Origin of the sequence: Pseudomonas sp. WAC2 (assembly GCF_030403525.1) — a bacterium.
In the GTDB taxonomy this organism is placed as follows: domain Bacteria; phylum Pseudomonadota; class Gammaproteobacteria; order Pseudomonadales; family Pseudomonadaceae; genus Chryseomonas; species Chryseomonas luteola.
In genome coordinates, this window is the sequence record NZ_JAUEPD010000008.1 from 1 (window position 1) to 230139 (window position 230139).

A 230139-nucleotide genomic window follows, 5' to 3' on the forward strand; every position below is an offset into this window, starting at 1 on the left:
TCGCCGATGGTAGTGTGGGGTTTCCCCATGTGAGAGTAGGTCATCGTCAAGCACCTATACCCAAAACCCCCAGGCCTAACCGCCCGGGGGTTTTGCTTTGTGTGGATAAAAAATATGGCTGTTTCCCGAGCTTAAAAAGGGAGGCTGTATCACAACGCCTGCCCTTAGACACTTAAAAAGTCCTGAAGCCTATAGGCTAAGAACCCTGCTCAATATCTTCGCTTGCTCCACCGTTGAAATGTAGGCCATGCTTTTTCAACTTGTCTGAAAGCGTTTTGCGTGGCAGCCCCAGCGCTTCCGCCATGCTGCGCAGTGAGCCATGTGATTGGTTTAGCTCCTGCACAAGTAGTGCCCGCTCGAATGACTCCACCTGCTCGCTCAGGTTACTGGTCAAACCTGGCATTTCCATAACATGAGCGGACGGAGCTGCAGAGCCATGAGCATCATGGTTGTCCAAAGCGAGCTCTAGTCCCAGTGCAAACCGTTCCGCTGCATTTTGTAGCTCTCGAACGTTTCCAGGCCAGCGGTGCCCCATGAGAGCAGCACGCTGTGAACCATCCAGCTCCCGTAAGGGTAAATGATGCCGCGCTGCGGCTGCTTCGGTGAAGTGACGGAAGAGTGTTAGGATATCTTCGCTTCGCTCACGAAGGGGCGGGATCTTCAGACTGGCAACGTTTAAGCGATAATAAAGGTCGGCTCGAAAGCGGCCTTGGTCTGCCGCTTGTCTCAAGTCTTCTTTGGTTGCAGCTATTACTCGAATATCTAACGGTATCTGCTGATTGGAGCCAACTCTTTCTACAACACGTTCTTGAAGCAACCGCAATAGCTTGACCTGAACATCCAGGCTCATGCTTTCAATTTCATCTAGAAAGACAGTTCCGCCGTTAGCGTACTCGAACTTCCCGATGCGTCGTTTTTGGGCGCCTGTGAATGCGCCTTGCTCATGGCCAAAAAGCTCGCTCTCGACCACCGACTCGGCCAGTGCACCAGCATTAATAGCGACAAAGGGCCCGCCTTTTCGTGTAGAAAGATCATGCAATGCCCGGGCAACAACCTCTTTGCCTGCTCCTGTCTCTCCTAGAATGAGTACATCAGCATGAGTAGATGCCAGCGCGCCGATTTGGTCACGTAAGCGGCTCATGCTAGGTGCTTGGCCAATCAGCCGGGTCTGCAATTCCTTGCGTTCAGCCAGTGCCAGCCTAAGGCTGCGGTTCTCAAGGACAAGGCGACGAACTTCCAGTGCACGACGCACGCTATCAAGCAGGGCATCGTTCGCAAAGGGCTTTTCTAAAAAATCATAGGCGCCTGCCCGCATGGCCTGAACAGCCAATGGAACATCGCCGTGCCCTGTAATCAATACGACAGGCAGATCAGCGTCCTGGTTATGCAATTGCCCTAGGAGTTCAATACCGTCGATACCAGGCATGCGGATATCGCTGACTACAACGCCTGGCCATTCACGTACAAGTTGCATGTCCAGCGTACGCGCATCTGCAAGCGTTACAACTTTAAGCCCTGCCAGGTCTAGTGTCTGACTTAAAGCCTGACGAAGGTGAGGGTCGTCGTCGATCAAAAGCACTTGGCTGTTGGTATCGAAAGGCAGAGGAGACGTCATGAGTAATTTAAAACCTGATCATCATTAAGCACGAATGAAATGTTGTTGCCGTCATAAGTTTTGCATAAGCCGAGCGATCCGAGCGATCAGCCACGCATCTCCTCTTGCGGTACTGATGCCACGCCAGGCTTGCCGTGTAATAAGAACAGGCGAACCTCGGCGCCACCTTCCATATGATTGGATAGGTGCAGATGTCCGCCTAATGCGCGGAGCAATGTATCGCAGATCGCAAGACCCAGCCCAAGCCCCTGGGTAGTTGCCTTTGTTGTAAAAAACGGCTCATGCGCTCTGGCCAGTGCTTCAGCAGAAAAGCCTGGGCCATTGTCACGGATAACCAGTGTCACGCCTTTCTCATCCTGATTGGCGATCAGCCAAAGTCGGCGAGGTGGCCCTTTTTCTATCAATGCATCCAGAGCATTAGTGAGCAGATTATTGATGATCTGGCGCAGCCGTGTTTCACCAGCTTGCACCCATAATGGAGCATCAGGCAGGTCCCTAATCAGCTCGACGTTCATGGCCCGCCGACGGGCTGCTAGTAATGCTAACGAGTCTTCCAGGGCCGCTTGTAGCGCAACGCTTTCTGGTGCTCTTCTTGCACCACGAGCATATGCCTTGAGGTGGGAGATGATATTGGCCATGCGCGTCGTCAATTCACCAATCAGCTTTAGATTGCCACGGGCATCATCCACTCGACCATGATCCAGCAAGACCGCCGCGTTTTCGGCATAGCTGCGAATGGCCGCCAGCGGCTGGTTCAGCTCATGGCTGATACTGGCTGACATGGTGCCCAGAGCAGACAGCTTCCCCGCTTGGACAACCTCATCTTGTGCTCGCATAAGTTCGCGTTGAGCCTGCTCGCGATCGTGCACCTCCTGTTGCAGACGTTGGTTTAGCGTCTGCAAGTCCTGAGTACGCTCCTGTACGCTCAATTCCAGATCACGCTTAGCCCGAGCATCCAATGCGATTCGCTCAAGATAATGTCGACGCCTTAAGGTCATGACGGCCAATAGGAGAAGCAGGGCCAGTAATGTCGCCCCTCCTATGTATAGAACGCTACGTACCTGGCGTTCAAGCAAATCACGGGGAGCCAGGATTCGTGCTGTCCAGCCAATTTCATCTAGAAAGCGCTGTTGGATTAGCCACTGGTTATCACTAATTTCCAAGGGTTCGAGTGAGCCCCTGGGGTAAGGCAGATTGCGTGCGATAACGTCACGTTGTTCATCATTCAACGGGCGGCTGGCTCGAAAGCGCCACTCATTGCGGGAGGTCAGGATCACTACACCAAAGCTGTCGGTGACCAGGAGTTGTTCAGGCGTTCGTCCCCAGAGCTTTTCAGGGCCATCCAGGTCTACTTTGACGACCACGACTCCGATGACGTTTCCACCATCATGTACGGGCGCTGCGAAATAGTAGCCTCGTTTACCGGATGTGGTTCCAAGTCCAAAGAAACGACCGGATTTGTTCTGCATTGCTTCCTGATAATACGGACGGAAAGAAAAATCACGCCCAACAAAGCTGTCCGGCTCATTCCAGTTCGATGTGGCTTGGCAGTATCCGTCGGCTCGCATCAGGTAAATCACGTCTGCCCCGGTACGCTGCCGAATCCGCTCCAGCAACTGATTAGCTGATCTTTGCGTATCTGCATCGACCGGATCATGCAGCGAGGCGCGAAGCGCGGGCATATCGCCCAGCAGATCCGGTAAGACTTCATAGCGCCGAAGCGTACCCAATAGGTTCGCTACGTAGAGATCCAGCGTTTGTCGGTTCTGCTCAGCCAATTGCTGGCTGTAGTATCTGTGAGCCGCGTAATGCAAGGGCCAAAGCAAGGGCGCAAGAAAAAGGGCCAATACAGCCAGGGTACGCCAACGAGGGCGGTTGGGAAGCATAAATATTGCTCACACTCATGGTGTAATAATGGCTCCTATTATGCGTTGGCCCATGGCGTCGATACAGGACTTCGCTGCCAGCGAACGATCAGCAAATATAGAAGATAGGGAGAATGATTGATTATGACTTCAGTTATATCGTACGGCGCGCCTGCCGCGGGATAGCCGCGCCGCTCATGGATAATTCAGGTTAAGAACTGCCTAGCTTTATCCTTTCTGTCGCTGTAACCGTTCCAATCGCCGCCATTGTCCCTGATCCTTCACGAAGGTCACAACGCGATTATCCTTTTCGATGATGGTTGCCTTGGTGTATTCAGGCAGGTCGACCTGAAAATCTCTGCCTTCCAGAAAAACCCCCCCACAATTGCTCGGGTCATTGCGAAAGTCTGCTGGCTGCGGTCGCAGCTCGTAAATACCCCGATGAAAAAGCAGGTTTGCATAGCCGCGAACGCTCATGTCAGTAGATAGCACTGCACATTTAACATCTAGCTCCTGCTCGACCAGCGATACCAGCTGCTTGTTTTGCTCATCAATCTGGGGCCAGGCCGCGTAGGTATTAATGTCCTTCTTATACGTCATGCAGCCTTGTATTGCTGCTAGGGCGATCAGCCCTGCCAATACGGTTCTGCCTTTGGTCCTGAAGTAAAGCAAGGACAACCCAATCAGCAGTGCTGCCGGGAAGATGAACTTCAAACGGTCAAATGAAAACTGTGTGGCATGCTGAAGCATGATCAGGTTTTCCAGTAGCGGTACGCTGGCCGCGATGAGAACCACCAGCGTAATCGATAATGCTCTGTTTGACGTACTCTGGCTTTTCTTCAGCCAGATGAGTCCCGCCGCTGTTATCAGCATGGCTGCGATGAAATAGCCATAGGAGAGCACATAGGCATGTAGCAGATCGGACAAACTGCCGGCACCCGCGCTACGGGCTAGGAAGCGTCTGGCGAAGGCTTTGAGTGTGGGCAGCAAACCGGCAGCAAGACTGTAATGCAGGATAGTGATAACGCCTGCCAGGATGGTGGCTATACAGATTTTCTTGGATAGCCACCGTGAGCCTTCGATTCTCAGGGTGTTTACCCAAAGAATGCAGAATAGCCCGAAATTGAAGAAGTATCCTGTCCATTCGGTTAATGCGCCGAAGAAGGCCAGCGCGCAAAGCGCCCGGGCGTAGCGCTGACGGCTCTGTATATCAGTCACTGAACAGTATTTGAACAAGACAAACAGCGAAGACAGCAGGATCAGCTGATAGAAGCTTTGTACCCAGTAAATAACGCCATGGGAAAGCAAAGCCTCACGGCTGAAAATACCAATCGCGCAACCCATGAGTGCGCCAGAGACTGCTGACCACGCGTTCAGACCATTGAAGCGAAGGACCTTGAACAAGAAGGTAAACAGCAGCAGCGTGATGACCGAGCCTAGGACAAAATTGAAAAAGGCCAAGCTTTCCAACGATATATTCTGGCCCGATACCTTCAGTGCAAAGTAGGGTGCCAGAAAGCCATAGGGCGTAAAACTGGTATAGACGTAATCACCTGTTCGTGTAGGAATGGTCGCGCCCCAGGCGATGTGCTTGTCCTTTTCTTCGCCTAGCGAAATGGTGGGTAGATACCAATGGTGCGTGACATCGGACTCGTTTAACGCATTCAGGGTAATCAGGACATGGTAACTCGCTTCCAGGTTCTGGGAGCCTGTTACCTTCTCAAAATCATGTAGCCTGAAAAAAAGAGAGATGGCCAATAAGATACAGACGGCCACTATTCCTAAATAGAAAGGTTTTTGCTCCGAATACGTGGCCGTTTCCAACGAATAACCCAAACTCTTCATCTTTACCCCCTTTGGCATAGCTGAAAGGTCTTCAAAAGCCGGGCGCAGATGAACAAGCGGAGATAGCCCGGCAGGTGGCAGGCATTCCATGCGTATGTCAGGACGGCAATATCAGCAGGCCATGAACGTCAGGCGGAAGACGCGTCTGGAGCGGGCGCTCCGATGGCTACGCACACTGCTGTAAATCAGAATTTCTCTGACGAAGTGGCGGGTCGATCCTAGAAACAGTGACCCTGGTACAGATGGCACTAAACAATACAGACGATTTCAGAGCGCCATCCCGAAGTCTAGAAAGTAGAGGAGGGGCGTCAAGTTATAGCCGAGGTTGGGTATCTCTATGTTTTGGATATTTGAACTTGCCCATAAAATAGTCAAACTTTTGTATCAAGCTTGGGAAATAGAGTAGAAACTACCGGGGCCTCTCATTGTGCAGGCTTCTTTTCTTCGGCTGAGCGCTTGCTGTAGCGTTCGAATAGCCCGTAGCGCCATTGCCGCACTGCCAGAACGGTTGTGGTGCCAAAGCGCTGCGTTATGGGCAGTCCTGCCTCTTCCTCGCACAGGTTGTTAAATTCTCGCCCCAAGCGCTGAAGCTTTTGTTGCCACTGTGCATTTCCCGCGCGTGATAGCAGGCCGTTGAAGACCAGAAGTTGCTCCGACTCACCCTCGAAGCGTGAGTGAAAGAAGTCCTTGGCGACTTGCTCCTGAAAAAGTTGCTGGATCGGACCGCCCGGACGCCAGCGAAAATTTCGGCTGATCAACAGCTTGATGCGATTGTTGGGCAGCAATTCGATAAGCTTCAAACGATCCAGCCGTACCAGTAATCGGGTGCATTCGGCGGCTGTCAGCTGATACTGCTCAATGATGTTGGTAAAGCTATAGCCGTTGATCACGCACACGGCTACGAGTAGGAGCAGGCCATTGCTGGCAATCTCCTGCTCCTGGGCCTCGCTCAGCTCATCGGTTTGTCGCTGCTGCACGGACATGGCTTGCACGAGTTCGGTAATGTCCATGTCGATCACATTGCATACAAGTGACAGGCGCTGCAGGGTAAAGCTTTCTTCCGCGAACAGACGCTTGACCGAGGCTTCGCTCAGGTCAAGTGCCGCTGCCACATCGGCATACGTCTTACCGTGTGCCTTGAGCTGTTTTTTCAGGGTTTCGATCAGGGAAGAAACTTGGGCCATCTCGGCATCTCGAAAGGAAAAGGTAATGGCGGCCAAAAGTATCGAAAATTAATACCTAAGACATCTCTTAACGCTACGTTTTGTATTTTAGTTGTGGATTTTGAAGGGCCCCGGCAGTCTGCCTGCACTTCCATCCCGCTCCAGAGGCTTGTTATGGACAAACTGCACCGACTATCGGGCGCCTGGCCTTATCTGATCGCGATCTTTCTGAACGCATTCGTCGATCTCGGCCATAAGATCATCATTCAGAATACCGTCTTTAAAATCTATGACGGCTCTACTCAGATTGTGCTGACTGCCTTGGTCAATGGGCTGATGCTTCTGCCTTTCATTCTCTTATTCAGCCCTTCCGGTTATGTGGCGGATACCTTTCGCAAGCTATCCGTCATGCGGCTATCAGCCTGGGCGGCTGTCGGGATTACCGGCCTGATTACCTGGTCGTACTATGCCGGCTGGTTCTGGCTGGCGTTTGCCATGACGCTGCTGCTTGCTGTACAGGCCACTTTTTACTCACCAGCCAAGTACGGCTATATCAAGACCCTGTTTGGAAAGGCGCGGCTCGCTGAGGCCAATGGCCTGGTTCAAGCTGTTTCGATCGTAGCGATATTGGCTGGTACGTTTGTCTTTACCGCGCTTTTTGAAGGCAGCCTTTCTGCTGAGTCGAAAACAGCTGACGAGATGCTGCGGGATATCGCCCCGCTCGGATGGCTTCTGGTAATCAATAGCGTGATTGAGCTGGCGCTGTTGTACTGCTTGCCTGACAAGGAAGTACCCACCTCCAGCCGACCCTTTAACTGGCAGGATTACATCCATGGTCGTGCGGCTGTAGCAAACCTGCAAACGGTCAAGGCGCAATCGGTTATTCGCCTAGCCATTGTTGGGCTGGCAACATTCTGGTCGGTTGGGCAGGTCATGCTGGCAGCCTTTCCGTCTTACGCCAAGGACAGTCTGGGCGTCAGTAATACTCTGATCGTCCAGGGCATCCTGGCCTGCAGCGGTATCGGCATCGCGCTGGGTTCGGCGTTGGCAAGCAGCCTGTCGCGCAATCGCATCGAGACTGGCCTTGTTCCGCTGGGGGCGTTGGGTGTCGCCGTGGGGCTGGGCGGTTTGCTGCTGCTGGATTCACCGCTCTCCCATGCGCTCAACTTTGTTTTCATCGGTGTGATGGGCGGCCTGTTCATCGTGCCGCTCAACGCGCTGATTCAATTCCACGCGCCTGAAAAGGAATTGGGAACAGTACTTGCCGCTAGCAACTGGATACAGAACCTATCCATGCTAGGCTTTCTGATCCTGACGGCAGTTTTTGCACTGCTAGGCGTCGATAGTCGCTATCTGCTGGGCCTGATTGCTCTGGTTGCGTTGATAGGTGGCGCTTACACCGTAGGCAAGCTGCCGCAGAGTCTGGTCCGCTTTCTGCTCAGCTTTTTCATGACCCGTCATTACAAGGTGGAAGTACATAGCCTGCAAAATCTGCCCGCACAGGGCGGCGTCTTGTTGCTGGGTAACCACATCAGTTGGGTCGATTGGGCAATTGTACAGATTGCCTGCCCACGGCCTGTTCGCTTCGTGATGCTCAAGGATATCTACAACCTGTGGTTCATGCGCTGGTTCTTCAAATCTCTGGGCTGTATTCCTATTCAGCCGGGTGCCGGTGCTGCCCAGGCGTTGGATCAGGTAGCAGAATTGCTCAATGCTGGCGAGGTGGTCTGCCTGTTCCCCGAGGGAGCCATCAGCCGCAACGGTCAGCTGGGTGAGTTTCGGAAGGGCTATGAGCGCGCATGTGAAAAGGCCAATGCAGATGTACTGATCGTACCGTTCTATTTGCGTGGGTTGTGGGGTAGTCAGTTCTCGCGCTCATCCAGCAAGCTGAAGGAACTGCGCGACTCACCTTTGCACCGTTCTGTAGTCGTCGCCTTTGGCAAGACCTTGCCCAAAGACACGCCTGCCGATGTTCTCAAGCGCCGGATATTCGACCAGACCATTCGCTCCTGGCAGATCTATATGGAAGACCTGCCAACCCTGGCCGATGCCTGGATCGAAACCGTCAAGCGTCGCAGCGGGCAGTTGGCGATTGCCGACAGCCTCGGCAAGCCAATGAAGGCGGCTCAGGCGCTTGCCGCCAGCAGTGCTATGGCGCGTCGTATCACCAAGCTCAGCCCAGAGCAGAACGTAGGGCTATTACTACCGACCAGTGCCGGTGGTGTGCTGGCTAATATGGCAACCCTGCTGGCTGGCAAGACGCTGGTCAATCTCAACTATACGGCAAGTCAGGAGGCCCTCCGCTCAGCACTGGAGCAGGCCGGCATACAAACGGTCTATAGCTCCAAACGTTTCGTCGAAAAGCTCGAGCAGCGAGGGCTGCCGGTCAAGGCTGTACTGGAAGGGCGCCGTGTTGTCTATCTGGAAGATATGCGACAGGAGTTCAGCAAGACCGAGCTTGCGGCAACCTGGCTGGCGATCCGCCTGTTGCCTGCCTGGATGCTACGTCCGCTGCTGAGTCGAGCGCACAACCCTGAGGCAACTGCGGCCATTCTGTTCTCCAGCGGTAGTGAGGGTGCGCCTAAGGGGGTCATGCTCAGTCACCGTAATATCATGGCGAACCTGAAGCAGACATCCGATGTGCTCAATACTGAGAATGACGACGTTGTCATGGCCTCGCTGCCGCTGTTCCATGCATTTGGTTTGACGGTTACACAGTTCCTGCCATTGATCGAAGGGCTGCCAATGGTCTGTCATGCGGACCCGACCGACGTCATGGGCATTGCCAAGGCAGTCACGACGTATCGTGCCACTATCATGTGCGGCACATCCACCTTCCTGCGGCTCTTTACCCGTAACCGCAAGGTGCACCCGCTTATGCTGGACAGCTTGCGCATCATCGTCGCGGGTGCCGAAAAGCTCAGTGATGATGTCCGCGAGTCCTTCAAGCTCAAATTCAACAAGGAGATTTATGAGGGCTACGGTGCGACTGAAACGGCGCCTGTCGCCTCGGTCAACCTGCCGGACGCCATTGATGTAGCCTATATGCAGGTACAGTGCGGCGGTAAACAGGGCACAGTAGGGATGCCGTTACCTGGTACCAGTCTCAAGATCGTTGATCCAGAGAGCTTTGAAGAGTTACCTACAGGCCAGGAAGGCATGATTCTCATTGGTGGCCCCCAGGTCATGCAGGGCTACCTGAACAATCCTGCCAAGACAGCCAGTGCCATTCATGAGCTTGACGGCGTACGATGGTACGTGACGGGCGATAAGGGACGACTGGACGAGGATGGCTTCCTGACCATCGTGGACCGGTATTCACGGTTTGCGAAAATCGGGGGCGAGATGGTCAGCCTGGGCTCTGTTGAACAGGCTCTCATCAAGCTGATCGACAACCCCGAAATCGAAGTCATGGCTGTCAATGTGCCGGATGCCAAGAAAGGCGAACGTATTGTGATTCTTCATGAGCAGCCTCTGGACACTGGTGCGCTGGAAAAGCGCATGCTTGAAGCAGGTTATAACCCGCTCATGGTGCCTTCTACTTGGATTCACGTGGATGCGCTGCCCAAGCTAGGCTCCGGTAAGGCAGATATTGCCTCGGCCAAAAAGCTTGCGCTGACTTCCGCCGTGGAGACCAGTGCTTCTGAGTAAGCTCCGCGTTAACGCTAAGGCCTGCTTATGCAGGCCTTTTGTATTTTAGAACCTAGATAGCTGTCTATTAAGCTCTAACGTATTTGCCCAACATCATGAGAGCTGTTGATGAACGAAAAAGAGCTGATCGCTATTGTTACCCGTGCCATTGATTCAGGTGACCTACCTGATTTCAGCCCCTCGATGACAGGCGCCTTGCTTTTCGAGACTCTGGTTGAGGAGTGGGACGCATTGAGCGAGGAGGGCCGAGGCAATCTAATGCTGGTATTGAGCATATTGGCCAAAAAACTTTCGAGCGAAGCCAAGGCAGAGCGGGAGACGCAGAAGATTCTGGATAGGCTGCGCAAGGGTTGAGTATAAGCTCTAGTAGCCTCTTGAGATGGGGACAGTAACGTTGTGCAAGCGACATAAATAAGGTATGGATAAGATTGAAAATTACTTCAGCTGTCCCCTTCCAGCCGTCTTTTCAATTCCTGCCAAGGCCTCCTCTCCCGTATCTCTTGTCAGCTCCTGACACCACGCCTGTGTGGCGCCGAGTTATGACTATGGCTGGTCTTAATGCGTTGTGGGCGCGAGTGATGATGGAGGTGGCGTACGCTTCCAGTGTTGTTTATATATCGTTGTGCTGTGGCAGTAGCTGAGTCTGGATCCAGGCATCTTTCATGACTTGGCAGCCGCCGTAGGCTAGATCAAGAGGAATGGCGTGGGCTGAGTCTTTTAATAAGGCTAGGCGGCCATCGACAAATGAACGCAGCCTTTGCGGCTCATGGCAAAGGCTAACGGCAGGCCGAAGTGGCTATGCCACCTGGGCCTGCTGTTGTTCTGCTTTATGATCGGGCGGAGCTTAATGACTAGCGGACGGTTTACGACGAAACAGCTTGCTGGCGATGCCGACCACTATCATGACCACTGCACCGGCGAAGATGCCGAATACAATATTGAACAGCGTAGGCGTCAGTACGCCTAGAACAGGGCCTATTGCCGGTACGCCTGCAGCCAGGTGCTCCAGGGTTTCAGTCAGATGATGAAGAGCCGGGATGCCATGGGTCAGAATGCCACCGCCTACCATGAACATGGCAATCGTTCCGACAACGGATAGCCCCTTCATTAGCATCGGAGCTGCATTCACAAGGCCTCGCCCGATTGTCTGTACAGCCGAGCCGCCGCGCTTGGATAGATAAAGCCCAAGATCATCCAGCTTTACGATACCGGCGACCAAACCATAGACCCCAACAGTCATGGCTATGGCAATCAGTGACATGACCACGACTTGTTGCATGAGCGACGCTTCAGCCACGATACCCAGGGTGATGGCAATGATTTCCGCGCTCAGAATGAAGTCTGTTCGAACCGCTCCGCGGATCTTTTCCTTTTCATAGGCCACAAGGTTAATGTTTGGATCAGCGACAGCTTTTACGTGCTCTGAAGAATCGTGACCATGAGGAGGCAAAAACTTATGCGCAAGCTTTTCTGTACCCTCGAAGCAGAGGTACGCACCGCCTAGCATCAGGAGCGGTGTTACCAGCCACGGTGCAAAGGCGCTGATCAGCAGCGCGGCGGGGACCAGAATGGCCTTGTTGATCAGTGAGCCTTTTCCTACGGCCCAGACCACAGGCAGCTCTCGCTCTGCCTTGATTCCAGTTACTTGTTGCGCATTGAGTGCAAGGTCATCACCCAATACGCCGGCTGTCTTTTTTGCAGCCACCTTGGACATGACGGAGACATCGTCCAGTACCGTGGCGATGTCGTCGAAAAGTGCAAAAAAACTACCTGCTGCCACAATGGTTTCCTTTCAAGTTAGATGTCCTTCCAGCGCGCGACCGGGCGAGGTTCGGCTCTGGAGCTTGCCTGATAGCGAAGCGGCGCCAGTATAAGGGAGCCGGGCGGTGGAGCTGATCAAGAAACTGAAGTAGGGGAGGCAAGGCTGATTGGGAGAGGTGCGGCCATTCCTGCGTGCGACCTGCTCCCAGCGGGCTGAATAACATCTCGCTGACTAGGAGCTGTTATTCGAAGCGTCCTTCCATATCACCTAACCAGTCGAATACGGCTCGGTCGGTAGGTGCTTTCAGGAGCTTCATCAATGCCTTAGCCATCGTTTACCTCTCTTCTTCTCTTGTCTCAATAGACCTGAGTCCCGGAGTGAGTCGAGGTTTCAACAGATGGATGTATAGCATTGTTAAGATGCAACGGAATGTTTCGCCTCTGTTTGCAAAGAGGTAAACCAAGCGTTCTGGCGTAAGAATTTTTCAAGCGCAAAAGAAAAAGGCCCGCATTTCTGCGAGCCTTTGAATTTGATGGTGCCGGCACCAAGAATCGAACTCGGGACCTACTGATTACAAGTCAGTTGCTCTACCAGCTGAGCTATACCGGCATCAATGGGCGCATTATAACGATTCTAAATCAGTTGTAAACCGGTGAATTTGCTCTATTTTCTTTTTTTCACTTCGGGCCGGTGTTTGGCGTACCGGAGCGCCGTTTGCCATGTAATAGGAGGCGGTGCTACGGGCCAGGGGCTGACGGCCGCGGATGTGGTCGGCAATCTTTTCGCCAATCATGATGGTGGTGGCGTTGAGGTTGCCAGTAATGATCAGCGGCATGATCGATGCGTCCACCACACGCAGGCCTTCAAGGCCATGGACGCGGCCTTGCCCGTCGACGACAGCCATGTCGTCGGTACCCATCTTGTTGGTACAGGAGGGGTGGTAGGCCGTTTCGGCATGCTGGCGCACGAACTCATCCAGCTGGGCATCCGTTACGCAATCCGCGCCTGGATTCAGCTCGCGACCGCGATAGGGGTCGAGCGCTGGCTGGTGCATGATCTCGCGGGTGAGACGAATGCTGTCACGGAATTCCTGCCAGTCCTGCTCGGTGCTCATGTAGTTGAAAAGGATGCTGGGATGCTGGCGCGGATCGCGTGATTTCAGGTGAACGCGACCCCGGCTCGGCGAGCGCATGGAGCCCACATGAGCCTGGAAGCCGTGGGCTTCGATGGCATTGCTGCCGTTGTAATTGATAGCGATCGGCAGGAAGTGGTACTGGATATTCGGCCACTCGAATTCATCGCTGGAGCGGATAAAGCCACCTGCCTCGAAGTGGTTACTGGCGCCGATGCCGGTGCCCTTGAGCATCCATTCCAGACCAATCTGGGGCTGGTTGTACCACTTCAGCGCCGGATACAGAGAGACCGGCTGCTTACACTCGTACTGCAGGTACATCTCCAGGTGGTCCTGCAGGTTTTGGCCAACCCCGGGCAGATCGTGCACGACGGGGATATCGAACTGACGCAGCAGGTCACTTGCACCTACGCCGGAGCGCTGAAGAATCTGTGGCGAAGCGATGGCGCCTGCACACAGGAGCACTTCACGACTGGCATGCACGGTGGTGATATCGCTGCTGTTGCCTTCCAGGAAAGCAACACCGATGGCGCGCTTGCCACTGAACAGGATGCGGTCCGTGGTGGCATGGGTGATGATGGTCAGGTTGGGGCGACCCTTTGCCTGATCTAGATAACCACGGGCGGTACTGGCACGTCGGCCATTGGGCGTCACGGTACGGTCCATCGGGCCGAAGCCTTCCTGCTGATAACCATTGAGGTCTTCCGTACGGGGGTAACCCGCCTGTACACCTGCCTCGATCATGGCTTCAAACAGCGGGTTCACGCCGGGCTTGGAGGTGGTCACGGATACCGGACCGTCACCGCCGTGATAATCGTTCGGGCCGACGTCACGTGTCTCGGCTTTGCGGAAGTAGGGCAGGCAGTCGAGGTATGTCCAGTCCTCCAAACCGTCAAGCTTGGCCCAGCCATCGAAATCCATAGCGTTACCGCGGATGTAGCACATGCCGTTGATCAGCGAAGAGCCACCCAGGCCCTTGCCTCGGCCGCATTCCATCCGGCGGTTGTTCATGTGTGGTTCGGAGTCAGTCTGGTAAGCCCAGTTGTACTGGGTGCCTTGAAGCGGGTAGGCCAGGGCGGCAGGCATTTGGGTGCGAAAATCGAGGCGATAGTCGGGGCCACCGGCTTCCAGCAGCAGGACGGTGACGTCTTTGTCTTCAGTGAGACGGGTCGCCAAAACGTTACCGGCAGAACCGGCACCGATGATGATGTAATCGAATTCTTTAGCCATGGTGGCACTCCTCCGTAAAGGGCGTCGAGATTGGCTGCATGACGCAGCGGCTCACGCGAAAACGGTGGGTCATGCGCGTCGGCTGACCCACCCTACGGGTAACGGTGATGCGGTTCAGAAGATCGAGGCGTAGTCGCCCAGCTCAACTTGTACGGACTTGATGCGGGTGTAGTTGCCGAGGGTGACCAGGCCATTCTCGCGGCCTACGCCGGAGTGCTTGTAACCGCCGACAGGCATCTCGGCTGGGGATTCGCCCCAGGTATTGATCCAGCAGATACCGGCTTCCAGACGATGGATCACACGGTGGGCGCGGGCGAGATCCTTGGTCACAAGACCGGCCGCCAGACCGTATTCGGTGTCGTTGGCGCGGCGGATTACCTCTTCTTCGGTGTCATACGCCAGGATGCTCATGACGGGACCAAAGATTTCTTCACGAGCAATGGTCATGTCATCACGGCAGTCTGTGAAGACAGTTGGCGCGACGTAACAGCCGTTGGCGAACTCGCCGGTGGTAACACGCTCACCACCACACAGCAAACGCGCACCTTCGCTGCGGCCATGCTCGATATAACGCAGGACGTTTTCCATATGAGCGGTGCTGACCAGCGGGCCGAAGTTGGTGTTTGGGTCCTGCGGGTCACCCAGACGAACGCGTTGTACACGCTCCAGGATCTTGGTCTCGAAACGTTCTTTGAGCGCGCTGGGCACAAAGACGCGGGTGCCGTTGGTGCATACCTGACCGGTACTGAAAAAGTTGGCCATCATGGCAATATCGGCCGCACGGTCGAGGTCGGCGTCATCGAAAATGATCAGTGGCGACTTGCCGCCTAGCTCCATGGTGACTTCCTTGAGCGTCGAGCCGGCAGCGCTGGCCATAACCTTCTTGCCGGTGGGCACGCCGCCGGTAAAGGAAATCTTCTCGATGCCCGGGTGCTCGGTCAGGGCTACGCCTACTTCGGCGCCAGCACCGTTGAGCACATTGAACACGCCATTGGGCACACCTGCCTCGGTATAAATCTCGGCCAGCTTAAGCGCCGTCAGGGGAGTGACTTCGCTGGGCTTGAAGATCATGGCATTACCGGCGGCCAGGGCTGGGGCGGATTTCCACAGGGCAATCTGGATTGGATAGTTCCAGGCGCCAATGCCTGCGACCACGCCCAGCGGCTCGCGGCGGGTATAGACAAACGAGGTATCGCGCAGCGGGATCTGTTCGCCTTCCAGTGCGGGGATCAGACCCGCGTAATATTCAAGCACGTCGGCACCGGTCACGATGTCCACGGCCTGGGTTTCGGTCAGCGGCTTGCCGGTATCCAGGGTCTCCAGGGCGGCGAGCTCATCGTTACGCTCACGGAGGATATCCACGGCCTTGCGCAGAATGCGGGATCGCTGCATGGCCGTCATGGCGGCCCAGACCTTTTGGCCCTCGGCAGCACTGGCCACGGCGCGATCAACGTCCTTCCGGCTGGCCTGCTGTACGTGGGCGATGACCTCGCCATTGGCCGGATTGATTGCCTGGAAGGTTTTGCCGCTGGTGGCATCGACGTAACCGCCGCCGATGTAGAGCTTTTGAGTGTCGAGCTGGGTCATGATGATTCTCTCCCTTGTCAGTTAGCCGCTCGGGCCAGCTGCTGGTCTAGATAATCGAAGGCAATGCGCAGCGCTTCGTCGATGTCGAATTCACCACCCGCCAGGGCACCGCGCAGCCACAGGCCGTCGATGATTGCGGCCAGACCGCGTGCGGCACGGCGGGCTTCCTGTGCAGGCAGCGCCTTGTGGAACTCACAGCACAAGTTTGAATACAGCCGTGCATCGTTGATGCGTTGCAGGCGGTGCAGGGCCGGCTGATGCATGCTGCTGGCCCAGAAGGCCAGCCAGGTCTTCATGGCCGGACCGTTAACCTGACTGTCGTCGAAGTTGCCCTCGATAATGGCGCGCAGGTGGGCGCACGGGCTGTTATCGGTCAGCGTGGCGCGACGCTCGCGAACCGCCGTGCGCAACGCCGACATCAGGTGGCGCATGGTCGCTTCGAGCAGGCCATTTTTGTCCTGGAAGTAGTGACTGATGATCCCGTTGGATACACCGGCCTTCTTGGCAATGAGGGCGATGCTCGCCTCGCTCATCCCGACTTCGTCAACCGCTTCCAGCGTGGCAGCAATCAGCTGGGAACGACGAATAGGTTGCATGCCGACTTTTGGCATTGCGGTTATCTCCTCGCATTCACGCATCACCTAAGTTGCCTTCAGTCTACTGTTTTTTAATTGAACGATCAATCAATAAAAAGTTCGGGACGTGCGAGTACTAGCCTTGAGCCCTGTGTTTACTAGGCTCAGGACGGCTAAACCAATCTATGTCAGAGGCATTAAGGCCGCCCGGATGGGCGGCCTGTCATGGGTCAGCCGGCCTGGGAAAAGGCGGTCCGGAGAGGAGTCACCTCGGACTCCTCATGACTTTTCTCCAGGTTTTTACCCAACAGCGCGTGATAGAGCTCGGTGTCCCCCAGAATGCCTACCACGCAGCCGTTTTGCTGAAGGATGAGCTTGTTGCCGGTGTGATAGCGGATTTCCAGCGCATCGCGCATCCGAATGCTGGCGTCGACCAGGGTAGGCTGACGCTTGAGCGCTTCGACCGGCTCGCCAGGCGCCCAGCGCTGTACGCTGACACTATCGCCGCTGCGCCGCAGTGATTTGACGTTGCGTGCATCGCTCAGGCTGGCCCAGTAGTCACGGGTGCTGTCCAGGCAGAGTTCATTGCCTTCGCGGCGGCACTGCTCGATCGGCTTCATGAGGCTGTAACCGCATAGTACGTTGAGCGGGTTGGTATGGGCTACGAAGGTTCGTACGTAGTCGTCTGCCGGATTGAGCACGATATCTTCGGGCTTGCCATGCTGGATGATGCGTCCGTCTTTCATGATCGCGATATTGGTGCCGAGCTTGAGCGCTTCATCCAGGTCGTGGCTGACGAATACGATGGTCTTGTTGACCTTGCTCTGTAGGGCGAGCAGCTCGTCCTGCAGTTGTTGGCGGATCAGCGGATCGAGCGCGGAGAAAGGTTCGTCCATCAAGAGAATGTCGGCGTCCATGGCGAGGGCACGGGCCAAACCGACGCGCTGCTGCATGCCGCCTGAAAGGGCGGAGGGCTTGCTGTTGCGCCACTGGGTAAGACCTACCAGCTCCAGCTTTTCATCGATAATTTTCTTGCGCTCGGCCGTGGAGCGGCCCTGCATTTCCAGGCCGAACCCAACATTCTCCGCAACAGTCAGCCAGGGCATAAGGGCAAATTTCTGGAACACCATGGCGATGCGGGAGGTGCGCATTTCCTTCAGGGTTGAGGGCGAGCAATTGGCGATGTCCACTTCGCTGCCATTGTGCTCAATGAGCAGGCGACCACGGCTGACTGTGTTAAGGCCGTTGATGCAGCGCAGCAGGCTGGACTTGCCTGAGCCGGACAGCCCCATGAGGACACAGATTTCACCTTTCTGGATTTCTAGGCAGGCATTTTCCACGCCCAGTACCTGGCCGGTCTGCTCGAAGATTTCGGATCGGCCAAGGCCTTTATCCAGCAGCTCTACGGCTTGTTTGGTCTGTTTGCCGAAGATGACGTCGACATTCTCGAAACGGATTGCGCTCATCAGTGTTCTCCTCTGGCATTGGGCTGCTTGCAGACACGGTCGAGCAGAATGGCCAGCAGTACGATGGCTAGGCCCGCTTCGAAGCCTAGGGCGATATCCGCCGTATTCAGAGCGTTCACCACAGGCTTGCCGAGGCCGTCGGCACCTACGAGTGCGGCAATTACTACCATCGAGAGCGACAGCATGATGCATTGCGTGATACCCGCGGCAATGCTGGGCATGGCATGGGGCAGCTCAATCCGTGTCAGGAGTTGCCAGCGGGAACAGCCAAAGGCTTTACCGGCATCCATGAGTTCTTCCGGAACGTCCTGAATGCCCAGGCACGTCAGGCGGATCGGGGCGGCGATCGCAAAGATTACGGTAGAGATCAGGCCGGGTACGACGCCCAGGCCGAACAGGGTCAGCGTAGGGATCAGGTACACGAACGTCGGCACGGTCTGCATCAAGTCCAGCAACGGACGCAATGTGGCGAAGAACCAGGGTTTATGGGCCGCTACGATACCCAGCGGCACGCCAATGGCGATACAGACAAGGGTGGCAAAGATGACTTGAGACAGGGTTTCAATGGTCTCCTGCCAGTATCCCAGGTTAATGATCAGAAGTAGCGAGGCGGCGGCAAACAGCGTGAGGGCAAGGCTGCGTTGAATGAAGTAGACCAGCGCCACAAGGATCGCAGTCAGGGCCAGGGGGTTGAACCAGAGCAGGGCTCCCGTGGTGCTTGAGATGACGGTAGAAAGGGCATCGGAAATCAGGTCAAAGAATCCCGAGAAGTTCATGATCAGCCAGTCGACAAAATCGGAAATGGCTTGCCCCAGCGGGAGCTTATGGTCGGTAAGGAACATAGATAAAATCCCTGGAGTTGAGTATCAACAATCCAGCGACCTGGATAGCCCGCCTTTAGCGGCCGGGCTGTCCAGGTCGTTGGGGTGGTTACTGCGTGAGCTTGGCCATGACTTCGGAGGCGGGCTTGCCGTCTCGAGTCGTCACCCCGGCCAGCCAGGTGTCCACTACCTGGGCATTTGCTTTCAGCCACGCTTTTGCGGCGGCCTCCGGCGTCTTACCTCCATTGAGTACGTCGTCCATGAGCTGGTTCTCCATGCCTAGCGAGAAGTTCAGATTGGTCAGCAGCTTGCCGACATTCGGGCATTCCTGGATGTAGCCTTTGCGCACATTGGTGTAAATCGTGGCGCCGCCCAGGTTGGGGCCGAAGTAGTCGTCACCGCCTTCCAGATACTTCATCTTGAATCGGGTATTCATGGGGTGCGGTTCCCAGCCCAGAAAGACGACCCACTGCTTGCGACGCTCGGCGCGCTGAACCTGGGAGAGCATGCCCGCTTCGCTGGACTCGACCATCTTGAACTTGCCCAGGTCGAACGCATTTTTGTCGATCATGCTCTGAATCAGGCGATTGCCGTCATTGCCCGGCTCGATGCCATAGATCTTGCCGCCAAATTTGTCGGCATTCTTGACGATATCGGCAAAGGTCTTCACGCCGGCGTCGTACACGTATTCCGGGACTGCCAGGGTGTATTTGGCCCCTTCGAGGTTGGCGCGCAGGGTTTCGACACTGCCGTTGTCGCTGTAGGGCTTGATATCGGCCGCCATGCTCGGCATCCAGTTACCCAGAAAGACATCGATATCCTTGTTTTGCATCGACTTGTAAGTCACAGGTACGGAGATCATGTTGGTCTTGGTCTTGTAGCCCAGCGACTGCAGGATTTCGGACGTTACGGCGGTAGTGACGGTAATGTCGGTCCAGCCGACATCGGCAAAGCGAACGGTGGCGCAGGACTCGGGCTCGGCCGCCTGGGCCAGAAGCGGGGCGCCTAAGCTCAGGGCCAGTAGTAACGCATTGCAACCTTTCATGGTGAATGTCTCCTTCCTGATGCTGCCGCGCATGCACAAGGCATAGGGCAGCAAATCGTGGCAGACGGGTGTGGTTCGGCAAGGGTCAGGCCGATGTACTCCGCTGCGTGATAGGTTATCTGTAACCGATCGTTCATCAACCGCCTACCAGTCACGTCGCATCCAGTGCAGGCGGCGTCGTAACCAGAGGTCGAGGCGTCGTAGCCAGCACAGTTGTGCCGTATGGCAGGCCCTGACCGCGGCAATTTCATGATCGGGGTGTTCGTTAAAACAACGGGTGAAACAGGGCGGCCGGAAAGAGCCGTGCCTGAGGCGGCGGAAAGCGGTCCAGAGGTAAGGACTTTCGCCTTCTGGGTGACCTCACGAATGAGAGAGAATCCATTCAGTGAGGGAGAGGATCTACCGGTAAGAGGCAGGGCACCTGAGCGGCCTGCCTGATAAACCCAGGTTTCACGCATCAAAGCGCGAGCGCTTCCCTGTGACCAAGGGAGCATGCCTGGACATTTCCGGTTTCTAACGGGAAAGCGACGGCGGCCTCTGCCCTGGAGTTGGCGCAAAGGTAAAGCGAGAAGGTGCCCGGTTCGGTGCCGAGTAGTTTTATCGTTTTAATAGCCATGGCAGCCAAGCTGTCTGGTTCATCCAGTTTCATCGAGCCGGCAAGCCGTGCTCGAAACAGAGATAGCGTCTTGCGAGATGGCCGGTCGCCATGCTCAGTCATTCAGGTTACCCAACATCCAGGCAGCCGACAATGTTGCAACCTGTTGCTGCGCCTGTTATGTCCCAAACGCTGTTTTTCGCCTCTACGTGTATAGGCTAAAGACATGCAGACCATGGCCTATAGGGGCTGTAGGTGATAGGACAGTTAATAGTCCTTTTTATTGATTACCGGGGCGGCCTAAAAGGAATAGATATGCTTTTTGAGGGGGATTTCACGTTAAGTAATGAGCGTCACCGCAATGCGATCCGTGGGTAATTAGTGAGCCTGAACTGAATTTGCACACGCCGGGAAAGCTTTGCCACCTTTTGGCGCATCTTTGTGCAGGGGACTGCTTGGCAGAAAGCGAAAATTCGATCCGCCCTTTGTTACTGTAGAAATCTTTTTCCACACAAGCCAGCTCTGCGAGTTGCTACGGATTTGCACATGGACACAGCCTGCCATGACCCATCGGTCACTGATGGCCTTTGGCACTACCAGCCTCGGAACCGCTTTGCCAAGCATCTTCTTTCTTTTTAATTGAATGGCTGTTCAAGGTAGGCATGACATTTGCGAAGCCTCTATCCAAGGTCATACGGCCTGGCGGTGTTACATCCCGTGACAACGGGTGATTCCGTCAGCAGCTGGACACGACTCACGACGATAAAAAGAGCCTCAATGAGGCCATACCGGGCTTAGCGTGAAGAGGGCGTTCCAATGTCATTGAATCAAAGTCAGCCACAACACCGTGTTCCGCAATCCATCGGGTTCCTGCTGCTGGACAACTTCACCCTGATCTCACTGGCGTCGGCGATAGAGCCACTGCGGATGGCCAATCAGCTGTCGGGTCGTGAGCTGTTCCGCTGGTCTACGCTCAGCCTGGATGGCCGTCCGGTCCAGGCCAGTGACGGCCTGCAAATTACTCCGGACAGTGCTGTCGCGGCTGCACCGGCCATGGACATGGTCATCGTGTGTGGCGGTGTGGGCATTCAGCGAAGCGTCATGCGGGAACATGTGAGCTGGCTGCAGGCGCAGGCACGGCAGGGCCGCAAGCTGGGCGCTGTCTGCACGGGCAGTTGGGCGCTGGCCAAGGCCGGGCTGCTCGATGGTTACGAGTGCAGCGTGCATTGGGAGATGCTGGCCTCCATGCAGGAAGCCTTCCCGCGTGTATCACTGACGACGCGGCTATTTTCCATCGACCGTAACCGCTTCACCTCCTCGGGAGGTACTGCTCCCATGGACATGATGCTGCACCTGATCGGCCGTGAACACGGTCGCGAGTTGTGCGCTGCGATTTCTGAAATGTTCATTTATGAACGTATCCGCAACGAGCAGGATCATCAGCGTGTGCCGCTCAAACATATGCTGGGCACCAATCAACCCAAGCTGCAGGAAATCGTCGCGCTGATGGAGGCCAACCTGGAGGAGCCCATTGACCTCGACGAGCTGGCCGTCTACGTGAATGTGTCGCGTCGCCAGCTGGAGCGCTTATTCCAGAAATACCTGCACTGTTCGCCGTCGCGCTATTACCTGAAACTGCGCCTGATTCGAGCCAGACAGCTGCTCAAACAGACCACCATGTCCATCATCGAAGTGGCATCGGTATGCGGATTCGTTTCCACGCCGCACTTCTCGAAGTGTTACCGGGAGTATTTTGGGATTCCCCCGCGTGATGAGCGGCAGGGCGTATCGATGGGGCAGCCTGTGATGCTGGTGCCGGTTCCGCAGGAGTTGGCCTTACTCCCGACATCCTCGGCCCTGGCCGCGCTCAGTCAGGCGCAAGGAGAGTCGACGTTTGCCAGTGTAAGGCTTGGCTGATAGACGTGCTGCCCTGGCCTAGCGATGCTGGGCCAGGGCAGGTAGCAGCTGACGAGCAATAGCTTCGCGAACGGACGGTAATAATGTCGCATGACCTGACAGGAGTTCTTCGACCAGACGCCGCAGGGCTGTGACCCGCTCAGGGTTCAGCCCGCATAGCGCTTGCTGGCAGGCTTGCTCGGGAGTGGTACCCGACGGTACGGCGATACCCAGTGCAATCAGGCGGTCCCTGAAGTCGTCCTGGTCGATCAGGTCTGCATGCATCATGACGAATCCTCCGTTAAGTCCCGTACCGATTCTTGGCAGTGGTCAATGGCAAGGCAAGTGTACAAGGCGGTACTGGATACGAGCAGGTCGCTTTTCAGCAAGCAGGGCGTCTAATGGGTTGTATATCTGTAATAAAACGAAAGTCTAATAGCTCCGGGAGGGGCAATATGTCACAGGGTGATTTTAGGAAGGTGCTGCTAAAGTAGCGCTTCTTGTCGAGTTGAGCGGCTTAGCTCCTCGAATTTCCGGGAAAAGCGCCCTTACGCTTGGTCTGGACGAAACACACTGAGGCCCAACAGGGCATTTTAACCCCGCGTGCTTGCTAAGGCATTGCGGGGTTTTTTTTCGACATTTTTCCGCTTTTCCGTCTTCATTGGAGCGCGTTCTGCTCCAGGCGTCTGGCTCAGCTTTTGGCTGGCGCTAGAGGCATGGGGTGGCCAGCCGTTACTGCCTGTTGAACGCGCATTGACGCTTCTGGTAATCCCCCTGTCGTTTTTACGCGATAGCGCAGAAAACCTGAGGGATATGCTCCTTTCAAAGCGTCGGCACATGATCCGGCGTCGCGAAACCTGGGAGCTGCCCTGATGAATGCCACTGAACTGCACGCCGACAGCATCGTTATCGACGGGCTGATCATCGCCAAATGGAACCGTGAGCTCTTTGAGGACATGCGCAAGGGAGGGCTGACGGCAGCCAACTGCACCGTGTCGGTCTGGGAAGGCTTCAAGGCGACCGTGGACAACATCGCGGCGCAAAAGAAGCTGATGCGCGAAAACAGTGATCTGGTCATGCCGGTCTACACCACCGCCGACATCCGCAAGGCCAAGTCTCAAGGTAAGACTGGCATCATCTTCGGCTTTCAGAATGCCCATGCGTTTGAGGACCAGCTCGGCTACGTAGAGATCTTCAAGCAGCTGGGCGTAGGCATCGTGCAGATGTGCTACAACACCCAGAACCTGGTAGGCACAGGTTGCTATGAGCGCGACGGCGGCCTGTCCGGTTTTGGCCGCGAGGTCGTTGCCGAGATGAACCGCGTCGGCATCATGTGCGACCTGTCCCATGTCGGCAGCAAGACCTCTGAAGAAGTCATTCTCGAATCCCAAAAGCCGGTTTGCTATTCCCACTGCCTGCCGTCCGGCCTGAAAGAGCATCCGCGTAACAAGTCCGACGAAGAGCTTAAGTTCATTGCCGATCATGGTGGTTTCGTGGGCGTTACGATGTTTGCGCCGTTCCTGGCCAAGGGCATCGAATCCACTATCGATGATTATGCCGAAGCCATCGAGTACGTGATGAATATCGTTGGCGAAGACGCCATCGGCATTGGTACCGACTTTACCCAGGGCCACGGCCAGGACTTCTTCGAATACCTCACCCATGACAAGGGTTACGCCCGTCGATTGACCAACTTCGGCAAGATCGTGAACCCCCTGGGCATCCGCACCGTAGGCGAATTTCCCAACCTGACCGAGACGCTGCTCAAGCGAGGCATGTCCGAGCGCACTGTGCGCAAGGTCATGGGCGAGAACTGGGTAAGGGTGCTCAGCGAGGTGTGGGGCGAGTAAGTCATTTCATTTCTTGAAGGTCCGCGGCTGGATCCCGCCATGACCTGATTCAGCCTGCACTGATCTTCGACGATCACCGGTAGGGTGGATCAACCGTACCGCGGCGTAGCCCACCCTACACAAGCACATTCGTTTGGAGTTTCACCATGGCCACACATGCTCCCGAAATGCCAATCCAGGTCGACGACGAAACCGGCGTCTGGACCACCGATGCACTGCCCATGCTGTATGTACCGCGTCATTTCTTCGTCAATAACCATATGGGGATCGAAGAGGTGCTCGGTGCAGAGAAGTATGCCGAGATTCTTTACAAGGCTGGCTACAAGTCCGCCTGGCACTGGTGTGAGAAAGAGGCCGAGTGCCATGGACTGGTTGGCGTCGAGGTGTATGAGCACTACATGAAGCGCCTCTCCCAGCGCGGCTGGGGACTCTTCGATATCGAGCAGATCGACGTGAATGCCGGTACGGCCCAGGTTCGGCTGCGGCACTCCGCCTTCGTCTACGTGTACGGCAAGGTCAACCGCAAGGTGGATTACATGTTTACCGGCTGGTTTGCCGGGGCCATGGACCAGATCCTTGCCGCCAGAGGCAGCGCGGTCCGTACCGTGGCCGAGCAGGTGTACAGCGGGGCGGAAGAGGGCCATGACGACGGCCTGTTCGTGGTGAAGCCGCTGTAACGGCGCAATGAACGATAACAAGACCGACCGTGCGTAATTCGCTGAGATGAGGTGCCGTGATGGCCTTTGAAGCAATGTTCCAACCAATCCAGATCGGCAAGCTGACGATTCGCAACCGCGTACTCAGCACGGCGCACGCCGAGGTGTATGCCACTGATGGCGGCATGACGACCGAACGGTACGTCAAATATTACGAAGAAAAAGCCAAGGGCGGCATTGGCCTTGCCATTTGCGGCGGTTCCTCAGTCGTGGCGATCGACAGCCCGCAGCACTGGTGGAGTTCGGTAAACCTCGCTACCGACCGCATCATTCCGCACTTCCAGAACCTGGCTGATGCCATGCACCGGCATGGTGCCAAGATCATGATCCAGATTACCCACATGGGTCGCCGTTCCCGTTGGGACGGTGGTCACTGGCCAACCCTGATGTCGCCGTCCGGTATCCGCGAGCCTGTGCATCGCGCTACTTGTAAGACCATCGAGCCGGAGGAGATCTGGCGGGTGATCGGCAATTTTGCCCAGGCCGCACGCCGGGCGAAAGCGGGTGGGCTGGATGGCGTCGAGCTGTCTGCTGTGCACCAGCACATGATCGATCAGTTCTGGTCGCCCCGTGTGAACAAGCGTACCGATGAATGGGGCGGCAGCTTCGAGAACCGTATGCGCTTTGGCCTGGAAGTGCTCAAGGCTGTACGGGCCGAAGTTGGCGATGACTTCTGTGTCGGCATGCGGATCTGTGGTGATGAATTCCACCCGGACGGCCTGACCCATGACGATATGAAACAGATCGCCAAGTATTACAACGACACCGGCATGGTGGACTTCTTTGGCGTGATCGGCTCCGGCTGCGACACCCACAATACCCTGGCCAACGTGATCCCCAACATGACCTATCCACCGGAGCCGTTCCTGCATCTGGCGGCCGGTATCAAGGATGTGGTCAGCGTGCCCGTGCTGCATGCGCAGAACATCAAGGATCCGAACCAGGCGACACGCATCCTTGAGGGCGGTTACGTGGACATGGTCGGTATGACCCGTGCCCACATCGCCGATCCGCATCTGATCGCCAAGATCAAGATGGGGCAGGTGGACCAGATTCGCCAGTGTGTTGGCGCCAACTACTGCATCGACCGTCAATACCAGGGGCTGGACGTGCTGTGTATTCAGAACGCCGCAACCAGCCGTGAATATATGGGGGTTCCGCACATCATCGAGAAATCCACCGGGCCCAAGCGCAAAGTAGTCGTTGTCGGCGGCGGCCCGGCGGGAATGGAAGCGGCTCGCGTCTCGGCTGAGCGGGGGCATGACGTGACCCTGTTCGAAAAGCAGGAGCAGCTGGGTGGGCAGATTACTCTCGCGTCCCGGGCGCCTCAGCGCGACCAGATCGCGGGTATCACGCGGTGGTATCAACTGGAGCTGGCTCGCCTGAATATCGACCTACGGCTGGGGACGGCGGCTGATCCTGACACGATCATGGATCTACGTCCGGACATTGTCGTGCTGGCCAATGGCGGTCATCCATTCATGGAGCAGAACGAGCATTGGGGCGCGGCCGAAGGCCTGGTCGTCAGCAGCTGGGACATTCTTTCCGGCAAGGTCGAGCCGGGTAAGAACGTGTTGGTCTACGACACCATTTGCGAATTTTCCGGAATGTCGGCAGCTGATTATCTGGCCGATAAAGGCGCACAGGTGGAAATCGTCACCGATGACATCAAACCGGGCGTAGCCATTGGCGGGACCACGTTCCCGACCTACTACCGCAGCCTCTACCCGAAGGAGGTGATCATGACCGGCGATCTCATGCTGGAAAAGGTATATCCCGAGGGCGACAAGAAGATTGCCGTACTGGAAAACGAATACACCGGCGCCAAGGAGGAGCGGGTGGTCGATCAGATCGTTATCGAGAACGGCGTGCGACCGGACGAGACCTTGTACTACGCGCTGAAGGACGGTTCGCGTAACAAGGGCCAGATCGATATCGAGGCCTTGTTTGCTATCGAGCCACAACCCGCCTTGAATGAGCAGGGTAGCGGTTATCTCCTGTATCGCATCGGGGACTGCGTGGCGCAGCGCAACACCCACGCCGCAATCTACGACGCATTGCGGCTGTGCAAGGACTTTTAAGTACGCGCCTTTGCGAACCGCAGGGTGGGTTAGCTGCAGAGCAGTCTGACCCACCACGAGGGCTACCCGCGGTTTAGGTACCGCCTGACATGTTGAGGATGGGTAATGCCTCTGGCTCACCCACCCTACGAGGCTCCGGTATGTTAGATATCCTTATTCCCGTTCTGCTCTTTACGGCCCTGGCACTGGCTGCGATCGGTGCTTTTCGACGCGTACGGCTCTGGCGGCAGGGCCGGCCCGCCCATGTCGATCTGATTCGGGGTCTGCTGGCCATGCCGCGGCGCTATCTGGTGGACTTGCACCATGTGGTCGAGCGGGATCGCTATATGTCGCGAACCCATGTGGCCACCGCAGGCGGCTTCGTTCTGGCCGCCGTGCTGGCCGTGCTGGTTCATGGATTTGGCCTGCATAACCGTGTTCTGGGTTGGGCGCTATTGGCGGCCACCGCTTGCATGTTCACGGGTGCCTTGTTCGTGGCCAAGCGTCGCCGCAACCCACCGGCACGCCTGTCCAAAGGGCCATGGATGCGCTTGCCCAAAAGCCTATTGATGTTTTCCGCGAGCTTTTTCATTGCTACGCTGCCCGTAGCGGGCGTACTCCCGGAAAATTTTGGCGGCTGGATACTGGCGACCGTGCTGGCCGTAGGCGTGGCTTGGGGCGTGTCGGAACTATTCTTCGGCATGACCTGGGGCGGTCCGATGAAACATGCCTTTGCCGGTGCCTTGCATCTGGCTTTTCACCGCCGTCCCGAGCGCTTTCGTACGCCGTTCAATGCCAGCGCGGCGCGATCCAGTGGCTTGAAGGCCCTGGACCTGAATGACCCTGCTGCACCGCTGGGTGTGGAGAAACCCAAGGACTTTACGTGGAATCAGCTGCTGGGCTTTGACGCCTGTGTGCAGTGCGGGCGCTGCGAGGCCATGTGCCCCGCCTATGCGGCCGGCCAGCCGCTCAACCCGAAAAAGCTGATCCAGGACATGGTTATCGGCATGGCGGGTGGCACCGACGCGCGTTATTTCGGCTCGCCTTATCCCGGGAAGCCAATTGGTGAGCACGGCGGCAATGCCCATTCGCCCATTGTTTCATTTGAAGGCAAGGCGCTGGTCGATGCCGAGACGCTATGGTCCTGCACCACCTGTCGGGCCTGTGTGGAAGAGTGCCCGATGATGATCGAGCACGTCGATGCCATCGTCGATATGCGTCGCCATCTGACCCTGGAGAAAGGGGCGACCCCCAACAAGGGCGCCGAGGTGCTCGATAATCTGATTGCCACGGATAACCCCAACGGCTTCAACCCGGTCAACCGGATGAACTGGGCTGCGGACCTTGACCTGCCGCTGATCGCCAACCAGCAGCGCGTTGATGTGCTGTTCTGGGTGGGTGATGGTGCGTTCGACATGCGCAACCAGCGGACCCTCAGGGCTTTCGTCAAGATTCTCAAGGCTGCTAAGGTTGATTTTGCCGTGCTGGGGCTGGAGGAGCGCGACAGCGGTGATGTGGCGCGACGCCTGGGGGACGAGGCGACCTTTCAGCAATTGGCCAGGCGCAATATCGCCACGCTGTCGCGGTACCGCTTCAACCGGATCGTGACATGCGACCCGCATAGCTTTCACGTGCTGAGAAACGAATACGGCGCGCTGGGCGGGGCTTATACGGTCCTGCATCACAGCACCTTTCTGGCAGAGCTGCTGGACGCTCAGGCGCTTCATCTCGGGCAGCACAAGGGGAGCAGCGTGACCTATCACGACCCCTGCTATCTGGGTCGATACAACGGAGAGTACGAGGCGCCCCGCAAGGTACTCAAGGCCATCGGGATTGAGGTCAAGGAAATGGAGCGCTCCGGCTTCCGGGCTCGCTGCTGTGGCGGTGGAGGGGGCGCACCGATTACCGATATTCCCGGCACGCAGCGGATTCCCGACATGCGCATGGCCGATATCAAGACGACTGGAGCGGAGGTTGTCGCTGTGGGATGCCCTCAATGTACTGCCATGCTGGAGGGGGTAGTCGCGCCCCGTCCGGAGGTAAAGGACATTGCAGAGCTGGTCGCCGAAGTCGTAATCGAGGCACCCGCCGTGCCGGTAAAGCAACCAATCACGCCCCGGCGTGAAGCGGTGGAGATCTCCTGATGAACGCATCCTGTATTACCCGATTGGCCATGAGCGCCGCGATATCCACTCAGGCACGGACGTTTTTCAAAGGAGCAGGGCATGACTGACATCCTCCGCCGTGATCCGCATGCCGAATGGATCGCCCGTAACCGGCTTCATCCCCTGCACACCTTGATGCAGGCGAGTACGTGTGATGAGCAGCCTCGCTGGATGGGCCCTAACGGCATCATTCGTAAGAATCCCCACGCAGCTCTGGGCTTCAAGGGGCCTAGCGGCTTGCGCCGTATCGATCGCAGTGGCGCTCAGCAGGGCAACGGGGTTCGTCGGTTGGGTGAGGCCCAGGAGGTGCTACTGCCGTTGCATCGGGTCGAAGAGCCCGCCTTCATTATTGCCGTAGTGCCCGATCTGGTAGGGGGACGGCTTTCCAGCCACGACCGCGATCTGCTCGGCCTGGCGCGACAGCTGGCAGGCTCAACAGGGGCAGTGTTGGCCATTGCCTTTGGCGAGCACAAGGAGTCTGGCTTCGATAAGGCAGGTGTTGACCGGCTATTGCAATTGAGCGGTCATGAATACACGGGATACTCGCCTGAACAGCGCGTGCTGGCGCTGCGTGCAGTAGAGAGCCAGTTCTTGCCACGTCACTGGTTGTTGCCGGACAGCCGTACCGGTGGTGGCGAGTTGGGTCGTCGTTTCGCTGCTACGCTACATGAGCGGCCTGCCACACGCGTCTGGCAGATAAAGGATGGCCTATGTACCGGCCGTGCCGGCGCAGGCAGCGAAGATCTGACGCGTCCTGTCCCCAGGGTAGTGTTGGCCTGCGCCGAGTGTGCGGAGCCGGTCAGTGAAACACGATATGAGGCACGTACGGTCACGCTGGCTGAAGGCAATCAGTTGCGAGCGCTTGTGCGTATCGAGGACATGGGGGCCGTGGCCGTCGATCCGGCGCTTGTTCCCATGGCCGAGGCAGAATTCATTCTGTCCGGTGGTAATGGCGTTCAGGACTGGGATCTCTTCCATCGGGCAGCCCGGGCGCTTGGGGCAACAGAAGGGGCTTCACGGGTGGCGGTAGACGACGGGCATATGCCACGTCACCGGCAGGTAGGCGCTACGGGGACCTGGGTAACGGCACGGGTCTACCTGGCCGTCGGGATTTCCGGCGCGGTACAGCACTTACAGGGCATAGGTGCCTGCGACAAGGTCATTGCCATCAACCTCAATCCGGGGTGCGACATGATCAAGCGGGCAGACCTGTCGGTCATTGCAGATTCGAACGCCGTGCTGGAAGCCTTGATCGATCTGGTCGAGGCCTACCGCCGCGGTGAGCAGAAGGAAGCGGCCTGAAGTGGTCGTCCGCAGGACTACCGCTTCAGCAACGCAACGTGAGTCTTGAAGGAGGTAAACGGTATGTCCGACGGCCAATTGAACGTGATTACGCTGGTATCGGTGGGGTCGCATCCCATGTCGGCCCGTGCCCGCCGCGCAGAGCAGGATGCCCGAGCGGTCGAACTGGGGCTGCATCTGGCGGGTGATCGACTCACGGTACTGCATGCCGGTAATCCCTACGAGGAGTCGCTGCGCGCCTACCTGGGTATGGGATTGCCTGTCCTGCATGTCCTGGAGCAGCCCAAGGGCGCCGATGCTCTACCGGTGCTGGTGGAATACCTTCGGGAGGCTCAGGTCCAGGTTGTATTGACCGGCACTCAAGCCGAGACCGGGGAAGGGTCGGGCATGCTGCCCTATCTTCTGGCCGAATCGCTGGGTTGGCCTCTAGTAGTTGGGCTGGCAGACGTTGAATCGGTAGACGCCGGACATGCCCAGGTACTGCAAGCTCTGCCGCGCGGACAAAGGCGACGGCTAAAGGTACGCCTGCCTTTTGTCGCCAGTGTGGACAACGCAGCGCCAGCCGCCCGTCAAAGCGCCTTTGGGCCCGCAAGACGTGGAGAGATCAAGGTTGAAGACGTGGATATCGTCGATGACCTCCTGTGGCAAGAGGCCGTCTTGCAGCCGGCTCGTCCACGGCCGAAGCGGCTGAAAGTCATCAAGGCCAAGACGGCTGCCGATCGTTTTCGTGCCGCCACGGCCAAGGCAACAGGAGATGGCGGTCAGATCCTGAGAGATGTCACCCCACAGGCGGGCGCAGAAGCCATTTTCAAGGTCTTGCGTGAGGAAGGCGTCGTTCGGTAGGACGACTTTCATATGTCATGTCGGCTTCCGGCTTGCTGGAGGCTTTTGAGTGCCTGTCTTTTTATCCCTTCAAGCCCACAAAATGTGTGCACGAGCCTGTGGATAATCTGTTGGATAATTATTCGACCCTAGTAACCATGCGGCTTTAGCTGAGGTGGTCACTTTTTGATCAAAATGGCAGGGGCGGCTTTTCCTGTAATCACAACAACTTGTGGATAAGTTTGTGAGTAATATGTTTGGAAGACGCTGTAAGCCTTGATTTTAAAGGGATAGAGGCAAGTACTGTATTGTTGATCAGTGTTGACAAAGCTAATGGGGTCTCTATTTCAGCCTCGTGTGAAGAGCGTGCACTTCACTGAGTTATCCACGCGATAAAAAGCTAAAAATGCCCTGAAAAGGTGAATGAACCATGGGAAGAGCTGTGGATAAGCTGTTGCTGAGGGTTGGTTAACTCATCTGTCAATGACTTGGATGACAAAACTCTTTCATCCACAAAGGCTATTATTAAGCCATTACAGGCAATTATGAGATGTTTTAGCCTTTTATTCAGGCAGAGCCATCCAAAGGACTTGCTCGTTCAAGCCATGCCAGCCGCTTTCCCACAATTACTGTGCGTCTGGCTGTGGACAGCATGTTCGTTAATGCCGCCAAGCCTTATGCCATGCAGGGTCCAGACAGTTGCTCATTTATTGATCAATCAATTCAAGATCGATTTTTCTACTCACTATTACTGTGGTTTCGCTTGTGGATACAGTGTTCATGATTGCCTGGAAGCCACGACATACAAGGCCTCCAGAGGATTGATCGTTTTTTGAGCAGTTTTGTTGGTCAGCGAAGCTTGATGGTAATAGCCTCAATAGAGTCGTTGAGCTCGAAGCGTGTTTCCTCAAACGTGGCCTTACGCATCTTCAGTGGAGGGTTCTGGCTGTAGCCATACTGCTCAGTTGGCATCCCGATAAAGTTCGTATCGAGCTTCTGATTGCCGTTGGCATCTCGAATGACCGATACCGCATAGGTGCCGGGCTTCAGGTTCTTGAAGGTATGCTGCACCGTGGTCCCTGTAACTGGGATATGGGCGGATGCCTCCAACGGTTTGTCGTTATCCCACGCGCCGGCCGAAGCGAATACGGCTACCAGCAATTCACCTTTGGCCTCCTCGATATCGGTAAAGGTCACGTTGAGATCAGCAGCATGGGCATGGCCCAGTGTCCAGATAAGGCCGAAAACGCAGAGGGGCAAGCGCTTCATGCAAGCTCCGTTGTAGGGTGGGAGACAAGGGTGTGAGTAATCGCGTCGAGGCGTTCGAAAAGATAGTCGGGCCCGGCTCTGCGTAACGCCTCTGGGCTGGCATACCCCCAGCTGACCGCACCGCAGGCAATACCTGCCTTGCGCGCCGCCTGAATATCCCGCAATTCATCCCCAATGCAGATCGTGGCATCGGGCGAGACATTACAACGGGCGACTACCTGTTTAAGGCGTGAGCTTTTGCCGAGCAGGGGCGCGTTACATTCGAGACAGTCCAGATAGCGAGCCGACGGGCCAAGAATGCACTCGACATTTTCAAGTGAATTGGACGTGACCAGCGCCAACTGCATTCCGGCCTGATGCAGGGTCTCCAGCATGGCGGGTACGCCCTCGAAAGGCCGCACGGTATGGCCGCCGTGCGCCATCAGGCGTTGAAAGTGGTGCGCGACACGTGGGATTTTCCACAGTGGAATATCAAAGTAACGCAGCAGCTGGCGGGTATCGTAGCTGCGGATGCGATCAAAGTCGGCTGGGTCGTACCGGTTGAAGCGATGTGCCTGAGCCAGTGTGTCGAGCGACTCGAGAAAGAATGGAAAGCTGTCGGCCAGGGTGCCATCAAAGTCGAAAATGACGAGTTGGTAGCGCATGGGCAGGGCGGCTGGCCGTGATAGGAAGAGAAGAGAGAGTAGCCGGGGCGGACGCCTGCGACAAATACAACCGGTGCCAAGTGTGATGGCACCGGTTGTATCAGGGTTACAGCGAGAAGCGACGCACCAGACCGTTGAGGTCTACCGCCAGGCGAGAAAGCTCCTGGGTGGCAACGCTGGTCTGCTGTGCACCGGCTGCCGTTTGCACAGACAAGTCACGAATGCTGACCAGGCTGCGGTCCACTTCACGGGCAACCTGAGCCTGTTGCTCGGAGGCGCTGGCAATCAGCAGGTTACGGTCGTTGATGTCGGCCACGTTCGACGTGATGGTCGCCAATGCTTCGCCAGCCGCGTTGGCTTTTTCCAGCGTACTGCGGGCACGCTCGGCGCTGCTCTGAAGCGCTTGTACTGTATGGCCGGTCCCCTGCTGGATGCTACCGATCATGGATTCGATCTCACGGGTCGACTCCCCGGTACGGTGTGCCAGGGCGCGAACCTCATCGGCCACGACGGCAAAGCCACGGCCAGCATCACCTGCACGGGCGGCTTCAATAGCGGCGTTGAGCGCCAGCAGGTTGGTTTGTTCAGCCACGGCGCGGATCACATCCAGAACCTTGCTGATATTAAGGGCCTGCTCGGCAAGTTCCTCGGCACTTTGAGAAGCGCCCAAGACATCGCTGGTCAGTGCCTCAATGGAGGCAATGGCATCGCTTAGTTGTGCACGGCCCTGTTGAGCCGAATGACTGGACGCCTGTGATGCTTCAGAGGTGCTGACCGCGTTACTGGCAACGCCTTCTACGGCAGACGTCATTTCGTTCACAGCGGTAGCCGCCTGCTCGATCTCATCATTCTGGCGTTGCAGACCGCGAGTGGACTCATCCATGACTGCGCTCATTTCGTCAGCCGCTGATGACAGCTGAGTAGCCGAGTCGCCGATCTGGCCGATAGTCTGGCGCAGATTGACCTGCATGGCGGCCAATGCTTGAAGCAGTTCTGCTGCCTCATCCCGACCTTGAGCTTTTACGTTCTGGCTCAGGTCGCCACCGGCAATCTGTTTGGCAACGCTTACTGCCTGGCCAATAGGCTTGACGATGCTGGCTGTCAGCAGCAGGGCCAATATGATCGTGACGATTACGGCCAGTATGATAATGCTGATCACGACCATCTGGGCTTGGCTGTAGCTCTCGGCTGCGGCCTGACCGGCCTTGGCCGCTGTATCCTGATTGATCTTTTGCAGCAAAATGTTCTGATCGTTGACGATGATGCCTCGGGGCGCCAGTTCAGTATTGATCAGCTTGTTAGCGGAGGGTAGATCCTCCTGGCTTACAAAGCCCTGCACCTTGGCCAGAATGTTCATGTATTCCTGAAAGGTGGTCTTGAGCGTGGACAGCGCTTGGCGTTCCTGCTCGTTGGAAACCAGCGTCTCGTATTTCTTGAAGGTTTCCTGGATCTTGCCATCCAGTGTGGCAATAGTCTGGTTGCTCCTGGCCTGCACTGCCTTGTCCGGATTCGCCACCAGGCGAAGCACCTCGACACGAAGGCGGGTGATGTTCAGCGCAATTTCATCTGCCGTTGCAAGGCTCGGCATGGCGTTGTGTTCGATGACTTGTCCGGCACGGCGGATATCAGCCATTTGCATCAGGTTGGAAATGCCTAGGATGATCAGTAGCAGAGCTACTGCACCAAAGCTCAGAAGGGTCCGGTAAGAGATCTTCAAATGTCTGAACATGATCGGTCCTGTTAAAAAGGAGAGAGGCAGACGGTCCTTCGTTCTGTCAGGGATGCCTGCATATCGGACGCGATCGGAAATGCTTAAGGGTAATCATCAGACAAAGGTCAAAAGTTTGCGCCCCAGCGACAGAAAAGTTAAAGGCGAAGGCCGCTAGCGGCGGCCGTGATAGAGGTCAGTGCTCGCCTAGGACGTGCTGTACCAGAGCCTTGTGAGCGGCTTCGTCCTTTCGGTCGGACAGCATCTGTACAACCGCAACCCGCGCATCTGCCTCGGCAATAAAGGCGGTGCTGCGCATGGGCGTGCCGTTCATGACTGACGTGGTTTCCAGTTGCTGAAGGGTCAGGCCGTCGCGCTTTAGGGTCTTTTCCTTGATCACTTTGAATTTGCTGCCGCTCAGTTTTTGCCGTGCATAAAATGCGGCTTTGGCCTTGGCAAGCACGACTCGGTTGCTGGCGCTCTTACCTTCTGACGCTGGCGTTTCAGAGGTAACGATCAACTGTTGGCTGGCCTTGTTGATATACAGTTTGCCGCGCGCTGACGGGTCTTCGGCAGTTGTGCCGGGCGGCAGTGGACTGACATCGAACCCCTCGGGTAATGCCAGCACTAGCTGATGGTTCAGCAGGGAGATGGGGCGGCTATTGGCTGTCTGGGTGGTTTCGGCCTTGCTGGCAGCCTGGACCGGTAGAGTGACAAGGCCGAATACAAGGGCAGCCGAAGCCAGGGCCATTTTCAGGCTGTTGTTGTTCATGTCAGATCCTTGAATGGATTGCGTTGAGTCCTTTGGGTGCCGAAAGGCTTGGCAGCCAGGGCCCAACGACTGGCCGGATTATTTCATAGCGGCAAGCCTGCATTGCGCTGCGCTTTCCTGAAGCGTGCAGTGCTTGGCAGTTGAAAATGCAACGGTTTTTGACTGAACAAAAGAAACCCCGCCGAAGCGGGGTTCTTAAAACAAAGTAGTTAATCAGCCATCGGCACCCACTTGACGCAGGTGCGGTACGGGCTGCTCCTCGCCCAGGTTGGCCAGTAGGCGTTCGCTGTACCAGTCAATGAAATTAATGACGCCAAATTCATAGGTCTGTGAATACGGGCCGGGCTGGTAGGCCTTGGAGTTGATGCCGCGCTGGTTTTCTTCGGCCAGGGTTCGGTCCTGCTGGTTAGTGGCATCCCAGACCTTACGCAGGTTTTCCACCTCGTAATCGACACCTTCTACCGCGTCCTTGTGCACCAGCCACTTGGTAGTCACCAGGGTTTGCTGGGCACTGATCGGCCAGACGGTGAACACGATCAGGTGATCCCCCATGGCGTGGTTCCAGGAGTGCGGTAGGTGCAGGATGCGCATGGAGCCCAACTCCGGGTTCTTGATACGCCCCATCAGCTTCTTGCAGCCGGGCTTGCCATCCAGCGTCATGGAAGCCGTGCCCTTGAGTAGCGGCATGCGCACAATGCGGTTACGCAGGCCAAAGCTGGCGTGGGCATACGGGATCTGCTCGGCCTCCCAAGCGGCGGCGCTTTCGGCAACGTGATCCTTGAAGGCTTGGTTGGCACGTGGATCGGTTACATCGTCCCACTCCAGAAGTGTCTTGAGCAGCTCTGGGTGCGAGCCGTTGCAGTGGTAGCACTCGCGGTTGTTTTCAAGCACTAGCTTCCAGTTGGCGGCTTCCATCAGGTCCGTACGGGCTACGACCTTGGTGTTTTCCATGTCGTACGGCTCCATGTAATGGTCGAGCGTACGCAGGAAGTCATCGATAGCGGGAGGCTCGTCGGCCAGGCAGATAAAGATGTATCCGCCCGCCGTTTTCACATGCACCGGCTTCAGGTTGAAGTCCGCCATGTTGAAGTCAGCACCCATTTCGGTACCGGCAAACAGCAGGCGGCCGTCCAGCTCGTAGGTCCATTGATGATAGGGGCAGACCAGCTTGGCCACCTTGCCTTTCTCGCTGACGCACAGGCGAGAACCGCGGTGCCGACACACGTTATGAAAAGCGTGTACTTTGCCTTCAGCACCACGCACCACCATGACGGGGTTATCGCCAATCTGCAGCGTGAGGAAATTGCCTTTGGCAGGGATTTCACTCGTCATTCCGGCAATCAGCCACTCCTTGCCAAAGATCTCCTGCATGTCGATCTGGAACAGACGCTCATCGTTATAGAACGGCTGTGGCATTGAGTAAGTTCGCTCACGGGTACGCAGCATCTCTGCGGTGGCCTTACGGGCCGATTCCAGCGGATCGCCCAGACTCAAAGGGTAGGTGACGTCCATCGGTATCCTCATGCGGCAGCACACAGGTGCGCCGGTGAAAAAGTGGCTGATAGGGTTGTGATGCAAGGCGTTTGGACAGCTTGTTCAAGGCTGCCCGTGTGGTTGGTGAAATCAGTGTGGGGCTGCGTCTGGATAGGGCCTTATCCACGCGCGACATGGTCGAATCATTTCCCGACGCGGCAAGTCCCGTGGGCGCTGGGCTGGTCGCTCTAAGCATGCCGATGTCGTTGGCAGGTAAATGCCGACGAAAGGGCCTCTCCACAATCGCCCCATCACCGCCTGAAGATGCGGCGGGTCTCAACGCGTGAGGGCACGTGCATGAACAGCTTTCTGAATCCGGTTACTACGCAGACCTGGGCCAATGGTCGCCATGCGGTACGTTGCGTCAAGGCGATTCAGGAAACCTGGGATGTACGAACCTTCTGCTTCATGGCGGACGTACCCCTGATGTACTTTTTCAAACCCGGTCAGTTCGTGACGCTGGAGCTTGAGATCGAGGGGCAGCAGGTGATGCGTTCATACACAATCTCCAGCTCGCCCTCCGTGCCCTACAGCTTCTCGATCACGGTCAAGCGTGTCCCGGGTGGCAAGGTATCGAACTGGCTGCATGACAACCTGCGTGAAGGGCAGGAGCTTGCGGTGCATGGGCCGGTGGGGCTGTTCAACGCCATTGACTACCCGTCCGACAAGGTCCTGCTGCTCTCCGGTGGCGTAGGTATCACACCGGTGATGTCCATGGCCCGCTGGTTTTTCGACACGAACGCTAACGTGGACATGGTGTTTGTACACAGTGCCCGCACGCCAAAGGACATCATCTATCACCGCGAGCTGGAGCACATGGCCTCGCGGGTCTCTAATTTCTCGCTGCATCTTGTGTGCGAGCGGAGTGATCTTGGGGAGGCCTGGGCGGGATATCGCGGTTTCTTTGATCGGCGCATGCTGGAATTAATGGCGCCGGATTTTCGTGATCGCGAGGTGTTCTGCTGTGGCCCGACACCTTATATGAATGCTGTGAAGACCATGCTGCGCGAGCTGGGCTACGACATGGCCCGTTATCACGAGGAGTCCTTTGGCGCGACGCCTGCGGATGTCAAGGAAGAGGTTCTCGAACAGGCCGGTCTTGCGGCCGACACACCGCCGGTTCCGCTGGCGGATCAGTGCGAGGTGTTATTTGCGGGCAGCGGCATGAGTGTACGTGTTGGACCAGGTGAGACTGTGCACGGAGCGGCTGCCAAGCTGGGCCTGCATATTCCAAAGGCATGCGGCATGGGCATCTGCGGCACCTGCAAGGTGCTCAAGACCCGTGGTTCGGTTGTCATGGAGCACAACGGCGGCATTACCGAAGAAGACGAGGCCGAAGGTTACATCCTGTCCTGCTGCAGCGTTCCGCAAGGGGACGTTGAAATCGATTTCTAAATATCCTGCAGCGGACATGCCTGTTTGGGCGTGTCCGTCACCGTTTCCTTTTCCCGTCTGATATTACCGCAGCGGCACAATGCCCCTATTTTTCATAGGGGTTATTCCTGCTCTAATACCACCAGGCACTGAGACAGCTGCTAAGGTAAGGTAGAAGATCGCAGCATTGTGTGATCAGATCGCTACAGCATCGCTCCTTTCTGATCGAGGGCGTCAAAATGGATGTCAGAACGCTGCGCAACCTGACGCGGGTGGCGCGTACAGGCTCTCTGTCTGCCGCGTCAGATGAGGCCTGCCTGACCGTGCAGGCCTTGGCGGCGCAATTGAACAAGGCGGAAGACCAGTTCGGGTTCAGGATTTTCAAGCGATCCAACAAGGGATTGCACCTGACCGAGCGTGGTCACGCGCTCATGCCTTATATCGAGAAGGTGGTGGAGTCCGCCCGGCAACTGGACAGCAAGGCTGCCGAGTTAAGCCAAGCCACGCCACGGCTGCTGCGGGCCGCACTGAACAGCACGCTACCGGCCGATATCAACCAGTGCATCGTCAAGCGGATGATGCAGGTCTTCAGCGATTATCATCTGGAGTTCAGCTTTGCCGAGTCCATCGAGAACCTCAGCAAGCTGCGTAACGACAATATCGACCTTGCGGTACTGATCGGACCACCGCAAGCCGATCTGGCCAGCCTTGAGCTGGCTGATCTTCATATTGATGTCGTAGGTGCTTACCACGGTGCCGATACAGAGGCGTACAGCGACCTGAGTGACAAGCTGCTTGTTAGGCCGACCAGCGACTGCCCTTATTCCACCAGTTTCGAGCGGTTTCTGGACAGTAGTCAGACGGTGAGCCAATGGGGGCATCGCATGATCTATTCGGGTAGCGAAACCCTGACCGTCTCGCTGATCAAACAACTCGATGGCTTGGGCGTCGTTTCACGGGCGGCGGCTTGCAAGCATGGATTGTCCATCGTACCGGGGTTTGAGGATTCGCTGCCGGTACGCCTGGTCGTCAACAATGTCGACTTGCCCATTCGTGCCCTGGAGCAGCTGACCCGTCCCTTACAGCACTCGCCCCAGCGCAATATACGACAACAGGCCTACCGCCACACTGAGGAGCAGGTTCTTACTGAAATAAGCGCATAACAGTGTTGGTATGGCGGCAACGAATTCGGGCCGCATGAGGTTCACATGCTTTTCCGTCACCACCAGTGGTGTGAGGGTAATGGCGGCGACGATGCAGACCGGCAGAAACTCAAGCGTTCGCGTGAGGAATCCTGGCCAGCGCTCGGTACTGAGCTGCATCGGTAGCACCCGTGGTAGCAGTGTCACCACGGTCATCAGAACGATTATCAGGATCAGGAACGTTTCTTGAGACATACGCCTACCCAGCAGCCAAAGAACGTGGCGATAAAGACATTCAGGGCGGACTCGAACAGCAGGTTCAGCACACCCATGCAGGCCACCGCCGCCAGAGCAGCCACCAGCTTGCCCTTGGAATCACAAAGCGAGACCAGCACGTACAGCATCATGGCGGTCAAGGCATAGTCGAGCTTGTACTGGATCAGGTGGGCAGTGTAGGTCGAGCTGAGAGCACCCAGCAGCGCGCCCAGCACCCAGGCACTGTGACAGAAGAGGTTGAACGAGATCAGGTAACGGGCATTGACCGCAACGCCTTTCTGCAACTTGCTGCTGTGAAAGGCAAAGGACTCGTCCGTCAGCTCCGCCGCATACACCCACCGTTCCAGACGGCTCAGGCCTATCGTGCGCAGGGCTCTGGACATATACATCGACATCAGCATATGACGGGCGTTGATCAGAAAGGTGGTCATCACGATAGTGACGATCGAGGCGTTCGCCGTCATCAGTGCCAGAGCGGCGAACTGCGAGGCGCCGGCATAAACAAACAAGCACATGGCGACCGGTAACCAGAGCGGATAGCCTGCATTCACGGTCATCAGGCCGAAAACGAACGAGACCGTAAAATAGCCAGCGACGACCGGACTGGCCTCGCTGAAGGTGCGTAGCTCAGGAGCTTTCTGGATTAAAACACGGGTATTCACACCATCCTCTCATTGCCGGGCTAAAATCGGACCGTTCATAGGTTTACCGCACAATGTCATGGGCCGTCCCGGGTTTGGAGAAAGAGATGGCAATGATCTGACGGAATGCCGGACGCTTTGGGTCCTTCGTGGACGCAGGCGTCACGTAATGGCGCATCTCCCGGTCCAGGAAAAACGTCGTGTCCAGGATGTGCTCGTAAGTCAGCGCGGCGAGCAGCTCCTCCTGCACGTTATATAGCCGGCTTTCGGCACCTGCGATGTTATGCCGACCCCAGAAATGCATTGCGCTGAAGGGGTAGCCATCACAGTGAATCCCCTCAGGCGTGATTTCGACCTGCTGGCCGGGGTTGATCTCGATCCGAATTTGATGAATCTGGCACTGCCACATGTCGTTATGCAGGTGCGCTGGCAATACGTTTTTGTACACCTCGAAATCCAGGGCGATTAGGCTGCGAAGAACAGGGGAGGCGATCACTTCATCGGAGAAATCCTGGAAGTGCCGCTCCATGCCGCCTACATAGCGATTGTTAGCCAAGGATTGTACATAGGGGCGATGTTCGAGCTGGCGCAGCTCCTGATTGACGGGGTGGTACTCGAAATCGCTGTAGCGTCTGAACCGTGCGCCCGACTCGGCCTGGCCATAATAACTGTCGCGCTCCATGGTTTCCCAGCTATGAGTCAGCCGGACGAATTCGTCAAAGTTGCCCGTCAGGCTGAAGTCTGCGCCTTTCACATTGGCAAACTTGTTTTGACGCAGGGCGTCACCAACCGCCTTGTTGAGAACAATCATGATCGTCTCCGCTCCATTGAACGATCCACTCTAAGCGCTGGGCAGATTTGCTCTATGAGAAATAATTTAAGGCATCTCAACGAAAAGTTGAGATTGGCTGAGCGGCTGCTGCCTGCATGAGGTGCCCACGCCCTGATGGTTATTCATCGGGCAGTCAAATGATGATGTCAACTTGTTGAAGGCCGCGCCGATACACGATGTTCAAGATGCCTCCTACCTGAGGGCACGTCAGTTACCAGATGCCTACCATGACTTCTTCTGTCCTTACGTTTGATAGCGAATTGCAGCTCCGTGGCTTTATTGATGCCATACAGGAGTTCATTGTCCTCAAGGATGGTCAGGGACGGTGGTTGATCACGAACAAAATCGTGATCGACACTTATCGGCTGAATGATGTTGATTATGTGGGCAAGACTGACATGGAGCTGGCGTTGATTCGACCAGAATTCCATGACGCTTTCGCCTACAACGTGGACACTGACGAGCAGGCTTGGCAAAAAGGATCGGCGCTGCGTATTCAGAAATCCTTCATGGGGCTGGACGGCCGTCTTAACACGTGGGAGGTGATCAAGACACCCAGTTTCGATGAGGCGGGTAATCGCCACAAGCTTGTAATCGTCAGCCGCAATATTACCGAGCGGCACTTGGCGGAGCAGGCGCTCGAAGCCAGTGAGCGGCGTTATCGGCTGATTGCCGACAATATGCTTGACGTTATTGGTGTATTCAAACCAGAAGTAGGCATCGAATACGTTTCGCCTTCCTTTGAGCATGTCTTGGGGCATCGGGCAGCTGCCTATCTAGGACGTGACATGTTCGAGCTGATCCACCCGGACGATATCGATCCCTTGCGCAGTGCGTTTCGAATGCTACTGGAGGGTACTGCCTTGCATACGACTGTTGAATGCCGCTGCCGTCACGTTCAGGGACACTACATATGGTTCGAAATGCATCTCTCCAGTACGTACACGGGCGAGGGCAGTCTGGACAATGTCGTCTTTGCTTGCCGTGATATCTCGACGCGCAAAGCCTACGATCAGCATCTGCAAACGCTGGCTTACCACGACCCCCTGACGGGAGCGCCCAACAGACGCTCCTTGATGGATCAGATTCAGCTCATGATCAATCAGGCATCGACCGGTTTAAGTTTTGCCGTCCTGTACCTGGATCTTGATCGTTTCAAGCCTATCAATGACGAGAAGGGGCATGATGTGGGAGACGAGCTGCTGATTGAGTTTGCCAGCAGACTCAGGCAGAACCTGCGCGCCAACGACCTGTATGCCCGTATTGGTGGCGACGAGTTCGTGATCGTGCTGGCCCAGGTGAACGAGGCCCAGGCGGTCACCATTGCCGAGCGGTTGTGTCTGGCCTTGCAAGAGCCATGGGCGCTGCCGTGTGGGGAACTCAAGACCACTTCGTCCATTGGTGTGGCGCTCTACCCCGATGCAGGCCTGTCTGTGCATACCTTGCTGCGCCATGCTGACGAAGCCCTGTATGAGGCCAAGCGGGCAGGGCGAGCCTGTGTCATGGTCTACAACGGATAGGCGCAAAGAGAATACGTGGGCGCCAGGGCTGGCAGGCGGGGCGGGATATCAAAAAGAGGGTAATGCAGGAGGGCAGGCATTGTCTGGCAAGGCCTGCCCCTGAACAGTCACGCGTCGCAGAGGGCGCGCATGCCGTTGACAGTCATCTCAAGGTGCTGCTCCAGACGCTCCAACTCAGCCTGCAGCGGCTCGGGGAACGGATGGCAGTCCAGTGCCTGGGTTACCAAGGTGCTTATCAGGACGAAGAAGGCAAGTACCTCTTCCGGATCGGAGCTGGCATTCAGGCGCGAATAGCGGGCCTGCTCCGAAGCATAATTGGTTTCAGCGACATCAAACTTGCGCAGTACAGCGCCCAGCCACTGGGTCGAATGCACACAGAACGGCGTGCCCCGATAGGCTTGCGGCTGGCGTTGTTCGTAATGCTTTTGAGTGTTGTGTGTATTCATGATCTGTATTTGCTTCTAAGGGCTAACAAGGCTCAGCAAACTGGACGACGTGAACTAACTGGACGGTATTTACGGTCCGTCGAATTTCCTGCCACCTATGGCTCATGCCTGAGCGTTTTCAGTTGGCTTCATCAGCTCAATCAGCTTGATCGTTATATCGGCGCCTTTCACAAAAACATGAGTACGAAGGTGCAATGGGCAGACAGACGATCATCTGCCGCTAGCCTTGCCGATTGATGGCTATTTGCCAACAAGAAGCGGCGTAGGGTAGTGAAACGGTTGGCATCCTGCTACTGCTTTTTGATCATGTTATGTGACCGCGGCAAGAAAAACAGGCTAAACGACTTGCATGGGTAGGCGGGGCTGGTAAGGCGAGGAAAAAGACTTTCTGACAGGCAACAAAAAACCCGCCGAAGCGGGTTTTCTGGTTGACCTTACTCAACGTCCTGTCGAGCTGCCATCCTGGCCTGGTCATTCATCCTTGATCTACCTGAGCGCTTCCTGCGCTGCAGTCCGATAGGTGTAGATTACGCACCTTACGCATTCATACCTAGAGCCAATGACGCCTTGTGCGTGTAAGCCTTTGGCTATATCTGTTCCGCACTCGCTTACTCCGCCAACCTTGTGCAGGTCGGCATTCGTTTCAGGGCGCACCTTAAACTCTGCCGCTTTCTGCCGATATGAGGACAGGGTTACCCCCTGTCCATCTGCCTGCCTCGTTGAATGATCATGCCTCGATCCTCGTTTTCCCTGTGGCTTACCCAGCGCTCCCTCGTACTGGTTTCCAGCGTGGCGGCCCTTGGGCTTACTGTGACGCTGCTTGCCTGGTACATCCTGCAAGGTTCAGAGCAGGAGGCCGCCCGTGAGCGCTTTTCCCGTGGCGCATCGGAAATTACCCGGGAGCTGGATGGTGCAATGGCACGCTATGAACGCCTGTTGCGGGCGGGGAGCAGCCTGCTCAATGCCGGTGATGATATTTCCCGACAGGGATGGCATCAGTTTGCTGAAAACATGCGGCTAGAAGAGGATTACCCAGGGATGCAGGGTTTTGGTTTCGCCCCATTGATTGCCGCTCACGATAAGAGCAGTTTTGAGGAGCGTGTCCGGAAAGAAGGCTTCCAGGGCTATGAGATCAGACCAGACGGCAAGCGTGACACGTTCATTCCTATTCTCTATATCGAGCCCTTTATGGGACGCAACCTGAGGGCATTCGGGTTCGATATGTTTTCCGAGGCGAACCGGCGAGCGGCGGCCGAACAGGCCCGTGACTCAGGCCATGTAAGCCTGAGCGGGAAGATCACGCTTGTGCAGGAGACCGAGAACCCTCAGGCCGGTACCCTGATGTTCGTACCGTCCTATTTCAGCGACATGCCGACCCAGACGGCCGAGCAGCGACGCAAGGCCTTGCGAGGATTTGTTTTCGCCCCCTTCAGGATGGGCGATCTGATGACGGCCGCCCTGAAAGACCGTGCCGATGATCTGGCACTTGAAATCTACGATGGTGAGCAACCTGCAGCGGCAAACCGCCTGTATTCAAGGCGTATGGATCTGGTAAGTACCCTGCCAGATTACATACCCCGCTTCGACAGCCTCCAACATATTAACGTAGCCGGACGGCAGTGGACATTGCGTTTCGTTACCTTGCCTGCCTTCGAGACAGCGGCCCCTGCCAGCCGTGCACAGGTCGTATTGTTCAGTGGTCTAGGACTTACCCTGCTGCTCTGTGTGCTGGTGGCGTCATTGGCCACCATGCGTGCCCGCGCCGAGCAACTGGCAGATCGTATGAGTCGCGCCTACGGAGAAAGCGAGGCGCGGATACGCTCCATTATCGACGGGGCGGCGGAAGGCATCGTGATCACGGAAAGCGATCCGGCCATGACCATCTTGAAAATCAATCCGGCAGGTGAGCAGATGTTGGGTTTGCTGGCCGCTGAGGCCAAGGGCCGCTCGCTGGCGCATCTGCTGGCTGTGAAGGGTGATCGCATTTTGGATGATCTGCGTCAGGGTACGACCAGCAGTGTCTGGCTCGACACGCAATACGCGTCGGCAAAAGGTCAGTGCCGCAGCCTGAATATAGCCATTACGGTCGCCGAGCAGGATGGGGTCCAGCGTTTGATTGTGCTGATCAGTGACCAGACTGACCTGCATCAGGCACGGCAGCAGGTTCTGATGACAGGTGCTCTGAACGAGGCGATCCTGCTGCATTCGCCGTTCTGCATCTTCTCGACCGATCCTGAGGGCCGCCTGCGTACAGTTAATCCGGCCGGTGAGCGGCTGCTGGGCTACACCCGGGCAGAGTTGGTCGCGACGCGGTACATCAGCGACCTGCTGGATGCCAATGAGCAATCGGTCAAGGCTGAGCAGCTGAGCCAGGCGCTGGGCCGTACGGTAAACGAATGGGAGAGCTTTGTCAGGCTGGCGCAGGAAAAGCCCGAGGAGGAACACGAATGCGGTTTTGTCTGCCGTGGCGGGGTACGGTTACCCGTCAACCTGGCCGTGACGGCGTTGCGCGACCAGACGGGGCAGATTACGGGGTATCTGGGTATTGCCTACGACATTACCGAGCGCAAGCGGGCCGAGGAGCTGATGCGCTACCAGGCTCTGCATGACGCTTTGACCGGTTTGCCCAATCGTACGCTGATGGCTGACCGGATGAGCATGGCCATCGAGCGGGCCAAGCGAAACCAGGAGGTCTTGGGGGTCATGCTGATGGACCTCGATCACTTCAAGGAGATCAACGACACCCTGGGGCATGACGTGGGCGATGAGGTCCTCAGACAGGTGGCGCATCGCCTGAAGAGTGCTGTACGCCAGAGTGATACGGTGGTCCGCCTGGGAGGCGATGAATTTGTTGTGCTGCTGGGTGATCTGAAGCGGATCGAGGATGCCAGCAATGTCGCCACGAAGATCCTGAAGACCATTGAGGCTGACCTGATCATCGGACCGCACCGCCTTTACCTGTCTACCAGTATCGGCATTGCCTTGTACCCGGAGCAGGGCGTGGATCTGGACGGGTTGCTCAAGAATGCCGATCGGGCCATGTATGAGGTCAAGCGGCGCGGCAAGAAGGGGTTCGCGCTGGCTCAGGTCTCATTGACGCTAGAAGATCAAATAAAGGAGCGGCTTGTCTGATGACCTTTAGCTATGATTGAAACACTGCGGTGATGGGTTCGCCGTCATAAGAAGATTATAAGGATAGCGACGCATGCCAGACCCCCACGAGATCTCGAAGAGGGCCAGCCGATGGCCGTCACAGCGTCTCGCGCTCGGCTTCGTAATCCTGGTCTGCCTGTCCCTTTTCAGTCTGGATATCTGGCAGGCCTTACGGGGGCGGGGCGAGCGGCTCCAGGAGGCCGAGGTCGCTACTTCCAACCTGGCACGCTCACTGGCGCAACATGCCGACGATACGGTCGAAGAGGTCGATATTGTTCTGGCCGGTATCGCCGAGCGACTGGCTTGGGATGGAATCGAAGAGACCAACCGGGTCCGCATGAAGGCCTGGCTGCAGGATCGGATAAATGCATTACCCCAACTGCATGGGTTATTCATCTACGACCAGGACGGGCGCTGGATCGTCACCTCGAACAGTCAGGATCCGGTAAACATAAACAACGGGGATCGGGAATATTTCGCCTATCACCGTACCCATAAGGACCTGGGGCCGCATATCGGGCCGGTCATCCGTAGCCGCACGACAAACGAGTTGGTGATTCCGGTGTCTCGGCGGATCAATCGACCCGACGGGGGCTTCGCTGGCGTTGCGCTGGCAACGCTGAAGGTCGAGTATTTCAATCGTTTCTACGCAGAATTCGATATCGACCAGCAGGGCGCGATCTTTCTTGCTCTCCATGACGGAACCATACTGGTGCGACGCCCGTTTGACGAAGCCCTGATCGGCCAGAGCCTGGCCAAGGGGCGTATCTTCAGCGAGCTGCTACCGGCCTCAGCAACCGGGACGGGCATGGTGAAATCCATCGTGGATGGGGTCGAGCGTATGTCGGCCTACCGCAAGATGGACAAGTACCCGCTGGTGGTCATGGCGGCTGTTTCCAAGGAAGCGGCCCTGGCGTCCTGGTACAAGGACATGAGACGGTCGTTTATTACCGGGATTCTGCTGATTGCCGTAGCCGGGTTCGGATTGGCCCTGATTCGGCAGATCCGTATCGACCTGGAGACGGAGCGGGCGCTACGTGAGTCGCACCATGCGCTGGAGAAAATGGCCATGGAAGACAGCCTGACCGGGCTTGCGAACCGGCGGCAGTTCGACATGGCCCTCAAGGCCGAGATCAGCCGGGCCCGGCGGGCGCAGACGTCGCTGGGCATCATCATGATCGATATCGATCATTTCAAGCGCTACAACGACCTCTATGGTCATCCAGCCGGCGACGAGTGCATCAAGGCTGTAGCGGAAGCCGTGCTGTCCTGTACCCGTCGCGCTGTCGACCTGGCAGTCCGCTATGGGGGCGAAGAGATTACAGTGCTGCTCCCGGATACGGACGATGCCGGTACCCATCAGGTGGCCGAAAACATGCTCAATGCTGTTCGCAAATTGGCGATCCTGCATGAGGGTAATGAAAACGGCCGTATCGTCACGATCAGTGCCGGTGTCTTCAGTTGCGTACCCAAGGGCAGGGGCGCGACCAGCCAATACTTGATCAAGTCAGCCGATGAGGCGCTCTACGCCGCCAAGGCGGCCGGGCGCGACCGGGTTTATCCTCCGCTAAGTAAGATGTGAGGCGCTGGACCAGTATTAAAATGGAATTGAAACGCCATCCCTGTTGTCGCAGTAGCGAGGTTTGAAGCCGAGCGGCTAAAGCCTCTCGCTTCGCAACGCTTGCCCTTCAGGTTTTTATGGACGTCACTGATCCCGCCCTGCAAATCGCCCGAGCCCAGTTTGGCATCACTATCGGCTTTCATATCGTGCTGGCTGCGTTCAGCATCGGACTCGCCAATTTTCTCATGGCCCTGGAAGGGTTCTGGCTGTGGAAAAGACAGCAGGCCTATCTTGATCTCTATAAGTTCTGGCTAAAGATCTTCGCGCTGAACGTGGCGGTCGGGACCGTATCAGGCGTGGTCATGGAGTTCGAGTTCGGGACCAATTGGGGGCGCCTTTCGACTCAGGCGGGCTCGATCATCGGTCCGTTGATGTTCTATGAAGTCATGGTGGCGTTTTTTCTGGAGGCCGGTTTCCTCGGCGTCATGCTGTTTGGCATGAAGAAGGTAGGCCCCAAGCTCCACTTCTTCACAACCTGTGCGGTAGCGGTGGGTTCGCTGTTCAGCGCCTTCTGGATTTTGGCCGCCAACTCCTGGATGCACACGCCTGCCGGTTACTCCATCGGGCCGGATGGCCGTTTCGTGCCGCAAGAGTGGCTCGCCATTATTTTCAATCCCTCCTTTCCTTACCGCTTCGTGCACATGATCTTTGCCGCCTTTCTAGGCACCGCTTTCATGGTGGGGGCTGTGGGCGCCTGGCATCTGCTGCGCGATGCGTCGAATCCGCGGGCGCGGATCATGTTTTCCATGGCAATGTGGGTAGTAGCCATCGTTGGGCCGCTGCAGATCATTGCCGGGGATCTGCATGGGGAAAACACCCTGGAACATCAGCCGCAGAAGGTCGCGGCTATGGAGGGGTCGTGGAACCGACCGGCACCGGGAGAGGGCGAGCCGCTACGGCTGTTTGCCGTACCGGATATGGATCAGCAGCGTAATCATTTCGAACTGGCGATCCCGCATATCGGCTCCTTGTACCTGCGCCACAACTGGACCGGCACCATCCAAAGCCTGAGCGAGTTTCCGGCTAGCGATCTCCCGCCGGTCCCTATCGTATTCTTTGCCTTTCGGCTCATGGTGGGGCTGGGCCTGCTGATGGCGACCGTCGGCATTGCCAGCCTGATCGTGCGTGCGCGTGGACGCCTGTACACCGCCCGCTGGCTTCACTGGATCGTGCTCCCGATGGGACCGGCCGGCTTTATCGCCATGCTGGCCGGATGGGTCGTGACCGAGACTGGGCGACAGCCATTCACGGTCTATGGATTGTTGCGCACGGCTGACAGCAGTTCGGCACAGTCCTTTTCTTTCGTCATGACCTCAACCTTAAGCATTCTGGCTGCCTATGTGATCGTCTTCGGGATCGGGCTTCTCTACATGCTTCGGGCCATGGCCAGGGCACCCAGGGCTGATGAAAAGGGCCCCGAACCCTCCCTTGCCAACGAGACCGGTGAGTAACTCCATGTCCGCCGATTTGATCCATCAACTCTCCGCCGCGGCGCTGGCATTCGCCATCATCACTTATGTGGTGCTGGACGGGACGGATCTGGGTGTCGGTATTTTGTTTCCGTTCCACAAAGAGACGCAGAGCCGCCATGTCATGGCGTTTTCCATTCTCCCCATCTGGGATGGCAACGAGACGTGGCTGGTGCTGGGTGGCGGCGGATTGCTGGCTCTGTTTCCCGCGGCATACAGCATCTTTTTTACCGCCATGTATGTACCCATCATTGCCATGTTGCTGGCTCTGGTGTTTCGGGGCGTATCGTTGGAGTTTCGTGACCGCGCAACTCCGGCACATCGGCGCTGGCATGATGCGGTATTTGCAGGGGCGTCTACGCTGGCCGGCCTTTGCCAGGGCATTGTCCTGGGTGGGTTGATTCAGGGGATTCCAAACGACGGCAGCCGGTACACGGGTAATGGCTGGGACTGGCTGAGTGGTTTTACGCTGACCTGTGGCATCGGCCTGGTGGTGGGATACGCGCTACTGGGAGCCTGCTGGCTGGTCTGGCGCACGGAGGGTGACTTGCAGGCTCGGGCCCGAAAACAGGCATCGCTGTTGGGTGGGTTCACCTTGCTGCTCATGGGGATGGTCATCGTGTGGACCGCAGGACTTCACCCCCTGTATCGGGAGCGCTGGGCCCAGGGCGAGTGGGTGATCCCCCTTCTAGGACTGATGGCGTTTCTGGCGCTGGCCTTCTGGAAGGCATTGCCGTGCCGCATCCATTACCTGCCCCTGTTTTCCGTATTGGGCTGGTTTATGGTGGCGTACGCCGCCTTGATTCTGGCCTTGTACCCCTTGGTCATCCCGCCTGCGCTGACCATTTTTCAGGCATCGTCACCGACCGCGAGCCAAGCGTTCATGCTGACTGGGTTTGCCGTACTGATTCCGTTCACCCTAGCGTACAGCACGTACGGCTTCTGGGTGTTCCGCGGCAAGATTCGTCCACGAGAAGAGGCTGATGGAGAATAGGTTTCAGCCCTGCAAGAGACCAAGTCTTACGCAGGGCTGGTGAACAGCGGATCAATCGATCGTCTTGCGACCCACTTCTTCACGATCGATTTCTTCCTGGATGATATTGCCGGTACGGGGATCGGCCCGGAAACGATACTTCTCCGAGTTGAGTTTGAGGCCTTTGCCAACCCATTCGCCATTTTCGGCATCCAGGCGGCTCACGGAGGTATAACCGCTTTCAATGATCTTGGCTTCGACTTCTTTCTTGGGCATCCAGTCCGCACCAGGCTGATCGGCCCAGGCGAAGCCAGTGCCGGCAACCGACAGCAACAGACCTGCAATCACGTGTTTCGTCTTCATGGCACACACCTCAAGGAAATAGGGGATGGCCGCCGCACGGGCTGGCACGTCTCGTCCAGCATGCGTCATGCACAAAGTGTTGATTCGTGAAGGTCGGCTTGATCTGGCCATATCTGAAAGAGTGCAGGCGCTGTTGCCGCTCCCTTTGATATTTTTGCCTGGCTTGACCGACCATCCCGCATCGAACACTAGCTTCGAAGCGCACCGAGGAAGACAAGTTCCAAGGCTAATTGAAGGAAATGTGCCCGTTAATGTTGCGAAATTTGCAGAAAAAGGCAGGAACATGTCTAGCTCGGGCCAGAGCGGCGGTTAGCTGCCCTGACCCGCATGAGGCGAGTCGATCCGCTTATGCGGTTACCGGCTCGACCAGATAGGGCAACAGGCCGGCTGGCTCGTGTTTCTTGGCTTTTTTAGCCTTGCTCGGCATGGCCGTGATGTTCCACAGCTTTTCCCAATGCTCCAGAAGCGCGGCCGGCTTATCCACGTAGATACGCTGCCCCAGCTCCATAGCCTTGGCCTGTAACTGCGCGCGGTGGGCAAGAATGCTTTCGTTGATGGCTTGGCGTGTGCTGACTGCACCAAACAGATCAGACTCCTGCTCGAGCAAAAGCTGCATCACCGCCAGGTCGTGGTCATCACCCAGATAGGCAGACAGCTTTTCCAGGCACTTCTGGCGTGATTTGAAGTGTTCTGGCCAGGCGTCCATCAGCAGCTGTGTGTGATACCAGTGATCCTTCACACGCTTGCGCCATTCGTGCAGGGTTTCGTCTGTGGCGTTGCTGCGAGCGACCTTGAGTGCCAGGCGGCCATCTGTGTAGGTCTTGAGGATGCCACTTTCCAATAGGCTAAAATCCTTGCCTTTAAACTTCCAGGTAGACACCTTGCACTTGGCGTCTTCCAGTTCTTCCACCAGATCGGCATGGGAACTGGCTGCCTCACCTTGGGACGCCTTTTCAGCCCGCTCGACGAGTCGGCCCCTGACGCGCTTCATGGCCGGTGAATTGAAGCGCTTGCGGTTGGTTTCGGTCAGGGCATCCCAGCTTTCGATGACGGCTGCGGCATCACGCAGGCTGGACAAGCCCTGACCGAGATCGCGAAAGCGAATGTTTTGAGCCGTGAAGACTTTTTTGCCTAAGGGTTCGCGCACCAGTCTCAGCACGGCGCGGATTTCTTTCAGCCGCTTGCGGGCGTTGTGCACGCCTTTGGCCGAGCCTGCGCTCAAGGATTCCTGGGCTTTTTCTATCCGTTCAACCACTACACGGCGGATCTCATCGTCAACCCGCTTACGCGCTTGAATACGAAACGACATTTCCCTCTCCTGTAAGGACTTGGTGCTCAGCTGAGCATATCGCCTCCGAGAGTATCGGGGGCATTGCTGGCGAACCAGTGGCGTCGATCAATCTTCATCAAACTGTCATATAAGCCTGACAATAGTTAAAGATTTGCCTGTGCGTTTCGCTGTCAGCCAAGCGGTGGGTTCAGTAAAGATGAGTGAAAAAGCAGGGGGTTAGTTCGGCCCTAGAGCGTGTGGCCGGTCACGCCGGGGAGTTTTACCGCTAGAGATCTAGCGTGCTGAGAAAGACGCCAGTCCAACCGACGCCCATCGACGTTTTCTTTTAATCCCGGTCAATTCAGCAGGGCGCAGCCTTAGCTATCCTTGGTCGGATGCGGTATTTCCGCCGCGCGGGTGGCATGCAGCTCCTGGCGCAGCGTTCGGACTTCCTCGTGCAGTTCATCTACTTTGGCCATCAAGGCACGCATCATCTCGCGGTCAGTGTTCTGCTCGTGGGCGTCCTGCTCATCCTTGTCCGTCAGAACCAGCGAGCCGATGTACGCGGCAAAGCTGCCGAATAACCCCACGCCGCCAATCATCAGCATGACAGCCACGATGCGGCCTAGTGTGGTGACTGGATAAAAGTCGCCATAGCCTACGGTAGTCACGGTCACAAAGGCCCACCAGAGCGCTTCTTCGGCCGTATTGATGGAGCTTTCAGGGTTGGGCGCTTCGACCATCAGCATGGTGATGGCGCCAAAGGCGACCAGAAGCAGGGTCGCCGTGGCGGCCGACGCGACAATGCCTTCGGCGCGATTGCGAAACAGGAGTCGCCAGATCATCGCAAGCGATTTGATCGCACGCAGGATGCGCAGAATCTGCACCACGCGGACCAGCTTGGCGCCCTGAAAACCGGCTGCGGGAATACAGGCCAGCAGATCAAGCCAGCCCCAGCGCATGAAGTGCCATTTGTTGGGCGCTGCGCGAAAGCGCAAGCAGAAGTCGATGAAGAAAAAGACACACACCCCATTATCCAGATAACCGAGCAACTGCGAGACTTCCGGCGGCAAGGCAAAAAACAGATCGGCTACCAGTGAGCCCAATACATAAAATGACAAGACCAGGATCAGCAGTTGAAAAGGCGTAATGTGTTCTTTCATGAAGCGTCCGGTAATTACGGTATCTTGAATGTAGGGGTCGTTAGACCCGGTAAAGTCACGTTCACTGGAACCGAACGACCCGCATCGCTTGGGTTCCAATACAAGACGATTACTGTGCAATACGCGCTTGAAAGGCTGGGCTGACAGGGGAGAGCCGCATGTTTGAATCCGCCGAAACCGATCACGTCATCGACAGGGAAACCTACGAGGCGGCTGTACCAAAGCTGCGTCAGGCGCTGCTGGATGCGCAGTATAAACTCAAGGAGCAGGGGCGGTTTCCGGTCATTCTGCTGATCAATGGCGTAGAGGGTGCCGGCAAGGGCGAAACAGTCAAGCTGTTGAGCGAATGGATGGACCCGCGCCTGATTCAGGTTGAATCCTTTCTAGAGCGAACCGAGGAAGAGCGGCTGCGCCCACCGGCCTGGCGCTACTGGCAGCGCCTGCCGCCCAAGGGGCGGATTGGCATCTTCTTTGGTAACTGGTACAGCCAGCTCCTGCATGCCCGCGTGGAAAAACGCATCAAATCGGCTGAGCTGGAGGAGGGCATCGGCGACGCCGAGCGCCTGGAGCGCATGCTCAGTGACGAGGGTGCATTGATCCTCAAATTCTGGTTTCACCTGTCCAAGAAACAGCTCAAGCACCGGCTCAAGGTCCTCAAGGACGACCCCTTGCATAGCTGGCGCATCAGTCCGCTGGACTGGCAACAGTCCCGGACCTACGACAAGTTTGTCGAGCACGGCGAGCACGTTCTGCGGCGGACCAGCCGCGACTATGCGCCTTGGTATGTGGTAGCCGGTTATGACGAAAATTACCGCAGCCTGATGGTAGGCAACATCCTGCTCGAAGCCTTGAACGGCGCGCTTGAGCGAGACGCACAGCCGCCCCGCAGCCCACACACCGCTCCACTACCGCCCAACCTCGACGGGCGCGGGGTGTTGAGCAGCCTGGATATGTCCCAGTCCCTTAGCAAGGACGAATACAAGGAGCAGCTTATCGCCGAGCAGGCACGGCTGTCCGGACTCGTGCGGGACAAGCGCTTCAAGCGTCATGCGCTGGTCGCCGTGTTCGAGGGAAACGATGCCGCTGGCAAGGGCAGCACGATCCGCCGGGTAACCGGGGCACTCGATCCTCGGCAATACCGCATCATTCCCATTGCCGCACCGTCTGAAGAGGAGCGTGCGCAACCCTATCTGTGGCGATTCTGGCGGCATATTCCACGATTAGGCGGTTTTACTGTCTTTGACCGTTCCTGGTATGGCCGCGTGCTGGTAGAGCGGGTAGAAGGCTTTGCCAACGAGGCGGACTGGCTCAGGGCTTACAGCGAAATCAACGATTTCGAGGAGCAGCTGACAGATGCCGGTATCGTACTGGTCAAATTCTGGCTGGCCATCGATTCGGATACGCAGCTCAAGCGCTTCAAAGAACGTGAGGAGACCCCGTTCAAGCGGTTCAAGATCACTGAGGAAGACTGGCGCAACCGTGACAAGTGGGATGTGTACAGCGCCGCAGTCGAAGACATGGTCGCGCGCAACAGCACCGAAATTGCCCCTTGGACACTGGTCGAAGCCAACGATAAACGCTTCGCCCGGGTCAAGGTATTGCGTACCATCAACGATGCCCTGGAAGCGGCATTTGAACGAAACCGTTGATTGACCTGGACGACGCCATGACCTTGCCTGATGAGCTCGAACGAATCACTGCCCTGACGCTGGCGGACTACGACCAGACGGCCGAGCGTTTTCGCGAGGGCACGCGAGATCATGATGTCAGCCAGAACATCGAGGCGCTGCTCAGGCATTTGGAAGGTCAGGCCCCGCAGCGCATTCTCGACTTTGGCTGCGGGCCGGGTCGGGACCTGAAAACGTTCACGCGTCTGGGACACTCTCCCGTGGGCGTCGACGGGTCTGCCGAATTCGTAGCCATGGCTCGCGCCGATTCGGGGTGCGAGGTCTGGCATCAAAACTTTCTTGCCCTGGATCTTCCGCCAGCGCATTTCGATGGGGTGTTTGCCAACGCCACGCTATTTCATGTCCCGCTCAGCGAGTTGCCACGCGTACTCAAGGCGTTGCATGCCACGCTCAAGCCGCGCGGCGTGCTGTTCAGCTCCAATCCGCGAGGTGACAACCGCGAAGGCTGGAATGGTCGGCGCTATGGTGCCTACCACGACTTCGACAGCTGGAAGCGTTATCTGACCGACACGGGGTTCGTCGAACTGGAACACTATTACCGGCCCGCCGGTTTGCCTCGGGAGCAGCAGCCCTGGCTGGCGTCGGTCTGGCGCAAGGTATAAACGTAACGTAACGAATTGAGTCTGTCACCGACCCAACGCTGGCTTCCTGCGGTCTACCGTTCTGTAATGCGGTCTGCTCCTCGCAGGCTGGCCTGACTGCGGAACGACGTAAGGCGGATGGAATGACTCAACACAAATGGCTGCTTCGATCACTCGTCCTCATCGTATGTGCGGCACTGGTCGCCTCCAGCATCGCACCCTATGACCGCACGACATGGCTGATGGAAATCCTTCCGGTGCTGATTGTGCTGCCGTTGCTGATCACCACGCATGAGCGCTTCAGCCTCACGCCGCTGTTGTACATCCTGATTACGATTCACGCCTTGGGGCTGATTGCAGGAGGCGCCTACAGTTACGCCCGCGTGCCCTTGGGTAGCTGGATTCAGGAGTGGCTGAATATGGACCGTAATCCCTATGACAAGCTGGGTCACTTCATGCAAGGATTCGTACCGTGTCTGCTGGCTCGTGAGATCCTGATCCGTAAGCGGCAGGTGTCCGGTTACAAGATGCTCGCGTTTCTCTCCGGGTGCGTGGCGGTGGCGGTCAGCGCCGTCTACGAGATGATCGAGTGGTGGGCTGCATTGGCGCTGGGGCAGGGCGCAGAGGAGTTTCTAGGTACGCAGGGGTATGAGTGGGATACCCAGTCCGACATGTTCTATGCCCTAATCGGTGCAACAGTAGCGCTCGTGACCTGCTCGCGGTTGCAGGATCGCCAGATTCGCCAGTTGGAAGCCCACCGGCCGACACCCTCAGCCGCCCGACCGCCTTTGGATCGGCCGGCGCCCCGACACGAGCAGGCCCCCTGACGGTTTCTAGATGCCCAGATTAGCCAACGCATCTCCTGTGGCCCAGGCTTCTTCGAAGCGGGCCTTGCTGCGAATAATGGCCTGCTCAAGCGCGTCATCGTCCTCCCAGAGCGCGCCTGGTACATCAGACGAGAAAATTTCCAGAACGTAGGGCCCGTCGTAGCCGGTTTCATTCACGGCAGCGAGCAGGCGATTGACCGGAATGACACCATCGCCCAGGGTACGACGATCAAAATAGGACCGCGGGCGCTGCCAGTCGGAAAGCTGGGTCAGAAAAATTCGGTCACCCGCCAGTCGAATGGCGTCGGTGAGGTTTGCATCCTGCCAGCTGTTATACAGGTCCAGGCACAGCCCTACATTCTCTCGTGCCACCGCCTGCACCAGCTCATACCCCTGCATGAAGGTATAGAGAATGCTGTCGCGGCTCATCATGGGCGGGCTGAGCGGCTCGATGGCAATGCTCAACCCTTGGCCCGCGGCGTGATCGGCCAGTTCGCGATAGTGCTTTATGCAGCCCTCCCAGACTTCCGCCTCGTTGCCGCTCTGGCCGAGCGCGCCGGTATTGGTAATGACCGGAATGCCTGTGCAGAAGGGGGCGAAGCGATCAATCGTAGCCTTGATCAGGGCCGTACGTTCAGCGGGATCAGCCGGTTCGAGTGCGCTGGTCGCCGGATAAATCGTACGGACTTCAGGCTGCAGCGAGACGGGTCTTAACCCATGCGCATTCAACTGAGCGAATTGTTCGGCGAGCTTGCCGGCGTCCTTGTCGAACTTCATTTCCGCCAGCTCTATGTCGGCGTTGAGACGGGCGAATAGCTCCAGGTCACGTGTGAGTGGCCAGGGTGTGGTAGTGAGTTGACTGATGGCGAAGCGGGGTGTGGTCATAAGGCCTCACACGATCACAGGATAAATGCATCCGCTCTGGCATAAGGGTTTTAGCCAGACCGGCACCGTTCTGGTGTGAGCCGTAAGGGCATGTCGGGGTTCCTGACTCACAGGCGACAAGAGACCAATGGCGCCATCCTTATGTATGCCTATCTGTGCACCTGTGATCGACGGCCTGTTCGATGCAGCCGACTCGTCTGGCGCATGGATGCGAGGGCGATGTCGCAAACGCACCGCCTTGTGGCGTGAACAGGCATTCTGATGCGCAGCCTCGGTCCTACCATCGCTCTCAAGGATCAGCCCATTGACGGCCATGCCGGCCTTCCGCTGCGCTGCAGGAGAGACGCGATGTTTACCAAGCAAGACCGCATCCAGGGTTACGACGACGCCTTGTTCGCTGCGATGAGCGAAGAGGAGCGTCGCCAGGAAGCTCACCTCGAATTGATCGCCTCGGAGAACTACACCAGCCAACGGGTAATGGAGGCGCAGGGCAGCGGGCTGACCAACAAGTATGCCGAAGGCTATCCGGGCAAGCGCTACTACGGTGGTTGTGAGTTCGTCGATAAGGTCGAGCAGTTGGCCATCGAGCGGGCCAAGCAGCTCTTTGGCGCCGACTATGCCAACGTCCAACCGCACTCCGGCTCGCAGGCTAACGCAGCGGTCTTCCTGGCTTTGCTGCAAGCAGGTGACACAGTGCTGGGCATGAGTCTGGCTCATGGGGGACATCTGACCCATGGTGCCAAGGTCAGCTTTTCCGGCAAGCTCTACAACGCGGTGCAATATGGGCTGAATCCCGCAACGGGCCTGATCGACTATGACGAGGTCGAGCGGTTGGCCGTAGAACATCAGCCGAAAATGATCATTGCCGGTTTTTCGGCCTATTCGAAAACGCTCGACTTCCCGCGCTTCCGTGAGATTGCCGACAAGGTCGGTGCCTATCTGTTTGTCGACATGGCTCATGTGGCAGGGCTGGTTGCGGCGGGCCTGTACCCCAATCCCCTTCCGTTTGCCGATGTGGTCACCACCACCACCCACAAGACCCTGCGTGGCCCCCGCGGTGGGCTGATCCTGGCGAAGGCCAACGAGGAGTTGGAGAAAAAGCTCAATTCCGCCGTTTTCCCGGGGGGACAGGGCGGTCCCCTGATGCACGTGATTGCAGCCAAGGCGGTGTGTTTCAAGGAGGCCCTGGAACCCGGCTTCAAGACTTATCAGCAGCAGGTCATCCACAACGCCCAGGCCATGGCTGCGGTGTTCATCAAGCGCGGCTACGACGTGGTCTCCGGCGGGACGGACAACCATTTGTTCCTGGTCAGCCTGATCAAACAGGGCATTACTGGCAAGGATGCCGACGCCGCCCTGGGGCGCGCCGGTATCACGGTCAACAAGAACGCCGTGCCCAATGATCCTCAGTCGCCCTTTGTGACCTCCGGCCTGCGAATCGGCACTCCGGCTGTGACCACGCGTGGCCTGGGCGTGGCCCAGTGCCAGGAGCTGGCCGGGTGGATCTGCGACATCCTCGATCACTTGGGCGATGCCGATGTGGAGGCGCATGTGGCCGAACGTGTGGCCGGGCTCTGCGCAGATTATCCCGTCTACCGCTAATTAGCCCTTCATAAGGTGGGTTGGCAGGAGCGTAACCCACCCCTGTTCGATTGAGTCAGCTAGTCATAGGCCACCCTACGAAAATCCTCATTCATGCGTGGGGACAGGTTCAGGAGTCAAACAGATGCAGCGCTATTCCGGTTTCGGCCTTTTCAAGCATTCCCTAAGCCATCATGAAAACTGGCAGCGCATGTGGCGCACGCCAACCCCCAAGCCGGTGTATGACGTAATTGTCGTGGGCGGCGGTGGTCATGGTCTGGCAACGGCCTATTATCTGGCCAAGGAGCATGGCGTCAAAAACGTCGCGGTCATCGAAAAAGGCTGGCTGGGCGGTGGCAATACGGCGCGCAACACCACCATCGTACGGTCCAACTACCTGTGGGATGAATCGGCTCACTTGTATGAGCATGCGATGAAGCTATGGGAAGGGCTCTCGCAGGACCTGAACTATAACGTCATGTTTTCGCAGCGCGGCGTCTACAACCTGTGCCATACGTTGCAGGACATGCGCGAAGCCGAGCGCCGCGTCAGTGCCAACCGCCTGAATGGCGTAGACGGCGAACTGCTCGACGCCAGGCAGGTGGCCGAAGAGGTGCCTTACCTCGACTGTAGCAAGAGCACCCGTTATCCGATCATGGGCGCGACGGTACAACGCCGGGGCGGGGTAGCCCGCCACGATGCGGTAGCCTGGGGTTTCGCCCGTGCAGCCGATGCGCTGGGCGTGGACCTGATTCAAAACACTGAGGTCGTTGGCTTCCGTAAGGAAAATGGCGCAGTCGTTGGCGTCGAGACCAATAAGGGCTTTATTGGGGCCCGGCGCGTCGGTGTCGTGACGGCCGGTAATTCGGGTCATATGGCCAAGCTGGCCGGTTTTCGCTTGCCGGTGGAATCCCACCCCTTGCAAGCGCTGGTGTCCGAGCCGCTCAAGCCGGTGATCGACAGCGTGATCATGTCCAATGCAGTACATGGCTATATCAGCCAGTCGGACAAAGGCGATCTGGTGATCGGTGCCGGTATCGACAGCTATGTCGGCTATGGTCAGCGCGGCTCGTACCCGGTCATCGAGCACACTCTGCAAGCCATCGTCGAGATGTTCCCGATTCTCTCCCGCGTACGGATGAATCGCCAGTGGGGCGGCATCGTCGATACCACGCCCGACGCCTGTCCAATCATTTCCAAGACACCGGTAGAAAACCTGTTTTTCAATTGCGGCTGGGGCACTGGTGGATTCAAAGCCACTCCCGGTTCCGGCAACGTCTTCGCTGCTTCGCTCGCCAAAGGGGAAATGCACCCATTGGCGGTTCCGTTCTCCATCGACCGTTTCCATACCGGCGCGCTCATCGACGAGCATGGCGCGGCGGCTGTCGCGCACTAAGGAGCCCTGACCATGTTGCACATCCATTGCCCTCATTGTGGGGAACTGCGCTCCGAAGAGGAATTCCATGCGGCAGGCCAGGCGCATATCCCGCGCCCGCTGGACCCGGACAACTGCACCGATGCGGAGTGGGGCGACTACATGTTCTTTCGCGATAACCCACGGGGCATCCACCATGAACTGTGGGTCCATGCTACCGGGTGCCGTCGCTATTTCAACGTGACCCGCAATACGGAAACCTACGAAATTCTCGAAACGTACAAGATTGGCGAGCAACCGCAGGTAAACGGCAAGCCGATCGTGGTGGCCAAGGCTATCGAAGGAGAAACCGTATGAGTCAGGTCAATCGCCTTACCCACGGTGGTCGAATCGATCGCCGCCAACCGTTGACCTTTACCTTCAATGGTCAGCGCTACCAGGGCTTTGTCGGCGATACGCTGGCGTCGGCCCTACTGGCCAATGGTGTCGATGTCATCGGGCGCAGCTTCAAATATTCCCGCCCGCGCGGCATTGTGGCCGCCGGGGCTGAAGAGCCCAATGCCATCATGCAGATCGGCTCCACCGAGGCCACGCAGATCCCCAACGTACGCGCCACCCAACAGCCTCTCTATGCAGGACTCGTAGCCGCCAGCACCAACGGTTGGCCGAGCGTGAACAATGACCTGATGGGCATTCTTGGCAAGGTCGGCGGCAAGATGATGCCGCCCGGCTTCTACTACAAGACGTTCATGTACCCGCAAAACCTGTGGCTGACGTATGAGAAGTACATCCGCAAGGCGGCGGGGCTGGGTCGTGTGCCGACCGAAGTCGACCCGGACAGCTACGATCACATGAACCAGCACTGCGATGTGCTGGTGGTCGGTGCCGGACCGGCCGGTCTGGCTGCCGCCCTGGCGGCTGCCCGCAGTGGGGCGCGTGTCATCCTGGCTGACGAGCAGGAAGAGTTTGGCGGCAGCCTGCTCGACACGCGTGAGCTATTGGATGGCCAGCCCGCCGCCGATTGGGTTGCCAAGGCCATCGCGGAGCTGGAAGCCACCCCCGACGTGACCCTGCTGTCACGGGCGACCGTCAACGGCTATCACGATCACAATTTTCTGACCATCCACCAGCGTCTCACCGATCATCTAGGTGAAAAGGCCCCGATGGGACAGGTGCGCCACCGAGTGCACCGTGTCCGCGCCAAGCGTGTCGTTCTGGCCAGTGGTGCCCATGAGCGCCCATTGGTATACGCCAACAACGACCTGCCCGGAAACCTGGTGGCGGGTGCCGTCTCCACATATGTGCGTCGCTATGGGGTGGCACCGGGGCAAAAGCTGGTGCTGTCCACCAACAATGATTATGCCTACCGTGTCGCGCTGGACTGGCTGGAAGCAGGGCGTGAAGTCGTTGCCATCGCCGACGCACGTCAAAATCCGCGTGGGGCCTGGGTTGAAGAGGCGAGGGCGAAGGGGATTCGCGTCTTGACCGGCGCAGCGGTTACCGAAGCCCGTGGCTCAACGCGGGTGACCGGCGCGCGTGTCGTCGCCATCGACATCAAGGGGTTCCGTACTACTAGTCCCGGCGAGTGGCTGAGCTGCGACCTGATCGCCACATCCGGCGGTTACAGCCCTGTAGTACACCTGGCGTCTCACCTAGGCGGGCGTCCCCTGTGGCGCGAGGATATCCAGGCGTTTGTACCGGGCCCGGCTCCGCAAAAGCGCGTCTGTGCTGGCGCCGTGAACGGCGTATTCGCCCTAGGCGATGTGCTGGCCGATGGCTTTGAAGCGGGCGCCACGGCTGCCGGCGAGGCGGGTTTGAAGCCGGTAGCCGGCGAAGTGCCCCGGGCGGAGCACCGCTTCGAAGAACCATCGTTGGCGCTTTTCCAGGTGCCTCACGAAAAATCCACGGCCCGCGCACCCAAGCAGTTCGTCGATCTGCAAAATGACGTGACGGCAGCCGGTATCGAGTTGGCGTGCCGTGAGGGTTTCGAGTCCATCGAGCACGTCAAGCGCTACACCGCCCTGGGCTTTGGCACCGACCAAGGCAAGCTGGGCAACATCAACGGCCTTGCCATCGCTGCCCGTGTACAAAACAAGGCGATTCCCGAAGTCGGCACCACCATGTTTCGCCCTAACTACACACCGGTCACGTTCGGCGCCGTCGCCGGTCGCCACTGCGGCCATCTCATGGAGCCGGTACGTTTCACCGCGCTTCATGGCTGGCACGTCAAGCAGGGTGCCTTGTTTGAAGATGTCGGTCAGTGGAAGCGCCCTTGGTACTTCCCCAAGGCCGGAGAGGATCTGCATGCCGCCGTGGCCCGTGAGTGCAAGGCCGTGCGCGAGAAAGTCGGCATCCTTGATGCCTCGACCCTCGGCAAGATCGATATTCAGGGCCCGGACGCCCGTGAGTTTCTCAATCGCGTCTATACCAATGCCTGGACCAAGCTGGAGGTCGGTAAGGCCCGTTACGGCCTGATGTGCAAGGAAGACGGCATGGTCATGGACGATGGCGTCACGGCCTGCCTGGCCGACAATCATTTTCTGATGACCACCACGACCGGTGGCGCCGCGCGTATCCTTGAGTGGCTGGAACTCTACCATCAGACCGAATGGCCGGATCTCAAGGTGTATTTCACCTCGGTAACCGATCATTGGGCGACCATGACCCTGTCTGGTCCGGAAAGTCGTAACCTGCTCGCCGAGCTGACTGACATCAATCTGGACAAGGATGCGTTCCCCTTCATGAGCTGGAAGGAAGGCACCGTGGGCGGCGTACCGGCTCGGGTGTTCCGCATCTCCTTTACCGGCGAGCTGTCCTACGAAATCAACGTCCAGGCCGATTATGCGATGGGCGTATGGGAGCAGCTGATAGAGGCTGGCAAGAAGTACGGCCTAACACCCTACGGTACCGAAACCATGCACGTACTGCGGGCCGAGAAGGGGTTCATTATCGTTGGTCAGGATACCGATGGCTCCGTCACCCCACAGGACTTGGGCATGGGCTGGGCCGTCAGCATGAACAAGCCGTTCTCCTTTATCGGCAAACGCGGCATGAACCGGCAGGATTGCCTTAAAGCGGACCGCAAGCAGCTGGTGGGCCTCAAGCCGGTCAATCCCAAGGCGGTTCTACCGGAAGGCGCACAGCTGGTGTTCAACACCCAGCAGCCGATTCCAATGACCATGGTGGGGCATGTCACATCCAGCTATTACAGCGCCTCGATGGGCTTTGGCTTCGCCTTGGCCGTTGTAAGGGGTGGCTTGGGCAAAATGGGACAAAAGGTTTATGCCGCGCTCAGGGATGGCACCTTCGTCGAAGCCGAAATCGTTTCTTCCGTGTTCTACGATCCGAAAGGGGAGCGTCAGCATGTCTAACGTGAACGTTTATCAGCAGCGTCCCGCCGGACCTGCACGCGCCGAATCCCCCTTGTTTCATGCTGAGCTCGACAAGCTGGCGGGCCGGAGCGTCGGCAGCGCGGGTGTAACCTTGCGCGAGAAAAAGCTGCGGGGCCATTTGGTCCTGCGGGGAGAGGCCAGCGATACCGGCTTTACTGGTGCGGTCGAATCCGTACTGGGTTTGGAGTTGCCCGCCGCCCTGGGCTTGACTGTGAAAGGTGAAACCTCCCTGCAATGGCTGGGGCCGGATGAGTGGCTCCTGATCGTTCCGCAGGGCGAGGAGTACTCCACCGAACTGAGCCTGCGTGAGGCGATAGGCGATCGGCATATTTCCATCGTCAATGTCAGCGGTGGCCAGACCCTGTATGAGCTGACAGGACCGAATGTACGCAACGTCCTGATGAAGTCCACATCCTACGATGTCCACCCCAGTCAATTTCCGGTAGGCAAGGCGGTCGGGACGGTATTTGCCAAATCCCAGCTGGTTATCCGCCACACCGGTGAGGAGACGTGGGAGCTGGTGGTTCGCCGCAGTTTTGCCGACTACATCTGGCTCTGGTTGCAGGACGCCAGCGCCGAATACGGATTAGCCATCGCCAACTGACCGCGTACGGACAGGATGGGTTGTGCGTATCGATCCCATCCTTCCGCGAACTAACCATTTGGCTGGATACCACAGGTTAAACGTATACATTTGATCAGCAAGGTGCGTGGGGCGCAGCGATACCTATGTCCCTGGCCCCAAGCTATTTAACCCACAACATCCAACCTATTCGGTAGCTATCCATGAGCCGCACCCCTGATACCTGGATTCTCACTGCCCAGAGCCCAAGCCGACTGGGGACCGTGGACGTCGTGACCCGCTTTCTGTTCGAGCAGCAGTGCTACGTCACCGAGCATCACTCCTTTGATGACCGCTTGGCCGCGCGCTTTTTTATCCGCGTGGAGTTCAAGGCGCCGACTGCCTTCGACGAGACTGCTTTTCGTGCCGGTCTTGCCGATGCCTTGGGACCGTTCGACATGCAAATGGAGCTGACCGCGCCAGGCTACCGCCCAAAGGTGGTGATCATGGTCTCTAAAGCCGATCATTGCCTGAACGACTTGCTCTATCGCCAGCGCATCGGCCAATTACCGATGGATGTGGCCGCGGTGATTTCCAACCACCCGGACCTTGAACCCCTGGCCCGCTGGCATGGCATTCCCTACCACCACTTTCCGCTGGACCCCCACGACAAACCTGCTCAGGAAGCACGAGTCTGGCAAGTGCTGCAGGATACCCAGGCGGAACTGGTCGTGCTTGCACGCTACATGCAGGTGCTTTCGCCCGAGTTGTGCCGTCGTCTCGATGGCTGGGCAATTAACATCCATCACTCCCTATTGCCAGGCTTCAAGGGCGCCAAGCCTTACCATCAGGCCTATCAAAAGGGGGTAAAGCTGGTCGGTGCCACTGCCCATTACGTCAATAATGACCTCGACGAAGGGCCGATCATCGCCCAAGGCGTAGAGAGCGTGGATCATGCGTATTACCCGGAAGATCTCGTTGCCAAGGGCCGAGATATCGAATGCCTGACCTTGGCCCGAGCCGTGGGATATCACTTGGAGCGCCGCGTCTTCCTGAATGCCAACCGGACGGTGGTGCTATAGCCGCGCCTCATGTCACTCATAAATTTTTCGGGAGGTTTAGGAAAGCTCTGGTCGCGCGATGAATTGAGGCGTACGGGATGGGTTGAGCAAGGCGATATCCATCAAGGATATTCCAATTATAAAAGCAGAACCTGCCGCTTTCCGTGCGCTCACCGCACGCTTTCATTGACGTTCGGTTCACGTTTTCTACGCTCAGAATGCCCGTCGCAGAAGGGCTTAAGCGTAGCGCTACCCCATAGCATTCACTGTTGTATCGCTTTTCATGAACCACCGCCCACTCATGGGCTTACTAAAACAACAAGAGGAAACGCGTATGTCAGGCAATCGAGGCGTCGTCTACCTGGGCGCTGGAAAAGTCGAAGTACAGAACATTCCCTTCCCCAAAATGGAAACGCCCCAGGGACGTCAAATCGACCACGGTGTGATCCTGCGAGTCGTCTCCACCAACATCTGTGGCTCCGACCAGCACATGGTGCGTGGCCGTACTACAGCTCCCGAGGGTCTCGTACTGGGCCATGAAATCACTGGAGAAGTCATCGAGGCGGGCAAAGGGGTGGAAAACCTCAAGGTAGGGGATCTGGTCTCCGTCCCCTTCAACGTAGCCTGTGGCCGCTGCCGTACCTGCAAAGAGCAACACACCGGCGTCTGCCTGTCGGTAAATCCCTCCCGCGCTGGCGGTGCCTATGGCTATGTCGACATGGGTGGATGGGTCGGTGGCCAGGCGGAATATGTCATGGTGCCCTATGCTGATTTCAACCTGCTCAAGCTGCCTGACCGGGATCGGGCCATGGAAAAGATCCGCGATCTGACCTGCCTCTCAGACATTCTGCCCACTGGCTACCACGGAGCCGTCACGGCGGGCGTCGGACCGGGTAGTACCGTTTATATCGCCGGTGCAGGCCCCGTTGGCCTAGCTGCCGCCGCGTCGGCTCGCCTGCTGGGGGCTGCCGTGGTCATCGTGGGCGACGTCAATCCGGTACGTCTGGCCCATGCCAAGGCGCAAGGGTTTGAAATTGCCGACTTGTCCCAAGACACGCCCCTACATGAACAAATTGCGGCACTTCTAGGCGAGCCGGAGGTGGATTGCGCCGTTGATGCGGTTGGTTTCGAAGCCCGCGGCCACGGCCACTCAGGGTCGCAGCACGAGGCGCCGGCCACAGTACTTAACTCACTGATGGGTGTTACACGTGTGGCTGGCAAGATCGGCATTCCCGGGCTCTACGTGACGGAAGATCCTGGTGCTGCCGACCAGGCGGCCAAGCAGGGTAGCCTGAGTATTCGCTTTGGACTGGGCTGGGCCAAGTCCCATAGCTTCCATACCGGGCAAACACCAGTCATGAAATACAACCGGCAGTTGATGCAAGCCATCATGTGGGATCGTATCAAGATTGCAGACATCGTAGGTGTCGAGGTAATTACTCTGGACGACGCACCCAAGGGCTACAGCGAATTTGATGCGGGCGTACCCAAGAAGTTTGTGATTGATCCGCACGCTTTGTTCCGCGCGGCATAACGCGGTTGGTGAGGCATAAGGACATGCCTTCTTGATCGATACGCTTTACCCAGGGCCTGGTCATACAGGTATGCTAGGGAGACGCTATCAACCAAGGAAAACGCCATGCCTTTTTTGATTGAAACCTGGGACAAGCCCAACACTACCCAGCTGCGCCAGGACAACCGTCCTGCCCATCTGGATTTCCTCCGTGAAAATGCCAGCAAGCTGCTCGCCTGTGGAGCCAAGCTTGACGACGAAGGGGCAAACGCCAGCGGAAGTGTCTACATCGTGGATGTCGAAACCCGCGAAGAAGCCGAGGCCTTTTTGGCACAGGATCCCTTCAGCCAGGTTGGCCTGCCAGAAAAGGTCAATATCGTGCGGTGGCGTAAAGCAGTCCTGGACGGTAAAGCATTCGTCTAACGCATAATGCTCATAGCGTATCTGTCACGGCATGCAGCTAAAATGCGGACCGTTGCAGATACGCCCGCCATTAAAACGGTCCCGTTTATCTATTTGTAATGAGTTTCACTCAAAAAAAATATATAAACCCGAACAATAAGGGTATTGATCTGTCCTTATCCTGCTTGAGTTCGCCGAAGTTTGATATCAATACGATATCGATATGTCGCTTAGTTTGACACTGGCAGATACAAAAGATAATTGAGCGACCTGGCGAGCTCTATTTCACAGGTTTTCAATGAAGAGACGCAATATTAATTGAAAACTACTGCATCCTTCCGAGCTTAAAAGCTGCACATTAGTCAGCATATGGCAGTTAGAAAGTGATTCAGTTCAAATACAAGCCAAGTATTGAGTGAATATAAAAATGGAGGGCTTTCTGTGGCCTATCCTCTCAGGTCAGTAGATTAACAGTGGTCGATATCCGAGCGATATCATATGTATTGATTTAAGGAAGGGCGCCTAATGAGCACTACCAAACCCGAAAAAGATTTAAGGATCGAAACGATCAGGGGGTTGGCGCTATTTTTAATGGTAGCCGGTCACGTTATTGGCAGTTCGGGTGATCAGGGAATGAAAGTCGCGGATGACTCATTCCTCCGTTATCTCTACGACTCGCTTGTTTACATTCGCATGCCGCTCTTCACGGCCATCTCCGGGTATGTATATGCCTTGAGACCCGTTACTTCCGCAAGCTCCCTGCCGCGTTTCTACCAGGGCAAGTTTCGCCGGATTCTGATCCCGATGATCGTTGTCTCAACGCTCTTCTTCATCTCGCAAGCGTTGGTGCCCAACACCAATACGAAGCCGGAATGGAGCGATGTGTTCGGTATCTATTTCTTCAGTTATGCCCATTTCTGGTTCCTGCAGTCCATCTTCTGCATCTTTGTCATGATTGCCTTGATGGAGAAGTTCAGCCTGCTGTCCTCTCTCAGAAATTACCTGATCATCATGTGTATCGCCCTGGTGGGCTCCTTGCACTACGAAGTATTCCCGGACTTCTTCTGCCTGTACAAGGCCATCCAATTGCTGCCCTTCTTCCTGTTGGGGCTGGGACTTTATCGCTTCTCCGACCAGTTGAATACCGCTTCAAAACAGCTAGTGATTGGCGTCGTGCTGGCGGCATTGGTTGTCATTGATCAGGCCTATCTGTGGAATCAACTCTCCATCAGTGATCGTGGAATGGATTACATAGGGACGGCTCTAGGGATTACGGCCATTTACATGATCATTACCCGCCGGGTCTATTTCAAACCGTTGGCGTGGCTGGGGTATTTCTCTTTTGAAATCTACCTATTCCATGTATTTGGAACGGCGGGCAGCCGTATCGTACTGAACAAACTGGCAATCCATGATGTATGGATTACCTTTACCGTTAGTATGATTCTGGGGCTTATCCTGCCAGTAGCCCTTAAGAAGGCAGTCGGTCGCTTTAGTCTGCTTAATCTAGCGTTCTTTGGTATACAGTCAAAGAAGAAGCCTGCAATGAAGTTGCAGGAAAAAGTCTCGCTTAGTTAAAGCATGTAATAAAAAAGCCCAACGCTAACGTTGGGCTTTTTTATGCCTGCCAAATAACTTCGTTGTAAAGATCCCTTCGCAGAGTGTCGCGTATTGACTTGGCCCGGTATCGGCTGAGTGCAGCAGACAGTTATTGCTTGTAAGTACATATGTAGCAGCTATGGCTATATCGCGGCATTAAAGGTTCAGCCAAGCTTGTCTTAGCATTAGGGAGTCTGCAGTAACAGTAAGGCGGTTCCGAAGGATTTATTAAGACATAAAAAAAGCCCTTCAAACGAAGGGCTTTTTGACCGTCCAGAAGGCTTCTTAGTTGAAGTTCTGTTTGGCGTTTGCGGTGGAGCTAAGCACGTTTGAAGAGCCCAGCAGCTGGCTGACGAAGCGGTTCCAGCGGGTGATTCCGGCAGGACCTACGAATACAACGTCTTGCGGCTGTAGTGCAAAGTGCTGTGCCAGAACGAAAGCGGTCGGCGAGGAAGCACTCAGGTGGAACACTTGAGCCTTCGCAGTCGGGGAAGAATTAAAATTCTCCGGACCACGGATTACATACACTTCATCCGCATCGGCAGTTTCCTGGTTCAGGCCGCCTGCCTGGCCGAGTGCGTCCATTAGCGTCAGGCTAGTGGTCTTGAAGTTGGCTGCCAGTGGGCTTACCACTTCACCCATCACGTAAACCTTGCGGTTATCGTTGTAGGGTAGGTGGATGCTATCGCCATCCTTGAGGTATACGCCGTACAGCTTGGAGTCCTTACGGTTCAGGGTATCGGCATCCAGGCGGTACTCCTTGCCGTCACGTACCAGGGTCAGGCCGCTCAGGTCAGCTGTCTGGGTGTCAACGCCTGCCTGGCCCAGTGCTTCAACCAAGGTCATCGGCACAGTTGTCAGCGGAATGGAGTCGCCCTTGGTAAAGGCACCTGACAAGGTGACTTTCTGACTGCCAAAGCGCAGGACGCTCACGTCGACCTGAGGATTGTCGATAAAGGTCGCCAGACGAGTCGAGATGACCTTACGGATCTCCTCAAGCGTCTTGCCTTCTGCTGTCAGGGTACCAACGTACGGATAGAAAATAGTACCGTCAGGACGTACCAGTCGACCGTTCGCCTCGATCTGCTGTTGGGCACCAGAAGGAGCGGTTAGCTCGGGGTGATCCCATACAGTGATATACAGCAGGTCCGCCTTGCCTACACGATAAGCCGCTGGATGATACTTAAGCAGTTCCTGCCAGTTCCCAGTGTCTGCAGTCGGGTTAACGGAGTCATGACTTTTCAAATAAGCCGATGTGATAGGAATCAGCTCAACCTTTGTCCCCTCAATGGAGCCGTTGGTCTTCAAATCGTCCCGGTGCAGGTATTGGCCTGGAGACCATACGCAGCCCTGCAGAAGCAGGGTGGAAAGTAGTGCAAGGGTAAAGGTACGTTTCATCTATTTTCTTCCTTGATCGCTGTAAAAAAGTTTTTAAAAACTTCGTATCGATCGATTTATAAGCGTCAGAACGTGTTTGGGCATAAGAAACTTTATGAATCATGTAGGCCTGTGGCGCGCCTGGCGCTGGATAATTCGTAACAGCTCCGTATCCAACCAAACCATACATATCAGCGCAGGCTGTGACAGAAGCTTAAAAAATTAGTTCACTTTTGCGGAAACACTCTTTTTAAAAGTAAATCGATCCAATTTTTGGATTTATCCTGACGTTATATGTCAATAAGCCACTAGCTGATTTTTCGTGACATAACTTCCAGAGCAATGAAGTCAACAGCCACCCTGATCGACCAGGCAATGGCAGCTCCCTGAAGAGAAAATAGGTGTATGCACACGACCAGCAAGCCTATATAAGGCAAAAGCTCAGCCAGGTGGATAAAAGCGGTGATCTTCGAATGGCCCTTCGCCTGGATTTTCGCAAAGGGAATCTGTGCCAGCGCGTTAAAGATGAAGCCAATCAGGAGAATACGCAGCACCTGCGCGCCTTCCTGACCATATTCCGGTCCCATCCATAAAGTCATGACCATGGGGGCGAGTATGAATAGAGGTAGCACCATGACTACACAGGCGGCGAGCAGGGCCCAGAACGCTCGATTGGCCTGAGCAGTCGCATCCGCCGAACGCTTGCTCAGAAGCGGGAAGATAACCCGAGCGACAGCATTGGGAATGATCAGCATGCGTGAGATGGCTTCAGAGGGCGCGGTGTAAAAGGAAACGCGCTGGGCTCCGACCATGTTGGACAGGATAAAACGATCAAAATACACCATGACAGGGCTGATGATATTGCTCACAGTCATCCAGCTGCCAAACGCGAAGAGTTCCTTGAAAACGCTCTTTTCAAATCGGTAAAAGCCCGGCGGAAATTCTCGCCAACATGGAATGAACGCCACGGCCATCGAAATAAGGCGGGCGATGACAAGCCCTATTGCCGTCGCGGTAAAAGACTCATCGACCAGCACGGCTACCAGGGGGGAAACAGCCAGAATGGAGTTGGTGATGGTGCGTAACAGGTTGAATTCTGCAAACCGTTCGTTTCCTTCCAGATAGGAAAACCAGATCATGGTAAGTAGAAAGGGCGGTATCGAAAGGCTTAGCCACTTGAAGCCAGCCACCGCAACGTCAACGTTTTCTGCCGAAACGTGTAGCAGGGAAACGAGTTCTCCTGCGCCCAGCCATAACAAGAGCACCGCGAGTGCGCTCAGACCGACCACAGCATAGGTAGCGGTCGCGATAACGGATTTATTCTTTTCGACATTGCCATGGTGCATGGCCACGGCTCGTATGACGGCGCGTGTAAGTCCCGCGTCAAAAATGGTGGCATAACCGACAATGGCAAACGCCAGTGTAAACAGGCCGAATTGCTCGATACCTAACTTACGAGAAAGAACACCCATGGTAGGGAGTGCGATAAGGCTTGGAATGACTACACCCAGAATATTCCAGGTGCTGTTTTTCAGCATTGTCATGGGGGCTCTTTTGCAGAAAGGCATGTCTGCCCTGGTCGGACAGACATGCAGGGGAGAGGGCTATCTAAAGCTGGGCTGCATCAGTGGGTGTTCTTCAACATACGAATCCAGCGCTGGGCTCTCCACGTTTCGGTGGTAGGCCTTGAGTGCCTGGATCACGAGCAGGAACGCAACCGTTGCCTGCATATATTCGAAGATACCCTGAAGCGGCCAGATCACCATATACGCCAGCAGGGCGGTAACGGTGAAGCTGGTATCCCTGTGTAAGCGCTTGGCGAAGTAGTAATAGCAGAACAGGGTCAGTGGGACGATCAGGAAGGCCAGGAAGCCGAATCTGAACAGCGTACCGAATATCCCAACGTCGGAAAGGAAGAAGTACTCGCCAAAGTGAGGGATAAAGCCATTGTTCCACATCAGGGACAAGGAGCCACTGGGTAACCAGTTATTCGCATGCAAATGGCCGAAGATATAACCGATGGTTTGTTCACGGACATTATCGGTTGGACCGTTTTCGAGCGATTCGGCATAGAAATCAAGATTGAGTCCCAGCTCTTTCAGCAGATCCGGGAACAGGTAGAGAGGAGAAACCAAAATACCCGATACCACGATCCAGATAACCGACTTGCTCTTCAGGCAAAGCAGCGTGAAGCAAAGGGACAGAAAGATCAGCTGGCGCGTTTGTGTTGCAAAGACCAGAGTCAGCAAAATGAAACAGGCGAACACAATATAAGGCGTCTTGGACCTGGGCGAGCCATCAATGGGCGATATCCCTTTGTTCCATACCTGAATGCAATAGAAATAAGCCAGGCACTGCGCCAGTGCACCGATTGAGGAGCGGTCTGGCCGGTCGAAGGACGCCACCTTGTCCCGCAGGTCCGGCAATACGGAGAACTTGAACATCCAGGCCAGAATGCACGCCATGAAACCTACAAACAGGAATGCCTTTTCAAATTGGGCAGCACTCATGTTCCGGGCGAGGTAAAGCATGACGGAAAAAGTAAAGCAATACAGTATGCGACGCTCTTCGATAATCCCGTATATCAATGGTTGCCCATAGTAAAGATTCGAGAAAATCGCTGGCAGCAGAATGAAGATAACCGACGAGTAGGCGCAATAAGTTAAAAGGATTTTCAAATCCTTTTGCTCTTTTCCCACGGACGCCAGTACATAGAAGGCTGTAAACGCCAGACAAATAACCAGATACAACTCGCTGACATACAAGATGCCAATCGGGTTATGGGGGGTTTCTTCGAAAATACCAAAATGTAATACGAAGACGAAAATTAATAATATGAAGTAGGCACCGCTTTTGCTTACTGCTCTCATATCGCTTCCCATCCAGCGTAACGTTGCATTCCATCCAGCATGGCTGTCTTCCCTGTCCTCAGACTGGCCAAAAAATGCAGTCGCAATCGATTAATTTACTTCTTCACTGCTTCGTCTTCCTGATCTTTCTTTGAGATAGATAGGAAGAATATGGGTGGCGTCATGAACATAGCGACGCACCAGACGCTGGGGCTCCGATAGCATTCTATGCAGCCACTCGATACGGGCTTTCTGCATCCAGACCGGCGCTCGCTTCAGGCTGCCGGTAGCAAACAGAATCGAGGCCCCGATGCAAAGGCCAACGCCTGTACGCTTGGTAGCATCGACCATGCTGGCCAACATTTCCTGCCGTGGCGCACCAACCGCGTAAAAAATGAGGTCCGAAGGGTTGGCATAGATGAAGTCGAGGCACTTCTGCACTTCGTCAGGCTTGTTGATAAAGCCCATCGGAGGGTTGTAGTGATTCAGCCGGATACGTGGATACAAAGCCTTGAGCTTTACCACGTCCTTTTCTTCCGAGCCAATCAGCGTAATGGACAAATCTTCCTGGTCGGCTTTCTTCAGAAGCGAGACCGTAAGGTCGCTGCCTGTGATCACTTCCTTGATCTCAACGCCCAAGGATTTGAGCAAGGGCGACAGGATACGGCTATCACAGACACGCTTGTCAGCGGTGCGATACGCCTTTTGCAGATTTTCGTTTTCCTGGAACTGGACAACGTGATCAATGTTCGGCGTAACGATATAGGTGTAAGGTTTTTTCAGGCTGGCTGAAATATGCTTCAGTAGCTCATCCTTGGTGCCCAGGAAAAAGTCGATACCGAATGCCTGGCTTACTACTCCATTAGACATGCATTGTTGCCCCTTTGAACGCGCCCTTGATACCAGACCAGGCCAGCTTTGGACTTTTGTATTCCTTCAATACGGTTATGCCGGACAGGAAAACCGCAGACATGAGTGCATACGGTGAGCCATAGAACTTCTTGTTGAAGCGAGTGGCTGCACGGTTACGGAAGTAGTAGTAAAACTCGGACTTTCCGCCTGAACTCATCGAACCATAGTGATAGAGCTGGCTATCCGGTGCGACATACAGTGCAATACCGTGCTTTTTCGCCTGGTGCTGCCAATCCACTTCTTCGGAGTACATGAAGTAGGATTCATCCATGTAGCCAACCTTATCCAGTATCTCGGCGTTGAAGGCCAGGCTGCAGCCCATGATGTAGTCCGGCTCACGGTTGAGCTGGCCGATCTCATCAATGGAAAGCCCTTTGCCGAGAAGCTTGGATTTGCCTAGCAGGGGATACATGATCCCGCCGCCATAGCATTCGATCTTTCCTGTTTGAGAACTCAGAATGACCGAACCGGCAATGGTGTTCTTGTCAGCGGTGATCTTATCCAGTAACGGTTTAAAGGCATCGTCTTTAACATAGGCGTCGTTGTTGAGAATCCAGAAGTTCTCAACCTTGAACTGTTCGCGTGCCCATTTCATTCCAAAATTGTTGCCACCGGCATAGCCGCTGTTAACAGGGCTAGCGATAACGGAAACCCGGTCTACGTTATGGGTTTCTTTCCATTGTTTCATCGTTTCGTAAGAGCCGTCCTTGGAGTCGTTATCTATAAGCACGACATGGTCGATTGTCTTACAAAAGCCAAGAATGCTTTCAGCGCAGGAAATGCTTTCTTGCGGAGCTTTGTAGTTCAGCACCATTGCAACGTTCATTTCGATATCCCTTTAGCCTAGAAAATCAATTTACTGATCTGAAACGGTCAAAAGCCTTGAAATAACGTAGGAGCTCAAAAGAGCTCCTACCTGTGGACTTTTATGCTTCATCGTTCAATTGAAGCTTTCTCATGCTATGCATGGTGCTTTTTAGTCCCATTCCATGTTTGCAAGCGCTGCTGCCTATAACAGGCTTCAGCTCTTGCTTGGTCTCTCATAGGCGTACTGATAGTTACCGTAAGAGGAATAGTTGGAAGCCTTGCGCTCTACAGCGTTCAGGATCACACCCTTGAGCGGTACACCATTGAGATCAAAGCGACGCTTGGTAGCCTCCAGCTCCTTGGCACTGTTCATGCCGAAGCGGGCGACGATCAGGCTGGTACCTACATGGGCGCCAATGATGGCGGCTTCGGTTACGGCCAGGATCGGCGGAGTATCGATGATCACGATGTCATACAGGTCGCCGAGCTGCTTCAGAACAGTGGTAAAGCGGTGGCTCATCAGCAGTTCGGAAGGGTTCGGCGGGAACTGGCCACAAGACATGAAATCAAGCATGTCGACTTCGGTCTTCTTGATGGCATCGTTGATTGCAATGCGATTGCTCAACAGGTCGGATAGACCGTCTTTCTGCTTCACATTGAAGATCTTGTGCATGTAGCCCTTGCGCATGTCCCCGTCGATCAGCAGAACGCGCTGACCCGACTCGGCAATAACGGCTGCCAGGTTGGACGAAACGAAGGACTTACCGACATCCGGGCTAGGGCCGGAGATCATCAGAATGTTGTTTTTAGCCTCGATCATCGCAAAGTGCAGGCTGGTCCGCAGGCTACGCAGCGCCTCGGTACTCAGGTCCGTAGGATGAGCGATGGACAGCAGCGCCGATTCGCCAATCTTGCGGGAGCCGCGGCCAAAAAGCTTTTCGGATTCGGATTGGTTGCGGCTGTACGGAATCGAAGCATAAACCGGTAGACCCAACTGCTCGATGGCTTCAGGTGTTTCAATACCGCGCTTGAGGGTATGGCGGGTATAGATAACGGCCAGGCCCAGCAGGCAGCCCAGAACCAGTGCAGCAACTACGATTAGCGGCTTGTTGGGGCTTGCAGGATCATCAATGTTCGCGTTTGCATTATCGATGATACGTACGCTGCCGACAGTACCAGCACGGATAACATCAAGCTCCTGCACCTTGTTCATCATCAGGGTGTAGGTCTGGCTGGTCACGTCAACGTCACGCTTGAGGCGTAGCAGCTCTTGTTGAGTAGAAGGCAGATTGCCTACGCGCTTCTCAAGCTTGTCCTTTTCAACTTCAAGCTGGCGCAGCTGGCCGAGTACGGCCTGGAATGCCGGGTGCTGAGTGGTGAACTTGCGGCTCATCTCAACACGCTTGAGGTTCAGCTCGGAAATCTGGCCATCCAGCGAAACGATCTGATCCAGAACACCCTTGGTCTCGCTGTCGATATCAACAGAGCGGCGGTTGGTCTGGTATTCGTTCAGCGCACGTTGCGCGTCCTCCAGCTCCTTCTTAACAGAGGGAATCTGGCTACGCAGGAACTCAAGGCTCTGAGTCGATTCTGCTGCGTTGCGGTCAATGTTCTGAGCAACGTACAGATCGATCACTTCCTGAACAATGCGTTGAGCACGCAGAGGATCGGAGTCCTGCAGGGCAACAGACAGAATGCCTGACTGCTTGCCACGCTCGCCTGCGCTGATGCGGCCCTGATATTCCTGAATTGTTCTGGACAGTCGCTTCTTCATGACTGTGAATTCAGTACCGGGACGTGCTTGCAGCTTGCTGACCTGGATGAAATAGCCATCCTGCTCGACAGGCTGGTTGACAGTACCGTGCAGCAGAATCTGATTGTTGGCATCGAAAACCGTGAAACTCTGGTTTTCTTCGACTTTCAGTGTCATGGGCTTGTCCTGGGCGCTGTCGGGTACGCGCAGCTCAGCGACTTCTACATCCTCACCGCCCCAGGCAAAGCTGTTCAGGCCCAGAACAGGGGAGGCAACTTCGTCTTCGCTTTCAGCTTTGAAATGACGAGCGACATAGCCACCAAAAATAGGGAAGTACTTGGGCGTTACGACAACATCCAGGTGCAGATTCTTGACCGCGTTGCCAATCACCAGACGGGATTTGAGCAACTCGATCTCAGTCACTGCCTCCGGAAGTGGCGGTGGCATGCCGGATGTTTGATCAGTCAGGCGTGTTACACCTTTCTTTTCTTCGATCTGCAGCATTGCATTGGATGCATACATGGGCGTAGCCAGCATGGCATAAGCAATACCGAGGAAAGTGAAGATACCGATAATGGAAAGAAGCTGCCATTTGTAATCAACGAGGATTCCAAACAGTGCTGAGAAATTAATATCGGTATCGTTCTTAACTTCAGTGGCCGTAAAACGAGGCATCGTGGTCATGAAATTCCTTCTTCCCCTTATCTAATGTATGGAAGCCAGCTATCTACGCATTTTGCTAAAAGTATATGTACTTCTTTGAACATTTCTTTTGAGAGGCGGTATGGATCGGGTACCTCACGGTTATTTACCCATTTACCAATCAGAAAAACTCTCCCTTTGATTTCTGGCGCCATACTTTCAACAGAACGAGAATGAAATTCTTCCATCGTCAAAATAAGGTCTGCCTTCCGAAGCATTTCTGCATCAACCTGGCGAGCTTTATGTGTCGATAGCTCAAGTCCGTTTTCTCTTAGTACCTCTTGAGCCGTACTATCCATAGGGCGGCCTACCAATGCACCAATACCCGCTGAACTGACTTCTATATTCCGCCCTTTCAGGCCTTCCCTTAGAAGCGTTTCGGCCATTGGACTTCTGCAAATATTTCCAACGCAAACCACTAAAACTGACTTAATCATGAAAACTCTTCCAGACGGGAAATCAGATGCTCTTGATGGCATTTACCAATCGTATCTGGAGCTCACCCTGACATGTCTTCCGCATCTGAACTCCTACTGGGATTCGATCAGGCAAGCTCTGACATCTCTACCTTAGAAAGTTCAGCTGTTGCCGGCCTGAATCACTTTTCGGTCGTCAGGTCCGGCAGCAGTTCTCAGTAAGCGTTCTTGTTGATGAAACCCTTGAAGAGGGTCAGGAAGATGATCTTGACGTCCCACCAGAAGGACCAGTGGTGGATGTAGTCCAGGTCGAACTCGATGCGCTTCTGCATCTTGTCCAGGGTATCCGTCTCACCACGCCAGCCGTTGACCTGGGCCCACCCTGTAATACCGGGCTTGACCTTGTGGCGCAGCATGTAGCCTTGAACCAGCTTGCGGTACTGTTCGTTGTGAGCAACCGCATGGGGTCGTGGGCCTACGATCGACATCTCACCACGCAGTACGTTAATGAACTGGGGAAGCTCATCGAGTGACGTGCGTCGTAGGAACGAGCCAAAGGGTGTGATGCGGCTATCGTTCTTGGTCGCCTGCGTCACCTTCTCGCCATTCTCCATGACCTTCATGCTACGGAATTTCCAGACTTCGATCGGCTTGCCATCCATGCCATAACGCTTCTGGCGGAAAAATACCGGGCCAGGAGAGGACAGCTTGATGCCAATGGCGATAACCAGCATGGGAATGGAAATGATCGACAGAATGATCAGGGATAGAACGATGTCCTCGATACGCTTGACGATCAGGCTGGCACCATCCATCGGCGTATCGAAGATACTGATGCTGGGCAAGCCATCGATGCTTTCGCTGCGGGCATGGAGCAGGTGGAACATGAAGACGTCAGGAATGATGTAGACCGAAGCGGTCGTATCGCTGAGTTCTTGCACTAGCCAGTTGATGTGCTCCTGATGCGCCATGCTCAGGGTGATGTAGACCTTGTCGATATAACCGGCGCGCGCATCGTCTACCAGCTGTTCCAGGTTGCCGCGAATCGAAAAACCGGGCTCGCTACGGTTGAGCTCGGGATGGTCTAGCGGATTCTCGACATAGAAACCGAGCAGTTGCAGGCCCATCCATGGCGCTCTGTCGATTGTATGGGCAAGACGCTGACCGATCTTGTCGGCACCTACGATGGCTACTCGGCGCGTATTGAAACCGGCTTTTCGCAGCGAGTGCATAACAGAGCGCAGCAGCACCCGATATCCGCACAGGCCAATCAATGAAAGAGCCAGCCATGCCTTCATGGTACTGCTGATTAAAAAGGATTCATTAAAGAAGAAATAATCAACCATGAAAACAGTTGAGAATGTTAATACCCAATAAGTTGATATTTTTATTAGTTCATTGGATATTCTTTCGCCACGCCATGAAAGATACATTTGATTCATTTCCGTCAGGAAATGAAATATCAAAAGAGCAAGGAATACTATTACCCAGTGCTCAGGTTTCATGGGGACGCCAGGAATCACGGAGCCAGCCAGATAAGCTGTTCCGGAAATTACCATTAAATCTAACAAGCGATGTGATAATGAGATCGCTGATGAATTCGAATGTAAAATACCACGTTCTTTAAAATTCATAGTTCCATCCTTGTGCATAAACGTATGCACGAACTTCAACAGGACCGAATAGTCATGGACAACGATCGATGAACATTCGTAGTCGATAACAACCGAACGTGTTTAGGATTCCATCGCGCTGACTCAGGGAATGCTTCAACGGTGACTATAGCCGTCGGTAGGACCGCCCGAAGATTCAAAGGTTCCTTGACTTTGAAGCCCTCGATAAGTGGTTACCGACTCATTCAAGGAGCAAAAGATGAAGACGTGGTTATAGTCGTTTTAAAAGGTGAATTGGATCACCTTTTAATGGTTAAAAGTGGGCGGATGTTCAAGTTTTATAGGTATGCCAACACCGATAAGCGGTGCTCATAGGGATAAAAGGTCACTGTGAATCTGTTACAAATTCTGGAAATTCTTTTTGAAACCTGTTCGTTAGACCTTGAGTGACAGTTGTTGTCTTTGCGGCTTGAAAGATCATTGGATTCCTTCAAGTGCTTCAAATGGAGCGTGCTCGATATACCGCTCCGCGTATCGCTTGGATCATCGATCTGCCTTGTCGGTCCGGCCGCGCAAGGGACGCTCGGGTACAGACAAGGCGCAGGCAAGTGCGAGCAGGGAAAGCCCAGCCGATACTAAAAACAGTTTATGAAAGGTTGCAAGAAGCGTTTGGCGTAATGGATCGATCGTACCGGCTGACCCAGCCAGGTATGTCTGCAGCACGTTTTCAACGGAGCCCGCATAATCCTGCATAGGGGGTAGCCATAGCAAGAGTAGTGCGGACAAGCCAGCAGCGCCTACCGCACCTCCCAGTGAACGGAACAGCGAAATCGTACTGGACATAACCCCGATATCAGCCTGTGGAACAGCATTCTGGGCGGCAACCAGTGCAGTGGGAAACTGCATGCCCGTTGCAAGTCCTGCCAGAAACAGACTGCCGCCGGCCAGTAACCCGCTGCGCGGATCAATAAAGGCAAGCATTACCAGCGCGCATGGCATGATTAGCGTACCCACTAGGATCTGAGGTTTATAACGTCCCAGTACGGCGGTCAGTCGCCCACAGGTAAAGGCACCCAAGGGAATGCCCGCTGCAAACGGAATCAGATGCAGTGCCGCTTTGCTCATGTCATGGCCGGCGCCAGCTTGAAACCATAAGGGGATCACCAGCGTTAGCCCTATGGCCTGGAAGTTGGTAAGGAAGTTGAGCATACAGCAGAGCCCGGCCGTTCTGTTCCGGAGTAGGCGTAAGGGCAGAAGTGGTTCTCTGGCGCGCTGCTCATGGTATGCGAATAATGTCAAAGCTGTTATTGCCGCAGCGGCAAGCCAGAGAAGATAGCCGCTGCTTAAGGGCGCTCCTTTGCCGATTAATGTTGTAGCCATTAAAAGCGCAGTAAGGCCGGTAGCCAGTAGCAGAATGCCCGGATAGTCAATGAGGGTCTCGCGGCCAGGCACGGGAAGGCTGGTTAGAACGCGGTAGCATATGAAGAGCCCGGCAATGCCAAGGGGCAAATTGATCCAGAAAACCCAGCGCCAAGATAAATACTCGGTCATCAAGCCGCCCAATACGGGGCCGGCAATACTGGCCAGCGCGTACATGCTGCTGATGTAGCCTTGATAACGCCCTCGCTCGCGTGGCGGTACGACGTCGCCAATGACCGCTTGGCTTACGGCAATCAGCCCTCCTGCACCCAAGCCCTGTAAGATTCTGGCCAGGATCAGTTGGGGCATGTCTTGGGCGAGCGCACAAGCGAGTGACGCTACCGTAAAGAGGCTGAAAGCTGCCGACATCATCTTTTGTCGGCCATAGAGGTCGCCAAACTTTCCGTAGAGCGGCATCGAGACGGTCATGGCAACCATGTAGCCCGATATTACCCAGGCCAGAAGTCCGGTGTCATTGAGCTGTGCAGAGATGGCCGGCAGCGAAACCGCCACGATCGTTTGATCCAGAGCGGCCAGCAAAATAGCCAGCATGGGTGCCGGCATAATGGCCTTTATGCGATGTGAACGTGCCGCGTCTGAGTTCAACTGCATTCTCGATAAGATAGGAGCGATACAGGTCTGTTTCCATGATCGCTTCGTAGTATCAGTAGCAATGTATGGATAAGGCCTAATAAGGACAGGTCTGCCTCCTTTTTATAGTGCTTTTTTCTAAGGCTGAAATTTTCTTATTCACCTATTGAAAATTACCAAGAGCCTTGGTATCAGGGCTTTTCCTACAGGCTATACAGAAACTGCGCACAGAGTTATCCACAGGTTTTAGTGGTCATGCTCATGGGTATGAGTGGCATGGGGCATCGGTACGATGAACGCTCTGCCATGGCGTACCCCACGCTCTGCCGTGACATGCTGTGCTAGCTCTCGGACCTCCGCGGTAGTTCCCTTCAACACTGAGACCTCCATGCAGCTTCCATGATCCAGATGGACATGCAAAGTAGCCAGCGTAAGGTCGTGGTGGGCATGAAACGTACGAGTCAGCCGCTTCGAGAGCTCACGAGCATTATGGTCATAGACATAACTCAAGGTGGCGATACAGGTGGAGTCGGCTGGCAGATCCTGCGCTACGGGTTCGCGCATGCCTTCTCTCAACAGGTCCCGGATGGCCTCGGAGCGTCCTTGATAACCGTGGCTCGCCACACGATCGTCAACAGCGGCCAACAGGTCGTCATCCAGTGTAATCGTTACTCGTTGCATAAAAACCAATCACCTTCAGTATGAAGTTTTCTCGTAGACATCATACTCTTCCCTGACTATTCTCCCGCGCTTGTCTACGCATAACGGGAGTGGGAGTGTGAATCAGCTTGGCTTCAAGAGAAAGCTCGGGGTGCTTCTATTGGCAGCGGGATTGGTTCTGCCTGTTATGGCGCAAGCTGAGGTGCTTACCTACTCCTGGCCGACGAATGCCGGGCCGCTTGATCCTCGCGGTTATTCACCGAACCAGATGTATGCCCAGGCGATGGTCCATGAGCCACTGGTACGCTATAAGGCCGATGGCAGTGTCGAGCCCTGGCTGGCGACCCGGTGGGATATATCCCCGGATGGACGGACCTATACGTTTATCCTGCGCGATGGCGTGCGCTTCAGTGATGGCAGCGTGTTTGATGCGGCAGCGGCAAAAGCCAACATTGAAGCCGTTCTGGCAAATCGCAAACGGCATGCCTGGATGGAGCTGGTTGAAACCATCGATCATGCCGAAGCGCCAGATGCCCATACGCTGCGTCTGGTTTTAAAGCATCCTTATTATCCTACCCTGCTTGAGTTGGCACAGGTGCGCCCCCTGCGGTTTGCAGCGCCCAATACTCAGCCTGGACAGCCGATAGGAACAGGCCCCTGGCAACTGGTTGAAAGTCGTCGAGGCGAGTTTGATCGCTTTGCCCGTAACCCTTATTACTGGGGCCCAAAGCCTGCCTATGACGAGGTGCTGGTCAAGGTCATTCCTGACCCGAGTGGGCGGGCGATTGCGCTCGAAACGGGGCAGCTTGACCTGATCCAGGGTTCCGAGGGTGAGGTTTCCGCCGACACTTTCGTTCGCTTGAAACAGGCGGGCTACCATACGGCTATCTCAGCGCCTCTGGCGACCCGGGTCATTGCACTCAATACCAACCTTGCGCCTACCAATGAGCTGGCGGTGCGACAGGCCATCAATTGGGCCGTCGACAAGGATGCGATCGTCAAGCACGTCCTGTATGGCCTGGAACCAAGGGCCGATACGCTCTTCTCAACCAACCTGCCGTATACCGATGTTGGCCTGAAGCCGTATGGCTATTCTCCTAAGAAAGCGAGCGAGGCGCTGGATCAGGCTGGCTGGATACTGAATCCAGTCGAGAAGATTCGCTACAAGGATGGGCAGCCGTTACGCCTGGAGCTGTGCTTCTATGGGGCAAATGCATTGCAGAAGAGCGTGGCTGAGGTTGTTCAGGCCAATCTGGGCGGTCTGGGCTTCGATGTGGTTCTCAAGGGAGAGGACGAGGGGGCTTTGGTAGAGCGCCAACGTGATGGTCGCTTTGGAATGATCTTCGCAGAGACATGGGGCGCACCCTACGATCCGCACTCTTTCGTCAGCTCCATGCGTTATGCCGGGCATGCGGATTATCAGGCACAGCAAGGCCTGCCAATGAAGGCCGCCATTGATCAGGAGATCGGTGAAATATTGGCGTCGGTAGAGGAGGACAAACGGCAGGCGCTCTACAAGGACGTGTTGACTACTTTGCATGAGCAAGCGGTTTACGTGCCGATTTCATACCTGACCGCTACCAGCGTAAGCCGCGATTCAGTCGAAAACGTGCAGTTCGGCTCGACTCTTTTCGACGTGCCTTTCGAGGTCATGAAGCCGGGCGGAGAGTAACTTATGCTGCGTTATATCGCCTATCGGCTGGCCTTGCTGATACCCATCCTGCTTGCTGTTTCGCTGCTGGTATTCGTGCTGCTGCATATGGGGCGGGGTGATCCTGCTCTGGATTACCTGCGTCTCTCCCAGATTCCGCCTACGGACGCGGCCCTGGCGGAGGCGCGGCATACGCTCGGGCTCGATCGTCCCTTAGTTGAGCAGTACTTGATGTGGCTCTGGCGCGCGCTGCATCTGGATTTCGGAACATCATTCGTGACGGGGCGGCCTGTCCTGGATGATCTTCTCTATTACCTCCCCGCCACCCTTCAGCTAGGAGGCGCTGCGCTGGCGGTCACTTTGCTGGTCAGCTTGCCGCTAGGCATCTGGGCGGCCCGCAGACCGGGTGGCTGGCCGGATCAGCTTGTGCGGTTTATAGCCTTTTTTGGCGTCTCGATGCCCAATTTCTGGCTGGCGTTCCTGATGGTCGCCCTGTTTTCCGTGACCCTGGGATGGCTGCCTCCCATGGGGCGGGGAGGAATAGCGCATCTGGTCATGCCGGTACTGGCAGTGGCGCTGATGTCGTTATCGATCAACGCGCGGCTTCTTCGTGCCAGCCTATTGGAAGCCAGCGGGCAGCGACACGTGTTGTACGCGCGCCTGCGTGGGCTGCCGGAAGGGCAGGTATGGCGCAGACATATCCTGCGCAATGCCTGGCTACCCGTCGTGACAGCTATCGGGATGCATGTCGGTGAATTGATTGGCGGCACGCTGGTCATCGAAACGATTTTCGCCTGGCCCGGGCTGGGCCGTTTTGCAGTCAGTGCCGTTTACAACCGAGACTTCCCTGTATTGCAGTGCTTTACGCTGCTGATGACCGGGCTGTTTGTCCTCTGCAATCTGGTTGTGGATGTGCTGTACGCCTGGCTCGACCCTCGCACGCGATTGGAAGGAGCACAGGCATGCTAGTACAGACGATGAACGCGCCCCGGACGCGCTCATGGGGGGCTTGGCTGGGTGGTGTATTGGTCATCCTTCTGCTCGCCTTGACGCTGCTGGGGCCCTGGTTGGCTCCCTACGATCCGACTGCCGTCGATGTGAGCCAGCGGTTACAGGGGATGAGCGAAGCACATTGGCTGGGAACCGACCATCTGGGGCGTGACGTCCTGTCGCGCCTCATTACTGGGGCACGTTTGTCCCTGGGTACGGTTGTGCTGACGCTATGCCTGATCCTCACGCTTGGCATTGTCGTAGGCGGTGTGGCTGGGTTTATCGGTGGTCGACTGGACACGGTGCTGATGCGAGTCGGCGAGTTGTTCATGACCGTACCCACCTTTGTTCTGGCGCTCTTCTTTATTGGTGTGCTGGGAACAGGGCTTTCGAATGTCATCCTGGCCATCGCTCTTTCGCATTGGGCCTGGTATGCCCGAATGGTTCGCAGCCTGGTGATCTCGCTGCGTGGGCGAGACTATCTGCTGGCATCCCGTCTGGCGGGTGCGTCACGTCTGCAGAGCTTTGTCAGCCACATCCTGCCGAGCGTGCTGGGTCAACTGATGGTCCTGGCCTCGCTAGATATCGGCCACATGATGCTGCACGTATCAGGTTTGTCCTTTCTCGGTCTGGGCGTCAGCCCACCTACGGCGGAGTGGGGCGTAATGATCAACGACGCCAAAGAGTTTCTCTGGACGCATCCTCAACTCTTACTCTGGCCAGGCCTCATGATTTTTCTGACCGTAATGGCCTTCAACCTGCTTGGGGATGCGTTGCGGGATCGCCTGGATCCTTCGCTGCGCACAGGAGGGCATTGATGGGTCGTGTATTGGAAGTCCAGGGCCTGACCCTGGCTGTTAATGATCACGTCTTGGTCAAGGATCTGAGCCTGACGGTCAGGACCGGGCGTGTTACCGCTTTGGTGGGTTCCAGTGGCTCTGGCAAATCCATGACCTGTCTGGGCATGCTCGATCAACTTCCCGCAGGCGTGACAAGGGTGTCAGGACACGTGCTGTGCGACGGACAAAGGACGGGCGGCGAACATCTGCGGGGGCGTCAGGTTTCCATGATCATGCAGAATCCCCGTTCTGCCTTTAATCCTGTACTGACGATGCGGGCGCATGCCTACGAGGTGCTGGCGTTGCGTAACATCCGTGGTGCAGATGCCCAGGCACGCCTGGACGCCTGCCTGGTGGATGTTGGCCTGAATACTTCCTCTCACGTGCTTGACCTCTATTCCTTTCAAATGAGTGGCGGCATGTTACAGCGCATGATGATTGCGTTGGCACTGCTGACTGAAACCCCTTTTCTATTGGCCGATGAACCAACAACGGATCTTGATCTGCTCATGCAGGCACGTGTGCTGGATGTACTTGATCGACTGGTTGAAGAGAAAGGTCTAGGAATTCTGCTGGTAACGCATGACATGGGAGTTGTTGCCCGTTGCGCCCACGATGTGTTGGTGATGGATGAAGGGAGCCTTGTGGAGGCTACGTCTGTCGAGCAATTGTTTGACGCACCATGTAGCCCTGCCGCGCGTGATCTGCTGGCTGCGCATCAGGCGCTCACCTTGGCGGAGGATTATGAATGAGACTGCTCAGCGCTGAGGGTATCGGGCACGGCTATCGCTCGGGAGGTTTCTGGTCACGGCGGCCCTTGCAGACCGTATTGCAGGGTGTGGATTTTCACATTGACGAAGGGGAAAGCGTTGGTCTTCTGGGAAACAGCGGCAGTGGTAAAAGTACATTGGCGCGTCTGTTGCTGGGACTTGAAAGACCGATAACCGGGCGCGTCAGCTTTCGGAATGAGGTGCTATCCGAGCTAAGGGGTGAAGCGCTTCGTACGTTTCAGCGCCGTGTCCAGTTGATCTTCCAGGATGCACCAAGCGCATTCAACCCTCGCCACTCGATTGGCTGGAGTCTGTCTGAACCGCTTCGGTACTTGATGGGTCTTTCCAGGCCGGACTGTTTGCGGCGAGTTGCTCAGCTGTTGGAGCAGGTTGGATTGGCGGCTTCCATGGCTGACAGGCTCCCCGGCCAGCTTAGTGGCGGACAGCTCCAGCGGGTCGGCATTGCGCGGGCGCTGGCATCAAACCCCTCGCTCATTGTACTGGATGAGGCGCTGTCCAATCTGGATCGAGTCCTTCAGGTGCAGATACTGGATATGCTCAGTGAAATACGTGAAACGCAAGGAACAGCCTTTCTGTTGATTACCCACGATCTAAGCCTGGTACAGCGGCTGTGCCAGCGGGTGGCTGTGCTGGATCAGGGGCGGCTGGCCGAAGAGTGTAAGGTAACCACGGGGCTGCGTTTTGAGCATCCGGCTGGAGTGGCGTTACAGAAAGCCATTCTGCCGGCTCGACCTGTAAGGCGCGCGCCGGCCGTTCTTTAAGGTTTCTCAGCCAGCAGCATCAGATTGCGGGGTGTCAGGCTAGGGTCGCAAAAGCTGCCTAGTCTGACCTCGTAGCCCTGTTCCTCCAGAAAGAGCGCCCGATCAAGGAGCAGCCAGAGCTCGAGCGGTCGCCGGAAAAGCCCGCGGACCAGTTCAAGATTGCGAACAGCGGCGAGACGCTTCCAGCCGGCGGCCTCAAGTGCCTCCCAGTTGCGCTCAGGGATGGGCGGCAAGCCTTTGAGCGTGGCAAGCTCCAGGCAGTAGTCGCGAAAGGTGCGTTGCAGCCAGTGGGTTGCCAGTGGAGGAGTAGGAAGGTATTCATCGATTCCGCGGATCTCTCGCTGAAGCAGGTCGAATCCCAGCCTTCTGGCCATGGAAAGGTCACGCTGGCGGCGAACCCGGGCACCAGCGGTCACGGTTTCACACAGGGGCAGCCCAAGGTCCTCCTTGCTCAGGAGAAGCGCTGACTGCCTGGCGTTCGTGGAAAGCGGGCGGTACTCATCGCCGCTGATACGGTTATAGCAACAGGGCGCTAACGCCAAGGCAGGGCAGCCTGTCTGGCTGGCTACCTGCATCAACCGCACATGGAGATCACCGCACGCATGCAGCGCTACAGGCGTGTGAAAGACCTGAAGCCTTTCCGTAACAGAAGCAGCCATTACATCCTGTTCATAATGATGGGCTGAAAGCCCCAGGCGCTCGCTGATACGTTGCCCTGTCTCTACCAGTGAGGAATCGTATTCCAGACAGTCGAACGCAGCGCCATGGACGCCCAGGCGTCGTCCTAGATGGCCTTTGCCTGAGCACCAGTCCAGCCAATGCGAGGGAGGGCTGCTGAATAAGGCGTGGTGAGCGAATGCCTCCACCTGCTGCCATTTGCGTCCCGGTACGTCCACGCTCAGCCTGTTAGGCGCTTCGCTGTACTGCCTGGGCAACTCGCCGATCATGCACAGCTGACGTGCCTCTTCGGCCCAGGCTGGAAAAGGCGAGGGGGCCTTGAGTGCATGGGGATGTGTATGCGTAGCCTCCGCCTCTTCAAGTGAGCGGGCGCGAAGCCACGAGGATAACCCCGGGTTGGCCTTCTCCCAAGACAGTGTTGGCTGGGTGAACGGCTTGGGTCGCCAGAGCGCCTGGTGCTGTATCAGGAAGCTGTCCAAGGCATTGAAGCGTGCTTCTAACGCACTGCCCTGGAGGAAGGAAGCAGGATAGGTCTCACTCATGCCGATCACGGAGGCTAACGGGGCGGCGAAGCATAACGCACCGCCCTGTCGCTGTGATCAGTAGAGGCTGAACGGAAAGTATCGGGCGTTGATCTGCTGGTATGTCCCGTTGGCGAGAATACCTTTGAGAGCTTCATCCAGGCGGGCCTTCAGCGGATCGTTCTTGCGTACCGCTATCGCAATGCGGTCCTTTTGCAAAACGGGTTCGCCTTTAAGCTCGAAGCGTTGCCCCTCTGGGGTCTGCAGCCAGGCGTAATGCGCAAAGCGGTCTCCCAGTACGGCATCCACACGCCCATCTGCAAGGGCCTGGTTGGCTTCCTCCTGGGAGTCGTAGAAGCGCATGTTGACCTGACCGCCCAGATGGTTGGAGAGCCAATCTGCCGAAAGCGTCGCGCGGCCGGCACCGATAACCTTGCCTTTGAGTCCGCGGGGGTCTGTGCTGAACGGTTTATCCCTGGGGGCAATGAACTGAATGCTGTTCATGTAGTAGGGGATAGTGAAGGAGACGAGCTGCTCGCGCTCCGGTGTGATCGACATTGAGGAAATGATGGCGTCGAACTTGCGTGCGTTCAGTGAAGGCAGCATGCGATCCCAGCTGGTGATCACGAACTGGCATTGCACCTTGAGTTCTGCGCACAGTGCCTGGGCAATATCTACATCGAAGCCGGTCAGCTTGCCGTTTCCACTAACACTGCTGAACGGGGGAAGCGAGCCTTGAACGCCCACTTTGAGAACGTCGGCCGCCAGAGCTGGGCCGCATAGGCTTAAGCCCACCATCAAAGAAATAACCCATCGCTTGAGCCGCTTCATTCATTCCTCCATCTACAGGTCTGTATAAGCTTTACAGCTGTTTAACCGCAGGTTGTCAAATAAAAGACCCAAGATGAGCAATTGGGCGAGCGGGAGAGAATCGTGCTGAAGCCTTTCAGGGCAGTGATACGAGGCGGGACAAAAATGCAGGCAAAAAAAAGCCCGATCAGTGATCGGGCCTTTAGAATCATGGTGCCCAGGGACGGAATCGAACCGCCGACACGGGGATTTTCAATCCCCTGCTCTACCAACTGAGCTACCTGGGCAACGGGGCGCATTAAACCGTTATAAACGATTTGTGTCAAGCGCGAGTTGAAAAAAAATTCAATTTTTACCGTGACTTAAGTGTTTAGCCCAAAATCAGAAGGGCTAGCCCCAGATCATTCGCTTGGCGGTACGTATCCTTCGGCTTGCGCGTACTCTTCGCCAGAAAGGAATTTATCCATTTCCTGCTGAAGGAATTTACGGTCATCGGCATTCATCATGTTCAGACGGCGCTCGTTGATCAGCATGGTCTGATGTTTCTGCCAGTCATCCCAGGCCTGCTTGGATACATTCAGGTAAATGTCCTCGCCCTTGGCGCCCGGATAAGGCGGGCGATCCAGGCCAGGCAGTTCTTGCTTGAGCTTGCGGCACATGACAGTGCGGGTCATACGGTTTCTCCTTTCAACGCCTCTTCGGCGCGCTTGAGCAATTTCTTGACCGGGGCTGCCAGCCCCAGGCGTGGCGGATTGGCGAGGTTATACCAAAGCCAGTCCGGTTCGGTCATGGATTGATTGCGGCTGTCCACATGAATCAGCCAGGGCTCAATGTTGAGCTGGAAATGGCTGAAGGTATGTGTAAGGCCAGGCAAGGCCTGACGCTGCTCCATGATCAGGCTGTGACGCTCAGTCAGGGCCCCCAGCTGATCGACCGTATCGAGTTCAGGTGGACTCCAGAGGCCACCCCAGAGCCCGGAAGAAGGACGCCGGTAGAGCAGGATGGCATTGTCATCATTGATGATCAGTGGCATCAGGGTCCGCTTTTGCGGCAAGGTCTTCCGTGGCTTGGGTTCGGGAAAATCGGTTTCACGTCCCAGCCGATGGGCCTGGCAGCCTTCTTTCAATGGACAGAGCAGGCAGGTGGGCTTGCTGCGTGTGCACAGTGTAGCGCCCAGGTCCATCATGGCCTGAGTGTAGTTGCCCACACGAATATGAGGTGTATAGCGCTCCGCCACGTCCCATAGCGCTCGGGCGACGGCGGGCTCGCCGGGATAGCCGGACTGTGCCGAATAGCGCGCCAGAACCCGCTTGACATTGCCGTCCAGAATCGGCGCGCGAATGTTCATGGACAAGCTGGCAATGGCACCTGCCGTCGAGCGGCCTATGCCTGGCAGGTCCACGAGGGCTTCGACACTGCGTGGAAACTCACCGCTGTGCTCGGTGACGACAATCTTTGCCGTCTTGTGCAGATTTCGGGCGCGACTGTAATACCCCAGTCCCGTCCAGAGGTGCAGTACTTCGTCTTCAGAGGCAGCGGCAAGCGCCTGGACATCGGGTAACGCCTGCATGAAACGGTCAAAATAGCCCAGCACTGTACTGACCTGGGTCTGCTGGAGCATGATCTCCGAGACCCAGACCCGATAAGGGGTGATGTTCTGCTGCCAGGGCAGGTCCTTGCGGCCATGAATGTCGTACCAGTTCAGGACTGCGCTGGAAAAGCGTTCCGGATTCATCGTTTGTGGAATAACCCCTTGATGGCATCTTTGAGTTCGGGACTGACCTTGTCTCCGAGCTTTTCATCCAGTTTCTCATTAAGTCGATCACCCGCCAGTCGGGCGACGATCTTGCTCATGCCGTCGCGATCCAGGCGGCAGGCCTTGGCGCCCAGCTCCAGCGGACCCCGGCAATGCAACGGCCACTCGATGCCGGTATAGCGCTCATTGACCTGACAGGCCGGGTCGGGCATGTCGCTCTTGTCGCCTTCGACGGTTACGCCAATGCGGTAGTCCAAGCCCAGCACGCGTAAGTCGATATCACCGTTGCCCTTGGCCGTCAGGCCGGGAATGCGGGCAATCAGGTCCTGGTTGCTGGCGACTCCATTATTGATGGTCAGACTACCGCTCAGCTCGCGGAACGGAGTGTCCTGGCCATCATGCGCACTGGCAAGTGTCTTTTTGTTGAGCAGCGCGATGCCCTGGCAGAGCTGGCCCTCTAGGTTGGCATTGGCCAGTACACCATTGCTCAGACGAAAGCGCGCCGTTCCATCCAGGCTATCCATCCATGCCTTCTGGCTATTGCCTTGCGCGGTCAAGTTGGCATCCAGATCCAGCGCCCCCCGTACGGGTGGCTTTTGGCCCTGGGCCTGGAGAATTTTTTCAACCGGTACCTGAGCAATACGTTCGGTCACATTGAGTTTGGGTGTGATTCCTCGAACATCAAGGGCACCATTGGCCTGAAAGCGACCGCTGAACAAGTCGCCACGCAATTCGCTCAGTGTGACGAGGCCGTCTTTGCCGTTGAGCTTGAGGCTGGCGTTATCAATAGGCAGCTTGGTGACCACGAAGTGATCCAGGTTGAGCGAAGCGTTCAGATCCAGTGCTTTGAGCCGCTCTACAGGAAGAATGTCCTCACTGCTCCAGGCATGCTGAGTGGGGGAGGAGGGAAGCGGTGAATTGCCCTGGCTGGCAACCGCATCGGCTGCAGTCACTTCGTTCTGGCGAGCCGTATTGCTCTCGTGCTGAGCGGCAGCCGTCTTGGCGGGCAGGTAGCGATCCAGGTCGAGGCGATCACCCTTAAGGTCAATGCGCAAGGCTTTACGGGCGAAGTCTTCTACGGCAATACGACCCGAGAAGGTGCCGCCATCCAGTACAAGGTTCAGGTCTTCCAGCGCCAGGCTGTTCTGGCTGCCAGACAAGCGTGTATTGAACTCAACCTGCTTGAGCGTGTTGGCGTCAGCCATTTCCGGCAGGGCGACACCAATGCTGGTCAGAAAAGCACGCAGATCGGTCTGTGCAATGGACAGGCCGCCTTCAAGCTTGGGTGCCTTTTCAAGGTCATGCACTTTGAGTTCACCCAGCGCCTTGAGCTGGTTGAAAGTCAGCTTGAGGCCGTTCCACTCAGCAACCTGAGCGGCCCGGTCCAGAAGAAGTTGACCTTCCGCTGAATATTTCAGCAGCTGTCCGCCGAAGGGTTCGCCTGTGGCATCGCCGGACAGGTTGGCATTATCCAGCTGGTAACGCTGTAAGGCATTGTCAAAGCGCAGCTCGCCAGTCAAGACCACCGAGGCATTGACGGGCGGTTGATTGGTCGTGAGGGTGCCCAGCAATTTCAGCGGAATATTAGTGCCTTCGCGGATGCTGCCAGTGCTCAGGTCAAGGCCTTCGAACGCATAATGCGCGCCGCTACGGGCATCGCTGTAATCGAGGCGTGAGTCCTTGACCGTCAGGCTATCGATATCCAGCTTGAGTGGACGGCGTGGCGTGTCATCCTGGCCAGCTGGCTGCTCCGCCGGTTGGTCGTTTGGCGTACCGGGGGTTTTATCGGGTGCGGGGCGGCCAATGTTTTCCCAGTTGGCCTGGCCTTGTTCGTCGCGTGCCAGCGTCAGGTTGAGGCCGTCCACGCGAATATCACTCATCTCGACATCATGGCGAAGCAGCGGCAATACGCGCACCGAGAAGCCCAACCGCTGTACGTTGGCAAGCGGCTTTTGTGGTGTGGTGGCACTGGCGATGGTCGCATCATGAAGTTGCAGGCCAAGCCATGGAAAGAGGCTCCAGCCTATATCGCCGTTAAGGGTCAGCTCGATGTTGGCCTTGTCCCGGGCAAGTTGGCGGATTTCGTCTTTGTAATCGTTGGGGTCGAACAAGTGGGTCAAGGCAAAGCCCAGCGCCACGATGATCAGCAGCAGCCCAAGAAAGACAAGGCCGAGCACTTTTCCGAACGCTTTCATTGACGGGTCCTTATCTAAAACTTAAGTAATGGCCGAGTATAACGCTGCCAAGTGGTCGTTTTGGCTGGATGAACGTCAGAAGCGCGATATCGGCCTCAGACTCTCTGTCGCGCTGTAAATGCCGTTTGGCGTGTAGGCACGAAAAATTGAGTGCTGTGCTCTGGTATTTACACGCCATGCGCTCTATTGTCGCGCCCCGACTAAAGGAGAATTCGTTCGCGTTTTTGAAAAAACGGTGCGTTGGGGAATGCCCGGTCTTTTCTGCGAACACTTCAGCGAGTCGTCAACACTTCATATAGGGGATTTCTCATGAGCATTACGCTCACACAGAGCGGCACTTCCGCTCGTCCCGCTTTCCTATCCAAGGAACGGATCGTTGCCACCCATGGCTTCAACCGCTGGCTGGTACCGCCAGCAGCACTGGCCATTCATATGTGTATCGGCATGGCCTACGGTTTCTCCGTATTCTGGTTGCCGCTGTCTCGTGCCGTTGGCATTGATGCACCCATTGCCTGCGCGCCCACCATGGGCTTTTTCGATCAGCTTTTCGCCACGGGCTGCGACTGGAAAATCTCCCAGTTAGGCTGGATGTATACCCTGTTCTTCCTGTTTCTGGGCTGCTCGGCTGCCTTTTTCGGTAGCTGGCTGGAGCACGCCGGTCCTCGCAAGGCAGGCGTCGTGTCGGCATTCCTGTGGTGCGGCGGTCTGGTGATCTCGGCCATGGGCGTGTATACCCACCACATCTGGCTGCTCTGGCTGGGGGCTGGTGTGATCGGGGGGATCGGGCTGGGGCTTGGCTATATTTCGCCAGTTTCGACACTCATGAAGTGGTTCCCTGACAAGCGGGGCATGGCGGCCGGCATGGCGATCATGGGCTTCGGCGGCGGTGCGATGGTCGGTGCGCCCCTGGCCGACATGCTGATGCGCCATTTCGCAACGGCTGAAGATGTTGGTGTCTGGCAGTGCTTCCTGGTCCTGGCCGGCGTCTATTTTGTCTTCATGATAGGTGGCGCGCTTGCGTACCGCGTACCGCCGCCTGGCTGGCGTCCGGAAGGATGGTCGCCTTCGCTGAAGAAGACCGGTAATGACATGATCACCAGTCGCCACGTGCATGTCAGCAAGGCCTGGCGCACGCCCCAGTTCTGGCTGGTGTGGGCGGTACTCTGTCTGAACGTTTCCGCTGGTATCGGTATCCTGGGTATGGCATCGCCCATGCTGCAGGAAGTATTCGGTGGTCGCCTGATCAGCGTTGGTATCCGCTTCAATGACCTGAACAAGGATCAGCTGGCGCAGATCGCCACGATCGCTGCCGGCTTTACTGGCCTGCTCAGTCTGTTCAACATCGGCGGTCGTTTCTTCTGGGCATCGTTCTCGGACTTCATCGGTCGCAAGATCACGTTTTTCGTCTTCTTTGCGCTGGGCTTTGCCTTGTACGCGATCATTCCGTGGACCAGCCACATGGGCAGCGTAGCGCTGTTCGTGTTCACGTTCTGCCTGATTCTGTCCATGTACGGCGGCTGCTTCGCTACCGTGCCGGCTTATCTGGCGGATCTCTTCGGTACGCAGATGGTGGGGGCGATCCATGGTCGTCTGCTGACGGCCTGGGCCGCTGCCGGTATTTTCGGTCCGGTACTGGTGAACTACCTGCGTGAATACCAGCTGGGCCTGGGGGTTCCGCGTGCAGCTGTCTATGACACTACGCTGTATATCCTGTCGGGCCTGCTGATCCTCGGCTTTATCTGTAACCTGCTAGTACGCCCGGTGGCAGACAAGCACTTTATGACCGAGGCCGAGCTGGCTGTTGAGCGCTCCAAGAGCAACGACAACAACTTCGACAATCTGGTAATCGAATGGTCGGCTGACCCGTCCAGCAAGACCTGGGTCATTCTGGCCTGGGCTGTGGTCGTCATTCCGTTGGCATGGGGTGTTCTCATTACCCTGGGCAAAACGGCTGTGCTGTTCGGCTAAGCGATACCGCTCGCGGCAGGTGCAATGCCTGCCGCGTTTCCCGCCACTCGTCCCATCCTTCCTCTCGTTTGCGTTTAGGTGCCTTTCACGGCTTCTGCTTCCTGGCTATGGCTTCTATACTGTTTACCCTTTTTTGCCCCCTCATTTCGCGGAGCAGGTAATGGCCGAACGCAAGGCAGCCGTCGAGCGCAATACCCTGGAAACCCAGGTCAAGGTATCCATCAATCTGGATGGCACCGGGCAAGCCCGATTCGACATCGGGGTTCCCTTTCTTGAGCACATGCTGGATCAGATCGCCCGCCACGGGTTGATCGACCTGGACATCCATTGCAAGGGCGACCTGCATATCGACGATCACCATACCGTTGAGGACGTGGGCATCACGCTGGGTCAGGCCTTTGCCCAGGCCATTGGCGACAAGAAAGGCATCTACCGTTACGGACATGCCTATGTGCCACTGGACGAAGCCCTGTCCCGGGTCGTCATCGATTTTTCCGGGCGTCCCGGTCTGCACTGGCATGTACCGTTTACCCGGGCTACGGTCGGAGGCTTCGACGTCGATCTGTTCATCGAGTTTTTCCAGGGCTTCGTCAACCATGCGCAGGTAACGCTGCATGTGGATAACCTGCGTGGCATCAACACTCACCACCAGATCGAGACAGTCTTCAAGGCGTTTGGACGCGCGCTGCGCATGGCAGTCAGCCAGGACGAGCGCATGGCTGGACAGATGCCGTCTACCAAGGGGTGCCTCTGATGCAGACGGTAGCCGTCATCGACTATGGCATGGGCAACCTGCACTCGGTTGCCAAGGCACTTGAGTATTCAGGCGGCGCACGCGTGCTGGTCACGGGTGATCCGCAGGTCATTCGGGAGGCAGACCGCATCGTCCTGCCCGGCGTAGGCGCTATCCGCGATTGTATGGCTGAGATCCGCCGCCTGGGCATTGATGTGCTGGTTCGCGAAGTCAGCCAGGATCGTCCCTTCCTGGGTGTCTGTGTGGGCATGCAGGCCTTGATGGAAACCAGCGAGGAAAACAACGGTGTTGACTGTATCGGCCTGTTTCCCGGTCGGGTGCGCCGCTTCCCTGCCGATATGGTAGAGAATGGTGAAAAGCTTAAAGTCCCGCACATGGGATGGAACGAGGTGGCGCATACCCTCGATCATCCGCTTTGGCATGGTATTCCAGACCAGAGCCGCTTCTACTTTGTGCACAGCTACTACATCGAGGCCGCCAACGCTCGCCAGGTAGCCGGCCGAGGCCATTATGGCGTGGACTTTACCGCCGCCTTGGCTGACGGTCCGCGCTTTGCCACGCAGTTCCATCCCGAAAAGAGCGCAACCTGCGGTTTGCAGCTCTACCAGAACTTCGTTGCCTGGGATGGCCGCTGGTAAGCCTGGCTGACTGTACTAGCCGCCATGGCAAGGCTTGAGCGCAAGCAAAGCCAACCCGTGGCGTTTTATCACCATTAGCGAACGCATTCCTGGTGCTGAACCTGTGCCATGCAGGCCGCCCCGAATGCCTTGGGTAGAGATCTATGCTGATTATTCCTGCGATTGATTTGAAAGATGGCGCCTGCGTGCGTCTGCGCCAGGGCCGTATGGAAGATTCCACGGTTTTCTCCGACGATCCTGTAAGCATGGCGGCCAAGTGGGTCGAAGGCGGCTGCCGTCGTTTGCACCTGGTTGATCTTAATGGAGCGTTTGAAGGCCAGCCGGTCAATGGCGAAGTGGTTACTGCAATCGCCAAGCGCTATCCCTCCCTGCCTATCCAGATCGGTGGCGGTATCCGCTCATTGGAAACCATCGAGCACTATGTAAAGGCTGGCGTGAGTTACGTGATCATCGGCACCAAAGCCGTAAAAGAGCCAGCATTCGTGGCTGAAGCCTGCCGAGCCTTTCCAGGCCAGGTCATCGTTGGGCTGGATGCCAAAGACGGCTTCGTGGCGACTGATGGCTGGGCGGAAGTCAGTCAGGTGCAGGTAATCGATCTGGCCAAGCGCTTCGAGGCAGACGGCGTTTCGGCGATTGTTTACACCGATATTGCCCGTGACGGCATGATGCAGGGATGCAACGTACCGTTTACTGCCGCGCTGGCAAACGCTACCCGAATTCCTGTCATCGCATCGGGCGGTATCCATAATCTGGGCGATATCCAGAATCTGCTGGATGCCAAGGCACCCGGCATCATCGGCGCCATTACCGGTCGCGCGATCTACGAAGGCACGTTGGACGTCGCAGAGGCTCAGGCCCTGTGTGATCGTTATCAGGCATAAGACAGGCCGACAGACGAGGATACCGTATGGCACTTGCCAAGAGAATCATTCCCTGCCTCGACGTGGACAATGGCCGCGTGGTGAAGGGCGTCAAATTCGAAAATATCCGTGACGCCGGAGATCCGGTAGAGATTGCCCGTCGTTACAACGAGCAGGGCGCAGATGAAATCACCTTTCTGGATATCACCGCCAGCCACCAGGGCCGCGATACCACCCTGCATACGGTCGAACGTATGGCGAGTCAGGTGTTCATTCCGCTGACTGTGGGCGGTGGCGTTCGTACCGTGCAGGATATTCGTAACCTGCTCAACGCGGGTGCAGACAAGGTCTCGATCAATACTGCAGCAGTCTTTACGCCCGAGTTCGTCGGAGAAGCCGCAGACCGTTTTGGCTCGCAATGCATCGTTGTCGCCATCGATGCCAAGAAGGTCTCGGCACCGGGCGAAACGCCGCGCTGGGAGATCTTTACCCACGGTGGCCGTAAGCCGACCGGGCTGGACGCCGTTGCCTGGGCACGCAAGATGGAGGACCTGGGAGCCGGTGAAATTCTGTTGACCAGCATGGATCAGGACGGCACCAAGAGCGGGTTCGACCTTGGGGTGACACGTGCCATCAGTGAGGCCATCAATATTCCTGTTATCGCGTCAGGTGGTGTCGGCAACCTTGAGCACCTAGCTGCCGGTATTCTGGAAGGCAAGGCCTCGGCGGTATTGGCTGCCAGCATTTTCCATTTTGGAGAATACAGCGTGCCTCAAGCCAAGGCCTATATGGCTGAACGGGGTATTGTAGTCCGATAAATAGAGATTTGCGTCACACTTGGCACGCTTCCTGTTAAAGAAATTGCCCAAAACAAAGCAGGAGGCGTGTCCATGTTCAACGTTGTCATGGCGTTTTGGGTCAGTGTGTTGTTGGTGAGTGCTGGGGCCGCCCAGGCAGCCAGTACCAACAATCGTATTGATCTGCTGACAGAAAATTTCCCCCCTTACAACATGTCGGTCGATGGCAAGAACTTCGCACAGGAGGAAAGCCTGAGCGGAATAGCTGTGGATATCGTTCGGGAGGCCTGTAAGCGTGCCGGGGTTGCTTACTCGATGACGCTCCGCTTTCCCTGGGAGCGTATCTACAAGACCGCACTGGAGCAGCCTGGCTACGGCGTTTTCGTGACGGCTCGTCTCCCCGAGCGGGAAGATTCTTTCAAATGGGTGGGGCCGATAGGACCTGATGACTGGATTCTGCTTGTCCGTGCAGACTCATCGCTAAAAATTGGCAGCCTGGATGACGTAAAGCGTCAGGGTTTGCGCATTGGCGCCTATAAAGGTGACGCGATCGCCGAAAGTTTGGTGAAGCAGGGCATAAACCCAGACCTCTCACTGCGGGATCAGGAAAACGTTCAAAAGCTTCAGGCAGGGCAGATTGATGTCTGGGCCACCGGCGATCCTGCGGGCCGTTTTCTGGCGCGTCAACAAGGGGTTACTGACTTCAAGACCGTTCTGCGCTTTAACGAAAGCCAGCTCTTTTTAGCCTTGAACAAGCAGACACCTGACAATGTGGTGCAAAAACTGCAAAACGCACTGGAGCAGATGCGCAAGGATGGTGAAGTCCAGCGCATCCTGGAGCATTACCTTTAAATAAGCATTCGATTGTGCCTTTGCCGGTGGCACAGCAGTTATAAGAAACAAGGAGCTGAAGTGATGTCCAAGTCGATATTGCGTGTGGTGATGTTGGGGTTGTTATTGGGAGCAGGCGCAGCAAAGGCTGCGGTTTCCGACAATTACTCGATGGTCCTGCTGACTGAGAATTTCCCGCCATTCAATATGGCTGTCGACGAAAAGAATTTCGCCAAGGATGATGGGATTGACGGCATCAGCACGGATATCGTCCGTGAGATGTTCAAGCGCGCCGGAATCAAGTACTCCCTTTCCCTGCGTTTCCCTTGGGACAGACTTTATAACCTGACGCTGGAAAACTCCAATTACGCGCTGTTCTCCACGTCTCGTACACCTGCCCGCGAGTCGCAGTTCAAATGGGTAGGGCCCCTCGGCAAGACGCGTAAAGTCTTGGTGTCGACCACCGCCAGCACCATCAAACTGACCAGCCTGGAAGGTGCGAACAAATACAGGATCGGTACTTACAAGAGCTCGGCGGTCAGCCAGATCCTGGCTGACAAGAAGATTCCGTTTACCGAGTCCCTGCGCGATCAGGAGAATGTCACCAAACTGGAGAAAGGCGAAATCGACTTTTGGGCAACCACCGATGTTGTGGCTCGGTATCTGGCCAAACAGGAAGGGGTGTCCGATCTGCAAACCGCGTTGGTGATCGATGAGGCAGACCTGTACCTGGCGGTTAACAAGGATACGCCGGATGATGTAGTTGCCAAGCTGCAGAAGACGCTGGACGAAATGCGCAAGGAAGGCGTAGTCGATCAGATTACCAATAACTACCTGTGACCCTGCAACGGTCCTGTAGCAAAACCGGAGCCTGGCTCCGGTTTTTTGTTTAGCGGTACACACCATTCTTGCCATGACCTGCCATGGCTTTATTGCTACGCAGAGCGATCATCTGCTCGACATCGATAATCTCGATGCCATTGGCGATCAATGTGGGCAGTTCGCGCTCCAGAACGCTTAGCGTGGCTGGACGAGGATGACCAATCAGAACGGCCGTGCCTTGCTTGCGTGCCAGCCTGACGCCTTCCTGCAATTGCGCTGCGATTGCATCAGCCTGGTTTACATTGTCCAGGAATACATCGCGGGAAAGGCTCGCCAACCCAATCTTCTGAGCTTCGGCGGCTGCAACCGTGGCTGCACTGGTACGGCTATCGAGGAAAAACAGCGATTTGGCCTGCAGGGTTTGCATGAGCTGGCTCATGGCCGGGCGATCAGCCGTCATCCGACTACCTTCATGGTTGTTGACCCCGCTGACATAGGGAACAGTCGCCAGGGCGTTTTCGAGGCGCTTAAGGCGCTCCTCACCGGAAAGCTCCGGGTGCCAGGCGAAGGGGCCACCCGCAGGGTCCATAGGCAGATGCAGAATGACCGTACGGCCTGCCTTATGGGCTTCGCGAGCCAATGTCGCGCCGAAGGATGTGCCCGGCATGATGGCCAGGGTCACCGGCCCGGGCAGACCAAGAACGCGACGATCCTGGGAGAGGTTCTGTCCCAGGTCATCGATTACGATGCTCAGGCGTGGTGGCTCAGCCGCAGCGGCTCCAGCTGCCAGAGCGAGCAGCAGGAGCGAGCCAATCCAACGCCTGATCACTGATTGCGTGTGATGCTCAGCCCTTTCAGGAGGCTGAGGGCTTGGGACAGCTGGAAGTCATCATCTTGCGGGCGGGGCGTCTGGTTAGGCGCCTTGCTTCCGGTAGGACGATCCGGGCCGCCGTTGGCATTACCCAGGTGACCGGCCAGATCAGCTTCTTTGAAGAACTCAGGATTGTCTTCCGGGGTAACTTTAGCGGGTGCGACCGCCACATCAGGGATGATGCCCTGCGCTTGAATGGATCGGCCCTTGGGTGTGAAATACAGCGCTGTGGTCAGTTTGAGTGCGCGGTCGTTGTTAAGCGGCAGAACCGTTTGCACCGAGCCTTTACCAAACGTATCCGTACCCATCAGGATTCCGCGCTTGGAATCCTGCAGAGCGCCCGCCACGATTTCCGCCGCCGACGCGCTGCCACCGTTGATGAGGACGACCAGCGGAACACCTTCGCTGGGGTCAGCCGCGTCGGCCGAGAAGCTCAGCTCGGAGTTCTGGATGCGACCCTTTGTATAGACGATCAGACCCTTGGTCATAAAGGCATCCGCAACCTCGACAGCGGCCTGCAAAACGCCGCCGGGGTTGTTTCGCAGGTCGAGCACCAGGCCGTTGAGCTTATTGCCCTTGTTCTCTTTGCGAAGCTGCTGGAAGGCCTTTGTTACTTCATCGCCCGTGTTTACCTGGAACTGCGAAATACGCAGCAGGCCGTAGTTAGGCTCCAGCAGTTGCGCCTTGACGCTCTTGACCTTGATGACGGCCCGGTTGAGCTTGACATCGAAGGGGCGGCCACCGCCGCGTACGATAGTCAGGGTAATCGGACTGCCAATCTTGCCGCGCATCTTGTCCACGGACTGGCTGATGGACTGACCCTTGGTGGGCTGGCCATCGATCTTGACGATCAGGTCTCCCGGCTGGATACCGGCCTTGGCAGCCGGCGTGTCATCAATAGGGGAGACCACTTTTACGAAACCGTCCTCCTGACCCACTTCGATCCCCAGACCACCAAATTCGCCGCTGGTGGTTTCCTGAAGCTCAGCAAAATCCTTGGGTTCAAGGTATGCCGAATGCGGGTCCAGGTTGCTCAGCATGCCCTTGATGGCGTTTTCGAGCAGAGTCTTGTCATCCACCGGCTCAACATAGGCTGCCTTGATGCGGTCCATCACCTCAGCGAACGTACGCAGCTCTTCGAGTGGAAGCGGCGCATTGTTGATGGGCGCTGCTGCCCCTTCGACCGGGGTCACCGCGGCGGGCACTTCTCCTGGCGTCTGTTGCTGGGCCCAGGCGGTTGAAACGCCACTCAGCCCTATCAGCGAGAAAGCCAAGGCGGTGAGACGAAAGCAATGCGGCATGCGTAGCTCCTAATGTGTCCGGCACTAACCCTGGGCACGGCACCAGGTAAGCGGATCCGACGGACGACCCTTCTGACGTATGGCGAAATAGAGGGCAGGGGTGTCCTGACCTCCGCTGGTCCCGACGGTTGCAATCGCATCGCCCGCCTTGACCTGATCACCTGCACTCTTTAACAAGCTTTGATTATGCCCGTATAAACTGAGATAGCCGTTGCCGTGATCAATGATCACCAGCTGTCCGGCTCCTCGTAACCAGTCGGCAAACACTACCCGGCCCGCATGAATAGCGTGTACCTGGGTGCCTGCGCTGGCTGAAATCAGTACACCATCCCATTTGGCGCGCGGGTCATCGCCACGCGGACTGCCAAAGCGTGCCAGCAGGCGACCGTTCACAGGCCAAGGCAGCTTGCCTTGTGCGTTGGCAAACGGACCGCCAAAGCCTGGTGCAGAACTAGACACCGCAAGGCCCAGTGTGTTCGTTGGCCGTGTCGTTTTGCTGCTTGCGCGACTACGCTCTTCCGCTTCCCGCGCCTGTGCCAGTGCGCGCTGGCGAGCCTGCTCGGCCTCACGGGCCTGGCGGGCCAGTGTTTCTTCAATGGTTTTCAGGACCTTGCCGAGCTCTGCCTGATCCTGCTCACGCGATTGCAGCGCACGGTTGCGGTCGGAGTAGTCGCTGTTCAGCTTGGCCAGGGTCTCCTGGCGTGCCTTGCGGACTTCGGCCAGCTTGTCCTGCCGCTCCTGCAAAGCGGCTTGCTGAGCGGTCAGCTGCGATTGCTCGTTACGAATGTCATTCTCTACCCCGGCCAGCTGCTTCAGGGTGTCGTTGAATGTCGCGAGTTGGTCGAGGCGGGCCTGATTGACATAGTTATAGTAGGTCAGGGTGCGACTGACCTTTTCCGGTTGTTCCTGATTGAGGAGCAACTTCAGGTATTCCTGACGGCCGCTTTGATAAGCGGCACGAATCTGAATAGCGATCAGTTTTTGTTGCTCAAGGCGTGACTGATCGAGTTTTTTTTTCTGGTCATCCAGCTTCTTCAGTTTTTCCTGACCTTGATCCAACTGATCCTGGAGATCCTTGACCTGCTTTTCCAGGTCGCCCATCTCCGTTTCGGTCGATTTGAGCTGCTTTTGCACGCCGGACTTTTCGGTCTGGATGCCTTGCAAGAGCTTCTGCAGTTCGGCGATGTCACGCTTGGTGGCTTCCAACTGGCGCTGGGTATCCTCGCGCTGATCGGCCATGGCCGGAGTAAGCAGGCATGCAAGAAGAACGAGGGTAAGGGCGCGAAGCATCGAGTAACAAATATCCCATGAGGAAGCGCCCTAGTATGCACGGGGCGGCTAGCAAAAAAAACGGCGAGACGAGCCGTAGATGACTAGGTGCTCTTTTATTGGTTGATGATCAGAAGTACCGCTGAGTCCTCAGGGACGCAACGATACTCCCAATCGGGCAAATGAGCAGGCCGTGATATTTAATTCACGGTAATGATCGTACGACCGGTCATCTCCTTGGGTTGCTCCAGACCCATAAGCGTCAGCAGGGTGGGCGCTACATCGGCCAGTACACCGCCTTCACGAATGTGAACGGAGCGCTTGCCTACATAGACGAACGGAACCGGCTCGGTGGTATGCGCAGTATGCGCCTGACCCGTGGACTCATCTTCCATCTGCTCGACATTGCCGTGGTCTGCCGTAATGATGGCCTCACCGCCCACCTTGTCCAGCGCTTCCACAATGCGTCCCATGCAGGCGTCCAGGCATTCCACTGCTTTGACTGCCGCCTCGAATACACCGGTATGGCCCACCATGTCGCCATTGGCATAGTTGGCGATGATGACGTCGTAGCGCTGGTTTTCAATCGCATCGACAATCTTGTCGGTAACTTCCGGGGCGCTCATTTCAGGCTGCATGTCATAGGTGGCAACCTTGGGGGAGGGGATCAGGATACGTTCCTCGCCCTCGAAGGGTTCTTCCCGACCGCCCGAGAAAAAGAACGTGACGTGCGCATATTTCTCGGTTTCGGCAATCCGCAGCTGAGTCTTGCCGTTCTTGGCCAGGTATTCACCCAGGACATTGTTCAAGCTTTCCGGGGCAAAAGCACTGGGTGCAGGAATGCTGGCAGCATATTGGGTCAGCATGACATAGCCTGCCAGGTTTAGCGTCCGGGTACGGGGGAATTCCTTGAAGTCCGGCTCGACAAACGCACGGGACAGTTCACGGGCGCGGTCAGCGCGGAAGTTCATGAATACCACAGCGTCACCGTCTTCTACTTTAACGGGAGTTCCGACGGTCGTTGCCTTGACGAATTCATCGCTCTCGCCGCGCTCGTACGCTGCGTTGAGGCCTTCGGTGGCCGTTGCCGCATGGTATTCCGCGGTGCCGTCCGTAATGAGGTTATACGCAGCGGATACGCGGTCCCAGCGATTGTCGCGGTCCATGGAGAAATAGCGGCCAATCAGCGACACGATACGACCTTTGCCCAGGCGGGCAAACGTGGCGTCTAGCAGGTCGATCGAGCTTTGCGCGCTCCTGGGCGGTGTATCGCGACCGTCGAGGAAGGCGTGCAGGTAGATCTTCTCGGCGCCACGCTTGGCCGCCAGCTCTGCCATGGCAACCAGATGGTCCTGGTGGCTATGGACGCCGCCATCGGACATCAGGCCCAGAATATGGACGGCCTTGCCTGCGCCGACTGCCTTGTCGACGGCTTCGCCAATGACCGGATTCTCGAAGAACTCGCCATCGCGGATGGCCTTGGTGATACGGGTGAAATCCTGATACACCACACGGCCGGCTCCCAGGTTCATGTGACCTACCTCGGAGTTGCCCATCTGGCCGTCAGGCAGGCCCACATCCATGCCGGAGCCGGAGATCAGCCCATGGGGCTGTGTCGCCAGCAGGCGATCCCAGACCGGCTTTTTTGCCGCGTAAATGGCATTGTGCTTGGTTTCCTCGCTGTGGCCAAAGCCGTCGAGGATGATCAGGACCAGAGGTTTGGGTGTGAATGCCATGATTTCGGACTCTTGTTAGCGCTGTTTCGAAAGGCAACGGTTATCTGAAGTGTAACTGCCAAACGCCTAGCGACGCCACGCATGCAGGGTATGGTGCATGAGGTCGCGTGTGTATACTGGCCAGCATTTTTTGACTCCGGATACTTCGTGCCATGCAATTCGTTTCCCGGCTGATCGAGTTCGCCACTCACCATTATTTGCTTGTTGGCGCCTTGTTGGTGCTCTTGATTCTTCTGCTGATACACGAGACACGTCGTAGCGGGCGCAGCCTGTCAACGGCGGAGCTGACCAAGCTTCTCAATACAGAGCAGGGCATTGTGCTGGACATTCGTCCGAAGAAGGAGTTCGCTACTGGTCATATCGTCGGTGCAGTGAACATTCCTCAGGACAAACTGGCCAGCAGCCTGTCCCAACTGGAGAAGCACAAGGATAAGACCCTTATCGTTGTCGACAGCAATGGTCAGCAGGCCGGCGCTGCCTGCACGCCGCTACAACAGGCCGGATTCACTACGGCCCGGCTGACGGGAGGTCTCTCTACCTGGCGTGGGGAAAACCTGCCGCTCGTGAAAAACTAATTGTCGGACAGGAGGTACTCTCATGCCTGAAGTCATCATCTACACCAGTGCCTGGTGTCCTTACTGCCATCGAGCCAAGCACCTTCTCGACAGTAAAGGTGTGAAGTACCAAGAAATTGCCGTCGATGGCCAGCCTGCAGTGCGCAGTGAAATGACACGCAAGGCCGGCCGGACCAGTGTTCCGCAGATCTGGATTGGCGAAACCCATGTGGGTGGCTGCGACGATCTGTATGCGCTCGAGCGCTCAGGCCGTCTCGACCCGCTCCTCTCTGCCTGAATTAACCGATAAACAATAAGGTTCTGTCATGACTGATAACCTAAACGGAGCGCAGCAGACTGAAGAAGGCGCTCAGTTCTCCCTGCAACGTATCTATATTCGCGACCTGTCTTTCGAGGCGCCCAAGAGCCCGGACATCTTCCGTCAGGACTGGCAGCCAAACGTCAACCTGGACCTGTCCACCCGCCAGAAGGCGCTGAACGAAGATTTCTATGAAGTCGTCCTCACGCTGACCGTAACGGTGAAGAACGGTGAAGACACCGCTTTTGTTGCTGAAGTACAACAGGCCGGTATCTTCCTGATCAAGGGTCTGGATGCCTCTTCCATGAGTCATGCGCTGGGCGCCTTCTGCCCGAACATCCTGTTCCCTTATGCACGTGAAACACTGGACAGCATGGTCGTGCGTGGTTCCTTCCCGGCGCTGATGCTATCGCCGGTGAACTTCGATGCGCTGTACGCTCAAGAGCTGTCGCGCATGCAGACTGCAGGTCAGGCCTGATCTACGCTGTAGAAAAAACGCCCTTCGGGGCGTTTTTTTATGCCGCAATGATTTATTCCGGCATGAAAAAGCCCAGCTGGCGCCAGCCCTCGTAAACGGTAATGGCTACCGCGTTGGAGAGATTGAGGCTGCGGCGACCCGGCAGCATGGGCAGGCGTAGCAGGTGCTCGTGGGGAAGGGCATCACGCACCTCGGCTGGCAGCCCGCGGCTCTCGGGACCAAACAGCAGGGCATCGCCTACTTCATAGCGGACATCGGCATAGGACTGTGTAGCTTTGGTAGAAAAGGCCATCAGCCGACGGGGTTGTAAATCTGCTATACAAGCTGACAGCGATGCGTGACACCGCACGGTCGACCACTCATGGTAGTCCAACCCGGCGCGACGCAGCTTTTTGTCGTCAAGCGCAAAGCCAAGTGGCTCGATCAGATGCAGACGGCAGCCGGTAACGGCACACAAGCGAATGATATTGCCCGTATTGGGCGGAATTTCCGGCTCGAACAGAATGACGTCAAACATGGTAGCTAACACAGGAATAAAGAGCGGTATGGTAACGCCACCCGGCGACAATGGCTGCTGCTTCGTACGGTGGATATGGGCTGGTTGCGGAACGATGGCATGTTGAGTCGTCTGTTTCATGCCGTACGCCGTCTGTTTCTCGAGGTACGCGAAGCCAAGGCTGCTCGTGAAAGAGAACTCCAACGGGTGGATGATCCTGAAGAGCTACGCCGTGAGCTACAGACTCGCAATCGCCGCCTCCTGGTATGGTTGGGCGCCATGTCACTGGGCGGGCTGCTGTTCGGGCTGATGGTCGGCCGGATCTATCACGGCGATGTAGGGCCTCGACAGCCAATCGCTCCTCAGGTACGCGTGGCTCAGGCTGCAGAGTACGTTGACGAAGGCTCTGGGAGGCCTATGTATCGTCTGGTGCTATCCTTGAACAAGGCCCTTCAGTATGAGCGTTATCGCCCAGACGGTGCGTTGAATCTGCGTTTGCCCAATATAAGTCTGATAGGCGGCAATCAAAGTGCTCAGGTAAAGACAAAAGAGTCACGCAGCTTTTCCTGGTCAGTCACTCAGCAGGGCAAGGACGTCAACGTGCTTGTAGTTGGACTAGGAGGAACCCTGGCTACCCAGGACCACCTGGACAAGAAGGAAGGCGACCACTGGGAATTGGTCATTGAGGTTCCACTGATCTCAGCTGGCCAGTAAACGTGCGCACAATTAAGGCAAATTTCAATTGCTGCACATTTTTGGTGCAAGCCTTGAATGATAAACATTATTCTTCTTTTATGGTGCTTTGTTTCTTGTAAAGCCAGTGCAATTGAAGGGTTTCAGCTTTGTATCTGTAACCTATTGATTTTAAAGGCCTGAGAAGTAGCCTTTTATCTCAGAACAAAAAAAGACCACCCGAAGGTGGTCTTGAAATAAAAAGGGGATTCCCCAGCCTGCCTGTACCGAGGTCCCCAAAAAGGTTGGTTACCAAGTACATAGCAGGCGGCGTGCCAACTTTTCATAATTTTCTGAACGAAAAGTTCAGGCATAAAAAAAGCGCCGTTTAGGGCGCCTTTTAGTCTATAGGGCTTAGTCTTCACCCTCTTCATCGGGGCCATCGACTTTCATGCCCAGCTCTTTGATCTTCCGGGTCAGCGTGTTGCGTCCCCAGCCCAGGAGAACCGCGGCATCACGACGGCGGCCGGCGGTATGCTTGAGCGCGGTCTCGATCATGATTCGCTCAAAAGCAGGCACGGCACTGTCTAGAAGGCTTGACTGTCCACGAGTCAATGCCTGATCCGCCCAGTGACGCAAGGCTTGTTCCCAGTTGGCGGCGGGTTGTGCATCCTGCGGCTGGCTGAGGAGTTCCGGCGGCAGGTCATCGATCAGTACCTCCCGGCTGGACGCCATCACCGTGATCCAGCGACAGGTATTTTCCAGTTGCCGGACGTTACCTTGCCAGGACAGGCCCTTCATGTACTCCTCGGTTTCCGGTCTTAGCGTCTTGGGTTCTACCGCCAGCTCTTGCGCCGCTCGTGCCAGGAAATGCCGGGCCAGCGCCGGAATATCCTCCCGGCGATCAGCCAGACGAGGAATGTGGATACGAATCACGTTGAGGCGATGAAACAGGTCCTCGCGAAACTTGCCATCCCGGACCAGACCCTCCAGGTTCTGGTGGGTTGCGGCAATGATGCGGACATCCACCTTGACTGGAGTATGGCCCCCTACGCGATAGAACTCACCATCAGCCAAGACTCGCAGCAGGCGCGTCTGGGTATCGGCTGGCATGTCTCCGATCTCATCAAGAAACAAGGTTCCACCATCGGCCTGCTCGAAACGGCCTCGACGCTGGTTGGCCGCGCCTGTGAAGGCCCCTTTTTCGTGGCCGAACAGCTCGGACTCCATTAAGTCCTTGGGAATGGCGGCCATGTTCAGCGCGATGAAAGGCGCCGCCGCGCGCGGGCTGTGGCGGTGCAGGGCATGGGCAACCAGCTCTTTGCCTGTGCCCGACTCGCCATTGATCAGAACCGTAATGTTGGAATGGGAGAGCCGGCCGATGGCGCGAAACACCTCCTGCATTGCCGGCGCTTCACCAATGATTTCCGGCGTTCGCGTCAGGTGAGCGGGCTCCTCAAATCCCTGCTGTTCCTGGGCATGTTGGCCGGCGCGCTTGACCAACGCGACGGCCTCATCGACGTCGAACGGCTTGGGCAGGTATTCAAACGCGCCCCCTTGATAGGAGGCGACAGCGCTGTCGAGATCCGAATGTGCCGTCATGATGATCACAGGCAGACGAGGGTGAACCTCCCGAATGCGTGACAACAAGTCCAGGCCACTGGCGCCAGGCATGCGAATATCGGAAATGATCACATCCGGCTGCTGGCGGCCGAGCCGATTCATGACGCTGTCCGCATTCTCAAAGGCAACGGTCGTCATGCCTTCCTGCTGAAGGGCCTTTTCTAGTACCCAGCGAATGGAACGGTCGTCGTCGACGATCCAGACGGTCTCCGAACGGCTCATAAAGGCTCCTTATCCAACGGCAGGAAAATACTGAAGGCAGTGTGTCCAGGTTGACTCAGGCACTCGATAAGGCCTTGGTGCTGAGAAATGATGTTTTGCGTGATGGCCAGGCCCAGGCCGGTCCCGTCTGGGCGACCGCTGACCATCGGATAGAAGATGGTTTCCTGCATGTCGGCAGGAATACCTGGGCCGTTATCGATGATTTCGACCTTGCACACCAACCGATGGCGAACATGGGCAATAGTGAACTGGCGGAGCGCACGCGTCCGCAGCGTGATACGTCCCAGGCGCAGCTCATTATGTTCGGAAATGGCCTGCATGGCGTTTCGCACAATATTGAGGACCGCCTGGATCAATTGCTCCTTATCGATAAGGAGGTCCGGGATGCTGGGGTCGTAATCGCGTACCAGAGAGATACCACCCTGGCTTTCAGCATCCACCAGACTGCAAACACGCTCCAGCACCTCATGAATATTGGTGCGTGCCAGTTTGGGCAGCTTGTTGGAGCCGAGCATGCGATCCACCAGGTTGCGCAGGCGGTCAGACTCCTCAATGATGACGTTCGTGTAATCCTTCAGGGACTCGTCCGGTAACTCCCGAGAGAGGAGTTGCGCAGCGCCACGGATACCTCCAAGGGGATTCTTGATCTCATGGGCAAGCCCGCGAACCAGCAGTTTGGTCGTTTCCTGTTTGGAAAGCTGGGCTTCCTCTTTGGTAATCCGCAGGAGACGGTCCCTAGGGTGCACCTCCAGCAACAGGTAGGTCGTAGAAGGGCTGAGCACAGGCGTAACAGCATAATCCACCGTCAGGTTGTTGCCTGTAGTGGACACCAGCAGTGCTTCACGCTTGGTAAACGGGTGCGAGTGCTCCACTGCCTGACGAAGGGCCTGGAGCGCTTCCGGCGACTCGGTGAACAATTCACTGATGAATTGACCGTGGCTACGCTGACCGCTGACAGCCAACAGCATTTCAGCTGCCGGATTCATGTACTCAAGGCGCAGCTCGGCGTTGAGCAGAATGACTGCCGTCGTAAGGTTATCCAGCAGCAGACGATGCATCATTTCCGTAGGCATGGCGAATCAGCTTTGATGTGACGACCCATGAAAATGCAAGAAACAAACCAAGCTACGTAAATAGGCTGCCCTGTGTTAGGGCAGGCCCATAACCTGTGCACTGCACGTAGCCTTAAGCTGTTTTCTGGCTAATCAGGATGTCTCGTTTTGGTGCGGCCTACAGTATTGCACTGATATGGTGCATAGGGGGCTAGCGCTTTATTCTTCTTCGGGTTTTTCAGAAAGCGGACATTCGGGACGGATACCCCACTCACTGTCCTTGCAGGGGTTGGCCAGACGCTGCTGAGACAGCGACATGCGCTTCATATGGAAAGGTTGGCTAGGCGTACGCTCGACCACGACGCCGCCTTCCGTAACGATCTCCACCGCGATCTGATGCGTGCCCCGATCCAGGTTTTCAAGTGGAAATACCGGACTGCGCCCAGGGGCTCCTGCGGGTTGGCCATCCAGAATCAGCCGGTAGAAATGAGTAGGCATCAGTTCTGGATCGCTGGTGGCTGTTACGATCAGCTCACCGGCATTGCTCCGAATCGTAGCGTCCGGCTCCGGTACAAGAATGCGCAGCATCTGGTAGGACGCGATCTGAGCAGGTGGCGGTGGGGCGGATGGCTGCACCGGTTTACGAATATCCGGATTAGAGGGTGACAGCTTGATCGTGCGTGGTGCAGCAGGCGACGGCATGCTGTTGGAAGGCTGAATCGTGACAGGGTTGGCCTTGATGCCCTTTGGAGGACTGTCCGTGAAGATGCGGTTACCTTCGGCATCGGTGTAGGTGTACACGGCTGCAAAGGTCGGCTGCGTCAGGAAGAGTAGTACAAGCAGATAAATGAAGCGCATCGGTAAGGATCAACGACTCGGACTGTTGAGGCTGATGCGTTGCACCGTGATCTCAACGGGCTCGCTCTGTTGTACGACACGTGTACCTTCGACCACCTCTATGGCCAGGCTGTGTGTGCCACGGTCTATGTTAGTCAGATGAAAAAAAGGTGCTCGGGTCGGCTCACCATAAGGTTGCCCATCCACCAGCAGGCGAAGTTCATGGCCGGGCGACAGGGCAGGCGTTATGGTCGCGCTGATGGAAAAAGTGCCATTATTCGCTCGTAGCGCTTCATCGTCAGGCGCATCCAGGCGCAGGGTTTGATAAGGCTGACTCGTGGCTGCGCCCGTGTCGGGCGGGGACGGAGAGGGCGCAGTCGACGCCGGCGTCTCGGCTTTCACGGTGTTGGGGCGCTGCAGTTCGACCCGTTCGGCAGGCGCATTCGCTGGCGGCTGGTCGCTGAAGACTGTTTGGCCATTCGGGCCTACCGAACGATAGATTTCGGCGTGAACAGGCAAGGTCATGGCAAACACTAGGCTGGCGAACAGCAGGCGCATATCTGTTCCTAGGGTGACACTGGCGTCACATGAAGAAAGAGGTAAGTCATAAGCGTTGCACTGACAGGCCCTTATGACAAGCGCCCATAAGCAAAAGGCCTCCCGAAGGAGGCCTCTGCTGTACAACCGGTGGCTTAGACGCTGTAGTACAGGTCGTATTCCAGCGGGTGAACGAAGGTGCGAACCTTGATCTCTTCTTCGCTCTTGAGCTCGATATAGGTATCGATGAACTCATCAGTGAAGACGCCACCCTTGGTCAGGAACGCGCGGTCAGCGTCCAGGGACTCCAGTGCTTCCTTCAGGCTGCCACATACCTGCGGGATTTGCTTGGCCTCTTCTGGCGGCAGGTCGTACAGGTTCTTGTCGGCAGCATCGCCAGGGTGAATCTTGTTCTGGATACCATCCAGGCCCGCCATCAGCAGTGCAGCGAAGCACAGGTAAGGGTTGGCCGCCGGGTCCGGGAAGCGCGCTTCGATACGGCGGGCTTTCGGGCTGGAAACGTAGGGGATACGGATCGAGGCGGAACGGTTGCGAGCCGAGTAGGCCAACATGACCGGTGCTTCAAAGCCGGGAACCAGACGCTTATAGGAGTTGGTGGACGGGTTGGTAAAGCCGTTCAGAGCCTTGCCATGCTTGATGATGCCGCCGATGAAGTACAGGGCAGTATCGGACAGGCCGGCATAGCCTTCGCCTGCGAACGTGTTCTTGCCTTCCTTGGAGATAGACATGTGAACGTGCATGCCCGAGCCGTTATCGCCATACAGCGGCTTCGGCATGAAGGTTACGGTCTTGCCGTAGGCATCAGCGACGTTGTGTACGCAGTACTTCAGCGTCTGGACTTCGTCCGCCTTGGCTACCAGCGTGTTGAACTTCACGCCGATCTCGTTCTGGCCGGCAGTCGCCACTTCATGGTGGTGAACTTCAACAACCAGACCCATTTCTTCCAGCGCATTACACATGGCCGTACGGATTTCGTGGTCGTGGTCAACCGGCGGAACCGGGAAGTAACCGCCCTTGACGCCCGGACGGTGACCCTTGTTGCCGCTTTCGAAATCAGCGTCAGTGTTCCAGGACGCCTGTTCGGAGAAGATCTTGAACATGGAGCCGGAGATGTCAGACTTGAACTTCACTTCGTCGAAGATGAAGAACTCGGGCTCTGGACCCACGAATACAGTGTCACCGATACCGGTGGACTTCAGATACTCTTCAGCGGCCTTGGCAATAGCCCGGGGATCGCGCTCATAAGGCTGCATGGTGGACGGTTCGATGATGTCGCAGACCAGGATGACGGTCGGCTCTTCAGTGAACGGATCCAGCACGGCGGTGCTGTCGTCCGGCATCAGGATCATGTCGGAAGCTTCGATACCTTTCCAGCCAGCAATGGAGGAGCCATCGAACATTTTTCCGTGTTCGAAGAAGTCTTCATCGAGGGCGTCGCGAGCGGGCATAGTAACGTGCTGCTGCTTTCCCTTGGTGTCCGTGAAGCGCAGGTCTATCCACTTCACGTCGTTTTCTTTGATCAGTTGAACCGCCTTCGACATGTTTTCCTCCAGAGGGATTGAGGCTGGGAGCGGTTGGCGTAACTCCCAGGATCAGGTGTACCCGTAGCAAGGGCACTTCTGAAAACGGTTGCGCTTTCAGAAGAGCCCTATCCTCGCCTAAGGGCTACTGCCTCACAAGGGAGCAAGTAGCGTGCCAGTGCCCTGTAATGGACAGGGCCGCACTAACACTAGGCCTTGGCCGTTAATGGTGCCTCTGGAATAGACCACCGAGCACCAAAAGCGTGCTTTATATTTTTTATAGCACCAAATTGGTGCTTTTATGTATTTAGACCAATGGAAGTCAGAACTTTCAGTTTGAGCTATACTTGTCGACCTTTTCTCGTAGTTTCCGCTCTTCTTTAAAATTTCATGAAGCTCATCGTCAAAGTCTTTCCGGAAATCACTATCAAAAGTCGTCCGGTGCGCAAGCGTTTCATTCGCCAGCTGGCGAAGAATATCCGGGTGGTCTTGAGGGATCTGGACCCGAACCTGACGGTGGAGGGTGAGTGGGATAACCTGGAAGTCGAAACACGGCAGACCGAGCCGAAGGTTCTGCGCGAGATGATCGAGCGCCTGACCTGCACGCCAGGGATCGGTCATTTCCTGGAGGTCCATGAATATCCGCTGGGCGACTTCGAAGACATCCTCGACAAATGTATTCAGCATTTCGGTGAGCGCATTCGCGGCAAGGTATTCTCCTTGCGCTGCAAGCGGGCCGGCAAACATGATTTCAGCTCCATGGACGTAGAGCGCTACGTCGGGGGCGGGCTGCGCCAGCGCTGTGGCGGTGCGGGGATTTCCCTCAAGGATCCCGAGGTGCTTGCACGCATTGAGATCCGCCATGACCGCCTGTTCGTGATTGATCGGCAGCACGACGGTCTGGGAGGGTATCCACTGGGTGCCCTCGAACAGGTGCTGGTGCTCATGTCCGGTGGTTACGACTCAACCGTTGCCGCCTACCAGATGATGCGTCGCGGCTTGGTCAGTCATTTCTGCTTCTTCAACCTGGGTGGGCGTGCCCATGAATTGGGCGTTATGGAAGTTGCCCATTATCTGTGGGAGAAATTCGGCCGCTCCCAGCGCGTGCTGTTTATCAGCGTGCCGTTCGAAGAGGTGGTTGGCGAGATCCTGACTAAGGTGGATGACAGCCAGATGGGTGTTATCCTCAAGCGCATGATGCTGCGCGCAGCCAGCCGCATGGCCGAGCGCCTGGACATCGATGCGCTGGTCACGGGCGAGGCGATCTCGCAGGTTTCCAGCCAGACCCTGCCCAACCTGGCCGTAATCGACCGTGTCACCGATACGCTGGTGCTGCGTCCACTGCTGGCCAGTCACAAGCAGGACATCATCGACACGGCCGAACAGATCGGCACGGCGGCATTTGCCAAGCACATGCCGGAGTACTGCGGCGTGATTTCGGTGAACCCGACGACCAAGGCCAAGGGCTACCGTATCGAGCACGAAGAAACCAAATTCGACATGGCCATCCTGGACGCAGCCCTTGAGCGCGCTACGATGATGACAGTCGACAAGGTGATCGACGAGCTTGGCAAGGACTTGAAGGTTGAGGAAGTCAGCCAGGCGCTGCCTGGTCAGATCGTGCTCGACATTCGTCACCCAGATAGTCAGGAGGATGATCCTCTGGCCGTGGACGGTGTCGAAGTGCAGGCTATGCCATTCTTTGCACTGAACAATCGATTCAAGGAACTGGACGAGAATCGCCAGTACCTTCTCTACTGTGACAAAGGTGTCATGAGTCGCCTGCATGCTCATCATTTGCTCAATGAGGGGCATGCGAATGTACGTGTTTATCGCCCGGACTAAACAGCCCGGGCTGTTTGGCGGCAGCATTCGCCATCGCCCTCCCGACCGGGATTGAGGGCAGGCCTGTCGGGCTGCTCGTAGGCGCAGATCTCATTGGCGCCTTTGTTTCTCTGGATTAAATGCCCTTTGGGCTTGAATGAATTTTGCTGAATGTCGTGTCGGGCTTGCTGTGATCAGCCGCTGCGGCCCGGCTCAACTTGATAACGAGACTGAAAAAGTGATCGAGAATCTTCGTAATATCGCCATCATCGCCCACGTTGACCATGGCAAGACCACGCTGGTAGACAAGCTGCTGAAGCTGTCCGGTACTCTGGACCGCAAGGAAGCTGAAGGCGAGCGCGTCATGGACTCCAACGACCAGGAAAGAGAGCGTGGTATTACCATCCTGGCCAAGAACACGGCGATCAAGTGGAACGGCTATAACATCAACATCGTGGATACACCCGGTCACGCTGACTTCGGCGGTGAAGTAGAGCGTGTAATGTCGATGGTTGACTCCGTACTGCTGGTTGTGGACGCGCAAGACGGCCCCATGCCTCAGACCCGTTTCGTGACCCAGAAGGCGTTCAAGGCGGGCCTGCGTCCGATCGTGATCGTGAACAAGATCGACCGTCCGGGCGCGCGTCCTGATTGGGTTATCGACCAGATCTTCGACCTGTTCGACAACCTGGGCGCCACCGATGAGCAGCTGGATTTCCCGATCGTCTACGCCAGCGCCCTGAACGGCATTGCCGGCATGGACTACGAGAAGATGGACGACAACATGGATGCCGTGTTCCAGGCCATCATTGACCACGTACCGGCCCCCCAGGTCGACGTGAACGGCCCGTTCCAGATGCAGATCTCCCAGCTGGACTACAGCAGCTTCCTTGGCGTGATCGGCATTGGCCGTATCGCACGCGGTACCATCAAGGCCAACACTCCGGTAACCGCTATCGGTGCCGATGGCAAGAAGCGTAACGGCCGCATCCTGAAGATCATGGGTCACCACGGTCTGCAGCGTGTCGAGGTTCCTGAGGCGCAGGCCGGTGACATCGTTTGCGTCAGCGGCATGGACGAGCTGTTCATTTCCGATACCCTGTGCGACCAGCAGACCGTCGAGGCGCTGCCTCCGCTGACCGTTGACCAGCCGACCGTTTCGATGACCTTCCAGGTCAATGACTCGCCGTTCGCTGGCAAGGAAGGCAAGTTCGTGACCAGCCGTAACATCAAGGACCGTCTGGACAAGGAGCTGCTGCACAACGTGGCACTGCGTGTTGAGCAGGGCGAATCTCCTGAAAAGTTCAAGGTTTCTGGCCGTGGTGAGCTGCACCTGTCGGTACTGATCGAGAACATGCGCCGTGAAGGCTTTGAACTGGCGGTAGGCCGTCCAGAGGTGGTGATCATCGAGAACGAAAACGGCGAGAAGCAGGAGCCGTACGAGAACGTCACCATCGACATCGAAGAGCAGCACCAGGGTCCCGTGATGGAGCAGATGGGTCTGCGTAAGGGCGATCTGAGCAACATGATCCCTGACGGAAAAGGCCGTGTTCGTCTGGAGTACACCATTCCGGCACGTGGTCTGATCGGCTTCCGTAATAACTTCCTGACTCTGACCTCGGGTACTGGCATCCTGACCTCGACCTTCAGCCACTATGGCCCGATCAAGGCAGGTGAAGTCACCAACCGTCAGAACGGCGTACTGGTGTCCATGGCTACCGGTACTGCACTGACGTATTCGCTGGAGACTCTGCAAAGCCGCGGCAAGCTGTTCCTCGCGCCTGGTGATGAAATCTATGAAGGCCAGCTATGCGGTATCAACAGCCGTGATAACGACCTCGTGCTCAACCCCACCAAGGGCAAGAAGCTCGACAACATGCGTGCTTCCGGCAAGGACGAGGTTATCGCCTTGGTTCCGCCGATCAAGTTCACCCTTGAACAGGCCCTGGAATTCATCGCTGAAGATGAGTTGGTTGAAGTAACCCCGAAGTCGATTCGTCTGCGCAAGAAGCTGCTCAACGAAAACGATCGTAAGCGTTACGAGCGCAGCAAGGTGTAATAACCCGACCGCGCGACTGAAAAGCCCACTCGCTGAAAGGCGGGTGGGCTTTTTTATGCCTGGTGAACGGAAGCCATAAAAAAAGCCCCGGTAAACCGGGGCTTTCACTGCCGTAGGGCTTACGGCGTATTCTTACGCAGTTTCACAGGATGCCCTTGCTGGGCCTTCTTGCGGGCGGCTGCGGTACGCATGCGGATATTGATGGCTTCCACTGCCAGCGAGAACGCCATGGCGAAGTAGACATAGCCCTTGGGTACGTGAATCTCAAAACTCTCAGCGATCAGTACAGTACCTACTACGATCAGGAAGGACAGTGCGAGCATCTTCAGGCTAGGGTGCTTGTCGATGAAGCTGCTGATACCACCCGCTGCCAGCATCATCACCAGTACTGCAACAATGATCGCCGCAACCATCACCGGTACATGTTGCACCATACCCACTGCCGTAATGACCGAGTCCAGCGAGAACACGATGTCGATGATCGCGATCTGGACGATGGTAGCGATAAAGCTGCCGCCCTTGCCCTTGGGCTCGTCGCTTTCTTCCTCTTCACCTTCCAGGCCGTGATAGATCTCGGTACTGCTCTTGTAGAGGAGGAACAGGCCACCAAAGAACAGAATGAGGTCGCGCCCGGAGATGCCTTGGCCAAACACATGGAAAAGATCGGCCGTCAGGCGCATCACCCAGGTGATCGAGAGCAACAGCAGGATCCGTGTCACCATGGCCAGTGCCAGGCCGAAGAAACGTGTGCGTGGTTGCATCGCCTTGGGCATACGGCTCACCAGGATCGAGATCATGATGATGTTGTCGATACCCAATACGATTTCCAGGGCCGTCAGGGTAAAGAAAGCCACCCAGATTTCCGGGCTTGTCAGCCACTCCATTCCAATTCCTCTTCATTAACGTCGGTACGACGAGTACCGAAAACAAACCGACAAAACTAATCAGGTAAATGTGAAAATTTCGTTATTTCAGGTACCACTGAACAGCGGAAACACACCTAGTAACAAAGCTGTTACCAGCATAGCCAGACATGTCACGACTGCCCACTTCAAAGTAAAGCGTTGATGATCGCCAAACTCTACTTTAGCCAAACCCACCAGCAGGTAGGTCGAAGGTACCAATGGGCTCAAGAGATGCACCGGTTGGCCTACGATGGACGCACGAGCAATTTCCACTGGAGCGATACCGTAGTGACCAGCTGCTTCGGCCAATACGGGCAGTACGCCAAAGTAGAACGCATCGTTGGAGATGAAAAAGGTAAACGGCATGCTTACCAGCGCAGTGATGACAGCCATATACGGGCCAAGCGCTTCTGGAATAACGGCCAAAAGGCTTTTGGACATAGCGTCCACCATGCCGGTGCCTGACAGGATGCCTGTGAAGATCCCGGCGGCGAAAATCAATGAAACTACCGCAAGAACATTTTCCGCATGAGCGGCAACACGCTGTTTTTGCAGATCAATATTACGGTAGTTGATAGTCATGGCGATGCCGAAGGCAATCATGAATAGCACTGGCATGGGCAGAATGCCTTTGACCAGCGCTGCCATTAGGGCCAGGGTCAAAAGACCGTTGAACCAGCGCAGATGAGGACGGCGGGCTTCTTCGCACTGAGAAACGGTAACCTTGGCACCTTCGCTTTCATGGATTTCCAGAATGCCCAGGCGCGCCCGTTCACGACGTCCATAGAGATAGGCCAGGACAAACAGCCAGACAATACTAGCCAGCATGGCAGGGATCATCGGGACAAAAACATCTGCCGGGTCTACGTGCAGCGCACTGGCTGCGCGTGCCGTCGGGCCACCCCAAGGCGTAAGGTTCATGACGCCACTGGACAGCAGCATCAGGCACGTCATGATCAGCGGATTCATACCCAGACGCTTGTACAGCGGGAACATGGCTGCCACGCAGATCATGTAAGTCGTCGAACCGTCACCGTCGAGCGATACCACCAGGGTCAGGAAGACCGTACCGATGGCAACCTTGAGCGGGTCGCCCTTTACCAGTTTCAGAATCCAGCGAACTGCCGGATCGAACAGGCCGGTATCAATCATGATAGCGAAGTAGAGGATGGCGAACAGCAGCATCACGCCAGTAGGCGCCAGTGTGCGCAATCCATCCAGCATCATGGGGCCGAGCGAATTGAGCTGGATATGCCCAAGGCTGGCAAAGTGACTACCCAACGCCCATGCCAGTACGGCAAAGAGAATCGGGACCATAGTGAGCGCAATGAGAGGGGTAAGCCGCTTGGTCATGATCAGAAACATGAAGGTCACGACCATGGCGAAGCCAAGGAATGTCAGCATGGGAAACTCCAACGGTTACGCGTGAAAGGTAAAGAAACGACCGAAGCGTGATTCAGGGCTCACGAGTAGCGTATGGAGAGGCATGGAGCGGCGGGGGCCACTGCTGGGGACAAGCGAATCATGGAGTTAATCCTTTGTTTTTGTTAGTACCGCAGGTGCACGTCATGGCATTGCCATAAGTGGGCCATTAACCCTTTGGATAATTGATCCTAACCGGGCAAGCTTTCATGAACCTTGCGGGAGGCTGCCCCCCAGCAGCGAAATCACCAGTGGTAATGTGAACGCAGCCACAAGTGTCTGCAATGTGATCACACCTGCCATGAGCGCGCTGTCCCCACCCAGCTGGCGGGTCAATGCATAAGCGGTCGGTGCGGTAGGCAGCGAGAAAAACAGAACGAGCAGAAGCCTCTCATGAGGTGGCAGGCCTAGAAGGTAAGCGATCAACCCTGCCAGGAGAGGGCATGCCAGCAGGCGGAACAGTGTCATGGTGCCAATGGCTCGCCATTCGCCGGCGATCTGTTGAAGTTTCAGGGCGGCGCCTACGCAGAAAAGTCCTAGAGGCAGGCTGGTTGCTGCCAGAAGCCCCAGTAGCCGATCCGTGCCAAAGGGCAGTCCCCATCCCAGCAGATTGACCAACGCGCCTGCTGCGCAGGCCAGGATAAGGGGATTGCGTAGGACGGGTAATAACAACTCACCCAAGCGAGCGCCGCGCTCGGCTTTCAGTGCCCAAACCGACATGACATTTACGGTAGGCACCATCAGGGCCAGCAGTAACGCAGCCTGCCCCAGGCCCGATTTGCCCAGTAGACTGCCTACGGTTGCTAGCCCCAGGTAGGTATTGAAGCGCAGGGTGCCCTGGGCAATGACGCCGAACCGCTCGGCAGGCCAGTGGTAAAAGCGTCTGGCAAGCAACAGGGCAATCCATAAAGCACCCAGCCCCGTCAGGGCCGCCAGCGCCATTTGCGCCAGAGCGGGGTCATCAAGTGGTGCTGTAGCGAGATTGTTGAACAGAAGCGATGGAAAAAGAATGAAGTAATTGAGTCGGTCCGCTGCGGGCCAGAACGCGTCGCCAGGAAAGCCTTTTTGGCGCATCCAGTACCCCGCCACGATGAGGGCGAACAGCGGCCAGAGAGCGAGAAGGGTGGTAGTCACAGAGGGCGCAGCCAGTTGGTTTCTTATCGTTATAGATCAAGGCACGGACAATATTAGCAGTTCCCAGTACTTGTGAATGACGCGAAAAATAGAGAGCTGCCTCATGGCAGCTCCAGTCCTCCCGAAGCTTTGTGCAAGGCTCTCAGGTGATCACCCAACTGCTTGAGGTTGGCTTCGGTGTCATCAAGGCCGTTTTGGATCTTGCTGTCCAGTAGAGAACGCACTTCCGTATTGAGGGTTTCGCGCAGGCTGAGCAGATGCGCTTGGCGACGCTGACTCTCGGCAGTCAGCTTTTCCCACTCGCCCGGCTGAGGAAGGCCGTAGCCGCCTGCTCCCAGCAGCTCTGACGGACGGCTGAGGTAGCCGCTATCGGCCAGCAGTTGCTGCAGCGCATCGCCCGCCTTGCTGAAGCGAGCCTTCTCCTGAACGCCATTTTGGCCCAGGTAGCGATCCTTGAGCTCATTCTGGGCGCGGAGCAGCTCGCGTCTGAGCGCCGCCTGCTCCAGTAACAGCAACGCGGCACTGGTACGCAGGTCGGCTCGGTCGAACCATTCGCGGCGCTGCCGTGGCTCCAGCTCAAGCCAGTCTTCGACTTTCTGCTGAGGTAGGTTAAGCCGATCACGAGCAACCTTGAACATGGATTGGAAGCGGTCCCGGAAGGAGTCGAATCGATAACCCAGGCGCAAGGCTTCACGTTGATCGTTCAATACGGAGGTATCGGCGACGCTCTCTATCCGCAGGGCGTCCAGCAGGCCGATTGGCGTAATGCTGTCGAGCGGAGTCTGTTGCAGACGCGGCACGCTATCATGCAGGAGCTTGAAGGTCTCGACGGCACAGTTATTAGAGACAAAGTAATAATGCCCGTCATAACCCCAGTGGGTTTGAGCGGTCCGCTCCAGGAGATCGGCGATTTCCTGACGGCTGAGTTTGAGCGGAACGGATTGCAGGCCGCGCAGCTCGATCTTGGTGTATTCCTCGACTACCTGAGCCAGCGGAAGCACGAACAACCGGGAAGGATAGGAACCGGTCAAGCCATCCCAATTGGAGATCTGTACATCGTTGACGAAGGCCCGGAACGACAGCACAAGATGCTCCTGCAGGTCCAGGCGGCAGTCGGGGCCACGCGGACGTCCGGGGGCGCACACGACAAGGCGCAGCATGCTGTGTCCCCAGCGGCTCATGACATGCTCGTTACCCTCGGCGAACAGATAGTCCACCTCGTAGACGCGCTCAGGATTAAGCCAGCCTAGCGGGGTCTTGCCAAAGTCACTGCCCGCGTTCAGATAGGGTAGTTTGCTGGAGCAGGTATCGTGAGGAGGAGACCAACCAAAGTGCTCGGTGAAATAGCGCGCCAAGGCCGGGCGACGGCAAGCGTAGCTGGGATCCAGCAGGAAGTACTCCATGTTCACTGCTACGAACTCACGAGGGTTGGTTACCTCGTAGATATCGGGGCTGCGTGCAATGAAATTGTTGCGACTCTCGCGGGCGCCATGCTTTTTGACCTTGATCTGCCAGCCGGCCAGATCCAGCAGGCGGGGATCATCGGACAAAGTGTAGCGGCGACCGGCCTGACCCTGGCAATGGATAGGAAGGTCAGCGGACTTTGTTGAGGAGGCCAGGGTACTACAAGCAATTATTTCCCTGCGCTCAGCTGGAATCCAGGCCCGCTCCCGGTCATAAAAATGAGTAAGCTCATGCAGAACGGTCGCCAGCATTTCTTCTCGCTGGGTGCCATGGGGGCGACCGGTTTGAATATGAGCATCGCTGCCGTCAGTCAATGCCGGTAGCAGGCGCTCATTGAGCAGCAGGGTACGACGGTCTGCACGACCGTATGCCTGCGGCTCAAGGTCCTGGCTCCAGCGGACGGAGATATCCTCATCTAATGCTTGCTTGAAGCGGGGAGGCAGCTTGCCTAGTGCCTCGTTGAGTAACTGCTGGGTGGCCTGGGCCTGCTCTGGCGACAATGAGTGATCGTCCAGATGCAGGTTCAACGCCGCGTGAGCGTTACCGGCCCCTAGCCAGGCGATAAACGCGGTGCAGAGAAGGCTTGGTCTGGCGAGGCGGCCGAGCTTTCCCAGGAGCGCTCGGCGAAGGGCAGGTTTCACAGTGCAAGGATCGCCTGGGCAAGTTCGGTATCACTGGCCTGGCGTGCTTCCGGCAGACGCTCACGCAGGGTCATGAAGGCCGCTTCCAATTGAGCGCCTCGGATGTCTCCATTGGATGCAACGAAGCTGGCCGCATCGCCACGGGCTTCCTGCACCACTTTCATGTCACGGATGGAGGTCGTGGTATCGGAAGTGAAATCGATACTGCGATCCAGCGCACGCACGATGATGTTGCTGGTCGCCACAACGGTATGAGCGTGCGCGGCGCTGGACGTACCCAGAACTAGCGCGGCTGCAAGAAGTAAGGAACGACGCATGGAAAATCTCCTGAACGGAACGGTAAAGCAGCTTATTGAGCGAGGATGGCCTCAGCCAGTTCCTCATCGCTGGCGGTCAGCGTTGGATTATGTGAACGCAGCCAACGTAAGGCGGATTCAAGCTCAACGCTACGCTGAGCCCCGCCGCTGGCAACAAATAATGCCGCATCGTCACGTGCATCACGTACTACTTTGTTATCGAACGGAGCGGACGTCACCTTGCTGGTGACATAGAGGCTGCGAACAATAAACCCTGTAGTGGGATCGAACGCGAAGGCGGGCGTGGTCGTAACGGCAATGCCTAGAATGAACAGATAACACAGGCGCATAGGCAGGTAGGGTAACTCTTTCAAGAAAAACTACAGGCCAAGGCTAACGGAACGGCACCGCTGACACCAGCGGTGCCGTTCCGATGGACTTACAACGTGAGAATGGCCTGGGCCAGCTGAGCGTCGCTTGCCTCGAGCTGCGGTTGCAGGGCACGGATACGATCCAGGGCCGCTTCCAGGCGTACGCCGCGAATGCCGCCTTCGGTAGCCACAAAACTGGCGGCATCGTCACGTGCAGCCAGGACGATCTTGTCGTCACGAATGGAATGGGTGATACCGGATGTGGCGTCGGACGTCGCATCAATGGCGTCGACGATCATGTCGGTGGTCACAAAGAAACTGGATGCTGACGCAGCAGTAGACAGGCTGAGCAGGGCAGCAGCGCCCAGCAGTTGCAAACGGGTCATGAATCTCTCCTGAACAATAAGGCGCGGTATGTACCGTCCTTACAAGACTAGCGCCAGAACGGCTTGTTCAGCTCGCATTGTTGCTCAGTTTTGGTCAGACCGATGTCCGCTAGTTCACGGTCGTTCAAAAAAGCCAGCTGTCTTCGCGTTTTGGCGTTCTGCTGCCATTTCTGCAGCATACAGTAGACGGCGCGTAATACACCCAAGGCACAGCGTGCCAGCCAATGACAACCATGAACAGACAAATGGATTGATCTGAGAGAGGGCAGCGCAGGCAGGTGTCGCATGGCAATATCCAAGTTCAGGACGGCATTTTACTGTGGCTTCAACCACCAGTGTTCTCCAGACACAACACGTTGAAATGAAGGAGGTACAGCCTCGTGACGCCGCCTGCTGTACCGGTAAAAAGCGCACCCAGCAGGGCAATGAAGCGTGCTGATCCGATCATCAGGCCGATAACTGTTTGGCAATAGGGCTGCGTCAAGCAGTAGGGTCTGGCTACAATGCATGTTCCATTGCGGCTGTTAGGTCCGTTTCATACAACGCCTGGCCGGCGCGTTTTGCATGAGGGCAAGTCATGACGTTCAAAGTATTCGTTGACGGGCAGGAAGGCACCACAGGGTTGCGTCTGCTCGATTATCTGTCCGGCCGCGATGACATCGAGCTGCTACGTATCGCCGATGACAAGCGTAAGGATCCAGCCGAGCGTGCTCGTTTCCTCAACGCAGCGGATGTAGCCTTTCTGTGTCTGCCCGATGCTGCGTCTCGCGAAGCCGTGGCGCTGGTAGATAATCCCAACACCTGCATCATCGATGCAAGCACGGCGTTTCGTACCGATAGCAGCTGGACCTATGGCCTGCCTGAGCTGGCCGCTGGGCAGCGTGAAAAAATCCGTACCAGCAAGCGCATTGCCAATCCCGGCTGCCACGCCACGGCATTTATCCTGCTGGTTCGCCCTCTGGTGGAGGCTGGCCTTCTACCGCCTGATTATCCACTGTCGGCTTTTTCCCTCACGGGGTACAGCGGTGGTGGCAAGAAGATGATTGCCGATTACGAGGCTGGGAATGAGCCCAAGCTGGCCAGTCCACGGCCATACGGCATGACCCAGGGGCATAAGCACCTCCCTGAGATGCAGGTGCAGAGTCGTATTGATGAGGCGCCCGTATTCAGTCCAATTGTGGGCAGTTTCCTGAAGGGGCTTGCCGTGACGATTCCTCTGCATGTCAGGCACTTGGCCCAGGGCGCCAATGCCGAGGCGATCCAGGCGGCATACGCCAGGCATTACGCGGGCGAGCAGTTCATTCGCGTCATGCCGGTTGAGGATGCCGGCAATCTTGACGAGGGATTCTTCGATGTACAGGGCTGCAACGATACCAACCGCGCCGACCTGTTCGTGTTCGGCAATGAGGAGCGTCTGACCCTGGTGGCTCGTCTGGATAATCTGGGCAAAGGGGCTGCAGGCGCAGCGGTTCAATGCATGAACATCCACATCGGCGCAGACGAAGCAACCAGCCTGAATACTGGTCTGTAAACGCTTTGCGTTCAAAAGGCCGCGCCGGGTAACTGCCGCGGCTTTTTAGTGGAAGGCATCTTTCAGGCGATACCAGAGCATACCCAAGGCAAGCAGGGGAGAGCGGAAGCGTTGCCCTCCTGGAAACGTGGCGTGAGGAACGCTGTTGAACAGGTCGAACCCTGTCGACTGGGCAGCAATGGCTTCCGCGAGCAAATGGCCTGCCAGGTGCGTGGCGTTCAGCCCATGGCCGGCATAAGCTTGGGCATAAAAAACGTTGGGATGATCCTTGAGGCGACCGATTTGTGGAAGCCGGTTGGCCCCGATTCCAATCATGCCGCCCCACTGAAAATCGATGGTGACCCTATCGAGTTGAGGAAACACCTTCAGCATTTTGGGGCGCATGTAGCCTGCTATGTCCTTCGGGTCACGGCCTGAATAGTGGCAGGCGCCTCCGAACAACAATCGGCGATCACGTGAGAGTCGAAAATAATCGACAGTAATCTGCTGATCGCACGCGGCTCGATTATGGGGCAGGATTTCCTCGGCCAACGCTTCGGGAAGTGGCTCAGTTGCAATGATGTAGCTGCCTGCCGGAAGCACCTTCCCGGAGAGGGCCGGCTCCAGATCCTGGAGATAGGCGTTGCAACAGAGGACCAGCGTTTCGGCTCGCACCTGACCTCGCGCAGTATGAACGCATACCTCCGACCCATACTCGATGTGAGTGACCACAGATTGCTCATACAGACGCACCCCCAGTGACTGGGCGGCGGCTGCCTCGCCCAAGGCAAGGTTCAACGGGTGCAGGTGACCGGAGCCGGAGTCTATGAGCGCACCCAGGTAGCGCTCCGAACCCACTACGGAGCGGATTCTGTCGCGCGCAACGAGCTGAACCGCATGGGGATAGCCTAGTTGATGCAACTCCTCCAGTTCGGCCTGGAAATCTTCCAGGTGACGCGGTTTCAGGGCCAGGTCGCAGTAACCCCAGGTAAGGTCGCATTCGATGCCGTAGCGCTCGATACGTTGGCGTACCAGGTTTACCGCTTCAAACCCCATCTGCTTGAATGCCTGTACGCCCTCATCCCCAACGACTGGGCGAAACTGCTCGACATCATGGCCAACGCCTCGGATCAGCTGTCCGCCGTTACGCCCGCTAGCACCCCAGCCGATCCGGTGGGCCTCTAGCAGCACAACCGAATACCCACGTTCTGCCAGCTCAATAGCCGTATTGAGCCCGGAGAACCCGCCCCCTACAACGCAGACATCTGCCCGAGTCTCACCCTTGAGCGAGGCGAACTGCAGCGCTCGGTTAACCGTTGCCGCGTAGTAAGACGAAGCATGTGCGTGTGGGTCAGTGGATGAATGGGTCGTTGCATCCATGAAAGACAATCCTGGCGAAGCGTTGAGGTCGGACAATAAACGTTTGTAGGCGCCTGCGCCAAGCCAGGGAAGTGCAGACCTGGCTCAGTCCGGTACGGGAAGCGTCAGGGACTCCTTGACCTCTTCCATCACGATATAGCTCTTCGACTCCCGCACATGGGGCAGTTTGAGCAGGATGTCACCCAAAAGCTTACGATAGGACGCCATCTCTGAAATGCGTGCCTTGACCAAATAGTCGAATGCGCCGGAAACCAGATGACACTCCAGAACGTGAGGCAGCTTCAGGACGGAGCGGCGGAACTCCTCAAAGATATCACCCGATTTATAATCTAGACTGATCTCGACGAAGACCAGCAGGCTGGCCTTGAGATGCTGCGGATTCAGGCGCGCCGAGTAGCCCAGTATCACGCCTTCCCGCTCCAGCCGGCGTACCCGCTCCGTGCAGGGTGTCGTGGACAGGCCGACTCGCTCGCCCAGCTCGGTGAACGAGATGCGGCCGTCCTCCTGCAGGATACGCAGGATGTTACGATCGATCTTGTCGAGCTCGCGTCTCGCTTGGTGCTGGGTTCGCATACCTGGGCGTCTCCAAAAATAGTGTCTTAACCGAAGAATTACACCAAATATAGCCTTTCATTCAGTGAATACCACTGCTTAAGGCTTTTTATACTTTTCATATCTGCCTCAGATTTTATGAAACGTAGGCGATTCTTCGCGGCGAGGAGACACAGTTATGCGAGTACTGGTGCTTGGCAGTGGTGTAATCGGTACCGTCAGTGCCTATTACCTGGCGCGGGCCGGTTTTGAAGTGGTGGTGGTGGACCGCCAGGAAGGCCCTGCGCTGGAAACCAGCTTTGCCAACGCAGGTCAGGTATCTCCTGGCTATGCCTCGCCGTGGGCGGCTCCTGGCGTGCCCCTCAAGGCCATCAAATGGCTGGTGACTCAGCATGCGCCTCTGGCGATCAGGCCGACCGGCGATATTCATCAGTACCTCTGGATGGCTCAGATGCTGCGCAACTGCACGGCCGAGCGCTATGCGATCAACAAGGAACGCATGGTGCGGTTGTCCGAGTACAGTCGCGACTGTCTGGATGAGCTGCGTGCCGAAACGGGTATTGCCTACGAAGGACGCCAGTTAGGGACGACTCAGGTATTCCGAACGCAGCAGCAGGTCGATGCCGCTGCCAAGGATATCGCTGTGCTGGAACGTTCCGGCGTACCCTATGAGTTGCTGGATCGCGACGGTATCGCCCGCGCCGAGCCTGCGCTCGCCCATGTCAAGGACAAGCTGGCTGGTGCGCTGCGGTTGCCGAATGACCAGACAGGTGACTGCTTCCTCTTTACCAATCGCCTCGCCGAGCTGGCGCGTCAGTTGGGTGTGGAATTCCGCTTTGGTCAGAAGATCGAACGGCTCGAAGCGGTAGGAGATCGTCTCAATGGCGTCTGGATTGACGGTCAGCTGGTAACAGCCGATCACTATGTCCTGGCATTGGGTAGCTACTCACCTCAGCTGTTGGCACCCATTGGCATCAAGGCACCGGTATACCCGCTCAAGGGGTATTCGCTTACCGTGCCGATCACCAATGGCGATATGGCCCCTACGTCCACGATTCTGGATGAAACCTACAAAGTGGCGCTGACGCGTTTCGATAACCGTATCCGTGTAGGTGGCATGGCGGAAATATCGGGTTATGACCTTTCGCTTAATCCCCGCCGCCGCGAGACCCTGGAGATGATCGTAAACGACCTGTACCCGCAGGGAGGGGATCTGCAGGCGGCAACTTTCTGGACTGGACTACGGCCCACCACACCGGATGGTACTCCGATCGTCGGCGCTACCCGTTATCGCAACCTGTTTCTGAACACCGGTCACGGTACACTGGGCTGGACCATGGCCTGCGGCTCCGGACGTTTCCTGGCGGATGTCATCGGTAGGAAACGTCCACAGATCAGCGCCGAAGGCCTTGATATTTCTCGCTATAGCGACTCCAAGGAGACCCGTAAGAATGGCCATCCAGCGCCTGCACACTAATCGCCGCATGAGTGAAATCGTTGTTCACAACGGTACTGTTTATCTGGCCGGTCAGGTCGGTGAAGACCTGAACTCCGGTGTGGAACAACAGACTCGTGAGACCTTGGCCAACATCGAGCGTCTACTCAAGGAAGCCGGTACGGATACCCACCATATTCTGTCCGTTACGGTTTATCTGAAAGATATCGACGCCCACTTTGCCGGCATGAACAGTGTCTGGGACGAATGGCTGCCTGAAGGTGTAGCGCCTGCCCGGGCAACTGTGGAAGCCAAACTCTGTGAACCGGAAATTCTGGTCGAAATGAGCGTGGTGGCTGCGCTACCGTAAATAAAGAACCAAAGAGCCCGGCGCCTGCCGGGTTTTTTATACGTCCTGTCTTTTCATTACCCGCCTGTTTTCTGAGAGATAACCATGCGCCCCGCCCGTGCCTTGATCGACCTTAACGCCTTACGCCAGAACTATCGGCTTGCTCGTGAACTCAGTAACGGGGCAAGGGCGCTGGCTGTTGTCAAGGCGGATGCCTACGGACATGGTGCTGTTCGATGTGCGCAGGCACTGATGAATGAGGCGGATGGTTTCGCGGTTGCCTGTATCGAAGAAGCGTTGGAGCTGCGCGAAGCCGGTATCAAGGCACCGATACTTCTGCTGGAAGGATTTTTCGAAGCCAGCGAGCTGGAATTGATCGCTCGCCACAATCTGTGGTGCGTCATCCATTCGCCCTGGCAAATCGAGGCGCTTGAACGTACGGCTCTATCAGGCCTTATCCAGGTCTGGCTGAAGCTGGACTCCGGCATGCACCGGGTAGGGTTCTTTCCTGAGGATTACGCAGCAGCCTATAAGCGGATCAAGGCGACGGGCAAGGTTGACGAGGTTGTGAAAATGACGCACTTCGCCCGTGCCGATGAGCTGGATTGCTCAGCCACTATCGGTCAGCTCAAGACCTTTCAGCGGGCTACGGCTGGCCTGGAAGGCGCAACCAGTCTGCGGAACTCGCCTGCCGTGCTCGGTTGGCCAGAAGTGCCCAGTGACTGGATTCGTCCTGGCATCATGCTGTACGGCGCTACGCCATTTGAAACCGAACAGCCTGTGGCCGACCAGCTACAGCCGGTCATGACGCTGGAGTCACGTATCATCAGTGTGCGTGAGCTACCGCCTGGTGAACCGGTTGGGTATGGCGCACGCTTTGTTACCCGCCAGCCCTCCCGTATTGGTGTAGTCGCCATGGGCTACGCGGATGGTTATCCACGGCACGCGCCTGATGGCGCTCCTGTCATGATTGATGGCCATGCCTCTCGTCTTGTCGGTCGCGTATCGATGGACATGCTGACGGTTGATCTCACGGACCTGCCGCAAGCGGGGGTGGGAAGTCAGGTAGAGCTTTGGGGTAGGCAAGTATCCGCCAGTCAGCTGGCCGGTCTCTGTGGCTCGATCCCCTATCAGCTGTTTTGCAACCTGAAACGGGTTCCACGCCAATACACGGGTGAATAACCGTTAAAACACCGCGCTCGTCGGGTTGCGCAGGATTTTCCATCGTTCTGTTGTAAATACTGAACGCTGTTGCCATGATACGGCGCGCCCGGCGCTCTGCGGCGCCTGCCGTTCACCTCTGCCTGTCTGTCATGAGAAGGAGGACATCACCCTTGGACGTCGGTGCTCGTCTACAAACCATTCGCAAACTCAAAGGTCTCTCACAACGTGAACTCGCCAAGCGGGCCGGTGTGACGAACAGCACCATCTCGATGATCGAGAAGAACAGTGTCAGTCCTTCTATCAGCTCGTTGAAAAAAGTCCTGAGCGGCATTCCCATGTCCCTGGTGGAGTTCTTTTCCCTGGACCTTGCGGACGAGTCCGCTACTCAAGTGGTATACAAGGCCAGCGAGCTGATCGACATTTCCAGTGGCGCCAATACCGTCAGTATGCGGTTGATCGGCAAGGCACATCCCAGCCGCGCCATTGCCTTTCTCGACGAGACCTACCCGCCAGGCTCCGACACTGGCATGGATATGCTGGCTCATGAGGGGGAGGAAGCAGGACTGCTGATCGAAGGCCGTCTGGAGCTTACGGTTGGTGGAGAAACCTACCTGCTTGAATCAGGCGATAGTTATTATTTTGAAAGCAGCCGCCCGCATCGCTTCCGTAATCCATTCGATGAGCCGGCGCGTTTGATCAGCGCCACGACTCCGGCCAACTTCTAGCAGTGCTCAAAAAACCTGGTATGAACGCCCGAGGCATCCTGGTATATGCCTTTATGCTGTTGATCTGGACACTCTCTGCACAGGCCGAACAGGTAGACAGAGACGCTCTGGAGAAGCGGCTGGCGCCGGTGGGCAAGGTTTGTATTCAAGGGCAGGACTGCCTTGCAGAGTCCGGTAAGGGAAGCCATGAGCAAAAGCCTGCCGGGAAAGATCCCGCTCAGGTCATAGACCGCAGTTGCAGAAGTTGCCACGCCAGTGGGCTCCTGGGAGCCCCAAAAATAGGTGACAAAGCCAGCTGGGAGGTTCTGGCGAGCCAGAAAGGGGGAATGGATGGCCTGCTGCGCAACGCCATCAAAGGTGTAAACGCCATGCCGCCCAAAGGTGCCTGTTCTGACTGTACGAACGATGATCTACGCCGTGCAATCCAGATGATGTCCGGCCTCGAATAGGCACAAGAAAAACCCCGCACCAGGCGGGGTTTTTCTTGTCGGTTGCGGCCTTACAGGCCAGCCGCCGCGCGCAGCGCTTCAGCCTTGTCTGTCTTCTCCCAGGTGAATGCAGTGAACGTATCTTCACCCACAGTCATCTCATAGGGAGTACGGCCGAAGTGGCCGTAAGCCGCTGTAGCACGATACATCGGGTGCAGCAGATCAAGCATTTTGGTGATTGCGTAGGGACGCAGGTCGAAATGCTCGCGAACCAGCTGAATGATCTTCTCGTCGCTCACCTTGCCAGTGCCAAAGGTGTTGATCGAGATGGACGTCGGTTGAGCCACGCCAATGGCGTAGGACACCTGAATCTCGCAGCGGTCAGCCAAGCCGGCGGCTACGATGTTCTTGGCAACATAGCGACCCGCGTATGCCGCAGAACGGTCAACCTTGGACGGGTCCTTGCCGGAGAACGCGCCGCCGCCATGACGGGCCATGCCGCCGTAGGTGTCCACAATGATCTTGCGGCCGGTCAGGCCACAGTCACCCACCGGGCCGCCAATGATGAACTGGCCAGTCGGGTTAATGTGGAACTTGGTGTCCTTGTGCAGCAGTTCAGCCGGAATGACGTGCTTGATGATCAGCTCCATCACAGCTTCCTGCAGGTCGGTGTGCTTGACCTCGGGGTTGTGCTGGGTAGACAGGACGATTGCGTCGATACCTACAACCTTGTTGCCATCGTAACGGCAGGTCACCTGGGACTTGGCATCCGGACGCAGCCAAGGTAGCAGGCCTGACTTGCGAGCTTCGGCCTGGCGCTCGACCAGTGCGTGGGAGAAGCGGATCGGAGCAGGCATCAGCACGTCGGTTTCGTTACAGGCATAACCGAACATCAGGCCCTGATCACCTGCACCCTGGTCTTCCGGCTTGCTGCGGTCAACGCCTTGGGCGATGTCCACGGACTGCTTGCCGATAATGTTGACGATACCGCAGGTAGCGCCATCAAAACCGACGTCGGAGCTGTTGTAACCGATATCGACGATGACATCGCGAACCAGCTGCTCAAGGTCTACCCAGGCGGAGGTGGTCACTTCACCGGCAACGATGGCTACACCGGTCTTGACCAGCGTTTCACAGGCTACACGGGCGTGTTTGTCTTCTGCGATGATGGCGTCGAGCACCGCATCGGAGATCTGGTCGGCAATTTTATCCGGATGTCCTTCAGACACGGACTCGGAGGTAAACAGGGAGTATTCGCTCATCTAACGGTTCCTATATACCGGTGGGTGAGGCGGCCCGAAGGCCATGTCTAAAACAGTCACTCTTGCGGATTGGACAAACAAGCTGCCAACCCTATGCATCTTCTACGAACCAGGACGGGCGAAATGCCTGATCTGGATCTGGAAGCCATTGCGTAAACCTATATAGAGGCTTTCGCCTGGCACAAGTCCTGCGGCAACGGCCCAACGGGCCAATTCCTCCTGATCGAACCCGAGCCAGAGATCGCCGCAGGCCGTCCGGGCCCAACTCTGGTCGTGGCTGCACAACTCTGTAATCAATAAACTGCCACCGGGACGGACCCAGTCCGCCAGGTATTTCATGGCTTCAGCAGGTGCCGCAAAATGATGCAGCACCATGTTTAAGACCACGCAGTCGGCGCTCAGCAAGGCATTGTCCAAGGCATCGGCCAATACCAGCGACACATTGTTCAATTGCTCGCGCTCACATCGCTGACACGCCAGCTCCAGCATGGCTGGGCTGTTATCAATCGCCGTGACCGACGTGAAGCGTCTTGCCAGTTCAGGCAGAAATCCTCCATCTCCAGGCCCGATCTCGATCGCTGTTGCCACTGGCGAAAAAGCCATCGTGTCCAGCAGGGCCAGAAGGCTCTCCTGATACTGAGGCAATCCGGCAATCAAATCCTGCTGTGCCTGAAACTTGTCTGCCATCCTGGCGAAAAAATCCCGGCTGGCCTCGGCTCGCTGAGCATGTACAGCCTCAATACGTGCCTGCGCTTCAGCTGGCAACTGCAACCCGTCCACCTCTGCCAGCAGCGCTGCGTGCAGCGCGCCACCCAGGGCGTCCAGCCGGGGCAGGGCGCGACGGTAAAAGATCGCGTTGCCTTCCCGGCGTGTCGCCACCAGTCGCGCCTGTGACAGTACCTTCAGGTGATGGCTCATCCCGGATTGCCCAGTATCGAAGATATGAGCCAGCTCCAGTACACCAAACGAATCGTTTGCCAAGGCACGTAACACATTCAGGCGCAGCGGATCACCGCCCGCCTTGCACAGCGCGGCCAGCTCGTCGCAGTCATCATGGCGAAATGTAGGCACGCGCAAATGGTTCATGGGTGCGCAGTCTAGTGGCCGCCGAGACCAGCTGCAAGAGAAGCATCAAAAAGTTTTGATATTGAAAGAGGCCGGTCATGGTGAGGTGCTTAGCAATGCATTGCGCGTATATAACCTGCCCTTCGACGCGCCGGGCTTTAAAGTCACGCTGCACTGGCATGAGCGCAGTGACACCTCTGTTGCATTGCGCTGGTTTCTGGAGCTGGTGGCGGAGGCCATCACGCAATCGAGGCCATGACGAACCATTAACGTGGCTGAAGCCAAGCTGGATATGACCGTTCGGATTGCTCCTGCGTGCCCGGCTAGGCACAATAAAACTTCCTTTAAACGTTTGACCCCCTTTCAGGAGATCAGCGATGCCCAGTCGTCGTGACCGTGCCAACGCCATCCGCGCGCTCAGCATGGATGCCGTACAAAAAGCCAACAGCGGCCACCCCGGCGCCCCTATGGGGATGGCCGATATTGCCGAAGTGCTCTGGCGCGATTACCTCAAGCACAACCCGGTAAACCCAAAGTGGGCCGACCGCGACCGCTTCGTGCTGTCTAATGGTCACGGCTCCATGCTGATCTATTCCCTGCTGCACCTGACCGGTTACGACCTCTCCATCGACGATCTGAAAAATTTCCGTCAGCTTCACAGCCGCACGCCTGGCCACCCCGAGTACGGCTATACCGCCGGTGTCGAGACCACAACCGGCCCGCTGGGGCAGGGCATCGCCAACGCAGTGGGTTTCGCCCTGGCTGAAAAGATCATGGCGGCGCAGTTCAACCGCGAAGGCCATAATATCGTTGACCATTACACCTATGTTTTCATGGGTGATGGCTGCATGATGGAAGGCATTTCTCATGAAGTCTGTTCACTGGCTGGCACGCTGCGCCTGTCCAAGCTGATCGCCTTCTATGATGACAACGGCATATCCATTGATGGCGAAGTCCACGGCTGGTTTACCGACGATACGCCCAAGCGCTTCGAAGCCTATGGCTGGCAAGTGATCCGTAACGTCGACGGTCACGACCCGGAAGAAATCAAGACGGCACTGGAGACGGCTCGCAAGAGCGACCAGCCGACCCTGATCTGCTGCAAGACCATCATTGGTTTTGGTTCGCCCAACAAGCAGGGCAAGGAAGAATCCCATGGCGCAGCCTTGGGTGACGCCGAAGTAGCGGCCACCCGTGAAGCGCTGGGCTGGAAACACGCTGCCTTCGAAATCCCGCAGGATATCTACGCCGAATGGGACGCCAAGGACGCAGGCTCTAAAGCGGAAAGCGAGTGGAACAAGCGATTCAACGCTTACGCTGAGGCTTATCCTGAGTTGGCCGCCGAGTTTACCCGCCGTATGGCCGGTGAGCTGCCGGCTGACTTTGATGAAAAGGCGTCGGCGTTCATCCGTGAGGTGGCTGCCAAGGGCGAAACCATCGCCAGCCGCAAAGCCAGCCAGAACTGCCTGCACTTCTTTGGCCCGCTACTGCCTGAGTTGTTGGGCGGCTCGGCCGACCTGGCCGGCTCCAACCTGACGATGTGGAAGGGCTGCAAGCCGGTTGTCGAGGAAGACGCCTCCGGCAACTACATGTATTACGGCGTACGCGAGTTCGGCATGAGCGCCATCATGAACGGCGTGGCCTTGCATGGTGGCCTGATTCCTTACGGCGGCACCTTCCTGATGTTCATGGAATACGCTCGTAATGCCGTGCGTATGTCGGCACTGATGAAGCAGCGCATCATCTATGTCTTCACCCATGACTCCATCGGTCTGGGCGAGGATGGCCCGACGCACCAGCCGGTCGAGCAGATTGCATCCCTGCGTTATACGCCCAACCTGGACACTTGGCGTCCTGCCGATGCGGTCGAGGCTGCGGTATCCTGGAAGACGGCCTTGGAGCGTAAGGATGGCCCGTCAGCGCTGATCTTCTCTCGCCAGAATCTGCCTCATCACCTGCGTGACAACGAAACCGAAGCGGCCATTGCCCACGGTGGCTACGTGCTGAAGAGCTGTGAAGGTGAGCCAGAGCTGATCTTTATCGCTACCGGCTCGGAAGTGTCGCTGGCTGTTCAAGCGTACGACAAGCTCACCGCGGAAGGGCGCAAGGTCCGCGTGGTATCCATGCCTTGCACCAGCGCATTCGAGCGTCAGAGCGCCGAGTATCGTCAATCGGTATTGCCGGTTGAGGTCGGTGCCCGTATTGCCATTGAAGCGGGTATTGCGGACTACTGGTACAAGTACGTTGGCCTGGATGGTCGTGTGATCGGCATGACAACGTATGGTGAGTCGGCTCCGGCGCCGGCACTGATGGAGCATTTCGGCTTCACGCTGGATAACGTGCTGGCAGTTGCAAACGAGCTGCTTGAGGACTGATTCTCCAGTGAGGTAATGAAAACGCCACGGTGAGAACCGTGGCGTTTTTTATTATTTGCTGTTTACCAGATAAACACCGTTATTTTTGTAATACCAGCCCCAATTACTCATTAAGATCGTTGAGAAAGGTTCTTTTGCCATACTCATGATCTCAGAGTGTGTTTTAGAATCAACGACACCGTGGTGTTCCAGTATTTTGTAGCCAATCCGTCTATCGACTACGAAAAAGCGTGTTTTATTTTGCAAATGAAGCGGCATCTTCAGCAAACTCGCTTCGGGCTACGCTAATCTTTTCTGGATTCGCTCGCCTAGATTGTCTGAAAGCCTACACTTAGGGCTTGTGTAGTGTGTCATTGCTCAGGCTACACTTGTAACATCACTAGCCATTGCTTATTCAATTCTGGACACCGAAACCCACTTTCATGGCTGATTCTCTTTATCGTGTTGCGCTCAATGGCTACGGCCGTGTCGGTCGGTGCCTGGTCCGTGCGCTACATGAGCGCAGCGCCTCGGTTGATTTCGAACTCGTGGCGTTGAATGACTTGGCTGACCTGCCAAGTCTGGAGTACCTGACACGCTTCGACTCGACTCACGGACGTTTTCCCGGCGAAGTTGCTATAGAAGGGGATCGCTTGCGTATCAATGGCTGCAGCATGCATGTGCAGCGCTGCGCCAATCCTGACGACATTGACTGGAGGCGTCTGGGCATCGATCTGGTTCTCGAATGCTCTGGCGCCTTCAGCACCCGTGCAGACGGTGAGCGTTTTCTTGCAGCCGGTGCGCCCCGCGTCTTGTTTTCCCAACCGATGGCCAGCGAAAGCGACGTAGACGCCACCATTGTGTATGGCGTCAATCAGGGCAGCTTGCGCGGTACTGAGAAGCTTGTCTCGAATGCCTCCTGCACCACCAATTGCAGCGTGCCGCTGTTGAAACTTTTGAACGAAGTCGTGGGTCTTGAATACGTCTCGATAACCACGATTCATTCAGCCATGAATGACCAACCCGTGATCGACGCCTATCACGCCGATGATCTGCGCCGTACCCGCTCGGCCTTTCAGTCGATCATTCCGGTCTCTACAGGGCTGGATCGTGGAATCGAGCGCCTGTTGCCGGAGCTGGCGGGGCGCGTTCAGGCCAAGGCCATTCGTGTACCGACCGTAAATGTTTCGGCGCTGGATATCACTTGTCATGTTTCGCGTGATACCACTGTCTCGGAAGTTAATGGTCTGCTCCGCGAGGCTGCGATGGGTGGCCCTTTGCAGCATCTGGTGAACTACACCGAGTTGCCGCACGCTTCCTGCGACTTCAATCATGATCCTCATTCCGCCATCGTTGATGGCAGTCAAACCCGTGTATCGGGGCCAAGGCTCGTCAATCTGCTGGCCTGGTTCGACAATGAATGGGGCTTTGCCAACCGCATGATCGACGTGGCAAGTCATTTCTTGCGCGTCGCCAAGCCGATCTGAACAAGCACAACGAAGGGATTGCATACATGTCCGTGTTGAAAATGAGCGACCTCGATCTGAACGGTAAACGTGTCCTGATTCGCGAGGACCTGAACGTTCCCGTAAAGGATGGACAGATCAAGAGCGATGCTCGTCTGGTCGCCGCGCTTCCGACGCTGAAGCTGGCATTGGAGAAGGGCGCTGCTGTTATTGTCTGCTCGCACCTGGGGCGACCGACCGAAGGTGAGGCGAGCGCCGAGAACAGCTTGAAGCCTGTAGCGGAATACCTGTCCAAGGCTTTGAATCGTGAGGTTCCGCTGGTGACGGATTACCTGGGCGGTGTTGATGTACAGCCGGGTAATATCGTTCTGCTGGAAAATGTACGCTTCAACAAGGGCGAGAAAAAGAACGCTGATGAGCTGGCTCAGCAGTATGCCGCGCTATGCGATGTGTTCGTCATGGATGCCTTTGGTACCGCTCACCGTGCTGAGGGCTCTACCCACGGTGTTGCCAAGTTTGCGAAAGTGGCCGCAGCCGGTCCGCTGCTGGCCGCCGAACTGGATGCGCTGGGCAAAGCCCTCAAGGCGCCCGCGCGTCCAATGGCTGCCATCGTGGCGGGCTCTAAAGTCTCTACCAAGCTGGACGTTTTGAATTCCTTGTCCAGTGTTTGCGATCAGTTGATTGTAGGCGGTGGTATTGCCAATACCTTCCTGGCTGCTGCTGGTCACAAGGTAGGCAAATCTCTGTACGAAGCCGAGCTGGTCGATACGGCCAAGGCCATTGCTGCCAAGGTCAGCGTGCCTCTGCCGGTCGACGTGGTCGTCGCCAAGGAATTTGCTGAGTCTGCCGAAGCAACGGTTAAATCCATCAGCGATGTTGCGGATGACGACATGATTCTGGACATCGGCCCAGAAACGGCCAAGCAATTTGCCCAGCTGCTCACATCGGCCAAGACTATTCTGTGGAATGGCCCGGTCGGCGTTTTTGAGTTTGACCAGTTCGGTAATGGCACCAAAGTGCTGGCTCAAGCCATTGCTGACAGCGAGGCATTTTCGATTGCTGGCGGTGGCGACACCCTGGCGGCTATCGACAAGTACGGTATAGGTGAAAAGATCTCCTATATCTCCACTGGCGGTGGTGCATTCCTTGAGTTCGTGGAAGGAAAGGTTCTTCCGGCGGTCGAAGTCCTGGAACAACGCGCTAAAGGATAACCGCCATGATACGTCTCGCTGCTTTTTCTGTACTTAGTTGCCTCATGCTGGCTGGCTGTGCCGGAGCAACATCCGACAAGGCCTGTCGTGCTTTCTCGCCGCCACCGGTCTCCGTTGCAACACCCACCGGCCAGAATGATGAGCGGGTAGCCACGACAACCGGTGCATCCGATCAGACAACAAGTGCGGATGGTTGCCGTTAAGCGGGACGTAGTCTGCGGACCGAGTGATCACTCGAAATTGACGAGTTAAACGATACAGCAAGAGCAGTGCGCTGCTCTTGCTTGAAAAACAGCCTGCCAGTGGTGCAGGCTGAAAACATAATAGGTCCATACCGGGAGATAGGATCACCATGGCACTCATCAGCATGCGTCAGCTGCTGGACCACGCAGCCGAGTTTGGCTACGGCGTACCAGCTTTCAACGTTAACAACCTCGAGCAGATGCGGGCCATCATGGAAGCAGCCGACAAGACCGATTCTCCGGTCATTGTGCAGGCTTCTGCAGGTGCTCGTAAGTACGCAGGTGCGCCGTTTCTGCGTCACCTGATTCTGGCTGCCGTTGAAGAGTTTCCACACATTCCCGTAGTCATGCACCAGGACCACGGCACCAGCCCGGACGTTTGCCAGCGTTCCATTCAGCTGGGTTTCAGCTCGGTCATGATGGACGGCTCTCTAAGAGAAGACGGCAAGACACCTTCTGACTACGAATACAACGTGCGCGTTACTCAGCAAACCGTTGCCTTTGCCCACGCCTGCGGTGTTTCGGTAGAAGGTGAGCTGGGCTGCCTGGGCTCCCTGGAAACCGGCATGGCGGGTGAGGAAGACGGTGTAGGCGCTGAAGGCACACTGGACCACAGCCAGCTTCTGACTGATCCGGAAGAGGCTGCCCAGTTCGTGCAGGCTACCAAGGTTGATGCCCTGGCAATTGCCATCGGAACCAGCCACGGTGCATACAAGTTCACCAAGCCGCCAACTGGGGATACGCTCTCCATCCAGCGTATCAAGGAGATCCATGCACGCATTCCAGATACTCATCTGGTCATGCACGGCTCCAGCTCCGTCCCTCAGGAGTGGCTGGCCATCATCAACGAGTATGGCGGTGACATCAAGGAAACCTACGGTGTACCGGTCGAAGAGATTGTTGAGGGCATTAAGTACGGTGTTCGTAAGGTGAATATCGATACCGACCTGCGTCTGGCCTCTACCGGTGCGATTCGCGAATTCATGGCGAAGAATCGCAGCGAGTTCGATCCGCGTAAATACTTGGCGAAGACGGTATCGGCCATGCGTGATGTTTGTATCGCTCGCTACGAAGCGTTCGGTACTGCAGGCCAAGCCTCCAAGATCAAGCCGATCTCGCTGGACAGAATGTTCGAGCGTTATGCAAAGGGTGAGTTGGACCCCAAGGTCAACTGATCACGCTTTAATAAAAAGCCCGCCTCGATGCGGGCTTTTTATTGGCTGCAATTTAGAGTCCCTTGGCGGCTTCAGCCTCAAGACACCACTTGGCAAGCAGGTTGAAGGTGTATCGATAGCAATAGGTAAACGCTTCAAGCAAGGCATCACTTTTCTGGTAGAAGTCGAGGAGGGGACCTGCTTCGGCTTCAAGGTAGGGATGTTGCTGCTTGAGGTAACCGCCAATACTCTCGCCGGGCAAGATATATTGCTTGATGGCTTCGGCTTGTTTTACCAGGCGTTGTGTCCGGGTCCGGAAGTCCAGAAGCGCATAGTGGCTAAGCTGGTGGGTCTGCATGCTGCCTTGTAGACGATGAAGACTGTTGTATTCCTTGACCAATAACTGCGACTCGCGCAGTCGCTCATAATCGGGATAGAGCTCGGTGAGGGAAAACAGCAACTGGGCCAGGTCGCGGGCTTGTGCATGCCCCGGATGATGGCTTTTGAGCGTCAGGTCGATACGCTGGCGGAGCAGCGCTGCCACGTCACTCATGACGGTACGAGCCGGGCTTTGCCAGGTATCGATATTCCTGTACTCGTTCAGATAACGCTCTGGATCAAACGTGTTTACGCCATGGATATGGTTTGTGATCTGATGAGCGTTCAACTCATCACAATAAGCTAACGTAAAGCGCCGCTGCACTTCTTTTTGTGCATGCTGCCAGTTGAGGCCTGTTTCCTCTGTGCGGTTTTTCAAGGCCGAGATGACGGCCGCCCAGTCCATGGTGGCCTTTTCTTTACCGGCAGGCGCATGCAGAGGAAGCCAGGGCAGGTCAGCCCATTGACCCAGCGTCCACCTGTTTAGAAAGGCAGTTTCGTTGTTCTGGTCCATATCGAAGGTAGCTGCGTTGGCTTCACGAAACTGAGTTAGGCTCACATCGAGTCCAAGTTTTTGATAGTACGCAGTCGTGACTTGTCGGCAGTACTGAGAGAAGTATTCGAATAGCCCGGTAGCAGGAGACGCATCTGTTATCAGCGCTGTGCTACCCAAGGCTTCTGCTGCCTCGATACGTTCGACATCGGCAGGATGAACACGCCAATAGCGTTGCCTGTCGCGCAGCTTGGCCTCCAGGCGGCGTTGCGTCTCGATATCGAGTCGGGTGGCGCCCAGGGCAGCAGCCTGTGGCATGTCTGCCAGCAGCGCGCCTTCGCTCCAGGTACTCACGTTCTGGCGATCTGCCTGCCTGAATGCCCAGCGCAACGCATGATGATGCAGGGTGGCGGCGCGAAACGTATCGCTGCCTGCAATCTGTGCTGCATAACGGTCTGCCTCTAACTCCAACCGTTTACAGGCAGGCTTGGAGAGGCGGTAACTAAGCAAAAAGCAATAGTGCAGAAACTGGCGTGGCAGACGCATGCCGATGCGAGCGACCAGAACACCCAGGTTGGTCACTCGCGAGGTTTCAGCTTCGCTAAGGTGCTTGAGGCGCTCACCCAGTGCGTCCTTGAAGTGGGCCCGCTGGTCCAGCCAGGTATTGCAGAAATTGATAAAGTAGTAGCACCGCATATTGAAGCGCCGGGCGCAGTGGCCAAACTCATGCGCCAGGACGCCGGCAAGCTGTTGCCTGGAAAAGCCTGCCGCTAACGGTAGCCCCAGCGTCAAGGTGAGATCGCCTTTAACCAGACCTTTCCAGCCGGAAGCTAGGTGGACCTTGGCATCCACTTCATTGCTCAGGTGAATTTCTGTAGGGGTACGCACTTGCATGGCTGTGCACAAAGGAACCACGAATTCCCAGAGTGCTGGATCCTGCCCTGGTGCGAGAATGACGGCTGGCTTCTCGCGACGACGAGCCGTGAATACAGGCTTTGCGGTAAAGAACAGGATGAATCCGCCCAGGCAGGCCAGGAAAGACTTTACTGCGAGAGGCCCCCATTCAGGTAATTCAACTGAGGTCAGGCTTTGTACATCGAGTGCAGGCAGTGCTATGAACAGGAGGGCGGCAATAACGGTAACCACCGCCACGTAGAAAAGCACGATCGCTGCACACCCAGTCACAACCAGTACGAGGTGAAGCATGTGCAAAAGGCTGAAGGGTGAGCGCGGTAGCACCTCGGATAATGCAGGCGAGGCAGAACTCGATGCGTGTGTTGCTTCCGCAGGGGAAGAGGAGGCGGGTTCAGCGGATTGAGCGTCCAGGCCGATCTGCTGCAAGAGATCAGCAGCCAAATCCTTTGGAGCACGCGGGGTCAGCTCTTCTCCGCTTATAGCCAAGTCGGTATGAGACATATGCATTCCATTGCAACGCTGAGGGTATGGTCGATGCTGATCGCTGAATGAAAGAGACGACAAGCGTCACGGCATTTGCAGCGAAACAGCCAGATATAAACCACAGGATTGCCCACGCTTTTACACGGTTTCGATGGCACTTTGCTGTACCTGACTCGCATTTTTAGGAGCGGAGGTCGACTGTGTTTTACAATAGTGGGCTGGTTCACTATTCAGGCGTCAGTGGTCCCACCACGGTAGCGAGTGACACGACCAATCATGGCTTCTCTTAAATACCTGCAAGGCTACCCGGCTTCACTGCAGGAGCAGGTTCGTCTGCTCTTTGAACAAGGCCGCCTACAGACATACCTGTCCAATCGCTATCCTGGGTCTCACTCCATACAAAGCGACAAGGCACTTTATACCTACGCCCTGGAGATCAAGCAGACGCACCTCAAGAATGCGCCTGGTATAGACAAGGTGCTTTACGATGCAAAGCTTGATGTGATGCAGAAAGCGCTAGGGTTACATACGGCCATTTCACGCGTACATGGCGGCAAGCTCAAAGCGAAAAAGGAAATAAGGATTGCCTCTTTGTTCAAAGAGGCAGCGCCCGAGTTTCTGAAAATGATTGTGGTCCATGAGCTTGCGCATCTAAAGGAGCACGAGCACAACAGAGCCTTTTATCAGTTATGCGAGCATATGTTGCCGGGTTATCACCAGATCGAGTTTGATCTGCGTGTTTTCCTGCTCTGGCGAGACCAGGAAAAGGCAGCCTCGGCAACATTGTAATCAGACAGATTCTTTTCCGTTCAGCTCGGCTAGCACATCGGGCTGACTCTTGAACGCCTTGGCGAATAGATCGCGATGACGAGCCATGTAGATACCGACATCTTCTGCCTGTTTGTCAGTCAAATCGGGTACGGCTTTCTGTAATACTTCTGCCAGAGACTCAGCAAGCTCCAGCATTTTGTCATAGCGATCAGCTTCAGCTTTATCCATGAATAAGCGCTCCGGATCTCGGCTGCTGCGGTACAAGACTTCGACGGCCATTCATCACCTCATCGCCTTCGTCATTACTGTTTATATATACAGTATAGCTTTCCAGACTGGCTTTGACCAGCACCTGAGCAAAGAAAAACCCGGAAAGGCCTGTTTATTCGACTGATACAACTTCAAATATTTGCTTTGTGCTGCCGATTGAAAGGCTGATCTCTTCCCCTTCGGTTTTTCCCAGTAGCGCCTGCCCGAGCGGTGCATTGGGTGTGATCACCATGACGTCTCCGGTATCCGTCCTGATTTTAAGACCCGCTCCTGCCGGGCCTAGGAAAAAGGTTTGTTGCTTGCCTACGGTATCGCAGACAACGACCAGGGAAGACAGCTGAACACCATGTTCCGCCTCGTGGGTACGTATGACGAGATTACGGTAAGCCTGCAAGGACTGCTGAATCTCTTCTATGCGCTTTGAATAGCCAGCCGCTAGATATGCCGCTTCGAGTCCGCGAGTGTCGTATTTGTTTTCCGCTACGTTCTCTTCATGTGTCGCCGTTTCATGCGCAGCCTGCGCGGCAGCTATGGCGGCCTGAAGGTCACTTTGCAATGTATTCACGATGTGCTGGTAGAGCTGCTGTTTCGTCATAAAGGTGCCGGTACGTGACAAAAACTAAAGTGTGAGGCGTTGATAATCGCTTTCTAAATCTCTGGATGGCTTACTGAGTTTTATTTGTGACCGGTGAGTCATTTTTAGTTTTGGGTCTATAAATAGGTAGGTAGAGATCCGTAAACAACCAATCGGTGGCTGACCGAACGGCATAGGGCAGGCAATGAAACCAGCATGGAGCCCGGCAGTACTTTACAAGAATCGCAGCCAGGCAGGGCAGGTGCTGGCTGCGCGGCTGCGTCCGTATATCCACCATAACCCCATCATACTGGCAGTACCTCGCGGAGGTGTCCCGGTGGGGTATCAGGTCGCCAGAGAATTGAAGGCGCCTCTGGATGTGCTGATGGTGAGCAAGATCGGCGCACCAGGTAACAAGGATATGGCGTTGGGGGCTGTTACTGATGGGGCTGCCAGGCGGTGGGTAGCAAACCAGGCAATGTTGGAGTATCTCAACCCGCCAGCCGGATGGTTCGAGGCGGAGCGGGACCGACAGATAGACAGTATCGAGCGGCGCAGGCGGCTGTACCGCGGCTATACCGATCCAATGGTGATTACCGGTCGTACAGTCATTGTGGTGGATGACGGCGTGGCGACGGGTAGCACTGCCAGGGTTGCGCTGTTCGCATTGGCCGAGGCTGCGCCTGCACGTCTGGTATGGGCGGCCCCCGTTGGGCCTGCAGACGTCACCGAGGGGCTCAAAGCACTGGCTGATGACGTGGTCTGCTTGGCGACGCCCGATGTCGTCAAGCACATCGAGACCTACTATCAGGATTCTTGTCCGGTTTCTGACCAGGACGTCCTATCCCTGCTGGCAAGGTGTCGTTCAGATAGCCGCGTCTGATCATCCATATATCCGGTTGAAGGAATCCTGAAGGGCTTGAAAGGCTCCGATAGGAATAGATGACTATTGGAGCCTTTTAATGAAACCTGTACCCAAGCCGTTACATCAGCAAACGATCGTTATTACCGGTGCCACCAGCGGTATTGGTCTGGCAACTGCCCGAATGGCTGCTCAAAAGGGCGCGAAGCTGGTACTGGTATCACGTGATGAAGCTGCTCTGCAGTCCCTTCAGCATGAGCTCAGTCAGCAGTGGGGCGCACAGGCTATTCATGTTGCCGCCGATGTAGGCAATCGAGCTGATCTGGAGCAAGTGGCAAAAAGGGCAGTCGAGCGGTTTGATGGGTTTGATACCTGGGTCAACAATGCAGGCACACTGGTATGGGGGCGGCTCTGGGAAGTAAGTGAGGCTGACCTCAAGAAAGTATTTGAAACGAACTTCTGGGGCGTGGTCAATGGATCACTGGTGGCTGTCGAACACTTTAGGCAGCGGCAAGGTGGAACCCTGATCAATCTGGGGAGTGCCTTATCGGAAGCCGTTGCTCCCTTGCAAGGTATCTACACCGCCAGCAAACATGCCGTCAAAGCCTTCACGGATGCTTTGCGTATAGAACTTCGCCACGACAATGTGCCTGTAGCCGTGACCTTGATCAGGCCTTCCTCAACAAACACGCCCATTAACGACAGGGCCAGGAATTACCTGGCCCATACGCCTCACTTGCCGGCCCCGACCTATGTCCCGGAAACTGTCGCCCGGGCAATCCTGCGCGCCGCTGAGCGGCCCAAGCGGGATGTGTACATCGGGAACAGCAAGCTCATAACTCGGGCGGCTCAACTGACGCCACGGTTATTTGACTGGATAGCTATAAAGACGCTGTTCGCAGCTCAGCAGAGTAAAACAGCCGATGCTTTCCCGTCAGATGCGTTGTACGAACCTGTCACTAGTGGCTCTACAAGGGGACGTAATCCCGGTCCCATGTTTCGCCACAGTCTGTATGCCCAGGCCAGCCAGCAGCCTGCCAAGACAGCGGCTTTGGCTGGAGCGGTGGGATTGGCTCTCTATAGTGGCTGGCGGCTTATCAGGGCCTGCAAGGCTGAATGATCGCCAACGACTGCTCGTTAAATGGAGACTGGCGCACAGATTTTGTGTGCGCCAGCCAGGTATGAGCAGGAAAAGCCTAAATTTTAGGAATGTTACGAAATATTTTTAGGATTGCGTTGTCAGTGCAGCAGCAAAATCCCGGACGTGTGATATCTGCTCCGGGAGGCTTATACGGGAGCCGGTAAGCCCGTGCTGTGGTATCGAGTCCGAAGCCTGCTGTGTCTTGACTAAATGCCTTGTGTTTCTTGCAAGCGATCGGGCTTGGTATGGATGTAATTTTTCTAGGAAAGAAACATGAAGAAGACCGTAATTATCCTTCTCATCACTGTTGCGAGTTTTCTTCTCGGCTTTCTGCGTGATCTGTTGATCGCCAAGGAATTCGGGCTTAGCTGGGAAACGGACCTCATCTTCGTTGCGATGATCCTGCCGCTGTTCTTCGAGAATTTTTTCGGCCTCGCGTTACGCGATGCCATGATTCCCTACCTGCAACGCATACGATCAGAAAGTGAGGATCAGTTCATCCTGTCCAGTCGGTGGCTCTACTGGCGAGTCATGCTGTTTGGTCTTCTGGTTTCACTGTGTGCAGCCCTGGGCAGCCCTTGGGTACTCAAGGCACTGGCGCCCGGCTGGACGGCTGATCAGGTCAATGCGGGACTGCTGGTATTTTCCGTAGGCGCCTTCCTGATTTTCGTACAGGCCATCCTGTATTGTCAGGGAGCACTGCTGAGTCTTGACCGGATCTTCATCCTGCCGATGGCGCGTACGGTATCGATGAATCTAGGCGCCATCATTGGCATTTATGCGTTCTATCCCAGCGGAATCTACCTGTTTGCAGGCATGCTGATTCCGCAGGTGATACTGATTTTTATCCAGCATCAGCGGATTGGTTATCTGACTGGCCGAGCAGTAAAAGGAAAGCTGGAAAGTCGAGGCTTCGAGTTTGTGCTGACCTTTGCGCCCGTGCTGGTGGCCGCAGGCGCACAGCAGGGATGCATGCTGGCTGAGCGCTTCTTCGCTTCCTTCCTGGCTGAAGGGACGATCAGTATGCTCTCGTTCTCTTATCGCATCGTTACCATCCCGCTTACACTTTATGCGCTGTCGGTTCTGGCTGTCATGTTTCCAGACATGGCGAAAAGCTGGGCAGATTCCGAGCACGATCGTTTCAATGCTGTATCCCGCAAGGCCTCACTGGCAACGTTGCTGTTCCTGGTGCCTGCCTCGGTGGTACTGATCGCTTTCCCTGAGCCTGTAGTCAAGGTCTTGCTTGAGCGCGGTGCATTTGGCGCGGCCCAGACACAGGCTACGGCTTCGCTGGTGGTGGCTTACGCTATTGGCCTGCCTTGGATGGGACTCGCTCTGATCTGGGGACGTGCCTTGCTGGCTCAGCAAAGGGGGCGTGCATTCCTCATCATAACCTTGGTCAGTTCCGCTCTGACGGTGCTGCTGGATGCTGTGTTGTACAAGATCTACGGTGCCAATGGCCTTGCGTATTCACTGTCGATTGGCTTTTTCGTGCAAGCGCTATGCATGGCCTATTTCCTTTATCAAGCATCACCCAAGGGATTAAGCGTTGCAGTGCTTGCCCGTTGGACGGCTGCTGCCCTGGCCGTTACGTTTGCCACGCTGTATGTAAGCCCTCAGCCTGACGGGTTTGTAGAGTTGGTGGCCTACATAGTGGCCTTGCTGCTGTGCCTGCTGGTCTGTCTGGTCGTTCTGGGTGAGCGTGACCTATTCAAGCGCTCGTACTGGACCGCTGTAAAAACAGCCTAAATCTGACAGGTTAGCTGAGGGACCAGCTAACCTGCGAATTCCTTATCGGTCACTGTCTTGCAATCGTCACAATTTTAAACTTATTCGCTATTTAAATTAAGAATTTGATTTAGGCTGGTTATAGCGCTTTAGGGTTAATTTAAAGTGCTTTGCGAGCTTGTGCGGGCAGTAGTTTGATCTAGAGCATTAATTAATCCACTGGAATTATAAGGATTAATTCCGTTAGATAAATTGGCGCTTTCTTTTTGACAGTAATTTTTTGAAATAAAACAAGCAACTAGGAACTTTTTAAACTAGCTTTGTGTCCTACAGCACGATTGTGAACGCGTTATGTCTGTAGGCAATCGCCAAGGCCTTGCTGCCAACTAATTCAAACTCCTAGTTACGACATATGCAGCGCTTTCTCTTCTGTTCGCTGCATACCTACCACTTCTGAAAGGATTCGTTCGTATGTCCAACCTCCAAGTAAAACGTGTCGGCGTTGTCGGAACAGGCATGATTTCCCGCTGCTTTGTAAGGTTGATTGCAAAGCATTATAAAGACCTGGTTATTTCCAAGGTCTTTACTCGCCGTAGCCTGAACACTATTTCGGATTTTCCACTTCCTGAGTGCCTGACCAATTCGCTGGATGAGGTGTTGGACAATTCCGACCTTATCGTTGAATGCAGTGGTGATGTCTACCACGGTACAGAGGTCATCGAGCGCGCCTTTCAGGCAGGTTTGCAGGTGGTGACCATCAATGCTGAACTGCAGGTCACCACAGGCTCCTATCTGGCCGGAAAAGGCTTCCTGACAGAGGCTGAAGGAGATCAGCCGGGTTCGTTGGCTGCCTTGCATGAAGATGCCATACAGATGGGCTTCAAACCCCTCGTATACGGCAACATGAAGGGCTATCTGAACCTGGACCCTAAGCCGGAAGACATGGCGTACTGGGCCAAGCGCCAGGGTATCAGTATCGATCAGACAACCTCGTTTACCGATGGCACCAAGGTGCAGATCGAACAGGTAGTCGTAGGCAACGGCTTCGGCGCTACTATTACGCGTCAGGGACTGGAAGGCCTCAAATCCACTAACTTGAACGAGACGGCCAATGTGTTGGCTCAGATGGCTGAGCAGCTGGGTCAGCCTATCGTCGACTATGTCGTACCGAGCGGTTATCCTGCTGGCGGCGTGTTTGTGGTGTGCCGCCATGATGAAGATCAGGCACCTGCGATCGAATACTTCAAGTTGGGTGCTGGTCCTTACTATGTGCTCGTTCGTCCTTACCATCTCTGCTCGTTGGAGGTCGGCAAGACGATTCGCCGTGTGGTCGCGGGTGGTGGCGTTTTGCTGAACAACTCGACGACTCCCACATTGAGTGTCGCTGCTGTCGTTAAGAACCCGATGAAGGCAGGTGACATCATCGAACGTGGTATTGGTGGCTTCCAAGTGCGCGGTGAGGCCGTCAAGATTGCGGAAAACCCTGATCATCTACCGATCGGCTTGCTGAAGCATTCCGTCCTCAAACGTGCTGTTGCGCCGGGCCAGGTGATTACGTTTGATGACATCGAACTTGTGCCTAGCCGTGCATTGGACATTGTTATTGAACAACATCGAGCCGTTATTCAGGCTCAAATGCCGGGCCTGTTGAATGCCAACGAACCTCGCAAGGCATTTCCTTTCGGCAAAGGGCTTGATGAAGGTTTTGGAACTATCCCAGTTGTTTAATTAAGCGCTGAAGAAACCCTGTAATGCGGCAAGCATTACAGGGTTTTTTATTGTCTGCGCTTTTACAGTAGTTAGAGACGGACACATATCTGCTTAATAAATTACTACTGGTTTTGGTTTGTTAAAGGCCGAAGCAGCGGCTTGGTAAATTATAAGATGCTCTCAAATTCTGTTTATCGGGTTAAAGATATATGCTGGCTTAAAGGCAATAAAAAACCGGCTGTAATAGAGCCGGTTATTTATAAGGATGCAAAGAGATCAGATTGAGCCGTTAGGTAGGGCTTCCGTGGTAGCTTCTTTCTTGCGGGTCAAGCGTTTACCTATCGCTACGCCTTTGAGTTCTATGTACTGGTAGGTATATCGGGAGACCAGTACTACGGTAATGAGCTGTGCCAAGACAACCAGATCATCCGTTACAGCGCCACCAGTCGTGATGTATTTGATCAGATCTGCCGGAGTGTCATGCGACGGCAGCATCGTTGTAAGTTCTTTGCCTGTTACTTTGGACAATACGATGGCAGCACTTTTGAATATATAAAGAATAGCGGCGTGAGTCATGTAGATTGAAAAAGACAGGTTACCCAACTTTACAAAGTATTCACCTTGCAGGATGCGTGAGACAGAGCCTTTTTCGAACGAGAAGACCAGAATCAGGCAGCAGAACAGTACGCTTGCAATAATACCCTTGTACTCAAGATGAGAGACGATAACGGCATAGGTAATGCCAACGCTGAGTACTTCAAGCACCGTAAAGCTTAATGCGCTGAGTTGAAAATCCTTGATCTTGGTAAAGATGACATACGTGCAGGCGCCGGCAAAAAAGCAGGAGCAGCCTCTGAGGATGCCCGTTTTAAGAGGCGACTCCGGCAGGCACAGGACAATGAACGAGAGCAGGGAAATTAGCGCAAAGATCTTGAGATGGCCTCTGCGAGCCAGAATCAGAATAGCCCCAAAGAGGAGGTACATGTAGTACTCAATACTAATGCTCCAAGAGGGGTAATTGAATGAGCCTGTAATGGTGTTATTGAGCCAGGCCTGAACCAGCAGGAGATTAGGGAGAAACTCGTGAGGCGCCGTTGCGCCGGAAAAGGCACCGTCATTGAAGTGCAGGCCTTTGCGCTCAGCCAGGTACTTTCCGCATTCCAGCGCTACATAGACTCCAAGCATCGTGAGATGCAGAGGGTAGAGGCGCAGGGTTCTATTGATGAAAAAGTTCTTGTAGTCGGTGAGACTGGAAAGTCTATGACCATAGGTGTGGTAGAGGACAAAGCCGCTAAGCACAAAAAAGAATTCGACAAAAAGGTAAGCGTTGGTAAACAGGCTCATTTCCGCAAAGCTGTTTACAACGTACGTATGAAAAAGAACAACAGCCAAAGCACAAAGGCCACGAAAGCTATCGAGTACGGTAAATCTTCTCATCAGACTGTCTCGTCCTTACCAGTCATAGTCGATATTCATGCTTCGGTAAAAGCCGGATGGCCTTTACTTTCCTTGAAGTAAGCTGCCGCCTAGAGCGAAGTGGCGACCCCGCAGGCGTACCGGAAAGCAGCCTGTTTGACGGCGTGGTCACAGCTATCTAGAAGAGGTTATTTCAAGGTAACAAAAACGAACGTTACGAAGTGATGAATAGAACTCATTGCTTGCGTTTCACGTGGCGGTACAACGTCGATCAATCAGATATGCGACACCGCTAGAATTATTAGGTTAGCCACCTAAGCGTTAGCCTGATCTTTGATCACTTTGGCCTAGCAAGTTCAGCCGGAAGGGTAAAAAGGCGAAATATTTTTTCGCAATTGAAAGGTTGTTTTTTATGAGTTTTTCGATTTGCCTGGAAATGGTGCTTTCCGTTGAGTAAGGCAGCCGACAGTGATCCGCCGGCTGCTGTCGAGTTACAGCATGCGCACTTTGAAAGAGCGCCCCTTTATTTTGCCCTCGCTTAACCGCTTCAGGGCCTGACGTGCTGTGTCGCGCTCGATGGCAACATAGGCCTGATAGTCATGAACGGTGATCTTTCCGACCTTGTCTCCGGGAATACCTGCTTCACCTGTCAAAGCGCCCAGGACGTCGCCAGGTCTGACTTTTTCCTTACGGCCGCCAGCAATGCAAAGTGTGACCGTGGGAGGTACCAAAGGGGCAGGGTTCTCCAGCGTCAGCGTATCGATGGACTGCCAATTCAGCGGCGCCTTTTGTTTGTCCTCAATGGCTTGCGCGCGACCGGCCTCTGCAGGTGCTACCAGGGAGAAGGCCATGCCGGTTTCGCCAGCCCGGCCGCTTCGGCCGATTCGATGAATGTGGATATCGGCATCACGGGACAGCTCCACATTGATGACAGCTTCAAGGCCGGCGATATCGATTCCACGGGCAGCCACGTCAGTTGCTACCAGAACCGTGCAACTGCGATTGGCAAACTGTACAAGAACCTGATCGCGGTCGCGCTGCTCCATATCCCCGTGCAAGGCCAGCGCGGAGATCTTGTTCGCCTTCAGGTAGTCGACAACCTCTTGGCATTGCTGGCGCGTATGACAGAACGCAACGCAAGACTGAGGCCGAAAATGCTGAAGCAGCTGAAGAACCGCCTGAAGTCGCTGGCGCGGGTCTATTTCATAGAAACGTTGCTCGATACGGGTATCGTCATGTAACGCTTCGACCTTGATGGTCTTGGGGTTGCGTAGAAAGTTACTCGCTAGCTGTTCGATGCCTGAGGGGTAGGTCGCAGAAAACAGCAGGGTTTGGCGTCGTGTCGGGGTCTGGCCAAGGATGTCGGCGATAGCGTCATGAAAGCCCATATCCAGCATCCGGTCCGCTTCATCGAGTACAGCGACATTCAGCCCTTCAAGAGAAAGCGTCCCTTTGCGCAGATGCTCTTGAATACGGCCCGGTGTTCCAACGATCACATGAGCGCCGTGTTCGAGCGAAGCGATTTGTGGTCCGAAAGGGACCCCGCCACATAACGTCAGCACCTTGATGTTGTCGGCTGATCGCGCCAGCCTGCGTATTTCCTGAGCGACCTGATCTGCCAGCTCACGTGTAGGACAGAGTACCAGTGCCTGACAGCCGAAATATCGGGTATTAAGGCCATTCAGCAGACCCAGACCAAAGGCGGCCGTTTTACCCGAGCCGGTCTTGGCCTGGGCGATAAGGTCTTCCCCTTTCAGGATAACCGGCAAGCTCAGGGCCTGGATGGGGGTCATCTGCTGATAACCCAGCGACTCCAGGTTGCCGAGCAGTGCATCGGAAAGTGAAAGGGTGGTAAAGGAGGTAGCGGTCACGGAGGGCCTGCAGCATGCAAAATAAAACGTGCAGTGTAACAGGCCGCTCGATGGGGGCTAATGCGGTTGGTCGCAAGAGATAGCCGTCAGGCGTGTCCGCTGGTGGCCGTTTCCCGCAGGGCGGCAACCTGCTGCGGCAGTTGATCCATATGGCTGATCAGCGCTGTCACGCCCAGGCGTCTAAGTGTTTCACCGTGCTCGGGAGGAATGTGGCTTGCACCTGTAAAACCGATCACGCGCATGCCGGCAGCCAGCGCTGCGCGAACGCCCGTGGCGCTGTCCTCGATCACCAGGCAGTTTTCCGGTGATACGCCCATGGTACGGGCGGCCAGCAGATAGACATCGGGTGCCGGCTTGGGATGCTCCACCATATCCGCGCTGAAGATATGACCGGCAACGCGCTCGGTCAGCCCTGCACGCGCCACGGAGGATACTACGCTGTGGCGTTGGCTATTTGAGGCAACGGCCAGCGGCAGGTCAATGCGTTCGAGAGCCTCTTTGACACCGGGTATGGGCTCGACTTGCGTTGCAATCAGCTGCTCGGCGCGAGTGCGAATATCCTTGTAAATGCCTTCAGGGAGGGTAATGCCAAAGCGCTCTTCAACCCGCTGGATAATATCGCGCGTCGTCAGTCCGAACGTACCCTCAAGCAATTTTTCGAGCTCCGTTCTGGGGGCGTGACGGCTCAACTCGTCCATGACTATGCGCTCCGACAGGATTTCACTGTCGACAAGTACGCCATCACAGTCGCTGATGAGTAGTTCGATCACGTGTGGTTTCATCAAAGACGTCCTTAGTGCGGCTGACCAGTATGGCCGCAGACAAGAGGAGGGGACACTGAGCCTGTCTGGATAACAGGTCGTTTGCAAACAGCGCTCCGCTGATCATTGGCTTGCACTGCTGGGTTGCCTGCCACGTTGTACATGAGACAGGAGACAAATTATTTAAAGTGAGGCTAGGGTATGGGCAAAAGGCACTGCCTCGACGTAGTGTAATCGCTTCTGCCTTGTTCATGGATTGTGTCTCCACGCGGAGACAGGACTCTCGGCTGTGAAAAACAGGCCTTAATGGCTCTGGAACCGCCTCATTAGAAGGGCTTGCACAGAAAAAGTTTTGCAGCCGCGAGCGTTAGGGCCTTTTGGTGTGGAGCCTTGGGATGAGCCATGATGCGCCGTGCGTATCGGCTTGCAAGCCGGCAGAATTGTTTGGAGATGCAACACGGTTGGCGGCGCTGCACAGGACGCAGCTTTTGGATACGCCACCGGAAGAGGGATTTGACCGGCTGACCGCCATGGCGGCTCGCCTGTTGGGCGTGCCCATCGCGTTTATATCACTGGTGGATAACCGACGTGCCTTTTTAAAAAGTCAGTATGGCCTGCCGGATTTTCTGGCCAGTCACTGGGAACGATCGGCCTATGCGCTGGGTGAATGTATCCTGGCTGAAAGGGTGCCGCTGATTATCGATGCTGCTGCACAGCATCCTGTGGCTGCATCTTTGACGATGCTTCCCACTGGAACAGGTGCCTTTTTAGCCGTGCCGCTCAAGGACAGTGATGGAGAGCTGCTGGGCTATTTTGCTGTTGCCGATCAGTGTTCCCGACTCTGGTGTCCCCGCGATTTGGAGCTTTTGGGCGAGCTGGCCTACTCAGCGACACGTGAAATCAAACTGCGTCTGGCGGTTCAGGAGGTGCGTCAGCATGCCCGGTGCGCCCGTATTGCCGTTCGGGCGCGTGAAGAGCTGCTGGCGGTCGTGGCGCACGATCTGCGAACGCCTTTATCGGTGTTGACCATGGCGTTCAGCCTGTTCGACGGGGTCGCCTTGAATAAGCGGCAGCGCGAAGTGGTTAGCCATGCACAAAAAGCCAGTGGTCATATGGGCAAGCTGATCGATGAGCTGCTTGAAATCTCTCAGATGGAGCAAAGCCAGCTGGAGCTTCGGCTCGCCTTGCTCGATCCGCACAAGCTCCTGGAAGACGCCGTTGCGATGCTGCAGCCGTTGGCCGAGCGGAGCGGCATACGCTTGCTGACGTCCTGTGAGCAGGAGCTGCCAGTCATCAAGGGGGATTACGAACGCCTGCTGCGCGTCTTTTCCAATCTGGTGAGCAATTCCGTGAAGTTCAGTCAGCCCGGCTCGACGGTCTGGGTATCGGTCGTTCGTGAGGCGCAGGGGGTGCGCTTTACGGTCAGTGACAACGGGCCCGGTATTGCTGAAAGCGATCTGCCATTTATTTTTGATCGCTACTGGCAGGTTAAAAAGCGTGAACACCAGGGGGTTGGCCTGGGGCTGGCAATCGTGAAAACCATTGTCGAGGCGCATGGCGGTACGATCCAGGCCAGCAGTACTTTGGGTGAGGGCAGCGATTTCTGTTTTCATCTGCCGCTGGCATAAAGCCGTCTTAGAGACTACATACTTAAGAAGATCCTGTTCATTGCATTGTCATGCCGGTAGGGAGGCTCTATGCGTGTCCTCACCTTTTGTTGCCTGGCTTTGACCTGGTCGTGCTCGCTCCTAGCCTGGGCCAGCCCTCCACTTCGACTGGTTGGAAACCACTGGGAGCCGTATGTTATGACTTCGCCGGCTGGTCAGGGCTTGGCTGTCGATATCGTCAGGACAGCCCTTGGCCGCTCCGGATACGAGACAACGTTTCGTGAGGAGCCCTGGGAGCGGGTGCTGTATGGCATACAAAATGGCTCCCATGATGTGATTGTCGACATCTGGTATGCGCCCGAGCGAGAGCGCCTGGGGCAGTTTTCCAAGCCCTTCCTGGCAAACCGCCTACGCTTTATCGCATTGAAAACGCGCGCGATTACCTTTTCCACGCTGGAAGATTTGAGGCCGTACCGGTTGGCCGTCGTACGGGGATATGCCTATTCGAAAGAGTTCGATCAGGATCGAACCCTGGACAAGGTCGCGGTTGCCGATTTCGAGCAGGCTTTGAGAATGCTGTTGGCGGGACGTGTCGATCTGGCAATCGAAGAGGAGCATGTGGCCAGGCGTGTGATCGAGCGCGTGGCCAGTGCTCAATCGTCCCGGCTTCAGTTTCTGGACAAGCCGCTGGCGGAAAAAGGCCTGCATATGTTGGTATCGGAAGATCATCCTGAGCAGGAAAAAATCATTGCTCAGTTTGACGATACGATCGAGCGGATGAAGGCAGATGGTACCTATGCCGACATTTTTGCCCGCTACGACCTGGCGTGGCCGCCAACTCAGCAGGTCAGTGACATAGCGTCATGCCACGCCCGCTGCGCTTTGCCTGATAAAGACACTGGTCGGCCACGTGAAGTGCCGGCTCCAGCGCCTGGGTCTGCAAGTTGGCAACCCCGGCACTAAAGGACAGCAGGGGTGCGTTAGGCAGGTAATTGAGCCGGGTGCAGAGTTTGCGGAAGATATCCAGGCGTCTGGCCAGCTCCTGTTCGCTTGACTGGCTCACCAGTGCGAATTCCTCTCCGCCCAGGCGGCCAATGATGTCTTGCGGAAAATGTGTTCGCAGGGCATGGGCAAACGCTATCAAGGCGGTGTCGCCACCGGCATGTCCCATCTGATCGTTGATGTTCTTGAAGAAATCAATATCCAGCAGGGCAATACTAATGGGTTGCGACTGGGCTTGCGCCAGACTGATGTGCAGCTCGGCTTTTTCCTGAAAGGCTCGCCGGTTCAGGAGGTTGGTGAGTGAGTCATAACGGGCTGCCTGTTGTAACGCCCTTAGCAAGTCGCGTCGCTCGAGCATGGCCATGACACGGCAGTTGAGTTCTTCCGGGCAGAAGGGTTTGCGTAGGAAGTCGTCGGCGCCGTGCTTGATGAAGCGTGCGCTAAGGATACCCTGTGGATCAGCCGAAACCCCCAGGATCAGCAGGTCGTGCCGTTTGAGCTGCTGACGCAGGCGCTTGACTAGCTCGAAGCCCAACAGGCCGGGCATGTCATGGTCCAGGATCAGCAGGTCGATATCGTTTTGCGCCTGAAGAACCCTGAGCGTCTCGTTCCCATCCGTACTCTGCAGCGGCTGAAACAGCTGTGATGAGAGCACCCGACACATGTAGTGCCGCGAGACGCAGGAGTCCTCCGCAACCAGTATCTTGACGTTCTGATTCTGGACCAGCCGATGCAGGAGTCGCAGCACATAGTCATAGGAGTACTGGCTCTCCTTGATAATGTAGTCGACGACGCCCTTGTTGATGAGCTCATCGCGATGACGCTCATCGTAGCGACCGGTCAGGACAATGCAGGGCACCTTGTGGGCAAGGATGACATCCACGACCTCGCCGTTGGGCGAGTCGGGCAGGTTCAGGTCGGCTATGGCAGCAAAGAACTGACCGGGGCTGGTCTCCAGAAGAAGTTCAGCCTCGGCCAGCGATGCGCAGAATACCGGTTCGAACAAGGGCTCCTGTCGAAAGAGGTGCGACAAAAGCTTGAGGACCAGTTGGCTATCTTCTACGACCAGAATATTACGCACGAAATGGATTCCCGAAGTGGTGCTCATCAAGCATGGCATATGTCCAAAAACACGCTTATTTAGTGTTTCTATAGACATGTCATGCTAGGAGAAGTAAACCTGATGACGGCGTTGACTGCGCCGTTGATCGCGTCTGAAGTACCGGTTGTCCCGTTTGCGACAGGCGGCTTTCGTGTAATCGCTTTCGTAATAAATTTATCGTAGAGTTCAAACCACTGTGTTTGCTTGGGTCGCTGTTGATCGTGACCTAAGGCGGTAGGTTTCCACGTGGCCCCGTCCTGCTCGATTGGTGTTTCTCCTTGCAACGCAGTCTCTGGCGAATGGTCTGATGGCGCATCGTTCAGGGCAATAAAAGCTTTAATAACAAAACCCGATTTACCAAGGAGCAACATCTTCATGTCGAATCGTCAGAACGGCACCGTCAAGTGGTTCAACGAAACCAAAGGCTATGGCTTCATTACTCCTGAAAGCGGTCCCGACGTTTTCGTTCACTTCCGTGCCATCGAAGGCAATGGTTTCAAGACCCTGGCAGAAGGCCAGCGCGTCAGCTTCGAAGTTGTGCAAGGCCAGAAAGGCATGCAGGCTGAGCACGTTCAGGTGGTCTGACCGCTGAGCGCCGAAGCAAAAAACCCGAGAATGCTCTCGGGTTTTTTTATGCTGCTGAATCATCAGGCCTCTGCGCTCTGCGGGCTCTTTTCCGGCTCCTCAACGCGATGCGAAGGCGCCTTGCGGTCAGGATTGCCTGGAAGCTGCCCGAAAATTGCTGCGGCCAGAATAGAGAGCAGCCCAACGCTGAGGTAGGTGGCATGGAAGGCGGACAGCACATCGGTATCTGCGTAATCATCCTTGAACCCACCCAGCAAGGCAGCGGCGCAGGCGACGCCAAAGCTCATCGACAGCTGCATGACCACGGACAGAAGACTGTTGCCGCTACTGGCCTGCTCATCGCGTAGATCGATCAGCGTCACGGTGTTCATGGCGGTGAACTGCATCGAATTGACCGCGCCCAGAAGGCCCAGGTGAATCAGCAGCAGTGGATAAGGCGTCTCCGTGGTGATTAGGCTCAGGCTGGCAATCATGCAGCCCAGTAAAATGGTATTGCCGATCAGTAATCGGCGATAGCCCAGGCGGTCGATGATCGGCTTGGCGATGGGCTTGACCAGCATTGCCGACAGCGCAAGCGGAATCATGGTCATACCTGCCTTGGCCGGTGGAAAACTCATGCCCACTTGAAGCAGCAGAGGCGTCAGAAAGGGCAGCGAGCCACTGCCCAGGCGAGCAAACAGATTACCAAATATGCCAACGGCAAAACTGCGGGTGCGGAACAGTTGCGGCGAGAAGAGCGGACGCTCGATACGCAAGGCTCGCAGCCAGTAGGCGATCATGCAGGCGAGGCCGCCCACCAGCAGCAGAACCACCCGGGCATGGGGCATATGAAGCTCGCCCAAACCCTCCAGGGCAACCGATATCAGGATCATTGCCGCGCCGAACAGCAGGAATCCAAACCCGTCGAAGCGCATGGGAATGGGGCTGCGCAGATCAGGCATCAGTTTTGAGGTGACATAACAGCCCAACAAGCCTACCGGCAGGTTGATCAGAAAGATCCAGTGCCAGGAGGTTGCTTCCACTAGCCAGCCGCCTAGGGTAGGGCCGGTCAGCGGGCCGATCAGACCCGGCACGGTGACGAAGCTGAGTATTCGCACCAACTCGGTACGAGGATAAGCCCGCAGGATGACGAGCCGCCCGACTGGCAGCATCAGCGAGCCTCCCAGACCTTGAATGACGCGGGCGGCGATCAACAAGGGGAGCGAAGGGGACAATGCACATAACAGTGAGCCAAAAGTGAACAAAGCGATGGCGCTGAAAAAGACCCGCCGTGTTCCGAAGCGATCGGCGATCCAGCCTGAGGCCGGAATCAGCAGCGCGACCGTCAGCATGTAGGCGATCACGACGCCCTGCATGCGCAACGGATCTTCATTGAGATCATGTGCCATGCTGGGAAGTGCAGTATTGAGGATCGTGGCGTCGAGCGATTGCATGAAGAATGCAATGGCAACCAGCCAGGGCAAATAGCGAGCGGTACGGGCATCGAGTAGCGAAGCGGACATGAGTGATCGTACTTCCTTTGTGGCCAAAGGGTTGGAACGCAGGACGCCTCAAGCGTTCTGCCCATGTCGCGAAGGGAAATGCCTGAACACCTGGTGGGCCGCCTGACGATGCAGGCGACCCACCAGAGTTGTCAACGGGAGGTGTCGATCTGGCTGACAGGCTTGATGGGACTGATCAACTGCAGTTGCTGACGGTACTCATCCGTGATCTGGCTCGCCTGACTGTTGCTGGTGATTACACGTGGTGTGATCAGAACGATCAGCTCCGTACGGTTCTTGCTACGCGTGGTGTTGCCAAAGAGCCAATGCAGGCCTGGAATACGGCTCAGGTACGGCACGCTGTTGTCGCTTTCCGCGTCGTTCTGCTGGATCAGGCCACCCAGCAGAACGGTCTGGCCACTCTGTACAGCGACCTGGGTCGTGACGGCGCGTGTTGAAATCGACGGGTTGCCGTTGCTGTCCGTACGGGTTCCGGTATCACTGCTGACCTGCTGCTGGATGTCCATGTAGACAAGGCCGCCCGGATTGATACGGGGCACAACATCAAGAATGACACCCGTCTGGATGTACTGAACGCTATTGAAGGTCAGATCGCTCGTTGTGTTGACTGAGGTCTGGCTGATCGGGATGTTGTCACCCACCTGGATCTGGGCTTCCTGGTTGTTCATGACCACCAGCGAGGGTGCAGAAAGCACACGCGTATTGCCGTTGGTCTCGAGCGCATGCAGTGCAACCTGCAGGTTGTTGCTGACAAATGAGTAGAAGAGGGCATCGGTACTGCCGAGTCCTGCGCCGCCTCGTCCCAGCGCTCCTTGGCTACCAGATGCGTTCACTACACTGTTGGTCACGTTGCCATTCGAGTCGGTGACAGGTGAATTACCGGCCAGCCGCCCCAGGTACCATTGCACACCCAGGCTCAGGCTGCCGGTCAGGCTGACCTCAAGGATGCGGGTTTCGATCTGGACCTGCATCGGAGGATTGTCCAGGCGGCGAATGGCTGATTGGATCTCGTTCCATTGCGAGGGCCGCGCACGAATCAGGAGCTGGTTGCTGCTCTTCTGCGCAGTGATCCGGACGCCTGTATCGTTATTGCCGTTCTGATTGTTGGTACTGCTTGAGCTGCTGTCTTCACTGTCGTTGTCCGAGCCAGTACCCGTGCCGTTTCCACGAGTGCTACCCAAACCGCCGCCCGTGCCGTTGTTGCCTCCGATACCGCTGTTGCTGTTCAGGCCGCCACCAATACCGTTGCTCAGGCCTTGGCTGCTACCGATGGTGTTGCCACCCGTACTGTTGCCGCCGATACCGTTGCCAAAGCCATTGCTGGTCGACAGGGTGGTGGTACGCAAACCCGGCGCGACTTTGGCTTCCGGCTCTTCATTAACGGCCTCGTTGCTATAGATCTGACGCAGATACCGCGAGAGGTCGGTCGCTTTCATGTTGCGTACGTCGTACACATACATCTGCGGCTCGTTGCCGCCGCCCTTATCGATGGTCTCGATCCACTGACGAACTTCGTTCAGATATTCAGGCTGTGAAGAAATGGCCACCACCGCATTGGTGCGTTCGATCGGCAGGAAGCGGAGCATACCGGCCAGCGGGGTGCCGCTCTGCGGGCCGAACAGGCGATCCAGCTCCGGCATCAGCTCTGCCACACTGGCGCGCTGCAGGCCAAAGACACCGATAGACATGCCCTTCAACCAGTTCACATCAAAGGTACTGATGGTTCGCTGATAATTGGCAAGCTCGTCAGGCGTACCGGCAAGCGCGATGACATTGCGTGAGGGGTCCACCAGCAGGAAAGCGTTTTCGCGGGCAAAGGGCTTGAGCAGCTTCTGCATTTCCGTGGCGGAAATATAGTCCAGCTGGAACAGGCGGGCAGACAGGCCACTGCCTGGCTCCGGCATCTGTAGCGCCGGCACCATGCGGCCTGCCACGGCCTGGTTGGCTGGTACAACCATGTAGCGATCGCCTTCACGCACCAGGGCGTTATTGGTCCAGGATAGCAACGTCTCCAGGATCGACAGGGCTTCGGTCTTTGCAACGGGCTTGGACGTGGAGAAAGTGACCTCACCCTTTACGTCCTGCGCGATGGTGTAGTTCACCTGAAGCAGATCGCCCAGGATACTGTTGATCACTGCTCGAATCGGCTGGTTGTTGAAGTTGAATACTACACCGCCGTCCGGCGCGGCTGACGGTTTGGCGGCAGGTGTCACTCGACTGTTGATGAAGCGGTTATCACCACGAATGATCTGACTGCGGGCCGGTGTACGGGGGTTATCGCCCGTTTCGGCCGAGCTGGGTACATTGGGCGAGGGCTCTCTTACCAAGGGGCGTTGGCTGCCTGTTCCAGCCAGACCTTCACGCAGCAGGGCATCGTCTTGCTGCGTATCGGTGGCCGGTGAGATACAACCTGCCAGCAAGGTGGCGGTGGCCATGCAGGCCAGGGGGTAACGCAAGGTCACGATTGTAGTGCTCCTGATAATAGGGGGCGGCCGCGTCGGCCACTGAATCCGGTTCCGTATCAATCTTCGCTATCGGAGTCGTCATCCTCTTCCGGGAACGTTTCCGTGGTAGAGCTGGGCGCATCGGCGGCTGGGGCCGACACACCGTCAAGAGGTGCCTTTTCGATCACGAGCGGCAAGCTTTGCTGACGATCACCAGAGACAAATACCGCCTTGTTGGCAGCCACGGACTCCAGCTTCCAGCCGTTGGGCAGTGCCTTGCCCCGGGTAACGCTGAGCGCCTTGCCTGAGTTGTCCTTGAGCAGGGCCAGCTGCAGCGAGTCGGTCAGGATAATGCCGGTCAGCACATAGCCTGTAAGGTAAGTCGGCTGACCCGGCGCGGCCATTTTCTGATCAGACTGGCGGTCCGGGCTGAACAAGGGCTGCTGCCAGGTATTGGCATACGCATCCAAGGGCGGTGCGTTCGGCAGCTCCGGCGATCTGACAGTTGCAGGCGAGTGCTGTGCTTCAAGGGGAGGCAGCCATTGTACGTTACGGCCAATGCCCAACGCGAACATGACCAGAAGCGCGGCCGATAGTCCCGTAATCAGGACGAGCCAGGGGGTGAGGCGACGCTGATCAGCGGCGTTCATGTCGGGTCATCCGAATCCGTGTTTTCGTTATCGTCCATACCGGCTTTACGCTGCATGTAGCCAGTGACAAGCATCTGGACTTCAAGCCTGCCGGCACCACCCTTGGGCGGCGCATCCTCATGACGCTCGACGCGCAGCTCCTCTACGAAAAGGAAAGGGCGATCGTTTTCAATGTCGTACAGGATGGCTTCCAGCGGCTCGATGGCGCAGCTGAGGTTGAAGCTGACCTTGACCTGGGCATAGGGCTCATCGCCAGGGTTGCCGGCGATGGGCGTGCGGTTGAGCAATTCACAGCCGGCGCCGTCCAGCTTGTGCGACTCGATCAGTTCAGCCGTATGTTGCATCAGGTTGGCTGCTACGGCGCTGGGGTCGTCACCGGGCAGCAGGCTGTCACTTCCAGCGTTTCGCTCCTGTGCGGTTTCGAGCTGGCGCTGCAAGGGTTCACGCTGGGCCTGCAGCGCGGCATACCGGCGCTGGGTCTGACGGAGCTGCTCCATTTCGTCGTTCATGGCCTGCTGGGGCGCGACGAACCACCATTCCAGACAAATCCAGTACAGCACATACAACGCGAACGCCAGAACGGCCAGCGCGGCGATGCGACTTTCACGGGGTGTCAGTGACCGGCGCATTGCTGGCTTCCTCCCGACGCAGGTGGGCGAGCAGGTAGAAGCGCTCTTTCTTGGTGTTTTCGTCTGGCTGGATGACGCCTTGGAACTGCGCACCGGTAAGCGAGTGACAATTTTTCATCTCGCCAATCAAGGCGCCAGCCTTCTGGCTCTGGCCGGCCAGATTGACCTGTCCGTCTCCTTCAACGGACAGCTCCGTCAGCCAAGTGTCTTTGGGCAGGCACTGAGTCAGCTCGCTAAGCATCACGCTCAGCGGCGGAGTACCCGCCTTACGCTCCGTCAGGTAGCGAGTAGCGCCCAGGCCATTCTGTATCTGCTGGCGCAGGCTTTCGATCTCCTGGGCGCCGGCACGAAGCTGGCTGACCTCATGACGCATGGCTTCGAGCGCAACGGCGCGGTTATACAACCAGACCTGCATGGCTGCGAATGTCAAAGCGATAGCCAGGACTGCAAGACCAATGTTCAGCTGACGCCTCGGATTCTTGCGAAGCTGACGGCGTTCGGCTGGCAACAGGTTAATACCCAGGCGCCCCCCTTCAGGCTGTTGCACATCGATCTCGTCGGGACGAATGCCCTGCGCCTGCAGGCGCTCCAGTAATGGATCGAGGCGATCCTTCAGTACGGTGGCAACCGTCACACGGAGCGGCTGCTTGGGCTGGCTTGGCCAGCGGCGGACCGCATAATAGACCTGACTGGCCTTAAAAGGGGTATGGCGATCCATCTCGAAGGCGACAGCCGCCATGACGTCCTGGGCTGCGCCAGCAGGTAGATTGATAGTTCTGACCAGCGCCTGCCGAGGCGATAACAGCAGAACGCAGCGTTCTGTACCCAGCGAATCGGCGCTGGTTAATGGATGCTCACCCTCCGCCGAGTGAAGCCAGGCTTCTTCATTGTCCCAGCGGATGATCTGTTCATGTTCGCTTCGCTCGAACAGGCTGCGTAGGCGAGGGGGCAGGCAGGCCCGAAGTTCGGTAAACCACCAGTTGAAAAAGCGGGGAAACACGGAGGCGTGCCATTGCGCTTGAAAGGCATTCACGGCAGGGCGCAGGCTATTGGGCCATTCCAGTCGAATTGTTTTCATTCTTGCCAGCGCAGCACGCGGTAAGGTTGCATGTTGCTATCCGTTGGGTTGAGTAAAAGGGTCACGTTCAAGGCAGAGCGGAAACCATTGTCCAGTTCAGCCTGGCTATACACACTCAATACCTGCCCTGGATCTTCTCCCTCCAGGGAAATGATGTTCTTCTGGCCCATGGCTTGGCGTATGGGTGGCGCTGCAAAGCTCACAACCGGCTGATCGTACCCGCTCCAGACGGTGATGTAGGGCTCCAGGCGAGTAAACATCGCATTGTCCATGCCGGGGAGTTGAATCAATTCCTCCAGAGTTCGCATGGGCGTCGGATCCGTCCCGTTCTGACGGGCTTGCAAGGCTGCCGCGACTTGCTTCGCTTGTCCAGCCGGAACGCCCAACGCAGTCGCCACTTTGATGAACAAGGCGGATGAGGTGCTGTTAAGATCCAGCTTTCCCAGCTCGCTGCGCACTTGAATGGTCAGGCGCATGCGGTCGAATTCGAGTTGATAGGGGCGGCCATCCGCAATCCAGCGCTGCTCTCGTTGAAGACCTGTCAGATGCTGGACAGCCAGGGCCAGACCTGCTTCTGCCGCAAGATGCGCCCTGGCATCCTGAAGCTGATGGACGCTCTGTTTGTTTTCCAGGCGTACTGCGGTTACGACGCCGGCCATGACCAGACTGAGCAGTGCCAGTGCCCATAGCGTAATGAGCAGCGCTACCCCGTGTTGCCGCTTCACTGCAGAGACCCCATGCTGTTTGAGTTGCCCAGGTCGAGGCGTACGGCGACCTGTAGAGGCGGCCAGGCAATGGGGCCATCGGCCGTCAGGTCAACCCTGACCCGCTGGGGCAGGTGCTGCGGCCAGGGCCATCGCGGCAGCCAGTCCGTAGGTTGTCCGTTCTGGTCAAGGCCGCTATAGGAAAAGCGCAGGTTTCTGACCTGCCGTAACAGACGCTGGGGCTCTCCCCAGGGTTCGGTGCGGTTGTTTCCAACAATCTTGGTGAAGTCGACCTGTAGCCATTGGTCTCGGCTGTCACCGGCCAGGCGGAGCGTCTGGATATGAATACCGCCTCCGAGATGTGAAGGCAGCGTTGCGATAAAGCGCATCTCCTGTGGCTCGCCGATAAACACCATTCCCTGCCCAGTGGGGGTGCGCTGGATCGACAGCGGAAGGGCTTGCTGCAGTTCGCGACGTAAAAAATTCTGTGTAGAGCGCAGCTCATCCAATCGGGCGCTGTACTGCTCGCTGCGAGCCAATGTCCGATTGGCGCTGATGAGGGCAGAGCCGATCAGGACCAGCAGGATACCCAGCAGGCTGATAGCCAGCAGGACTTCCAGCAAGGTGAAGCCGCGCATTGAGGCTTTCATTGCGAAACCTCGGATATACCCTGCAGCCTTAATGTGCTGAAGCGCTCCTGATGCCGGCCCGCCGTCAATGACAAGTCCAGGCGATACAGCTGACTGGTCGTTGCGGCGCCCGCTTTACTGATATCCAGCTTCCAACGTGTACCGTCAGGCAATGAACCCTGGCTGGAGCCTGGCTTCAGAGGGCGATGGACCGTGTCGTCCAGTAGCGAGCGGGCCGTCAAGGCCATCTGGGTCGCTCGGCTGTCCTTCAGCAAGGCATGGGTGGCTTGGCCAATGCCTCCCATCAATACGAAAAAGGTGACGGCGAGCAATGCCACGGCTGCCAGCAATTCCAGCAAGGTAAAGCCACCCTCTGAACGGGGCCTGCGCTGTCCCGTCACGGGTTTACCTCTTGCCATTTGACGGTGCCGGTCAGCCAGGCGATATCGACGCGCCAGGCACGTCCATCCTTTTCCAGCCTGACATTTCCACCGGTTGAGCTGCCATCTGGAAAGAAGGCGATGGCGGTCCTGCGACCTGTACTCAGGTCAGCCGCTGTGGTTACCCGCATGCGCATGCCCTTGGGCAGCGACTGAGGACGCCGGCCGGGTTGTTGGTATCGCTGGTTGGCAAGATCGAAATTTAGTGTAGTGGTCTGACCGGTTGTGATGGCCTGGGTGCGTACGGCACGCAGTGCCAGGGTCAGATCACGACCGGCCTCGCGGGATCGAACACTGTCGAGTCCGCGGGTAACGCCAAAGGAGACCAGGGTCAGACCAATGGCGACCAGGATGATGACAACGATCAGCTCAAGAAGTGTAAAGCCGCGCTGCGATGTCCGGCCCTGTAAGCGCATACCGTTCGAGACGGTGCGTAGGGCACGGGTACAGGAGGGCTGGCGCGGCATGACACTCTTTATTCCCAGTTGCCAACGTCGGCGCTGTAGCCTTCGCCGCCTGGCTGTCCGTCCTGACCATAAAAGATCAGGTCAAACGAACCGTGCTGACCGGGCGAGCGATAGCCGAACTCATGGCCGAACGGGTCCTGCAAGTCCGAGGGCTTGGCATAAGGGCCATTCCAGTTACGAGCGTTGGCTGGCTTGGTAGTGAGTTGTTGCAGATTCTTGGGCGGTGCGCCGACATCCAGGGCATAGTTTTCGATCTTCATGCTCAGGCTGGCCAGCTGAGCCTTGCCAGCGCCGTACTTGCCTTTATCGACGTTACCACCGACCTGGCGGACCACAATGGTGGCCACGATACCAAGCAGTACGATAACAGCCAGCATTTCAAGCAGGGTAAAACCGCCGCTGCGGTGGGGGAGGGAGCGCATTTTTCTAGTCATAAACAAGGCTCGTTACGGTTAGATGTTACTGGTGAGGCTCATCAGCGGGAGCATGATGGCCAACATGATGAAGGCCACAAGTACGGCCATGACAATGGTCAGGCTGGGTACCAGTGCCGCAAGGAGTCGATCGATACCACGTTTGGCTTCGGCATCAAAGACGTCGGCGACTTTGATCAGCATGGTATCGAGCTGGCCGGATTCTTCGCCGACCTGAATCATTTGCAGTGACAACTGAGGCAGCAGCTTGCTGGTGCTGAGCGCAGCGGCCAGTGAGCCGCCGTCCTTAACCTGGTCGGCCGCCTGCGAAACGGCGCCCTGCAAGGCATGGTTTGAGCAGACCTGGCGGCCAATCGACAGCGCGGTCAGCAGCGGAACGCCATTGGTCAGCAGGGTGCCGAGTGTTCTGGCTAGCCGCGCGGTCTCCAACCGCTGTACAAGGGGTCCCATCATCCGAATGCTCAGCATCCGGCGATCCCAGCGGATACGGCGTTCCGGATCACGAAGGCGGGCGCCGGTGAACCAGATGAGCGCAACCAGAACCGCCAGCAGCAATAGGCCATATTGCGAAAGAAACTGGCCCATCCAGAGTACGGACTGGGTCATGAACGGTACAGGAACGCCTAAATCAGCGAAGATCGGGACAAACTGGGGTACGACATACGCCATCAGCAAGGCCAGTGAACCGAGCACACCAACGACCAGGAAGGCGGGGTAGATCAGGGCGTTGATCACTTCGCCACGCAAGGCCTGCGAGCGCTCGAGGTATTGAGCGAGCTGCGCCAGGGTTTCCTCCAGCGAGCCACCGGCTTCGCCTGCACGGACCATGCTGATATAGAGCTGCGAAAATTGCCCGCCTTCTTCGGAGAGCGCGGCGGAAAGCGGCTTGCCGCCCTTAACGCGCTCACGGATACGCTCGATCAGTCGGCGGGATTTATCTTCCGTTGGCTGGCTGAGCAGAATATTCAAGGCGCGATCGAGCGGCTGCCCTGCACCCAGGAGTGTGGCCAGCTGCTGGGTAAACTGGGCAAGTCCGACCCCGCTTAACGGGTCTCGATTGAACCAGGCACGCCAACCCTGTGAGGCATTGCCTTGCGCGGGCGTGACCTGCAGGACCAGAAGTCCACGATCCTGCAACTGGCTGACAGCTTCATCCTGGCCGGCGGCTTCCAGATGGCCGGTAACAGACTCACCGGCCGCATCCAGTGCGCGATAGCGAAACTGGGCCATGCTCAGTCTCCGCTCGTCACACGCAGGACCTCTTCCAAGGTAGTCGTACCTGCCAGCGCCTGGCGCAGCCCGTCTTCGTACAGGGTATACATGCCTTCTGCGCGAGCGGCCTGTTCCAGTGTCGCGGCATCGGCGCGCTGCATGAGCAGGCTGCGGAGCGTATCGCTCATGACCAGCAGTTCGCTGATGGCACTACGACCACGGTAGCCCTCATTGGGTGGCAAGTCGCGACGTGGCCTGTACAGGCGGATCGGGCGTTCATCCGTGTATTTTTCGAGTTCATATTCCCTGATAACTTCCGGAAGCGGCTCATAGGCTTCTGACAACGCTGGATCCAGGCGGCGCACCAGGCGCTGGGCCAGAATGCCATTGATTGTAGAAGCTAGCAGATAGTCTTCCACCCCCATGTCCAAAAGACGCGTGATGCTGCCCGCCGCACTGTTGGTATGCAGTGTCGAAAGCACCAGGTGACCGGTCAGGGAAGACTGAATGGCGATACGGCAGGTTTCCAGGTCGCGCATTTCACCGATCATGATGACATCCGGGTCCTGGCGCACGATGGAGCGCAGGGCGCCGGCGAAATCCAGGCCAATGGACGGCTTTACCTGGATCTGATTGATGCCCTCGATCTGGTATTCGACCGGGTCTTCTACGGTAATGATCTTGCGCTCGGCGGTGTTCAGGCGCGACAGCGCGGTATACAGCGTGGTGGTCTTACCCGAACCAGTAGGGCCGGTGACCAGCAGAATACCGTGGGGTCGCTCCAGCACGCTCAGGAAGTTGTCCAGTGACTTGCCGGCAAAGCCCAGGGTATCAAAATCGAAACTCACCGATTCGCGATCGAGCAGACGCATTACCACTGACTCGCCAAAGCTGGTCGGAACGGTGGATACCCGCAGGTCCAGCTCCTTGCCCTGGATACGCAACATGATGCGGCCATCCTGGGGGAGACGGCGCTCGGCAATGTCGAGCTTGGCCATGATCTTGACGCGTGAGATCACCGCTGCCGTTGAGCTGGAAGGCGGCGCTTCGGACTCATGCAGTACGCCATCGATGCGATAACGTACCTTGAGCCGATTTTCAAAAGGCTCAATGTGGATATCCGAGGCGCGGTTTTCTACAGCGCGCTGGATAATCAGGTTCACCAGGCGAATCACAGGCGCTTCTGAGGCCAGATCCTTCAAGTGCTCGATGTCGTCTTCCGAGTTAGCCTGGGCGTCGAGGTTTTCCACGATGGTACCCATGGCCGAGCGGCCCTGACCGTAATAACGCTCGATCAGGTTTTCGATGTCGCTGCGAAGCCCTATGGACAGCCGAGCCGCGCGGCCACAGGCGTACTCAAGCGCCTCGATGGCATAACGCTCGGCGGGATTGGCCACCAACAGATGGATCTGACCGTTACTGTCCTGCCCCAGCGGCACGATCTGATGCTGTTTTAGAAAGCGTGTGGAGACGTCGAGCGGGTCTTCCAGGATTTCTGGCGCATCGCTTTCCAGAACCAGCGGAACGTCCAGTAGTGATGCCCACGCATGCGCCATGTCTCGCTCGGATACCATGCCCAGGCGCAGCAGCAGATGGCTGAAGCTTTCTCCAGAGGGGGTTTCGTGAAGACGGCGGGCCCGCTCCAGATCGCCAGGCTTGAGCTTTCCCTGGGTGACCAGCCATTCGCATACAGCATCGTCACCCGGCTTGTGGGAATCCACAGACGTGAGCGGTGGCTCGTTCATAGGCACCGAGGGCAGCGAAGCGCTCTGGGAAGGGCTGCGTTCAGCCGTGGTCGACGAGGCGGGTTGGAGTAGGTTCATGGTTATAGGCGGTAGCGTAGAAAGCAGTGGGCGTTGGCTAAACGAGAAAACAAAGCCTAACGGATGATAATCGCACCGTTAAATGAACACTTAGTGTACAGATGGACGCTTAATAATACGTGTTTGCTGCTGTAACCCACCGAAATTGGCTGTGAGCCAAATCGCTTTTTAGCTGCAAAGTTACTTCTATTACCTGTTTTTAGCTGAACAAAGGCTGACAAAAGGGCAAGAGGCGCTTCGTCGGTTTTGTCTCAGAAGGACATGTCAACGGAAGGGGGTATTAGCGAGCATCCAAGCCGCTCTGAATAGAACCTGAGCGCTTAGTCAGCCAATGTCGTTGTATTCGCAAGTCTCGAAGCTGGAGCTGGAGCTGGCCGAAAGCGCCTGCCTCATTTAACGGCAGGCGCTTGAACGCTGAGCAGTGCTTATTTGGTGCTCAGGGCATTCGGGTTGGACACGCCGTCAGGACGACCACCTTTGGTGTCCTGCTCCTGTTTGGCTTTCTGGGCGGCCTTGCTGTTGTGCTCCTGTTGCATCAGGCCGTTGGAGGTGCCGGACGCTTGAGTGGCAGTGGCTGAGTCTTCAGCCGCCAGGGCGCATCCTGTTACAGCAAAACCTGCTACCAGGCATAGGCTGGAGATAAACTTTTTCATTACGCTCTCACTCTTCAAATAAATATCTGCCTGAGTTAGGTAGATATATTTAGCTAATTTCTTCTGAAAGAAAAAATCAACTCTAAATTTTCGATTCTTGACTAAGTTCTAATCGATAGATTAAAGCCGAGAGTTTGGCTGGACATCTTTTAATGGTAAAAGTTCAAGTTAAATTAGAGAAATGGTTTGCTACTTGCTAAACCGTTTCATTTGACAATTTTTCGTCTTTTTTGCCTTAATCTTTTCGGGTTTTTCGCGCGTTTACGCGATTTTCTGTTGCCATCATTTTGCTACCTTTTGTTCTCGTTTGCTCCCATAACAAAAAAATCTCAACTTGTACAAATAACTTTAATTGATTGTATTGAGGTTATTTGTCGCAGGACGCGGGACGCTGTTAAGTCAGTAAAACTTGATATTCGGCAATATCGAAGTGACTCGTTTTTATTAACTTAAAAGCAGGACTTAATTAATAATGGGAAATATGAAGCTACAGGGAGCTGTGCTTACGGCTTTGGCTCTGGCAGTTGGTCAAGCATATGCGGTAACCCAGGCAAACCCTGCCCAGGTTGAAAAGAAGGTCGAGAGCACGCTGGGACAGATGTCCCTTTCCGAGAAGCTTTCACTGATTGGCGGAACGGGCCCCTGGGATGTCAAGGGGCTGGATAAATTTGGTCTGCCCCAGATTCATGGTGCGGACGGTGGTGTGGGTATCCGCTACACCAGTCAGGACAACAACCAGGGTATCGTTTACCCGGCGGGTCCCAACCTTGCGGCTACCTGGAACGTCGACCGAGCCAAGTCCTTTGGTGAAGCACTGGGCTACGACACACGTGCCGGTGGCTATCAGTTCGTAACAGGTCCGGGTGCCAACCTGTACCGCTCGCCCTATAGCGGCCGTGCATTCGAATACCTTTCTGGCGAAGATCCCTACCTGGGCGCTGTGATGGCGCCTGCGGTCATCAACGGTATCCAGTCCCAGGGCGTCTGGGCCAATGCCAAGCACTTTGTAGCGAACGATCAGGAAACCAACCGCTTTACACTGGACGAGCGGATCGGCGAGCGTACCCTGCGCGAAATGTACCTGCCTGCCTTCGAGTCGGCTGCCAAGAACGGCAACGTTGCGATGATGATGTGCGCGTTCCAGTTGATCAATGGCGTTTACAGCTGTGAGCACCAGCATTTGATCACCGGCGTGCTCAAAAAGGAATGGGGCTGGAAAGGTCTCATGCAGAGCGACTACAACGCTGTCGTTCATGGCTATCTAGCAGCTGATGCCGGTACCGATCTGGACATGATGGGCTATCAGATGAATAGCACCATCCTGACGCCCTATATCCAGGCAGGAAAGCTCTCGACCGAGACCATCAATGACAAGGTTCGCCGGATCCTGCGTCAGATATATGCGTACCGCTTCGACCAGGCCATTCCTGCCGCGTCCAAGGACATGGACAGTGCCAGCAGCCAGCAGGCAGCCCTGGAAGGTGCTCGTGAAGGTATCGTTCTGCTGAAGAACAAGGATCACTTGTTGCCGCTGTCCAGCGACAAGGTCAAGTCCATTGCGGTCATTGGCAACTTGGCCAAGTACGCGCCGCCTACCGGTTTCGGTAGTGCCAATGTCGATGCACGCAATTTCGTCAGTGAGTTGAGTGGCCTGAAGCAAGTGGCTGGTAACGCCAAGGTCGACTTCATCGACTCGCTGTCCCTGGACCCAAATGCGGCCGAATGGACGACCACCGATGCCTCCGGTAATACCGAAAAAGGTTTGAAGGCTGAGTTCTTCAATAATGCCAACTGGTCCGGTACTCCTTCTGACATCCGTATCGATCAGCATGTGAACCTGGACTGGGCCAATGGCAACAAGACCACAACAGTGGACTATGTTTCCAATACCACCAACGGCGCGAACTATCCCGTTACCGGCGACGATCAGAATACGTCCGTTCGCTGGAGCGGATCGGTAACGCCGACCATTTCCGGTGAGCAAGTCTTCAAGGTTCGTGCGGATGGCGCCGTGCGTCTGTATGTGAATGGTCAGAAGATCATCGACAATGGCGATGGCAATCCGCTGCCCAACAACAGCATTCCGCCGACCATTCCGGTATACGGCAAGGTCAATCTGGAAGCGGGCAAGTCCTACGACATCAAGCTCGAGTACTCCCGCCGCAAGGGTTATATCTCAACCATGGGCGGCATGGTGGGCGTGCAGATGAGCTGGGCCTCGCTGGCTGCTCCGCAGGACCTCTCCAAGTACGATGCGGTTGTCATGGCTGTGGGTAACAGCAATGAGTATGAAGGCGAAGGTTTCGACCACGGCTTTGATCTGCCTGAGTACCAGAGCCAGTTGATCCAGAACGTTGCCAAGGTCAACCCGAAAACTGTGGTTGTTATGCATGGCGGCACCGGTCTGAACATGACCGACTGGGTGGATCAGGTCGATGGCGCACTGCATGCCTTCTATCCTGGCCAGTACGGTGGCCAGGCACTGGCGGAAATCCTGTACGGGGTAGTCAACCCGTCCGCGAAAATGCCGTTCAGCATTGAGAAGAAACTGCAGGATAACCCTGTCTATGCAGGTTTCCCCGAGTTCGACAACACCGGCAAGATTACCCGTATGGCCTACAGCGAAGGTCTGTACGTAGGCTACCGTGGCTACGAGATGAGCGGTATCAAGCCGCTGTATCCGTTCGGTTATGGCCTGTCCTACACCAGCTTCAAGTATTCCAACATCAAGGTAACGCCCAAGGTGGTAGTGGGTAACGCGCCTATCAAGGTGTCCTTCGATGTGACCAACACAGGGCAGCGCGCGGGTGCTGAAGTCGCTCAGCTCTATATTGGTCAGAACAAGCCGCAGGTGGCGCGTCCGGTCAAGGAGCTCAAGGGCTTTGGCAAGGTGTTCTTGAATCCGGGTGAGACCAAGCGTGTCACGTTGCAGCTCAACGACCGTTCGTTGGCCTACTTCAATGAAGCCACCAACAACTGGGTTGTGGATGCTGATACGTTCAAGATCTCGGTGGGTGCGGCATCCAACGATATCCGCCTGACGTCCAGCCTGACCAACCCGTATCGCCAGGAATTGTCCAATTCGACCAGCAACCCGCTGTCGAAGGCCGACATCAAGGCGGTAACGGTCAAGGCCGCCAAGCAGTAAACCTGTCCGGGCGCGGATTTTGATCCGTGCCTGTGTACGGTTCCTCCCGATGCGCCAGGATTATTCCTGGCGCATTTCTTTTTGCAGCGCTTCGATCCGCCGATCTTTCTCGGCCCATAACGCGCCGACCCATTGCTGGACCTGCTCACGAAAAACGGGATCATTCTGGTAGTCCCCCTCACACAGTGAAGGCTCTAGGGGAAGAGTGCGGATATCTACAATGACGCGCTTGACCTGGCCACTGAGCAAAGCCCAGAAGCCGGGCGGTTTCCCTTCGGGATAGAGAATCGTGACATCCAGAATGGCATCGAGCTGCTTGCCTAGTGAAGCCAGTACAAAGGCGATTCCACCTGCCTTGGGTTTGAGTAGATGATGGTAGGGTGATTGCTGCTGGGCATGTTTGGCTGGCGTGAACCGTGTGCCCTCCAGGTAATTCACGACCGTAACGGGCTGATCGCGAAATTTCTCGCAGGCCCTACGCGTGATTTCCAGGTCGATCCCTTTGAGTTCCGGGCGCTTTTCCAGCGTGGCCTTCGAATAGCGCTTCATGAACGGGTAGTCGAGTGCCCAGAATGCCAGTCCGAGGAAGGGAACCCAGATCAGCTCCTTCTTCAGGAAAAATTTGAAGTAGGGCGACCGACGATTGAAGGTTTGCACGAGGGCTGGAATATCGACCCAGGATTGGTGGTTGGAGATGATCAGGTAAGAGCGATCCTTACGCAGATTCTCGTCACCGCGTATGTCCCAGACCGTAGGAGTGCAGAGTGCGAAGATGACCTTGTCGATTTCTGCCCAGGTCTCGGCGATGGTCATGACCCCGCGCGAGCAGGCGTCGCACCACGGCTTGTAGGGGCAGAGCAGCTTGAGCAGCGCAACCAGCATCAAAGGGCCAATCAAAATGAGGGTATTGATCAAGAGCAAAATGCCGCTAGTCAGTCCGACGATCAGATGACGCATGAAGTCTCCCTGAGTACTATTCTTTTCGTTAGCGCCATAAACATTCTGAGCCTCTACCGGGCCGCTTAGGCAGCAATGGCGTCTATGGATTATCTAGGACACTGACAACGGCTGTAATTGTTCATTATGCTTAAGCGTATTCCCGTTTCGCAGGCCCGTCTGGGCATGTATGTGAGCGAATTTTGCGCACCATGGGTGGATCATCCCTTCTGAAAAGGGCACTTTGTCATTCGTTCACCGAATGAGCTGCAGCGCATTCTGGACAGTGACATCGACGGGTTGTGGATCGATGTTAGCAAGGGGACTGATATCGATTCAGCCCAGGTAAGTAACATCGCTGAGGCGCCTGTGTCTGGAGTTGCCGCTCGAGTTGAGATGGCTGAAGAGATAGAGCGGGCCAGAGTGCTCTGCGACAGCGCCAAGACAGCCGTCAAAGGCATGCTGGAAGATGCGCGAATTGGACAGGTCCGATGCTGCCAGCCTGGTCGAGGAAATCTCCAACTCGGTACTGCGCCATCCCAATGCCTTAATCAGCTTGGCGCGACTCAAGACCTCGGACGAATATACTTATCTGCATTCGGTGGCCGTGTCGGCGCTGATAATTGCCGTTACTCGAACGCTTGGCCTGGGTGAGGCAGCAGCGCGACAGGCAGGTCTGGCTGGTTTGCTTCATGATGTCGGCAAGATGACGATGCCGCTGGAAGTGTTCAACAAGCCGGGCAAGCTGACGGATGAAGAGTTCATCATCATGCAGGGTCACCCGAAGGCCGGGGAGCGCATTCTCACAGCGTGGCAAGCTGATGAGACAGTCATCGATGTCTGCCTGCATCATTATGAGAAATACGATGGCAGTGGTTATCCGGATAAGCTGTCCGGTGAGCAGATCAGCCTGATGTCCCGCATCGCCACAGTATGTGATGTGTATGACGCGGTAACGTCGGATCGCCCTTACAAAAGAGGCTGAGACCCGGCCGAGTCCGTCAAACGGATGGCTGAATGGAAAGGGCACTTCGATCCGCATGTCTTTCAGGCATTTGTCAAAGCGGTCGGCATTTACCCGGTCGGCTCGCTGGTAAAGCTGGAAAGCGAGCGCCTTGCGGTGGTGGTGGAGCAGAACCCCAAGTCACTGCTGACACCGACCGTAAAGGTCTTTTATGACGCAAGGCACAAGAAGCCGATCGGGCATGAAGTGATCGATTTGCCACGTCTGAAAGGCTACGACCGCATCATTGGACGTGAGTCGCCCGAGGCTTGGGGATTCGATAATCTCAGTACGTTGTGGACATAGCGGCCTTGGCGCGGGAGACTTCTATCCGTGATCCTGCCGGAGTGATTGAGTGAAACGTTTTTTATCCCTGCTGGGCCTTTTGAGCCTGCCTGTGCTAGCGACGGCCGAGCCGACGCTCTACGGCCGCTACGAGACATTCCGTCTACCTGAGCTGGGTGTATCCTTGCCGGCCAAGATGGATACCGGGGCCTGGACCGCCTCGCTGTCGGCCAAAGACATCAAGACGTTCGAGCGTGACGGAGACCAGTGGGTCAGCTTCCGTCTGGCGACGGAGAAGGCGGACGATACGGTATTCGAACACCGTCTGGCGCGAATCAGCAAGATCAAAAGCCGCTCGGATGAGGGCGATGAAGACGGTGAGGATGATACGCCGTCCAGTGCACAACGCCCGGTCATCGAGATGGAAGTCTGTGTAGGCGATGTGTCCCGTACCATCGAGGTCAATCTGACGGACCGCAGTCACTTCCGCTATCCGCTGCTGATTGGAGCCAAGGCCTTGCGCAAGCTGGATGCCGCGGTTGATCCCAGGGAAAAATACGTGTCCGGGTCGCCTCGCTGCTAAGGCTAGGAGGCGCCAGCCAGGGCTGGCGCCTGGAAACGATTAGCGTGCCTCGGGGCGGGTGGCCTGCATCGAGGGACGCTGATCCGCCTCGGTGTACCAGGCCGCCAGCTTGGGATACTCTCCGCGCCAGTGCCAGTTGGATACACGCAGGTCCAGATAGCCCAGCAGGCAGGCCAGTCCAATGCAGGCCATATCGAAGTGGCCTTCAAGCTCGGGCAATGCCGTCTGCTCAAAATAATCCAGCGAACGGGCAATCTTCTCATGCTGGTTATCCAGCCAGAGCTTCCACTGCATGCCCGGTGGCCGCATGAACGTCTCGTAGCGGATCTGTACGGCCGATTCGGTCATGGCATCGGCCAGGGAGGCCAGTGTCATTCGCCGCCAGCGCTCGGGGCCCTGCCGAGGAATCATGGGGGTGTGCTGATGCAGCGTATCCAGGTAATCCAGAATGACGCGGCTGTCATGCAGGGTAGTGCCATCTTCCAGGCGCAGCGCCGGAATCTTGCCTGACGGGTTGGCATCGATGACATCACGATTGGGATTGAGGGGCGTCTGCTGGACGATCTCCAGCTCAACCTGCTCGATCAGGTCGGTCTCGTGCAGCATCACGACGACCTTGCGGCCGAACGGGGATGCGGGGGTGTGATAGAGGATCATCGACATCACGCACTCTCTTCATCAAAGCTTAACAAAAGCTGAACTGTGATCGTCCGCGATGCATGGGTTGTTATGCAAGCCTTATGCATGCTCAATGCTACTAGTGTCGAATCATCAGGTTCCTTTCTGATGGACAAAAGCCGGCCTGGCACCGGCTTTGTCACAACATTATGCAATTACCACTTGTAGGTAACGTTGGCGATCACGCTACGCTGGTCACCGTAATAGCAGTAATAACCATCACAGGTAGAAATATAGTCCTTGTTGAACAGGTTGGTGGCATTTACGCCTACGGAAGCGCCCTTCAGACGCTTGTCGAGGCGGCCTAGATCGTAGTGTGCGGCAGCGTCATATAGGGTGTAGGAGCCAGCATGGCCCAGCCAGGTATTGGCTTGGTCGCCATAGGTATCACCTACGTAGCGGACACCTGCACCAATACCGAAGCCGTCTAGTACGCCTGTATGCCATGTGTAGTCGGCCCAGAGCGAGGCTTGGTGTTCAGGGATGAGCTGCAGGCGGTTGCCTTTGTACTGTCCATCCTGAACCTCCGTATCAGTGTAGGAATAAGAGGCGATCATCTTGATGTTTTGGGTAAGGTCTGAGGTTGCCTCAAGCTCTACGCCTCGGACTTTGACTTCGCCTGTCTGACTTGTAATGGGATTACCGTCTTCGTTGTAGTTAGTAACCTGAACGTTCTTTTGCGTAAGGTCATATATCGCAGCAGTTAGCAGTGTGTTGGTACCTGCTGGTTGGTATTTCACACCAACTTCATATTGTTTGCCCTCGGTAGGCTTGAATGATTGCGTAGCACTGACGTCGGCACCGCTGCTTGGTTGGAAGGACTCTGAGTAAGAGATGTAAGGAGCCAAGCCAGAGTCGAAGACATAACTGAGGGATACGTTCCCAGTAAAAGCTGAATCACGATCTTTAGGGTGTGCACCGTTTGCTAAGGCATTGTAAAACTCGGTGTCAGTAGTAACCCAGTCTTTACGTCCGCCCAAGGTGAGGCGCCAGCGATCAAGAGCAATCTGATCCTGAGCATAAAGGCCTGTCTGGTGGATTTTCTGATTGTAGTCATACCAGGCGTTTGACCGCGCGGGGCGCTCTATAGGCAAGCCATAAATCGGGTTATGGATGTTGCTCGCAGGCGCTGAGCCAAAAATCGACGTGTAGTTTGTATTCGAACGCTGATAATCCAGACCTAGCAATAAGGTGTGCTGCAAGTCGCCAGTATTGAAGTCTGCCTGGAAATTATTGTCGATAGCGAATTGGCTGATGTCTTCATCAGTTGAGGTTGTGCTGCGTTGTACGGTGCCGTCAGGGCTGACTGCAGTAGCGGAGCCGCCAGCTGTAATTGTCTGAAACTCTAAGTCGCTCTTGGTATACCGTGCGTTTTGACGGAACTGCCACACATCATTGATACGATGATCGAACGCGTAGCCTAGCGAGTAATAGGTGCGGTCATAGTATTCCCAATCCGGATCGCCCAGATTCTTGTGGTGAGAAACCTTGCCCCACGGGCCATCAATCTTGGTGCCTTGAAGAGGTAGGAACTGGCTAGTCGCGCCTGTATCGTCGCGCGTGTACTGCGACAGGAATGTCAGGTGCGTGTCGTCATCGATATTCCAGGTCAGGCTGGGTGCGATGTTGTAGCGCTTGTTTTCGATGTGATCGATCTGCGTGTCGCTGTCACGTACCACGCCGCTCACGCGATAAAGCACGGTGGCGTTTTCATCGAACGCACCGGTGGTGTCGAAATTGATCTGGCGATGGTTGTCACTGCCAACTTCGGCACGCACTTCATGACTGGTTTCAGCCTGGGGACGCAAACTGACCATGTCTATTAGGCCTCCGGGCGGTGTCTGCCCGTAGATGGAGGATGCGGGGCCGCGCAGGAGGGTCAGGCGTTCAAGGTTCCAGGTTTCAGGCTTGGGGTCGACATAGACGCCGTCCGGCAGGCGCAGCCCGTCCAGGAATCGGGTCGGCTCAAAGCCCCGTACCCGCAGCCAGTCGGCCCGGGTATCACTGCCGTAGCTGCTGGCTACGATGCCAGGCATATAACGTACGGCATCATCAATGTTATGCACGGCGCGGTCGCGCATCTGCTCGCGGGTGGCAACCGACATGGAGCGAGCCGTTTCCAGGATTGGCGTATCGGTCTTGGTGCCGGAAGCAGAGCGGGTTGCCACATAGCCTTCAGCAGGGCCCCAGGCATTTTCCAACTCACCGGCGGTAATGGTGGTTGATGCCATGCTCAAGGTGTCGCCCGGTGCTGGCAATACGCGTACGGTGTAGACGCCGGGTTCGCGTTCGGTCAGCTCAAGCCCGGTTCCCTGCAGGGCCTCGCGCAGGGCCTCGGTCGCTACGTAGCGGCCGTTGACCGGATTCGACGTACGCCCGGAGGCCACCGAAGGGTCAAGGCTCAGGGTCAGACCCGCTTCGCTGGCGATACGGTTCAGCGTGCTGGCCAGAGGCGCAGCGGGGAGTTGGTAGGTGCGCTCAGCGGTGGCCGTCTGGGCGTGGACTAACGTGACATGGCCTAAAACAAGTGCAGCGGCAAGCAAGGAAGGACGGAACAGCGACGACATGGCTCTCTCCAAGAGGCGAATGCGAATTCGTTTCATTGCCGAATGAGAATGGCAAAGTGATAGAGCCGTCTTGGAATATTTTTGAATAACGAAGATAGAAAAACGCAGAAAACAAGCGTGTCGTGCTGAAACCCCGTTGGTTAACGGGGTTTGACGGCTAGCCACCAGCGCGTGTGTTGCTCGATTCGTATCGGTGTATTGAGGGCGAGGGCACGCAGAGCCTGGTCAGCATCGTGCAGAGGAAAGGTGCCCGTTACCCGTAACGTGGCAATGGCCGGATCAAGGGTGATGAGTCCTGTGCGCTCGTGACTTAATGCCGCCACGACATCGCTCAGGGGTTGGTTATCGACCGCCAGCATGCCGTGAGTCCAGGCGTCGGCATTGGCTGGTGCATCTTTGAGCTCATCCAGCCGGTCCGCCATCATGAGAACCTGCTCGCCCTGGGGAATGACCGCCTCGCCAAGGCCAAAGCGCGGCTGTGCCGCTACAGCCGATTGCAGGACCGTCAAACGCGAGCCGCGTGATTCCTCTTCCACGAGAAAGCGCGTACCCAGTGCCCGCATTCGTCCGGCCTGGGTTTCTACGATGAACGGACGACTGGCGGTGTCGTGCCCGGTTTCGATAAAGGCTTCTCCTGCCAGGAGAATTACCCGACGCTCCTGCTCATCGAAGCGAACATTCAAGGCACTACGACCCGCCAGCACAATGCGGGTTTGATCAGGCAGCATCAGCGTGCGCTGTTCCCCCGTGGCGGTTACGTTATCAGCCAGGGCGTAACGCACCGGGACATGACGGTTTACCGCAATAAGGCTCAGAAGGCCCGCAAGGGCGATGACTAACGTGCTACGACCCAGGCGCCGCCCCCCGTTGGCAGAGGGCTGCAACAGGGCATTTCGCGCAGCGGGTTGTTCTGCAATGCGCAGACGCTGATTGATGCCGTTCAGCTGCTCCCAGGCACGGCGGTGTTCAGCATGCTCGGCAAGCCAAGTCTGTAGGGCGTTTAGCTGTTCCTGGCTGGTTTCTCCCATTTCCAAGCGTACTTGCCAGTCTATCGCCTGATCCAGAACCTGACGGCTCACAGGTCTTACATTCACACTGGTTCCCCGTAGAGGGCCACATAGCATTGCCGTAGCCCTTGAGCAATATATTGGCGAACCCGTGGAACCGATACGCCCAGGCGCTCGGCAATTTCAGAGTGGGTCAAGCCGTCGAGGCGATTATATAGAAAGGCCGCTCGAGCCTTGCTGGAAAGTTTGCCGAGCAGGCGATCAAGCTCCGCCAAAGCCTCGATAATCGAAGCCAGGGCTTCAGCGGAGGGGTAATGCTCGTCTGCCAGTGTGGACAGGGCCTCAAGATAGCTGCGCTCAAGGCTGGCGCGGCGGTAATGATCAATCAGGAGGCCTTTGGCAATCTGGGTCAGAAAAGCCCGCGGTTCGCGCATGGCAGGCAGTTCAGGCCTGGTCAGCAGCCGTACGAAGGTGTCCTGCCGCAGGTCTTCAGCCCGCTGGCTACACCCTGTCTGCCTGCGCAGCCAGCCTGTCAGCCAGTCGCCGTGGTCACGGTACAGCACGTTCAACCCAGGAGCTGCCTTTATTTCGCCCGTCGTCATGAACATTTCCGCAAATGGAAAAATGAGAACCATTCTCACGTATTCTAAAGATCAGGCGAGCCGCGGTAAAGACCAGCGAAAAGCACGGATCTTGCCTTGAACAGGATAATTTAAGTGAGCAATCCATATACAAGGTGCCCGTGACGGCCAATTTGGGAGCGGGTAGGGACCTTGACCGGTTTTTCATGGTCGTTGTTTTGAGCGCTTTGGCGATTCCGAGGGACAAAGTGCTGCACACCCCACCAATACAATAAGGATCTGGTGTGATTGCTTTGAATTTTCCTCCTGTTAATAGCCCCTTTCTGTGCATCGTTCAGCGAGCAGCATCTGCCGGGGAACGCCCATGAAGGTAGAGCGCGAGCTGAGCCTGCGCGCTGTCTTGACCGGCCTGGTGTTAGGCATCGTGCTAACTCCCTCCAATGTCTATGCCGGGCTCAAGATCGGCTGGTCATTCAACATGTCGATCATCGCGCTGCTGGTGGGCTTTGGCTTCTGGCAGGGGCTGCTGGTCCGTAACCGGCACTGGCCTGCCTGGACATTGCATGAGAGCAATATCAACCAGACCGTCGCCTCGGCGGCGGCGTCCATTATTTCAGGTGGACTGGTAGCGCCGATTCCAGCCTACACACTGCTGACCGGCGAGCAGCTGGATGCCGTTCCGATGATGGCCTGGGTCTTTTCGGTCAGCTTTCTGGGCATATGGATCGCCTGGTATTTAAGGCCATCACTGATTACCGATGGCAATCTCAAGTTTCCTGAAGGCATGGCCACGCTGGAAACCATGACCCATATCTATACCCACGGACAGGAAGCCATGCGGCGCCTGTGGGTGCTGTTTGGAACGGCCGTGTTCTCCGGGCTGGTCAAGGCTGTCGATACGTTTTACTGGACCTTTCCTCGCTGGTCGCCCACGGCGCATCTGGAGCGACTGACCTTTACCTTCGATCCGTCGCTGCTACTGGTCGGGTTTGGCGGCATCATCGGGCTGCGCGTCGGGTTGACGCTCCTTCTGGGCGCGGCCCTGGCCTGGGGTGGCATAGCGCCGTGGCTGCTGGCGCACGGGTTGGTAGAGCTTGCGCCTGGCAGCGAGGGGCCGCAGTTCGCAACGCTGGTGGAATGGCTGGTGTGGCCTGGGGTGACGATCATGGTGACTTCGACCTTGTCGTCTCTGGCCTTGCGTGTACTGCAGGTAAGAACGTTGGGGAAATCCCGCTCGGCAGAGACCTCCACTGTCTGGCAGCGGCCAAAACCCGGCCCGCTGGCAGGTCTGGCGTTAGCCATCGGATTGATCATCATGCTACAGGCGGCCCTGTTTGGCATTGATTGGTTCATGGCCTTGTTGACCATTCCGCTGGCGCTGTGCCTGGCAGCTGTGGCTGCACGTGTCGTGGGAGCAACCGGCATTCCTCCAATCGGTGCCATCGGGCAGCTGTCGCAGCTGAGCTTTGGCATCGTGGCGCCGGGGCAGGTTCCCATCAACCTGATGAGTGCCAACACGGCCGGTGGCGCAGCCGGACAATGCACGGACTTGATGAATGACTTCAAGGTAGGCCATACCATCGGGGCGACTCCCTCCAAGCAGGTGATCGCTCAATGCCTAGGGATTGCGATAGGTAGTGTGGTCGGGGTGCTGGTCTACCAGACGCTTATTCCAGATCCGCAAACCATGTTGCTCACGCAGGAATGGCCTGCTCCGGCCGTGGCGACCTGGAAGGCCGTAGCGCAGACGCTGACCTCGGGCCTGGACTCACTTTCTGCCAGCATTCAGTGGGCCATGCTGATAGCTGCTGTTGCAGGCGTGGCCCTGGGCGTATTGGATGCCTGTGCCAAGGATCGGCTGGCGCGTTACCTGCCCAGTGCCGCGGCGCTGGGGTTGGCGTTTATTCTGCCGGCTTCGATCTCCTTGATGATGGCCCTGGGCGCAATCCTGACCTGGACTGCCGGACTGCGCTGGCGCGGACTGACCGAACGGTTTGCCATTGCAGCGGCAGCAGGCCTGATTGCAGGGGAAAGCATTACGGGCATTGGCGTCTCGCTCTGGCAGCTGCTGCACAACCTGTAATACCTGTCAGGCACTGGAGGAGGGTCAGTATCTGGCAGTTTGGACTGCATCGCATTTTTAGTCCGATGGCCCGCACGTTTTGAACTAACGTAACGGTTATCGGTATGTATACAGCGATTGCACGGAACGCTCAGGGAAACGGAGCAGAGAAAGGACGCCAGGGCCAGGCGTGGTGCGATACGGACTTCAAAGTCAACGCTCATGAACAAGAATGCGTGGCTCGTTCTCTGCCTTTCGGGCCTTTTGGCGGCATGGCCTGCCCACGGCGCGCCCAGGCCGGTAGGTTATGTCATGACCGTACAGGGCAGCGTGACCACCACTCTCAAGGGAAAGCCTGTCGCGATCAAGGTGGGCACGCCGGTGAACGTGGGTAGCACCTTCGAGGCCGGAGACGACGGCTCCTTCGGGATTACACTTGAGGACGGGTCTGTCATGTCGTTCGGGCCGCAATCGACGTTCACGCTCGAGGCCTTTGCGTTTGCTCCAGCCAAGGGGGCCTTGAAGCTGGCTGCAAGACTCAAGCAAGGCACATTGAATTACGTGGCGGGGAGCATTGCTAGGCTCAAGCCCGAGGCAGTCGAGATTCTCACGCCTCACGGAACCATTGCCTCGCGCAGCGCCCAGTTCATGGCCAAGGTCGACCATGAGTAAAGCGTTTCGCCAAGGTGTGTGGTTGTTGTTGGCCGTGTGGCTGGCGGGGTGTAGTTCCAAGTCCTATGTAGTGCTGGTGGATAGCCCTTATGGCCAGACGCGAGATGTCACGGTCACGACGCCCACAGGCACGACCCAGATCGACAGAACCCAGCAGGCTGTCAGCCTCGACAAGGAGGCGCCGGGGCGGACCTTTACCCTGCCGCCCAAGCAGATCCTGATGGACTTTACCCCCGCGCTGGCAGCCCAGCCGACGCTTCCGGTGTATTACATGTTGTATTTTGAGGGTGCCAGCAACCGGCTCACTGATGAGTCACAGGACACGCTGCAGCGCATTGTCGATACGCTGCGTAAACGCACGCCTGCGGCCGTCTCCATTATCGGGCATACCGATACCCTGGGCAGTGCCTCGATCAATGAAAAGGTGGGTTTGCAGCGTGCCCAGCTGATTGCCCGCCAGTTGCAGGCCCGGCATCTCGACTTGCTGGATCTGACAGTCGCCTCCCATGGCGAGGAGAACCTGCTGATCCAAACGCCGCCCAATACGGCAGAGCTGCGCAATCGCCGGGTAGAGGTCATCATCCGATGACCGTCTTCCCGTCCTGAACCGCTTGAGGGTTCGCCAGTCTTAGCTATACGAGTACGGCCGGCCTGACGGGTAATGCTTCCCGGTAGACTATCCTGCCTCCACCCCTGACTTATCAGACCGCACGCCACGCCACCGAAAAGGAGCCGCAGTGAGCATTTACGGCGAGTATAAGATCGACTGCCATACCCACCTGCTAGAACCCGCCCGTTTTCCCATTGCCGATAATGCTGTGTATACCCCCGTCGCTCAGGAAGTAGGGACCTCGACGCAACTCCAGCATGTCTTCAATGCTTATGGCGTACGTCACGCCGTTGTAGTCACGCCACCGGCCATTTATGGCGAGAACAACCGCTGCCTGCTCGATGGGCTTGCCCTGGGGTTTGGTCGTTGGAAGGGCATTGCCGTGGTTGGGCCTCGCACGAGTACCCGAGAGCTCAAGCGGCTCAAGGAGGCCGGTGTAGCAGGCGTCCTGCTCGATGTGGTCACGAATGGTGTATCGGCCTGCCTGAAAGCGGAAGAGCTATTCAATCAGTTGGCTGAGCTGGAGATGCTGGCCCAGCTGCACGTCGAAAAGGCGCAGCTAAGCGAACTGATGCCATTGATCGAGCGCACCCGCACCCGGCTCATCATTGATCATTGTGGCAGACCTGATGTGGCGGCAGGCATCGCGCAACCCGGATTCCAGAGCCTGCTGTCGCTGGCAGGAACTGGACGTGTGTACGTCAAGCTATCAGGGCTTTCGCAGTTTTCCGCCGAGGCCTATCCCTATGTTGATACCCATCCCTACGTTCAGGCGCTTCTCGAAACCTTCGGCCCTGAGGCCTGCCTGTGGGGGTCGGACTGGCCTTTTCTGAATTCACCGGAGCGGATTGATTACGGACTGCTCCTCAAGCTGATCGAGAATCTGATCCCAAGTCCGGGTGCAAGGCGGCAAGTGCTCTGGGACACACCTCGCAGATTGTTTGGTTTCAAGTGGTAGTTGATTGTCCGACTAATGGCTAGCCGGGTAATTAAAGTTGCCCGTAAATGCAGCGATAAGCCCAATAGTAACAATCTATTTCAGGTGCTTTATGGGCTTTCGTTCATTGAATATCGCGCCGCGCTCCGCGATCTGTTTTGCGCTCTTTGCCTTGCTTATCCTCTTTCAAGGCGTCTATTCACTCAAGCAATCCGCTTCGATGAATGAAGCGGAAAAAATGGTCGAACTCAATGTCCTGCCAACGCTCAAGGTGCTCGGCCAGATCGATACGACCCTGATGCGCATTCGTCTGGATAACTCCCGGCTGCGTGTGGAAAGCGATCCTGCATCCAAGAAGGCTGATGCCCTGAAGGATATCCAGATCGCCCGTACGGAGCTGCTGGGTTACGTCGACCAACTCGGCAAGGTGATCGTGACCAAGGCAGGCCATGACACGTTCAATGCGCTCTCCAAAGGCCTGAGCGATTACCTCAGTATCCATCAGCGCTATCTGGATCTGTTGACCAACGGCAAGCTGACGGAGGCCGTGGCGCTTTCCAGCGGGGAGATGTTTGCCGCCGCTGAGGCGGTCAAGAACGCTATCACCACGCTCAAACAGGAAGCTGATGTAAAGGCCAGCAATGCAGGGCTGCATGCCGATGAGGTATATGGCAGCACCCGGATGATGACAGGCATCATCGTAGTGGCCGCGTTGCTGGCTACCGTACTGCTCGCCTGGCGACTCACGCACAGCTTGGTCGCACCGATTTATCAGTCCCTGCAGGTTGCCCAGCGCATTGCCAACCGGGATTTCAGTGTCGCGATTGAGAGCCATGGTAACGATGAACCGGCCCGTCTGCTCAAGGCATTGGCTGTGATGCAGTCGAACCTGCGTGAAACACTGGGTCATATCAGTGATTCGTCGGCTCAGCTGGCGTCGACTTCCGAGGAGATGTCCGCGGTCACTGAGGAAGCGACCCGTGGCGTGATGCGCCAGAATGATGAAATCGAGCAGGCGGCTACGGCGGTCAACCAGATGAGCGCCGCGGTAGATGAGGTCGCTCGCAACGCGGCGTCAGCGTCCGAGGCGGCGTTGAATTCCAGCCAGGCGGCCACGACCGGGCAACTGAAGGTGTCCCAAACGCTTGAGGCTATCAACGAGCTATACGACAGCGTGGAAGCGACGGCCGAAGAGGTTCAGGGTCTGGCCGTCATGACACAGGATATCAGCAAGGTGCTGGACGTGATCCGCGGAGTGGCAGAGCAGACCAACCTGCTGGCACTCAATGCTGCCATCGAGGCGGCGCGTGCGGGGGATGCCGGGCGTGGGTTTGCGGTGGTGGCCGATGAGGTGCGTGGTTTGGCCCATCGGACGCAGGAGTCTACCCGTGAAATCGAGAGCATGATCGGCTCGATTCAGGCGGGTACGGACAAAGCCGTGCAGTCCATGGCCCAGAGCAGCAGCCGCGCTCACGGAACCCTGGACATTGCCCGCGCGGCAGGCGAGGCGCTGACCACGATCAACAGCTCCATTGCCGAGATCAACGAGCGCAACCTCTTGATCGCCACGGCTTCTGAAGAGCAGGCACAGGTGGCGCGGGAAGTGGACCGCAGCCTGGTCAGCATTCGCGATCTATCCATGCAGACAGGCTCTGGCGCCCATCAAACGGCAGCTGCTTCGAATGACTTGTCGCAACTGGCGGTATCGCTTAATGGATTGGCGCAGCAGTTCCGGCTGTAAAGGCCAACCGGTGTACAAAGCCCTTCCTGCCTGACCGGGGAAGGGCTTTTCTCTGCTTAATTCAGGTGCTGTTGGAGTGCTGCCAGCTGCGCGTGAACCTCGCTCAGGCTTGGACGGGACATCACTTCTGTGCTCAGGCAGCGCGCGAGCAGGTCAGACAGCGCCGCATGGGTCGCTTCTTCGCCCGCGGCAGGCTCACAGCGCTCCAGCAGCTCTTCCAACAGGCAGCCAAACGCCCGGGTTTCAAGGCGCTCCAAAGCCTTCTGTTGCGTCGGGTTATCGGTGGGCAGGAAGGACGCGCCGCCAAAGTCACCCAGCAGCACATCGCCCTGTTCAGTCCACAGGATATTGTGGGCGTACAGGTCGCCATGCACGATACCGCGCTCATGCAGGTGCTCGGTGGCCGAGGCAATGCCTTGGGCCATACGCAGTGCTACCCGCAGTGAGAGGCGTGTCTCGGCAGGGTAAACGTCACGGGTGCAGGTAGCAAAGCTGGGCGGGCCGGCCAGGTTCTGGAAGTGTGGATCAATCAATTGCATAACGAGGCCATCCGTACCATCAGGATGGTTGACTAGCTTGCCCTCTACGTCGATCACGTTCGGGTGAGCGCCTACAGCAATCGAGGCAGCCATTTCGCTTTGCGGTGTACCGTCGCTGGTCATGCTGCCCTTGAACAGCTTGACCGCCACGGTCTTTGAGGGGCCGGAAGGCTGTTTCCAATCCGCCTGGTAGATGAGGCCCGAGGCGCCTTCGCCCAGCTTGTGCTGGAGTGCAAGGTCCTTCCAGTCGATCCGGTTGATGGGTGCGCTGGGAGAAACGTTGGCCGCTTCGCGTGCCTCGCTCAGAGGATTGTCGGCGTAGGCAAGCCAGGTCAGCCGCGGCAGCGACAACAGCCAGTCCGGCAGGGCGGCAAAGCGGTTGGAGGAGATACGGAGCAGTTCCAGCTTATGACAGTCGATCATGGTCTCTGGAAGTGCCTGCAGGCGATTGCCTGCCAGCATGAGCTTCTGCATGCGGCTGCACTGACCCAGCGAGTCGGGCAGGGTTTCGATCTGGTTGTTCGTCAGGATCAGCCAGCGTAGCGAAGGTGAGAGCGCCGCTGCCGGTACATGGCGGATCTGATTGGCCTTGAAGCCCACCATGCTCAGCTGAGGGCATTCACTCAGCACTTCGGGCAGATGCGTGAACGGGTTGTCGGAGCAGAACAGGATACGCAGTTTCTTGAATTGTCCCAGGTCATCCGGCAAGTGGCTGAGCTGGTTGCCGGAGAGGTTGAGAATCTCCAGGGAGTCGGCCAGTTCGAAGATCTCGCGGGGAAATTCCGTGAGTCCGCACGACAGGTCCAGTCGTGTCGCGCCGGCCAGCTTGCCAGCTCGCAAATCCGAAAGTGTATCCATGACGGTCTTCCAATCCTGAACTATGAGCTATTTTGACACAGTGCACGGAGCGTCACTGTGCGTCCCAGCGCCTTCGGGCTGGGCCGGTTAAGTAAGTGGCTCAAACAGAGGCGCCAAATGTCATTTGGTTCAGGGTGAGCCGCGAAAATGTGATGGTGATTCGCTGCGCGGTTGTATCAAGCGCCTACAGACAGTTGAGCATGCCTGTAGGACAGTTCAGGCGTCTGTATTAAACCGAAGCAGGCCCTGGCGCTTGAGTTTCTGGGCAATCTTGATAAAGGCCTGAGTGGCGGGCGACGCCTGACGCTCATCGAGCAGGGCCAATCCGACACTGCGCTTGACCCGTGGTCGCAGGGGCTTTTTCACGTAGCCCTCGTGGCCGCGTTCCGCCGGCAGCGCCAGCTCCGCCAGAATGGTAACGCCATCGCCCCGTTCGACCATGGACAAGGTGCTGAGCAGCTGGGTGCTGTGGTAGCGGGTATTGGGCACCAGCTTGGCGGCATTGAACATGTGCGCTACCAGGTGTGCCGACCCGGCCTCGGTCATGATGAACGGATCGGGACAAAGCTCCTTGAGCGTGACGTCAGCTTTGCTGGCCAGTGCGTGGTGAGTAGGCACCAGGGCGACCATCTGATCTTCGGCGATGGGGAAGGTATCGAAGCGCTCATCGGGCAGGACGACAAAGCCGATGTCGATACGACGATCCTGCAGCCACTGGACCACTTCCCGGTCCCGACCTTCGTCGATATGCACCTCAATGCCCGGATAGGCCTGGCGATAGGCATCCAGAATGACAGGCAGCAGTTTGACCGAAGAGGTCGGGCCGAAGGAGCCGATGCGCAGCGTGCCTCGCTTCATGCCGCGCGCATCGCCAGCCTCCTGCCGCATCGTTTCGGCCAGCCCGAGAATGCCACGGGCACGTAGTACGAGGCGCTCACCTACTGCAGTCAGCTCCAGGGCCGACTGGTGCCGGTTGATCAGCTCGACACCCAGCTCGGCCTCCAGAGCCTTGATCGCATGGGACACCGCCGACTGAGTGATGGACAGCCGCGAAGCTGCCGAAGTGAAGCCTTTCAGCTCTGCCACAAGCACAAAGATTTCAAGTTGGGTAAAGGTCATGGCGCCTCGCTGACCTCATGAGTAAATACTCATTTTTCTATGAGTAAGGATTAGTGGAATTATACGCATCGTTCAGGACTTACCCACAACGACAACACGTCCTGCGCACTGCCTGATGGGGTTATAGGCGCTTTGGATAGAACGACGGCTTGCCCTGTAACGCACCGGCAGCCGACACCACGCACGATAAGAGCGACAACAGCAGGTGCTATCCGGTTAACGCTATCCAGAGCTTTTTCTTACTCGGCATAGGGATATAGAGGGGCGGGTATGAGTGCTAATGTCAGGTGTTTCAATGGCTGTCTGCTAACCGACGGCTGTTCGTCCATATGGCCCGAAATCAACGTGCCGTTCCTGTCGCTCAAAGGCGTGCCCGAGGCGGTCATTGCCCAAGAGCCTACCCAGGCCATCTTTCGTTCGCTGCTCAAAGGCTTTGATGCCATTACCGGTTGCGAACTCAAGGACATCTACAAGTTTGCCCGTTACCTCAATGCGATCTCGGAGGATATGCCTGCCGAGCTGGTCAATGTGGTGCGCGCCTTCCGCAAATGGGTCGAATTCGACTACGTTGGGGCACGCTCGCTCTTTCAGGCGCACCTTCACGCGTATCCCACGGATGTGCAGGCGCTCTTTTTTATTCACATGCTGGACTTCTGCACCGGCCGAACCGCCGAGCTGAAGCCGCTGTTTGCCTTGTGTGACGAGTACATGGAGGAATCGCATCCGCTGTACTCGTTCTACCTGTCGATCAAGTCATTCGTGCTGTGCGAGTGCGGGCTATTCGATGAGTCTCTGGCGACGGGGCTGGAGTCCGTGCGGTACTGCTCCGCGAATATCTACGGCATCCACGCCGTTGCCCATGCCTTGCACGAAAAGGGTATGTGGGTGGAGCTGCGGGACTTCCTGGAAGACTCCAAGGAAGAGTGGATTCGCAACCCGGGTATGCGTATGCACGTGTACTGGCATCTTGCGATTACCTACAAGCAGCTGGGCAATCACGCGGCGGCAAAGATGGCGTTCCTGGAGTTCTATGCGCTCAAGAACGACCGCTTTTCCAAGCAGGATCTAGATGCGGTGGGCTTTCTCTGGCGCTTCAAGCTTGAGGATGTCAACAGTCATGAATTTGATGAGGTCTGGAAGGAGCTGGCCATTCTCTGGTCTGGCAGCATCGCCACCTCGACCTCTCATTTTCACAATATGCACGCGGCCTTTGCCTTTGCGGGCGCCAACCAGCCTCTGCTTATCGAGAAAATGATGGCCGAGAGTGACGGCTTTGGTATCGAGCCTGATGCGCATCTCGCCGGACTGGACATCATTCGAGCTATTGCTCTGTTCGCCCGAGGCCACTACGAAGAGTGTTACTACCTTCTTGCCGCCAGTCGGCATCAATGGACGAGCCTGGGCGGCAGTCGTGCGCAACGGGAGCTGCTCGACCTGACCCTGAACTTCTGCAAGGCCCACGTACAGTCTCAAGCCGAGCTTGAGCGACTGATGTTGATGTAGGCAAAGGTGATTTGAATGTCGGACGCAACAGCCCTGGCGCAGCCAGATGACAAGCTCCTGGTGTACATGAAACTGACGGCGGTCTCGGTGATCTGGGGTGGAACCTTCGTGGCCGGGCGTTACCTGTCGGCCGGGGTGCCGCCGCTGGCATCTGCCGGCCTGCGCTTTCTGCTGGCCAGCCTCACCCTGGTGCTTGTGCTGGCAGTCACCCGACGCCTGTTTGTCAGGCTCAGCGTGAAACAGGTGATTCATCTTTTCTGGCTCGGGTTCTTTGGCATCTTCACGTACAACCTGTGCTTTTTTTACGGGTTGCACCTGATCAGCGCCTCACAGGCCTCACTGATTGTGGCACTGAATCCAGCCATGATTGCGTTGACGACCTTCTTTGTTGATCGCGAGCGGCTGGGGCTGGTCAAGACCGGTGGCATTGCGGCCTGCATCCTGGGCGCCGCAACGGTCATCGTCAGCAAGGACGCCTCGGTGCTTGAAGCCGCAGGCGGTAGCTGGTTGGGTAATCTTGTGATCTTTGGCTGTGTGGTCAGCTGGGTGATCTACAGCGTGTTTTCGCGGCCTCTGGTTCGCGAGATCGGCCCGCTGCATACCGTGACCTTCTCGGTGTTGTGCGGGACGGTACTGCTGCTATGTGTGTCGATCGGCACGGGTGATCTGAACTGGGGCGTTGTTGCCAGCCTGACCAAGGCTCAGTGCTTCAGCCTGGCTTATTTAGGCGTGATTGGCTCGGCATTGGCGTATATCTGGTACTACGACGGCATCAAGCGGATCGGGGCTACCCAGTCGGGTGTCTTCATCGCCCTGAATCCGGTGTCTGCTGTCCTGATGGGCGTGGTGATTCTGGGCGAGCAGCTCACCCCTTTGATAATTGTGGGCGGGGGGCTGGTTCTGCTGGGTATCTACTACTGCAACAAGCCTTCCAAGGCGATTTCTCTCGGCGTAAGCCGTACCGCGTGATCCGGCGCGTTTAACGAGCGCAGGTAGAGAGCTCCACCTCTTACCTGCGCTCAGTCCGGACGTTGGGTAGCCAAGGAAGGCTGCCATTTTTTAAATGCATAGCTGCATGTATCTGATGCGGTGTTGCCTACCCCTGGCGCATGTCTGCATCCCCTCCTTTACGGTATTTTTCACCTTTCTGGCACCAGCCTTGCTCGTGCCCCTGCGTGGTAAGTCGACTAGGACGTGCCTGAGGTCATGGGCATCCCGGTCATTGTTGCCAAGAGCTAAGAGGATGACTAAGCCGTTTGCACCCGAAGCCGTTTTAATCATTGGCGGTCCCTGTGGGGACTGAGCTGGTTGTCTTGCCGGTGCTCTGGCGGTAGCGCGGCGCTGGTAGCGGCGGCTCGCATAATGATGTGGTTCTACCTGGCACCGACCTGGGCATCTGGGTGATCGTCTATTGCTGGGCGAGCCGCTGACAACCATTCGGTGGCCGGGTCGCGAAGAGGCATAGAGTACAAGACCCGAATTAAGCGGAGCCGGGCATTGACGCTGGCTGCAGAGCCTCCTAGGCTCCGCTTTTCCGAACCCTGGCGCGTGTTCTTCATGTATCCGAAAGTCGATGCTACCGATTGGCAACTGATCCGTCTGCTTCAGGCCAACGCCCGCGAGTCTACGGCCACGCTGGCCCGCAAGCTCAATCTGGCGAGGACGACAGTGGTTTCACGGCTGGCCCGGCTAGAGCGCGAGGGTGTAATCGCAGGCTATGGCGTGCGCTTGGGGGCCTCGGTGGAGGCGGGCGCAGTCAGGGCTTATTGCAGCATTAGCGTGTTGCCAAGAAGCGCGGCGCAGGTGATCAAGGCACTGGCGTCGATGCCGGAAGTAGAGGAGGTGTCGGCCGTGAGCGGCGCGTTCGATTACCTGGCCTTTATCTGCTGTGAACGGCATGAGCAGCTCGATGAGCTGCTCGATCGGATCGGCGCCATTGATGGAGTCAAGCAGACTCAGACCTCCATCATTCTGACCCGCAAGATCGACCGCCGCAGTGAGCCGTCCCGGTAGCCGACGGCCCATGGCGGCAGAGGCTTAGGCCGGTTCGCCGTAAACGCGGCCGAAGCGGTTGCTTAAAAAGACGTTCAGGTCGATTTCTTCCTGGCGGATAAAGCCTGACTGCGGCAGTTTCTTCTCGCGGAACAGATCCAGTGCGGTACAGATACCGGCCGCTGTGGTGATCTGAATGGCACTGGTCAGCTTGCCGCGTTGCTCGGCAGCGAAAATCTTGCGGCTGAATACCTCCTGCACCAGTTTGCCGTCGCGCATGCCATTTACCGTTACGAACACCAGCACCACGTCTTGCATGGTAGTGGGCACTGAGTCGCGCATGATGCGCTTGAGCGTTTCCTGATCACCGGCCAGGCGCAGCTCTTCAAGCAGGAACTTCATCAGGTCCCGATGCCCTGGATAGCGAACAGTCTTGTAATCCAGGGTTTCAACGCGGCCGCTCCAGGTTTCACAAAGCGTGCCCAGGCCACCCGAGGTGTTGAAGGCCTCGTATTCCACGCCGTCCAGCGAGAAATGCTCCAAGCCTTCCAGTGGCTGCACAAGGTTCAGCGTACCGTGACGAACCGCCTCACAGGGGTGGCAGTATTCGTTGATCAGCCCGTCCACGCTCCAGGTCAGGTTGTACTTGAGTGAGTTGGTGGGAAACTCGGGCAATGCACCTACGCGCATCTTCACCTCGCGCACGCTGTCGAAGCGCGACGCCAGGGTATGCGCTGCAATGCCGATAAAGCCAGGAGCCAGGCCACACTGCGGCATGAAGGCCGTGGATGAGTCCTCTGCCAGATCACGGATCGTCTTGGTAGCATGGACGTCTTCGGTCAGGTCAAAATAATGGGTGCCTGTGGCCTTGGCGGCACGGGCTACCGGAATGGCCATGTGGTAGGGCAGGGCGTTGAGTACCGCGTCGCTGCCTTCAAGTACCTGCTCCAGGTCATTGCCGTCCGGGCTCACTTCCCGTGTCTCGATGCCCAGCGCGGCCAGTCGCGCCAGGGCGTTGGGATCACGGTCAGCCACAATCACCCGGTAATCCCCGGAGTCCTGCAGCAGTTGACTGATGGTGTAGCCAATATGGCCAGCCCCGAGAAGTGTGATGTTCATGACCATTCCTTGTTGTTGTGTGGAGATGGCATCAGCTTAGGGAGGCGTGCTGTTGGTCATAAGGCGCAAAACGTCTTTTATGAAGGGGCTTTTTCGTCGTTTCGACGAAATGGATAACGAAGCGTCTGTTTTCAAGCATAAAAGGTGGTCAGGGTAGCCACTGGGGCACTATCTCATCACTTATTACTCAGTATGAAGTAGTGATCGCTGAGGCTTGAATTCAGGCATGATGGCTACTTGTCTCTTTTGAAGGTGATACAAGCGATGGATTATCATTTGTCGTCTAAGCTCACCGCACTGAAATCAACCGTTGAAGAGGTTGTTGATCAGGCTATTGCTCCGCTTGCGAGTCAGGTGGACCAGAATTGCTTATGGCCTGCTCATTCGATAGAGGCCTTGTCCGAAGCTGGCCTCATGGGCCTCCAGGTTCCTGTGGCCCAGGGTGGCCACGGTCAGGGGCTCCTGGCTTTAAGCGTGATTACCGAAACCATTGGTAAGGCGTGTCCTTCTTCTGCGCTTTGTTTTGGTATGCACTGTGTCGGGACCGCTGTCATTGCGGCCAAAGCCACTTCATATCAGAAAGAGCATTATCTGGAGGCGATTGCTGCCGGTCGTCACCTCACAACCTTAGCGCTTTCTGAAAGTGGCTCAGGCGCTCATTTTTATCTGCCTGCAACTCAGATCGCCACGGTTGGCGATGAGTTTGTTGTGAATGGCATTAAGCAGTTTGTCACCAATGGTGGTCATGCTGATTCGTACGTAGTTTCTACAGTGGCAAGCGAGGAAGATAACGAGGAAGGCGATTTTAGCTGTTTGATTGTGGACAGCACTGCGCAAGGCCTGGAGTGGCAGGAGCCCTGGAACGGTTTTGGGATGCGTGGCAATTCTTCTCGAGCGTTAGGGTTGAACAACGTGCGTGTGCCTGCCAAAAATCTTCTGGGTGAGCCGGGTGATCAGGTGTGGTACGTCTTCGAAGTGGTTGCCCCGTTTTTTCTGATGGCCATGGCGGGTACCTATCTGGGTATCGCTCAATCCGCGTTGGATGCGGCCGGTGAGCACTTGCGTACGCGCAGTTATGCGCATTCAGGTGAAACGCTGCGTGATATCGAAACCTTGCAGAGTCGCTATGGCAGCATGTGGATTGCTTTGGAAAAGACCCGATCACTGGTTCGCGAGGCGGCCCGATTAGGCGATCTGGGAGACCCGAATGCCCTGCCTTTCATCCTGGCCTGCAAGGCGGATGCAGGTGATACCGCTGTTATGCTGGCTAACGAAGCGATGACCATCTGCGGCGGCGCGGCTTATCGGGAGAACAGCCGAGTGTCTCAGATGCTCCGTGATGCCCGCGCCAGCCATGTCATGTCACCCACGACGGATCTTTTGAAATTATGGACGGGCAGAAGTCTGCTCGGTCTTCCCTTGCTTTGAGTACCTGTTGTGATATTTCAGACCGCTGTCATCATTGCGCCAGACGAACCCCGTGCTGGTAATGAGTTGTCCATGCTTGGCGCGGCGCTCCAATCGCAGGCATTAGACGTTCGTTACTGCCTGGATACAGACGTTTCAAACGGGCTTATCGCAAGCGATGAGCCCGCTGTTGTCATTCTTATGCCGTCGCTCATTAAACCGGCTGCAGTGGCCAAGGCAGTGAGAGCTGTCTGGTCTCAGTGCGAGCTGATTTTTGTTCGTGCACCTGAACAAGGTGATGCGTTTAGGAAAAACCTGGGGCTGGCACCCATGCTGGGATCACACTGGTCCATTGCCGAGCTGGTTCCAGGGACGCTTGCCCTTCAAGCCGCCCAGGCCGCCAGTCGAGCGCGGCGTCGAATCAAGCTGCGCACTACTCTGGATCAGGCCAATGTCAGCTTAAGTGCTACGCGATCCGTAGACGATCATGAGTATCGTCGCCTGCGAGCTGCTGATTATTACCTGGCTAATTTCATCAATGCGGCGCAGGAAGCCATCATCGGTGTCGATGTGCGGCTGGATGTACTGTATTGGAGCGCAGGTGCTGAAGAGCTGTTTGGTCTGAGTGCCGACGAGACGGTAGGCCGTAATATCCGAGCTCTGCCATTTTGGGCGCCCGTATTGGACGAGTCAGTTGAGCAGGTGATGGCAGGCAAAAAGATGCATGTGATCGAGTATCACTGCATGGTATGTGATGCCGAAGCCGTTCTTGAAGTGATGCTGTCGGGTGTTCGCGATGAGTCAGGTACGCTGATTGGTATATCAGTAACCATTCGCGATGTTTCGGCACTGGTCGCTGAGCGGCTGGCCCATGAGGAATTTGGACGCGTCATCCGGCAGGAGCGGCAGCATTTACAACAGCTGTTCGAACAGGCGCCGGGGTTTGTAATAGTCACCCAAGGCCCGCAGCATCTGGTTGAACTGGCTAACCGGGCTTTTTATCAACTGGTTGGTCATCGCGATATCATCGGCAAACCCGCTTCGGAGGCATTTCCTCGACTCAAGGATCAAGCCCTCTTGGAGTGGCTGGATCGGGTGTATTCCACCAAGCGGCCCCACACGGGGCGTAGCATGGCGGTCTATGTGCAACGTGTGCCGGATGCACCGGCAGAAACACGTTACATCGATTTTGTTTTCCAGCCGGTCATTGCTGAGAACGGGCTGGTAAGCGGCATCTTCTTCCAAGGACATGACGTTACGGCTCAAAAGCTCGCCCAGGAGGAATTGCAACGTTCCCGGGAAAACCTGCAGATGCTGGTAGAGGAGCGTACCCGGGAACTGGAGCGGAGCCAGCTGGCGCTGCATCAATCCCAGAAGCTTGAGGCGATCGGCAAGCTGACCGGCGGCGTTGCCCATGACTTCAATAACGTCCTGCAGATTATCGAAGGCAATCTTGAGCTATTAAGACCTGCATTAGGAAACAGTAGCAGCGGCATGGTCAAGCTGGATGCAGCCGTAGCGGCCGTTAGCCGTGGCGCAAAACTATCCTCGCAGCTATTGGCCTTCGCACGTCGACAGCCACTAAAGCCTGTTCCGACCAATCTGAGTCGCTTGCTGCGCAGCATGGACGACCTGCTTCGCCGCGCCCTGGGAGAGAGCGTTCAGATCGAGACAATCATTGCGGGCGGTTTGTGGACGACCATGGTCGACCCTAATCAGCTGGAAAATGTCATTCTCAATCTAGCCATTAATGCCCGTGACGCCATGCAAGGCAATGGCAGGCTTACTCTCGAACTCAGTAATGCCATGCTGGATGACCATTACGCCCAGTCACAGGCTGACGTTGCGCCAGGGCAGTACGTCATGCTGGCGGTATCCGATACGGGATCAGGCATGTCGCCTGATGTGATGGAGCATGCCTTCGAGCCTTTCTTCACGACCAAACCTGAGGGCCAGGGAACCGGACTGGGCTTGAGTATGGCGTATGGCTTTGCCAAGCAGAGTGGTGGTCATATCCGCATTTACAGCGAGCTGGGCAGTGGCACGACAATCAAGCTATACCTGCCCCGGACTCATGAGATCGAGATTGCTTCGCCTGCAGCGGTTGGCGGCACGGTTATCGGCGGCGATGAAACGATTCTGGTGGTTGAGGACGATCTGGCTGTTCAAGCCACGGTCATCGACCTGCTAAGCGGGCTTGGCTACAAGGTATTACGCGCCAATGATGCACAAAGTGCACTCAGCATCTTGCAGAGCGGGCTACATATCGATCTGCTGTTTACCGATGTTGTAATGCCAGGTCCTCTGCGCAGCCCTGAGCTTGCACGTCAGGCCAAGCAGTTGTTGCCTGACATTGCCGTACTGTTTACGTCAGGCTACACCCAGAACGCCATCGTTCACGGAGGGCGGCTTGATCCGGGTGTCGAGCTGTTGAGCAAACCCTATCGGCTGCATGATCTGGCACGCAAGATTAGACAGCTACTGGCCAGCCATAAGCCGGTACGGATAGATGAAAACGTTCTGGTGCCTGCGCCTATCGAAAAAGCTGTCGGCACACAGCAGGTTTTGATACTGGACGACCAGACCGACCTGCTTTCCATGACCTGTGAGATGGTCGAAATGCTGGGGTACACCGCCAAAGGTTGTGAAACTGCTGAAAAAGCACTTGAGGTCTTGGGGCGATTGAGGTTTGACATCCTGCTGGCAGACGTCAACTTGCCGGGTATGTCTGGAATCGATCTTGCGTACGAAGCTGTACGCCAGCAACCTGGGCTGCGAGTCATTTTCATGTCAGGGGAAGGGACTGTATCCGCAAACATACAATCAATGTCACTGCCTAAACCCTTCAACCTGCAGCAATTAGAGGAGGCATTAGGGGCTTCCTGATAAGTACAAGCCGCTCTTGGGGTTCATGCAAGGCTGCTTTCGCCTGTAGCGCTTTATGCAAAAGGGCAGCAGTGAGCACTAATCCTGCGAGGCCCTGGCAGGCAGCATATAGGACGAGGCGCTCCAATATTTATTCCCATGGCGCGTCTCGCTCTTCCAGCCGTGAGCGAGTAATTGCCTGGCAGTAAGGCGGTTCATGATGCCATGACCCAGCAACAGTACCATCCCTTCTTCAGCCAGCGAGATGAGTCGCTGAGCAGCTCGCTGGGCCCGCTCGCGTGCTTTTGAAAACGACTCGACGCCACGTGAATAACCGCAGAGCCAAAGCATTCGAAAAACAAACGCTCACGTAAGCGGAGAAAGCCTGGGGCCAGGCCAGTGCAGGAAAGGAAGCTCCGCTTCGCTAAATAGCGTATCGGTTTGAAAGGGTTTCAGCCCTAGCCTGTCGAGTGAAGTCAGTGCCCTGGGCATTGTGCTGCTGATGATATATTTCGCCTGAGCTGTCAGCTCACGCGTTGTTGGCGGAGCAGGATCATCCATGACCTCGGACAGGTTGTAATCACTGATCCAACGGTGCATATCAGAGGGCGAGACTTTGCCTGGACATGGTTTTAATGTTGGCTGTCCATGTCGCATAAGTATGATCTTCATCCCTGTCTTCCTGAAACTGTAGCCAGACTCTATTGATGAGCAAGCGATTAGCGCTTGAGTGACAACGCAGAGGATAGTGGGCGCCTTTGGAGTGCGCTCCGTTTCATGTTTCAGCTACGTGACGGTAAAGCCTGTTCAGACGTGCCGACCATAGCACAAGGGACAGGTTTGGAAGACGTTATGCTGGCCCGTGAAATCGACGCCTAGCATAAGGAATTGCCCATGAAATGCCCGCACTGCTCCGCCTCCATTAGTTTCTTCTCACCTGCAATCTTGGGGCCTGCCAAGCCCGGCGGTGCTCGGTATTGCAAGGCATGCCGTAACGCCTTCAAGATCACCAAAGGTTTCGGCCCGGGGCTTCTGATTGCCCTGGCGGTTGCTGTAGCAGGTTTCTTCCTGTTGCGTCCTGTTCCAACCATAGGACCTGCCCTATGGGGTGTGGTGACAGCCGCTGCGGTTTTTATAGCCATTGCCCGTTTAGAAAAGCATTAAGGCAAGTGCCTGGGCTGCTTAAAGCAGCCCAGGCACTTTGGCCTGCTTACTTCGCCGCGGTTACTCGCCAGATGACGTTACCCACATCATCCGCAACCAGCAGATCACCCTGCTTGTCATTGATGACTCCAACTGGGCGGCCCTGGGCTTCTTCCTTCTGATTCAAAAAGCCGGTCAGTACATCCTGGGGTGCGCCGTTGGGCTTGCCGTCCTGGAAGGGGATGAAGACCACCTTGTAGCCGCTCTTGGGTTTGCGGTTCCAGGAGCCGTGCTGGCCGATGAACATCCCATAACGGTACTGTTCCGGCAAGGCATCACCCTTGGAGAAGGTCAGGCCCAGCGAGGCAGTGTGGGTGCCAAGGGCATAGTCAGGCACGATGGCTTTGGCGACCAGGTCCGGGCGCTGCGGTTTGACGCGCTCGTCTACATGCTGGCCGTAATAGCTGTAGGGCCAGCCATAGAAACCGCCGTCCTGAACCGAGGTGGCATAGTCAGGTACGAGGTCACTGCCAATCTCGTCACGCTCGTTTACTGTTGTCCAGAGCTTGCCGGTTTGCGGCTCCCAATCCATGCCATTGGGATTACGCAGACCTGTGCCGTACAGCCGCATTTTGCTGGTGGCGCGGTCCAGCTCCCAGATGGCCGCACGGCCTTCCTCGATGTCCATACCGTTCTCACCGACGTTGCTGTTGGAGCCAACCGTGATGTACAGCTTGCTGCCATCCTGGCTTGCAATCACGTTCTTGGTCCAGTGGTGGTTGATGCCGGCAGGCAGGTCGACCACCTTGGTGCCCTGGTCCTGGATAGTCGTATCGCCTTCCTTGTAAGGGAAGCGCACCAGCGCATCGGCATTGGCCACGTAGAAGTCATTGCCGACCAGGGTCATGCCAAAGGGCGAGTGCAGGCCCTCCAGAAAGGTCGTTCGGGTTTCGGCCACGCCATCGTGGTCAGCATCGCGCAGCAGGGTGATGCGGTTAGCGCTGGGCACGCCGGCTCCGGCCTTGCTCATCATCATGCCCTGGACCTGCTTGCGGATATTGAAGCCCGCCGGCTCTTGTGTGGGCTTGTTCGATTCGGCGACCAGAACGTCACCGTTGGGCAATACATAGATCCAGCGGGGATGATCAAGGCCGGTGGCAAAGGCGTTGACTTGAAGGCCTTGGGCAGCAGTGGGTTTACCGCCTTCCGGCCAGCCGGTGGCGGGCGCTACGTTGACCAGAGGGATAAGGCTGGTCTTGGGCTCGGGAAGTTGCGGCTTGGGGCCATAGGCGGCATCTGGGCCAAGCTTGGACGGCTCGCCACATCCGGCCAGGGCAATAGCAAGCGCTGAAGCGTACAGGGGACGAAGATTGGTCATGGGTAACGCCTTTTATATAGTTGGTGATGCGTTCCATAGGTCCCGTCAGCCGCTACTGCAAAGGCGTATCAGCGAGACCTGTTCATTGCCTCCGCGCCTTGGCCTCACGACGTCTACGATGGAGGATCGGCTCGGTATAGCCGCTGGGCTGCTTCGCTCCCTCCAGAACGAGGTCCAGGGCAGCCCGAAAAGCGATATTGCTATCGAAATCAGGCTCCATGGCGCGGTAATGGGGATCGCCTGCATTTTGCTGATCCACCACTAGAGCCATGCGACGGAAAGCTTCGATCGTTTGTTCCCTATTAATCACACCATGATGTAACCAATTCGCAAGCAATTGGCTCGAAATACGCAGTGTGGCACGGTCTTCCATGAGTCCCACATCATCGAGGTCCGGCACCTTGGAGCAGCCGATCCCCTGATCAATCCACCGCACCACATAGCCCAGGATGCTCTGGACATTACTGTCCAGCTCTTCCTGGATCTCTTCAGCGTTGAGTTCGGTGACATCAACCAGCGGAATGCTCAATAGATCCTCTCGTGCGGCCGGCGTACGCTTGGCTAACTCGACCTGCCGTACAGCCACATCGACCTGATGGTAGTGGATAGCGTGGAGCGTAGCGGCCGTAGGCGAGGGTACCCAGGCCGTACTGGCTCCGCTCTGGGGGTGGGCGATTTTTTGTTCGAGCATGGCGGCCATCATGTCCGGCATGGCCCACATGCCCTTGCCAATCTGCGCACGGCCACGCAGACCGCAGGCCAGCCCGACGTCCACGTTGTTGTCCTCATAAGCTCTGAACCAGGTGGCACGCTTCATGAGAGCCTTGCGGATGAGAGGGCCGGCCTCCATCGAGGTATGGATCTCATCGCCGGTGCGATCAAGAAAGCCGGTGTTGATAAACACGATCCGTTCCTTCACCGCAGCAATACAGGCCTTGAGGTTGACGCTGGTCCGCCGCTCCTCGTCCATGATACCGATCTTGAGCGTATGGCGCGGTAGGCCAAGGAGGTCCTCGACCTGCCCGAACAGCGTGCCGGTAAAGGCTACCTCTTCCGGCCCGTGCAGCTTGGGCTTGACGATATACACTGAGCCCGTGCGCGAGTTGGGGCGCGACGTGTTGCCGTTCAGGTTGTGCAGGGCGCACAGGCTGGTAAAGACGGCGTCCAGTATGCCTTCGGGAACCTCGTTGCCGTCGCGGTCCAGGATGGCGTCTGTCGTCATCAAAAGGCCGACATTGCGGACAAACAGCAGTGAACGGCCGGGCAGGACCAACTCGTTGCCATCAGCAGCGATGTAGGGCCGATCCGGGTTCATGATCCGGGTAAAGGCCTTGTCGTTCTTGGTGATGTCTTGGGAGAGGTCACCTTTCATCAAGCCCAGCCAGTTGCGGTAGACCTGTACCTTGTCTTCGGCGTCTACCGCTGCGACGGAGTCTTCGCAATCCATGATGGTCGTCAGGGCCGATTCGAGCAGAATATCGCTCACGCCTGCCGCATCGGCGTGGCCGATCGGGTTGTTGCGGTCAATCTGGATTTCGATATGCAGCCCATGGTGCCTGAGCAGAATGGCCTCCGGCTGCGAAGCCTGCCCGCGATAGCCGACAAAGGCGTCCGGCTCGGCCAGGCAAACGTAGCGACTGTCGCCAATCTCGGCCATGAGTTCGCCACGCTGGACACTGTAGCCTCTGACATTGCCATGGGAGTATTCAGCAAGCGGCACGGCTTCGTCGAGAAAGCCCCGGGCATAGGCCACAACCTTTTCGCCCCGGAGCGGGTTATAGCTATCGCAGATTTCAACCGTGCTGTCTTCAGGGATCGCGTCACTGCCATAGAGCGCATCGTATAGCGAACCCCAGCGTGCGTTGGCGGCATTGAGCGCAAAGCGGGCATTCGTGACCGGCACGACCAGTTGCGGCCCGGCGAGCTGGGCAATTTCCGGGTCGACATTAGCTGTCGTGACGCTGACCTCGTCCGGCTCGGGGAGCAGGTAGCCGATATCTTCAAGAAAGGTGCGGTAGGCGTGTGCATCGTGTGGCTGTCCGGCACGCGCCAGATGCCATTGATCGATACGGACCTGGAGCTGGTTACGGGTCTCCAGAAGGGCCCTGTTCCGGGGTGCAAACTCATCCAGCAGCCCTTCAAGTCCACGCCAGAAATGGTCGATATCGATGTTTGTGCCTGGAATCGCCTGAGTCTTTACGAACTCATGAAGGGCGGTGGCTATCTGCAGGCCGCCGATGGTTTTTCTTTTACTCATTGTTCGCCTCGCTTGGCTGCACGACGCGCCGACATTCGGTGGCTATCTGGCCATGTGACTAGGCCTCGCTGGAAAAGTGTCTGCCACAGGCAAAACGATGGCAGGTCCGTTCATGAAAAGTGGGTCGGCAAGGTTGGCTGGCTGTTCTACGCTGGAAAGATGATCAACCAAAAGGAGCGCTATCGTGGATGTTCTGGTCCTTACCATCATTGCCCCGGATCAGCCGGGTCTGGTCGAGCAGCTGGCCGACTGTGTTGCCGAGCGGGGCGGCAATTGGCTGGAAAGCCGCATGTCACGCATGGCAGGTCAGTTCGCCGGAATCCTGAGCGTCAGTGTCGCGCCGGAACAGCGCGACGCCCTGGTTGCCCAGCTGAAAGGGTTGGATGTGAGGGGCATGCGTGTGCTGGTAGCGGAAAGCCAGATAGAGCAGGCACCCAAGCCTCAGCTCATCCAGCTGGATCTGCTGGGCAATGACCGTCCCGGGATCGTTCGGGACATTACCCGTCAACTCACCCGGTTAGGCGTCAATGTCGAGCGGCTCAGTACCGATGTGCGGGCGGCGCCGATGAGCAGCGAACAGTTGTTCCACACCACGGCTTTGCTGGCCCTGCCGCCTGCCCTAGAGCTGGATACGCTCCGCCAGAGTCTGGAGACCCTGGCGGACGATCTGATGGTCGAACTGGTTGTCTACCGCGACAACCACGACGGTCAGGTGCGGGCAGCAGGCGCTGCGTAACGGCGCAGGGAGCGCCAGGCATCAAAGCTGAACATGGCAAGGCCTGCCCAGATGCAGAGGAAAGCGGCCATCCGCTCCATAGGGAAGGGCTCGTGGAACAGGAAGACTGCCTGTATCAGCACCAGCGTAGGGGCCAGGTACTGCAGAAAGCCCAGTGTCGAATAGGGCAGTTTACGCGCCGCTGCGTTGAAGCAGAGCAGGGGAACCAGCGTAACGGGACCGGACAGGATCAGTACGATGGCCATCGGTGATTGCCAGAGTGCCGGCTCCAGGCTGACCTGCTGGGTCAACAGGGGTAGTGCAATTGCAGCCAGCGGGACCAGTAGCCAGGTTTCGACCACCATGCCTGGTAGGGCAGCCACCTGGGTGCCCTTGCGCACCAGTCCGTAGAAAGCAAAGCTGAAGGCCAGCACCAGGGATACCCAGGGCAGCTGGCCAAGCGTCCAGATCTGCTGGGCAACGCCTAGGGCAGCCATTCCCACGGCCAGCCACTGCAGGGGCCTTAACCGCTCGCCCAGCACCACCATGCCCAACAGCACGTTGATGAGCGGGTTGATGTAATACCCAAGGCTGGCTTCGATTACATGGTTACTGTTGACCGCCCAGATGTAGGTCAGCCAGTTGCCTCCCACCAGCAGGCCACTCAGCCATAACCGGGCAATCCGGGAGGGATTGGCACGCAAATCGCGCCACCAGCCCTGATGTTTCCAGATCAGAAGCAGCAAGACCCCGATCAGGGCTGACCAGAAGATACGCTGGATCAGGATTTCGACGGGAGGAATGCTGGCAAGCAGTTTGAAGTACAACGGAAATAGTCCCCAGAGCGCATAGGCAGTAAGGCCTAGTACGTAACCCTGGCGTGGGGATGTGGACATAACACATATCTACTTTTTATGGAGAAACCTTGAATCATAACCGGTGTTCAGGAAAAAGCTTGCAACACTCCATAGGCCTTATACGTAATTGCTATGACAAATGGCCTTCAGTTACTCCAGGGCAGGTCGAAATCCTGTTCAGTTTCTAAACACTTATTGCTGCAGGGATGGCAAGCCAAACACTGATGGCTGTTTCCCTCAGCGCTAGGTTTGGGCTTGTCCGTCTGGCCAACCACTGTTGTATCAGGTAGCCCTTACGATGAATCTATTCTCCCGTTTTAAACCCGCTAGCGCCCAGTCTGGAGGTGTTCTCAGCGTGCTCAGCTCTTCTGGGAATATCCAGCAGGATCTGAGAGCACTTCGCTTTGAGCCGACCTACATCGCTGGGTTCGTATCTCCCCATGTTGATCTGGACCGTATAGCACGTGCGGTGGCGGAGCGTTTCCCGCAGGCTGCCATCACCTTGTGTACAACGTCCGGCGAGCTGTGCAGCCAGAATAGTCAGCTTTATTGCGCCACAGGTAACCAGTGGGATCGGATTGTGCTGCAGATGTTTGATGCCAGCATCATCGCCTCGGCCGAAACCGTTTATGTGCCGTTGGAAAGCCAGGACATCCGCGCCCGAGGGCCACGTATGTCCATGCAGCAGCGAATCGCCAAGCTGATCGAGTCGATTAAGCGGCTGCGTGTCAACACGACTATCGACCATCGCGATACCTTGGCCTACGTCACGTTTGACGGCCTGTCGGCATCCGAATCGTTCTTCATGGAAGCCCTTTACGAGTCGGGCCGTTTTCCCTGCCTGTTCGTGGGCGGCTCTGCTGGTGGCAAGACCGACTTCGTTAAAACCTTGATCCATGACGGCAAGCGCAGCTACGAAAACCACGTACAGATCGTATTTCTGAAATGCGCCCGTAATGCCCGCTTCGGTGTGTTCAAAAGCCAGAACTTCGAGCCGACATCAGTTAGCCTGAGCGTGCTCACCGCGTCGCTGGAAGAGCGCTACATCAGTCAGGTGATCGACTCCAAGGGCAATATCCGCTCGATGGTGGCCGCCCTGTGCGAATCGCTGAACTGCGAGCCCAAGGACCTGGAAAAGCGTCTGGCCAATTACTCGTTTGCTATTCGTGTGGGTGAGGAGCTGTTTGTTCGCTCCATTGCCCAGATCGATTATGACAAGGAGCGTATCCACCTTTTCTGTGACGTGGCGCCGGGTGAAGAGCTGGTGATGGTCAAGCGTACGCCTATTCTTGAGGCCACCCGTAAAGACCTTCAGCGCTTTCTGCAAGGCAAGTCCGGCAAACCGGTAGGCGGGCTACTCAACGACTGCATTCTGCGTCGCCTGAACAATGGCAACGATCTGAGCCGCATGAACGAAGCATTCGATGATATTCCTGTGGTGGGCTTTTCTACCTTTGGCGAGATCCTGGGCCTCAACCTGAACCAGACGCTGACCGCGGTATTTTTCTTCCGTACCCCGGAAGGCGCGCCGTTCCGCGATGAGTACATCGACAACTTCACCGCGCATTACGGCGAATTCAAGGCGTTCTTCCTGCGTCGGCAGATCAAGAAGCTGGCGGGCTTGAGCCAGGTTGTGGTCAAGCAGATCGATGAATTCAAGCGCAAGAACTTTGCCAGCTACATCGACAGCAACGGCCTGGATGACCACATCAAACCGGTTTTCCGTGGTCTTGAAGATTTGGGTGCAGTGTTGCATCAGGCGGATCAGAACCAGGAGCAAATTGCTCAGCAGTTAAATCACTATGCCGGTGAATTGCACGTATCGATGGATGATCTTAGCTCAACCATCAATCAGCAGGGCAGCGTGATCGATCAGGCGGGTGGCACCGTCAAGAGTCTGTCCAATCAGGCGGAAAGTGTAGTACGCAGTGCTAATGACTTGGCGCAATCGAGCCTGAGGATCCAGTCCATTGTGCAGATGATTCAGCAGATCGCCGGGCAGACCAACCTGCTGGCACTCAACGCTGCCATCGAGGCTGCTCGTGCGGGTGAGCAGGGGCGTGGGTTTGCTGTAGTAGCAGACGAGGTACGCAAGCTGGCGGAAAAGACTCAGCAGAACGCTGGCGAAATCGGCACGGATATCGACAAGCTGGCTGAGGAAATCCGTCAGGTTGCACAGCAGATCGAAGTACAGTCTCAGGATGTAAATGCCCTGACTGAACTGTTGGGTGCGCTGGAAGGCTCCAGCAGCGCAACAGCAAGCACTTCACGGCGGACCAAGGATGTCGCCGATACGCTGATCGGCTTGACCCGTAACGGTCATTAAGGCTGAACACCAGGGCCGCCCGGTTTGTGGCGGCCCTGGTGTCTTTAGGGATCAAAACAGCCGCAGCGGTTCTTCATCAAGCGCTGACAGTTGCTCGCGCAACATCAGAACCTGGTCGCCCCAATAGCGCTCGGTCCCGAAAAAGGAAAAGCTCTTCGGGAAGGCCGGATCATCCCAGCGGCGGGCCAGCCAGGCGCTGTATTGCAACAGACGCAGGGAGCGCAGCCCCTCGATCAACGCCAGTTCACGGGGTGCAAAGTCATGGAACTCCTGATACCCGTCCATCAACTCGGAAAGCTGCGACAGGCGCTCCTGCCGATCCCCGGCCAGCATCATCCACAGGTCCTGCACCGCCGGTGCCATGCGGCAGTCATCGAGATCTACCATGTGGAAGGTCTCGTCACGGTAGAGCAGGTTGCCCGGATGGCAATCTCCATGGACGCGGATGGTGGTGTAGTTGACCGAGTTGAAGAGCGTATCCAGTTTCTTGATCAGGTCACGTGCCACGGATTCATACGCAGGCAGCAAACTTTTGGGAATGAAGCCGCCGCTCAGCAGCGTATCCAGCGAGGCATGACCAAAGCTCTGTACATCAAGCGTCTCGCGGTGCTCGAACGGGCGACTGGCGCCGATGGCATGCAGGCGACCCAGGAGCTGACCCAGGCGGTACAGCTGCTCAAGGTTACCAGGCTCGGGCGCCCGGCCGCCGCGGCGGGGAAACAGGGCAAAGCGAAAGCCGGCGTGCTCGAACAGGGTTTCACCATCACGCGACAAGGGCGCCACGACAGGTACTTCATGCTCCACCAGCTCAAAAGAGAAGGTGTGCTCCTCGCGAATCGCGGCATCCGTCCAACGCTGTGGGCGGTAGAACTTGGCAATCAAGGGCTGTTCGTCTTCGATGCCCACCTGATAAACCCGGTTTTCATAACTGTTAAGCGCCAAGATACGCGCATCGCTGAGATAGCCGAGGCTTTCCACGGCGTCGATCACCACGTCAGGGCTGAGTGTATCGAACGGGTGTGACATGGATATCCTCCTACAACGCATCTGGAAGCGGCCATATGCCGGTTCTGAATCGGAATGCTAGCAGGTTGGATGCCTGGGCGTGACGAAGGTGCGATGCCACGCGCGCTGGAACGCCTGACGGTGCAGAGAAAAAAGACCCTGGTACAGCGAGCGTCGTGCTACGCGGATACTGCCTCAAGGGCCGTATCCGCGTATTAGAGCCTTGTCATCAGGCGCCGATCACGCCACCGTCATCGCGAGTGATGACCATGACGGAGGAACGTGGCCGACCGTCGGGCAGGTGTTCCGGAAAGGTCGAGCCGCCTTCTTCGCCAGGGTGCTGAATATTGACGAACAGGCTGCGCTGATCCGGTGAGAAGGTAATGCCGGTGACCTCGCAACCGATCGGACCCACCATGAAACGGCGGATTTCGCCGGTATTCGGGTCGGCGCACAGCATCTGGTTATTGCCCATGCCAGCGAAATCACCCTTGTTGCTGTAATCCCCGTCGGTCAGGATCCACAGGCGACCGGCATCATCAAACCCGAGGCCGTCGGGACTGTTGAACATGTTGTGGGCGTTGATGTTGTGCGAGCCGCCGTTGGCAGTCTCCTTGTGCACCTCAGGATTGCCGGCAATGACAAACAGGTCCCACTCAAAGGCCATGGCAGCGGCATCATTGCCGTGCTCGCTCCAGCGCAGGATCTGACCATAGATGTTGTTGGCGCGAGGGTTTGGCCCGCCTACGGGCTGGCCTTCGCTGCCGCGCTTGCTGTTGTTGGTCAACGTGCAATACACCTGACCATCCTTGGGACTGACGGCAATCCACTCGGGGCGGTCCATGCGCGTCGCACCTACCTGGGTTCCGGCCAGGCGGGCATGGATGAGCACTTCGGCCTGATTATTGAAGCCGTTCTCGGTGGTCAGACCGTTCTTGCCATGGGTCAGCTCGATCCACTGGCCACGTCCCTTGGGATGATCGGGATTGCCGTCACCGTCATCAAATTTCGCCACGTACAGTGTGCCGTGGTCCAGCAGCTCGCGGTTGGCCTTGGGGTTGGCGGCATCATAGCGATCGCGGCTGATGAACTTGTAGATGAATTCGCCACGTTCGTCGTCGCCCATGTACACCACGACATGGTTGTCCGCAGTGAGGGCAAGCGCAGCGTTCTCATGTTTGAAACGACCCAGCGCGGTGCGCTTGACGGGTTCTGACTTGGGATCGAACGGATCGATCTCGACTACCCAGCCGTGCCGGTTCAGCTCGTTAGGGTTCTTGGCCATGTCAAAGCGCGGATTGTATTTGTGCCAGTCGTTGCCCTTGCTTTCGACCGTCACGCCATAACGTTTCTGGGCAGCGTCGAATTTGATTGTTGCATCAGTACTGCCAAAGCAATCCGTAAAATTCTCTTCGCAGGTCAGGTAGGTGCCCCAGGGCGTCTTGCCGTTCGCACAGTTCTGGAAGGTGCCCAGTACATGCGTGCCGCTTGAATCGGCTTCGGTCTTAAGCAGGTCATGTCCAGCCGCTGGGCCGCTGAATCGGATCGGCGCATTGCCGTGGATACGACGGTTGAACTCGGAATCACGTGCAAAATGCCATTGTCCGTCAATACGGCGCACCTCGATAACCGAGACCCCCTCAGCTGCCAAGGCCTTGTGCACGTCCTTGGCCGATTGAGGCACCTTGCCTTGGGCCAGCAGGTAGCGGTAGTTGGTGTATTCGTTATTGATGGCCATGAGCGCCCGGTTCGGATCGTTCGGGAACGGAAAAAAGCTCATGCCGTCGTTGTTGTCGCCAAACTGGCGCTCCTGGGCTTCTGCTGTGCCGGTGCCGTCATGCTTGAAAGCCGGTACATCGGAAAACAGTGGTTCACCCCAGCTGATAAGTACCGACGCCCTATAACCCGGCGGGACGATCACGGTATCGGCTGTGGAAATCGGAATGCTTTCAAAGCCCAGCAGGGCACTGCCGGTGGCTTGCGACACGCTTTGTGCCAGTACGCTCCGCGGAATGAGCTGGCCGCCAAGAAATAGGGCAGCACCGCACAGAGCACCAGCTCCAATGAAGCGGCGACGGGTCAGGCCGGCCAGACGTTCCAGATCGGTAGGGGTATCGGGATGCATAACAGACTCCTTGTATGCGATGGCGCGACGCTAGCGCGCTTGTATGACGAAATCATGTCAATGCATGTGCCAGTGATCATCAATCAACAGGCATAAAAAAACCGGCAGGGTTAGCTGCCGGTTTTATGCGGGGAGATGTTATTCCCCAATGATCCCGCCGTCCTTACGAGTAATGGCAATGACGGTGGAGCGAGGACGCCCGTTAGGCAGATAGTCCGGGAAGCCGCCGGTGGGATGTTGGAAGCCGACAAACATCGTCCGATAGTCCGGCGCAAAGGACAGGCCTGTGACCTCACACCCAGTCGGCCCTACCAGGAAACGGCGGATCTCACCGGTGTTCGGGTCGGCGCACAGCATCTGGTTGTTACCCATGCCGGCATAATCACCTTCGTTGCTGTCTTCACCATCGGTCTGAATCCACAAACGACCGGCTTCGTCAAAGCCCAGGCCGTCGGGGCTGTTGAACATATTGTCGGCGTTGATGTTTTCCGAACCATCGTATGGATCTTCCGGATGCACAACCGGGTTGCCCGCCACGATGAACAGATCCCAGTCAAAGGTCAGTGCGGCCGGGTTTGGCTCTTCCCAACGCAGGATCTGGCCGTAGATGTTATTGGCGCGCGGGTTCGGCCCGTTGACCGGCATATCGGCGCTGCCACGCTTGCTGTTGTTGGTCAGGGTGCAGAAGACCTGTCCATTGATGGGACTCACCGCGATCCACTCTGGACGGTCCATGCGGGTAGCGCCGACTTGCGAGCCTGCCAGACGAGCATGGATCAGGACTTCGGCCTGGCTGTTGAAGCCGTTGGCCTTGGTCAGGCCGTTCTTGCCATAGGTCAGCTCGATCCACTGGCCGCGGCCTTTGGGATGATTCACATCACCATCGCCATCATCGAACTTGGCGACGTACAGCGTACCGTGGTCGAGGATGTCACGGTTCGCCAGAGGCGTGTTTGGGTTGTAACGACGGTCGCTGACAAACTTGTAGATGAACTCGCCACGCTCGTCATCGCCCATGTACACCACGACACGGCCATCCTGGGTCGTGGTTACGGCAGCGTTTTCATGCTTGAAGCGGCCCAGCGCGGTACGCTTGACCGGTGTGGAGTCCGGGTTGAACGGGTCGATCTCCACGATCCAGCCAAAGTGGTTGGCTTCATTCGGATGCTTGGCGAGATCGAAGCGCTCGTTATAGGGGTACCAGTTGTTATCACTATTGGCCGACAAGCCGTAACGCTTCTGAGCGGCGTTGAGCTTGATGCTCTTGTCGGTGCTGCCAAAGCAGCCATTGAAGTTTTCTTCACACGTCAGGTAAGTGCCCCATGGCGTCTGCCCGCTGGAGCAGTTCTGGAAGGTGCCACGGGCACGTTTGCCACTCAGCTCGATGGAGGTGCGCAGCAGGTCATGGCCGGCAGCCGGACCCTTGATGTCCATCATCACGTTGCCATGCACGCGACGGTTGTAACGGGAGTCGCGCTTGAAGACCCAACGGCCCGCGCGACGGCGAACTTCGATCACCGAGACGCCTTCTGCAGCCAGCGCCTTGCGTACATCGTCCGGGGAGGACGGTTGACGGCCATCGGAGAACAGATACTCGTAGTTGGTGTATTCGTTGTTAATGGCGATCAGGGCGCGATCAGGGTCAATCCGGCCGAACTTGTTGTAGAACGGGAAGAAGCACATGCCATCGTTGTTATCCCCGAACTGCAGCTCCTGGTCTTCGGAGGTGTTCGTACCGTCATGCTTGAAGTCCGGTACGTTGGAAAACAGCGGCTCGCCCCAGCTGATCAGCGTACGGAACTCATAGCCGGGCGGCAGAATGACCTGGTCAGCCGTTGAAGCTGGCACGTTCTTGAAGCCCAACAGCGGACGTGAAGGACGTCCAGCGCTGCCCCAGCGAGCCGCTTCTGATACCTGACCCGCCAGTGCGTTGTTAGACAGCAGGTTGCCGCCCAGGAAGAAGGCCGCGCCACATAGCGCACCGGCACCAATAAAGCTGCGGCGCTTCAGATTGACGATGCGTTCCAGATCAGTAGGGGTATCGTCATCAAGCAGATCACTATTCAGGTGTTGTTCGTTTTGCAGGCTCATCAAGGCGCTCCTCACAGGATGTGGCAGGCGCAAAACCCCAGGCGAGAGCGAGTACAACGAACCCCGCAGACCTTGTTTTGAAATAATCAGGCTGCCGGCTCACGTCGCGTCGTCGAAACAGGTTTCGTGGCTGGTTTGGACAGTCGTGGCGAAGGTAGTGAGGCATTGTGACGGCGGTGTTGCAGGTTACATTTGGTAACAAATGCTGCCCTGTCGGTTCGGGAACGTTTCGTGTCAGAAGCGATTCGGCCGCCAGCCGCGATTAGCGGCGGCTGGTGACGCGCAGGGCCGAATAAGACCGTGTATCGCCATTGCCGTAGACGAACAGCAGGATCAGGAACGACAGCACCAGAAGAAAGCCGGCCAGCCGGTGGGCCTCGGCATAATGAAGGGCTTCCACGTGCTGGAAGATGGCGATGGAAACCACCTGGGTCTGCCCCGGAATACTACCGCCCAGCATGAGCACCACGCCAAATTCGCCCAGGGTATGGGCGAATGCAAGGCTTGCAGCCACCAGCAGGCCGCGCTTGAGCAAGGGCAGGGTAACGCGAAAGAAGCGCTCGATACGGCCGCATCCCAACGTTGCTGCGGCCTCGAACAGGCGTGGATTCAGCTCGCGGAAGGCAACCGTAAGAGGCTGCACCACGAAGGGGATCGAGTAAATCATGGACCCCATGACCAGGCCCGCAAAGCTGAAGGGCAGCGGGTGACCGAACACTGTTTCCCAGGCGCTGCCCAGCATCGAGTCTGGCGCAAACACCACCAGCAGGTAAAAGCCCAGCACGGTGGGTGGGAGCACCAGGGGGAGTGCGATCACGGCATCCAGGATCTGGCGCAGGCGGGTCTGCTTACGGACTCGCCAGGCTGCCAACGGCAGACCGATCAGCAGAAGCAGGGCCGTGGATAGCACAGCCAGCTTGAGCGTCAGCGCCAGGGCCTGCCAGTCTCCTTCACTGAGCAGCACAGCCCGTCTCGCCTGGAAGAGAATAACCTGCCTGGTGCAACGTCTCTTTCTGGTTATCGAAGAACGCCACGAAGCGCTTGGCGGCGTCGAGTTGCTCGCCTTTCGCCAGGATGACGCGCTTTTGCGTCAGAGGATCGTACAGCGTGGCATCGACAATCGTGTATTGCGCGGGCGGCACATTCCCCGCTTTGACCTGACTGAGAGCTACAAAGCCAGCGGGTGAATTGCCGGTTTTGACGAAGTTGTAGGTTTGTCCAATGTCCTGTCCATACGCCAGGCGCGGCTTGACGGTTTCCAGTACACCGCTGCGGTCCAGCGCCTGCAGGGCTGCGGCGCCATAAGGTGCCGTATCGGGATTCGCCAGCACTACACGCTTGAACGGCAGATTGTGAATATCGGGCTTGCCGCTGGTTTGCCAGAGCGCCAGCTGACCGCACGCATAAGTCCGGCTTTCGGTGCCCTTACCGGCATCTGCCAGTTTGTCCGGGCGGATCGTGTCCGCCGAGTAGAACAGGTCGAACGGTGCGCCACGCTGGATCTGCTCGAAAAATGCACCACTGGAGCCGCCAGCCAGTTCCACCTTGGCGCCGGTCTGCTTTTCGTAATCGTTGGCGATGGTCTGCATAACAGGCAGCAGATTGGCCGCCACAGCAATGCGCAGGTGATCAGCTGCTTGAGCAGTGGCGCCGGTAAAGAGCGTGGCAAGCGCCGCGGCAGCCAAAAGCCGTTTGTTCATCAAGGATTCCTTCTTCACAGGGGCGCCCCCAGCAAGACCTGGTCGGGTTCAAAGCAGGCGAACACGGTCTGACCGGGAGCAGGAGACAACTCGGCTTCTGCTGGCAGCAGCACGCAGAGCGTTTGCCCATTGGGCAGGCTCAGGCGAATGTCGGCAGGTCCGGAGGGGGCGGGGGTAACGGTGTCGACCCGGCCTTCAAGTGCGTTGGCCGCATCCACAGGAGCGTGTTCATGGAGGCTTAGCCACGATGCTTTGATCAGCACGATAACGCTGCGACCCGGTGCAAGGCCCAATCGCTCGGTGCTTTCACGGGTGATTTGTGCCAGCACCTGAAGGCCACCGGGCAGCCGGATCGTGATCAGATCGCTGTGCCCTTTGGGTTCTACAGCAACAACCTCCCCATGCAGCTGATTCCGCGCGCTGGTTTGCAGCATCAACCGCTCCAGTCGCTCCAGGTCCTCGACGTGTTCAGCGCTTTCGATCACCTTTTCGCGAAGTGCTTCAAGGCGGTGATACAAGGCCAGCAACCGTGCGCCTTCCTGGGTCAGGCGCGCGCCGCCTCCGCCCTTGCCGCCGACACTACGCTCGACGAGGGGTTGGCCGGCAAGGTTGTTGAGTTCATCGATGGCATCCCAGGCGGCCTTGTAGCTCAGCCCTGCAGCCTTGGCAGCCTTTGTAATGGAGCCCTGGGCGGCGACCTGCTCCAGCAGCGCAAACCGCTGGGGACGGCGGGTCATGTGATGAGTCAGGTGACTGAGCATAGGTCGGAGTATAAAAAAGTATATAACGATAGATCAGTGTACGAGCCGGCCCGTTCCCATGGCAAGGTGAAAAGAGCGTTTAGTCGCCAGGCCTGGGCGTGCGAGCCAAGCAGTACACATCGACACGCAGGGCGCCTGCACGCTTGAGCAGGCTGGCAAGGGCCTCGGCAGTTGCACCGGTGGTCAGGACGTCATCGATGAGCGCTAACGAGCGACCGCGTACGGCCTTGGCAGTGGTGAGGGCAAAGGCGTTGCGCAGGTTCTTGTGACGCTGGGCGGCATCCAGGCCTTGTTGCGCCGGGGTTTCCAGCACTCGTTGAATGACATCGTCTGCTACAGACAGCGTGAGCGACTTTCCTAGCCAGCGCGCCAGCATGGCAGCCTGATTGTAGCCACGCTCGCGTTGGCGCTTCTGCGCCATCGGGACAGGAAGCAGAAGGTCAGGCCGAGGCAATCCCTCGTCAAAGGCATGCATCAAATGGCGAGCCTGCAGATCCGCCATCAGTCGCCCCAGCGGCCACTGCTTTTGATGCTTGAACCGATTGATGGCGCTACCAATGGGGAATCCGTAACGCCAGAGCGCTACGACATGATCAAAAGACGGAGGCCTTTTCAGGCACGCCCCGCAGATTAGCCCCTCGTCAGGCAGCGGAATCGCACAATGAAGGCAATGCCCCATGAGCCAGGGCAGGTCAGTCTCGCAGCCAAGGCATAGCGGCAGGCTGGACTCTACACCTGAGCCGCAGAACCCGCAGTTCGTGTGAGGTTTAAGCCAGACAGGACGGTAAGCAAGCAGGGTAGTCAGGCGATTCATAGGCATCCTTGCCAGTGTCGATCAATTGGGATCAGGCACGCCGCTCCTTGGCGTGCAAGAGGCTCAGCGAATCAGCCAGCTCATGACCATCAGGCCCAATACCAGCCAGATGATGCCGCCAATGATGGAGCGGCGCATGAAAGCACGAACCGCGGCATAGAGCAGGATCAGTCCGACGATCAGCACCACGAAGCTGATGTAGGAGTCATCCATGCCGATGGCGCGAGCCATGCCTTGTAGGAAGTCATGGACGGCATCGCCAATCCCGTTGAGTACGGTGCTGAACAGATCGATGATGAAGCGGATGACCTGACCCAGGGCTTGGCCAAGCCAGTCGAAGAACCCTTCTGTACGCATGTTTCTTTCCTTGTCCTCATGTTGTCGCTTGGAACCTGTAAATGCCGTTGGGTTCGTTGCCAGCGATGGGTTCAATCAAGCGAGCGATCCTGCTCACAGTTTCATACTCTGCCGTAGTCTCTCTCTTATTGAAGGGGCCAGTCATCAAAAAACCTTAAATAAACAGGGCCATTGATTGTTTTTTGATCAGATGTAAACCTTCGTATCGAATAAAGTTGACGGCAATTATTCGTGTGCTGCCTGAGCAGCCGTCTTTTATACCGAAGGATTGAGCCATGAGCGCTACCGCTACGCGTCACGACTGGACCCTTGCCGATGTCCGCGCCCTGTTTGAACTGCCGTTCAATGACCTGCTGTTCCAGGCACAGACGGTTCACCGTCAGCATTTCGACCCCAACCGCGTTCAGGTCTCGACGTTGCTTTCCATCAAGACCGGTGCCTGCCCTGAGGACTGTAAATATTGCCCTCAGTCCGGCCACTACAACACGGGTCTTGAAAAAGAAAAGCTGATGGAAGTGGAGAAGGTGCTCAAGGCGGCTGCCGAGGCCAAGGCTATCGGGTCGACCCGCTTCTGCATGGGCGCGGCGTGGAAGCATCCGTCCGCCAAGGACATGCCCTACGTGCTGCAGATGGTCAAGGGTGTAAAGGCCCTGGGCCTGGAAACCTGCATGACATTGGGCAAGCTCGACCGTGACCAGACCCAGGCCCTGGCTGAAGCCGGACTGGACTACTACAACCACAACCTGGACACCTCGCCGGAATACTACGGCAACATCATTACGACGCGTACCTATGCAGACCGTCTGGAAACGCTGTCCTATGTGCGTGATGCGGGCATGAAGATCTGCTCCGGTGGCATTCTGGGCATGGGTGAGTCCGTGGATGACCGTGCCGGCCTGCTAATCCAACTGGCCAACCTGCCAGAGCATCCAGAGTCCGTCCCGATCAATATGTTGGTCAAGGTGAAGGGCACCCCGCTGGAGCAGGAGAAGGACGTCGATCCGTTCGACTTCATCCGTACCCTTGCTGTTGCCCGGATCATGATGCCCAAGTCCCATGTGCGCCTGTCTGCTGGTCGTGAGCAGATGAACGAGCAGATGCAATCCCTGGCCTTCTTTGCCGGTGCGAACTCCATCTTCTACGGCGAGAAGCTGCTGACGACCACCAACCCGCAGGCCGAGAAGGACATGCTCCTGTTCAAGCGTCTGGGCATCAAGCCGGAAGAGCGCGAAGAGCACGATGATGAAGTGCATCAGGCCGCGATTGAGCAGGCCCTGATCGAGCAGAAGAATTCTGCACTGTTCTACGACGCTGCTTCTGCCTGATCATGCCGTTCGACCTGGCCAGACGCCTCGCCGAGCGCCGCGAGCAAGCGCTGTACCGTCACCGACCGCTGCTGGAAGGCCCGCAAGGACCTGAAGTAGTGGTCGACGGACAGCCGCTCCTGGCGTTCTGCAACAACGACTACCTTGGCCTCGCCAATCATCCGGACGTCATCGCGGCACTGCAAAAGGGTGCCGAGCGTTGGGGCGTAGGCGGGGGCGCTTCGCATCTGGTGATCGGCCATAGCGGCCCCCATCATGCCTTGGAAGAGGCGCTGGCTGAGTTTACCGGGCGCCCTCGGGCACTGCTGTTCTCCACGGGCTACATGGCCAACCTTGCGGCCGTGACAGCCCTGGTTGGCCGAGGTGATACGGTCCTTGAGGACCGGCTCAACCATGCCTCTCTGCTGGATGCAGGACTGCTGTCCGGCGCGCGCTTCTCCCGCTATCTGCATAACGATGCGGCAAGCTTGGCCAGCCGGCTCGACAAGGCTGAAGGTAATACGCTGGTCTTAACGGACGGTGTATTCAGCATGGACGGTAATGTGGCCGACCTGCCGGCCCTGGTTGAAGTGACACGTAACCGGGGCGCCTGGCTGATGGTCGATGACGCCCACGGCTTTGGCCCGTTGGGCAGGCAGGGAGGCGGCGTAGCTGAGTATTTCGGACTGGGCATGGATGAGGTTCCGGTACTGGTCGGTACGCTGGGCAAGGCTTTTGGTACTGCAGGCGCCTTTGTAGCAGGCAGCGATGAGCTGATCGAAACCTTGATCCAGTTCGCACGTCCTTACATTTATACCACCAGCCAGCCGCCAGCAGTGGCCTGCGCCACCTTGAAGGCACTAGAGCTGCTCCAGGCAGAGTCCTGGCGGCGCGAGCATTTGAATGCACTGATCCAGCGATTCCGCTCTGGTGCGCAGGTTATCGGCCTTTCGCTGATGGACAGCTTTACCCCGATCCAACCGATCCTGGTCGGCAGTAGCGAGCAGGCATTGGCTTTTTCGGCTGCCCTGAAACGCCATGGAATTCTCGTCACGGCGATCCGTCCCCCTACGGTTCCGAACAATAGTGCCCGGTTGCGGGTTACTCTGTCGGCCGCACACAGCGAGCAGCACGTCGATCGTCTGCTCGCCGCACTTGCCGAAGCTTGGTCGGAATTGAAAGGAACGGAACATGCGTGACACTTTAGTGCTGCTGCCCGGGTGGGGTCTGGGCACGGCCCCCTTGGAGCCGCTGCGTGATGAGCTCCTCGAAATAGCACCATATCTGGATGTACTGATCGAACCCTTGCCGGACATGGCCGATGCCAGTGGCTGGTTCGATGATATTGACGCCCGGCTGCCGGATAACGTCTGGCTGGGTGGCTGGTCATTGGGTGGCATGATCGCCAGTGAGCTTACCCGGCGGCGGGGCGACCGTACCCTGGGGTTGATCACTATGGCCAGCAATCCCTGCTTTGTTGCCCGTCATGGTTGGCAAAGCGCAATGTCACGCAGTGTCTTCACCGATTTTTACGAGGCCTGCACGCTCGATGCGGAGCTGACGCTCAAACGCTTTACCCATCTGGTCAGCCAGGGGGCTCGGGACCGCAAGACGCTTGCGCGCCTGCTGCAGGTGGCCTTGCCGGAGACGTCTGGTGAAGTCGCAGTGGCCGGGCTTGAGCTGCTGGCGCAACTGGACACACGCGAGGCGCTTCAGGCGTATAGCGGTCCGCAACTTCACCTGTTTGCGTCAAACGATGCACTGGTACCGGTATCGGCTGCGCAAGCCTTGATGGATGAGATACCCGACATCGAAGTTCATGTCTTCGAGCCGGCCAGCCATGGCCTGCCGCTGGAGCGTCCGGACGAGATTGCCGCAGCGATTGAACGTTTCATTTATGAGGGCCGTGATGGCTGATGCTTTACCTGTAACCATGCAGGAGGGCGCCTCCTTGCCGGATAAAAGGCAAGTGGCGGCTTCGTTCTCCCGGGCGGCGGCCAGCTATGACGGCGTTGCCAGCCTGCAACGTGATGTCGGCGAAGCGCTTCTGGCGCGTATGCCCGAGCAGGCTGTAGAGCGCTGGGTCGACTTGGGCTGCGGTACAGGCTACTTCACCCGGGCGCTAGCGGCCCGTTATCCCGACGCGCAAGGTATCGCCGTTGACCTGGCGGAAGGCATGCTGCGCCATGCACGTCCACTCGGCGGGGCCGAGCACTTTGTGGCGGGTGATGCCGAACGGCTGCCGCTCAAGGACCAGGCGTGCGATCTGCTGTTTACCAGCCTTGCCATTCAATGGTGTGGCGACCTTTCGGCGGTATTATCCGAGGCCCAGCGTATCCTGCGGCCCGGTGGGCTGTTTGCATTCACCAGCCTGTGTACCGGTACACTGCAGGAGTTGCGGGACAGCTGGCAGGCAGTGGATGGTTTCGTTCACGTTAACCGTTTCCGCCAGTTTGAAGACTATCAGCGGGTCTGTGCGGCCAGTGGACTCAAGCAGAAGGTGCTGGACGTCGAAACACGCGTTCTGCATTTTCCGGATGTCCGCAGCCTGACCCATGAACTCAAGGCGCTCGGCGCCCATAACGTAAACCCTGGCCGCGCTACTGGCTTGACCGGACGCGCCCGCCTGAATGCCCTGGCGCAAGCGTATGAGCGCTTCCGCCAGCCCCAAGGTCTCCCGGCCTGCTATCGCGTGGTTTACGGCATTTTCCAGAAAGAACCCTGATCTTATGTCTGCTTACTTCATTACCGGCACCGATACCGAAATCGGCAAGACCACCATTGCTTCCGGCCTGCTGCATGTAGCCCGCCTTGCGGGGCTTTCCACGGCAGCGGTCAAACCTGTGGCTTCTGGTTGCGAGATGACGCCCGAGGGGCTGCGTAACAGCGACGCGTTGTCGCTCTGGGGCGAGTGTTCGTTGCCGTTGAGTTACGCCGAGGTCAATCCGCTGGCCTTTGCGCCTGCTATTGCTCCACATCTGGCGGCCCGTGAGGTAGGGACATCCTTGACAGTCGACGCCCTGGTCGTGCCCATTCAGGCCATGCGGGCCAAACAGGCCGACTTCATGCTGGTCGAAGGCGCGGGTGGCTGGCGCGTACCGCTGGAAGGGGAGGCGAACCTGTCAGATGTAGCCAGGGCCGTTGGTTTTCCCGTCATCCTGGTGGTGGGTGTACGGTTGGGCTGCATCAACCACGCGGTGCTGACTGCTGAAGCCATTGCACAGGATGGGCTCAACCTGGCCGGCTGGGTTGCCAATATTGTCGATCCGCAGACATCACGCCTGGAGGATAACCTCGCCACGCTTCATGAGCGCCTGCCTGCACCTTGCCTGGGCACTGTTCCTTATCTGGCTGAAGCCACGCCAGCGACCGTTGCGGATTATCTGGATTTAAGCCAATTGGCGCGTTAATGCGCCTTTGGTATCTGACTGCTCGTGATAAGGCACTTTAATATCAGAATAGACGTTATTTATTACAAAGTTTTTCAGCGATTACTTTAATTTTGCGCAGCTTTTTCCGGCTTCGCATATAGTCCATTTGCCTCGATTGATCTCTTTCCCGCCTCACTAAAAGAGATGTTCTCGTCGCGGTTATGAGTGCTTTCCGTTTATTCGCTATGCCTGTCAATCACTTCTTAATGATTGATTGCGGCATGGCGCGTGACTGTATGCCTTTAATATTTATTGCTACACAACTTACCGGTAGTTGCTCATGGTGTTCAGACGTTGGTGGTAGTTCCAGTTTTATAACAATATCAAGAATGGAAAAGGATTTTGTATGCCTGTCTTCAAGCGTATTGATGCTCAAGACGTTTCTCGGCTGGTGCTCGACATCGAGAGGCAAGGCTATGCCGTTATTGAACACTTTCTTTCAGCGGAACAACTTGAAAGTGCACGTGACTATGTTCTGCGGGAAACTCACAAACATAACTCCGAATATTTTGCGCTACATGGCATAAAGTCGGTAACCGGCAGTCTTTTCGAGGCGCTGAGCACCTCGGTGAGGTTCAGGAAAATGCTGGCGGATATTCAGGAAGCCGGTCTGGGCAGGCGGGTACCGGAAGAGGAAGAGATCTTTCCGGCCGTGCGTTGCCTGCAAGGTAAAACCGGTCTTAAAGAGTCCAACTATTTTCATTATGACGCCACGGCATTAACGGCGCTTGTGCCTGTTTTCATTCCAAATGATACTGACCAGTGTGGCGATTTTATTATGTTTCCCAATACTCGCCGTATTAGGAGCAGTGTGGCCATCAATATTATCGAGAAAGCACTTATTCAAAATCCATTAAGTCAGAAGTTCATGGCATTATTGATCAAGTACAACCTGCTAAAGCCCATCAAAATAAAACTTGTTCCTGGCAATCTTTATATCTTCTGGGGATATAGAAGCATACATGCCAATGAGCCTTGTGATCCTAATACACTGCGCGCAACGGTCCTGCTGCATTATGGTGACCCACACAGTCACCAGTGGATGTCCAGGCTTTTCCTCGGCGCCAACCAGAGGCGGGCGCGCAAGATTAATAAGAAGGCGTTGCCCGGCTGATACCGCTCCCCTGGTTATTCGAACTGACGCTAAGCGAAGCGGCAAGCATGACGTTTTAATCATAGGGTTCGATGCCGGAATCTGCTTCAATGGCCAAACGCCTCAAGCAGTTAAAGGGAGCGGCTTATGAATATTTCCGGAAACAGTTTCACTTACGGGGCGGCGGCCTATCAGGCTGGCCAGTTCCGTGTCGATCAGGCCGGTGCAGCCATTGCGGCCAGCAGCCTGCCGAATGATGCGCAGACACGTGTCGACCAGGTTCGCAGCGTCGATGGAGCTTCTCAGAATCAGGCAGATAAGGCCGCACAGCTGGTCGAGTTGCAAGCGGGTAAGCGCGAGGCCCTGGCGGGCTCTCGAGTTATCCAGGCAGCCAGTGCAACATTGGGAAGCCTTATCGATACCTACGCCTGACCTCTGTTCCCTCCAGGGGGAGAAGGTGTAATACAAGCGCCGCGGGTGGATAACCACTCGCGGCGTTTTTGTATCCAGGTGTCGCCTGTGGTCAGACACGCTTGACAGGCCTCAGAGGAAAACATAAGTTTCAAACAACTGTTTAACGCCGGTCAGGAGATCCCTGCGGCGCCTTCCCATAAAAATGCATTCCAGAGGTAACAGTCATGCCTGACTACAAGGCTCCCTTGCGTGATATCCGCTTTGTCCGTGACGAACTGCTGGGTTATGACGCGCATTACCAGAGCTTGCCCGGCTGCCAGGATGCTACCCCGGATATGGTTGCCGCCATTCTTGAGGAAGGCGCCAAGTTCTGCGAGCAGGTCCTGTCGCCGCTGAACCGTGTCGGTGACAAGGAAGGCTGTGTATGGAGCGAGTCGGGCGTGAAGACGCCGACAGGCTTCAAGCAGGCCTATCAGCAATTTGTAGAAGGTGGCTGGCCAAGTCTGCCGCATGATCCTGCTCATGGCGGCCAGGGTCTGCCTGAGTCGCTGGGTATTGCCTTGTCGGAAATGATCGGCCAAGCCAACTGGTCCTGGGGCATGTATCCAGGCCTTTCCCATGGCGCGATGAACACTATTGAAAGCCATGGTACCGACGAGCAGAAGCACACCTACCTGACCAAACTGGTTTCCGGCGAATGGACGGGCACCATGTGTCTGACCGAGCCTCATTGCGGCTCCGATCTGGGTATGCTGCGTACCCGTGCCGAGCCGCAGGCTGACGGTAGCTACGCGATCAGCGGAACCAAGATATTTATCTCTGCCGGTGAACATGACCTGACCGACAACATCGTGCATATCGTGTTGGCCCGCCTACCTGACGCACCGGCGGGTACCAAGGGTATCTCACTGTTCATCGTACCCAAGTTCCTGCCCAATGCCGAAGGGGGCATAGGCGAGCGCAACGGTGTGACCTGCGGCTCCATCGAGCACAAGATGGGTATCCACGGTAACGCCACTTGTGTCATGAACTTCGATAGTGCCAAAGGCTTCCTGATCGGCCCGCCAAACAAAGGCCTGAACTGCATGTTCACCTTTATGAACACGGCGCGGGTGGGGACGGCCTTGCAAGGTCTGGCCCATGCGGAGATCGCCTTCCAGGGCGGTATCCGGTATGCCCGTGAACGCCTCCAAATGCGCTCCCTGACCGGGCCAAAAGCGCCTGACAAGGCCGCTGACCCGATCATTGTCCACCCGGACGTCCGCCGCATGTTGCTGACCATGAAGGCGTTCGCTGAAGGCAACCGTGCCATGATTTACTTTGCTGCCAAGCTGGTAGATGTGACCCGTTACAGTCAGGATGAGGAAGAGCGAAAGAAAGCCGATGCGCTGCTGGCCTTCATCACGCCGATTGCCAAGGCCTTCATGACTGAAGTGGGCTTCGAAGCGGCTAGCCATGGCATGCAGATCTATGGCGGTCATGGTTACATTTCTGAATGGGGCATGGAGCAGAACCTGCGAGACAGCCGTATCGCCATGATGTACGAGGGTACTACTGGTATTCAGGCCATCGACCTGTTGGGTCGTAAAGTACTGATGACCCAGGGTGAGTCGCTCAAAGGCTTTACCAAGATCATTCACAAGTTCTGCCAAGCGCAGGAAGGCAATGCTGAGCTCAAGGAGTTTATCGAGCCACTGGCCAAGCTGAACAAGGAATGGGGCGAAATCACACTGAAGGTCGGCATGGCCGCCATGAAGGACCGTGAGGAAGTAGGCGCTGCGGCGGTGGATTACCTGATGTACTCCGGCTATGTCTGCCTGGCGTACTTCTGGGCCGATATGGCGCGTGTAGCCAGCGAGAAGCTTGCTGCCGGAACCGATGAGGCTGCGTTCTACAAGGCCAAGCTGCAGACTGCGCGTTTCTATTATCAGCGCCTGCTGCCACGTACCCGCATGCATGTCGAAGCGATGCTGGCAGGGGCTGGCAGCCTGATGGATGTGGCGGAAGAGGATTTCGCTCTGGGTTATTGATTCGCCAGGGCTGAAAACCAAAAGGGCTGCGCCTCTCGGTGCAGCCTTTTTATTGGTCGATTGTTAAGGCAGCTCGGTATCAGTCGGCAAAGCCCAGCCAATTGTGGTGGTCATGACCTGTACCGTCGTCGAGCACGACCGTACAGGTGGTACCAGCAGACAGCTCCATGCCTTCAGGCACTTCATCGATGGCAATGCGCACCGGAATTCGTTGCGCCAGGCGCACCCAGTTGAACACCGGGTTCACATCGGCGATCAGCTCGCGGCTCTGCGGGTTGTCCCGATCATAGATACCCCGGGCAATGCTCTCTACATGGCCCTTAAGCACCATGCCGCTCATCATTCGCATTTCGGCGGGTGCGCCGATCTTCACGTGGGGCAGTTTGGTTTCTTCAAAGTAGCCATAAACCCAGTAGGAGTTCTTGTCGATGATCGCAAGCTTGGGTGCACCGGCCGAAGCATAATCGCCACGGTAGACCAGGAGGTTGGTGACATAACCATCCACCGGCGCCACCACGCGGGTGCGGGACAGGTTCAGGCGGGCCGCCTCAAGCTGAGCCAGGGCCTGCTTGTAATCTGCCTCGGCCGACGCGGCAATGCTGCTGGCATCTTCACGGCTCTCCTTGGAAACGACCAGGCTGTCTATATCGGCGCGGCGCTTGGCGTTTTGCAGGCGCATGTCCAGCGTTGCCTTGCGCGAAGCGACCAGGGCTTCGGCCTGATGCACGGCAATCTCGTAATGAGACGGATCGATCTGCAGGAGCAGGTCGCCTTTTTTGACCAGCTGGTTGTCATGCACCGGCACGTTGACCACAAGGCCCGACACATCCGGTGCGATGTTGATGACATCGGCGCGCACGCGTCCGTCCCGCGTCCACGGATCGTTCATGTAATGCACCCAGAGCAGCCGGCCTATCACCAGTGCGGCTACCACGACGATCAGGGTCGCCAATACGCTAAAAAGGTTCTTCAAGGTCATGGAACAAGGCTCTCAACGATAGACGGTCAGCGCCATGACGCCATAGATGCAGGCGAACAGGCTCAGGCGGAACAGGGAGGGGTGCCAGGTAAAGCGATACAGCCCAATGCTGGCGAACAGGCGATCAACGACCCACATCACCAGCAGGCCGACAATGAACAGCACGGTAACGGTGGGCAGGTACACACCGTGGAAAGCAATCTCACGAGGCATGGGCGATTCCTGTGACGGGCTCGCTCGGCGCAGCGTACTGCGCCAGGGGCGCGTGCGGGTCGAGCAGGGAGGTTCGAATGAAATGCAGGAAGCTCTGGATGCGACGCAGCGGCGACTCATCGAAATGCTGGCTATAGGGCTCACGCTGCGCTTCAACGCAGGCAATGGCCTGGTCCACAGCGGTGAGCGCACGTTGCAGATTGGTCTGGCTTGGCTTCAGGAACAGGCGGGCCAGGGCACGTCCCATGGCGCGGATCGACTGACGCCAAGGGGACGCTTCGGCAAATCGAGGCTCGGCCGGTAGGCGCTCCTGCTCCTGACGCAGCTCAATGATGGCCTGACCGACTTCCTGGACCGTAAAGGTCCAGCCCAACAGCGCCTTCTGTACCTGCGGACGGCCATTGGCCAAACCGTAGGCCTGATTGAGCAGGTCGCGCGTGGCGCTTTCAAACCGGCTCGAAAGGCCTGGCAGCGGGTCACTCGTTACGCGAACCACCTGACGGCGCAGGTCACGCTCCAGGCGCCTCCAGAGCCAAGCGCTGTTGGGTGGGAGCAGGATCGAGGAAATCGCGGCTGTGGTCGCCATGGACAGCAGTACGGCGATACCGTTGTTGATGAAGTTTGACGGGTCATACACCGGTGGGTTGTCGGGAATCGAGGTAAAGCAGAAAAACACCATGCTACCCAGCCCGTAACCCATGTAACCCGGACGCAGGGCCACAAAGCTGCCCAGCATGAAGACGGATGCCAGGGCGAACATGAGCATCCAGTATCCATCCAGTTGGGTAAAGACGAAGAAGTTCATGAAAAAGCCTACGGTAACGCCGAAAAATGCACCGATGGCCATCTGTTGGGCGGTCTTGTGGGGCATCGGACTGGACGAGGCGAGGGCGGCCACGGCAGCCGCGTTGGAGGCGAACATGCCGCCATAGGGCCAGGCCGTCATGATCCAGAACAGGCTGAGCAGCAGCACCATGAGGGCAGTTCGTACGCCTGCCACGGTTGATGCCATGGCATTGGCCTTGGCCACGAAGCGCGCCTTCCATTGCTCGCGTACATGGTGCGGAGCGGCCAGGGACGCGTGGGTCTGGACGTAATTGTGCAGATCGTCCACCAAACGGAAGAGCAGCTCGGCAGCCGTCTCGAAGTCCAGCCGATCTTCTTCGGAGGGCGCGTTGGCAAGTAGCGAAGCACGGGCTTCCCGAATGCGTACGCGGGTGTGGTCGCTTAAGGCCGAGAGACGTTCAGCGACCGCTGCCGCGTCCGGTGGTGTCAGCGGCTGACCACGCACGCTGTCCAGGAGCTCCAGAAATGCAGCCTGCGCCATGTCGAATGCCGACAGTACAACGTCAGCCTGACGCTGGCGCAACCGTAGAAGCAGTCGACTCAAGGCATGCAGGCGGGTCGTCATGGTCATGAATTCACTGTTCAGCCGCGAGAGACGACCGCTGCGCATGCGCATGTGCGGATCTTCAAAGGCTGTAGCGCTGCGCATGTTTTCAAGCCCGACGGCCTCGGCGGCATAGCGCACTCCACCGCTCTCCACGACATGCCGCTCCAGCTTGCCACGCAGCACATCGGCTACGTAGCCTGCAAAGGTGCCAAAGCGGTTGTACAAGGCGTTGCGCATGGCTGCGCCTGTGGTCTGCGGAAAAAGGGCTGCCGAGACGATACCGCTGCAGATAATGGCCAATGAAATCGCCAGCACCCGCATAACCGCTGACATAAAAGCACCCTCAGGGCTCATGACAGCGGGAATACCGATCAGCGCTGCGGTATAGCCTGCCAGCACACAGCCGTAGCTGCGCATGTCGCGATAGCGCATGGCGCCGGCCGTGCACAGGCCAATCCAAACTGACATGCAGATCAGAAACGGCACCCGCTCTTGGGCAAACAGGGCAACCAGCGCCAGCATGGCGATCAGGCCTGCTACCGTACCTAGCAACCGATAGACGCTTTTGGCAAATACCTGGCCGCTCTGCGGCTGCATCACGATGAAGACGGTGATGACCGCTGAAGATGGGTGCGGCAACTGGAAGCGCATGGCAAGCCAGAGGGTCAGGCCAGCTGCGATCAGTACCTTGAACAGGTAGATCCACATGACACCGTCGCTTCTCGCCCAGGCGTTAAGCGCCTGGCGAAACGCGCTGGTGGAGGGGGTGGAAGTCGTTTCTGCTTTCATGAGGGCCTTAGGGCTTTTTGGCAATATCGACACGTGCCGGTTTCAGGTCCTTTTCGTCCGGGCCGTCTTCAGGCACGATGGCACCGCCACCCAGAGCGGTAATCAGGCCGGCCTGGGCGCTCAGACGCATGGCCTGGACCTGTTGCTCCACCCGCTGCTGGGCAAACAGACGGGTCTGGGCGTCCAGTACATGCAGGTAATCGGTCAGGCCGCGCTCGAAGGCCTTGCGGGCAATGTCGTAGGTGCGCTGTGCCGCTTCCACGGACTCACGGGCCATGTCGGCCTGCTTGTTGGCCGAGTCGAGACGAATCAGGTTATCGGAGATGTCCTTTAGCGCCTCGATGATGGTCTGGTTGTAATGTGCAACCGCAGCGTCATAGCCTGCCGATGCGATACCAAGCTGCGAGCGGCGCTCACCGCCATCGAAGATGGGCAGCGAGATAGCCGGACCGAAGGAGTAACCTGTCTTTTTGGCCGTGAACAACTCCTTGAAGGTGCCCATGGTCATCGATTGTCCAATGCTCGCCATCAGATCAATGTTGGGATAGAAATCGGCACGTGCGACATCGACACCCTTGGCGTTCATGGCAACCTGCCAACGGCTGGCCACCACGTCGGGACGATGACCTACCAGCTCCAGCGGTAAGCGGGAGGGCAGGGTTGGCATGGCGCCCAGTTGCAGCTGCGGGCGTGTCAGCGAGGCGGCGTCGCCAGGGCCTTTGCCGGCCAATGCGGCCAACTGATTACGCGAAAGGGCAATGGCTTCGTCCAGAGCTTCGATCTGTCGATGCGTTTCCGGCAACAATGCTTCAGCCTGGCTGACCTCGAACTGAGTGCCGATGCCGCCCTCCAGCTGACGCTTCGCCAGTTTGGCGATCTGCTCCTGCTGATCCAGTGTTGCCTGGGCTACATCACGTTGCGCATATTGCAACGATAACTGGATGTAGGCTCGCACGATGTTGGTCGTTAGCTCGAGCACCGCAACACGTTCTTCGGCAGCTGCCTGATGGGCGCGATCCAGGGCGCGCTCGCTGTCATCATGCTCGCGTCCCCAGAGGTCGAGCTTGTAGCTGAGCCCCAGGGAGGCGGTGTTGTTCCAGGTGGTACGGTCGGCCAACTCGCCCGGGCCATAGAAGTTATCCGTAGGCCAGGTGTAACGGCGCAGGTCAACGCTGCCATTTATGTGGGGCGCCTCGGCGGATTCCACCAGTCCGGCCATTGCCTTGGCCGAGCGTACCCGTGCCGCTGCGGCTGCCAGCGTCGGATTGTCGGTCAGGGCTTCAGCGATCCACCGATCCAGCTGAGGGTCACGGTAGGCGCGCCACCACTGGCTGGCCGGCCATTGGGCGTCCAGCTTGGCCGCACGGATAGCATCGTCCGTAGCCAGGGTGTCGGCATCGATACGTTGAGCCTCCGGCGCGATACCGTGGGTGCTGATACAGCCCGAGATTGTTGAAGTCAGAACAAAAAAGCTTATGCCAAGCAGCGAATTCTTACAGGGGAATGACACAGAAGGCGTCCAGATATTCGAGGGGGAGAGTCGCTCAAACCTACGTGAATTCTAGGAAACCCCTTGTCTGGAGATAAGCCGGCTGGTTTGTGAATGTTTATCTCACATTTTGTAATAATGGCCCTCTTGCGTTCATGGCAAAATTTATTTGCTAACTAATGAGGGGCATCATGGACACATTGCACAATATGCGCGTTTTCGCCTGTGTTGCCGAAAGCGGCAGCTTTACCAGCGCGGCGCAAGTGCTGAGCACCACCACCGCGCATGTTTCCCGGGCCGTTGCGAGCCTGGAAGCGCATCTGCGTACCCGACTGCTCCATCGAACCACCCGCCGGATCGCCCTGACCGAGGCGGGGCAGCGTTACCTGCTGCGTTGCGAGCAGATCCTGGCTTATGTCGAAGAGGCCGAAGCCGAAGCCAGCGACGCCCATGCGCGGCCAGCTGGCAAGCTGCGTATCCACTCCATGACCGGGATCGGCCAGCACTACATGATCAAGGCAATTGCGGGCTATCGTCAGCAGTTTCCCGAGGTCAACTTCGACCTCACCATGGCTAACCGGATGCCGGACCTGCTCGACGAGGGCTACGATGTGGCGATTGTGGTCGCGACGGAGTTGCCGGATTCCGGCTTTGTTTCCCAGAACATCGGCCATACCTACAGCATCCTGTGTGCGTCGCCTGCCTATGTCGAAGCGCGTGGCCTGCCTCGCAGCCCATCGGATTTGCCAAGTCATGACTGCATGAGACTGGTGAGTCCGGTCGTGCCGCTGGAAAAGTGGGTTTTCGACGGACCCAACGGGCAGGAGATGGTCACCATCGGCACAACCTCGTTCCAGGTCAACGTGGGCGATGCCATGACTGAAGCGATCCAGGCGGGCCTGGGCATTGGAATCCTGCCGATTTACTCCGCCATCGAAGGGTTGCGTGACGGCTCGCTGGTTCGTGTCCTGCCGCAGTATCAACTGCAACAATTGAACGTGTACGCCTTGTATCCGTCCCGTCAGTACCTGGATGCTAAGATCAAGACGTTCGTGGCGTTCCT

At 56.7% G+C, this 230139-nt stretch carries 197 protein-coding genes, 2 tRNA genes and 2 pseudogenes (1 of these 201 only partly in view); 91 read left to right on the forward strand and 110 right to left on the reverse strand.

What is annotated here, in order from left to right; all coding sequences use genetic code 11:
* Window positions 1-196: 196 nt before the first annotated feature.
* The 4 genes from QWJ10_RS16865 to QWJ10_RS16880 form a co-directional block, all read right to left on the reverse strand.
* Window positions 197-1615, reverse strand: a complete 1419-nt coding sequence (locus QWJ10_RS16865) for a sigma-54 dependent transcriptional regulator (RefSeq protein WP_019365329.1) — start codon at window positions 1613-1615, stop codon at window positions 197-199.
* Window positions 1616-1701: 86 nt separating this feature from the next.
* Entirely contained in the window at window positions 1702-3501 is a 1800-nt protein-coding gene (locus QWJ10_RS16870; protein WP_122041296.1) for an ATP-binding protein, read from the reverse strand.
* Window positions 3502-3708: 207 nt separating this feature from the next.
* Window positions 3709-5325: a hypothetical protein gene (locus tag QWJ10_RS16875; protein ID WP_289928229.1), complete on the reverse strand. Its 1617-nt coding sequence runs from the start codon at window positions 5323-5325 to the stop codon at window positions 3709-3711.
* Between the two features lie 422 nt (window positions 5326-5747).
* Window positions 5748-6509 (reverse strand): helix-turn-helix transcriptional regulator, encoded by a 762-nt coding sequence (locus tag QWJ10_RS16880; protein ID WP_010796221.1) that lies wholly within the window; start codon window positions 6507-6509, stop codon window positions 5748-5750.
* Between the two features lie 153 nt (window positions 6510-6662).
* Here QWJ10_RS16880 and QWJ10_RS16885 point away from each other — a divergent pair, with 153 nt between their 5' ends.
* Together QWJ10_RS16885 and QWJ10_RS16890 are read left to right on the forward strand one after the other, a co-directional pair.
* The gene (locus QWJ10_RS16885; protein ID WP_289928232.1) at window positions 6663-10139 is read left to right on the forward strand and encodes an acyl-[ACP]--phospholipid O-acyltransferase; all 3477 of its coding nucleotides are present in this window, start codon (window positions 6663-6665) and stop codon (window positions 10137-10139) included.
* 108 nt (window positions 10140-10247) lie between these two features.
* Window positions 10248-10493 (forward strand): hypothetical protein, encoded by a 246-nt coding sequence (locus tag QWJ10_RS16890; protein ID WP_289928234.1) that lies wholly within the window; start codon window positions 10248-10250, stop codon window positions 10491-10493.
* A 490-nt stretch (window positions 10494-10983) separates the two neighbouring features.
* Here the strand turns inward: QWJ10_RS16890 and QWJ10_RS16895 are convergent, their stop codons facing one another.
* The 9 genes from QWJ10_RS16895 to QWJ10_RS16935 form a co-directional block, all read right to left on the reverse strand.
* Complete coding sequence (locus tag QWJ10_RS16895; protein ID WP_289928237.1) at window positions 10984-11919, reverse strand: DUF808 domain-containing protein; 936 nt, start codon at window positions 11917-11919, stop codon at window positions 10984-10986.
* 515 nt (window positions 11920-12434) lie between these two features.
* A tRNA-Thr gene (locus tag QWJ10_RS16900) sits at window positions 12435-12510 on the reverse strand.
* Window positions 12511-12523: 13 nt separating this feature from the next.
* Window positions 12524-14263 carry a choline dehydrogenase gene (betA, locus tag QWJ10_RS16905; RefSeq protein WP_289928240.1) on the reverse strand — a complete coding sequence of 580 codons (1740 nt, stop codon included), beginning with the start codon at window positions 14261-14263 and terminating at the stop codon, window positions 12524-12526.
* 114 nt (window positions 14264-14377) lie between these two features.
* On the reverse strand, window positions 14378-15850 hold the full coding sequence (gene betB, locus QWJ10_RS16910; protein WP_289928241.1) for a betaine-aldehyde dehydrogenase: 1473 nt from the start codon (window positions 15848-15850) through the stop codon (window positions 14378-14380).
* Window positions 15851-15867: 17 nt separating this feature from the next.
* A complete protein-coding gene (betI, locus tag QWJ10_RS16915; RefSeq protein WP_289928243.1) occupies window positions 15868-16461 on the reverse strand; it encodes a transcriptional regulator BetI in 594 nt (197 codons plus the stop codon).
* Between the two features lie 194 nt (window positions 16462-16655).
* Window positions 16656-17891 (reverse strand): choline ABC transporter ATP-binding protein, encoded by a 1236-nt coding sequence (gene choV / locus QWJ10_RS16920; RefSeq protein ID WP_122041318.1) that lies wholly within the window; start codon window positions 17889-17891, stop codon window positions 16656-16658.
* Window positions 17891-18733 carry a choline ABC transporter permease subunit gene (gene choW / locus QWJ10_RS16925; RefSeq protein ID WP_289928247.1) on the reverse strand — a complete coding sequence of 281 codons (843 nt, stop codon included), beginning with the start codon at window positions 18731-18733 and terminating at the stop codon, window positions 17891-17893. The genes choV and choW overlap by 1 nt, the downstream gene beginning before the upstream one ends.
* 88 nt (window positions 18734-18821) lie before the next feature.
* On the reverse strand, window positions 18822-19757 hold the full coding sequence (locus QWJ10_RS16930; RefSeq protein WP_289928249.1) for a choline ABC transporter substrate-binding protein: 936 nt from the start codon (window positions 19755-19757) through the stop codon (window positions 18822-18824).
* 457 nt (window positions 19758-20214) lie between these two features.
* Window positions 20215-20475, reverse strand: a complete 261-nt coding sequence (locus QWJ10_RS16935; protein WP_122041321.1) for a hypothetical protein — start codon at window positions 20473-20475, stop codon at window positions 20215-20217.
* A gap of 693 nt (window positions 20476-21168) precedes the next feature.
* Between QWJ10_RS16935 and QWJ10_RS16940 the strand changes: the two genes are divergently transcribed.
* Complete coding sequence (locus tag QWJ10_RS16940; protein ID WP_010796210.1) at window positions 21169-22269, forward strand: GlxA family transcriptional regulator; 1101 nt, start codon at window positions 21169-21171, stop codon at window positions 22267-22269.
* A gap of 18 nt (window positions 22270-22287) precedes the next feature.
* On the opposite strand, the gene QWJ10_RS16945 is transcribed toward QWJ10_RS16940, so the two are convergent.
* Window positions 22288-22536: a hypothetical protein gene (locus QWJ10_RS16945; RefSeq protein ID WP_010796209.1), complete on the reverse strand. Its 249-nt coding sequence runs from the start codon at window positions 22534-22536 to the stop codon at window positions 22288-22290.
* A gap of 584 nt (window positions 22537-23120) precedes the next feature.
* Between QWJ10_RS16945 and QWJ10_RS16950 the strand changes: the two genes are divergently transcribed.
* From QWJ10_RS16950 to QWJ10_RS16975, 6 genes are all read left to right on the forward strand, one after another.
* A complete protein-coding gene (locus tag QWJ10_RS16950) occupies window positions 23121-24098 on the forward strand; it encodes a dipeptidase (RefSeq protein WP_010796208.1) in 978 nt (325 codons plus the stop codon).
* Between the two features lie 146 nt (window positions 24099-24244).
* The gene (locus tag QWJ10_RS16955; RefSeq protein ID WP_289928258.1) at window positions 24245-24775 is read left to right on the forward strand and encodes a DUF5943 domain-containing protein; all 531 of its coding nucleotides are present in this window, start codon (window positions 24245-24247) and stop codon (window positions 24773-24775) included.
* A gap of 59 nt (window positions 24776-24834) precedes the next feature.
* Window positions 24835-26895 carry a dimethylglycine demethylation protein DgcA gene (gene dgcA / locus QWJ10_RS16960; protein ID WP_289928260.1) on the forward strand — a complete coding sequence of 687 codons (2061 nt, stop codon included), beginning with the start codon at window positions 24835-24837 and terminating at the stop codon, window positions 26893-26895.
* Window positions 26896-27035: 140 nt separating this feature from the next.
* On the forward strand, window positions 27036-29018 hold the full coding sequence (dgcB, locus tag QWJ10_RS16965; RefSeq protein WP_289928262.1) for a dimethylglycine demethylation protein DgcB: 1983 nt from the start codon (window positions 27036-27038) through the stop codon (window positions 29016-29018).
* Window positions 29019-29099: 81 nt separating this feature from the next.
* Window positions 29100-30341 (forward strand): electron transfer flavoprotein subunit alpha/FixB family protein, encoded by a 1242-nt coding sequence (locus QWJ10_RS16970; RefSeq protein WP_289928263.1) that lies wholly within the window; start codon window positions 29100-29102, stop codon window positions 30339-30341.
* 63 nt (window positions 30342-30404) lie between these two features.
* Window positions 30405-31184 (forward strand): electron transfer flavoprotein subunit beta, encoded by a 780-nt coding sequence (locus QWJ10_RS16975; RefSeq protein ID WP_289928265.1) that lies wholly within the window; start codon window positions 30405-30407, stop codon window positions 31182-31184.
* A gap of 828 nt (window positions 31185-32012) precedes the next feature.
* Here the strand turns inward: QWJ10_RS16975 and QWJ10_RS16980 are convergent.
* The 5 genes from QWJ10_RS16980 to gbcA all read right to left on the reverse strand — a co-directional run bounded on the left by QWJ10_RS16980 (window position 32013) and on the right by gbcA (window position 37068).
* Entirely contained in the window at window positions 32013-32432 is a 420-nt protein-coding gene (locus tag QWJ10_RS16980) for a DUF2141 domain-containing protein (protein WP_289928267.1), read from the reverse strand.
* Complete coding sequence (locus tag QWJ10_RS16985; protein ID WP_289928268.1) at window positions 32429-33076, reverse strand: HAD hydrolase-like protein; 648 nt, start codon at window positions 33074-33076, stop codon at window positions 32429-32431. The genes QWJ10_RS16980 and QWJ10_RS16985 overlap by 4 nt, the downstream gene beginning before the upstream one ends.
* Before the next feature lie 106 nt (window positions 33077-33182).
* On the reverse strand, window positions 33183-34805 hold the full coding sequence (locus QWJ10_RS16990; RefSeq protein WP_289928271.1) for a methyl-accepting chemotaxis protein: 1623 nt from the start codon (window positions 34803-34805) through the stop codon (window positions 33183-33185).
* 175 nt (window positions 34806-34980) lie between these two features.
* Window positions 34981-35556, reverse strand: coding sequence for an ESPR-type extended signal peptide-containing protein (locus QWJ10_RS16995; protein WP_289928272.1), 576 nt, complete (start codon window positions 35554-35556; stop codon window positions 34981-34983).
* A 213-nt stretch (window positions 35557-35769) separates the two neighbouring features.
* The gene (gene gbcA / locus QWJ10_RS17000; protein WP_289928274.1) at window positions 35770-37068 is read right to left on the reverse strand and encodes a glycine-betaine demethylase subunit GbcA; all 1299 of its coding nucleotides are present in this window, start codon (window positions 37066-37068) and stop codon (window positions 35770-35772) included.
* A gap of 318 nt (window positions 37069-37386) precedes the next feature.
* On the opposite strand from gbcA, the gene QWJ10_RS17005 reads away from it, so the two are divergent.
* The gene (locus QWJ10_RS17005; protein WP_010796196.1) at window positions 37387-38484 is read left to right on the forward strand and encodes a hybrid-cluster NAD(P)-dependent oxidoreductase; all 1098 of its coding nucleotides are present in this window, start codon (window positions 37387-37389) and stop codon (window positions 38482-38484) included.
* Window positions 38485-38702: 218 nt separating this feature from the next.
* A complete protein-coding gene (locus QWJ10_RS17010) occupies window positions 38703-39626 on the forward strand; it encodes a LysR family transcriptional regulator (protein WP_354669634.1) in 924 nt (307 codons plus the stop codon).
* Here QWJ10_RS17010 and QWJ10_RS17015 read toward each other — a convergent pair.
* The 3 genes from QWJ10_RS17015 to QWJ10_RS17025 are packed head-to-tail and all read right to left on the reverse strand — an operon-like array spanning window position 39543 to window position 41333.
* The gene (locus QWJ10_RS17015; RefSeq protein WP_286789036.1) at window positions 39543-39860 is read right to left on the reverse strand and encodes an AzlD domain-containing protein; all 318 of its coding nucleotides are present in this window, start codon (window positions 39858-39860) and stop codon (window positions 39543-39545) included. The genes QWJ10_RS17010 and QWJ10_RS17015 overlap by 84 nt on opposite strands.
* Window positions 39839-40543, reverse strand: coding sequence for an AzlC family ABC transporter permease (locus QWJ10_RS17020; RefSeq protein WP_289928284.1), 705 nt, complete (start codon window positions 40541-40543; stop codon window positions 39839-39841). The genes QWJ10_RS17015 and QWJ10_RS17020 overlap by 22 nt, the downstream gene beginning before the upstream one ends.
* 43 nt (window positions 40544-40586) lie before the next feature.
* Window positions 40587-41333 carry a 2OG-Fe dioxygenase family protein gene (locus tag QWJ10_RS17025; RefSeq protein WP_125889558.1) on the reverse strand — a complete coding sequence of 249 codons (747 nt, stop codon included), beginning with the start codon at window positions 41331-41333 and terminating at the stop codon, window positions 40587-40589.
* 248 nt (window positions 41334-41581) lie between these two features.
* On the opposite strand from QWJ10_RS17025, the gene QWJ10_RS17030 reads away from it, so the two are divergent.
* Window positions 41582-42874: a sensor domain-containing diguanylate cyclase gene (locus tag QWJ10_RS17030; protein WP_289928286.1), complete on the forward strand. Its 1293-nt coding sequence runs from the start codon at window positions 41582-41584 to the stop codon at window positions 42872-42874.
* A gap of 107 nt (window positions 42875-42981) precedes the next feature.
* On the opposite strand, the gene QWJ10_RS17035 is transcribed toward QWJ10_RS17030, so the two are convergent.
* Window positions 42982-43320: a hypothetical protein gene (locus QWJ10_RS17035; RefSeq protein WP_010796190.1), complete on the reverse strand. Its 339-nt coding sequence runs from the start codon at window positions 43318-43320 to the stop codon at window positions 42982-42984.
* A 729-nt stretch (window positions 43321-44049) separates the two neighbouring features.
* On the opposite strand from QWJ10_RS17035, the gene QWJ10_RS17040 reads away from it, so the two are divergent.
* The 4 genes from QWJ10_RS17040 to cydB all read left to right on the forward strand — a co-directional run bounded on the left by QWJ10_RS17040 (window position 44050) and on the right by cydB (window position 50557).
* Complete coding sequence (locus tag QWJ10_RS17040) at window positions 44050-46452, forward strand: CHASE domain-containing protein (RefSeq protein ID WP_289928289.1); 2403 nt, start codon at window positions 44050-44052, stop codon at window positions 46450-46452.
* A gap of 73 nt (window positions 46453-46525) precedes the next feature.
* A complete protein-coding gene (locus tag QWJ10_RS17045; RefSeq protein ID WP_197871236.1) occupies window positions 46526-48055 on the forward strand; it encodes a sensor domain-containing diguanylate cyclase in 1530 nt (509 codons plus the stop codon).
* 116 nt (window positions 48056-48171) lie between these two features.
* Window positions 48172-49545 carry a cytochrome ubiquinol oxidase subunit I gene (locus tag QWJ10_RS17050; protein WP_289928295.1) on the forward strand — a complete coding sequence of 458 codons (1374 nt, stop codon included), beginning with the start codon at window positions 48172-48174 and terminating at the stop codon, window positions 49543-49545.
* A gap of 4 nt (window positions 49546-49549) precedes the next feature.
* Complete coding sequence (gene cydB / locus QWJ10_RS17055; RefSeq protein WP_289928297.1) at window positions 49550-50557, forward strand: cytochrome d ubiquinol oxidase subunit II; 1008 nt, start codon at window positions 49550-49552, stop codon at window positions 50555-50557.
* Between the two features lie 51 nt (window positions 50558-50608).
* Here cydB and QWJ10_RS17060 read toward each other — a convergent pair whose 3' ends face one another.
* The 3 genes from QWJ10_RS17060 to QWJ10_RS17070 form a co-directional block, all read right to left on the reverse strand.
* A complete protein-coding gene (locus tag QWJ10_RS17060) occupies window positions 50609-50899 on the reverse strand; it encodes a PepSY domain-containing protein (protein ID WP_010796185.1) in 291 nt (96 codons plus the stop codon).
* 346 nt (window positions 50900-51245) lie between these two features.
* The gene (locus tag QWJ10_RS17065; RefSeq protein ID WP_289928300.1) at window positions 51246-52208 is read right to left on the reverse strand and encodes a CHAD domain-containing protein; all 963 of its coding nucleotides are present in this window, start codon (window positions 52206-52208) and stop codon (window positions 51246-51248) included.
* A gap of 338 nt (window positions 52209-52546) precedes the next feature.
* On the reverse strand, window positions 52547-53332 hold the full coding sequence (locus tag QWJ10_RS17070; RefSeq protein WP_037030590.1) for an ion transporter: 786 nt from the start codon (window positions 53330-53332) through the stop codon (window positions 52547-52549).
* 158 nt (window positions 53333-53490) lie between these two features.
* Between QWJ10_RS17070 and pap the strand changes: the two genes are divergently transcribed.
* The 3 genes from pap (at window position 53491) to QWJ10_RS17085 (ending at window position 56428) form a co-directional block, all read left to right on the forward strand.
* Window positions 53491-54981 (forward strand): polyphosphate:AMP phosphotransferase, encoded by a 1491-nt coding sequence (gene pap, locus QWJ10_RS17075; protein ID WP_010796181.1) that lies wholly within the window; start codon window positions 53491-53493, stop codon window positions 54979-54981.
* Window positions 54982-54998: 17 nt separating this feature from the next.
* Window positions 54999-55622, forward strand: coding sequence for a class I SAM-dependent methyltransferase (locus QWJ10_RS17080; protein ID WP_125889549.1), 624 nt, complete (start codon window positions 54999-55001; stop codon window positions 55620-55622).
* Window positions 55623-55744: 122 nt separating this feature from the next.
* The gene (locus QWJ10_RS17085; protein ID WP_289928309.1) at window positions 55745-56428 is read left to right on the forward strand and encodes a DUF2238 domain-containing protein; all 684 of its coding nucleotides are present in this window, start codon (window positions 55745-55747) and stop codon (window positions 56426-56428) included.
* Between the two features lie 6 nt (window positions 56429-56434).
* Here the strand turns inward: QWJ10_RS17085 and QWJ10_RS17090 are convergent, their stop codons facing one another.
* On the reverse strand, window positions 56435-57313 hold the full coding sequence (locus tag QWJ10_RS17090) for a sugar phosphate isomerase/epimerase family protein (RefSeq protein WP_289928314.1): 879 nt from the start codon (window positions 57311-57313) through the stop codon (window positions 56435-56437).
* Between the two features lie 348 nt (window positions 57314-57661).
* Here QWJ10_RS17090 and glyA point away from each other — a divergent pair, with 348 nt between their 5' ends.
* From glyA to QWJ10_RS17135, 9 genes are all read left to right on the forward strand, one after another.
* A complete protein-coding gene (glyA, locus tag QWJ10_RS17095) occupies window positions 57662-58915 on the forward strand; it encodes a serine hydroxymethyltransferase (RefSeq protein WP_010796177.1) in 1254 nt (417 codons plus the stop codon).
* Between the two features lie 124 nt (window positions 58916-59039).
* Entirely contained in the window at window positions 59040-60290 is a 1251-nt protein-coding gene (locus tag QWJ10_RS17100) for a sarcosine oxidase subunit beta family protein (RefSeq protein WP_010796176.1), read from the forward strand.
* A 12-nt stretch (window positions 60291-60302) separates the two neighbouring features.
* Complete coding sequence (locus QWJ10_RS17105; protein ID WP_197871252.1) at window positions 60303-60626, forward strand: sarcosine oxidase subunit delta; 324 nt, start codon at window positions 60303-60305, stop codon at window positions 60624-60626.
* The gene (locus tag QWJ10_RS17110) at window positions 60623-63640 is read left to right on the forward strand and encodes a sarcosine oxidase subunit alpha (protein WP_289928320.1); all 3018 of its coding nucleotides are present in this window, start codon (window positions 60623-60625) and stop codon (window positions 63638-63640) included. The genes QWJ10_RS17105 and QWJ10_RS17110 overlap by 4 nt, the downstream gene beginning before the upstream one ends.
* Window positions 63633-64265: a sarcosine oxidase subunit gamma family protein gene (gene soxG / locus QWJ10_RS17115; RefSeq protein ID WP_197871256.1), complete on the forward strand. Its 633-nt coding sequence runs from the start codon at window positions 63633-63635 to the stop codon at window positions 64263-64265. The genes QWJ10_RS17110 and soxG overlap by 8 nt, the downstream gene beginning before the upstream one ends.
* Window positions 64266-64447: 182 nt before the next feature.
* Window positions 64448-65305, forward strand: a complete 858-nt coding sequence (gene purU, locus QWJ10_RS17120) for a formyltetrahydrofolate deformylase (RefSeq protein ID WP_197871258.1) — start codon at window positions 64448-64450, stop codon at window positions 65303-65305.
* 313 nt (window positions 65306-65618) lie between these two features.
* On the forward strand, window positions 65619-66818 hold the full coding sequence (gene fdhA / locus QWJ10_RS17125) for a formaldehyde dehydrogenase, glutathione-independent (RefSeq protein ID WP_289928322.1): 1200 nt from the start codon (window positions 65619-65621) through the stop codon (window positions 66816-66818).
* Window positions 66819-66923: 105 nt separating this feature from the next.
* Window positions 66924-67220 (forward strand): YciI family protein, encoded by a 297-nt coding sequence (locus QWJ10_RS17130; protein ID WP_019367267.1) that lies wholly within the window; start codon window positions 66924-66926, stop codon window positions 67218-67220.
* A gap of 504 nt (window positions 67221-67724) precedes the next feature.
* The gene (locus QWJ10_RS17135) at window positions 67725-68777 is read left to right on the forward strand and encodes an acyltransferase (RefSeq protein WP_010796169.1); all 1053 of its coding nucleotides are present in this window, start codon (window positions 67725-67727) and stop codon (window positions 68775-68777) included.
* A 306-nt stretch (window positions 68778-69083) separates the two neighbouring features.
* On the opposite strand, the gene QWJ10_RS17140 is transcribed toward QWJ10_RS17135, so the two are convergent.
* From QWJ10_RS17140 to nikR, 10 genes are all read right to left on the reverse strand, one after another.
* A complete protein-coding gene (locus QWJ10_RS17140; protein ID WP_019367269.1) occupies window positions 69084-70196 on the reverse strand; it encodes a polysaccharide biosynthesis/export family protein in 1113 nt (370 codons plus the stop codon).
* 287 nt (window positions 70197-70483) lie between these two features.
* Entirely contained in the window at window positions 70484-71719 is a 1236-nt protein-coding gene (locus QWJ10_RS17145) for a flippase (RefSeq protein ID WP_122041355.1), read from the reverse strand.
* 60 nt (window positions 71720-71779) lie between these two features.
* Window positions 71780-73045 (reverse strand): hypothetical protein, encoded by a 1266-nt coding sequence (locus QWJ10_RS17150; RefSeq protein WP_289928330.1) that lies wholly within the window; start codon window positions 73043-73045, stop codon window positions 71780-71782.
* 90 nt (window positions 73046-73135) lie between these two features.
* A complete protein-coding gene (locus QWJ10_RS17155; protein ID WP_010796165.1) occupies window positions 73136-73894 on the reverse strand; it encodes a WecB/TagA/CpsF family glycosyltransferase in 759 nt (252 codons plus the stop codon).
* Complete coding sequence (locus tag QWJ10_RS17160; RefSeq protein WP_289928332.1) at window positions 73887-74762, reverse strand: glycosyltransferase family 2 protein; 876 nt, start codon at window positions 74760-74762, stop codon at window positions 73887-73889. Before QWJ10_RS17160 ends, QWJ10_RS17155 begins: the two co-directional genes overlap by 8 nt.
* A gap of 195 nt (window positions 74763-74957) precedes the next feature.
* Window positions 74958-77180, reverse strand: a complete 2223-nt coding sequence (locus tag QWJ10_RS17165; RefSeq protein WP_289928335.1) for a polysaccharide biosynthesis tyrosine autokinase — start codon at window positions 77178-77180, stop codon at window positions 74958-74960.
* Between the two features lie 17 nt (window positions 77181-77197).
* Window positions 77198-77635, reverse strand: coding sequence for a low molecular weight protein-tyrosine-phosphatase (locus QWJ10_RS17170; RefSeq protein ID WP_019367274.1), 438 nt, complete (start codon window positions 77633-77635; stop codon window positions 77198-77200).
* 194 nt (window positions 77636-77829) lie between these two features.
* Window positions 77830-79248 (reverse strand): undecaprenyl-phosphate glucose phosphotransferase, encoded by a 1419-nt coding sequence (locus QWJ10_RS17175; RefSeq protein WP_010796161.1) that lies wholly within the window; start codon window positions 79246-79248, stop codon window positions 77830-77832.
* 522 nt (window positions 79249-79770) lie between these two features.
* Window positions 79771-81258, reverse strand: coding sequence for an MDR family MFS transporter (locus QWJ10_RS17180; RefSeq protein ID WP_289928341.1), 1488 nt, complete (start codon window positions 81256-81258; stop codon window positions 79771-79773).
* A gap of 225 nt (window positions 81259-81483) precedes the next feature.
* On the reverse strand, window positions 81484-81918 hold the full coding sequence (gene nikR, locus QWJ10_RS17185; protein ID WP_019367277.1) for a nickel-responsive transcriptional regulator NikR: 435 nt from the start codon (window positions 81916-81918) through the stop codon (window positions 81484-81486).
* Window positions 81919-82084: 166 nt separating this feature from the next.
* On the opposite strand from nikR, the gene nikA reads away from it, so the two are divergent.
* From nikA to nikE, 5 genes are read left to right on the forward strand one after another with little or no spacing between them, the layout of a single operon-like run.
* On the forward strand, window positions 82085-83569 hold the full coding sequence (gene nikA / locus QWJ10_RS17190; protein ID WP_289928694.1) for a nickel ABC transporter substrate-binding protein: 1485 nt from the start codon (window positions 82085-82087) through the stop codon (window positions 83567-83569).
* Between the two features lie 3 nt (window positions 83570-83572).
* Complete coding sequence (nikB, locus tag QWJ10_RS17195; protein WP_019367279.1) at window positions 83573-84517, forward strand: nickel ABC transporter permease subunit NikB; 945 nt, start codon at window positions 83573-83575, stop codon at window positions 84515-84517.
* A complete protein-coding gene (nikC, locus tag QWJ10_RS17200; protein ID WP_197871274.1) occupies window positions 84511-85356 on the forward strand; it encodes a nickel ABC transporter permease subunit NikC in 846 nt (281 codons plus the stop codon). Before nikB ends, nikC begins: the two co-directional genes overlap by 7 nt.
* Window positions 85356-86129 carry an ATP-binding cassette domain-containing protein gene (locus QWJ10_RS17205; RefSeq protein WP_197871276.1) on the forward strand — a complete coding sequence of 258 codons (774 nt, stop codon included), beginning with the start codon at window positions 85356-85358 and terminating at the stop codon, window positions 86127-86129. Before nikC ends, QWJ10_RS17205 begins: the two co-directional genes overlap by 1 nt.
* Entirely contained in the window at window positions 86126-86929 is an 804-nt protein-coding gene (gene nikE / locus QWJ10_RS17210) for a nickel import ATP-binding protein NikE (protein ID WP_197871278.1), read from the forward strand. Before QWJ10_RS17205 ends, nikE begins: the two co-directional genes overlap by 4 nt.
* On the opposite strand, the gene QWJ10_RS17215 is transcribed toward nikE, so the two are convergent.
* The 6 genes from QWJ10_RS17215 to QWJ10_RS17240 all read right to left on the reverse strand — a co-directional run bounded on the left by QWJ10_RS17215 (window position 86926) and on the right by QWJ10_RS17240 (window position 92889).
* On the reverse strand, window positions 86926-88149 hold the full coding sequence (locus QWJ10_RS17215) for a methyltransferase (RefSeq protein WP_197871280.1): 1224 nt from the start codon (window positions 88147-88149) through the stop codon (window positions 86926-86928). The genes nikE and QWJ10_RS17215 overlap by 4 nt on opposite strands.
* A gap of 57 nt (window positions 88150-88206) precedes the next feature.
* Window positions 88207-88959, reverse strand: a complete 753-nt coding sequence (locus tag QWJ10_RS17220; protein ID WP_197871282.1) for a transporter substrate-binding domain-containing protein — start codon at window positions 88957-88959, stop codon at window positions 88207-88209.
* A gap of 190 nt (window positions 88960-89149) precedes the next feature.
* Window positions 89150-89225: transfer RNA gene (locus tag QWJ10_RS17225), tRNA-Phe, on the reverse strand.
* 114 nt (window positions 89226-89339) lie between these two features.
* The gene (locus QWJ10_RS17230) at window positions 89340-89612 is read right to left on the reverse strand and encodes an oxidative damage protection protein (protein ID WP_010796151.1); all 273 of its coding nucleotides are present in this window, start codon (window positions 89610-89612) and stop codon (window positions 89340-89342) included.
* Entirely contained in the window at window positions 89609-90673 is a 1065-nt protein-coding gene (gene mutY / locus QWJ10_RS17235) for an A/G-specific adenine glycosylase (RefSeq protein WP_125888486.1), read from the reverse strand. The genes QWJ10_RS17230 and mutY overlap by 4 nt, the downstream gene beginning before the upstream one ends.
* Entirely contained in the window at window positions 90670-92889 is a 2220-nt protein-coding gene (locus QWJ10_RS17240) for an AsmA family protein (protein WP_289928350.1), read from the reverse strand. The genes mutY and QWJ10_RS17240 overlap by 4 nt, the downstream gene beginning before the upstream one ends.
* Before the next feature lie 309 nt (window positions 92890-93198).
* Between QWJ10_RS17240 and QWJ10_RS17245 the strand changes: the two genes are divergently transcribed.
* From QWJ10_RS17245 to QWJ10_RS17275, 7 genes are all read left to right on the forward strand, one after another.
* The gene (locus QWJ10_RS17245) at window positions 93199-94857 is read left to right on the forward strand and encodes an OFA family MFS transporter (RefSeq protein WP_010796148.1); all 1659 of its coding nucleotides are present in this window, start codon (window positions 93199-93201) and stop codon (window positions 94855-94857) included.
* A 160-nt stretch (window positions 94858-95017) separates the two neighbouring features.
* Window positions 95018-95611 (forward strand): imidazoleglycerol-phosphate dehydratase HisB, encoded by a 594-nt coding sequence (hisB, locus tag QWJ10_RS17250; protein WP_010796147.1) that lies wholly within the window; start codon window positions 95018-95020, stop codon window positions 95609-95611.
* The gene (hisH, locus tag QWJ10_RS17255) at window positions 95611-96249 is read left to right on the forward strand and encodes an imidazole glycerol phosphate synthase subunit HisH (RefSeq protein ID WP_122041370.1); all 639 of its coding nucleotides are present in this window, start codon (window positions 95611-95613) and stop codon (window positions 96247-96249) included. Before hisB ends, hisH begins: the two co-directional genes overlap by 1 nt.
* Window positions 96250-96392: 143 nt before the next feature.
* Complete coding sequence (hisA, locus tag QWJ10_RS17260) at window positions 96393-97130, forward strand: 1-(5-phosphoribosyl)-5-[(5-phosphoribosylamino)methylideneamino]imidazole-4-carboxamide isomerase (protein ID WP_289928356.1); 738 nt, start codon at window positions 96393-96395, stop codon at window positions 97128-97130.
* A gap of 26 nt (window positions 97131-97156) precedes the next feature.
* Entirely contained in the window at window positions 97157-97927 is a 771-nt protein-coding gene (hisF, locus tag QWJ10_RS17265) for an imidazole glycerol phosphate synthase subunit HisF (RefSeq protein WP_010796144.1), read from the forward strand.
* Window positions 97928-97999: 72 nt separating this feature from the next.
* Entirely contained in the window at window positions 98000-98758 is a 759-nt protein-coding gene (locus QWJ10_RS17270; RefSeq protein WP_289928359.1) for an ABC transporter substrate-binding protein, read from the forward strand.
* 63 nt (window positions 98759-98821) lie between these two features.
* Window positions 98822-99577: a transporter substrate-binding domain-containing protein gene (locus QWJ10_RS17275; RefSeq protein WP_289928361.1), complete on the forward strand. Its 756-nt coding sequence runs from the start codon at window positions 98822-98824 to the stop codon at window positions 99575-99577.
* Between the two features lie 49 nt (window positions 99578-99626).
* On the opposite strand, the gene QWJ10_RS17280 is transcribed toward QWJ10_RS17275, so the two are convergent.
* The 4 genes from QWJ10_RS17280 to gpmI all read right to left on the reverse strand — a co-directional run bounded on the left by QWJ10_RS17280 (window position 99627) and on the right by gpmI (window position 104736).
* Window positions 99627-100358 (reverse strand): divergent polysaccharide deacetylase family protein, encoded by a 732-nt coding sequence (locus tag QWJ10_RS17280; protein WP_258019771.1) that lies wholly within the window; start codon window positions 100356-100358, stop codon window positions 99627-99629.
* A gap of 26 nt (window positions 100359-100384) precedes the next feature.
* Window positions 100385-101731, reverse strand: coding sequence for a S41 family peptidase (locus QWJ10_RS17285; RefSeq protein WP_125888491.1), 1347 nt, complete (start codon window positions 101729-101731; stop codon window positions 100385-100387).
* 24 nt (window positions 101732-101755) lie between these two features.
* The gene (locus tag QWJ10_RS17290) at window positions 101756-103021 is read right to left on the reverse strand and encodes a murein hydrolase activator EnvC (protein ID WP_289928366.1); all 1266 of its coding nucleotides are present in this window, start codon (window positions 103019-103021) and stop codon (window positions 101756-101758) included.
* A gap of 179 nt (window positions 103022-103200) precedes the next feature.
* Entirely contained in the window at window positions 103201-104736 is a 1536-nt protein-coding gene (gene gpmI / locus QWJ10_RS17295; RefSeq protein ID WP_289928368.1) for a 2,3-bisphosphoglycerate-independent phosphoglycerate mutase, read from the reverse strand.
* 152 nt (window positions 104737-104888) lie between these two features.
* On the opposite strand from gpmI, the gene QWJ10_RS17300 reads away from it, so the two are divergent.
* The 3 genes from QWJ10_RS17300 to secB are packed head-to-tail and all read left to right on the forward strand — an operon-like array spanning window position 104889 to window position 106087.
* Window positions 104889-105311 carry a rhodanese-like domain-containing protein gene (locus QWJ10_RS17300; RefSeq protein WP_010796137.1) on the forward strand — a complete coding sequence of 141 codons (423 nt, stop codon included), beginning with the start codon at window positions 104889-104891 and terminating at the stop codon, window positions 105309-105311.
* A gap of 22 nt (window positions 105312-105333) precedes the next feature.
* Window positions 105334-105588 (forward strand): glutaredoxin 3, encoded by a 255-nt coding sequence (gene grxC, locus QWJ10_RS17305; protein WP_010796136.1) that lies wholly within the window; start codon window positions 105334-105336, stop codon window positions 105586-105588.
* A 28-nt stretch (window positions 105589-105616) separates the two neighbouring features.
* Window positions 105617-106087, forward strand: coding sequence for a protein-export chaperone SecB (gene secB, locus QWJ10_RS17310; protein WP_010796135.1), 471 nt, complete (start codon window positions 105617-105619; stop codon window positions 106085-106087).
* A 52-nt stretch (window positions 106088-106139) separates the two neighbouring features.
* On the opposite strand, the gene QWJ10_RS17315 is transcribed toward secB, so the two are convergent.
* A complete protein-coding gene (locus QWJ10_RS17315; RefSeq protein WP_026004158.1) occupies window positions 106140-106604 on the reverse strand; it encodes a tRNA (cytidine(34)-2'-O)-methyltransferase in 465 nt (154 codons plus the stop codon).
* A gap of 99 nt (window positions 106605-106703) precedes the next feature.
* On the opposite strand from QWJ10_RS17315, the gene QWJ10_RS17320 reads away from it, so the two are divergent.
* Window positions 106704-107297 carry a hypothetical protein gene (locus QWJ10_RS17320; protein WP_125888493.1) on the forward strand — a complete coding sequence of 198 codons (594 nt, stop codon included), beginning with the start codon at window positions 106704-106706 and terminating at the stop codon, window positions 107295-107297.
* Window positions 107298-107669: 372 nt separating this feature from the next.
* Here QWJ10_RS17320 and ntrC read toward each other — a convergent pair whose 3' ends face one another.
* The 5 genes from ntrC to glnA all read right to left on the reverse strand — a co-directional run bounded on the left by ntrC (window position 107670) and on the right by glnA (window position 113088).
* Window positions 107670-109100 (reverse strand): nitrogen regulation protein NR(I), encoded by a 1431-nt coding sequence (ntrC, locus tag QWJ10_RS17325; RefSeq protein WP_019367298.1) that lies wholly within the window; start codon window positions 109098-109100, stop codon window positions 107670-107672.
* A complete protein-coding gene (gene glnL / locus QWJ10_RS17330; protein ID WP_010796131.1) occupies window positions 109097-110173 on the reverse strand; it encodes a nitrogen regulation protein NR(II) in 1077 nt (358 codons plus the stop codon). The genes ntrC and glnL overlap by 4 nt, the downstream gene beginning before the upstream one ends.
* A gap of 198 nt (window positions 110174-110371) precedes the next feature.
* The gene (locus QWJ10_RS17335; protein ID WP_197871290.1) at window positions 110372-111010 is read right to left on the reverse strand and encodes a DUF4124 domain-containing protein; all 639 of its coding nucleotides are present in this window, start codon (window positions 111008-111010) and stop codon (window positions 110372-110374) included.
* Window positions 111011-111019: 9 nt separating this feature from the next.
* Entirely contained in the window at window positions 111020-111547 is a 528-nt protein-coding gene (locus QWJ10_RS17340; RefSeq protein WP_010796129.1) for a DUF4124 domain-containing protein, read from the reverse strand.
* A gap of 134 nt (window positions 111548-111681) precedes the next feature.
* The gene (gene glnA / locus QWJ10_RS17345; RefSeq protein ID WP_010796128.1) at window positions 111682-113088 is read right to left on the reverse strand and encodes a glutamate--ammonia ligase; all 1407 of its coding nucleotides are present in this window, start codon (window positions 113086-113088) and stop codon (window positions 111682-111684) included.
* Between the two features lie 369 nt (window positions 113089-113457).
* Between glnA and thiI the strand changes: the two genes are divergently transcribed.
* Together thiI and typA are read left to right on the forward strand one after the other, a co-directional pair.
* Entirely contained in the window at window positions 113458-114912 is a 1455-nt protein-coding gene (gene thiI / locus QWJ10_RS17350; protein ID WP_289928377.1) for a tRNA uracil 4-sulfurtransferase ThiI, read from the forward strand.
* Between the two features lie 217 nt (window positions 114913-115129).
* On the forward strand, window positions 115130-116950 hold the full coding sequence (typA, locus tag QWJ10_RS17355) for a translational GTPase TypA (protein WP_026004159.1): 1821 nt from the start codon (window positions 115130-115132) through the stop codon (window positions 116948-116950).
* 119 nt (window positions 116951-117069) lie between these two features.
* On the opposite strand, the gene QWJ10_RS17360 is transcribed toward typA, so the two are convergent.
* The 8 genes from QWJ10_RS17360 to QWJ10_RS17395 form a co-directional block, all read right to left on the reverse strand.
* Complete coding sequence (locus tag QWJ10_RS17360; protein WP_019367302.1) at window positions 117070-117834, reverse strand: TerC family protein; 765 nt, start codon at window positions 117832-117834, stop codon at window positions 117070-117072.
* An 87-nt stretch (window positions 117835-117921) separates the two neighbouring features.
* Entirely contained in the window at window positions 117922-119259 is a 1338-nt protein-coding gene (locus QWJ10_RS17365) for a CitMHS family transporter (protein ID WP_289928380.1), read from the reverse strand.
* 225 nt (window positions 119260-119484) lie between these two features.
* Window positions 119485-120411 carry an AEC family transporter gene (locus QWJ10_RS17370; RefSeq protein WP_289928382.1) on the reverse strand — a complete coding sequence of 309 codons (927 nt, stop codon included), beginning with the start codon at window positions 120409-120411 and terminating at the stop codon, window positions 119485-119487.
* 101 nt (window positions 120412-120512) lie between these two features.
* On the reverse strand, window positions 120513-122402 hold the full coding sequence (locus QWJ10_RS17375; RefSeq protein ID WP_289928699.1) for a DUF4105 domain-containing protein: 1890 nt from the start codon (window positions 122400-122402) through the stop codon (window positions 120513-120515).
* Window positions 122403-122512: 110 nt separating this feature from the next.
* The gene (locus tag QWJ10_RS17380) at window positions 122513-122833 is read right to left on the reverse strand and encodes a DUF2388 domain-containing protein (protein WP_289928384.1); all 321 of its coding nucleotides are present in this window, start codon (window positions 122831-122833) and stop codon (window positions 122513-122515) included.
* A gap of 32 nt (window positions 122834-122865) precedes the next feature.
* A complete protein-coding gene (locus QWJ10_RS17385; protein WP_289928702.1) occupies window positions 122866-123162 on the reverse strand; it encodes a DUF2388 domain-containing protein in 297 nt (98 codons plus the stop codon).
* Window positions 123163-123251: 89 nt separating this feature from the next.
* The gene (locus QWJ10_RS17390; protein WP_019367307.1) at window positions 123252-123569 is read right to left on the reverse strand and encodes a DUF2388 domain-containing protein; all 318 of its coding nucleotides are present in this window, start codon (window positions 123567-123569) and stop codon (window positions 123252-123254) included.
* Window positions 123570-123616: 47 nt separating this feature from the next.
* Window positions 123617-123856, reverse strand: a complete 240-nt coding sequence (locus QWJ10_RS17395; protein WP_019367308.1) for a DUF1127 domain-containing protein — start codon at window positions 123854-123856, stop codon at window positions 123617-123619.
* Window positions 123857-124146: 290 nt separating this feature from the next.
* On the opposite strand from QWJ10_RS17395, the gene argC reads away from it, so the two are divergent.
* Window positions 124147-125100 carry an N-acetyl-gamma-glutamyl-phosphate reductase gene (gene argC / locus QWJ10_RS17400; protein ID WP_125888500.1) on the forward strand — a complete coding sequence of 318 codons (954 nt, stop codon included), beginning with the start codon at window positions 124147-124149 and terminating at the stop codon, window positions 125098-125100.
* Between the two features lie 45 nt (window positions 125101-125145).
* Here the strand turns inward: argC and QWJ10_RS17405 are convergent, their stop codons facing one another.
* Both QWJ10_RS17405 and QWJ10_RS17410 read right to left on the reverse strand, forming a co-directional pair.
* Window positions 125146-126459 (reverse strand): FAD-binding oxidoreductase, encoded by a 1314-nt coding sequence (locus tag QWJ10_RS17405; protein WP_289928389.1) that lies wholly within the window; start codon window positions 126457-126459, stop codon window positions 125146-125148.
* A gap of 84 nt (window positions 126460-126543) precedes the next feature.
* Entirely contained in the window at window positions 126544-127032 is a 489-nt protein-coding gene (locus tag QWJ10_RS17410; protein WP_010796115.1) for an AsnC family transcriptional regulator, read from the reverse strand.
* 157 nt (window positions 127033-127189) lie between these two features.
* On the opposite strand from QWJ10_RS17410, the gene dadA reads away from it, so the two are divergent.
* The 5 genes from dadA to QWJ10_RS17435 all read left to right on the forward strand — a co-directional run bounded on the left by dadA (window position 127190) and on the right by QWJ10_RS17435 (window position 131133).
* Window positions 127190-128488 carry a D-amino acid dehydrogenase gene (dadA, locus tag QWJ10_RS17415; RefSeq protein ID WP_239383419.1) on the forward strand — a complete coding sequence of 433 codons (1299 nt, stop codon included), beginning with the start codon at window positions 127190-127192 and terminating at the stop codon, window positions 128486-128488.
* A complete protein-coding gene (locus tag QWJ10_RS17420; RefSeq protein WP_010796113.1) occupies window positions 128463-128816 on the forward strand; it encodes a RidA family protein in 354 nt (117 codons plus the stop codon). The genes dadA and QWJ10_RS17420 overlap by 26 nt, the downstream gene beginning before the upstream one ends.
* Window positions 128817-128900: 84 nt before the next feature.
* Window positions 128901-129977, forward strand: coding sequence for an alanine racemase (gene alr, locus QWJ10_RS17425; RefSeq protein ID WP_289928400.1), 1077 nt, complete (start codon window positions 128901-128903; stop codon window positions 129975-129977).
* A gap of 152 nt (window positions 129978-130129) precedes the next feature.
* Entirely contained in the window at window positions 130130-130684 is a 555-nt protein-coding gene (locus QWJ10_RS17430) for a cupin domain-containing protein (RefSeq protein ID WP_019367313.1), read from the forward strand.
* 20 nt (window positions 130685-130704) lie between these two features.
* Entirely contained in the window at window positions 130705-131133 is a 429-nt protein-coding gene (locus QWJ10_RS17435) for a c-type cytochrome (protein WP_289928404.1), read from the forward strand.
* Window positions 131134-131183: 50 nt separating this feature from the next.
* Here the strand turns inward: QWJ10_RS17435 and metK are convergent, their stop codons facing one another.
* Both metK and QWJ10_RS17445 read right to left on the reverse strand, forming a co-directional pair.
* Window positions 131184-132374: a methionine adenosyltransferase gene (metK, locus tag QWJ10_RS17440; protein ID WP_010796109.1), complete on the reverse strand. Its 1191-nt coding sequence runs from the start codon at window positions 132372-132374 to the stop codon at window positions 131184-131186.
* Window positions 132375-132476: 102 nt separating this feature from the next.
* On the reverse strand, window positions 132477-133460 hold the full coding sequence (locus QWJ10_RS17445; RefSeq protein WP_289928407.1) for a metalloregulator ArsR/SmtB family transcription factor: 984 nt from the start codon (window positions 133458-133460) through the stop codon (window positions 132477-132479).
* Here QWJ10_RS17445 and QWJ10_RS17450 point away from each other — a divergent pair.
* The 6 genes from QWJ10_RS17450 (at window position 133459) to fba (ending at window position 139887) form a co-directional block, all read left to right on the forward strand.
* Window positions 133459-133698, forward strand: a complete 240-nt coding sequence (locus QWJ10_RS17450; protein ID WP_289928409.1) for a hypothetical protein — start codon at window positions 133459-133461, stop codon at window positions 133696-133698. The genes QWJ10_RS17445 and QWJ10_RS17450 overlap by 2 nt on opposite strands.
* Before the next feature lie 118 nt (window positions 133699-133816).
* A complete protein-coding gene (tkt, locus tag QWJ10_RS17455; protein WP_019367318.1) occupies window positions 133817-135814 on the forward strand; it encodes a transketolase in 1998 nt (665 codons plus the stop codon).
* Between the two features lie 422 nt (window positions 135815-136236).
* Window positions 136237-137280, forward strand: coding sequence for an erythrose-4-phosphate dehydrogenase (epd, locus tag QWJ10_RS17460; RefSeq protein WP_289928413.1), 1044 nt, complete (start codon window positions 136237-136239; stop codon window positions 137278-137280).
* Between the two features lie 26 nt (window positions 137281-137306).
* Window positions 137307-138470, forward strand: a complete 1164-nt coding sequence (locus QWJ10_RS17465) for a phosphoglycerate kinase (protein WP_010796101.1) — start codon at window positions 137307-137309, stop codon at window positions 138468-138470.
* Window positions 138471-138475: 5 nt separating this feature from the next.
* Entirely contained in the window at window positions 138476-138673 is a 198-nt protein-coding gene (locus QWJ10_RS17470; RefSeq protein ID WP_010796100.1) for a hypothetical protein, read from the forward strand.
* A gap of 149 nt (window positions 138674-138822) precedes the next feature.
* Window positions 138823-139887: a class II fructose-bisphosphate aldolase gene (fba, locus tag QWJ10_RS17475; RefSeq protein WP_010796099.1), complete on the forward strand. Its 1065-nt coding sequence runs from the start codon at window positions 138823-138825 to the stop codon at window positions 139885-139887.
* Between the two features lie 52 nt (window positions 139888-139939).
* Here the strand turns inward: fba and QWJ10_RS17480 are convergent, their stop codons facing one another.
* Window positions 139940-142153 (reverse strand): M48 family metallopeptidase, encoded by a 2214-nt coding sequence (locus QWJ10_RS17480; protein WP_289928417.1) that lies wholly within the window; start codon window positions 142151-142153, stop codon window positions 139940-139942.
* Between the two features lie 258 nt (window positions 142154-142411).
* On the opposite strand from QWJ10_RS17480, the gene QWJ10_RS17485 reads away from it, so the two are divergent.
* Complete coding sequence (locus QWJ10_RS17485; RefSeq protein WP_289928419.1) at window positions 142412-142924, forward strand: M48 family metallopeptidase; 513 nt, start codon at window positions 142412-142414, stop codon at window positions 142922-142924.
* Here QWJ10_RS17485 and QWJ10_RS17490 read toward each other — a convergent pair whose 3' ends face one another.
* Window positions 142925-143185: a YebG family protein gene (locus tag QWJ10_RS17490; protein WP_289928422.1), complete on the reverse strand. Its 261-nt coding sequence runs from the start codon at window positions 143183-143185 to the stop codon at window positions 142925-142927.
* Between the two features lie 103 nt (window positions 143186-143288).
* Complete coding sequence (locus QWJ10_RS17495; RefSeq protein ID WP_289928424.1) at window positions 143289-143771, reverse strand: GreA/GreB family elongation factor; 483 nt, start codon at window positions 143769-143771, stop codon at window positions 143289-143291.
* 184 nt (window positions 143772-143955) lie between these two features.
* Here QWJ10_RS17495 and QWJ10_RS17500 point away from each other — a divergent pair, with 184 nt between their 5' ends.
* From QWJ10_RS17500 to QWJ10_RS17515, 4 genes are all read left to right on the forward strand, one after another.
* Window positions 143956-144633: a phosphoribosyltransferase family protein gene (locus QWJ10_RS17500; RefSeq protein ID WP_289928426.1), complete on the forward strand. Its 678-nt coding sequence runs from the start codon at window positions 143956-143958 to the stop codon at window positions 144631-144633.
* A 79-nt stretch (window positions 144634-144712) separates the two neighbouring features.
* Complete coding sequence (locus QWJ10_RS17505) at window positions 144713-145732, forward strand: SDR family oxidoreductase (RefSeq protein ID WP_289928428.1); 1020 nt, start codon at window positions 144713-144715, stop codon at window positions 145730-145732.
* 294 nt (window positions 145733-146026) lie between these two features.
* Window positions 146027-147502: a lipid II flippase MurJ gene (locus QWJ10_RS17510; protein WP_019367325.1), complete on the forward strand. Its 1476-nt coding sequence runs from the start codon at window positions 146027-146029 to the stop codon at window positions 147500-147502.
* A 495-nt stretch (window positions 147503-147997) separates the two neighbouring features.
* Entirely contained in the window at window positions 147998-149209 is a 1212-nt protein-coding gene (locus QWJ10_RS17515; RefSeq protein WP_289928704.1) for an NAD(P)-dependent oxidoreductase, read from the forward strand.
* 258 nt (window positions 149210-149467) lie between these two features.
* Here the strand turns inward: QWJ10_RS17515 and QWJ10_RS17520 are convergent, their stop codons facing one another.
* The 3 genes from QWJ10_RS17520 to QWJ10_RS17530 form a co-directional block, all read right to left on the reverse strand.
* Window positions 149468-150628: an acyltransferase gene (locus QWJ10_RS17520; RefSeq protein WP_289928431.1), complete on the reverse strand. Its 1161-nt coding sequence runs from the start codon at window positions 150626-150628 to the stop codon at window positions 149468-149470.
* 470 nt (window positions 150629-151098) lie between these two features.
* Window positions 151099-152478: an ATP-dependent RNA helicase DbpA gene (gene dbpA, locus QWJ10_RS17525; RefSeq protein WP_010796089.1), complete on the reverse strand. Its 1380-nt coding sequence runs from the start codon at window positions 152476-152478 to the stop codon at window positions 151099-151101.
* An 86-nt stretch (window positions 152479-152564) separates the two neighbouring features.
* Complete coding sequence (locus QWJ10_RS17530) at window positions 152565-153260, reverse strand: HAD family hydrolase (RefSeq protein ID WP_289928433.1); 696 nt, start codon at window positions 153258-153260, stop codon at window positions 152565-152567.
* 374 nt (window positions 153261-153634) lie between these two features.
* Between QWJ10_RS17530 and QWJ10_RS17535 the strand changes: the two genes are divergently transcribed.
* Window positions 153635-154867 carry a HAMP domain-containing sensor histidine kinase gene (locus QWJ10_RS17535; RefSeq protein WP_289928435.1) on the forward strand — a complete coding sequence of 411 codons (1233 nt, stop codon included), beginning with the start codon at window positions 153635-153637 and terminating at the stop codon, window positions 154865-154867.
* 69 nt (window positions 154868-154936) lie between these two features.
* Window positions 154937-155809, forward strand: a complete 873-nt coding sequence (locus QWJ10_RS17540) for a transporter substrate-binding domain-containing protein (protein WP_289928437.1) — start codon at window positions 154937-154939, stop codon at window positions 155807-155809.
* Here the strand turns inward: QWJ10_RS17540 and QWJ10_RS17545 are convergent.
* A complete protein-coding gene (locus QWJ10_RS17545) occupies window positions 155694-156929 on the reverse strand; it encodes a diguanylate cyclase (protein WP_289928706.1) in 1236 nt (411 codons plus the stop codon). The two genes, QWJ10_RS17540 and QWJ10_RS17545, sit on opposite strands and share 116 nt — an antisense overlap.
* 68 nt (window positions 156930-156997) lie before the next feature.
* On the reverse strand, window positions 156998-157327 hold the full coding sequence (locus tag QWJ10_RS17550; protein ID WP_289928439.1) for a hypothetical protein: 330 nt from the start codon (window positions 157325-157327) through the stop codon (window positions 156998-157000).
* Here QWJ10_RS17550 and QWJ10_RS17555 point away from each other — a divergent pair.
* Entirely contained in the window at window positions 157326-157535 is a 210-nt protein-coding gene (locus QWJ10_RS17555; protein ID WP_010796083.1) for a cold-shock protein, read from the forward strand. The genes QWJ10_RS17550 and QWJ10_RS17555 overlap by 2 nt on opposite strands.
* A gap of 62 nt (window positions 157536-157597) precedes the next feature.
* On the opposite strand, the gene mdtD is transcribed toward QWJ10_RS17555, so the two are convergent.
* From mdtD to QWJ10_RS17620, 13 genes are all read right to left on the reverse strand, one after another.
* Entirely contained in the window at window positions 157598-159037 is a 1440-nt protein-coding gene (gene mdtD, locus QWJ10_RS17560; protein WP_289928441.1) for a multidrug transporter subunit MdtD, read from the reverse strand.
* A gap of 131 nt (window positions 159038-159168) precedes the next feature.
* The gene (gspD, locus tag QWJ10_RS17565) at window positions 159169-161472 is read right to left on the reverse strand and encodes a type II secretion system secretin GspD (protein WP_289928708.1); all 2304 of its coding nucleotides are present in this window, start codon (window positions 161470-161472) and stop codon (window positions 159169-159171) included.
* An 86-nt stretch (window positions 161473-161558) separates the two neighbouring features.
* On the reverse strand, window positions 161559-162131 hold the full coding sequence (locus tag QWJ10_RS17570; RefSeq protein WP_289928443.1) for a hypothetical protein: 573 nt from the start codon (window positions 162129-162131) through the stop codon (window positions 161559-161561).
* A complete protein-coding gene (gene gspM, locus QWJ10_RS17575) occupies window positions 162128-162760 on the reverse strand; it encodes a type II secretion system protein GspM (protein WP_010796079.1) in 633 nt (210 codons plus the stop codon). Before gspM ends, QWJ10_RS17570 begins: the two co-directional genes overlap by 4 nt.
* Complete coding sequence (locus QWJ10_RS17580; protein WP_289928446.1) at window positions 162735-163838, reverse strand: PilN domain-containing protein; 1104 nt, start codon at window positions 163836-163838, stop codon at window positions 162735-162737. The genes gspM and QWJ10_RS17580 overlap by 26 nt, the downstream gene beginning before the upstream one ends.
* Window positions 163835-164563: a type II secretion system protein GspK gene (locus tag QWJ10_RS17585; RefSeq protein WP_289928450.1), complete on the reverse strand. Its 729-nt coding sequence runs from the start codon at window positions 164561-164563 to the stop codon at window positions 163835-163837. The genes QWJ10_RS17580 and QWJ10_RS17585 overlap by 4 nt, the downstream gene beginning before the upstream one ends.
* A complete protein-coding gene (locus QWJ10_RS17590) occupies window positions 164560-165192 on the reverse strand; it encodes a prepilin-type N-terminal cleavage/methylation domain-containing protein (RefSeq protein WP_289928452.1) in 633 nt (210 codons plus the stop codon). The genes QWJ10_RS17585 and QWJ10_RS17590 overlap by 4 nt, the downstream gene beginning before the upstream one ends.
* Complete coding sequence (locus QWJ10_RS17595) at window positions 165189-165572, reverse strand: prepilin-type N-terminal cleavage/methylation domain-containing protein (protein ID WP_162997576.1); 384 nt, start codon at window positions 165570-165572, stop codon at window positions 165189-165191. Before QWJ10_RS17595 ends, QWJ10_RS17590 begins: the two co-directional genes overlap by 4 nt.
* Window positions 165569-166078: a GspH/FimT family pseudopilin gene (locus QWJ10_RS17600; RefSeq protein WP_010796074.1), complete on the reverse strand. Its 510-nt coding sequence runs from the start codon at window positions 166076-166078 to the stop codon at window positions 165569-165571. The genes QWJ10_RS17595 and QWJ10_RS17600 overlap by 4 nt, the downstream gene beginning before the upstream one ends.
* Before the next feature lie 8 nt (window positions 166079-166086).
* Window positions 166087-166512: a type II secretion system major pseudopilin GspG gene (gene gspG, locus QWJ10_RS17605; RefSeq protein ID WP_122041411.1), complete on the reverse strand. Its 426-nt coding sequence runs from the start codon at window positions 166510-166512 to the stop codon at window positions 166087-166089.
* Between the two features lie 18 nt (window positions 166513-166530).
* The gene (gspF, locus tag QWJ10_RS17610; RefSeq protein ID WP_289928456.1) at window positions 166531-167742 is read right to left on the reverse strand and encodes a type II secretion system inner membrane protein GspF; all 1212 of its coding nucleotides are present in this window, start codon (window positions 167740-167742) and stop codon (window positions 166531-166533) included.
* A gap of 2 nt (window positions 167743-167744) precedes the next feature.
* The gene (gene gspE / locus QWJ10_RS17615) at window positions 167745-169469 is read right to left on the reverse strand and encodes a type II secretion system ATPase GspE (RefSeq protein WP_289928710.1); all 1725 of its coding nucleotides are present in this window, start codon (window positions 169467-169469) and stop codon (window positions 167745-167747) included.
* A 503-nt stretch (window positions 169470-169972) separates the two neighbouring features.
* Window positions 169973-170200: a hypothetical protein gene (locus tag QWJ10_RS17620; protein ID WP_019367344.1), complete on the reverse strand. Its 228-nt coding sequence runs from the start codon at window positions 170198-170200 to the stop codon at window positions 169973-169975.
* 472 nt (window positions 170201-170672) lie between these two features.
* Here QWJ10_RS17620 and QWJ10_RS17625 point away from each other — a divergent pair, with 472 nt between their 5' ends.
* Window positions 170673-173348 carry a glycoside hydrolase family 3 C-terminal domain-containing protein gene (locus QWJ10_RS17625; RefSeq protein ID WP_289928458.1) on the forward strand — a complete coding sequence of 892 codons (2676 nt, stop codon included), beginning with the start codon at window positions 170673-170675 and terminating at the stop codon, window positions 173346-173348.
* A 60-nt stretch (window positions 173349-173408) separates the two neighbouring features.
* Here the strand turns inward: QWJ10_RS17625 and QWJ10_RS17630 are convergent, their stop codons facing one another.
* On the reverse strand, window positions 173409-174305 hold the full coding sequence (locus tag QWJ10_RS17630; protein ID WP_289928460.1) for an acyltransferase: 897 nt from the start codon (window positions 174303-174305) through the stop codon (window positions 173409-173411).
* A 126-nt stretch (window positions 174306-174431) separates the two neighbouring features.
* On the opposite strand from QWJ10_RS17630, the pseudogene QWJ10_RS17635 reads away from it, so the two are divergent.
* Both QWJ10_RS17635 and QWJ10_RS17640 read left to right on the forward strand, forming a co-directional pair.
* A pseudogene (locus QWJ10_RS17635) lies at window positions 174432-175593 on the forward strand (HD-GYP domain-containing protein).
* A 49-nt stretch (window positions 175594-175642) separates the two neighbouring features.
* Entirely contained in the window at window positions 175643-176155 is a 513-nt protein-coding gene (locus QWJ10_RS17640) for an ATP-dependent zinc protease (RefSeq protein WP_010796066.1), read from the forward strand.
* A 39-nt stretch (window positions 176156-176194) separates the two neighbouring features.
* On the opposite strand, the gene QWJ10_RS17645 is transcribed toward QWJ10_RS17640, so the two are convergent.
* The 4 genes from QWJ10_RS17645 to QWJ10_RS17660 form a co-directional block, all read right to left on the reverse strand.
* Window positions 176195-176818: a glutathione S-transferase gene (locus tag QWJ10_RS17645; protein WP_019365482.1), complete on the reverse strand. Its 624-nt coding sequence runs from the start codon at window positions 176816-176818 to the stop codon at window positions 176195-176197.
* 170 nt (window positions 176819-176988) lie between these two features.
* Window positions 176989-179412, reverse strand: coding sequence for a TonB-dependent siderophore receptor (locus tag QWJ10_RS17650; RefSeq protein ID WP_289928712.1), 2424 nt, complete (start codon window positions 179410-179412; stop codon window positions 176989-176991).
* Between the two features lie 128 nt (window positions 179413-179540).
* On the reverse strand, window positions 179541-180524 hold the full coding sequence (locus tag QWJ10_RS17655; RefSeq protein WP_197871337.1) for a FecR family protein: 984 nt from the start codon (window positions 180522-180524) through the stop codon (window positions 179541-179543).
* Window positions 180491-181009 carry a sigma-70 family RNA polymerase sigma factor gene (locus tag QWJ10_RS17660; RefSeq protein WP_026003902.1) on the reverse strand — a complete coding sequence of 173 codons (519 nt, stop codon included), beginning with the start codon at window positions 181007-181009 and terminating at the stop codon, window positions 180491-180493. The genes QWJ10_RS17655 and QWJ10_RS17660 overlap by 34 nt, the downstream gene beginning before the upstream one ends.
* Before the next feature lie 343 nt (window positions 181010-181352).
* On the opposite strand from QWJ10_RS17660, the gene QWJ10_RS17665 reads away from it, so the two are divergent.
* From QWJ10_RS17665 to QWJ10_RS17685, 5 genes are all read left to right on the forward strand, one after another.
* Complete coding sequence (locus QWJ10_RS17665) at window positions 181353-183071, forward strand: OPT family oligopeptide transporter (RefSeq protein WP_019365486.1); 1719 nt, start codon at window positions 181353-181355, stop codon at window positions 183069-183071.
* A gap of 201 nt (window positions 183072-183272) precedes the next feature.
* Entirely contained in the window at window positions 183273-183722 is a 450-nt protein-coding gene (locus QWJ10_RS17670) for a FecR domain-containing protein (RefSeq protein ID WP_010796060.1), read from the forward strand.
* On the forward strand, window positions 183715-184311 hold the full coding sequence (locus QWJ10_RS17675) for an OmpA family protein (RefSeq protein ID WP_289928466.1): 597 nt from the start codon (window positions 183715-183717) through the stop codon (window positions 184309-184311). Before QWJ10_RS17670 ends, QWJ10_RS17675 begins: the two co-directional genes overlap by 8 nt.
* A 148-nt stretch (window positions 184312-184459) precedes the next feature.
* Complete coding sequence (locus QWJ10_RS17680) at window positions 184460-185290, forward strand: amidohydrolase family protein (protein WP_289928468.1); 831 nt, start codon at window positions 184460-184462, stop codon at window positions 185288-185290.
* Window positions 185291-185381: 91 nt separating this feature from the next.
* Window positions 185382-187010, forward strand: coding sequence for a methyl-accepting chemotaxis protein (locus tag QWJ10_RS17685; RefSeq protein ID WP_289928470.1), 1629 nt, complete (start codon window positions 185382-185384; stop codon window positions 187008-187010).
* Between the two features lie 56 nt (window positions 187011-187066).
* On the opposite strand, the gene QWJ10_RS17690 is transcribed toward QWJ10_RS17685, so the two are convergent.
* Together QWJ10_RS17690 and QWJ10_RS17695 are read right to left on the reverse strand one after the other, a co-directional pair.
* Window positions 187067-188407 (reverse strand): leucine-rich repeat-containing protein kinase family protein, encoded by a 1341-nt coding sequence (locus QWJ10_RS17690; RefSeq protein ID WP_289928473.1) that lies wholly within the window; start codon window positions 188405-188407, stop codon window positions 187067-187069.
* A 216-nt stretch (window positions 188408-188623) separates the two neighbouring features.
* On the reverse strand, window positions 188624-189526 hold the full coding sequence (locus QWJ10_RS17695) for a LysR family transcriptional regulator (protein WP_289928475.1): 903 nt from the start codon (window positions 189524-189526) through the stop codon (window positions 188624-188626).
* Between the two features lie 270 nt (window positions 189527-189796).
* Between QWJ10_RS17695 and QWJ10_RS17700 the strand changes: the two genes are divergently transcribed.
* The 3 genes from QWJ10_RS17700 (at window position 189797) to QWJ10_RS17710 (ending at window position 193042) form a co-directional block, all read left to right on the forward strand.
* Entirely contained in the window at window positions 189797-191029 is a 1233-nt protein-coding gene (locus tag QWJ10_RS17700) for a tetratricopeptide repeat protein (protein WP_150348534.1), read from the forward strand.
* A 15-nt stretch (window positions 191030-191044) separates the two neighbouring features.
* Entirely contained in the window at window positions 191045-191998 is a 954-nt protein-coding gene (locus QWJ10_RS17705; protein WP_289928479.1) for an EamA family transporter, read from the forward strand.
* A 588-nt stretch (window positions 191999-192586) separates the two neighbouring features.
* Window positions 192587-193042 (forward strand): Lrp/AsnC family transcriptional regulator, encoded by a 456-nt coding sequence (locus tag QWJ10_RS17710; RefSeq protein ID WP_026003906.1) that lies wholly within the window; start codon window positions 192587-192589, stop codon window positions 193040-193042.
* Between the two features lie 24 nt (window positions 193043-193066).
* On the opposite strand, the gene QWJ10_RS17715 is transcribed toward QWJ10_RS17710, so the two are convergent.
* A complete protein-coding gene (locus QWJ10_RS17715) occupies window positions 193067-194140 on the reverse strand; it encodes a saccharopine dehydrogenase C-terminal domain-containing protein (protein ID WP_150348537.1) in 1074 nt (357 codons plus the stop codon).
* 264 nt (window positions 194141-194404) lie between these two features.
* Between QWJ10_RS17715 and QWJ10_RS17720 the strand changes: the two genes are divergently transcribed.
* Window positions 194405-195568 carry an acyl-CoA dehydrogenase family protein gene (locus QWJ10_RS17720; protein WP_312271963.1) on the forward strand — a complete coding sequence of 388 codons (1164 nt, stop codon included), beginning with the start codon at window positions 194405-194407 and terminating at the stop codon, window positions 195566-195568.
* A gap of 9 nt (window positions 195569-195577) precedes the next feature.
* The gene (locus tag QWJ10_RS17725; protein ID WP_289928487.1) at window positions 195578-198433 is read left to right on the forward strand and encodes a response regulator; all 2856 of its coding nucleotides are present in this window, start codon (window positions 195578-195580) and stop codon (window positions 198431-198433) included.
* Window positions 198434-198511: 78 nt separating this feature from the next.
* Here QWJ10_RS17725 and QWJ10_RS17730 read toward each other — a convergent pair.
* Window positions 198512-199069 (reverse strand): annotated as a pseudogene (locus QWJ10_RS17730) (histidine phosphatase family protein).
* A gap of 237 nt (window positions 199070-199306) precedes the next feature.
* Here QWJ10_RS17730 and QWJ10_RS17735 point away from each other — a divergent pair.
* Window positions 199307-199576, forward strand: coding sequence for a hypothetical protein (locus tag QWJ10_RS17735; protein WP_197871354.1), 270 nt, complete (start codon window positions 199307-199309; stop codon window positions 199574-199576).
* A 46-nt stretch (window positions 199577-199622) separates the two neighbouring features.
* Here QWJ10_RS17735 and QWJ10_RS17740 read toward each other — a convergent pair whose 3' ends face one another.
* Together QWJ10_RS17740 and QWJ10_RS17745 are read right to left on the reverse strand one after the other, a co-directional pair.
* Window positions 199623-200933, reverse strand: a complete 1311-nt coding sequence (locus QWJ10_RS17740; RefSeq protein ID WP_019365501.1) for a sorbosone dehydrogenase family protein — start codon at window positions 200931-200933, stop codon at window positions 199623-199625.
* An 82-nt stretch (window positions 200934-201015) separates the two neighbouring features.
* Window positions 201016-203190: a malate synthase G gene (locus QWJ10_RS17745; protein ID WP_289928495.1), complete on the reverse strand. Its 2175-nt coding sequence runs from the start codon at window positions 203188-203190 to the stop codon at window positions 201016-201018.
* A 184-nt stretch (window positions 203191-203374) separates the two neighbouring features.
* On the opposite strand from QWJ10_RS17745, the gene QWJ10_RS17750 reads away from it, so the two are divergent.
* A complete protein-coding gene (locus QWJ10_RS17750) occupies window positions 203375-203926 on the forward strand; it encodes an ACT domain-containing protein (RefSeq protein ID WP_289928497.1) in 552 nt (183 codons plus the stop codon).
* Here the strand turns inward: QWJ10_RS17750 and rarD are convergent.
* Window positions 203899-204801 (reverse strand): EamA family transporter RarD, encoded by a 903-nt coding sequence (rarD, locus tag QWJ10_RS17755; protein ID WP_289928499.1) that lies wholly within the window; start codon window positions 204799-204801, stop codon window positions 203899-203901. The genes QWJ10_RS17750 and rarD overlap by 28 nt on opposite strands.
* Window positions 204802-205060: 259 nt before the next feature.
* Here rarD and QWJ10_RS17760 point away from each other — a divergent pair, with 259 nt between their 5' ends.
* A complete protein-coding gene (locus QWJ10_RS17760; RefSeq protein ID WP_289928502.1) occupies window positions 205061-207088 on the forward strand; it encodes a methyl-accepting chemotaxis protein in 2028 nt (675 codons plus the stop codon).
* A gap of 51 nt (window positions 207089-207139) precedes the next feature.
* Here the strand turns inward: QWJ10_RS17760 and QWJ10_RS17765 are convergent, their stop codons facing one another.
* From QWJ10_RS17765 to QWJ10_RS17800, 8 genes are all read right to left on the reverse strand, one after another.
* Window positions 207140-208114: a serine/threonine protein kinase gene (locus QWJ10_RS17765; RefSeq protein ID WP_010796040.1), complete on the reverse strand. Its 975-nt coding sequence runs from the start codon at window positions 208112-208114 to the stop codon at window positions 207140-207142.
* 208 nt (window positions 208115-208322) lie between these two features.
* Window positions 208323-210218, reverse strand: coding sequence for a PhoX family phosphatase (locus QWJ10_RS17770; protein WP_289928506.1), 1896 nt, complete (start codon window positions 210216-210218; stop codon window positions 208323-208325).
* Window positions 210219-210356: 138 nt separating this feature from the next.
* Window positions 210357-212309, reverse strand: a complete 1953-nt coding sequence (locus tag QWJ10_RS17775) for a PhoX family phosphatase (RefSeq protein ID WP_289928508.1) — start codon at window positions 212307-212309, stop codon at window positions 210357-210359.
* Between the two features lie 262 nt (window positions 212310-212571).
* A complete protein-coding gene (gene modB, locus QWJ10_RS17780) occupies window positions 212572-213273 on the reverse strand; it encodes a molybdate ABC transporter permease subunit (protein WP_122041440.1) in 702 nt (233 codons plus the stop codon).
* On the reverse strand, window positions 213260-214009 hold the full coding sequence (gene modA, locus QWJ10_RS17785) for a molybdate ABC transporter substrate-binding protein (RefSeq protein ID WP_289928511.1): 750 nt from the start codon (window positions 214007-214009) through the stop codon (window positions 213260-213262). The genes modB and modA overlap by 14 nt, the downstream gene beginning before the upstream one ends.
* 14 nt (window positions 214010-214023) lie before the next feature.
* Complete coding sequence (locus tag QWJ10_RS17790) at window positions 214024-214746, reverse strand: TOBE domain-containing protein (RefSeq protein ID WP_083397930.1); 723 nt, start codon at window positions 214744-214746, stop codon at window positions 214024-214026.
* Between the two features lie 103 nt (window positions 214747-214849).
* On the reverse strand, window positions 214850-215584 hold the full coding sequence (locus tag QWJ10_RS17795) for a ComF family protein (RefSeq protein WP_289928518.1): 735 nt from the start codon (window positions 215582-215584) through the stop codon (window positions 214850-214852).
* Window positions 215585-215647: 63 nt separating this feature from the next.
* Complete coding sequence (locus QWJ10_RS17800) at window positions 215648-215941, reverse strand: hypothetical protein (protein ID WP_010796033.1); 294 nt, start codon at window positions 215939-215941, stop codon at window positions 215648-215650.
* Window positions 215942-216216: 275 nt separating this feature from the next.
* Here QWJ10_RS17800 and bioB point away from each other — a divergent pair, with 275 nt between their 5' ends.
* The 8 genes from bioB (at window position 216217) to QWJ10_RS17840 (ending at window position 224213) form a co-directional block, all read left to right on the forward strand.
* The gene (gene bioB, locus QWJ10_RS17805; RefSeq protein ID WP_122041444.1) at window positions 216217-217266 is read left to right on the forward strand and encodes a biotin synthase BioB; all 1050 of its coding nucleotides are present in this window, start codon (window positions 216217-216219) and stop codon (window positions 217264-217266) included.
* A 2-nt stretch (window positions 217267-217268) separates the two neighbouring features.
* Window positions 217269-218444, forward strand: coding sequence for an 8-amino-7-oxononanoate synthase (bioF, locus tag QWJ10_RS17810; protein WP_289928522.1), 1176 nt, complete (start codon window positions 217269-217271; stop codon window positions 218442-218444).
* Window positions 218437-219162 (forward strand): alpha/beta fold hydrolase, encoded by a 726-nt coding sequence (locus QWJ10_RS17815; protein ID WP_010796030.1) that lies wholly within the window; start codon window positions 218437-218439, stop codon window positions 219160-219162. Before bioF ends, QWJ10_RS17815 begins: the two co-directional genes overlap by 8 nt.
* Window positions 219155-219970 (forward strand): malonyl-ACP O-methyltransferase BioC, encoded by an 816-nt coding sequence (bioC, locus tag QWJ10_RS17820; RefSeq protein ID WP_289928528.1) that lies wholly within the window; start codon window positions 219155-219157, stop codon window positions 219968-219970. Before QWJ10_RS17815 ends, bioC begins: the two co-directional genes overlap by 8 nt.
* Window positions 219971-219974: 4 nt before the next feature.
* Entirely contained in the window at window positions 219975-220655 is a 681-nt protein-coding gene (gene bioD / locus QWJ10_RS17825; protein WP_197871372.1) for a dethiobiotin synthase, read from the forward strand.
* 367 nt (window positions 220656-221022) lie between these two features.
* Window positions 221023-221790 (forward strand): hypothetical protein, encoded by a 768-nt coding sequence (locus QWJ10_RS17830; RefSeq protein ID WP_289928530.1) that lies wholly within the window; start codon window positions 221023-221025, stop codon window positions 221788-221790.
* A 126-nt stretch (window positions 221791-221916) separates the two neighbouring features.
* Window positions 221917-222201, forward strand: coding sequence for a hypothetical protein (locus QWJ10_RS17835; RefSeq protein WP_289928533.1), 285 nt, complete (start codon window positions 221917-221919; stop codon window positions 222199-222201).
* 206 nt (window positions 222202-222407) lie between these two features.
* Complete coding sequence (locus QWJ10_RS17840; protein ID WP_289928535.1) at window positions 222408-224213, forward strand: phenylacyl-CoA dehydrogenase; 1806 nt, start codon at window positions 222408-222410, stop codon at window positions 224211-224213.
* Window positions 224214-224292: 79 nt separating this feature from the next.
* Here the strand turns inward: QWJ10_RS17840 and QWJ10_RS17845 are convergent, their stop codons facing one another.
* From QWJ10_RS17845 to QWJ10_RS17860, 4 genes are read right to left on the reverse strand one after another with little or no spacing between them, the layout of a single operon-like run.
* Window positions 224293-225192, reverse strand: coding sequence for an HlyD family secretion protein (locus QWJ10_RS17845; RefSeq protein WP_019366673.1), 900 nt, complete (start codon window positions 225190-225192; stop codon window positions 224293-224295).
* Between the two features lie 12 nt (window positions 225193-225204).
* Window positions 225205-225405, reverse strand: coding sequence for a DUF1656 domain-containing protein (locus tag QWJ10_RS17850; RefSeq protein WP_010796023.1), 201 nt, complete (start codon window positions 225403-225405; stop codon window positions 225205-225207).
* Window positions 225395-227587 (reverse strand): FUSC family protein, encoded by a 2193-nt coding sequence (locus tag QWJ10_RS17855; protein ID WP_289928541.1) that lies wholly within the window; start codon window positions 227585-227587, stop codon window positions 225395-225397. The genes QWJ10_RS17850 and QWJ10_RS17855 overlap by 11 nt, the downstream gene beginning before the upstream one ends.
* A gap of 7 nt (window positions 227588-227594) precedes the next feature.
* Window positions 227595-229097, reverse strand: coding sequence for an efflux transporter outer membrane subunit (locus QWJ10_RS17860; protein ID WP_289928546.1), 1503 nt, complete (start codon window positions 229095-229097; stop codon window positions 227595-227597).
* 170 nt (window positions 229098-229267) lie between these two features.
* Between QWJ10_RS17860 and QWJ10_RS17865 the strand changes: the two genes are divergently transcribed.
* On the forward strand, window positions 229268-230139 hold the 5' portion of the coding sequence (locus tag QWJ10_RS17865) for a LysR family transcriptional regulator (protein ID WP_289928549.1). Its footprint extends 103 nt past the window's final position; 872 of the gene's 975 nt are visible here — the first part of the coding sequence; its start codon is at window positions 229268-229270; its stop codon lies off the right edge, out of view.

What these genes read in the sequence shown, in the direction of transcription:
- QWJ10_RS16865 (WP_019365329.1), bottom strand. Translation starts at nt 1,615, where the DNA reads ATGACGTCTCCTCTGCCTTTCGATACCAACAGCCAAGTGCTTTTGATC.
- QWJ10_RS16870 (WP_122041296.1), bottom strand. Translation starts at nt 3,501, where the DNA reads ATGCTTCCCAACCGCCCTCGTTGGCGTACCCTGGCTGTATTGGCCCTT.
- QWJ10_RS16875 (WP_289928229.1), bottom strand. Translation starts at nt 5,325, where the DNA reads ATGAAGAGTTTGGGTTATTCGTTGGAAACGGCCACGTATTCGGAGCAA.
- QWJ10_RS16880 (WP_010796221.1), bottom strand. Translation starts at nt 6,509, where the DNA reads ATGGCCCAAGTTTCTTCCCTGATCGAAACCCTGAAAAAACAGCTCAAG.
- QWJ10_RS16885 (WP_289928232.1), top strand. Translation starts at nt 6,663, where the DNA reads ATGGACAAACTGCACCGACTATCGGGCGCCTGGCCTTATCTGATCGCG.
- QWJ10_RS16890 (WP_289928234.1), top strand. Translation starts at nt 10,248, where the DNA reads ATGAACGAAAAAGAGCTGATCGCTATTGTTACCCGTGCCATTGATTCA.
- betA (WP_289928240.1), bottom strand. Translation starts at nt 14,263, where the DNA reads ATGGCTAAAGAATTCGATTACATCATCATCGGTGCCGGTTCTGCCGGT.
- betB (WP_289928241.1), bottom strand. Translation starts at nt 15,850, where the DNA reads ATGACCCAGCTCGACACTCAAAAGCTCTACATCGGCGGCGGTTACGTC.
- betI (WP_289928243.1), bottom strand. Translation starts at nt 16,461, where the DNA reads ATGCCAAAAGTCGGCATGCAACCTATTCGTCGTTCCCAGCTGATTGCT.
- choV (WP_122041318.1), bottom strand. Translation starts at nt 17,891, where the DNA reads ATGAGCGCAATCCGTTTCGAGAATGTCGACGTCATCTTCGGCAAACAG.
- choW (WP_289928247.1), bottom strand. Translation starts at nt 18,733, where the DNA reads ATGTTCCTTACCGACCATAAGCTCCCGCTGGGGCAAGCCATTTCCGAT.
- QWJ10_RS16930 (WP_289928249.1), bottom strand. Translation starts at nt 19,757, where the DNA reads ATGAAAGGTTGCAATGCGTTACTACTGGCCCTGAGCTTAGGCGCCCCG.
- QWJ10_RS16935 (WP_122041321.1), bottom strand. Translation starts at nt 20,475, where the DNA reads ATGACTGAGCATGGCGACCGGCCATCTCGCAAGACGCTATCTCTGTTT.
- QWJ10_RS16940 (WP_010796210.1), top strand. Translation starts at nt 21,169, where the DNA reads ATGTCATTGAATCAAAGTCAGCCACAACACCGTGTTCCGCAATCCATC.
- QWJ10_RS16945 (WP_010796209.1), bottom strand. Translation starts at nt 22,536, where the DNA reads ATGATGCATGCAGACCTGATCGACCAGGACGACTTCAGGGACCGCCTG.
- QWJ10_RS16950 (WP_010796208.1), top strand. Translation starts at nt 23,121, where the DNA reads ATGAATGCCACTGAACTGCACGCCGACAGCATCGTTATCGACGGGCTG.
- QWJ10_RS16955 (WP_289928258.1), top strand. Translation starts at nt 24,245, where the DNA reads ATGGCCACACATGCTCCCGAAATGCCAATCCAGGTCGACGACGAAACC.
- dgcA (WP_289928260.1), top strand. Translation starts at nt 24,835, where the DNA reads ATGGCCTTTGAAGCAATGTTCCAACCAATCCAGATCGGCAAGCTGACG.
- dgcB (WP_289928262.1), top strand. Translation starts at nt 27,036, where the DNA reads ATGTTAGATATCCTTATTCCCGTTCTGCTCTTTACGGCCCTGGCACTG.
- QWJ10_RS16970 (WP_289928263.1), top strand. Translation starts at nt 29,100, where the DNA reads ATGACTGACATCCTCCGCCGTGATCCGCATGCCGAATGGATCGCCCGT.
- QWJ10_RS16975 (WP_289928265.1), top strand. Translation starts at nt 30,405, where the DNA reads ATGTCCGACGGCCAATTGAACGTGATTACGCTGGTATCGGTGGGGTCG.
- QWJ10_RS16980 (WP_289928267.1), bottom strand. Translation starts at nt 32,432, where the DNA reads ATGAAGCGCTTGCCCCTCTGCGTTTTCGGCCTTATCTGGACACTGGGC.
- QWJ10_RS16985 (WP_289928268.1), bottom strand. Translation starts at nt 33,076, where the DNA reads ATGCGCTACCAACTCGTCATTTTCGACTTTGATGGCACCCTGGCCGAC.
- QWJ10_RS16990 (WP_289928271.1), bottom strand. Translation starts at nt 34,805, where the DNA reads ATGTTCAGACATTTGAAGATCTCTTACCGGACCCTTCTGAGCTTTGGT.
- QWJ10_RS16995 (WP_289928272.1), bottom strand. Translation starts at nt 35,556, where the DNA reads ATGAACAACAACAGCCTGAAAATGGCCCTGGCTTCGGCTGCCCTTGTA.
- gbcA (WP_289928274.1), bottom strand. Translation starts at nt 37,068, where the DNA reads ATGGACGTCACCTACCCTTTGAGTCTGGGCGATCCGCTGGAATCGGCC.
- QWJ10_RS17005 (WP_010796196.1), top strand. Translation starts at nt 37,387, where the DNA reads ATGAACAGCTTTCTGAATCCGGTTACTACGCAGACCTGGGCCAATGGT.
- QWJ10_RS17010 (WP_354669634.1), top strand. Translation starts at nt 38,703, where the DNA reads ATGGATGTCAGAACGCTGCGCAACCTGACGCGGGTGGCGCGTACAGGC.
- QWJ10_RS17015 (WP_286789036.1), bottom strand. Translation starts at nt 39,860, where the DNA reads ATGTCTCAAGAAACGTTCCTGATCCTGATAATCGTTCTGATGACCGTG.
- QWJ10_RS17025 (WP_125889558.1), bottom strand. Translation starts at nt 41,333, where the DNA reads ATGATTGTTCTCAACAAGGCGGTTGGTGACGCCCTGCGTCAAAACAAG.
- QWJ10_RS17030 (WP_289928286.1), top strand. Translation starts at nt 41,582, where the DNA reads ATGACTTCTTCTGTCCTTACGTTTGATAGCGAATTGCAGCTCCGTGGC.
- QWJ10_RS17035 (WP_010796190.1), bottom strand. Translation starts at nt 43,320, where the DNA reads ATGAATACACACAACACTCAAAAGCATTACGAACAACGCCAGCCGCAA.
- QWJ10_RS17040 (WP_289928289.1), top strand. Translation starts at nt 44,050, where the DNA reads ATGCCTCGATCCTCGTTTTCCCTGTGGCTTACCCAGCGCTCCCTCGTA.
- QWJ10_RS17045 (WP_197871236.1), top strand. Translation starts at nt 46,526, where the DNA reads ATGCCAGACCCCCACGAGATCTCGAAGAGGGCCAGCCGATGGCCGTCA.
- QWJ10_RS17050 (WP_289928295.1), top strand. Translation starts at nt 48,172, where the DNA reads ATGGACGTCACTGATCCCGCCCTGCAAATCGCCCGAGCCCAGTTTGGC.
- cydB (WP_289928297.1), top strand. Translation starts at nt 49,550, where the DNA reads ATGTCCGCCGATTTGATCCATCAACTCTCCGCCGCGGCGCTGGCATTC.
- QWJ10_RS17060 (WP_010796185.1), bottom strand. Translation starts at nt 50,899, where the DNA reads ATGAAGACGAAACACGTGATTGCAGGTCTGTTGCTGTCGGTTGCCGGC.
- QWJ10_RS17065 (WP_289928300.1), bottom strand. Translation starts at nt 52,208, where the DNA reads ATGTCGTTTCGTATTCAAGCGCGTAAGCGGGTTGACGATGAGATCCGC.
- QWJ10_RS17070 (WP_037030590.1), bottom strand. Translation starts at nt 53,332, where the DNA reads ATGAAAGAACACATTACGCCTTTTCAACTGCTGATCCTGGTCTTGTCA.
- pap (WP_010796181.1), top strand. Translation starts at nt 53,491, where the DNA reads ATGTTTGAATCCGCCGAAACCGATCACGTCATCGACAGGGAAACCTAC.
- QWJ10_RS17080 (WP_125889549.1), top strand. Translation starts at nt 54,999, where the DNA reads ATGACCTTGCCTGATGAGCTCGAACGAATCACTGCCCTGACGCTGGCG.
- QWJ10_RS17085 (WP_289928309.1), top strand. Translation starts at nt 55,745, where the DNA reads ATGACTCAACACAAATGGCTGCTTCGATCACTCGTCCTCATCGTATGT.
- QWJ10_RS17090 (WP_289928314.1), bottom strand. Translation starts at nt 57,313, where the DNA reads ATGACCACACCCCGCTTCGCCATCAGTCAACTCACTACCACACCCTGG.
- glyA (WP_010796177.1), top strand. Translation starts at nt 57,662, where the DNA reads ATGTTTACCAAGCAAGACCGCATCCAGGGTTACGACGACGCCTTGTTC.
- QWJ10_RS17100 (WP_010796176.1), top strand. Translation starts at nt 59,040, where the DNA reads ATGCAGCGCTATTCCGGTTTCGGCCTTTTCAAGCATTCCCTAAGCCAT.
- QWJ10_RS17105 (WP_197871252.1), top strand. Translation starts at nt 60,303, where the DNA reads ATGTTGCACATCCATTGCCCTCATTGTGGGGAACTGCGCTCCGAAGAG.
- QWJ10_RS17110 (WP_289928320.1), top strand. Translation starts at nt 60,623, where the DNA reads ATGAGTCAGGTCAATCGCCTTACCCACGGTGGTCGAATCGATCGCCGC.
- soxG (WP_197871256.1), top strand. Translation starts at nt 63,633, where the DNA reads ATGTCTAACGTGAACGTTTATCAGCAGCGTCCCGCCGGACCTGCACGC.
- purU (WP_197871258.1), top strand. Translation starts at nt 64,448, where the DNA reads ATGAGCCGCACCCCTGATACCTGGATTCTCACTGCCCAGAGCCCAAGC.
- fdhA (WP_289928322.1), top strand. Translation starts at nt 65,619, where the DNA reads ATGTCAGGCAATCGAGGCGTCGTCTACCTGGGCGCTGGAAAAGTCGAA.
- QWJ10_RS17130 (WP_019367267.1), top strand. Translation starts at nt 66,924, where the DNA reads ATGCCTTTTTTGATTGAAACCTGGGACAAGCCCAACACTACCCAGCTG.
- QWJ10_RS17135 (WP_010796169.1), top strand. Translation starts at nt 67,725, where the DNA reads ATGAGCACTACCAAACCCGAAAAAGATTTAAGGATCGAAACGATCAGG.
- QWJ10_RS17140 (WP_019367269.1), bottom strand. Translation starts at nt 70,196, where the DNA reads ATGAAACGTACCTTTACCCTTGCACTACTTTCCACCCTGCTTCTGCAG.
- QWJ10_RS17145 (WP_122041355.1), bottom strand. Translation starts at nt 71,719, where the DNA reads ATGACAATGCTGAAAAACAGCACCTGGAATATTCTGGGTGTAGTCATT.
- QWJ10_RS17150 (WP_289928330.1), bottom strand. Translation starts at nt 73,045, where the DNA reads ATGAGAGCAGTAAGCAAAAGCGGTGCCTACTTCATATTATTAATTTTC.
- QWJ10_RS17155 (WP_010796165.1), bottom strand. Translation starts at nt 73,894, where the DNA reads ATGTCTAATGGAGTAGTAAGCCAGGCATTCGGTATCGACTTTTTCCTG.
- QWJ10_RS17160 (WP_289928332.1), bottom strand. Translation starts at nt 74,762, where the DNA reads ATGAACGTTGCAATGGTGCTGAACTACAAAGCTCCGCAAGAAAGCATT.
- QWJ10_RS17165 (WP_289928335.1), bottom strand. Translation starts at nt 77,180, where the DNA reads ATGACCACGATGCCTCGTTTTACGGCCACTGAAGTTAAGAACGATACC.
- QWJ10_RS17170 (WP_019367274.1), bottom strand. Translation starts at nt 77,635, where the DNA reads ATGATTAAGTCAGTTTTAGTGGTTTGCGTTGGAAATATTTGCAGAAGT.
- QWJ10_RS17175 (WP_010796161.1), bottom strand. Translation starts at nt 79,248, where the DNA reads ATGAATTTTAAAGAACGTGGTATTTTACATTCGAATTCATCAGCGATC.
- QWJ10_RS17180 (WP_289928341.1), bottom strand. Translation starts at nt 81,258, where the DNA reads ATGCAGTTGAACTCAGACGCGGCACGTTCACATCGCATAAAGGCCATT.
- nikR (WP_019367277.1), bottom strand. Translation starts at nt 81,918, where the DNA reads ATGCAACGAGTAACGATTACACTGGATGACGACCTGTTGGCCGCTGTT.
- nikA (WP_289928694.1), top strand. Translation starts at nt 82,085, where the DNA reads ATGGCGCAAGCTGAGGTGCTTACCTACTCCTGGCCGACGAATGCCGGG.
- nikB (WP_019367279.1), top strand. Translation starts at nt 83,573, where the DNA reads ATGCTGCGTTATATCGCCTATCGGCTGGCCTTGCTGATACCCATCCTG.
- nikC (WP_197871274.1), top strand. Translation starts at nt 84,511, where the DNA reads ATGCTAGTACAGACGATGAACGCGCCCCGGACGCGCTCATGGGGGGCT.
- QWJ10_RS17205 (WP_197871276.1), top strand. Translation starts at nt 85,356, where the DNA reads ATGGGTCGTGTATTGGAAGTCCAGGGCCTGACCCTGGCTGTTAATGAT.
- nikE (WP_197871278.1), top strand. Translation starts at nt 86,126, where the DNA reads ATGAGACTGCTCAGCGCTGAGGGTATCGGGCACGGCTATCGCTCGGGA.
- QWJ10_RS17215 (WP_197871280.1), bottom strand. Translation starts at nt 88,149, where the DNA reads ATGAGTGAGACCTATCCTGCTTCCTTCCTCCAGGGCAGTGCGTTAGAA.
- QWJ10_RS17220 (WP_197871282.1), bottom strand. Translation starts at nt 88,959, where the DNA reads ATGAAGCGGCTCAAGCGATGGGTTATTTCTTTGATGGTGGGCTTAAGC.
- QWJ10_RS17230 (WP_010796151.1), bottom strand. Translation starts at nt 89,612, where the DNA reads ATGACCCGCACTGTCATGTGCCGCAAGCTCAAGCAAGAACTGCCTGGC.
- mutY (WP_125888486.1), bottom strand. Translation starts at nt 90,673, where the DNA reads ATGAATCCGGAACGCTTTTCCAGCGCAGTCCTGAACTGGTACGACATT.
- QWJ10_RS17240 (WP_289928350.1), bottom strand. Translation starts at nt 92,889, where the DNA reads ATGAAAGCGTTCGGAAAAGTGCTCGGCCTTGTCTTTCTTGGGCTGCTG.
- QWJ10_RS17245 (WP_010796148.1), top strand. Translation starts at nt 93,199, where the DNA reads ATGAGCATTACGCTCACACAGAGCGGCACTTCCGCTCGTCCCGCTTTC.
- hisB (WP_010796147.1), top strand. Translation starts at nt 95,018, where the DNA reads ATGGCCGAACGCAAGGCAGCCGTCGAGCGCAATACCCTGGAAACCCAG.
- hisH (WP_122041370.1), top strand. Translation starts at nt 95,611, where the DNA reads ATGCAGACGGTAGCCGTCATCGACTATGGCATGGGCAACCTGCACTCG.
- hisA (WP_289928356.1), top strand. Translation starts at nt 96,393, where the DNA reads ATGCTGATTATTCCTGCGATTGATTTGAAAGATGGCGCCTGCGTGCGT.
- hisF (WP_010796144.1), top strand. Translation starts at nt 97,157, where the DNA reads ATGGCACTTGCCAAGAGAATCATTCCCTGCCTCGACGTGGACAATGGC.
- QWJ10_RS17270 (WP_289928359.1), top strand. Translation starts at nt 98,000, where the DNA reads ATGTTCAACGTTGTCATGGCGTTTTGGGTCAGTGTGTTGTTGGTGAGT.
- QWJ10_RS17275 (WP_289928361.1), top strand. Translation starts at nt 98,822, where the DNA reads ATGTCCAAGTCGATATTGCGTGTGGTGATGTTGGGGTTGTTATTGGGA.
- QWJ10_RS17285 (WP_125888491.1), bottom strand. Translation starts at nt 101,731, where the DNA reads ATGCCGCATTGCTTTCGTCTCACCGCCTTGGCTTTCTCGCTGATAGGG.
- QWJ10_RS17290 (WP_289928366.1), bottom strand. Translation starts at nt 103,021, where the DNA reads ATGCTTCGCGCCCTTACCCTCGTTCTTCTTGCATGCCTGCTTACTCCG.
- gpmI (WP_289928368.1), bottom strand. Translation starts at nt 104,736, where the DNA reads ATGGCATTCACACCCAAACCTCTGGTCCTGATCATCCTCGACGGCTTT.
- QWJ10_RS17300 (WP_010796137.1), top strand. Translation starts at nt 104,889, where the DNA reads ATGCAATTCGTTTCCCGGCTGATCGAGTTCGCCACTCACCATTATTTG.
- grxC (WP_010796136.1), top strand. Translation starts at nt 105,334, where the DNA reads ATGCCTGAAGTCATCATCTACACCAGTGCCTGGTGTCCTTACTGCCAT.
- secB (WP_010796135.1), top strand. Translation starts at nt 105,617, where the DNA reads ATGACTGATAACCTAAACGGAGCGCAGCAGACTGAAGAAGGCGCTCAG.
- QWJ10_RS17315 (WP_026004158.1), bottom strand. Translation starts at nt 106,604, where the DNA reads ATGTTTGACGTCATTCTGTTCGAGCCGGAAATTCCGCCCAATACGGGC.
- QWJ10_RS17320 (WP_125888493.1), top strand. Translation starts at nt 106,704, where the DNA reads ATGTTGAGTCGTCTGTTTCATGCCGTACGCCGTCTGTTTCTCGAGGTA.
- ntrC (WP_019367298.1), bottom strand. Translation starts at nt 109,100, where the DNA reads ATGAGCCGTTCGGAGACCGTCTGGATCGTCGACGACGACCGTTCCATT.
- glnL (WP_010796131.1), bottom strand. Translation starts at nt 110,173, where the DNA reads ATGCCTACGGAAATGATGCATCGTCTGCTGCTGGATAACCTTACGACG.
- QWJ10_RS17335 (WP_197871290.1), bottom strand. Translation starts at nt 111,010, where the DNA reads ATGCGCTTCATTTATCTGCTTGTACTACTCTTCCTGACGCAGCCGACC.
- QWJ10_RS17340 (WP_010796129.1), bottom strand. Translation starts at nt 111,547, where the DNA reads ATGCGCCTGCTGTTCGCCAGCCTAGTGTTTGCCATGACCTTGCCTGTT.
- glnA (WP_010796128.1), bottom strand. Translation starts at nt 113,088, where the DNA reads ATGTCGAAGGCGGTTCAACTGATCAAAGAAAACGACGTGAAGTGGATA.
- thiI (WP_289928377.1), top strand. Translation starts at nt 113,458, where the DNA reads ATGAAGCTCATCGTCAAAGTCTTTCCGGAAATCACTATCAAAAGTCGT.
- QWJ10_RS17360 (WP_019367302.1), bottom strand. Translation starts at nt 117,834, where the DNA reads ATGGAGTGGCTGACAAGCCCGGAAATCTGGGTGGCTTTCTTTACCCTG.
- QWJ10_RS17365 (WP_289928380.1), bottom strand. Translation starts at nt 119,259, where the DNA reads ATGCTGACATTCCTTGGCTTCGCCATGGTCGTGACCTTCATGTTTCTG.
- QWJ10_RS17380 (WP_289928384.1), bottom strand. Translation starts at nt 122,833, where the DNA reads ATGCGTCGTTCCTTACTTCTTGCAGCCGCGCTAGTTCTGGGTACGTCC.
- QWJ10_RS17385 (WP_289928702.1), bottom strand. Translation starts at nt 123,162, where the DNA reads ATGCGCCTGTGTTATCTGTTCATTCTAGGCATTGCCGTTACGACCACG.
- QWJ10_RS17390 (WP_019367307.1), bottom strand. Translation starts at nt 123,569, where the DNA reads ATGACCCGTTTGCAACTGCTGGGCGCTGCTGCCCTGCTCAGCCTGTCT.
- QWJ10_RS17395 (WP_019367308.1), bottom strand. Translation starts at nt 123,856, where the DNA reads ATGCGACACCTGCCTGCGCTGCCCTCTCTCAGATCAATCCATTTGTCT.
- argC (WP_125888500.1), top strand. Translation starts at nt 124,147, where the DNA reads ATGACGTTCAAAGTATTCGTTGACGGGCAGGAAGGCACCACAGGGTTG.
- QWJ10_RS17405 (WP_289928389.1), bottom strand. Translation starts at nt 126,459, where the DNA reads ATGGATGCAACGACCCATTCATCCACTGACCCACACGCACATGCTTCG.
- QWJ10_RS17410 (WP_010796115.1), bottom strand. Translation starts at nt 127,032, where the DNA reads ATGCGAACCCAGCACCAAGCGAGACGCGAGCTCGACAAGATCGATCGT.
- dadA (WP_239383419.1), top strand. Translation starts at nt 127,190, where the DNA reads ATGCGAGTACTGGTGCTTGGCAGTGGTGTAATCGGTACCGTCAGTGCC.
- QWJ10_RS17420 (WP_010796113.1), top strand. Translation starts at nt 128,463, where the DNA reads ATGGCCATCCAGCGCCTGCACACTAATCGCCGCATGAGTGAAATCGTT.
- alr (WP_289928400.1), top strand. Translation starts at nt 128,901, where the DNA reads ATGCGCCCCGCCCGTGCCTTGATCGACCTTAACGCCTTACGCCAGAAC.
- QWJ10_RS17435 (WP_289928404.1), top strand. Translation starts at nt 130,705, where the DNA reads ATGAACGCCCGAGGCATCCTGGTATATGCCTTTATGCTGTTGATCTGG.
- metK (WP_010796109.1), bottom strand. Translation starts at nt 132,374, where the DNA reads ATGAGCGAATACTCCCTGTTTACCTCCGAGTCCGTGTCTGAAGGACAT.
- QWJ10_RS17450 (WP_289928409.1), top strand. Translation starts at nt 133,459, where the DNA reads ATGGGTGCGCAGTCTAGTGGCCGCCGAGACCAGCTGCAAGAGAAGCAT.
- QWJ10_RS17445 (WP_289928407.1), bottom strand. Translation starts at nt 133,460, where the DNA reads ATGAACCATTTGCGCGTGCCTACATTTCGCCATGATGACTGCGACGAG.
- tkt (WP_019367318.1), top strand. Translation starts at nt 133,817, where the DNA reads ATGCCCAGTCGTCGTGACCGTGCCAACGCCATCCGCGCGCTCAGCATG.
- epd (WP_289928413.1), top strand. Translation starts at nt 136,237, where the DNA reads ATGGCTGATTCTCTTTATCGTGTTGCGCTCAATGGCTACGGCCGTGTC.
- QWJ10_RS17465 (WP_010796101.1), top strand. Translation starts at nt 137,307, where the DNA reads ATGTCCGTGTTGAAAATGAGCGACCTCGATCTGAACGGTAAACGTGTC.
- QWJ10_RS17470 (WP_010796100.1), top strand. Translation starts at nt 138,476, where the DNA reads ATGATACGTCTCGCTGCTTTTTCTGTACTTAGTTGCCTCATGCTGGCT.
- fba (WP_010796099.1), top strand. Translation starts at nt 138,823, where the DNA reads ATGGCACTCATCAGCATGCGTCAGCTGCTGGACCACGCAGCCGAGTTT.
- QWJ10_RS17480 (WP_289928417.1), bottom strand. Translation starts at nt 142,153, where the DNA reads ATGTCTCATACCGACTTGGCTATAAGCGGAGAAGAGCTGACCCCGCGT.
- QWJ10_RS17485 (WP_289928419.1), top strand. Translation starts at nt 142,412, where the DNA reads ATGGCTTCTCTTAAATACCTGCAAGGCTACCCGGCTTCACTGCAGGAG.
- QWJ10_RS17490 (WP_289928422.1), bottom strand. Translation starts at nt 143,185, where the DNA reads ATGGCCGTCGAAGTCTTGTACCGCAGCAGCCGAGATCCGGAGCGCTTA.
- QWJ10_RS17495 (WP_289928424.1), bottom strand. Translation starts at nt 143,771, where the DNA reads ATGACGAAACAGCAGCTCTACCAGCACATCGTGAATACATTGCAAAGT.
- QWJ10_RS17500 (WP_289928426.1), top strand. Translation starts at nt 143,956, where the DNA reads ATGAAACCAGCATGGAGCCCGGCAGTACTTTACAAGAATCGCAGCCAG.
- QWJ10_RS17505 (WP_289928428.1), top strand. Translation starts at nt 144,713, where the DNA reads ATGAAACCTGTACCCAAGCCGTTACATCAGCAAACGATCGTTATTACC.
- QWJ10_RS17510 (WP_019367325.1), top strand. Translation starts at nt 146,027, where the DNA reads ATGAAGAAGACCGTAATTATCCTTCTCATCACTGTTGCGAGTTTTCTT.
- QWJ10_RS17515 (WP_289928704.1), top strand. Translation starts at nt 147,998, where the DNA reads ATGATTTCCCGCTGCTTTGTAAGGTTGATTGCAAAGCATTATAAAGAC.
- QWJ10_RS17520 (WP_289928431.1), bottom strand. Translation starts at nt 150,628, where the DNA reads ATGAGAAGATTTACCGTACTCGATAGCTTTCGTGGCCTTTGTGCTTTG.
- QWJ10_RS17530 (WP_289928433.1), bottom strand. Translation starts at nt 153,260, where the DNA reads ATGAAACCACACGTGATCGAACTACTCATCAGCGACTGTGATGGCGTA.
- QWJ10_RS17535 (WP_289928435.1), top strand. Translation starts at nt 153,635, where the DNA reads ATGAGCCATGATGCGCCGTGCGTATCGGCTTGCAAGCCGGCAGAATTG.
- QWJ10_RS17540 (WP_289928437.1), top strand. Translation starts at nt 154,937, where the DNA reads ATGCGTGTCCTCACCTTTTGTTGCCTGGCTTTGACCTGGTCGTGCTCG.
- QWJ10_RS17555 (WP_010796083.1), top strand. Translation starts at nt 157,326, where the DNA reads ATGTCGAATCGTCAGAACGGCACCGTCAAGTGGTTCAACGAAACCAAA.
- QWJ10_RS17550 (WP_289928439.1), bottom strand. Translation starts at nt 157,327, where the DNA reads ATGAAGATGTTGCTCCTTGGTAAATCGGGTTTTGTTATTAAAGCTTTT.
- mdtD (WP_289928441.1), bottom strand. Translation starts at nt 159,037, where the DNA reads ATGTCCGCTTCGCTACTCGATGCCCGTACCGCTCGCTATTTGCCCTGG.
- gspD (WP_289928708.1), bottom strand. Translation starts at nt 161,472, where the DNA reads ATGGCCACCGCCACCTTGCTGGCAGGTTGTATCTCACCGGCCACCGAT.
- QWJ10_RS17570 (WP_289928443.1), bottom strand. Translation starts at nt 162,131, where the DNA reads ATGAACGCCGCTGATCAGCGTCGCCTCACCCCCTGGCTCGTCCTGATT.
- gspM (WP_010796079.1), bottom strand. Translation starts at nt 162,760, where the DNA reads ATGCGCCGGTCACTGACACCCCGTGAAAGTCGCATCGCCGCGCTGGCC.
- QWJ10_RS17580 (WP_289928446.1), bottom strand. Translation starts at nt 163,838, where the DNA reads ATGAAAACAATTCGACTGGAATGGCCCAATAGCCTGCGCCCTGCCGTG.
- QWJ10_RS17590 (WP_289928452.1), bottom strand. Translation starts at nt 165,192, where the DNA reads ATGAAAGCCTCAATGCGCGGCTTCACCTTGCTGGAAGTCCTGCTGGCT.
- QWJ10_RS17600 (WP_010796074.1), bottom strand. Translation starts at nt 166,078, where the DNA reads ATGCCGCGCCAGCCCTCCTGTACCCGTGCCCTACGCACCGTCTCGAAC.
- gspG (WP_122041411.1), bottom strand. Translation starts at nt 166,512, where the DNA reads ATGACTAGAAAAATGCGCTCCCTCCCCCACCGCAGCGGCGGTTTTACC.
- gspF (WP_289928456.1), bottom strand. Translation starts at nt 167,742, where the DNA reads ATGGCCCAGTTTCGCTATCGCGCACTGGATGCGGCCGGTGAGTCTGTT.
- gspE (WP_289928710.1), bottom strand. Translation starts at nt 169,469, where the DNA reads ATGAACGAGCCACCGCTCACGTCTGTGGATTCCCACAAGCCGGGTGAC.
- QWJ10_RS17620 (WP_019367344.1), bottom strand. Translation starts at nt 170,200, where the DNA reads ATGAAAAAGTTTATCTCCAGCCTATGCCTGGTAGCAGGTTTTGCTGTA.
- QWJ10_RS17625 (WP_289928458.1), top strand. Translation starts at nt 170,673, where the DNA reads ATGGGAAATATGAAGCTACAGGGAGCTGTGCTTACGGCTTTGGCTCTG.
- QWJ10_RS17630 (WP_289928460.1), bottom strand. Translation starts at nt 174,305, where the DNA reads ATGCGTCATCTGATCGTCGGACTGACTAGCGGCATTTTGCTCTTGATC.
- QWJ10_RS17645 (WP_019365482.1), bottom strand. Translation starts at nt 176,818, where the DNA reads ATGTCGATGATCCTCTATCACACCCCCGCATCCCCGTTCGGCCGCAAG.
- QWJ10_RS17655 (WP_197871337.1), bottom strand. Translation starts at nt 180,524, where the DNA reads ATGCTATGTGGCCCTCTACGGGGAACCAGTGTGAATGTAAGACCTGTG.
- QWJ10_RS17660 (WP_026003902.1), bottom strand. Translation starts at nt 181,009, where the DNA reads ATGACGACGGGCGAAATAAAGGCAGCTCCTGGGTTGAACGTGCTGTAC.
- QWJ10_RS17665 (WP_019365486.1), top strand. Translation starts at nt 181,353, where the DNA reads ATGAAGGTAGAGCGCGAGCTGAGCCTGCGCGCTGTCTTGACCGGCCTG.
- QWJ10_RS17670 (WP_010796060.1), top strand. Translation starts at nt 183,273, where the DNA reads ATGAACAAGAATGCGTGGCTCGTTCTCTGCCTTTCGGGCCTTTTGGCG.
- QWJ10_RS17675 (WP_289928466.1), top strand. Translation starts at nt 183,715, where the DNA reads ATGAGTAAAGCGTTTCGCCAAGGTGTGTGGTTGTTGTTGGCCGTGTGG.
- QWJ10_RS17685 (WP_289928470.1), top strand. Translation starts at nt 185,382, where the DNA reads ATGGGCTTTCGTTCATTGAATATCGCGCCGCGCTCCGCGATCTGTTTT.
- QWJ10_RS17690 (WP_289928473.1), bottom strand. Translation starts at nt 188,407, where the DNA reads ATGGATACACTTTCGGATTTGCGAGCTGGCAAGCTGGCCGGCGCGACA.
- QWJ10_RS17695 (WP_289928475.1), bottom strand. Translation starts at nt 189,526, where the DNA reads ATGACCTTTACCCAACTTGAAATCTTTGTGCTTGTGGCAGAGCTGAAA.
- QWJ10_RS17700 (WP_150348534.1), top strand. Translation starts at nt 189,797, where the DNA reads ATGAGTGCTAATGTCAGGTGTTTCAATGGCTGTCTGCTAACCGACGGC.
- QWJ10_RS17705 (WP_289928479.1), top strand. Translation starts at nt 191,045, where the DNA reads ATGTCGGACGCAACAGCCCTGGCGCAGCCAGATGACAAGCTCCTGGTG.
- QWJ10_RS17710 (WP_026003906.1), top strand. Translation starts at nt 192,587, where the DNA reads ATGTATCCGAAAGTCGATGCTACCGATTGGCAACTGATCCGTCTGCTT.
- QWJ10_RS17715 (WP_150348537.1), bottom strand. Translation starts at nt 194,140, where the DNA reads ATGAACATCACACTTCTCGGGGCTGGCCATATTGGCTACACCATCAGT.
- QWJ10_RS17720 (WP_312271963.1), top strand. Translation starts at nt 194,405, where the DNA reads ATGGATTATCATTTGTCGTCTAAGCTCACCGCACTGAAATCAACCGTT.
- QWJ10_RS17735 (WP_197871354.1), top strand. Translation starts at nt 199,307, where the DNA reads ATGAAATGCCCGCACTGCTCCGCCTCCATTAGTTTCTTCTCACCTGCA.
- QWJ10_RS17740 (WP_019365501.1), bottom strand. Translation starts at nt 200,933, where the DNA reads ATGACCAATCTTCGTCCCCTGTACGCTTCAGCGCTTGCTATTGCCCTG.
- QWJ10_RS17745 (WP_289928495.1), bottom strand. Translation starts at nt 203,190, where the DNA reads ATGAGTAAAAGAAAAACCATCGGCGGCCTGCAGATAGCCACCGCCCTT.
- rarD (WP_289928499.1), bottom strand. Translation starts at nt 204,801, where the DNA reads ATGTCCACATCCCCACGCCAGGGTTACGTACTAGGCCTTACTGCCTAT.
- QWJ10_RS17760 (WP_289928502.1), top strand. Translation starts at nt 205,061, where the DNA reads ATGAATCTATTCTCCCGTTTTAAACCCGCTAGCGCCCAGTCTGGAGGT.
- QWJ10_RS17765 (WP_010796040.1), bottom strand. Translation starts at nt 208,114, where the DNA reads ATGTCACACCCGTTCGATACACTCAGCCCTGACGTGGTGATCGACGCC.
- QWJ10_RS17770 (WP_289928506.1), bottom strand. Translation starts at nt 210,218, where the DNA reads ATGCATCCCGATACCCCTACCGATCTGGAACGTCTGGCCGGCCTGACC.
- QWJ10_RS17775 (WP_289928508.1), bottom strand. Translation starts at nt 212,309, where the DNA reads ATGAGCCTGCAAAACGAACAACACCTGAATAGTGATCTGCTTGATGAC.
- modA (WP_289928511.1), bottom strand. Translation starts at nt 214,009, where the DNA reads ATGAACAAACGGCTTTTGGCTGCCGCGGCGCTTGCCACGCTCTTTACC.
- QWJ10_RS17790 (WP_083397930.1), bottom strand. Translation starts at nt 214,746, where the DNA reads ATGACCCGCCGTCCCCAGCGGTTTGCGCTGCTGGAGCAGGTCGCCGCC.
- QWJ10_RS17795 (WP_289928518.1), bottom strand. Translation starts at nt 215,584, where the DNA reads ATGAATCGCCTGACTACCCTGCTTGCTTACCGTCCTGTCTGGCTTAAA.
- QWJ10_RS17800 (WP_010796033.1), bottom strand. Translation starts at nt 215,941, where the DNA reads ATGCGTACAGAAGGGTTCTTCGACTGGCTTGGCCAAGCCCTGGGTCAG.
- bioB (WP_122041444.1), top strand. Translation starts at nt 216,217, where the DNA reads ATGAGCGCTACCGCTACGCGTCACGACTGGACCCTTGCCGATGTCCGC.
- bioF (WP_289928522.1), top strand. Translation starts at nt 217,269, where the DNA reads ATGCCGTTCGACCTGGCCAGACGCCTCGCCGAGCGCCGCGAGCAAGCG.
- QWJ10_RS17815 (WP_010796030.1), top strand. Translation starts at nt 218,437, where the DNA reads ATGCGTGACACTTTAGTGCTGCTGCCCGGGTGGGGTCTGGGCACGGCC.
- bioC (WP_289928528.1), top strand. Translation starts at nt 219,155, where the DNA reads ATGGCTGATGCTTTACCTGTAACCATGCAGGAGGGCGCCTCCTTGCCG.
- bioD (WP_197871372.1), top strand. Translation starts at nt 219,975, where the DNA reads ATGTCTGCTTACTTCATTACCGGCACCGATACCGAAATCGGCAAGACC.
- QWJ10_RS17830 (WP_289928530.1), top strand. Translation starts at nt 221,023, where the DNA reads ATGCCTGTCTTCAAGCGTATTGATGCTCAAGACGTTTCTCGGCTGGTG.
- QWJ10_RS17835 (WP_289928533.1), top strand. Translation starts at nt 221,917, where the DNA reads ATGAATATTTCCGGAAACAGTTTCACTTACGGGGCGGCGGCCTATCAG.
- QWJ10_RS17840 (WP_289928535.1), top strand. Translation starts at nt 222,408, where the DNA reads ATGCCTGACTACAAGGCTCCCTTGCGTGATATCCGCTTTGTCCGTGAC.
- QWJ10_RS17845 (WP_019366673.1), bottom strand. Translation starts at nt 225,192, where the DNA reads ATGACCTTGAAGAACCTTTTTAGCGTATTGGCGACCCTGATCGTCGTG.
- QWJ10_RS17850 (WP_010796023.1), bottom strand. Translation starts at nt 225,405, where the DNA reads ATGCCTCGTGAGATTGCTTTCCACGGTGTGTACCTGCCCACCGTTACC.
- QWJ10_RS17855 (WP_289928541.1), bottom strand. Translation starts at nt 227,587, where the DNA reads ATGAAAGCAGAAACGACTTCCACCCCCTCCACCAGCGCGTTTCGCCAG.